General features: G+C 35.9%; 129 protein-coding genes, 7 tRNA genes, 1 rRNA gene and 2 other RNA genes. 90 read left to right on the top strand and 49 right to left on the bottom strand.

The window, feature by feature from the left end:
- Positions 1-14: 14 nt before the first annotated feature.
- The 10 genes from rrf to BHE19_RS22150 all read left to right on the top strand — a co-directional run bounded on the left by rrf (position 15) and on the right by BHE19_RS22150 (position 2,784).
- Positions 15-124, top strand: a 5S ribosomal RNA gene (rrf, locus tag BHE19_RS22195).
- Between the two features lie 75 nt (positions 125-199).
- A tRNA-Phe gene (locus BHE19_RS22190) sits at positions 200-272 on the top strand.
- A gap of 6 nt (positions 273-278) precedes the next feature.
- Positions 279-364: transfer RNA gene (locus BHE19_RS22185), tRNA-Leu, on the top strand.
- 165 nt (positions 365-529) lie between these two features.
- Positions 530-603, top strand: a tRNA-Arg gene (locus tag BHE19_RS22180).
- 49 nt (positions 604-652) lie between these two features.
- A tRNA-Gly gene (locus BHE19_RS22175) sits at positions 653-725 on the top strand.
- Between the two features lie 49 nt (positions 726-774).
- A tRNA-Arg gene (locus BHE19_RS22170) sits at positions 775-847 on the top strand.
- A gap of 48 nt (positions 848-895) precedes the next feature.
- Positions 896-968: transfer RNA gene (locus BHE19_RS22165), tRNA-Arg, on the top strand.
- A 47-nt stretch (positions 969-1,015) separates the two neighbouring features.
- Positions 1,016-1,088 (top strand) — tRNA-Gly (locus BHE19_RS22160).
- A gap of 327 nt (positions 1,089-1,415) precedes the next feature.
- Positions 1,416-2,012, top strand: coding sequence for a hypothetical protein (locus tag BHE19_RS22155; protein ID WP_070908900.1), 597 nt, complete (start codon positions 1,416-1,418; stop codon positions 2,010-2,012).
- A gap of 106 nt (positions 2,013-2,118) precedes the next feature.
- A complete protein-coding gene (locus BHE19_RS22150) occupies positions 2,119-2,784 on the top strand; it encodes a M15 family metallopeptidase (RefSeq protein ID WP_070908899.1) in 666 nt (221 codons plus the stop codon).
- Here BHE19_RS22150 and BHE19_RS22145 read toward each other — a convergent pair whose 3' ends face one another.
- From BHE19_RS22145 to tsaD, 8 genes are all read right to left on the bottom strand, one after another.
- Positions 2,785-3,351, bottom strand: coding sequence for a hypothetical protein (locus tag BHE19_RS22145; protein WP_070908898.1), 567 nt, complete (start codon positions 3,349-3,351; stop codon positions 2,785-2,787).
- Positions 3,352-3,353: 2 nt separating this feature from the next.
- The gene (locus BHE19_RS22140) at positions 3,354-4,535 is read right to left on the bottom strand and encodes a THUMP-like domain-containing protein (RefSeq protein ID WP_070908897.1); all 1,182 of its coding nucleotides are present in this window, start codon (positions 4,533-4,535) and stop codon (positions 3,354-3,356) included.
- Between the two features lie 2 nt (positions 4,536-4,537).
- Entirely contained in the window at positions 4,538-5,629 is a 1,092-nt protein-coding gene (locus BHE19_RS22135; protein ID WP_017497668.1) for an AI-2E family transporter, read from the bottom strand.
- A gap of 115 nt (positions 5,630-5,744) precedes the next feature.
- Complete coding sequence (locus BHE19_RS22130) at positions 5,745-6,695, bottom strand: zinc metalloprotease (RefSeq protein ID WP_017497667.1); 951 nt, start codon at positions 6,693-6,695, stop codon at positions 5,745-5,747.
- 457 nt (positions 6,696-7,152) lie between these two features.
- The gene (locus BHE19_RS22125; RefSeq protein ID WP_070908896.1) at positions 7,153-7,650 is read right to left on the bottom strand and encodes a TrmH family RNA methyltransferase; all 498 of its coding nucleotides are present in this window, start codon (positions 7,648-7,650) and stop codon (positions 7,153-7,155) included.
- A gap of 10 nt (positions 7,651-7,660) precedes the next feature.
- Positions 7,661-8,299, bottom strand: a complete 639-nt coding sequence (locus BHE19_RS22120) for a DUF4159 domain-containing protein (protein ID WP_070908895.1) — start codon at positions 8,297-8,299, stop codon at positions 7,661-7,663.
- Between the two features lie 149 nt (positions 8,300-8,448).
- Positions 8,449-9,156, bottom strand: coding sequence for a 16S rRNA (uracil(1498)-N(3))-methyltransferase (locus tag BHE19_RS22115; protein ID WP_070908894.1), 708 nt, complete (start codon positions 9,154-9,156; stop codon positions 8,449-8,451).
- Between the two features lie 2 nt (positions 9,157-9,158).
- Positions 9,159-10,181 carry a tRNA (adenosine(37)-N6)-threonylcarbamoyltransferase complex transferase subunit TsaD gene (tsaD, locus tag BHE19_RS22110; RefSeq protein WP_070908893.1) on the bottom strand — a complete coding sequence of 341 codons (1,023 nt, stop codon included), beginning with the start codon at positions 10,179-10,181 and terminating at the stop codon, positions 9,159-9,161.
- Positions 10,182-10,387: 206 nt separating this feature from the next.
- On the opposite strand from tsaD, the gene BHE19_RS22105 reads away from it, so the two are divergent.
- The 5 genes from BHE19_RS22105 (at position 10,388) to BHE19_RS22085 (ending at position 18,634) form a co-directional block, all read left to right on the top strand.
- Complete coding sequence (locus BHE19_RS22105; RefSeq protein ID WP_070908892.1) at positions 10,388-14,881, top strand: translocation/assembly module TamB domain-containing protein; 4,494 nt, start codon at positions 10,388-10,390, stop codon at positions 14,879-14,881.
- 309 nt (positions 14,882-15,190) lie between these two features.
- Positions 15,191-16,177: a 6-phosphofructokinase gene (pfkA, locus tag BHE19_RS22100; protein WP_070908891.1), complete on the top strand. Its 987-nt coding sequence runs from the start codon at positions 15,191-15,193 to the stop codon at positions 16,175-16,177.
- Positions 16,178-16,260: 83 nt separating this feature from the next.
- Positions 16,261-17,265, top strand: coding sequence for a type I glyceraldehyde-3-phosphate dehydrogenase (gene gap / locus BHE19_RS22095; RefSeq protein WP_070908890.1), 1,005 nt, complete (start codon positions 16,261-16,263; stop codon positions 17,263-17,265).
- 129 nt (positions 17,266-17,394) lie between these two features.
- Positions 17,395-18,246: an N-acetylglucosamine kinase gene (locus BHE19_RS22090; RefSeq protein WP_070908889.1), complete on the top strand. Its 852-nt coding sequence runs from the start codon at positions 17,395-17,397 to the stop codon at positions 18,244-18,246.
- 13 nt (positions 18,247-18,259) lie between these two features.
- Positions 18,260-18,634 carry a methylglyoxal synthase gene (locus BHE19_RS22085; RefSeq protein ID WP_070908888.1) on the top strand — a complete coding sequence of 125 codons (375 nt, stop codon included), beginning with the start codon at positions 18,260-18,262 and terminating at the stop codon, positions 18,632-18,634.
- Positions 18,635-18,762: 128 nt separating this feature from the next.
- Here the strand turns inward: BHE19_RS22085 and BHE19_RS22080 are convergent, their stop codons facing one another.
- Together BHE19_RS22080 and BHE19_RS22075 are read right to left on the bottom strand one after the other, a co-directional pair.
- Positions 18,763-19,143 carry a RidA family protein gene (locus tag BHE19_RS22080; RefSeq protein ID WP_070908887.1) on the bottom strand — a complete coding sequence of 127 codons (381 nt, stop codon included), beginning with the start codon at positions 19,141-19,143 and terminating at the stop codon, positions 18,763-18,765.
- Positions 19,144-19,167: 24 nt separating this feature from the next.
- Positions 19,168-21,891, bottom strand: a complete 2,724-nt coding sequence (locus BHE19_RS22075) for a putative LPS assembly protein LptD (RefSeq protein WP_026110113.1) — start codon at positions 21,889-21,891, stop codon at positions 19,168-19,170.
- Between the two features lie 82 nt (positions 21,892-21,973).
- Here BHE19_RS22075 and BHE19_RS22070 point away from each other — a divergent pair, with 82 nt between their 5' ends.
- The 7 genes from BHE19_RS22070 to BHE19_RS22040 all read left to right on the top strand — a co-directional run bounded on the left by BHE19_RS22070 (position 21,974) and on the right by BHE19_RS22040 (position 28,805).
- Positions 21,974-23,101 carry an N-acetylmuramoyl-L-alanine amidase family protein gene (locus BHE19_RS22070; protein ID WP_070908886.1) on the top strand — a complete coding sequence of 376 codons (1,128 nt, stop codon included), beginning with the start codon at positions 21,974-21,976 and terminating at the stop codon, positions 23,099-23,101.
- A gap of 50 nt (positions 23,102-23,151) precedes the next feature.
- Positions 23,152-24,117 carry an MlaD family protein gene (locus BHE19_RS22065; RefSeq protein WP_017497655.1) on the top strand — a complete coding sequence of 322 codons (966 nt, stop codon included), beginning with the start codon at positions 23,152-23,154 and terminating at the stop codon, positions 24,115-24,117.
- Positions 24,118-24,122: 5 nt separating this feature from the next.
- On the top strand, positions 24,123-25,454 hold the full coding sequence (locus BHE19_RS22060; RefSeq protein WP_026110112.1) for a (Fe-S)-binding protein: 1,332 nt from the start codon (positions 24,123-24,125) through the stop codon (positions 25,452-25,454).
- Between the two features lie 133 nt (positions 25,455-25,587).
- Positions 25,588-26,379, top strand: coding sequence for a (Fe-S)-binding protein (locus BHE19_RS22055; protein WP_017497653.1), 792 nt, complete (start codon positions 25,588-25,590; stop codon positions 26,377-26,379).
- Positions 26,380-26,468: 89 nt separating this feature from the next.
- Complete coding sequence (locus tag BHE19_RS22050; RefSeq protein ID WP_070908885.1) at positions 26,469-26,951, top strand: ABC transporter ATPase; 483 nt, start codon at positions 26,469-26,471, stop codon at positions 26,949-26,951.
- A 252-nt stretch (positions 26,952-27,203) separates the two neighbouring features.
- Positions 27,204-28,358, top strand: a complete 1,155-nt coding sequence (gene bshA, locus BHE19_RS22045; RefSeq protein ID WP_017497651.1) for an N-acetyl-alpha-D-glucosaminyl L-malate synthase BshA — start codon at positions 27,204-27,206, stop codon at positions 28,356-28,358.
- A gap of 18 nt (positions 28,359-28,376) precedes the next feature.
- A complete protein-coding gene (locus tag BHE19_RS22040; protein ID WP_070908884.1) occupies positions 28,377-28,805 on the top strand; it encodes a protease complex subunit PrcB family protein in 429 nt (142 codons plus the stop codon).
- Between the two features lie 156 nt (positions 28,806-28,961).
- On the opposite strand, the gene BHE19_RS22035 is transcribed toward BHE19_RS22040, so the two are convergent.
- Both BHE19_RS22035 and BHE19_RS22030 read right to left on the bottom strand, forming a co-directional pair.
- A complete protein-coding gene (locus BHE19_RS22035) occupies positions 28,962-29,459 on the bottom strand; it encodes a hypothetical protein (RefSeq protein ID WP_070908883.1) in 498 nt (165 codons plus the stop codon).
- A 152-nt stretch (positions 29,460-29,611) separates the two neighbouring features.
- A complete protein-coding gene (locus BHE19_RS22030) occupies positions 29,612-30,436 on the bottom strand; it encodes a UDP-2,3-diacylglucosamine diphosphatase (RefSeq protein WP_017497648.1) in 825 nt (274 codons plus the stop codon).
- Between the two features lie 188 nt (positions 30,437-30,624).
- Here BHE19_RS22030 and aroC point away from each other — a divergent pair, with 188 nt between their 5' ends.
- The 3 genes from aroC (at position 30,625) to BHE19_RS22015 (ending at position 35,340) form a co-directional block, all read left to right on the top strand.
- Complete coding sequence (aroC, locus tag BHE19_RS22025; RefSeq protein WP_017497647.1) at positions 30,625-31,686, top strand: chorismate synthase; 1,062 nt, start codon at positions 30,625-30,627, stop codon at positions 31,684-31,686.
- Between the two features lie 50 nt (positions 31,687-31,736).
- Entirely contained in the window at positions 31,737-33,023 is a 1,287-nt protein-coding gene (locus BHE19_RS22020; protein WP_017497646.1) for a dicarboxylate/amino acid:cation symporter, read from the top strand.
- Positions 33,024-33,150: 127 nt separating this feature from the next.
- Positions 33,151-35,340, top strand: a complete 2,190-nt coding sequence (locus BHE19_RS22015) for a response regulator (RefSeq protein WP_070908882.1) — start codon at positions 33,151-33,153, stop codon at positions 35,338-35,340.
- Here the strand turns inward: BHE19_RS22015 and BHE19_RS22010 are convergent.
- Together BHE19_RS22010 and BHE19_RS22005 are read right to left on the bottom strand one after the other, a co-directional pair.
- On the bottom strand, positions 35,337-36,587 hold the full coding sequence (locus BHE19_RS22010) for a DEAD/DEAH box helicase (RefSeq protein ID WP_070908881.1): 1,251 nt from the start codon (positions 36,585-36,587) through the stop codon (positions 35,337-35,339). The genes BHE19_RS22015 and BHE19_RS22010 overlap by 4 nt on opposite strands.
- A 136-nt stretch (positions 36,588-36,723) precedes the next feature.
- Positions 36,724-37,761 (bottom strand): formimidoylglutamase, encoded by a 1,038-nt coding sequence (locus BHE19_RS22005; protein WP_017497643.1) that lies wholly within the window; start codon positions 37,759-37,761, stop codon positions 36,724-36,726.
- A 97-nt stretch (positions 37,762-37,858) separates the two neighbouring features.
- Here BHE19_RS22005 and BHE19_RS22000 point away from each other — a divergent pair, with 97 nt between their 5' ends.
- On the top strand, positions 37,859-38,737 hold the full coding sequence (locus BHE19_RS22000; RefSeq protein WP_017497642.1) for a hypothetical protein: 879 nt from the start codon (positions 37,859-37,861) through the stop codon (positions 38,735-38,737).
- 75 nt (positions 38,738-38,812) lie between these two features.
- Here BHE19_RS22000 and hutI read toward each other — a convergent pair whose 3' ends face one another.
- A complete protein-coding gene (gene hutI / locus BHE19_RS21995; RefSeq protein WP_017497641.1) occupies positions 38,813-40,051 on the bottom strand; it encodes an imidazolonepropionase in 1,239 nt (412 codons plus the stop codon).
- Positions 40,052-40,152: 101 nt separating this feature from the next.
- Positions 40,153-41,205, bottom strand: coding sequence for a glutaminyl-peptide cyclotransferase (locus tag BHE19_RS21990; protein WP_070908880.1), 1,053 nt, complete (start codon positions 41,203-41,205; stop codon positions 40,153-40,155).
- Positions 41,206-41,293: 88 nt separating this feature from the next.
- On the opposite strand from BHE19_RS21990, the gene ffs reads away from it, so the two are divergent.
- The 3 genes from ffs (at position 41,294) to fsa (ending at position 43,070) form a co-directional block, all read left to right on the top strand.
- Positions 41,294-41,391: signal recognition particle sRNA small type (gene ffs, locus BHE19_RS21985), an RNA gene on the top strand.
- 174 nt (positions 41,392-41,565) lie between these two features.
- On the top strand, positions 41,566-42,369 hold the full coding sequence (locus BHE19_RS21980; RefSeq protein WP_070908879.1) for an SDR family oxidoreductase: 804 nt from the start codon (positions 41,566-41,568) through the stop codon (positions 42,367-42,369).
- A gap of 44 nt (positions 42,370-42,413) precedes the next feature.
- Positions 42,414-43,070, top strand: coding sequence for a fructose-6-phosphate aldolase (gene fsa, locus BHE19_RS21975; protein WP_017497638.1), 657 nt, complete (start codon positions 42,414-42,416; stop codon positions 43,068-43,070).
- A 219-nt stretch (positions 43,071-43,289) separates the two neighbouring features.
- On the opposite strand, the gene BHE19_RS21970 is transcribed toward fsa, so the two are convergent.
- The 3 genes from BHE19_RS21970 to BHE19_RS21960 form a co-directional block, all read right to left on the bottom strand.
- Positions 43,290-44,759 (bottom strand): MFS transporter, encoded by a 1,470-nt coding sequence (locus tag BHE19_RS21970; RefSeq protein WP_017497636.1) that lies wholly within the window; start codon positions 44,757-44,759, stop codon positions 43,290-43,292.
- Positions 44,760-44,935: 176 nt separating this feature from the next.
- The gene (locus BHE19_RS21965; protein ID WP_017497635.1) at positions 44,936-45,637 is read right to left on the bottom strand and encodes a LytR/AlgR family response regulator transcription factor; all 702 of its coding nucleotides are present in this window, start codon (positions 45,635-45,637) and stop codon (positions 44,936-44,938) included.
- On the bottom strand, positions 45,627-46,679 hold the full coding sequence (locus BHE19_RS21960) for a sensor histidine kinase (RefSeq protein WP_070908878.1): 1,053 nt from the start codon (positions 46,677-46,679) through the stop codon (positions 45,627-45,629). The genes BHE19_RS21965 and BHE19_RS21960 overlap by 11 nt, the downstream gene beginning before the upstream one ends.
- Before the next feature lie 421 nt (positions 46,680-47,100).
- Between BHE19_RS21960 and BHE19_RS21955 the strand changes: the two genes are divergently transcribed.
- The 5 genes from BHE19_RS21955 to BHE19_RS21935 all read left to right on the top strand — a co-directional run bounded on the left by BHE19_RS21955 (position 47,101) and on the right by BHE19_RS21935 (position 61,480).
- A complete protein-coding gene (locus tag BHE19_RS21955) occupies positions 47,101-50,133 on the top strand; it encodes a SusC/RagA family TonB-linked outer membrane protein (protein ID WP_017497633.1) in 3,033 nt (1,010 codons plus the stop codon).
- Positions 50,134-50,143: 10 nt separating this feature from the next.
- Complete coding sequence (locus BHE19_RS21950) at positions 50,144-51,727, top strand: RagB/SusD family nutrient uptake outer membrane protein (protein ID WP_070908877.1); 1,584 nt, start codon at positions 50,144-50,146, stop codon at positions 51,725-51,727.
- 116 nt (positions 51,728-51,843) lie between these two features.
- On the top strand, positions 51,844-53,781 hold the full coding sequence (nagB, locus tag BHE19_RS21945; protein WP_017497631.1) for a glucosamine-6-phosphate deaminase: 1,938 nt from the start codon (positions 51,844-51,846) through the stop codon (positions 53,779-53,781).
- 159 nt (positions 53,782-53,940) lie between these two features.
- Positions 53,941-56,007 (top strand): beta-N-acetylhexosaminidase, encoded by a 2,067-nt coding sequence (locus tag BHE19_RS21940; protein ID WP_070908901.1) that lies wholly within the window; start codon positions 53,941-53,943, stop codon positions 56,005-56,007.
- A gap of 499 nt (positions 56,008-56,506) precedes the next feature.
- Positions 56,507-61,480 (top strand): glycosyl hydrolase family 18 protein, encoded by a 4,974-nt coding sequence (locus tag BHE19_RS21935; protein WP_233431413.1) that lies wholly within the window; start codon positions 56,507-56,509, stop codon positions 61,478-61,480.
- Between the two features lie 420 nt (positions 61,481-61,900).
- Here BHE19_RS21935 and BHE19_RS21930 read toward each other — a convergent pair whose 3' ends face one another.
- Entirely contained in the window at positions 61,901-62,134 is a 234-nt protein-coding gene (locus tag BHE19_RS21930; protein ID WP_070908875.1) for a hypothetical protein, read from the bottom strand.
- Positions 62,135-62,217: 83 nt separating this feature from the next.
- Here BHE19_RS21930 and BHE19_RS21925 point away from each other — a divergent pair, with 83 nt between their 5' ends.
- From BHE19_RS21925 to BHE19_RS21915, 3 genes are all read left to right on the top strand, one after another.
- Positions 62,218-62,448 (top strand): helix-turn-helix domain-containing protein, encoded by a 231-nt coding sequence (locus BHE19_RS21925; protein WP_070908874.1) that lies wholly within the window; start codon positions 62,218-62,220, stop codon positions 62,446-62,448.
- Between the two features lie 252 nt (positions 62,449-62,700).
- Positions 62,701-63,501 (top strand): TlpA family protein disulfide reductase, encoded by an 801-nt coding sequence (locus BHE19_RS21920; RefSeq protein WP_233431412.1) that lies wholly within the window; start codon positions 62,701-62,703, stop codon positions 63,499-63,501.
- Between the two features lie 168 nt (positions 63,502-63,669).
- Positions 63,670-65,289 carry an ABC-F family ATP-binding cassette domain-containing protein gene (locus BHE19_RS21915; protein ID WP_017497626.1) on the top strand — a complete coding sequence of 540 codons (1,620 nt, stop codon included), beginning with the start codon at positions 63,670-63,672 and terminating at the stop codon, positions 65,287-65,289.
- 59 nt (positions 65,290-65,348) lie between these two features.
- Here the strand turns inward: BHE19_RS21915 and BHE19_RS22865 are convergent, their stop codons facing one another.
- Complete coding sequence (locus tag BHE19_RS22865; RefSeq protein ID WP_017497625.1) at positions 65,349-65,522, bottom strand: hypothetical protein; 174 nt, start codon at positions 65,520-65,522, stop codon at positions 65,349-65,351.
- A gap of 240 nt (positions 65,523-65,762) precedes the next feature.
- Between BHE19_RS22865 and BHE19_RS21910 the strand changes: the two genes are divergently transcribed.
- A complete protein-coding gene (locus tag BHE19_RS21910; RefSeq protein ID WP_070908872.1) occupies positions 65,763-68,507 on the top strand; it encodes a fibronectin type III domain-containing protein in 2,745 nt (914 codons plus the stop codon).
- Between the two features lie 56 nt (positions 68,508-68,563).
- On the opposite strand, the gene BHE19_RS21905 is transcribed toward BHE19_RS21910, so the two are convergent.
- From BHE19_RS21905 to BHE19_RS21885, 5 genes are all read right to left on the bottom strand, one after another.
- Positions 68,564-69,136, bottom strand: coding sequence for a DinB family protein (locus BHE19_RS21905; RefSeq protein ID WP_070908871.1), 573 nt, complete (start codon positions 69,134-69,136; stop codon positions 68,564-68,566).
- Positions 69,137-69,193: 57 nt separating this feature from the next.
- Entirely contained in the window at positions 69,194-69,700 is a 507-nt protein-coding gene (locus tag BHE19_RS21900) for a Crp/Fnr family transcriptional regulator (RefSeq protein WP_070908870.1), read from the bottom strand.
- Positions 69,697-70,326, bottom strand: a complete 630-nt coding sequence (locus tag BHE19_RS21895; protein WP_070908869.1) for a class I SAM-dependent DNA methyltransferase — start codon at positions 70,324-70,326, stop codon at positions 69,697-69,699. The genes BHE19_RS21900 and BHE19_RS21895 overlap by 4 nt, the downstream gene beginning before the upstream one ends.
- A 194-nt stretch (positions 70,327-70,520) precedes the next feature.
- A complete protein-coding gene (locus BHE19_RS21890; RefSeq protein ID WP_070908868.1) occupies positions 70,521-71,597 on the bottom strand; it encodes a DUF418 domain-containing protein in 1,077 nt (358 codons plus the stop codon).
- A 72-nt stretch (positions 71,598-71,669) separates the two neighbouring features.
- A complete protein-coding gene (locus BHE19_RS21885) occupies positions 71,670-72,272 on the bottom strand; it encodes a Crp/Fnr family transcriptional regulator (RefSeq protein ID WP_233431411.1) in 603 nt (200 codons plus the stop codon).
- 293 nt (positions 72,273-72,565) lie between these two features.
- On the opposite strand from BHE19_RS21885, the gene pyrR reads away from it, so the two are divergent.
- From pyrR to BHE19_RS21850, 7 genes are all read left to right on the top strand, one after another.
- Positions 72,566-73,105: a bifunctional pyr operon transcriptional regulator/uracil phosphoribosyltransferase PyrR gene (gene pyrR / locus BHE19_RS21880; RefSeq protein ID WP_070908866.1), complete on the top strand. Its 540-nt coding sequence runs from the start codon at positions 72,566-72,568 to the stop codon at positions 73,103-73,105.
- An 18-nt stretch (positions 73,106-73,123) separates the two neighbouring features.
- Complete coding sequence (locus BHE19_RS21875; RefSeq protein ID WP_070908865.1) at positions 73,124-73,765, top strand: DUF6891 domain-containing protein; 642 nt, start codon at positions 73,124-73,126, stop codon at positions 73,763-73,765.
- A gap of 84 nt (positions 73,766-73,849) precedes the next feature.
- The gene (locus BHE19_RS21870) at positions 73,850-74,779 is read left to right on the top strand and encodes an aspartate carbamoyltransferase catalytic subunit (RefSeq protein ID WP_017497616.1); all 930 of its coding nucleotides are present in this window, start codon (positions 73,850-73,852) and stop codon (positions 74,777-74,779) included.
- Between the two features lie 129 nt (positions 74,780-74,908).
- Positions 74,909-75,241 (top strand): ribonuclease Z, encoded by a 333-nt coding sequence (locus BHE19_RS21865; protein ID WP_070908864.1) that lies wholly within the window; start codon positions 74,909-74,911, stop codon positions 75,239-75,241.
- 96 nt (positions 75,242-75,337) lie between these two features.
- Positions 75,338-76,243, top strand: a complete 906-nt coding sequence (locus BHE19_RS21860; RefSeq protein WP_070908863.1) for a ribonuclease Z — start codon at positions 75,338-75,340, stop codon at positions 76,241-76,243.
- 112 nt (positions 76,244-76,355) lie between these two features.
- On the top strand, positions 76,356-77,000 hold the full coding sequence (gene pdxH, locus BHE19_RS21855) for a pyridoxamine 5'-phosphate oxidase (RefSeq protein WP_070908862.1): 645 nt from the start codon (positions 76,356-76,358) through the stop codon (positions 76,998-77,000).
- Between the two features lie 171 nt (positions 77,001-77,171).
- Positions 77,172-77,684 (top strand): CAP domain-containing protein, encoded by a 513-nt coding sequence (locus BHE19_RS21850; protein WP_070908861.1) that lies wholly within the window; start codon positions 77,172-77,174, stop codon positions 77,682-77,684.
- A gap of 377 nt (positions 77,685-78,061) precedes the next feature.
- On the opposite strand, the gene BHE19_RS21845 is transcribed toward BHE19_RS21850, so the two are convergent.
- From BHE19_RS21845 to BHE19_RS22700, 3 genes are all read right to left on the bottom strand, one after another.
- The gene (locus tag BHE19_RS21845) at positions 78,062-80,002 is read right to left on the bottom strand and encodes an OmpA family protein (RefSeq protein WP_070908860.1); all 1,941 of its coding nucleotides are present in this window, start codon (positions 80,000-80,002) and stop codon (positions 78,062-78,064) included.
- A gap of 11 nt (positions 80,003-80,013) precedes the next feature.
- Positions 80,014-80,931, bottom strand: coding sequence for a PorP/SprF family type IX secretion system membrane protein (locus BHE19_RS21840; protein WP_026110108.1), 918 nt, complete (start codon positions 80,929-80,931; stop codon positions 80,014-80,016).
- A gap of 153 nt (positions 80,932-81,084) precedes the next feature.
- Entirely contained in the window at positions 81,085-89,523 is an 8,439-nt protein-coding gene (locus BHE19_RS22700) for a choice-of-anchor L domain-containing protein (protein ID WP_070908859.1), read from the bottom strand.
- Positions 89,524-90,024: 501 nt separating this feature from the next.
- Between BHE19_RS22700 and BHE19_RS21830 the strand changes: the two genes are divergently transcribed.
- The 6 genes from BHE19_RS21830 (at position 90,025) to BHE19_RS21805 (ending at position 95,529) form a co-directional block, all read left to right on the top strand.
- The gene (locus BHE19_RS21830) at positions 90,025-90,510 is read left to right on the top strand and encodes a SixA phosphatase family protein (RefSeq protein WP_017496680.1); all 486 of its coding nucleotides are present in this window, start codon (positions 90,025-90,027) and stop codon (positions 90,508-90,510) included.
- A gap of 5 nt (positions 90,511-90,515) precedes the next feature.
- Entirely contained in the window at positions 90,516-92,585 is a 2,070-nt protein-coding gene (ppk1, locus tag BHE19_RS21825; protein ID WP_070908858.1) for a polyphosphate kinase 1, read from the top strand.
- Between the two features lie 48 nt (positions 92,586-92,633).
- Complete coding sequence (locus tag BHE19_RS21820; RefSeq protein ID WP_026110010.1) at positions 92,634-93,524, top strand: Ppx/GppA phosphatase family protein; 891 nt, start codon at positions 92,634-92,636, stop codon at positions 93,522-93,524.
- 201 nt (positions 93,525-93,725) lie between these two features.
- On the top strand, positions 93,726-94,307 hold the full coding sequence (locus BHE19_RS21815) for a TMEM175 family protein (protein ID WP_070908857.1): 582 nt from the start codon (positions 93,726-93,728) through the stop codon (positions 94,305-94,307).
- A gap of 18 nt (positions 94,308-94,325) precedes the next feature.
- Positions 94,326-94,886, top strand: a complete 561-nt coding sequence (locus BHE19_RS21810) for a Crp/Fnr family transcriptional regulator (protein WP_070908856.1) — start codon at positions 94,326-94,328, stop codon at positions 94,884-94,886.
- A 61-nt stretch (positions 94,887-94,947) separates the two neighbouring features.
- A complete protein-coding gene (locus BHE19_RS21805) occupies positions 94,948-95,529 on the top strand; it encodes an NAD(P)H-dependent oxidoreductase (RefSeq protein WP_070908855.1) in 582 nt (193 codons plus the stop codon).
- Positions 95,530-95,533: 4 nt separating this feature from the next.
- Here the strand turns inward: BHE19_RS21805 and BHE19_RS21800 are convergent, their stop codons facing one another.
- Both BHE19_RS21800 and dnaX read right to left on the bottom strand, forming a co-directional pair.
- The gene (locus BHE19_RS21800) at positions 95,534-95,878 is read right to left on the bottom strand and encodes a DNA polymerase III (RefSeq protein ID WP_081603534.1); all 345 of its coding nucleotides are present in this window, start codon (positions 95,876-95,878) and stop codon (positions 95,534-95,536) included.
- Between the two features lie 287 nt (positions 95,879-96,165).
- Positions 96,166-97,251 (bottom strand): DNA polymerase III subunit gamma/tau, encoded by a 1,086-nt coding sequence (dnaX, locus tag BHE19_RS21795; protein WP_070908854.1) that lies wholly within the window; start codon positions 97,249-97,251, stop codon positions 96,166-96,168.
- A gap of 256 nt (positions 97,252-97,507) precedes the next feature.
- Here dnaX and BHE19_RS21790 point away from each other — a divergent pair, with 256 nt between their 5' ends.
- Together BHE19_RS21790 and BHE19_RS21785 are read left to right on the top strand one after the other, a co-directional pair.
- A complete protein-coding gene (locus BHE19_RS21790) occupies positions 97,508-97,903 on the top strand; it encodes an NIPSNAP family protein (protein WP_070908853.1) in 396 nt (131 codons plus the stop codon).
- A 99-nt stretch (positions 97,904-98,002) separates the two neighbouring features.
- Positions 98,003-98,452, top strand: a complete 450-nt coding sequence (locus BHE19_RS21785) for a nuclear transport factor 2 family protein (RefSeq protein ID WP_070908852.1) — start codon at positions 98,003-98,005, stop codon at positions 98,450-98,452.
- Positions 98,453-98,663: 211 nt separating this feature from the next.
- On the opposite strand, the gene BHE19_RS21780 is transcribed toward BHE19_RS21785, so the two are convergent.
- Positions 98,664-98,957, bottom strand: coding sequence for a hypothetical protein (locus BHE19_RS21780; protein ID WP_026110008.1), 294 nt, complete (start codon positions 98,955-98,957; stop codon positions 98,664-98,666).
- Positions 98,958-99,081: 124 nt separating this feature from the next.
- On the opposite strand from BHE19_RS21780, the gene rnpB reads away from it, so the two are divergent.
- From rnpB to BHE19_RS21760, 4 genes are all read left to right on the top strand, one after another.
- Positions 99,082-99,399: RNase P RNA component class A (rnpB, locus tag BHE19_RS21775), an RNA gene on the top strand.
- Positions 99,400-99,430: 31 nt separating this feature from the next.
- Positions 99,431-100,681 (top strand): cation:dicarboxylate symporter family transporter, encoded by a 1,251-nt coding sequence (locus tag BHE19_RS21770; protein ID WP_070908851.1) that lies wholly within the window; start codon positions 99,431-99,433, stop codon positions 100,679-100,681.
- 148 nt (positions 100,682-100,829) lie between these two features.
- The gene (locus BHE19_RS21765; RefSeq protein WP_070908850.1) at positions 100,830-101,747 is read left to right on the top strand and encodes a ketopantoate reductase family protein; all 918 of its coding nucleotides are present in this window, start codon (positions 100,830-100,832) and stop codon (positions 101,745-101,747) included.
- 136 nt (positions 101,748-101,883) lie between these two features.
- Positions 101,884-102,429, top strand: a complete 546-nt coding sequence (locus BHE19_RS21760) for a DUF3575 domain-containing protein (RefSeq protein WP_017496665.1) — start codon at positions 101,884-101,886, stop codon at positions 102,427-102,429.
- A 30-nt stretch (positions 102,430-102,459) separates the two neighbouring features.
- Here BHE19_RS21760 and BHE19_RS21755 read toward each other — a convergent pair whose 3' ends face one another.
- The gene (locus tag BHE19_RS21755; RefSeq protein ID WP_070908849.1) at positions 102,460-103,149 is read right to left on the bottom strand and encodes a response regulator transcription factor; all 690 of its coding nucleotides are present in this window, start codon (positions 103,147-103,149) and stop codon (positions 102,460-102,462) included.
- A 10-nt stretch (positions 103,150-103,159) separates the two neighbouring features.
- The gene (locus tag BHE19_RS21750) at positions 103,160-104,518 is read right to left on the bottom strand and encodes a sensor histidine kinase (protein ID WP_070908848.1); all 1,359 of its coding nucleotides are present in this window, start codon (positions 104,516-104,518) and stop codon (positions 103,160-103,162) included.
- 382 nt (positions 104,519-104,900) lie between these two features.
- On the opposite strand from BHE19_RS21750, the gene BHE19_RS21745 reads away from it, so the two are divergent.
- Positions 104,901-107,015 carry an outer membrane beta-barrel family protein gene (locus BHE19_RS21745; protein ID WP_070908847.1) on the top strand — a complete coding sequence of 705 codons (2,115 nt, stop codon included), beginning with the start codon at positions 104,901-104,903 and terminating at the stop codon, positions 107,013-107,015.
- A 90-nt stretch (positions 107,016-107,105) separates the two neighbouring features.
- On the opposite strand, the gene BHE19_RS21740 is transcribed toward BHE19_RS21745, so the two are convergent.
- Together BHE19_RS21740 and BHE19_RS21735 are read right to left on the bottom strand one after the other, a co-directional pair.
- On the bottom strand, positions 107,106-107,711 hold the full coding sequence (locus BHE19_RS21740; RefSeq protein WP_017496661.1) for an RsmD family RNA methyltransferase: 606 nt from the start codon (positions 107,709-107,711) through the stop codon (positions 107,106-107,108).
- Entirely contained in the window at positions 107,708-108,529 is an 822-nt protein-coding gene (locus BHE19_RS21735) for a DUF3822 family protein (RefSeq protein ID WP_070908846.1), read from the bottom strand. Before BHE19_RS21735 ends, BHE19_RS21740 begins: the two co-directional genes overlap by 4 nt.
- A 149-nt stretch (positions 108,530-108,678) precedes the next feature.
- Here BHE19_RS21735 and BHE19_RS21730 point away from each other — a divergent pair, with 149 nt between their 5' ends.
- Both BHE19_RS21730 and ygiD read left to right on the top strand, forming a co-directional pair.
- On the top strand, positions 108,679-110,103 hold the full coding sequence (locus BHE19_RS21730; protein ID WP_070908845.1) for an ATP-dependent DNA helicase: 1,425 nt from the start codon (positions 108,679-108,681) through the stop codon (positions 110,101-110,103).
- Positions 110,104-110,185: 82 nt separating this feature from the next.
- Positions 110,186-111,016, top strand: a complete 831-nt coding sequence (gene ygiD, locus BHE19_RS21725; protein WP_070908844.1) for a 4,5-DOPA-extradiol-dioxygenase — start codon at positions 110,186-110,188, stop codon at positions 111,014-111,016.
- A 328-nt stretch (positions 111,017-111,344) separates the two neighbouring features.
- Here the strand turns inward: ygiD and BHE19_RS21720 are convergent, their stop codons facing one another.
- Entirely contained in the window at positions 111,345-112,682 is a 1,338-nt protein-coding gene (locus BHE19_RS21720) for an outer membrane protein assembly factor BamB family protein (RefSeq protein ID WP_070908843.1), read from the bottom strand.
- A 140-nt stretch (positions 112,683-112,822) separates the two neighbouring features.
- Between BHE19_RS21720 and kdsB the strand changes: the two genes are divergently transcribed.
- A complete protein-coding gene (kdsB, locus tag BHE19_RS21715) occupies positions 112,823-113,557 on the top strand; it encodes a 3-deoxy-manno-octulosonate cytidylyltransferase (protein WP_070908842.1) in 735 nt (244 codons plus the stop codon).
- Positions 113,558-113,702: 145 nt separating this feature from the next.
- Here the strand turns inward: kdsB and BHE19_RS21710 are convergent, their stop codons facing one another.
- The 8 genes from BHE19_RS21710 to BHE19_RS21675 form a co-directional block, all read right to left on the bottom strand.
- Positions 113,703-116,114: an alpha-ketoacid dehydrogenase subunit alpha/beta gene (locus BHE19_RS21710; protein WP_017496655.1), complete on the bottom strand. Its 2,412-nt coding sequence runs from the start codon at positions 116,112-116,114 to the stop codon at positions 113,703-113,705.
- 188 nt (positions 116,115-116,302) lie between these two features.
- Positions 116,303-119,053 carry a gluzincin family metallopeptidase gene (locus BHE19_RS21705; protein WP_070908841.1) on the bottom strand — a complete coding sequence of 917 codons (2,751 nt, stop codon included), beginning with the start codon at positions 119,051-119,053 and terminating at the stop codon, positions 116,303-116,305.
- Between the two features lie 300 nt (positions 119,054-119,353).
- The gene (locus BHE19_RS21700; protein WP_017496653.1) at positions 119,354-120,082 is read right to left on the bottom strand and encodes an LOG family protein; all 729 of its coding nucleotides are present in this window, start codon (positions 120,080-120,082) and stop codon (positions 119,354-119,356) included.
- 645 nt (positions 120,083-120,727) lie between these two features.
- Positions 120,728-123,559 carry an excinuclease ABC subunit UvrA gene (gene uvrA / locus BHE19_RS21695; protein ID WP_070908840.1) on the bottom strand — a complete coding sequence of 944 codons (2,832 nt, stop codon included), beginning with the start codon at positions 123,557-123,559 and terminating at the stop codon, positions 120,728-120,730.
- 100 nt (positions 123,560-123,659) lie between these two features.
- A complete protein-coding gene (locus BHE19_RS21690; RefSeq protein WP_070908839.1) occupies positions 123,660-124,613 on the bottom strand; it encodes a Fic family protein in 954 nt (317 codons plus the stop codon).
- Positions 124,614-124,676: 63 nt separating this feature from the next.
- Positions 124,677-126,461 carry a chloride channel protein gene (locus BHE19_RS21685; RefSeq protein WP_070908838.1) on the bottom strand — a complete coding sequence of 595 codons (1,785 nt, stop codon included), beginning with the start codon at positions 126,459-126,461 and terminating at the stop codon, positions 124,677-124,679.
- A gap of 73 nt (positions 126,462-126,534) precedes the next feature.
- On the bottom strand, positions 126,535-128,220 hold the full coding sequence (gene ggt / locus BHE19_RS21680) for a gamma-glutamyltransferase (protein WP_070908837.1): 1,686 nt from the start codon (positions 128,218-128,220) through the stop codon (positions 126,535-126,537).
- 55 nt (positions 128,221-128,275) lie between these two features.
- On the bottom strand, positions 128,276-128,863 hold the full coding sequence (locus BHE19_RS21675) for an acyl carrier protein phosphodiesterase (protein ID WP_070908836.1): 588 nt from the start codon (positions 128,861-128,863) through the stop codon (positions 128,276-128,278).
- Positions 128,864-129,060: 197 nt separating this feature from the next.
- On the opposite strand from BHE19_RS21675, the gene glmM reads away from it, so the two are divergent.
- Positions 129,061-130,449: a phosphoglucosamine mutase gene (glmM, locus tag BHE19_RS21670; protein ID WP_070908835.1), complete on the top strand. Its 1,389-nt coding sequence runs from the start codon at positions 129,061-129,063 to the stop codon at positions 130,447-130,449.
- 155 nt (positions 130,450-130,604) lie between these two features.
- On the opposite strand, the gene BHE19_RS21665 is transcribed toward glmM, so the two are convergent.
- Positions 130,605-131,477, bottom strand: a complete 873-nt coding sequence (locus tag BHE19_RS21665; RefSeq protein ID WP_070908834.1) for a lysophospholipid acyltransferase family protein — start codon at positions 131,475-131,477, stop codon at positions 130,605-130,607.
- Between the two features lie 113 nt (positions 131,478-131,590).
- Between BHE19_RS21665 and BHE19_RS21660 the strand changes: the two genes are divergently transcribed.
- Positions 131,591-132,229 (top strand): rhomboid family intramembrane serine protease, encoded by a 639-nt coding sequence (locus BHE19_RS21660; RefSeq protein WP_017496644.1) that lies wholly within the window; start codon positions 131,591-131,593, stop codon positions 132,227-132,229.
- A gap of 53 nt (positions 132,230-132,282) precedes the next feature.
- Complete coding sequence (locus tag BHE19_RS21655; protein ID WP_017496643.1) at positions 132,283-132,975, top strand: SIMPL domain-containing protein; 693 nt, start codon at positions 132,283-132,285, stop codon at positions 132,973-132,975.
- A gap of 330 nt (positions 132,976-133,305) precedes the next feature.
- On the opposite strand, the gene BHE19_RS21650 is transcribed toward BHE19_RS21655, so the two are convergent.
- On the bottom strand, positions 133,306-133,722 hold the full coding sequence (locus tag BHE19_RS21650) for an acyl-CoA thioesterase (protein WP_070908833.1): 417 nt from the start codon (positions 133,720-133,722) through the stop codon (positions 133,306-133,308).
- 430 nt (positions 133,723-134,152) lie between these two features.
- On the opposite strand from BHE19_RS21650, the gene BHE19_RS21645 reads away from it, so the two are divergent.
- Positions 134,153-138,661, top strand: a complete 4,509-nt coding sequence (locus BHE19_RS21645; protein ID WP_083342624.1) for a zinc-dependent metalloprotease — start codon at positions 134,153-134,155, stop codon at positions 138,659-138,661.
- Positions 138,662-138,759: 98 nt separating this feature from the next.
- Here the strand turns inward: BHE19_RS21645 and BHE19_RS21640 are convergent, their stop codons facing one another.
- On the bottom strand, positions 138,760-139,428 hold the full coding sequence (locus BHE19_RS21640) for a response regulator (RefSeq protein WP_017496639.1): 669 nt from the start codon (positions 139,426-139,428) through the stop codon (positions 138,760-138,762).
- A 218-nt stretch (positions 139,429-139,646) separates the two neighbouring features.
- Here BHE19_RS21640 and BHE19_RS21635 point away from each other — a divergent pair, with 218 nt between their 5' ends.
- The 25 genes from BHE19_RS21635 (at position 139,647) to BHE19_RS21515 (ending at position 214,773) form a co-directional block, all read left to right on the top strand.
- On the top strand, positions 139,647-139,880 hold the full coding sequence (locus tag BHE19_RS21635; RefSeq protein ID WP_017496638.1) for a hypothetical protein: 234 nt from the start codon (positions 139,647-139,649) through the stop codon (positions 139,878-139,880).
- A gap of 104 nt (positions 139,881-139,984) precedes the next feature.
- Complete coding sequence (locus tag BHE19_RS21630; protein ID WP_233431410.1) at positions 139,985-142,009, top strand: tetratricopeptide repeat-containing sensor histidine kinase; 2,025 nt, start codon at positions 139,985-139,987, stop codon at positions 142,007-142,009.
- Positions 142,010-142,414: 405 nt separating this feature from the next.
- Entirely contained in the window at positions 142,415-142,924 is a 510-nt protein-coding gene (locus BHE19_RS21625) for a UpxY family transcription antiterminator (protein ID WP_070908830.1), read from the top strand.
- Between the two features lie 247 nt (positions 142,925-143,171).
- Positions 143,172-150,056 (top strand): non-ribosomal peptide synthetase, encoded by a 6,885-nt coding sequence (locus BHE19_RS21620; RefSeq protein ID WP_070908829.1) that lies wholly within the window; start codon positions 143,172-143,174, stop codon positions 150,054-150,056.
- Positions 150,057-150,126: 70 nt separating this feature from the next.
- Positions 150,127-155,850 carry a non-ribosomal peptide synthetase gene (locus tag BHE19_RS21615; RefSeq protein ID WP_070908828.1) on the top strand — a complete coding sequence of 1,908 codons (5,724 nt, stop codon included), beginning with the start codon at positions 150,127-150,129 and terminating at the stop codon, positions 155,848-155,850.
- Positions 155,851-155,905: 55 nt separating this feature from the next.
- The gene (locus BHE19_RS21610; RefSeq protein ID WP_070908827.1) at positions 155,906-162,418 is read left to right on the top strand and encodes a non-ribosomal peptide synthetase; all 6,513 of its coding nucleotides are present in this window, start codon (positions 155,906-155,908) and stop codon (positions 162,416-162,418) included.
- Positions 162,419-162,455: 37 nt separating this feature from the next.
- Complete coding sequence (locus BHE19_RS21605) at positions 162,456-164,072, top strand: MBL fold metallo-hydrolase (protein WP_017496631.1); 1,617 nt, start codon at positions 162,456-162,458, stop codon at positions 164,070-164,072.
- Positions 164,073-164,135: 63 nt separating this feature from the next.
- Positions 164,136-168,872, top strand: coding sequence for a non-ribosomal peptide synthetase (locus tag BHE19_RS21600; protein WP_070908826.1), 4,737 nt, complete (start codon positions 164,136-164,138; stop codon positions 168,870-168,872).
- A gap of 18 nt (positions 168,873-168,890) precedes the next feature.
- On the top strand, positions 168,891-175,142 hold the full coding sequence (locus BHE19_RS21595) for a non-ribosomal peptide synthetase (RefSeq protein ID WP_070908825.1): 6,252 nt from the start codon (positions 168,891-168,893) through the stop codon (positions 175,140-175,142).
- A gap of 62 nt (positions 175,143-175,204) precedes the next feature.
- Positions 175,205-178,381, top strand: coding sequence for a non-ribosomal peptide synthetase (locus tag BHE19_RS21590; RefSeq protein ID WP_070908824.1), 3,177 nt, complete (start codon positions 175,205-175,207; stop codon positions 178,379-178,381).
- A 26-nt stretch (positions 178,382-178,407) separates the two neighbouring features.
- Positions 178,408-181,119 carry a beta-ketoacyl synthase N-terminal-like domain-containing protein gene (locus BHE19_RS21585; protein WP_070908823.1) on the top strand — a complete coding sequence of 904 codons (2,712 nt, stop codon included), beginning with the start codon at positions 178,408-178,410 and terminating at the stop codon, positions 181,117-181,119.
- A 75-nt stretch (positions 181,120-181,194) separates the two neighbouring features.
- Complete coding sequence (locus BHE19_RS21580; RefSeq protein WP_070908822.1) at positions 181,195-185,706, top strand: non-ribosomal peptide synthetase; 4,512 nt, start codon at positions 181,195-181,197, stop codon at positions 185,704-185,706.
- A gap of 55 nt (positions 185,707-185,761) precedes the next feature.
- Positions 185,762-187,081: an aminotransferase-like domain-containing protein gene (locus BHE19_RS21575; protein ID WP_070908821.1), complete on the top strand. Its 1,320-nt coding sequence runs from the start codon at positions 185,762-185,764 to the stop codon at positions 187,079-187,081.
- Positions 187,082-187,092: 11 nt separating this feature from the next.
- Positions 187,093-188,211 (top strand): VOC family protein, encoded by a 1,119-nt coding sequence (locus BHE19_RS21570; protein WP_017496625.1) that lies wholly within the window; start codon positions 187,093-187,095, stop codon positions 188,209-188,211.
- 5 nt (positions 188,212-188,216) lie between these two features.
- Positions 188,217-189,593 (top strand): FAD-binding oxidoreductase, encoded by a 1,377-nt coding sequence (locus tag BHE19_RS21565; protein WP_070908820.1) that lies wholly within the window; start codon positions 188,217-188,219, stop codon positions 189,591-189,593.
- 67 nt (positions 189,594-189,660) lie between these two features.
- Positions 189,661-198,597: a non-ribosomal peptide synthetase gene (locus tag BHE19_RS21560; RefSeq protein ID WP_070908819.1), complete on the top strand. Its 8,937-nt coding sequence runs from the start codon at positions 189,661-189,663 to the stop codon at positions 198,595-198,597.
- A gap of 27 nt (positions 198,598-198,624) precedes the next feature.
- Entirely contained in the window at positions 198,625-200,253 is a 1,629-nt protein-coding gene (locus BHE19_RS21555; protein WP_070908818.1) for an MBL fold metallo-hydrolase, read from the top strand.
- A 90-nt stretch (positions 200,254-200,343) separates the two neighbouring features.
- Entirely contained in the window at positions 200,344-201,060 is a 717-nt protein-coding gene (locus tag BHE19_RS21550; protein ID WP_070908817.1) for a thioesterase II family protein, read from the top strand.
- Positions 201,061-201,083: 23 nt separating this feature from the next.
- Entirely contained in the window at positions 201,084-201,449 is a 366-nt protein-coding gene (locus BHE19_RS21545) for a hypothetical protein (protein WP_070908816.1), read from the top strand.
- A 181-nt stretch (positions 201,450-201,630) separates the two neighbouring features.
- Positions 201,631-204,117, top strand: a complete 2,487-nt coding sequence (locus BHE19_RS21540; RefSeq protein WP_083342623.1) for an outer membrane beta-barrel family protein — start codon at positions 201,631-201,633, stop codon at positions 204,115-204,117.
- Positions 204,118-204,262: 145 nt separating this feature from the next.
- A complete protein-coding gene (locus BHE19_RS21535; protein WP_070908814.1) occupies positions 204,263-205,897 on the top strand; it encodes a cyclic peptide export ABC transporter in 1,635 nt (544 codons plus the stop codon).
- A gap of 537 nt (positions 205,898-206,434) precedes the next feature.
- The gene (locus BHE19_RS21530) at positions 206,435-210,865 is read left to right on the top strand and encodes a non-ribosomal peptide synthetase (protein ID WP_070908813.1); all 4,431 of its coding nucleotides are present in this window, start codon (positions 206,435-206,437) and stop codon (positions 210,863-210,865) included.
- A gap of 30 nt (positions 210,866-210,895) precedes the next feature.
- Positions 210,896-211,534 carry a 4'-phosphopantetheinyl transferase family protein gene (locus BHE19_RS21525; protein ID WP_070908812.1) on the top strand — a complete coding sequence of 213 codons (639 nt, stop codon included), beginning with the start codon at positions 210,896-210,898 and terminating at the stop codon, positions 211,532-211,534.
- 24 nt (positions 211,535-211,558) lie between these two features.
- Positions 211,559-213,490: an alpha/beta fold hydrolase gene (locus BHE19_RS21520; RefSeq protein ID WP_070908811.1), complete on the top strand. Its 1,932-nt coding sequence runs from the start codon at positions 211,559-211,561 to the stop codon at positions 213,488-213,490.
- Between the two features lie 314 nt (positions 213,491-213,804).
- Positions 213,805-214,773: a YheT family hydrolase gene (locus BHE19_RS21515; protein ID WP_070908810.1), complete on the top strand. Its 969-nt coding sequence runs from the start codon at positions 213,805-213,807 to the stop codon at positions 214,771-214,773.
- A 338-nt stretch (positions 214,774-215,111) separates the two neighbouring features.
- Here the strand turns inward: BHE19_RS21515 and BHE19_RS22930 are convergent.
- On the bottom strand, positions 215,112-215,300 hold a 189-nt coding region (locus BHE19_RS22930), incomplete at its 5' end, for a hypothetical protein (protein ID WP_070905703.1).

Genomic DNA, 215,300 nt, shown 5'->3' with positions numbered 1-215,300 from the left:
GCAACTAACAGCCTTAAGGTGGTTATTGCGGCGGGGCTCACCTCTTCCCATCCCGAACAGAGAAGTTAAGCCCGCCTGCGCAGATGGTACTGCAGTTATGTGGGAGAGTATGTCGTCGCCTTTCTTTGAAGGACCCTGTTCGTAATAAAACGGGGTTTTTTATTCTAATTTTGGTTAAATGAAGATTTAACCAAAAAAAGGTACCTTAGCTCAGATGGTAGAGCAATGGACTGAAAATCCATGTGTCCCTGGTTCGATCCCTGGAGGTACCACATAATGCTCGGATGGTGAAATTGGTAGACACGCTGGACTTAAAATCCAGTGAACAGCAATGTTCGTGCGGGTTCAAGTCCCGCTCTGAGTACTAAAAACTTCAACTGGTTTTACTAGTTGAAGTTTTTTTTCGAATAAAAATAAAGAATGCTGGTCATTTGTAATAAACTTTATAATAAGAGCGCATTATTTTAATCGAAAAAAAAAGCATTGATTGGCCTAAAGTTTTGAAAGAGCCGGTTAATTAGAAAATAATGGACGCATAGCTCAGCTGGATAGAGCACCTGCCTTCTAAGCAGGCGGTCGAAGGTTCGAATCCTTCTGCGTTCACAAGAAGCCACTCTAACTGAGTGGCTTTTTTGTTTTAAATATTTTTATTAACGCAGTTCAGCAGGATAGAGCATCCCGATTTCCAATCGGGACGGTCGAAGGTTCGAATCCTTCTGCGTTCACAAGAAGCCACTCTAATCGAGTGGCTTTTTTGTTTTAAATATTTTTATTAACGCAGCTCAGCAGGATAGAGCATCCCGATTTCGAATCGGGACGGTCGAAGGTTCGAATCCTTCTGCGTTCACAAGAAGCCACTCTAACCGAGTGGCTTTTTGTTTTAAATATTTTTATTAACGCAGCTCAGCAGGATAGAGCATCCCGATTTCGAATCGGGACAGTCGAAGGTTCGAATCCTTCTGCGTTCACAAGAAGCCACTCTAACCGAGTGGCTTTTGTTTTAAATATTTTTATTAACGCAGCTCAGCAGGATAGAGCATCCCGATTTCCAATTGGGACGGTCGAAGGTTCGAATCTTTCTGCGTTCACAAGAAGCCACTCTTACCGAGTGTTTTTTTTGTTTAGATAATTTTTGATAATCTAGCCCAGTTGGATGGAATAGTTTGACTTTTAATAGAGATGCTGAATCGCTCGAAATTTCATAGCTACTACGATCCGCTCAAATAGAATAATTTTTCGTTTAACTCCGTTTACATATTGTTTGTCAGGTAAGTTTAGCTTTAAATGGAATAAACAGGTGTTTATACTTGGTTGAAAGAATTGAAGAATTCATATTTTTAAAACTTTCTTATGATAAATGAGATTGTCTCTACAGGATGAAGTGAAGGCATTATTTGAATAGTAAAAGATAGATTATGATTGTTAAACCTGGTGATTTTTTTTTCGGCTTAATGGAATTTTTGGCTTATATAGTTCCAGGTTTTGTCCTGTCTATAACGTTACCTATTTATCTAAATATTGGAATTCCCTGCTATTTGGATGTGAAAAGAGATGGTCCTACAATATTTTCATGGATTGCATTTATTTTGATTTCATATATTGCCGGGCATTTTATTCATCATTTGTGTGCAATGTTATTGAATCCGTTGTACGAAATTAGCTACGCAAAAATCAAACAGAAAAAATATCATGAATTTTTAAATTTGGCAGAAAATGTAATTAAAGAGAGATTTTCTTTTCATTCTGATTATTTGAAAATTGCAGAAGGCTTCCTTAGGTTAAATCATCCCGGTTTGGTAGCCGAAATAGAGGTGTATGAAGCCAATTCTAAGCTGTTTAGGTCTCTTACTGTATTAGGAATATATTTGTGTTTTTTTCCAAAGATGCCCATAGCTGTAGTCGTAATTTTGGTGATTGCATCGTTTTTCTCATTTTTAAAATTTGCCAACCAACGATGGACCTATCGGTTTGTTGTTTATGAGTATTTCTTGCTTGAAAAATCAGATCAGTAAAATTTGTTGTGTGCATAGAAGTTTGTTGTGAAATTTTTTCAAGATTCAATTAGTGTGTTAAGTAAATGGTTTTGTTTATATTTACTTCTTTCAACATATATTTATCATGAAATTAAGTTCGTCTTCCGCTCATACTTTAGTATTTCTGTTTTGTCTTTTCTTTTATGGACTTTCTTCAAATGCTCAAAATGAATCTTATTCATCTGAGGATAATGAAGAAATTGCCGATACCACTTTTGTAAATTTAAGGGAATACAGTAGCGATTTCGTTTATGATATGAAGTATGCTACCGAAGATAATTTTTTGAAAGCTAAAGTCTACGATTGTGCCGAATGTTTGTTGCGCTATAAAACGGTAAAAGCTCTGATAGCAGCAAATAGAGATTTTATGAAGGATGGGTGTAAAATAAAGATTTTCGACTGTTACAGGCCTTTATCGATTCAGAAAAAGATGTGGGAGATTGTATCGAATCCGGAGTATGTGGCAGATCCAAAAAAAGGCTCCATCCATAATAAAGGAGGAGCCGTTGATATAACTTTAGTGAATGCTCAAGGTGAGGAACTGGAAATGGGAACTAATTTTGACTTTTTTGGCATCGAGGCAAGTCATAATTATAGAAAATTTCCGGTCTCAGTTAAAGCAAATCGAAAATATTTGAAAAAAGTGATGTTGAAAAATGGATTCAATTCTTTTGATTCGGAGTGGTGGCATTATAATTTAAAGACAGGTTTAAAGGATAAAGTCTCGAACCAAAAGTGGAAATGCAATTAATTATTCAACACATCTTATGTTCTCCATAAAATAAGTATTCGGGTGGTAAACTTTACCGTTCAGTTCAGAGGTCAATTCTCTTTTTACAATGTAATCTTCTATATTGGTCAGATATTTTATACGCATAATTGAAACAGGGGATTTTTTGAGCTCTTCAAAACCTTCTTTCATGAACATAAAAATTCCCGTATTGATGCGATTATCGAACCCTTTTTCGTCATGGATAAGTGTTCCACAGCTTTCTTTATCTATATGAATTAATGTTACGATTTTCCCGTTTTCTAATTGTAAAAAAACTTTTGAATTTTTATCAAAGCAGTTGGCTTTTATAAAATCTTTACTTTTTTGGATAAGTTGTAAATTTAAGGTTGGCAGACCGTCAGTTTGTGCCAGCGCGAAGAAAACATAATCAAAAGTACCTCCAAAGTATTTTTCGCTGATCATGTAGTCGTTTGTTACTTTATAAGTCCCTAAGGAGTCGGTAACATTCGCACTATATTCACATGGTTTTTGTGCAAAGGCGGTTAAGGTTAGTAATAAAAAGGTTAGTGTAATTAGTTGTTTCATTTTTAAGTTATTTTTCTGCAAATTAAAACTATTTTGTTATCATTTTTATCAGTTGTAAAAAAACAATACAAATTTCCGCCGTTTTTTATTTTCCATTTTTTTCGAATGTTTTCTACCGTGTCCGGAAAGTTTCGTGTTGTGATATTGGCCTGCTGATTGGCAAGTTCAATTTTCATCTCATTCTTGCTGTATGAGATTGTTTTTTCGATTTCAAAACGTCGTCCGGGAAACTCGATTAAAGTTTCTGAGGTATAGAGATGAGAATGTTTATGAAGTTTGTTGATCTTAAAAATAGTACTTACTTCATCGAATCCTCCTGATTTCATAATAGCCGAATTGGGCTCGTAAACGTATTTTTGAGGAAGCTCGTAAGAGGGAAAACCAATTTCATTTCCTAAAATAAAATCAAAAGTCTCGATTTTATCTTTCAGAATATTGGCCGTTTTTATAGTGATTTCGCCGGAATAATTTTTATGAATCTCAAAAAGCAATTCTTTTACTTCGTTTTCAAGGGCAATAATATGGATGTTTTTAACAAATTGAAGTTCCGATAATCCTGCAGAAAGATCTAATAGCGGAGCCGTTTTTATTAAAATGGATTCTGTTTTCTCAAAGTAAAAATTGAGCAAATCAGGAACATTGGGTAAGCAGTCTTTCAGCATAAAAACTTTACCTTTAGCGTCGTTTCTACGGGACGGATCAATATAAATCCAATCCCACTTTTTATTGAATTGATTTAAAACTGAAGTAGAATCATCTGCATAAAAAGTACAGTTTTCGACTTTAAGCTGTTTGAAATTATGTTTTACAATTGCCGATAAATCGTTATTTATTTCGCAATGCGCTATGTTTTTGAATTTTTGAGAGAAATAGTAATCATCCACACCAAAACCTCCTGTAAGATCAATTAAACTTTCTCCGGAAATTAAAGATGCTTTGTAAGCGGCAGTTCTTTCGGATGAAGTTTGTTCAACCGATATTTTAGAGGGATAAATAATATTTTCGGCAGCAAACCAGGTAGGCAACTTGTCTTTTGCTTTCGATTTTGCTTCAATCTGATTTAAAATTACAATCCATTCTATTTCAGGAAATGGATTTTTCTGAAGCGCTAATTTTGTAATCGGGACACCACTATTTTGAGTTATGAATTCCTGAATGTTTGGGTCTAAAATAGCAGTATTCAATGTTAAATTCTTTCGGTTAATACAGAGACAATTTTGTTGTCAGGAAAAAATTCTTTTAAAATTACTTTCACCATGGTAAAGGCCGGAATGGCAATAATCATCCCAACAATTCCAAAAGTAATTCCACTGATTAAAGTAATCAGGAATATTTCTAACGGGTGCGAATTTACGCTTTTTGATGAGATTATGGGTTGACTGATGTTGTTATCAATAGCCTGAACCAACAGAAACCCTATAAGTACATAGATTGTTTTAGGAAGTATTTCCGATTGAAAATCACTTCCGATCATACTAATCATTGTTAAAAGTCCTGCCAGTATGGTTCCTATAATTGGTCCTATGTATGGGATAATATTCAAGATGGCACATAAAAAGGCAATAACAAAGGCATTTTTATTTCCAAAAATCATTAAAACAATTAAATACAGGATAAATACAACCGTTAACTGCAGTAATAGCCCAATAAAATAACGGGTCAGAAAATGGTTTATTTTGGTTATCGAATTTAAGATTTTGTCTTCATTGGTGTCAGGAAGAATTTTTCGGGCACTAACTTTAAAGGCATCCTGATCTTTGATAAAGAAAAAGGTGATAAAAAATACAGATACCAATCCCATTCCCATATTGGCCATGAACCCGATAATTGAATTCAGGAAACCAGTAAAGTAGCTGAAATCGATTATGGATGTAATTTTGGATTCTTTTAAAACCTTATCGAGATCCAGATGCTGTATATTAAAATAATTTTCAATACTGCGTTCTGTTTCGAGAAATTGCTGTTGCAGATTTTGAGTATCAAGTAATGATAGATTATTGGCTTGCGAAATGATTAACGGCACAAACAGTAGAATAAAACCAACAATTGCAAGTATGAATAAGATTAGCGCTGTGGTTGCAGCCAGTGAATTACTGAACTTTAATTTATTCTTTAAAAATTGAATTAACGGATTGGCAATTAAACACAATAACAGCGAAATGCACAGATAGACAATTACAGTCTGGATTTGGTATAGAAAATACAGGACAGCTGCGACAATCAGGATTGTTGTTAAAGCTCTCAAAATTCCGTTAGATATTGTTTTCGATGTTATCATGATTCGGTTTTAGATGATAAATATAGGAAAAAAGCTTTTGAAATTTTGAAGTAAACAAAAAAAAGCGGGATGTTACCATCCCGCTTTTCAGTTTGTTTTTTATACTTGTTTGGTATTAGATTCCAAAAGAAGCTCTTGGACCTCCGGTAACAAATATAGCAGCCATTCTGCTTTTTTGTCCTTGAGAGAACATATACATAGCGTTGTCATCAACGTAATCCATATAGTTCATTGTCATTTCAACTGGAGTTCCTGAACAAGTGCTATAGTGAGGATATGCTGGTACACCATAGTTTGCAGTGTTGTGTGTAGGAGTATCTGAAACTAAATCGCTTCCGCAAGTAGCATCTCCCCAGATGTGACGTAAGTTCATCCAGTGTCCTACTTCGTGAGTAGCTGTTCTTCCTAAGTTAAACGGTGCATTTGCTGCTCCGGAAAGACCAAAATATTTCGGGTCAACAACAACTCCGTCTGTAGCAGCAGCTCCTCCAGGAAATTGTGCATAACCTAAAATACCTCCTCCAATAGTGCAAGACCACATGTTTAATTTTGTTGTTGGAGAAGTTGGTGCAAGACCACCTTGAGCAGTTTTCTTCATAGCATCGCTTGTTCCCCATGAAGTTTTGGTAGTAGATTTTCTAATTACCTGATCTAAAACGAATGTAATTCCAACATTTGCTTTTACACCAGAAAAAAGAGCTGGTACACTATTGTAATCTGAATTTAAGGCATTGAAATCTTTATTTAAGACATCAATTTGTGTTTGAATTTGCGCATTAGAAATGTTTTCTGCTGCAGTTCTGTAAAGAACATTAACTACGACCGGAATTTCAATTTTACCGTTTACAAGACGTTTGGTAAGGATTGCATTTTCAGTGAAAGCGTTGATTTCGTTCATTCTGATTGCTAAAGTTGGATCAGCTTTTAGTTGAGCTTCTAAAACTTCCTGACTTGCGCATCCGCGATGTGCAATAGCTTCAACTTTTGAATCCGCAGATTCTGATTGGTCGTTTTGGCACGAAAACAGCACTAATGCTGTAAATGCAGTAACAATGATTTTTTTCATAATAACTTGGGTTTTTGTTATAAAAAATTTGTTTTGGTTAATTATAATGCAATTTTATAACAAAAAAATTATTGTAACAAAATATTTACATAATATTATTTGTGAGAATTTTACAAACCCTTGTACAATCTAGTTCTTACAAAAAAATGACAAAAATAATTAAGAAGTAAATTCGTACAATGCTGTTTTTGAGAATGTTATTGTGTCGATTTTTATTGTTTATAGAAGATTTTTTTGACAAATATTACAGAGTGAAATTTTAGTAAGTATTTATACGTAAGAATAACTGTTAAAATAATGGTAATTTTGAATCAAATTAGCCATGAAATTCCATCCGACTGTCTTACATGTCAAACAATAATTCCTGGTATTTCTTCATTTGAAGTACATGCGAAAGAAACAACAAAAGGTAGCATCAAAATAAGTTGTATACTTGAGATTTAAAATGTGAAAAAATTTAAAAAGAAGTAATTTCATAAAGGGCAATACTTGCCGCTTGTACAACATTCATACTGCTGTTCTTTCCAAACATATTGATGTGGACAATTTGGTTTGAAATTTTTAAAAGCTCTTCAGAGATTCCGTTAATCTCACTTCCAATGATAAGTGCAATTTTTTGATTCTCAGGAATTAGAACTTCTTTTAGCGGTTTGCTGTTGCTTGCGATCTCTAAAGCAATAATTTCGAAATTATTTTGAAGGAGATAGTCCGCCAGATCGGCTGTTTCTTCAATTATCGTATGGGCAACGTGAAGATGAGTGCTTCGTGAAGTTTTGTTGATTTTTCGGGGAGTTAACGGAATATCTTTTCCTAAAAAAATGATATTTTCCACTCCAAATGCCTCACTGATTCTAAAAAGAGAACCAATATTCTGCTGAAAATAAATGTGATCACAAACTAATGTTATCGGAAATGTTTTTCGTTCAAATTGATTTTCTTCGTGAGTAAGCTGCACTTTCTAAAATTTAATTGGTAAAAATATAATTGATAATGTTGGCTCCCATTTTTAAGGCTTTGTCTCTAACCGGAGCAGGGTCATTGTGTACTTCGGGATCTTCCCAGCCATCTCCTAAGTCACATTCATAAGTATAGAGTAATACCAATTTGTTTTCGACAAAGATACCAAAGGCCTGAGCACGTGTTCCGTCATGTTCGTGGATTTTTGGAAGACCATTTGGAAATGGGAAAGGCTTTTGGAATATGGGGTGATTTGCAGGAATTTCGATTAAGTTATTGTTTGGAAATATTTTTTTAATCTCTTTTCGAATGTATTGATCCATTCCGTAGTTGTCGTCAATATGCAGAAAACCACCACCATTTAAATAATTTCTAAGATTACTTACATCAGCATCGCTAAAAACAACATTTCCATGTCCGGTCATATGAACAAACGGATAAGAGAGCAGATCCGGATTACTCGGTTCAACTGTTGATGGTTTTGCTTTTATTCTCGTATTGATGTTAGCATTGCAAAACTTAATTAAATTAGGTAATGATGTTGGATTGGCATACCAATCACCGCCACCGCTATATTTTAACAACGCAATCTCCTGCGAAAAGGAAGAGATTGAAACCATTAACAACAAGAGAAATACTTTTTTCATATCATTTAAGTCGTGGGATGTGAGTTATGGGGTATGAGTTATGAATTATGAATTATGGGGATAACTATAAGCGGTAAATTTAAACAATTTCAAATTTTCGGTTAAACAGCAAAACAAATAAACGATTAAACAGTTTAACAATACCTGGTTTAATTTTCATTAAAAAACACAACACTATGACAAGCTACAATCGCAGCAGTCTCCGTTCGCAATCGGGTATTTCCTAAAGTAACGGGTTGGAATTTGTGTTCTAACGCCAGTACAATTTCTTTTTCAGAAAAGTCTCCTTCCGGGCCAATAAGCAAGGTAACACTTTCATTGGGTTTCAAAACTTCCTTTAAAGATTTTTTATCGGTTTCTTCACAATGCGCGATTAGCTGCAATCCTTCATTTTTTTGTTTGATGAATTCTTTAAACGAAATGGCTTCATTTAATTTAGGCAGATAGGTTTCGTTGGATTGTTTCATTGCCGATAAAATAATCTTTTCAAAACGCTCCGGATTAATTACTTTTCTTTCTGAACGATCACAAAAAATAGGGGTGATTTCCTGAATTCCTATTTCCGTAGCTTTTTCCAAAAACCATTCAAAACGATCATTCATTTTGGTTGGTGCAACCGCTAAATGCAGTCTGAATTTTGGAGCAGGCGATTTTTTGATCGAAATGACTTCTACTATACATTTATTGTCTGATGCTAAAGTAATTTGGGTTTCAAACAACAAGCCCGAACCATTGGTTACGTGTAGAATATCGGAATCTTTTTTGCGTAAAACTTTTATAATATGACGGCTTTCTTCTTTGTCAAAAGAAAAGCGTTCTGTAGATTCGTCGATATCAGGATTGTAAAATAATTGCATAATTAAAATTGGATTCGCGCTTTCGAAACTACTGCTGAAGTTTCGAAACGTTTTGATAAATATTTTTGATACCCCACAATTCCTATCATGGCGGCATTGTCGGTGGTATATTCAAATTTTGGAATGAAGGTTTTCCATCCGTATTGGGCTTCGCTTTCTTTCAATCGGGTTCTGATGCCTGAATTAGCCGAAACTCCTCCGCCAATGGCAATTTGTTTGATTCCGGTTTCTTTTACCGCTAATTTCAATTTGTCCATCAAAATTTCGATAATGGTATGTTGAATGGAAGCACAAATATCATTCAGGTTCTCTTCAATAAAATTAGGATTTTCAAGTTTATTTTTTTGAATAAAATACAAGATGGCCGTTTTTAGTCCGGAGAAACTAAAGTCAAGTCCCGGTACTTTTGGTTTGGTAAAAGTAAAGGCTTTTGGATTTCCTAATTTTGCATATTTGTCGATCAACGGTCCGCCCGGATAAGGAAGGCCAAGGATTTTGGCACTCTTGTCAAAGGCTTCGCCAACGGCATCATCAGTAGTTTCACCAATAATTTCCATATCAAAAAAACCGTTTACTTTAACAATTTGAGTATGCCCCCCGCTAATGGTGAGCGCCAGAAAAGGAAATTCCGGTTTATCAAACCCTTCTTCATCGATAAAATGTGCTAAAATATGGGCATGCATATGATTTACAGCAATTAACGGAATTTTGAGCGCTAACGAAAGTGATTTACTAAAAGAACTGCCTACTAATAAAGATCCCATTAAGCCCGGACCTTGCGTAAAAGCGATAGCAGTTAGTTGATCTTTTTGTACATTTGCCTTACGAAGTGCGGCATCAATTACCGGAACAATATTTTGCTGGTGTGCTCTTGAAGCTATTTCAGGAACAACACCTCCATATTGATTGTGAATTAACTGATTGGCCACAACATTTGAGAGTACTTTGTCGTTATGTAGGACTGCGGCAGCAGTATCATCGCATGAACTTTCGATGGCTAGAATAAAAACCTCTGAATTTTGCATATAAAAGCACGATTTTTGAATTATATTTGACGAATCAAATATTTGATTTTCTTTTATTATAAGGAGAAGCCAAAATTAAAGAATTTTTATCAAAAACAGCCGTTCTTTGTCTGTTCAAAGTAAATTTAAAAGAAAACTAAAATATAGCAGCTATCAGAAAAGTAAAGAAAATAATATCCCGAACCCTAATTGGTTTAATTTTACTTTTGTTAGCACTTGCTATCATCTTGGCTTTACCTGTGGTTCAGACCAAAATAGCGAGATACGTTACAGAATCTTTAAATACTGATTTTAAGACTGATATTAGTGTTGAAAAAGTTGCCATAAATATTTTTGGAGGTGTAAAACTCAAGAAGGTTCTGATCCGCGACCATCATAAGAAGACTTTAATCTATTCTGATATAATTACCACTGATATTCTTAGCATTAAAAGATTATTAGATGGTGATTTGCTTTTTGGAGATATTAGGCTGACCGGTATGATTTTTAATCTCAAAACGTATAAAAACGAAGACGAGAATAATATCAACAAGTTTATTAAGCTGTTTGAAACAGGAAAAAAAACACCAAAAACCAACAAGCACTTTTTGCTGACAGCCAAGAATGCTTACATATCTCAGGGGGCTTTTTCTGTTGTGGATGAGAATAAAAACACGCCAAGATTTCTTGATTTTAAAAAGTTGAATGCGTACATCAGCGAGTTTAAGTTATACGGACCGGATATAAATACAAATATTCACCGATTTTCATTCTTAGATCATCGTGGCTTGTATGTGTCAAACTTTGCAGGGAAGTTCAGTTACACTAAAAAGCAGATCAAGGTTGAAAATCTGGCGATAAAGACTAAAAGATCTTCTATTTACGGAAAAGCGATTTTGAACTATAAAATAGAGGATTTTCTACATTTTACCGATAAAGTAAAGTTTGATGTAGCTTTAGATTCTGCTTCCATTGCGTCAAATGATATTCGCTATTTTTATGATGGCTTGGGAAAAAACCAGCATTTTAAAATTAAAACAAAAATAAAAGGAACCTTGAATGATCTTAATTTAAGACGTCTTAGATTGAGTGATACTAATGGTTCAAGAATCTTTGGAACAATTAACTTCAAGAATCTTTTAGGAAGCAAAACACAGAAGTTTTCTATGGATGGTAAGTTCGAAAAACTGGTTTCGAGTTACGATAATCTGGTCGTTTTATTGCCGGGTATTTTAGGTAAGACACTTCCAAAGGAATTACGACGAATTGGTAAATTCAATATCGTTGGAAAAGCGAAAGTTTCGACCACAGCCTTAGAAACCGATTTTAAAATGATTACCGATTTAGGTAACGGTCAGGTCGATTTGCACATGAATCATATCGATTTTATTGACAAAGCTTCGTATTCCGGAAATGTAATTCTGGAGAATTTTAATATTGGTGCGGTATTGAATCGTAAAGATATTGGAAGAACGACTTTGAATGTAGATGTAGACGGGGTAGGGTTTACCGAAAAATACCTCAATACCATTGTTAAAGGAGATATCGCAAAATTAGATTATAATAAATACACCTACAATAATATTGTTGTAAACGGGAATTTTAAATTGCCTTATTATAAAGGACAGGTTTCTGTAAATGATCCAAATTTAAGTTTACTGTTTGATGGAATGGTCGATTTAAGTAAGCGTGAAAATCGCTATGATTTTCATATTAACGTAGACAATGCCGATTTACGTAAACTTAAATTTATAAGCGATTCTATTTCACATTTTAGAGGAGATGCCGTTGTAGCAGTGACCGGAAATTCCATAGAGAATTTACAGGGAACGATTTCGATCAAAGAGGCTGTGTATCAAAACCCTCAGGACACCTATGTTTTTGATGATCTTACAATCAACTCACATTTTGATGCCGATAAACTGCGAACAATTACTATTGGTTCTAATGACGTAGTAAAGGGGGAAATAGTAGGTAAGTTTCAGTTTGCACAACTGGACAAGCTGGTCATGAATTCAGTGGGAAGTTTGTACACCAATTATAAACCTTACAAACTTAAGAAAGGGCAATTTTTGCGTTTCAACTTTCATGTGTACGATAAGATCGTGGAAATGTTATATCCGGACATTAAAATTGATTCAAGTACCACAGTGAGAGGAAAAATTGATTCGGATCTTCAGGAGTTTAAATTTAAGTTTAATTCCGAAAAAATTGTAGCTGCCAAAAATACCTTTGACAATATTCGAATTACGATCGACAATAAAAATACGCTTTATAATGCTTATGTAGAGCTGGACAGTATTAAAACACCTTATTATAAAGTACGCGATTTTAATTTGATTAACGTTACGGCTAAAGATACTCTGTTTGTAAGATCTGAATTTAAAGGAGGGGATAAAGGGGAAGATTATTATAATCTGGATCTCTATCATACTATCGATAAAAATAAAAACAATATCATAGGGATTAAGAAGTCTGAGATGAAATTTAAAGACTATTTATGGTATTTAAATGAAGATGCTGAAAAAGACAATCAGATTGTTTTTGATCAGTATTTTAAAAATTTCACTATTGATAATATTGTATTGTCTCATGAGAATCAAAAAATAGATTTGAATGGTGTCATAAAAGGGAAAGATTATAAAGATTTGGTGTTGAATTTTGAAGATGTGGATATTAATAAAATCACACCTTTTAATTCTAAGTTCGTATTTAATGGTAATTTAAATGGAAATGTAAATTACAAACAGAGTAAAGACGTTTATCAGCCCACGGCCTCTATTGTGATTGATCATCTGAATCTGAATAAAACGGATTTAGGTACGCTTAATTTTGATATTGCGGGAGATGAAAGTTTTAAAAAATTCACTATCAATTCTTCTATCCAAAACGGATTCACAGAGTCGTTTAAAGCAGAAGGAACTTTTGCGGTTGAAAATAAGGAGACCTTTTTAGATTTGAGTTTGAAACTCGAAGGATTTAATCTGGCGACCTTAGGAACAGTTGGAGGTGATGTGCTTTCTAATGTTAGAGGATCGGTTTCAGGGAATGCCGCCGTGGTGGGGAATCTGAAAAAACCTGAAATTAACGGACGTTTGTATGTGGAGAAAGCCGGGATGACCATTCCATACCTGAATACAGATTACGAATTAAGCGATCGTACCGTGATTGATTTAACAGATGAAAAATTTCTGTTTAGAAACAATCAGCTGACTGATACCAAATATGGGACAAAAGGGTTGCTGAACGGTAGTATTGAACACCATAATTTTGGCGACTGGAAGCTGGATTTAAATATTACGTCTAAGCGATTGCTTGCTCTGGATACTAAAGACAGTGAAGATGCCGCTTATTTTGGTACGGCTTTTATAAATGGTACTGCCAGTATTAAAGGTCCTACAGAAGGATTGTTTATAAAAGTAGAAGCGAAATCAGAAAAAGGAACTCAGGTTAAGATTCCAATAAACAATACACAAAGTGTTGGAGAGAGTAGCTGGATTCATTTTGTAACACCACAGGAAAAGTACAATCTGGCAAATGGTATACTTGAAAAGACCAAGAATTACAACGGATTGGAACTGGAGTTTGATTTTGATATTACTCCCGATGCCGAGGTAGAGGTAATTTTAGATCGAAGTTCCGGACATGGTATGAAAGGAAAAGGATACGGATCGTTATTATTTAAAATTAATACACTGGGTAAATTTAATATGTGGGGGGATTTCCAGGCATACGAAGGAACTTACAATTTTAAATATGGTGGTTTAATTGATAAAAAATTCTCCGTTAAAAAAGGAGGATCTATTATTTGGGAAGGAAACCCGATGAAAGCACAATTGAATCTGGAAGCTGTCTATAAAACAACTGCAAATCCGGCAGTACTGTTAGACAATACTTCTTCATTTAATAAAAAAGTACCGGTCGAAGTGGTAATTGGATTACGTGGAGATTTGGCCAGTCCGGAACCTAACTTTGACATACAGTTTCCTTCTGTCAGTACCGTGCTTAAATCAGAGATACAATATAAGTTAGATGATAAAGACATTCGTCAGACTCAGGCCTTATATTTACTGTCTACAGGCTCGTTTATGAGTACAGACGGATTTAGTCAGGGTGATTTTTCAGGGACCTTAACCGAAACCGCTTCCAGTTTGTTAGGGGGTATAATAAAATCAGATAATGATAAAGTCAATATCGATCTGAACTATATCTCAGCTGATAAAAGACTTGGGCAGGAGGCCGACGGTCAGTTTGTAGCGAATATTTCTTCTCAGATCAATGAAAGAATTACAATCAACGGAAAACTTGGAGTTCCAGTAGGTGGAGTAAATGAATCTGCTATTGTTGGAGATATCGAAATCCTGTACAGAGTTAATGAGGACGGATCAATGAATCTTCGTTTGTTTAATAAAGAAAATGATATTAATTATATAGGACAAGGGATTGGTTATACACAAGGTGTTGGTATTTCGTATGAAGTAGATTTTGATACTTTTAGCGAGCTGGTCAATAAACTTTTCAAAAATCATAAGCTGGAAAGAGCGATCAAAAATTCCACAAACGATTTGCAGGACAATAACCTAAATCCTGATTTTGTTAATTTCTCGAATAAAAAGAACGCAGATAAGAACAAAAAGAAGGAGGAGAAAGAGAAAAAAGAAGAACCAAAAGTTCCTCCACCCATAAATAATGAAGGATTAATTCCTGACAATGACTTTTAGAAGATTTGTTAAAAAGATACAGATAAAAAACCATTCGTTACTGCGAATGGTTTTTTTGTTTTAATTTTAGAGACTTGCTTATTTTTTGCTAATAAGGATTGCCGTCAAATTTTATAACACTTCAGTAATGTATTGTTAATTTTAAATATTCAATTTAAATAGGCGACATTTATTATGGAGAATGAAATTTTTACTTTAGAAAAACTTATTAACGAAAACGTTTGAATTTAACATATTTTGCTAATTTATTATAAAGATAACCCGATAAGTGGTGAATGTTTGCTAATTTTACACTTTAATACTTAAATAATGCCAAAAACGATAAAAAAAGTTGGTGTTCTAACATCAGGAGGTGACTCACCAGGAATGAATGCCGCAATACGATCAGTTGTTCGAACATGTGCTTATCATAATATAGAATGCATAGGGATTTATAGGGGATATCAAGGAATGATTGAAGGTGACTTCAAAGAGATGGGACCCCGTAGCGTAAATAATATTGTGAATAAAGGCGGAACGATTTTAAAATCAGCTCGTTCAGTTGATTTTAGAAGCCCGGAAGGTAGAAAAAAAGCGCACGAAAATCTTTTAAAAGCCGGAGTAGATGCTTTGGTTGTTATTGGAGGAGACGGAAGTTTTACCGGAGGATTAATTTTTAATTCAGAATACGGTTTTCCGGTAATGGGAATTCCAGGAACAATTGATAATGATATTTTTGGAACCAGCCATACTTTAGGTTATGACACAGCCTTAAATACTGTTGTAGATTGTATCGATAAAATTAGAGATACTGCAAGTTCGCATAACCGTCTGTTTTTTGTAGAGGTAATGGGTAGAGATGCAGGTCATATTGCTCTTAATGCCGGAATTGGAGCCGGTGCAGAAGAAATTCTTATTCCTGAAGAAGATTTAGGTTTAGACCGATTATTAGATTCTCTTCAAAAAAGTAAAGCTTCAGGAAAATCATCAAGTATAGTAGTTATTGCCGAAGGAGATAAAATAGGTAAAAATGTTTTCGAATTAAAAGATTACGTTGAAGCCAATCTGCCGGAATACGACGTTAGAGTATCTGTATTAGGACATATGCAGCGTGGTGGTTCTCCATCTTGCTTTGACCGTGTTTTAGCAAGCCGTTTGGGAGTAAAAGCGGTAGAATCTTTAATAGAAGGTAAATCAAATTATATGGTCGGTTTGCAGGCTGATAAAGTTGTTTTGACACCTCTTGAACAAGCAATTAAAGGTAAATCTGAGATTGACAGAGAATTGTTAAGAGTGTCCGATATCATGTCGACATAAAAAAAGTTTAAAAAAGGAAAGAAGTTTATTGTGAGGAAATTAGACTTTGAATTAGTGTAATAAAAAACAAAAAATTAAGTAAAATGTCAAAAGTAAAATTAGGAATAAACGGATTTGGACGTATCGGAAGAATCGTTTTTAGAGAAACTTTCAATAGAGATAATGTAGAAGTAGTAGCAATCAATGATTTGTTAGATGTAGATCACTTGGCTTACTTATTAAAATATGATTCAGTTCACGGACGTTTCAACGGAACTGTAGAAGTAATAGACGGAAAACTTTTTGTAAACGGAAGAAACATCCGTATCACTGCTGAAAGAAATCCTGCTGATTTAAAATGGAACGAAGTAGATGTAGATGTAGTTGCTGAATGTACTGGTATCTTTACAACCATCGAAACTGCAAACGAGCACATCAAAGGTGGTGCTAAAAAAGTAATTATCTCTGCTCCGTCTGCTGATGCACCAATGTTTGTAATGGGAGTAAACCATGAAACAGCAAAAGCTACGGATTTAGTGGTTTCTAATGCTTCTTGTACAACAAACTGTTTAGCTCCTTTAGCTAAAGTAATTCACGATAATTTCGAAATTGTTGAAGGTTTAATGACAACAGTTCACGCAACAACTTCAACTCAAATGACAGCTGATGGTCCTTCAAGAAAAGACTGGAGAGGCGGACGTGCTGCAAGCATTAACATCATTCCTTCTTCAACCGGAGCTGCAAAAGCAGTTGGAAAAGTAATTCCGGCTTTGAATGGAAAATTAACAGGAATGTCTTTCCGTGTTCCTACTGCTGACGTTTCTGTAGTAGATTTAACAGTAAAAGTAGCTAAAGAAACTTCTTATGAAGAAATTATGGCTGTTTTGAAAAATGCTTCCGAAAATACAATGAAAGGTATCTTAGGATATACAGAAGATGCAGTTGTTTCTCAGGATTTTATTTCTGATAAAAGAACTTCAGTAGTGGATGCAGGAGCTGGAATCGGTTTAAATTCAACTTTCTTTAAATTAGTATCCTGGTACGATAATGAGTACGGATATTCAAGTAAATTGATTGATTTGTCTGTGCATATCGCAGGTTTAAAATAATAATATATATTTTTGCAAAATCCCGTTATTGAATAGTAATGGGATTTTCTTATTTTGTTGCTTCTTTAATTAAGGTAAAAACACATTTTTTATTTAGCTAAAGAAAGACTAATCCAAAAACTAAATAAAATGAAATTAATAGTTGATAGTGGATCTACTAAAGCCGATTGGATTGCAATTGATGATAATGGAAAAGTATTATTCACCACACAAACTTTAGGATTAAATCCTGAAATTCTTGACGGTCCGGAGATAGTAGAAAGATTAAACGATCGTTTTGATATTCTGCAAAATAAAAAGAACGCGACGCATTTGTTTTTTTACGGAGCAGGTTGCGGAACGGAGAGAATGAAAATAGAACTTTCCCGAATATTTCAGGAATATTTTGAGAATGCAATTGTAGAAGTTCAGGAGGATACTTATGCGGCGGTATATGCAACTACTCCAAAAGGAGAAGCTGCGATCGTGAGTATTTTAGGTACCGGTTCTAATTGCAGCTTTTTTGATGGTAAAGTATTGCACCAAAAAGTTCAGTCACTTGGGTTTATCGCAATGGACGACTGCAGCGGAAATGTTTTTGGAAAAGAATTAATCAGAAAGTACTATTTCAATAAAATGCCAAAAGAACTGGCCGTTGAATTTGAGAAAGAGTATAATTTAGATCCTGATTTTATCAAGAATAAATTGTACAAAGAACCAAATCCAAACGCGTATTTGGCGACCTTTGCAAAGTTCCTGATCAAGCATAAAGACACTGAGTTTTGTAGAAAAATTATCTTCAAAGGAATGAAATCTTTCGTGAAAAACTACATCAAGCAATTTGACAATTGTAAAGAAGTTCCTGTTCATTTTGTTGGGTCAATTGCTTTTTATTTAAAAGACGAATTGCAAGAAACTTTTGATAAATACGGACTTCAATTGGGTAATGTTTTAAGAAGACCAATTGATGGGTTAATTGCTTACCACGTTGCAAATCAATAAATAAAAATAGAATATGGAAATTGCTATCATAGCTCATGATGGGAAAAAAGCAGACATGGTTCAGTTTTTGAATAAAAACAAGACTTTACTGCTTCAGGAAAACATTAAATTAATCGCAACGGGAACTACGGGGAGTAAGGCTGAAAACGCCGGTTTTAAGGTGAAAAGAATGCTCTCAGGACCAATGGGAGGTGATGCGCAGATTGCTGCGAGAGTGGCAGAAGGAAAGACGAAAATGGTTTTCTTCTTTAAAGATCCACTGGCAAGCCATGCTCACGAAGTAGATATCAATATGTTGATTCGTGTTTGTGATGTTCATAATGTACCTCTGGCAACTAATGAAGCTTCGGCACAGTTACTGCTTAATGCCATTGCGCTGCAATTATAGAGTTTCTAATTTTAGATATAAAAAAAACCGTTACAACTTGTAACGGTTTTTTTGTTTCAGGTTTCAAGTTTCAGGTTATGCTCAAAGTGTCAAACTTGAAACTTGAAACTTGAAACCTGAAACAATTTTTACTGCACAGCAATTATCGAAATTTCAACATTTACATTTTTAGGTAAACAGGCAACCTGAACAGTTTCACGAGCAGGAGCCGTTTTTTCGTCGAAGTAAGAACCGTAAACGGCGTTTATAGCGGCGAAATTATTCATGTCCATGATAAAAATGGTAGCTTTTACTACATTTTCAAAAGACATATCGGCAGCTTCTAAAATGGCTGCAATATTTTCCATTACCTGTTTAGTTTCATCATTGATATTGTCTGTTACAAGTTCGCCGGAAGTCGGATTGATCGCAATCTGACCTGATGCATAAAGTGTGTTTCCTGATAATACAGCCTGATTGTAAGGACCAATTGGAGCCGGTGCCTTTTCGGTAAAGATGATTTTTTTCATAATAAATTATTTTTATTCGATGGTTTATCGATTTGAAGTACTACGCTTGTTCCATTTAATATCACTCAACATTCCGGATTTAATTCCAATAAAGAAGTTCCAGTTGGAGTTTGGACCAATTGGAGTCCAGTTAAAGGCCATTCTCCAGCTTAATAAGTCTCTTTCAAAACGAAATTGTGTAAAAGTAACCCCTTTTTGTACAAAATCGTAACCTGTAGAAACTCCGCCTTTCCATTTAGGAGTAATATCCATATTAGCAGATATCATGATCGAGTTTCCACTAATTTTATTTTCCCTGGCGGCATTCGAGTAGGTTAGGGAATATGCCAAAGTCATATCCCACGGAAGTTTAGAGCGGAAAAATTCAGTTATCACATCTTTATCATCATCTTTTTCGTTGGCAAACTGACTATTTCTGCTATCGTTTAGATCCGTATTTGTTCCGAACAAGTCGTCATTACGACCACCATTTCGCTGGCTTTGTGTGTTCTTTTCCTGTGCATTGCCTCCCTTGTTCGAGAAGGAATAGTTTACAGTAAGGTTGGCACTCGTTAATCGGAATAAACTTCCTCCATTATCAATATTAAAGACATTCATTACGTGCCCTGCATTGTCAATCGCATACGGGTTTAAAACAGCTCCGAAGTTCAGGTTCATTTTGTTGTCCAAAAGCTGCGTTCCACCACTTACAATTACCGGCTGCCAGGCTAAAGTTTGTTTTCCGTCAGCATTGAAATTATAACTGGTGCTGAAGTTTAAGTTGTTTAGTAACATGATCTTTTTCGGCTCTGTTTTTGTGCTGTCACGATCTCTTACCTTGGCTTCAAAAGTATTACTTAAAGCAAATGACACAATATTAGAGTTACTGTTTCCGGGAGCGCCAAAAATACCATTGTCAAATCTGGAGTACGTATTGATTTTTCCGGTTGCGTCTACTGTATAATTGTCGTAATACTGATCAAAACTTGGCGTGTAAGAATACGTCATAGTAGGTCTCATGACGTGACGTATGGATTGAATTTTTTTGTTGTCACCAAAATTAAAAGTACCGTAAATGGTAGTTCCTAAATTGGTACTGAAATTATAAGTTCTGTAAGCATCAAAACCATTAACAGTCGTGGTTACGGCCTGTCCTTTAGTAGCATCGTATTCTCTCTTTTCGGTTTTAGTTACCCAGGTTTCCTGATAATTGGTAGAGGCTCCTGCACTAAAGTATTTAAACAATTTAAAGTTAGTACTGATAGGAATACTGTGTTGCATTCCAATCTTAGCATCTCTAAACATCTGTGGTTTGAAAAACAGGGAATCTGTTGTTGAAATACTGTTTTTCCCGCTTAAATTATATTGTAAATTGATGTTTTTTATGAATCCCTTTTTAACGCCGTCTTTTCCAACAAAAGGATATACACGATCCACACTTGCCTGTAAGGTTGGTAGGGTCATGTCGATTTTTTCCGTTTGAGTATTTTGCGAGTGCGTGGCGGTTAACGAAATACGTGCCTGAGGAATCGTATTGAACGTTTTGCTGTAAGAGATGGAGGAGTTTAAAGTGTTATTTAAATTAGATCCTGCGTTCGCCTGATTGATAGATCGCTTGAAGTACTTACTACTACCCATGTTTACAGAGGCAGAAAAAGTAGAGTTAGGGTTTGATTTTGTATCTTTTGAATGCGACCACTGAATGTTGTAGATTTTTTCTTTAGAATAATCAGGATAACCACGCTCACTGTTAATTAGATTTTCATAACGAATGTTAAGATTTCCTCTGTATTTGTACTTCGCGGCGTATGTCGATTCGAAACGCATGGCATAACTACCATTGGTATAATAGTCACCCAGAACCGTCAGATCATAATTATCACTCAATGCAAAATAATATCCTCCGTTTTGTAAAGAGAAACCTCTTGTGTTTGAGTCGTTGTAACTAGGTAAAATAATACCCGAAACACTTTTTTCCTGACTCATCGGGAAATAGGCGAAAGGCAATGCCAGAGGGGTAGGAACATCTGCAATGACCATATTGGTTAAACCGGTAATTACTTTTTTACCAGGTATAAATTTTACTTTATTGGTTTGAAAGTAGTATTCCGGATTGTCAATGTCTTTTGCGGTTGTAAAACGGGCACCGCGTAAAAAGTAAACCGAGTCGTTTTCTTTTTTGGTAATGGCTGCTTTAATCTTAAACTCACCTTGTTCTGTTCTCGAATTATAGATCAGAGCCTTTTTTGTTTTAAAATTAAATCGGATAGAGTCGGGCTGAACTTCGCTGGCTCCTTGTTTGAAGTTTGGATATTGTATCAAAACACCTGCCGAATCCCGAATACGTCCGGCATAAACCTCTTCCTTCTCCATGTTTAAAACAATGATACCCGATTTTAATTCGACATCTTTGTAATAAAGTTCGGCTTCATTATATAAGGTAAGAGTTTTTGCTTTTTTATCGTATTTAGCGTAATCTTTAGCTTTATATTTGGTAACAGCGTCCAGAAAATTCTTTTTTGCCTTAACCGTATCCAGCTTTATAGTGTCTGAAACAGTAACCTCAGGTTTCTCTGTTGTAGTGCTTTTGGGTTTATCTGTTTGTTTTACAGTAGGTAAAGGCTTTTTTTTGTTTTTTATCTCTTGCGAATATAAATTACCACATCCTAAAGTTAGGAAAAATGATAATAAAACGATATTAAATAAGTTTGTATGCAAAGGTTTAAATGCTATTTTTGTAAAATTATGGCTTGTTTTTTGACATGTCAAACTTACATATAATTTTTTGTCAAAAATAATCAATTGTAAAAATTATAGCTGTAGCGTTTTATTAAAATTAACTTTTAGATTTATGAATGGATTTAACAAAATTAAAGTAATATTTACTTTTTTTCTAACGATATTGTCTTTTTGTGCTTATAGCCAGGCAAATGTTTTTAAAGTAACACTTGATGCTGGACATGGTGATCACGACTTTGGAGCTGTTTACAGCGGACGGATTGAAAAAAATATTGCTTTAGCTATTGTTTTAAAAGTGGGTAAAATCTTAGAGGGAAGTCCGAATGTTAATGTAATATATACTCGTAAAACGGATGTTTTTATCGATTTGGTCGAAAGAGCAAACATTGCAAACAGAGCAAATTCGAATATTTTCGTATCAATTCACTGTAATGCAAATAAAAACACAGCTGCTGACGGAACAGAAACCTATGTAATGGGTTTGAGTAAAGTAGCGTCGAATCTTGAAGCGGCGAAAAAAGAGAACTCTGTAATTACTTTAGAAAAAGATTATAAACGTAAATACGAAGGTTTCGATCCAAATTCACCTGAATCAATGATCGGAATGACTTTAATGCAGGAAGAATATTTAGATAACAGTATTTCTTTGGCCAGTAAAATTGAAGACAATTTTGATAAACTTGGAAAAAAATTGAGACATGGAGGGGTAAAGCAAGCGCCTTTTATGGTACTTCATAAAGCTTATATGCCAAGGGTTTTAGTAGAAACCGGGTTTGTATCTAATCCGACAGAAGGAAATATTCTAAATTCAGAAGAAGGACAAAATGATATTGCAAAAGCGATTGCCGAAGCAATTTTAAGTTATAAAAGCGAATATTTTGGTTCAGGTATTCCTGAAATAGTAGATTCAAAACCGGCAAAAGATACTTCAACTCCGGTTAAAACGAAAGAAGTCGAAACTCCTGCGGCAGTTAAAAACGCTCCAAAAGGTACATTCTTTAGAGTGCAGCTTATTGCCAGTATTAAAAAGACACCATTGGAGCCTAAAAATTTTAAAGGACTTAAAAACGTAACCATGCTGTACGAAAATAATATTTATAAATATTTCTATCAGGAAACTTCAAGTTACGATGCTGCCAAAAAATATTTGGAAGAAGCTAAAGATAAAGGATATGGCGCTGCCTTTTTGGTTGCAACCAAAGATGGAGAAAAGATCAGTATTCAAGACGCCATTAAATAATAGCTTCTAGTTCGAATATTTATATTAATTTTGTACAAACACTAAGAATTTTGAAACTAACAAGAGAAATTAAAACGGCTATTTTAGTCATCGCGTCAATTTTATTATTTATTTGGGGCTATAGTTTTTTAAAAGGCAAAGACCTTTTTACAGATTACCAAACATTATATGCAGAATATGATAATGTGGAAGATTTGTCAGCATCAGCTCCCGTTACCATAAACGGACTTACAATTGGTAAAGTAACTAAAATTACAATCAATGAAGTAACAGGAAAATTATTAGTTGAACTTCAATTAAAAACAGATTTTCCAATTTCTAAAACAAGTCAAGCATCTTTATATTCTCCAAGTTTAATTGGAGGAAAACAGATCAAGATTGTTCCTAATTTTGCAGACAAAGAACTGGCAGTTGATGGTCAGACTTTAGCTTCGGTTGTTGAACCGGGACTGAAAGAATCTTTAGGCGGAAAAATTGAGCCAATTCAGGTGAAATTAGAAAAAATGTTGGTTAACATTGATAATCTGGTTTCAGGATTAAACAACGTTTTAGATAAAAAAGGACAAGAAGACCTGAAGAAAACTTTAGCTGAATTGAGTCAGACTATGGAGCAGTTTCATAAAGCTTCAGGAAGCATCAATACTATTTTAGATACCAACAAAGGACAGATTAACGGAGTGGTAAGCAACTTTAATAAAATGTCCAGTAACTTCAATAAAATCTCTGATTCTTTAAACAAGGCAGATTTAGGAAAAACAGTTCGAAACTTAAATCAGACTTTGGCTAAAGTAGATGGTATTATGAGTAATTTGAACTCAGGAAAAGGTACTGCGGGTAAATTATTGAATGATGATGCGTTGTATAATAATCTGGCAAAAACTTCAAAAGAGCTTGAATTATTGTTACAGGATGTTCGTCTTTACCCAACACGTTATGTAAATGTTTCGCTTTTCGGAAAGAAAAACAAACCTTACGTAGCACCAACAGAAGACGCTAACACAACCACTAAAAAATAATCAGAATGAGTTATTTAGATAATATTTTATTCGCTATACTTCTTATAATAGGTTTTGGCTTTTTTGCATCGAGCGTAAAAAAGATCATCCGAAACATTAATTTGGGAGTAGATGTAAATCGAAAAGATAATTCTAAAGCACGTTGGAAAAACATGGCATTGATTGCTCTAGGGCAGTCAAAAATGGTGAGACGCCCTGTAGCTGGAATACTTCATATTTTTGTATATGTAGGTTTTATAATTATCAACATCGAATTACTCGAGATCATTATTGACGGGCTTTTTGGAACGCATAGAATTTTTGCGCCTTATTTAGGTGTGGTTTATGATGTTTTAATTGCTTCATTTGAGATATTGGCAATACTGGTAATTTTTGCAGTTACTGTTTTTTGGATTAGAAGAAATGTAATCCGATTAAAGCGTTTTGTGAACAAAGACCTGGACGGATTTCCAAAAAGCGATGCGAATTACATCTTGTATTTCGAAACCGTTTTGATGTTATTGTTTTTATTAATGAATGCTTCCGATCTTCATTTGCAAAATGTTCCAGGAGGAGTTTTTCATAAAGCAGGAAGTTTCCCGATCAGTCAGTTTATAGCGCCAATTTTTAACGGAATGTCGAATGATCTGGTAGTGCTGTTATTTGAAGTATTCTGGTGGCTGCACATAGCAGGTATTTTGGTTTTCATGAACTATTTATACTTTTCTAAACACCTGCACATTCTTTTGGCTTTCCCGAATACTTATTTTGCGAACTTGAACCCTGAAGGTCAGTTTGATAATTTAGAGTCAGTAACCAAAGAGGTAAAGTTGATGATGGATCCAAATGCAGATCCGTTTGCAGCAGCCCCTGTTGACGAAAATGCTGCTCCTGCAAAATTTGGAGCAAGCGATGTTCAGGATTTGAACTGGGTACAGCTTTTAAATGCTTATACGTGTACGGAATGTGGTCGTTGTACATCATCATGTCCGGCAAATCAAACGGGTAAAAAATTATCTCCTCGTAAAATTATGATGGACACAAGAGACCGTTTGCAGGAAGTTGGTAAAAACATCGATGCAAATAAAGGAGTTTTTGTTCCGGATAATAAAACCTTATTGAACGATTATATTACACCTGAAGAATTGTGGGCTTGTACCTCGTGTAATGCCTGTGTAGAAGAATGTCCGGTAAATATCAGTCCGTTGTCTATTATTATGGATATGCGTCGTTATTTAGTGATGGAACAAAGTGCTGCTCCAATGTCATTGAATGCCATGATGACCAATATCGAAAACAATGGAGCGCCTTGGCAATATAGCCAGCAGGATCGTTTGAATTGGAAAAACGAAAATTAGAAATAAAAGTTTAAAAGGTTATTGGTTTAACCGTTTAATCGATTTGAATAAAATAGTAAGGTTTTTTAGTAGGTTTGCAGCAAAGAGTGCGATTAACCAAATAAACAATTAACCGATTTAACAACAAAAGAAGATGTCAGAAAGTTTAGTAGTGCCAACAATGGCTGAGATGCTAGCCCAGGGAACACAGCCTGAAGTTTTATTTTGGGTAGGTTGCGCAGGGAGTTTTGATGATAGAGCAAAAAAAATTACAAAAGCATTTGTGCGAATTTTAAATCGTACCAATGTATCGTTTGCAGTTTTAGGTACTGAAGAGAGCTGTACCGGAGATCCTGCAAAACGTGCCGGAAATGAGTTCTTGTTTCAAATGCAGGCCATGATGAATATCGAGGTGCTTAATGCTTATGAAGCAAAGAAAATAGTTACCGCTTGTCCGCATTGTTTTAATACTTTAAAAAACGAATATCCTGAATTAGGAGGTCAGTACGATGTTATTCATCATACAGAATTCTTAAAATCATTAATTGATGACGGAAGACTGACTGTTGAAGGAGGTCAGTTTAAAGGAAAGAAAATTACTTTTCACGATCCTTGTTATTTAGGTAGAGCTAACAAAGTGTATGAAGCGCCAAGAGACTTGATTCAGAAACTGGATGTTGAACTAGTAGAAATGAAGCGCTCAAAAGCAAACGGACTTTGTTGTGGAGCGGGTGGAGCACAAATGTTTAAAGATGCTGAGCCTGGAAATAAAGAAGTGAACGTTTTGCGTACCGAAGATGCTTTGGAAGTACAGCCGGATATTATTGCAGCCGGGTGTCCGTTCTGTAATACCATGTTGACTGATGGTATCAAACATCAGGAAAAAGAAGGACAAGTGAAAGTAATGGATGTTGCGGAGCTAATTGCGAATGCGCAAGATCTTTAATTTGAGGTTCTAAGATGCTAAGGCACTAAGGTTCTAAGTTTTTCAACCTAAAACCTGAAACTTGAAACAAAATAAAACAAAAAGAAAAAATGTATATACCTTTTGAAAATTTACCTGGTGAATCCAGAGTTTGGATTTATCAATCAAACAGAAAGTTTTCTGAGGAAGAATTTTCTGAAATAGAAACCGACCTGAAAACTTTTGTAGAAGGATGGGCGGCACACGGAATAAGTCTGGAGGCTTCGTATCAACTAAAATACAACCGATTCATTATTTTGGCTGTAAATCAGGAAGTACAGGCGGCAACAGGCTGTTCGATCGATAGTTCGGTGGAGTTTATCCAAAGTTTAGAAAAAAAGTACAACGTTGATTTGTTAGACAAAATGAATGTGACTTTTAAACTGGGGGAACATATTGCACACAAGCCTTTAATCGATTTCAAGAAAATGGTTAAAGATAAATCAGTTTCCGAGAACACTATTGTTTTTAATAATCTGGTAAACAATATTGAAGAATTCAACGAATCATGGGAAGTTCCTGCTGCCGATAGCTGGCACAGCAGATTTTTCTAAGAGAAATTTATAATATTCGAAAGGTGCAAAATCTAAATTTTGTGCCTTTTTTGTTTTTATAAACCGGACAGGTTTTTGAAACCTGTCCGGTTTGAATAAATAGACTTTTTGTTGTTGTAACCTCTGAGGTTTCAAAAACCTGTAGGGTTTAGAATCGAAAAATCTGAATCTATATATTCACAAAAATCTAACAGTTTAAAAGAGCAACTAAAAGCTATTTTTAAGTACTTTCGTAGTTACTAAACTTAATACATGAAAATAGCAATAGTTTGTTATCCGACATTTGGTGGTAGTGGTGTAGTTGCTACGGAATTAGGCCTTGAATTAGCCAGACGCGGACACGAAATCCACTTTATTACCTATAGTCAGCCAGTTCGGTTGGCACTTTTAAACCCTAATGTTCATTATCACGAAGTAAACGTTCCTGAATATCCTCTTTTTCATTATCAGCCTTATGAATTGGCATTGTCCAGTAAATTGGTTGATATGGTGAAATTGTATAAAATAGAAGTACTTCACGTGCATTATGCCATTCCTCACGCGTATGCTGGTTATATGGCGAAGCAAATGCTGAAAAATGAAGGAATTAATCTTCCAATGATTACCACACTTCACGGAACAGATATTACACTAGTGGGGAATCACCCCTTTTATAAACCTGCGGTGACCTTTAGCATCAATAAATCAGATTATGTGACTTCCGTTTCTCAGAGTTTGAAAGATGATACTTTAAAGCTGTTTAAAATCAAGAATAAAATTAAGGTTATCCCTAATTTTATCGAATTGGATAAAGTTAGAAAAGATCCTCAGGCACCTTGCCATCGTTATGTTATGGCGAAGGAGGACGAGCGCATTATCACGCACATTAGTAACTTTAGAAAAGTGAAGAGAATTCCGGATATCATTAAGATTTTCTATAATATTCAGAAAGAAATTCCGTCTAAACTGATGATGGTAGGCGATGGTCCGGAAAAAGAAAAAGCAGAAGTTTTATGTATGGAACTTGGTATCTATGACAAAGTTATTTTCTTTGGAAATAGTAACGAGATTGATAAAATTTTATGTTTTACCGATTTATTCCTGCTTCCATCAGAAACAGAGAGTTTTGGTTTGGCAGCTTTAGAAGCAATGTCAAGCGGAGTCCCGGTAATTTCAAGTAATTCGGGTGGTTTGCCGGAAGTTAATTTTGATGGCTTTTCAGGATATTTGAGCAATGTTGGTAACGTTGAAGAAATGGCTGCCAATGCAATCAAAATACTAAAAGACGATGACGTTTTGAATCAGTTTAAAGCAAATGCATTAGAAGTTGCCCGTAAGTTTGATATCAAAACAATATTGCCTAAGTATGAGGCGTTGTATCAAAAAGCGATTGATGATTATAAGCATGAGAAACACGAAAAACAATAATCTTAAAAGTTAACGTAAATGAAAAAAGTAATTTCGGTACTGGTGATTCTGGTTTTAGTTTCTTGCGGGGTTAAGAAAAGCTCTGACGGGACTTCTAAAATTTTGTATGAAGTTCTCACAGAACAATCTGACGGAGGAGGAAATATCAAATTTTTTGAAATTCTGACGGAACCGAACGAAATCAAAATGCTGGAAAATGATCCCCATTTGAAAGCAAAAATGAAACAGGACGATATCAGTAATTCAAATTATGTAATCCTGAATATGGGAGAAAAAAATACGGGTGGCTATTCTATTGGTGTTGAAAAAGTAGAAGAAACGGATAAAAATATTATCATCACCGTTAAAGAAAATAATCCCGCTGCAGATGCTATGGTAACGCAGGCTATTACTTATCCGTACACTGTAATCAAAGTACACTCTAAAAAAGAGATTATTGTGAAGTAAGTTATGAGTTGTGGGATGTCAGGCTGAGCGAAGTCGAAGCCCCTATGCACAAAGCTTCGACTTCGCTCAGCCTGAGACTCATTTTCAATGTAAACATAAAAAAACCTGTCGCATTAAAAACGACAGGTTTCTTTTTATAATTATTTTTGTCTTTAATTAGAATCTGAATTTTACTCCCAAACCAACATCAAATCCAAAATTGTCATCGTCATAATATCCGGAACCAACTTCAGGTCTCGCGTCTAATGATAAAGTAATTGGTGCTTCTTTAAATCTGTATTCTATACCAATATCTCCCGCAGCAAAAACATACGTTCCGTTATCTTTGTATCTGTTGTTGTTGGTATAATAGTCGTGATTCCAAGTTGCAAGACCACCTCCAACTCCGGCATACCAGTTGAAACCACCATCAATATTCCAAACCCATTGATAAAGCGCTACACCTTTAATGGCATCAACGTTACTGCTGTTTCTCCATCCTAAATCAAATTCCAGTCTGTTTTTTTGGTTTAATCCTAACTGATAAGATACTTCTCCGCCAAAACCGTTATTATCTCCTAAACGGATACCCAGGGCATGTTTCGAAATTTCTTGTGATTGTGCCGTAAACGCTAAACCTAATAGCATTAGGGCAGATAAAATGATTTTTTTCATAAAAATGGTTATTAATTTTTGCCAAATTTAATCCTCACTATAATTTTGAAACGTATAGGATTATTAAAAATTGTTATATAATTCACATTTTTAGAAAGCAAGAAAGCAGGTTTAAAGTAGTTTTATTTGCGATAGGCAGTGTGTTTAGAAGTTTATTTGTTTAGAATAATAGTAGAAATTAACTGAGAGCTCAGCGTGTCCTCCATTTCAAAGAGATTTTCTTCTTCGGTAAAATTACTTTCGGCATAAGAGTATAATTTCCATCGCTTTTTATGGTATTCCAATGCGGTAAGATTTTCCACCCAATCTCCCGAATTAAGGTATAAAGTCGAGCCGTGTTTGTTTTCTTTGGTAACGATTTTCGGTTCGTGTATGTGTCCGCAGATGACGTAATCGTATTTTTTTTCAATAGCCAGATCAGTAGCAGTAGTTTCAAAATCAGAGATAAATTTAACGGCTTTTTTCACGCTGGCTTTTATCTTTTTAGAGAAGGAGTAAGGTTCTCGTCCTAGTTTTGCAAGGCACCAGTTGGCAAATCGATTGCTTAGAATTAAGTAATCGTATCCTAATCCGCCCAGTTTTGCAATCCATTTGGAGTGTTGAACAGAAGCATCAAAGACATCTCCGTGAAAAATCCATGCTTTTTTATCGTCCAGTTCCAAAACTAATTTATCGACCAGTGCAAAATTCCCCATGTTCATATCGCTGAATTTCCGAAGAATTTCATCATGGTTTCCGGTGATGTAATATACTTTTGTGCCTTTAGATGCCATGCCGATAATACGCTGAATGACTCTTAAATGTGCTTTTGGAAAGTATGATTTTCTAAATTGCCAGGCATCAATAATGTCACCGTTAAGGACTAATGTTTTAGGCTTTATGCTTGATAAGTAGTTGTTTAGTTCTTTGGCGTGACTTCCGTAAGTTCCTAAATGGACATCAGATATAATGACCAATTCAACATTTCGTTTTTTCAATTTTTCTTTTTTTGAAGTTTAACAAATGAAAGAAACTCTTGTGAGAGAAATTTTATGAAATGGTTATCAATTTGGCTGCAATTTTAATAAATTGTGATTTTTAATCACCTTAACCTTTGCTTAATAATACCAATTTTAAATTTTTTAATTTAATTCATAAAACTTACATTTGCTCAAAACTAATTACAATGGCAGGAAATAGCTACGGCAATTTATATAAAGTTACAACATTTGGAGAATCTCATGGTGAAGCTTTAGGCGGAATTATAGATGGTTGTCCATCAGGAATTGAACTTGATTTAGATGCAATTGAAGTTGAAATGTCCAGAAGAAAGCCCGGACAGTCGGCAATTGTAACACAACGTAAAGAACCGGATGCAGTTCAGTTTTTATCTGGTATTTTTGAAGGTAAAACGACTGGAACGCCTATTGGATTTATTATTCCGAATACCAATCAAAAATCAGACGATTACTCCCATATAAAAGACAATTACAGACCTAGTCATGCTGATTACGTATACGATCAGAAGTATGGTTTTCGAGACTATCGCGGTGGTGGAAGAAGCTCTGCCAGAGAAACGGCAAGCAGAGTAGTTGCGGGGGCGATAGCAAAACAAATGCTTCCTGAAATAAAAATTAATGCCTACGTTTCGTCGGTTGGTCCAATTCATTTAGATACACCTTATCAGGATTTGGATTTTTCTAAAATAGAGAGCAATCCTGTTCGTTGTCCGGATGAAAAATCGGCAGCGATTATGGAAGAGTATATTCGTGATATCCGCAAACAAGGAGATACCGTTGGAGGAGTAGTTTCCTGTGTCATTCAAAATGTTCCGGTTGGATTAGGAGAACCGGTTTTTGATAAGCTGCATGCTGAATTAGGAAAAGCCATGCTTTCGATCAATGCCGTAAAAGGTTTTGAATACGGAAGCGGATTTTCAGGTTCTGAAATGAAAGGAAGCGAACATAATGATTTATACAATCCTGACGGAACTACAAAAACAAATCTTTCGGGAGGAATACAGGGTGGAATAAGCAACGGAATGGATATTTATTTCAGAGTAGCCTTCAAACCTGTTGCGACTATCATGCAGACTCAGGATTCATTAGACAATAAAGGAAATATTACACCAATGACCGGTAAAGGCCGTCATGATCCGTGTGTAGTGCCTCGCGCAGTGCCAATTGTTGAAGCAATGGCTGCGATTGTTTTGGCTGATTTTTATTTGATCAACAAAACGTATTTATAAAAGTTAAGACAGTGAGGGTTTTAACATTTTAATTTAAAACAAACAAATTAATGCAAGAAGTTACAGAAACTAAAAAGAAATCTTTTCTTAAAGGATTAACAGGGCAGATTATTATTGCAATGGTTCTTGGAGCCACTTTGGGAATAATTTTGCACAATTCGATTTCGCCTGAGGCAGCACAATCTTTCAGTAATAAAATAAAAATGCTTGCAACGATCTTTATCAGATTGGTGCAGATGATTATTTCTCCGTTAGTATTTACCACTTTAGTTGTAGGTATTGCAAAACTTGGAGATATTAAAACTGTGGGAAGAATTGGAGGAAAAGCCCTTGGGTGGTTTTTTACTGCTTCTTTTATCTCTTTATTGATTGGATTGTTTTATGTGAACATTCTGGAGCCGGGAGTAGGTTTAAAACTGGATCACGTTGATATGGCTGCAGCTTCGGAAGTAACTGCTAAAACAAAAACATTATCTGTTGAAAATTTTGTAGAACACATTGTACCTAAAAGTATTTTTGAAGCAATGGCAACCAATGAAATTTTACAGATTGTTGTATTTTCAATCTTCTTCGGCTTAGCTGGTGCCTCTTTGGGAAGTACAGTAAAACCAGTAATCAATGCTTTAGATAAGACTTCGCATATCGTTTTAAAAATGGTGAACTATGTTATGAACTTCGCTCCAATTGGAGTTTTCGGAGCCATTGCGGGAGTATTCGCTATTAGAGATGCCGAAGAGTTGGTAATTACCTATTTTAAATTCTTCGGATCGTTTTTAGTTGGAATTGGTACTTTATGGGTGGTTTTAGTTGCGGTAGGTTATCTTTTTCTGAAAGGAAGAATGACAGAGCTTTTAAGACGTATTACAGGGCCTTTGGCGATCGCTTTCGGTACAACGAGTAGTGAAGCTGTTTTTCCAAAATTAACGGAGGAATTGGAAGATTTTGGTGTAAAAGACAAAATTGTAGCCTTTATGCTGCCGCTTGGATATTCGTTTAACCTCGACGGAAGTATGATGTACATGACTTTTGCCAGTATTTTTATTGCTCAGTTTTATGGAGTACATCTGGATTTAGGGACTCAAATGGTGATGCTTTTAGTTTTAATGTTGACAAGTAAAGGTATTGCAGGTGTACCAAGAGCCAGTTTGGTTGTAGTTGCTGCAACTTGCGGTATGTTTGATATACCGGTTGAAGGAATTGCATTAATCTTACCAATCGATCACTTTTGTGATATGTTCAGAAGTGCTACAAACGTTTTAGGAAATGCTTTGGCAACATCAGTTGTGGGGCAATGGGAGGATGATAAAGATTCTGAAATTGCTTCCGAAAACTTATAATTATTTTTATTCAGGTAGGAAAAGACTTTGAAAACTTTTAAAGTCCAAATAAAAAAGAAGCTGTATTTTTAATAGAAATACAGCTTTTTTTTATTTTTGATGTATATTTGGTCAAATTAGCCTGTTTATGCCCCGAATACGGATTCTTTTGCTGCTACTGCTGGTATGTCTGAATTGTTTTGCCAATTCAGCCATTGTGCAATCTGAAACGGTGCCGGAGGCAAAGATTAATAAACTTGTAGAGGAAGCCTGGGGAGACTACAGGAAATCAAATTTTGAAAAGTCACTCATCACCTCTCGAATAGCATTAAACTATGCTACAGCTGCTAAGAATAATAATTTAATAGCAAAATCGTATAAAATAATTGCCGGGAATTACAATGAATTGTCGGAATTTGATAAAGCTATTTTTTTCTATAAAAAAGGATTGTTTTACGCCGGTAAAACCAATAACGATTCCTTAAAATACAGTCTTCATAATAATCTTGGTAATATTTATTGTTTCGAGAAAAAACAGTTCAACCGGGGAATTAATTATTACAAAAAATCCATAGCCTACAGTTTAAAATTAAACGAGATGGGGCAAGTATATTTTACAAATGTAAATATTGCCTGGGCTTATTTTGATATAGGAAAATTTAAAGAAGGATATCCGTTTCTAAAATTTGTAAACAGCAATAAGAGTAAATATGGTGACGAGTCTACAGAGATCGTTGTAAACATGCTAAACGGGATGTATTATAGTTACCATAATGATTATGAGTTGGCCAATGTTTTCTTTCTCAAAGCAATTCAGGCGGGTAAAAACAGTGACGAGCGATCGGATTTGTCATATTCACATCAGGAATATTCTAAGTTTTTAAATAAGATAGGGAAGTATGAAGAGGCTTATGTGAATCTGGCTTCATATAATAAAATAACGGAAGAATTGTACAATGAGGAAAAACTCAAAAAAGCCTCTATTGCCGGTTTTAATTTAGAATTAGACGAATACAAAAGGCAGATTGATAAGATAGAAAGTGAGAAAGATTCACAGTATCAAAGTCTTAAAAAGTCAAGGATTATTGTGATTTTATTTGTTCTGATTTCACTGATTCTTTTGGTTCTCATTATCACTCTGATTAAAAACATCAGGTTTAAGAAAAAACACAATGCAGAGCTTTTAGAAGCCAAAGAAATTGCAGAGGAAGCCTCACTTCTTAAAAGTCAATTTATTTCGACTATAAGCCATGAGTTGCGTACACCATTGTACGGTGTGGTTGGAATCACCAATATGCTGCTGGAAGAACACAAAGAACTGTCCAGAAGCCAGCATTTGAGTTCGTTAAAATTTTCGGCCCGTTATTTATTATCCTTGGTAAATGACATTCTTCAGATTAATAAAATTGAGGAGAATAAAGTGGTATTGGAGAATTTGACATTCAATATTTCCGATGAGATCATGATGATTAAGAATTCGCTGTCTTTTTTATCGCAAAAAAACAATGATAAAATCACGGTTTCTATTGATCCCTGCATTCCCGAGTACCTTATTGGAGATAAGTTGCGACTTGCTCAGGTTTTAATGAATCTGGTGAGTAATGCGCTTAAATTTACAAAAGATGGTGAAGTTGAAATTATCGTAAAACTTAATCGCTTTGAAGGAAAGATGTATTTTCTGGATTTTTGGGTAAAAGATAACGGGGTGGGAATCGCAGCTGTAGACCAGGATAAAATTTTTGAGAAATTCGTACAGGTTGGAAGAAAAGATGAAGATTATCAGGGAACTGGCTTAGGATTGAGTATTGTAAAACGATTGTTGGGGCTTTTTGGCAGCACAATTGATTTGAAAAGCGAATTAGGCTTTGGGACTTCATTTTCATTTACCATTCCGTTTGAATTCGATCCTCAAAAAACAAAACTGATTATTGAAGAAATAGAGGTTGATCTGAGTTCAAATGAGGTGTTTAAGATTCTAATTGTAGAAGATAATCTCATCAATCAGCTGGTCACGAAAAAAATCATCGAAAAACACAATTATGTCTGCAAAGTTGTTGATGATGGTTTTGCGGCTTTAAAAATGTTGGAGAGCGAAAATTTTGACCTGATTTTAATGGATATCAACATGCCTTTGATGAATGGTTTTGAAACTACAAGAAGGATTCGTTCAAAAGGGCTTAAAACGCCCATTATAGCGCTTACTGCTTTTGATAAAGACGAGATTACAGATGAAGCGATTTCTTCAGGAATAAATGATATTATTATCAAGCCGTTTGAACCGGTACGCCTTTTTAAGATAATGAATTACTTAATATTGGAAACGAAAAACGCCGGTTAGTACCAGCGTTTTTTATTTTGTTTAGAAGCATTTGATTTTCTCGATTTATGAGCACCACCGCTTCGGTTTGAGTTTTTAGGTTTTTCATCCGTCGCTCCCGGGCTTCCTGAGTGCCATGGGTAAGGATGATTGGTAATGGTTTTTACCTCTACTTTAATAAGTTTCTGAATGTCTTTCCAGTAAGGCTGTTCGTCTTTACCACAAAACGAAATAGCAATTCCGCCATTTCCGGCACGCCCCGTACGTCCAATCCTATGCACATAAGTCTCCGGAATGTTGGGTAAATCAAAATTGATAACAAAAGGCAATTGGTCAATATCGATTCCTCTTGCAGCAATATCGGTCGCAACAAGAACGCCAACTTCTTTGTTTTTAAACGCATCTAAAACACGCTGTCTGGCATTTTGAGATTTATCTCCGTGAATAGCCTCGGCAGGAATGTCTTTTTTACGAAGCGCCTTTACCACATTGTCAGCACCATGTTTGGTTCTTGAAAAAACCAGAACATTAGACAGATTTTCATTTTTGATTAAATGATACAATAAATTTCTTTTCTCTGTTTTTTCTACAAAGTAAATGCGCTGCTCAACCGTTTCTGCCGTTGATGAAACAGGTGAAACTTCTACCTTTTCGGGATCTTTCAAAAACATTTCAGCCAGTTCGCGAATGGCAATCGGCATAGTAGCAGAGAACAATAAAGTCTGCCTGTTTTTAGGAGTCAGTTTTACAATTTTTTTGACATCATTGATAAAACCCATGTCCAGCATTTGGTCAGCTTCATCCAGAACCAAAGTGTGTAAATGATCGAGATCCAGGAATCCTTGTTTGTGTAAATCAAGTAAACGGCCCGGGGTTGCAACTAAAATGTCAACTCCATTTTTTAGGGCATCTACCTGAGGATTTTGTGAAACCCCTCCAAAAATGGTCAATTGTGTTAAGTTGGTATATTTGGCATAAGTGTCAAAACTTTGGCCAATTTGAACCGCTAATTCACGTGTAGGAGTAACTATAAGGGCACGGACTTGTTTGGCCTTTTTAGAAGAACCAACAATTCGGTGTAATTGATGTATAATTGGAATAGCAAATGCTGCTGTTTTTCCAGTACCGGTTTGTGCACAGCCAATTAAATCTCTTCCTGACAAAACGATCGGGATCGATTGTTCCTGAATAGGAGTAGGATTTAAGTAACCTTCTTCAAATACGGCTTTTTGTATACTTTTTGAGAGTGACAGATCTTCGAATAACATATCTTGACTTATTAAGGATTTAGTTTTAAGTACTAAAATTCAGTGCAAAGATAGGTTTATTCGTTTAATCCTTTATTTGAATATTGCTTTATTTGGCAAACGCCTATTTTTTTGATTAGTAAAGTTTCTGTTGGGATTAGATTTTTTCGTTATTCGCTTTAATAAAATCTGTTACTAAATAGCCTATTAGCTTGCCAATTAAATTGTTGTTCGGAGAATCGGCCAGATCCGGCGCGCCCTCACAAATATGCAGATACGTCGCATTTTTATGTTGTCCGAAAAAGGAAATAAACTGACGTACTTGTTCTACCGAAAAACCGCTGATGGTCATCGCGCTGCTGGCAATGTTCGGAAGAGCATCCAAATCGATTTCGATTCCGAAAGAATCTGTTCTGATGAATTCTAGAGCCAGAGCCATTTCTCTGTCAAAATCTTTTTCCCTGCGGATGCTGACGCTGTCGTACGTATTATAGCGAACGCGGTCTTCCAGTTTTTTGATGATGTCTAAAACGCTTTTAGAAGTATAGTTTTCATGCAGACCAAAAATGAAGTATTTTTTTAAGAAACCTTCTTCATAGGCATACGAAAAACCGTTGCCGCTATGACGTCCTTCAAGGATTCTAAAATCAGAATGCGCATCGAAATTGATAGCGTTAATAGGTTTTCCCTTGGCCAAAGCCGATCCTTTTATATTTCCGTAAGCATTGTTATGTCCGCCTCCAATAATAATAGGTGTTTTTCCTGCTTTTATAAGAGTAAAGATAATGTGTGAAACTTCTTTGTCTATTTTTTCGACTAATTGACTAAGTTTTGACCGGTCGTCGATATCGTTGAAATCAAGATTTTCAACATCGCGCATTTCCGCAGCAACGTCCAATTGTCCTAAAACAATAATCTGACTGCCTTTAGAAAAACGATTGTGCTGAATGTTAGCAATGCTTTTCATAGCGCTTTCCCATGCCGATGCTGCTCCCGGTCTGCCGTAATTGGCACGCACGCCAATATCTTCCGGAATTCCGAAAAGGACATATTTAGCTTCGCTCTCTTTTAGAAACTGAATCTTATCAACTCCTTTAGGGATGACGATCATTTTCTCTCCGAATTTTATTTCACCACTTCTGTGATTGGTAATTTTTGCTAAATCGTTAACAGTAAAAGGAATTAGTTTCTCCATGAAAAAAAAAATTTTTCAAAAATACTATAATTGTAGAAACTTACGTTAATACCTTTATATTAATTCTTAAATTTGTTTTAAAGAAAATTTTTTAAATATGGAAAACCCAAAGAACAACAACTCAAGTCTAAAGGCGGTAATCGCAGTTTTAGCAGTCCTACTGATTGGTAGCTTAGTGTATATTTTTAAATTATCATCTGATACAGATGTAGTTAAGACTGAACTTACAACGACAATGACAGAAAAAGAATCTGTTATGAAAGATTTACAGGAGTTAAAAGCAACTTACGATGCTGCAATTGCTGAGAATACTTCAATGTCTGATGAGTTAATTCAGGAAAGAGATAAAGTAGTCGCTCTAATGGATGATTTAAATAAATCTAAAGGAGATGTATCTAAGTACAGATCACAAGTTCAGGCAATGCAAGGTAAAATGAAAACTTTAGTTGCTGAAAACGATGAGTTGAAAAAACAAAATGGTGTTTTAACAGTTCAAAGAGACAGTACAATTGTAGTTTTAGGAGAGTCTAAGAAATACAATGAAGTTTTGGTTGGTCAAAACGAAGAATTGGCTAAAACAGTTGAAAAAGGAGCTAAATTATCAGTATTGAATACTAAAACAATTGCTTACAAAGTAAGAAGTTCTGGTAAACAAATTGAAACTGATAAAGCAAGCCGTGCTGATGTATTGAAAGTAAGCTTTACAATTGCTGAAAATCAAATCGCAAAATCAGGAGATAAAACGTACTATGTTCAGGTTATTGACTCTAAAAACAATGTTTTAGGAGAAAAGAGAACAGAAAGTTTTGGAGACAATACTTTAACGTACAGTTTTAAAACTACTGTTAAATATGAAAATAAAACAGTAAACGTTTCAGAGGATTTAATTGGTAAAGATTTCGAAAAAGGAACTTACTTTATTAACGTTTTTGACAATGACGAATTAGTTTCTAAAACTAGTTTCACTTTAAGATAATACGCCGTCTAGGACAAATACCACTAAAAGTAAAAAAGGTCTGTGATTTTTCACAGACCTTTTTTTTATGTTTTACTATTTTAGAATTTTTCCTTCCAAAAAAACACTTTCGATAAGATTGCTTCCAAAAGCGTAAGGAATCTGATAGTAAGAGGAAACGGGTTTTGTAAGGATCAGATTGGCTTTTTTACCTTTGGTGATACTTCCGTGTGTTTCAGAAATTCCCATTGCGTACGCGCCATTTATGGTAGCAGCATTTATAGCTTCTTCAGGAGTCATTTTCATTTTAATACAAGCCGTTGCAACCACGAAATTCATGTTTCCGGATGGAGTAGAACCGGGGTTAAAGTCTGTAGCCAGGGCAATTGGCAGGCCTGCTTTTATCATTTCACGAGCCGGAGTGTAAGGAATACTTAAAAAATAAGAACAGGACGGTAACGCAACAGGCATTGTTTCTGTGTTTTTTAAAGCCTCAATGTCTTCCGGGTTCATAATTTCAAGATGATCCACTGAAAGGGCGTTGTATTTGATTCCGGCCTGTATTCCGCCAATAGAATTGAATTGGTTGACATGAATTTTTGGTTTCAGTCCATATTGTATTCCGGCTTCCATGATTTTTTCTGTTTCTTCAACAGAGAAATAACCAGTTTCACAAAAGGCATCCACATAATCGGCCAGTTTGTTTTGGGCAATCTCAGGCAGCATTTTAGTGATGATTTCATCAATATAACCCGCTTTGTTTTCTTTGTAATGCAAAGGGAAGGCGTGTGCTCCTAAAAACGTTGCTTTTATGGCAATGGGATAATTCTGGGCTAATTTTTGAATTACGCGAAGCATTTTAAGTTCACCCTCGATAGTTAGTCCGTACCCTGATTTAATTTCTACAGCTCCGGTTCCCAAATGCATGACTTCTTCTAAACGAAGTTTCGACTGCTCGTAGATTTCTTCTTCAGTAGTTTCATTGAGTTTTTTAGCCGAATTTAGAATACCACCGCCACGATTGGCAATTTCTTCATATGAAAACCCATTGATACGGTCTACAAATTCCTGCTCGCGATTTCCTGCGTATACAATGTGTGTATGACTGTCGCACCAGGTAGGCAATATAACTCGTCCTGTCGCATCGATTGTCAGATCGGCATTGGTTTCTGGAAGATTTTCCATCAGGCCGTAATCCTGAATAAGATCGTCTTTTAGAATTAAATAGGCATTTTTCAGTGTCGGAAGTATGGCCATTTCTGTTCCTGATACTTTGGCTATTGAAGTTTCGCGAACCTGAAGCAGTTCTTTTATGTTGGTTATAAGAGTTGTCATTATTTTGAGGTATAAAGTAAAAAGCACAAATTTCACAATTATCACACAATAGATTAGTGAAATTAGTGAAATCTGTGTTTGAAAATTTGTTCTTAATTGTCTTATTCTGAAACGGTTATTTCGAACATTTTGCTCCAGTTTTTACCGGTAACAAAAATAGTTTTAGTTTTTGGGTTGTAAGCAATTCCGTTTAAAACATCATCTTTAGTTACATCAGTCATAAGTTTGCGTAATCCTGACATGTCCAGAATTCCTTCAACGGCTCCGGAAACAGGGTTTACAACAGCAATAGCATCCTTAAACCAAACGTTGGTATAGATTTTTCCGTTAATCCACTCCAATTCATTAATGGCTTTAATTTTTGAAGTTCCCGAGTATACGTTGATGTAATCTATCATTTTTTGCGTTGCAGGATCCATTTTCCAGATTTTCTCGGTTTTGTCCGTTTGATAAATGTATTTCCCGTCATTCGTCATTCCCCAGCCTTCGATATCTTTCTCGTACGCAAAGGTTTTTTCCAGTTTTAAAGTGTTGGCATTGTAGATGAAACCTGTTTTGTTTTGCCAGGTCAGCTGAAATAATTTGCCGTTGATGAACGTAATTCCTTCACCAAAGTATTTTTTATCTAAGTCAATTTGCTTGAAAACTTTTCCGGTTTTATAATCGTATTTTCTTAAGTAAGAAGCTCCTTCCTGACCGGTGCTTTCGTATAAAGTGTCTTTGTAGAACTCTAATCCTTCAGTAAAAGATTGTTTGTCGTGTGGATAGGTGTTGATTATTTTATATTTTAATAATTTAGGTTCGATATTAGAAACCAGTTCCACACGTTTAGTAGCATCTGAGGAATCTGAACCAAAATAAACGGTAGCTTTTAGGTACTGATACCCTAATCTTTGTTCTTTTAATTCAAATTTGAATTTTTCCGCACCTTTAGTGCTTCCCACTTTTTTATCGTTTACAAAGTAAGCAATGCTGTCGATTTCTTTCGAATTTGGGTTCAAAACACCGATCGAAATGGCTTCCTGAGGTAAAAAATGTGCCGGAAAAGCCGAATCATCGATAGTAAACAAAGAATTTTCACCTTTTTTTGTATCTCCACATCCAATTAATGTGATTCCTAATAAAATGACAGTTAGGAAGTTATAATTTTTCATAGTTTAAAATTTGAATAAGCCAATATACGATGATATTTTTATAGCAACAAAGGTCTTGCAAAAATATAAAAAGATTGTATATTTGCACCGGCAAGTCCTACACGACCAGCTCCTGCAGACTCCCCCAGGATGGGAACATAGCAAGGGTACGTGGTTGAGCGGTGCGATGTAGGTCGCTTGCCATTTTTTTTTTTTTTTTTTTAGTTCCCGATCTTTCGGGATTTTTTTTAGAATTAATTTAAAAGTAGTCTTCCTTATGGAGGATTTTTTTATTTTTGACCCTTTTGAAAGTTAAAGTTAAGTGATGGAAATTAAAAATTTCTCCACATAACCCATAACTCATAACTCAAAACTTAAATAATGAGTAAAGTTGTTTTAATTACCGGCGGATCTTCAGGAATTGGAAAGTCAATTGGAGAGTATTTACATCAAAAAGGTTTCGTGGTATACGGAACGAGCCGAAATCCTGAAAAGGTACAGAGCTCTGTTTTTCCTTTGGTTGCTTTGGACGTTCGTAATGCGGAATCTATACAGTTGGCAGTGGCTCAGATTATTGCAGCATCCGGAAGACTGGATGTTGTTATTAATAATGCCGGGGTTGGAATTACCGGACCTTTAGAGGAGATTCCGACGGAGGAAATCAAGAATAATTTTGAAACCAATTTTTTCGGACCAATTGAAGTGATGAAAGCGGTTTTGCCTCAAATGCGAGAGCAAAAATCGGGTTTGATTATCAATATTACTTCGATTGCAGGTTATATGGGATTGCCGTATCGCAGTGTGTATTCGGCTTCAAAAGGGGCTTTAGAATTAATTACAGAGGCCTTGCGTATGGAAGTAAAATCGTTTGGAATTGAAATTACGAATGTGGCGCCGGGTGATTTTGCTACAAATATTGCAGCAGGTCGTTATCATGCACCGGTGGTAAAAGGCTCGGCTTACGAAAAAGTGTATGGCGATATTCTTGCAACGATGAACGAACATGTTGACGCAGGTGGAAATCCAAATGAAATGGCTGAAGCTGTTTATAAAATCATCCAAAAAGAAAAACCAAAAGTACATTATAAAGTAGGGGCTTTTATGCAGAAGTTCTCCATTGTTTTAAAACGTGCATTACCGGATAAAGTTTATGAAAAAATGCTGATGAATCATTATAAGTTGTAATTTTGCACGAAATTTTTAAACACACAATTAAATATAAATAGATTATGAAATTTTTTATTGACACGGCTAATTTAGCTCAGATTAAAGAAGCACAGGCTTTAGGAGTTTTGGATGGTGTAACCACTAACCCATCATTGATGGCTAAAGAAGGAATTACCGGAAAAAACAACATTTTGAAGCACTATGTTGACATCTGTAATTTGGTTGAAGGAGATGTAAGTGCTGAAGTGAATGCGCTGGATTTTGACGGTATGGTTAAGGAAGGTGAGGAGCTGGCTGAATTACATGACCAAATCGTGGTAAAATTGCCTATGACGAAAGAAGGTGTTATGGCGGCAAAATATTTTTCTGATAAAGGAATTAAAACGAATGTAACTCTTGTGTTTTCAGTAGGACAAGCTATTTTGGCTGCAAAAGCTGGAGCAACTTATGTGTCTCCATTTGTAGGTCGTTTAGATGATGTTTCAACTGACGGATTGAATTTAATCGAAGAGATTAGATTGGTATATGATAACTACGGTTACGAAACTCAAATTTTAGCAGCTTCTGTGCGTCACACGATGCACATTGTAAATTGTGCTAAGATTGGTGCTGATGTTATGACTGGGCCTCTTTCTGCAATTTACGGATTGTTGAAACACCCATTAACAGATATTGGATTGGCTCAGTTTGTAGCTGATTTCGAAAAAGGAAACAAGTAGTGTAGTCCTTAGTTAATAAAAACGTAAAAGCGCCATTTTTCAATAGAAAGATGGCGTTTTTTTTATTTTTATATATCCGACAGATTTTTGAAACCTGTCGGGTTTGTTGTGATTATAGGAAAGTAGTATTAAAAAAAAATCTCAAATTCCAAATTCCAAACTTTTAGTGAGCGTTTGGAATTTGGAATTTGAGATTTGGAATTTAAAATTTTACCCGGTTTAGTGACCTCCGCCTCCGCCTTCAACGTGGTTGATCCCTTGTCTTTTTAAAATTTTAGGGCAATAGAAGCCATAAAATCCTAAATAAGCAAAACCTAAAAGAGGAACGATGTAGGAGAAGTGTGTCCATGTGATTCCGAAAATTCCGTTTGGACTTGTAAGGTCGATATCGCAGATGCTTCCCTGAATTAAAGGGATAACTCCTCCACCAAGAATCATCATGATTAAGAATGAAGATGCTTTTCCGGTGTTTTTACCTAAGCCGGCAATCGCTAAATCAAAGATAGACGGCCACATGATAGATAAGAATAAACCTCCGGAAATGAAGAAGAATTTAGCAATTTGCGGATCAGGGTAAACCAATCCTGCAAACATCATTAATACTCCTGAAATTCCGAAAAGCATTAATGTTTTACCTGCATTTTTACCTCCAACAAAACTTACTGCTATAAATAATAAGATCCAGATTGGGTAAATGTAAAAAGAAGAAACATCGTGTGCAGCAAAAAGGTTAGCACCAATGATTACTCCAAATGCCAAAGCAGGAACGATAAATTTAAGTGCTGTATTTACTAAGTTTGAAGTGTTGAAAACGTTAACACCACCATTCCATCGGCCAATCATTAAACTTCCCCAGTAAAGGGCAATAAACGGGGCGATAGCATCTTCCAGGATGTTTCCAAATTCATGTGTATGTAATAAGGCAGGAAGGTTACTGATAATGGTTACCTCTGTACCTACGTAGATAAAGATTCCTAACATTCCTAAATAAAGCTGCGGGTAGTCTAGTATGTTGAATTTTTCGTGAGCTACTTTAATTTCTTCTTCATCCTCTTTTGCAGGGTCTTCAATTTTAGAGAAGTTCATGAAAACGGCTACGATGATAAAAGCAAGTCCAAGAATAATAAAAGGCAGTTTAATGTCCTCTAAAGAAAGAGCTGTCTTTTTGTTATCTCCCATTCCGAATAAAGCGATTCCCAGTAAGATAGCGCCAATTGTAGTTCCGAAAGAGTTAATTCCACCCGCTAAAGTCAAACGGTGAGCACCTGTTGCAGGGCTTCCCATTTTAATGGCAAGAGGATTGGCAACAATTTGCTGGATAGAAAATCCTAATCCTACCGTAAATAAAGCGGTTAAGAAGAAAGGGAAGCTTTCCATTGTTGCAGCGGGAATGAATAAAAATGATCCAACGGCAGATAGGAGTAAACCGGCAGAAAGTGTTTTTTTGTATCCAAATTTTTGTAAAACATCTAATTTTAAGGACACCAAAAAGAAAATCAAGGAACCGACGAAGTATGCTGCATAAAAGGCCCAGGCTACTAATTGTGATTGTACTTGCGATAAGGTGAATACTTTCTTGAAAACAGGAATCAGGATGTCATTGGCAGAACCAACAAAACCCCAAAAGAAGAAAACAATTATCAACGAGATAAACTGTCCCCATTTGGTTTGAACATTTTCTGAACTCATAATTTAAGAGGTTAATTTTTTATTTTATTGTTTTTTGAAGACCGTAAATATATTTGTTAAGAGTATCAAAAAAAAATAAAAACCCACAAATAATGTTAAATTTAAACCAACGACATTATTTTTTCAACAATGTGTTAGTTTTTACTGAGTTACAAAAACGATTTAGGAAGCTGAATTTATTCCAGAATTTTGTTTTTTACTTCTTTGCTGTAATTTCTTCCAATTGGAATGGTGTAGGATTGTATTTGAATACGATTACCCTCTATAGATTTTACTTTGTTGAGTGCAATTACGTATGATTTGTGAATGCGCAGGAATCGATCAGCCGGTAATTCTTCAGATAAAGAAGTTAGAGATTTGTGTGTAATGTAGGTTTTGTCGGAAGTCACCACTTTTATATATTCTTTCATGCCTTCAACAAACAGAATTTCTTCAATATTAATTTTCATCATTTTTTTATCGACTTTAATAAAAATATGAGAGTCTCCTTTTACGGTTTCGACTTTAATATTGTTTTTCAGGTTGTATTCTGTGGTGATTTTATTAATGCATTTTATGAATCTTGGAAGCGGGATAGGTTTTACTAAATAATCCAGAACATCCAGATCGTAACTTTCGGCGGCAAATTCTCTAAAAGCGGTTGTGATGATCACTTTGGTTTTGTTTTCGATTAAACTAATAAGTTCGAACCCTGTCATCATAGGCATGTTAATGTCTAAGAATACAGCATCGACAGTGGTACTGTTTATAAAATCAAGCGCTTCCAAAGAATTATTAAATGTGCCGATTACTTCAAAATCTGTAAAATTGGTAAAATAATTTTGCAGGACTTTGATTGCTAAAGGCTCATCATCAACCAACACGCATTTAATTTTCATTATTAAGAGGTATTTGCAAACGGATTATATAGTAATTTAATTTGATTGTGTTTTTTAGACTAAAATCGTTCTTGTAAATCAGTTTTAATCTTTTTTTGGTATTCGCCAGGCCAATACCACCTTTCGAGTTAAGATTTTGTGAAATTACAAAATTATTTAAGATTTCAAAGTCTAACATTTTATTGTCGATAACTTTACAATTGATTTTGATTTTTATATTGTTGTTATTGACTCCGCCATGTTTAAAGGCATTTTCTACCAATGAAATAAAGATCAGCGGAGGTACTACAATATCTTCGATATTCGATTCCAGATTGATCGTAACTTCTACATTTTCAAACCGTAACTTCTCGATTTCGATATAATTTTGTATGTAATCAATTTCTTTGATTAAGGGAACAGATTTGGTTCCTTTGACATCATATAAAACATACTCCATCAAATTAGACAGTTTTAAGATTACGTCCGGAACTTTATTTGAAGATTCAAGCGACAAAGCATATAAGTTATTCAGCGTATTAAAAAAGAAATGAGGCTGAATTTGATTCTCCAGATATTTTAGTTTGATCTTAAACTGATTTTCTCTTAATGATCGGTTTCTTTCACGTTCTCGCAACCAGGTTAGTGTAAGGTAAACAGAAGACGCCATGGCAACAACGTACAATTCTCCAATGCAGACTGCCAGTACGTGGTTAATGTCGAAGGTGTGATATTCACGGTTCGCTTCCGGCCAAATATTTTCGGATATAATATAATAGGTAAGACCGGTTTTTATTAAGTAGACCCCCAATAGGCTTGCAACCATCATAAAGGTGTACTGAATGTATTTTTGTTTTAGCACCAAACGAGGAACCAATACAAATAAATTAAAATAGACTAATGGAATGTGTAAAGAGAATTCTATCAGGTTTGATTTGAATGAATAGGAGTAGTCATTAAAGTAGGCTCCCCATCTTAAAAAGTTAAGAGTAAAATAGCAGCTCCAAAACCAAACATGATTTTTAAGTTTAATGTCAAATTTCAATTTTCGTATTTCGTTCAACTTCTGATTACTAGTTTATAGGGATTTTCTTTAGCTTAAATATGATGCAACTTTAAACAATTACTTTTTAAAACGCAATTCTTTTAAATAAAATTTTATGAAAAAAGAGATGTGTTGAGCTTTTCTAATGAGATAACGTTTTCGTAAAGCATATTGTGAAGTATGGGTTAAAGTTTGATCATAAATGCCCTTAAGATGTTAATGATTATTAAATGATTGTTTAATAAAAGTGATTTTTTTTGTAGTAAATATTTATTTTGTTGTAAAATTTTACCAGAAAATGGCTAGAAAACGTTTTCGAATAGCATATTATTGATTGTTTTATGTCGTTGGTTTAAAATTTAATGTTGTTTGTATAAATTATTTTTTTTAACAATCCCTTAAGAATAATTTTACCCTATAACTAACAAAATAAATTAACATGAAAAAAATTTTCTTAATCTTTATGATTGTTTTTACGGCGCAAGTTTCGCTTGCTCAGGTAAAAAGCATTAAAGGTGTGATTACAGATTCTGATGGAATGCCATTGCCAGGGGCTTCCGTTGCAGTACAAGGAGGTCAAAAGGGAACTACTTCCGATTTTGACGGAGTGTACTCAATTGAAGTTCAAAAAGGACAGACTTTAGTTTTTACTTATGTTGGACTTGAAACACAATCAATTGTTGTAGGTGATGCTGCTACAATTAATGTTAAAATGCTACAAGCAGCGTCAAATGCACTTACAGAAGTTGTTGTAACTTCATTAGGTATCAAGAAAACAAGAAAATCTTTAACTTATGCGGCTCAGGAACTTAAAGGGGAAGAGCTAACACGTGTAAGAGACGCGAACGTTATCAATACAATTGCAGGTAAAATTGCGGGTGTTGCTGTAACAAAAAGTTCTGCCGGTACAGGTGGTTCTACAAAAGTAGATATTCGTGGAAGCTCTTCAGCAACAAACAATCAGCCTTTGTATGTTATTGATGGTATTCCAATGTTAAACTCTGGTTCAGGTCAGCCAAATGATACTTTTGGTAGTTTGAATGGTGGTAACCGTGATGGTGGAGATGTTGTATCTTTAATTAACCCGGACGATTACGATGGTATGACGGTTTTAAAAGGAGCAGCGGCTTCTGTATTATATGGATCGCAAGGAGCAAATGGAGTAATTTTACTTTCGTCTAAAAAAGGAAAAGTTGGACAGTCAAGTTTTTCAGGTTCGTCTGTAACTACTTTTGAATCGGCTGCTTATTTGCCAAAGTTTCAAAAAGATTATGCTGCAAGAACAGGGGAAGATGAGTCTTGGGGAACGAAACAAAACATAAAAGATCATGTTAAAGATTTCTTTCAAACCGGAGTTACTCAAATTACATCTGTAGGATATTCTGCAGCAACTGAAAATTCTTCTACAGCATTGACTTATGCTAATACATCAGGATCGGGGATTATTCCAGGTAACGGAATTAAGAGAAATAACTTTGGAATTCGTCAAACTGCAAAGTTTTTTGATAACAAACTTACAGTGGGTGTAACTGGAAATTATACTACACAATCAATTGCAAATAAACCGGTAAATGGTCTTTACTTTAATCCACTTACAGGAGTTTATTTAATGCCAAGAGGAAATGATTTCAATTATTATAAAAATAATTATGAAGTTTTTAATCCGACTAGAAATTTAATGGCTCAAAATTGGATGACGAACAGAGATATTATGCAAAACCCATATTGGGCTATTAACAGAAATAAATCTGAAGACACAAACACTTTCTTCAACGGAGCAATTTCGGCTTCGTACAAAGCAAATGAATGGTTAACAATTGCTTCAAGATATAGTTATAACAGAGTTGACAGTGGATTTGAAAAGAGAATTTTTGCTACTACTCAAGGAACACTTTCTCACGCTAATGGTAGATACATTAGTAATGATGCTGTAAGTACGCAGCGTTATGGAGATTTAATTGCTACGATCAATACAAAATTTAGTGATGATTTTTCATTTAATGCTAATATTGGTACAAGTATTACGAATACGATGACGAATGACAGAACAATTTTAGATTCTGGAATTGGTGCCGGATTAAAAATAACGAACTGGTTTACACTTAACAATTTTGTAAACAATACAGGGAATTATCAGACAATCGACTCAAAAAGAGAAATACAGTCTGTATTTGCAGCTACTACATTGGGTTACAAAGACATGTTGTTCTTAGATGTTGCAGCTAGAAATGACTGGTCTTCTACATTAGTGAATACAAATAAAGGATCTTATTTTTACCCGTCTGTAGGTTTAACAGGTATACTTAGTGAGATGTTTAAAATGCCGGAGTCAGTTAGTTTTGCAAAAGTTCGTGCAACTTACGCTCAGGTTGGTAATGATGTTGCTGCTTTTGTTACTACTCCTGTAGATTTATATGTTCCGGGTAATAACAGTACACAACCTCAGGTTGGATTACAAAGAGGAACTACTTTAAAACCAGAGTTGAAATCAGAGTATGAATTTGGTACAGAATGGAGATTCCTTAACAATAGATTTGGTATTGAGCTTTCTTACTATAATTCAACAACAAAAAATCAATATTTCCAATCTGCTGCGCCGGACGGAAGCCCTGAGGGAGTTAGATTTTATGGATTCAATGCCGGAAGTATCGAAAATAAAGGTTTTGAAATTGTAGTAAATGCTGGTATTGTTAAAGGAGATAAATTCTCATGGGATTCATCTGTGAACTTTTCTCAAAATAAAAATAAAGTAAAAGAACTTCCAGCTTCATCTAAAGGAATAGTGAATTTGACTGTTCCTGGAGTTAATAACTACCAATACTCTTTAATTGAAGGAAGACCGTTTGGTGTTATCATGGGGAAAAACATTCTAAAAGATGATCAGGGTAGAATTTTACTAGATAAAGATGGTAAAATTCAAGGTACTGAAGGTTTTACTGAAGTAGGTAATTCAAATCCTGATTTCATGTTAGGTTTCTCTAACACTTTCAAAGTTGGTTCTTTCTTTGCAAATGTTTTAATTGACGGACGTTTTGGTGGTAATGTTATGAGTATGACTGAAGCTCAAAATGATTTCTTCGGAGTTTCTAAAGCAACAGGTGATGCCAGAAACGCAGGAGGAGTTCCGGTAAATGCAATTAAACCAGACGGGACTGTAGTAACAAATATACCTGCTGAGGATTATTATAAAAAAGTTGGAGGTAGAGATGGAATTACAGGCGAATATGTTTATAAAGCGACAAATGTAAGTGTAAGAGAGATTTCTGTAGGATATACTTTCAATCCTAAAAAACTTCCTGTTTTCCAAACAGCTTCTATTTCATTAATTGCAAGAAACTTATTCTTTATATACAAAGACGCTCCTTTTGATCCAAACATTGCATTAAGTACAGGAGAGGGACTACAAGGTATTGATATCTATGGTTTACCTTCTACCAGAAGTATTGGTCTTAATTTAAATGTAACTTTCTAAATTAAAAAAAATGAAACTAAATAACATAAAAAAAACAGCTATCTGTATGTCATTTCTTGCTGCAGTAGGTTGTACAGGTAATTTTGATGAAATTAATACTAACCCTAATGGTTTCAGCAATGATCAATTAAAGGATGACTTTAATGATATCAAAAAAGGATTCGCTCCGATGTTTAACAACATTCAGGTTTTAGGGGATCAGCTTGAATCTCAATATCAATTACAACAGAATCTAAATGCAGATATTTGGTCAGGTTATATGGCTACTCCAACCCCTTTTAGAGGAGGAAGTAACAATACAACTTATGACTTAATTGACGGATGGAACAATGCTATTTGGACAAATGCTTATCCTACCGTAATGTTCAATGCATACGATATTGCGAACAAAACAAAAGGGAAATTTGACCATTTTTATGCACTTTCTCTTATCTTGAAAGTAGAAGGAATGCACCGTGTTACGGACATCTTTGGTCCTATCATCTATTCTCAATATGGTAAAAATGCACCAATTGCTTATGATTCTCAGGAAGAAGTATACAACCAAATGTTTAGCGAGTTGGATTTTGCTGTAGATGAATTAACAAAAAGAGCAGATGCCGGAGAGCCTTTTGTATTTAAAGATGCGGATTTATCAGGTTATGAAGGTAACTATGCTTCTTGGGTTAAATTTGCCAACACTTTACGTTTGAGATTAGCTATGCGTATCGTAAAAGTAAAACCTGCTTTAGCAAAAGCTCAGGCTGAAAAAGCGGTAGCACAAAAATTCGGAGTATTTACAGCTAAAAAAGATGCGTTTAGAATTGTATCACCAACTTTCACAAACCCTATTGCTACCATTAGTGGTTCATGGTTAGACATTAGAATGTCTGCTGATATGGAATCTATTTTAAAAGGATACAACGACCCTAGAATGCCAATTTATTTTGATAAATCAGCTCAATTTACAGGTCAGTATAAAGGAATTCGTACCGGTATTGCCATTGGAGGAAAAGGAGATCGTGAGCGTTTTTCAGGTATTGGAGAAGTGGTTAGATCTAAAACCATTTACTTAGTTACTACTGCTGAGGCTTATTTCTTAAGAGCAGAAGGAGCTTTAAGAGGCTGGAATATGGGAGGTGATGCTAAATCATTATACGAGGCAGGTATTCAGGCATCGTTTGACCAAAGAGAAGCTTCTGGTATTGCTAAATATTTAACAGATAATACTAGTTTGCCTGTAGCATATGTTGATCCTGTTGCTGCTGTAAACAATTCAGCTCCGGTAAATAATATTACTATTGCCTGGGATGATGCAGCTACAAATGAGGTGAAATTGCAAAGAATTATTACTCAAAAATGGATTGCAGGTTTCCCGGAAGGACAAGAGGCCTGGTCTGATTACAGAAGAACAGGATATCCAAAATTATTCCCTGTAGTGGTAAACAATAGTGGAGGAAAAATTTCTACTGCACTTGGAGCCAGAAGAATCAACTTTACTTCAAATGAAGTACTGAATAATAAAGAAGGTGTAGCAACTGGTGTAGCTAAGTTAGGTGGTCCGGATAACGGAGGAACCAGACTTTGGTGGGATGTTAATGCTCCAAATTTCTAAAAAAAATAATCAAAGAATTAAAAGAATTTAAGTTTGGTTAGTAAATGGCGTAAACAGCGCGAGTTGTTTATGCCATTTCATAAACCAAAATTGTAAATGTTATAAAAAGAAAAGAAATGAAAAGTGCTTTAGAAATAAAACCTGATATCAGCTATAAAAGCGCGGGGAAATTTGAAGAGACACGATTTGAGAAAATCCACAATGAAATCTTCAGGAATTCCGCAGAAGCTTCGGTAATTGTAGCACAGGAAATTGCGCAATTAATCCGATCTAAACAAGAAAAGAATAAATCTTGCGTATTAGGTTTAGCCACAGGTTCTTCTCCTATAAAAGTTTATGAAGAGTTGGTGAGAATGTACAGAGAAGAAGGCTTAAGTTTTAGCAATGTAATCACTTTTAATCTGGATGAATATTATCCGATGAGCAAAGAGAACAATCAGAGCTATCATTATTTCATGCATCAGCATCTTTTTAATCATATTGACATCAAACCCGAAAATGTAAATATTCCGGACGGAACCGTTGCCATTGAAGAACTTAATCAATACTGCATCGATTACGAAATGAATATTAAAAATGCAGGAGGACTGGATTTTCAATTATTGGGAATTGGCCGTACGGGTCACGTAGGTTTCAACGAACCTGGATCCCACATCAACTCGGGAACCAGAATCATTACACTGGATCACATTACAAGAGTGGATGCCTCTTCCGATTTTAACGGAATCGATAACGTTCCAAAAAGAGCGATCACTATGGGGGTTTCTACCATCATGAGATCCAAACGAATTGTACTAATGGCCTGGGGACAAAACAAAGCCGATATCATCAAGAGAACCATTCAGGGCGATATCAGTTCTGAAGTTCCGGCTACATTTTTACAAAACCACCCTAATGCGACTTTCGTATTAGACCAGTCAGCAGCTTCAGAATTAACCCGTTTCAAAACGCCTTGGTTAGTAGGAGAATGTATCTGGACGCAAGAATTAAAAAGCAAAGCGATTGTTTGGTTGTGCCAAAAAACAAAACAGTCTATTTTAAAATTAACAGACCGTGATTACAACAACAACGGAATGTCGGATCTTTTGGCGCAGGAAGGTTCTGCTTACGACTTGAACATTAATATGTTTAATGTTTTGCAGCATACCATCACCGGATGGCCGGGTGGAAAACCCAATACCGACGATTCGCATCGTCCAGAAAGAGCCAATCCGGCAAAAAAACGAGTGATTCTTTTTAGTCCACATCCAGATGACGATGTGATTTCTATGGGAGGAACTTTCTCAAAACTGATCAAACAAGGTCATGATGTACATGTGGTATATCAAACCTCCGGAAATATAGCCGTTACAGACGACGAGGCACTTAAATTTGCCGAAGTGGCTAAGGATTTTCTTGGTGATGCTGCCTCGGGAATCAACTTTAAAGCTGTAATTGAATTTTTGAATAACAAATCAGAGAACCAAATTGATTCCCTGGAAGTTCGCAAATTAAAAGGACTTATCCGAAGAAGAGAGTCCTATGCAGCGACCCGATACATTGGTTTAAAAGATGAAAACACCCATTTTTTAGATCTTCCGTTTTATGAAACCGGACAGGTAAAAAAGAATCCATTGGGTCCTGAAGACATTGCTATTGTAAAGGACATCATTGCACAAATCAAACCCCATCAGGTATTTGCAGCGGGAGACTTAGCAGATCCGCACGGTACTCATGAAGTTTGTCTGAATGCGATTTTTGCAGCGATGAAACAACTGAAACCGGAAAAGTACATGGACGACTGCTGGTTGTGGTTGTATCGTGGTGCATGGCACGAATGGGACATTCACGAAATTGATATGGCCGTTCCGCTTTCTCCATCAGAAGTATTGCTTAAACGCCATGCGATTTTGTACCATCAGTCACAGAAAGACCGTGTAATGTTCCAAGGCAATGACTCAAGAGAATTTTGGGTAAGAGCCGAAGACCGCAACAAAAATACTGCCGTCTTATATGACGAACTAGGATTGGCAGAATACGAAGCCATTGAAGCTTTTAAACGTTTTGATTATTAAGAATACCATATAAGATCCGGGTGAGAGTGGATCGCAATGCAAAATTCAGATTGATTTCATTAGGAGTAGTGAGGGTTCAATCGAAATCATTCTGAGTTTTGCTTCTATTATTTATTATTAATGTTGTGTAAAAGCAACATCTTTCCAAAAACAAAAAAAATGAAATATTTATTAGTCCTACTATTAGCGGGTGTAACTGCTAGTGCTCAGATTAAAAAAGAGCAGTTAAATCTTATGCCCTGGCCTCAAAGCGTTGTGTTAAATGATGGTAATTTTGCGTTAAATAAAAATTTTAAAGTAAATATTACCGGAAATCCAAATCCCCGAATTTTTGGTGGAGTAACTCGCTTTTTGCGTCGACTAGATGGTAGAACCGGTATTTTTTTCGAACAAGGATTTATTACCAAATTAAATGAAGTTCCAACAGCTGAGCTTCAAATCAATTGTACCAAGAGTGGAAAAATTGGTTTGTATGAAGATGAAAGTTATCACCTGGATATCAAACCAAACAAAATTACAATCAATGCAACAAGCGATTTAGGGGCACTGCACGGGCTTGAAACCTTATTGCAAATGTTGCAGAATACAAACAACTCCTTTTATTTCCCGGTATCAAAAGTCTCCGATTTTCCAAGATTTACCTGGAGAGGTCTGATGGTCGACGCAGCAAGGCATTTTCAGCCGGTAGATGTGATCAAAAGAAATATTGACGGATTGGCCGCTATGAAAATGAATGTTCTTCACTGGCATTTGGTGGACGATCAGGGTTGGAGAATTGAAATGAAAAAACATCCAAAACTAATCGAAAAAGCTTCGGATGGAATGTATTACACACAAGAGGAAATTAAAAATATCGTAAAATATGCTGATGAGCGCGGTATTTTAATCGTTCCGGAAATAGATGTTCCTGGTCACGCATCTGCAATACTTACCGCTTATCCTGAGATTGGAAGTAAAGTAATCACACTGACAGGAGGAACTTCTGAAAAAAATATTCAGGGAACCGCAATTGCGACCTATGGAATTGAAAGAAATGCGGGGATTTTTTCACCAACATTAGATCCTTCAAATCCTAAAACATACCAATTATTAAGTGAATTATTTGATGAGGTTTGCCCGTTATTTCCAGGCGCTTATTTTCATATCGGAGGAGATGAAAACGAAGGAAAGGACTGGGATGCAAATCCAAAAATTCAGGAGTTTAAAAAGAAAAATAAGTTAACAACCAATCATGAACTGCAGACTTATTTTACCATGCAGTTAATTCCGATGCTTAAAAAACATGGGAAACAGTTAATGGGCTGGGAGGAAATTTTGACTAAAAACATGTCAAAAGATGCCATTATTCATGCCTGGAGAGGTCCTAATGAAGGAGTAGTAGCAGGTCAGTCCTTAATTGAATCCGTAAAAAAAGGATATAAAACTGTAATGTCTAATGGGTATTATATTGATTTAATGTATCCGGTGGCAAGTCATTATTTGAATGACCCTATGCCAAAGGGAGCCAATTTATCCACTGAAGAAAAAGCGAGAGTATTGGGAGGTGAAGCAACAATGTGGACAGAGCTTGTATCTTCAACAACAATTGATTCCAGACTTTGGCCAAGAACAGCTGCAATTGCAGAACGACTTTGGTCAGCCGAAGATATAACCGATTTGGCCAGCATGCGTAAACGTCTTGATGTAGTTTCTTTTAGATTAGAAGAACTGGGATTGACACACATTCGTAATAAGGATGTGATTTTAAGAAATATATCGAACAATCAGAATACAAATTTCGTTGAGGAATTTACAAATGTTTGCGAGCCTTTAAAAGGGTATAAACGAAACAAAGGAGGAACCGAATATCAAATGTACTCTCCGTTAACTCTTTTTGCTGATGCCTGTACACCGGATGCTAAAGATTCTTTGGCTTTTGACGATGCAGTAGCGCAATATTTAGCAAATAAAACTCCGGAGAATAAAGAAAAAGTAACAGCATTTTTAAACAAATGGATTGCTGTAAACAAAGGACTGGTAGAATTAAGTGCAAATGCACCTTTGATACAACACTTTTTACCTCTGTCTAAAAAATTGAATGATGCATCACAAGAACTATTACTTGCTTTAGATAACAAATCAACGTTAAAAGGAGATGATCTGAAAAATTTAATAGAACTATGTAACAGTAAAGACCACGCTGATGTTGAGTTGTCAGTATATGAAAGTCTTAAAAAATTAATTTAAAGATTTGTTTGAGTTAGTATTTAGTATGTTTTTTTACCATGATTATTTAGTAATTCGTTATCTCTGCCATACAGGTTTTTGGCAGAGATAATTATGGTAGACTTCACTAAATCTTTAACTCCTGACCAAAGAATAAGCATACAATTATAACCATATAAAGAAGTATTAACATTTAAAAACCAAATAGTAAGTCGCATACCACAAACATGACAAAAAGTAAAGTATTTAGATTGATGAATCCCAAATTTATCTTCTGTGTTTAAACTAATTTTTTTAAAAATTAAATAAATATCAGTCACTACTATTCACTAATGATTATGGCTAGGATCAGTAATAGTAATATTTATTTTTAGAAGTAATGAATTAAAAATCCAGTGTGTCGTGATGTTATTTATTCGCGGTGTATTGAACCCCGGTTATCGTATTTATTTGCCGCATTTTGGCAGGTAAGGTATTGTAATTGGAATATTTATTATCTATTAACCAATATTTATTAACTATGAAACATTATTACAGATTACTCTTTATGTTACTGTTTCCCTTACTTGCGTCGGCCCAACCAGCCCACGGCAAAAAAGTAGTAGGGTATTATGCGCAATGGGCTATTTATGCCCGGGATTTCAACGTTCCCAAGATAGACGGGAGCAAGATAACCCATTTGAATTATTCTTTTTACGGGACAACTTTTGACCCAGCCCGTCCGGAGAATACAAAATTAAAATGTTTGGATACCTATGCTGATTATGAGCATACGGAAGGCGGAATTCCATGGGATGCTCCTGTAAAAGGGAATTTTTATGACTTGAAAAAGTTAAAAGAAAAGTATCCGCATTTAAAAATTTTAATCTCTGTTGGAGGATGGACTAAAGGTCAGGATCTTTCTCCAATTGCCGCAAGTCCGGTGGCAAGAGCTGCTTTAGCTGCAGATATGGCAAACTTCATTGTCACTTATCCGTTTATTGACGGATTTGATATCGACTGGGAGTATCCTCTTATGGGAGGAACAGACGGTACCGAAATCGTGAACGGAATCCCGGTTCCTCCACAAAAATACCACCCGGATGACAATAAAAACCTTGTACTTTTATTAAAAGCCATGCGTCAGGCAATGCCTAATAAACTGGTAACTATTGCGGCCGGAAACAATGTTCGAAATGTACCTAAACAATATTTAGGGCCAAACAACAGGGCAACGTATGGAATGACCGAAGATATTTCAACGTATTGTGATTACATCACTTACTTTGGATATGATTTTGGCGGAAACTGGTATGATAAAACATGTTATAATGCTCCTCTTTATGGAAGCGGAAACCCGAATGATCCATTGTATGGTGCAACTCAGTCAGAATCACTTGATGAGTTAACGAACATCTATTTGAATGTAGTTGGTTTTCCTGCCAATAAATTAATCATGGGATTACCTTTTTACGGCAAGAAATTTGACAACGTTGCCAATAACGGAACCAATCCAAACTTTCCGGGCTTATTTGTTGCTGCACCAAGATATAATGTTGCAGGCTGTACAAATCCGCAAAACCCAACAGGAACCTGGGACGGACCGGCAGCTTGTGAGAAATCCGGAAGTATCGAAATTTGTGGCCTGGTTGGAAATCCGGTTACCAATTCACATGCTTTTTTAGATCCAAATACTATGTTAGTTACACCAACGGCAGCTGCTGCAGGTTGGGTAAGGTATTTTGATAACACCACTAAAGTTCCTTATTTGTACAATAGTAGTTTGAAACAGTTTATCAGTTATGAAGATAAACAATCAATGGATTTAAAAGTACAGTACATCAAATCTAAAAATCTGGCCGGTGGTATGATTTGGGAATTATCTCAGGATACCAGAGGTTCTATCCCTAATTCACTTTTAACTCAGGTAGATACTTCGTTTAAAAGTATCGTAGAAGGTACAGTGAGTATTGGAGGTTCTGTAAAAAATGGAACAGCTTTGGTTACTAACGTTACTGTAGAGATTAGAAATGCGAGTAATGTAGTTTTAGAAAGTGTAGTGTCTCCAACAGGTAACTTTACATTTTATAATTTACCAAAGAATCAAAACTATACCCTTACAGCAATAAAGTCTGCCTATACTTTTACACCGGTTAGCTTAACAAATGTTGCTGCTGATCAGACAGGAGTTGTGATTCAGGGGACACAGCCATTGTATACAGTAAGTGGAACTATTGTAGTTGGCACTAGTACTACACCAGTTTCAGGAGTTACAGTTACAGCAACTTCCGGTACGACTGTTTTAACTGCTGTTTCCGGTACTAATGGAACCTACAGTATTACAGGTTTAACTGCTGGACTTAATTTTACAGTTACAGCTGCCAAAACTGGCTTTCCTTATACACCAGCTGTGACAACTTACAATGCAATTGACAGCAACAAAACGTTAAATTTTGCTCAGGGTGATCCAATCGTATATTATAACGTTAGTGGTACAATCTTAAACGGAACTACACCTGCTGTGGGGGTAACTGTTACGGCAACATCGGCAGGACCAACTGTTGCAGCAGTTTCTACTGCAAGTGGTTATAGTCTTAGTTTGCCATCAGGAGGGAACTATACCATAACGGCTGCGGCTGCCGGTAAAACCTATACTCCGGCTTCAACAGTTTATAGCAATTTAATAGCCCACAAAACGTTGAATTTAACCGAGTATAACGTTGGAACCAATAAAATTAGCGGAACGGTTAAAAACGGTACAGTTCCGGTTGCAGGAGCTAAAGTAGAAATCGTTTTACCTTGGACAGACAATACACACGGATGGAAAAGCGTTTTGGCAACTACAGATGCACAAGGAAATTATAGCTTTGCCAATTCAGTTGTAGACGGATATACTACTGTTTCTAGTTTGAAATTGAATGCGTGGCAAAATAATGACGTTAATTATTTTCCAAACAATCTGACCAGTTTTGCCGTTCCGGCAACCCCTACGGTTTATAATTTCAATACTGCCGCTACCGCAAGAACATCCTCTTATGCAATGAGCGGAAAAGTGCTAAACGGAACTACTCCGGTATCAGGAGCTGTAGTTTCGGCAGTTTCAGGTACGACAGTTTTAACTGCTACAACAGATAGAAATGGGGCTTATACTTTTGCAGGTTTAACTTCAGGATCAGATTATAAGGTATCTGTTGCTAAAACCAACTTAACATTTGCTCCGGTTTCAGCAGTTTCGACAACAGAGTCTGGGAACAAAACTCTTGACTTTACGCAAAATTTGGTAAGTGCTAATTTAATTAGTGGTACTGTTAAAAATGGTACAGCTCCGGTTGCAAATGCAAAAGTAGAACTTATTGTGCCTTGGACCGATAACACGCATCCATGGAAAAGCGTTTTGGCAACAACAGATGCTCAGGGGAACTTTAGCTATGACAACACAGTTACAGCGGGTTATGCGCAAGTTTTAAGTTTGAAATTAAATTCTTGGCAAAATGGTGAAGTAAGTTACTTCCCAAATAATCTGGCAAATTTTGCAATGCCAACGACACCAACAGTTTATAATTTCAATAGAAATGCGGTTACACCACCTCAGGTTACCATTACAGCACCTTCTGCAGCAACGGTAGCTATTGCTCCGGGAACTGCGATACAGCTAAAAGCAACTGCAAGTGTAGATGCCAGCTTAACTATTTCATCAGTGGTGTTCAACATCAACGGACAAAATATTACAGCAGCGCTTTCAGGAACAGAATACGTAGCAAACTGGACGCCGGTTTTAGCAGATTTCAATAAAAATTATACATTAAAAGCAATCGTAACTGCATCAAGCGGTGCGACTGCAGAAAATACAAAAGCGTTTGCTTTACAATGTTCAGGGACAAATTGTCCTAATTCATTGCCAGTAATTACCTGGAATGCTCCGGTGAACACTACTATAAATCAACCTTCTTTCCAGGTTGTGCCAATTTCGGTTACAGCTGTGGATAGCGATGGATCGGTTTCAGGTGTTACGATTACAATCAATGGAAGTACTTTCAACATGACAGCGGGCACAAATAATACTTATACTTATAATTTTACGCCATCTGCTCATCAGGCTTATCCGGTTGTAATCAAAGCAACCGATAATAAAGCTGCTGTAACTACATTAAACAATACCATCAATATTACTAACAATGCTCGTGTATTCATTCCGCTTCCCTCCACTAATATTATTTTAGGATATGCACATTCCTGGGAAAATGCCGGTGCTCCGTTTTTATATTTTTCTCAAATGGTAGGAAGTAAGTTTAACGTAGTAGATTATGCATTCGTAGAAACGGTTAACCGTGACGGTTATACACCGGTACTAACTACAAATGATGCCAGATATTTGACCAATGGAGTTTTCAATAAACAATTATTGAAAAATGATATCAAATCCTTAAGAGATAGCGGCGTTCCTGTTATTGTTTCTATTGGAGGTCAAAACGGTCACGTTGTTTTAGAAAATGTAACTCAAAAAAATATTTTTGTTAATGGTCTGAAAGCCATTATTGACGAGTATCAATTTGATGGAGTTGATATCGATTTTGAAGGTGGATCGATGAATTTTAGTGCAGGAGGTTTAAGAGATATTTCTTATGCGGGTATTTCTGCTTATCCAAGATTAAAAAATGTAGTAGATGCTTTCAAAGAATTAAAAGCTCACTATGGACCTGGATTTTTATTAACTGCAGCTCCGGAAACACAATACGTACAAGGAGGATATTCTACCTATAATGATACTTTTGGTTCGTTCCTTCCAATCATTCAAAACTTACGTAATGAGTTGGATTTGTTAGCCGTACAATTGTATAATACAGGAGGAGAAAACGGATTAGACGGTCAATATTATGGTTCAGCTAAAAAAGCAAACATGGTAACTGCCCTAACCGATATGATAATAAAAGGGTACAACATTGGTACAACAGGAATGCGTTTTGATGGTTTACCACCTTCAAAAGTCCTTATTGCATTACCGGCTTGTCCAAGTGCAGCAGGAAGTGGTTTTTTAACGCCGACAGAAGGAATTAATGCAATGCATTATTTAAGAACCGGAACTACTTTCTCAGGAAGAACCTACACGATGCAGCCAGGCGGACCATATCCTGCTTTGAGAGGTTTAATGACTTGGTCTGTAAACTGGGATTTTTCTTCTTGTGGTAATTCAGCCGAATTATCTAAAGCGTATGCCGCTTATTTTGCAGGACAAACAGCTGCAAGAGCGTTGCCTGAAGGAATCGAAACAAAAAGCACGACTATCGCTTACTTTAAAAACGATGCTTTATTAGTAACAACTGACTCTGGAGATATTGCTCAGGTAGAAGTTTTCAATACTATTGGACAACCATTGGTAAGTCACAGAAATGTTCATCAAAACAAAGAAGTGGTGCTTCATAACTACAGCTTTACCACCAAGCAATTATTTTTAGTTGTGGTGACGGACAAAGCAGGAAATAAAAAATCATTCAAAGTAATGAACTTTTTGAACTAAAAGGACAGTATGGAAGAATGACAATTACAGAAATAAAAAGTTGGAATGGTTAAAATTGAGTTTGGTTATTTATTTTTTAATCTAATTTTTATTTCGAATAAATGCTGCAAATTGAGGTGATTTGTTATTTGGTTTTCACCTGAAGGAAGCGCATTATAAACCCGACAATTGTATTGTCGGGTTTTTTTGTTTAAAATGATTTAATCTTTATGTTGAGGTAAAGGACACGGATAAAACGGATTTTCTATTGCAAAGACACAGATAAAAACGGATTTTAAAAATCAGTGTAAATTCGCGTTTTCGTGAAAGGAATCTGTTTCATCCGCGTCACAACCTTTAAAAAAAACTTTGCGAACCTTGCGAGAACCTTGCGTCATTGCGGTTAAAAAAAACTTTCACAAGTTTTGATATCAAATGCAATTATTTAAGATCGAGGTAAGGATCTAAAATTTCTGCCAGTTTATTGAACCAGTAAAAATTATCGGCAATATCCTTTATTTCAGATCCCATGGTTTCGTATTCTCTTAGTACAGATAATGAAAGCACATAATTTACTTCCCGTATCATTTTCGCCATATCTTTTGCGGCAATACTATCATTAAAAAAATGGTTTAATCTGGTTTCAATTTCGGGCGAAAGGTTTTTTGTAGTCATAGTCTTGGTTTTTTTTACAAATATATAGCTTATGACACAAATTTGTGTCAATTTTTTAAAAAAATAATTTAGACTTTTGACTTATGAATATTTCAGAAGAAATTTTTATTGCAAATCTAGGACTTCACATTAAAGGACTACGTGAAAAAAAAGATTGGTCTCAACAGCAGCTGGCTGATGCGTGTGATATTCCCAGAAATCAAATTAGTAGAATTGAAAGAGCCAAAATAAATACAGGCATAAGAACTCTTATAAGAATTGCGAATGCTTTAGATATTGAACTTACGGAATTGCTTAGCTTACATTTAAAATAATTTTTAAAGAATCTGCTCAAATCAATAAAATCTGCGTGAAACTTTTTGACTCTTTTGAGATCAAGTACAATTATCTCAGATTCCATGGTTTTGCATCTTCTCATGCAGATAAAAACGGATTTTAAAAATCAGTGTAAATCCGCGTTTTCGTGAAACGAATCTGTTTCATCCGCGTCACAACCTTTTAAAAAAACTTTGCGAGCCTTGCGAAAACCTTGCGTCATTGCGGTTTAAAAAAAACTTTCACTACTTTTGAGATCAAATACAATTATCTTAGATTCCATGCAGAAATTTGTCAGCTTTATTATAATTTTTCTCTTTTTCGCCATAAGTACCGCACAGAATAGATTCGGAGCTCCGGAAGTTGATCCTGTTCAAATTCAAAAAACCTACACAGACTGGTCTGCTTATCAGAGCAAAAAAATCATGCTTTCCAGAGATTTTATTGCTCTTGATTCTTCAAAAGAAATTTCAAAAGAGACATTTTTAGATCAGCTGGCAAACGGAAATTTCATCCCAATTCGATTAGAATCAGAACCCGAAATGTATGTTTATAAATTATTCGAAATTCAGCCCGGGACTGATAGCAGTATAAAAGCAACGATGAACCAGATTGGTTTTGACGCTCTTAAGAATTACAAAATGGAAGGAACCGCTTTTCCTAAATTCTCATTTAAAGATCTGGATGGAAATTTGGTTACCAATGAATCGATGAAAGAAAAGATAGTGGTCATCAAATGCTGGTACATTCATTGCACACCCTGTATCAGAGAATTTCCGCAAGTCAACAAATTAGCCGCGGAATACAAAGACCGAAAAGACATCCTGTTTATAAGCCTTGCAGAAGATGCTGCAGCGCAGTTAAAAACATTTCTGGCAAGAAAACCATTGTCATATTCCGTTATTCCCGATATGAAAGCATATATGAATGAAGCCTTGCAGTTAAATTCATTTCCAACGCATTTTATTTTAAACAAAGAGGGTATGATTGTTAAAGTGCTTCCTAATTTTGAGAGCTTAGAAGTCGCTTTGGCGAAAGAAAGCAGACAGTAAAATGTAAGCAGTAAAATGTGAAATGTAATCTGTAAAATATAAGCTGTAAACGGTGAACTGTAGGTTAGATAACATCTTATATTTTACAGATTACATTTCACTATTGTCCCCTTTGCAACTCTGAACCTTTTTTCATACTTTTGCACCAAATTAATTAAAAAGACATTCATGTTAACAGTCAATAATTTATCAGTTCAGTTTGGCAAACGAATTTTGTTCGACGAAGTAAATACTACTTTCACTCATGGGAATATTTATGGAGTTATTGGAGCCAATGGTGCTGGAAAATCTACTTTTCTAAAAATCTTAGCAGGAGATATTGATCCTACATCAGGACATATTCATTTAGAACCGGGAAAACGTATGTCGGTTTTGAACCAAAATCACAACATGTTCGATGAGCATACGGTTTTGGAAACTGTTTTGATGGGAAATAAAGTTTTGTATGCTGTTAAGAAAGAAATGGATGAACTTTATGCCGACTACAATGATAAAAATGCAGACAGAATTGGAGAACTTCAGGTTCAGTTTGAAGAAATGAACGGTTGGAATGCCGACTCTGATGCTGCGGCCATGTTGTCTAACTTAGGAATCACAGAGGCAGATCATTATACTCTAATGGGTGATTTGGAAGGAAAAATTAAAGTACGTGTGCTTTTGGCGCAGGCACTTTTTGGAAATCCGGATTTACTTATCATGGATGAGCCTACCAACGACCTGGACTTTGAAACCATTGCGTGGTTAGAGAACTTCCTTGCGAATTATGAAAATACTGTAATTGTAGTGTCTCACGACCGTCACTTTTTAGATGCGGTTTGTACACATATTTCTGATATTGATTTTGGAAAAATAAACCACTACTCAGGAAACTATACGTTCTGGTACGAGTCCAGCCAATTAGCGGCAAAACAACGTGCACAGCAGAATAAAAAAGCAGAAGAGAAGAAACAGGAACTTGAAGAATTTATTCGTCGTTTTAGTGCAAACGTTGCGAAATCGAAACAAGCTACTTCTCGTAAAAAAATGATTTCGAAATTGAATATTTCTGAAATTAAACCTTCAAGCCGTCGTTATCCTGCGATTATTTTTGATCAGGATCGTGAAGCAGGAGATCAGATTTTGAATGTTGAAGGTCTGGCAGCTTCTATCGATGGTGATCTTTTGTTTAAAGATGTTGATTTGAATATGGCAAAAGGCGATAAAATCGTTCTTTTTTCTAAAGATTCACGTGCTACAACAGCATTCTACCAAATTTTAAACAACGAACAAAAGGCAGATGCCGGAACTTTTGATTGGGGAATTACAACCAATCAGGCTTATTTACCGGCTGAGAATCATTCTTTCTTTGAAAATGATCTGACTTTGGTAGATTGGTTACGCCAGTACGCCAAAACAGAAGAAGAGCGTGATGAGGTTTTTATTAGAGGATTCTTAGGGAAAATGATTTTCTCCGGAGAAGAGGCGTTAAAAACAAGCCGCGTATTATCAGGAGGAGAAAAAGTACGTTGTATGCTATCCAGAATGATGATGGAGAGAGCCAATATCTTAATGCTTGATGAGCCAACCAATCACTTAGATTTGGAGTCCATTACAGCTTTTAATAACTCATTGAAAAATTTTAAAGGTTCCGTAATTTTCACCACACATGACCACGAGTTTGCACAAACCGTTGGTAACAGAGTAGTGGAGTTAACACCAAACGGAGTCATAGACCGTTACATGACATTTGACGAATACCTGGACGATGAAAAAATTCAGGAATTAAGAAAAAAAATGTACAACCTGTAATTTTATAATTTATAATAAGAGAAATCCCGTTCGCTAGCTGAACGGGATTTTTTTTTTATTTATTTTTTGCCAAACAGTTTAGCGAAAATGAAGATAATTATCGCAATAATAAAAATAACGATAAAGATACCAAAGCCCATTCCGGCTTTAAAAATGTCTCCGATAACTTCGCAGCTCGTAAATAAAAATAATAGTACAAATACCATTAACAAACGTTTGATTTTATTTTGCATGACTTTGATGTTTTAAGAACTTGCTGTTCTGATTCGTATAACTTAAAATTAGACCAAAAAACAAGAAAGATCTTATATGATTTAATTAAAAAGTTCTATGATTTAGATTAAAATCAACTAGGTGTAAAAGGTTAAACAACTTTACAATAAAGAGAAGTAAAGATAAGGGAAAGGTAATGTTCTCTTAAAAGCTATTACGTTTTCGAACAATACTTTTGTTCGATCTAAACAAAAAAACGTATGAAAAAACTTTACTTATTATTTATGCTTCTGGGGCTAAGTTATGCTTCAAAAGCGCAAAAATTATTTCCTTATCTGCAAAACGCGACACCAACATCTATCTACGTTAACTGGAAAACGGACAGTAATCCGGAATCTATCGTAGAGTACGGAACAACAGCATCGAGTCTAAATGTTACTGTTACCGGTAATACAAATGTTTTTACAGATTCAGGTTATCCGGGTAATTATTTCTACCATAGTGCAAAGCTGACGAACCTTTCGCCTAACACGAAATATTTCTACAGAATAAAAACCGGAGCAGATGTGTCTTCGGTTTATTCTTTTAAAACATTGCCCAATCCGGGACAGGCAGCAACAGCTAATGGACACATTCGGTTTTTGATTATGGGGGATAATCAACTGAAAGCTGTTCCGCGTTATGATTCTTTAGTGTCAGCGGCCAAAAGAAAAATAAGACAGAAATGGGGAAAAGACGCATCTCCTGATGATAATATCTCTATGACTTTTATGGTGGGAGACCAGGTTGATGTAGGAACTTTAGATCATTACGAAAATGTGCATTTTAAAAAGAACAGAGGTTTATCGGGTAATGTGCCTATCCAGACCACAGTAGGAAACCATGAAACCTACGGAACGCTGGGAATGAACTCCTATTACGATCATTTTTATATAAGTGAGCTTTCGTATAAAGGCATTTCGTCAGGAACAGAGAATTATTATGCACAGCAGGCTGGTAATGTTTTGTTTATCAGTTTAAGTTCAGAACATACAGGGGCAGAACAGCTAAGCTGGTTGCAAAAAGTTCTTACCGCTGCAAATGCGGATAATACAGTAGAATGGATTTTCTCTTTAAGCCACAGACCTTATCAGGCAGAGCAATACGTCGGTGATATTTCAACTTGGGTTCGTAATACAGCCGTGCCGTTATTGGTAACTTCTCCAAAATATTCGATGCATATTGGGGCGCACCATCATTTGTATCACCGCGGACAATTGAAAAATACACCTACCTATAATATTATTTCGGGAGGTACGGCCTGGGATCAATATTGGGGATCTTCTACAGAGCAGGATTTTGATGATGTACAGAAAACCATTTGTAACTGGATTTACCAAATTGTAGATATTGATGTGACAAACGGAAAAATGGACATTGAAAGTTATTCTATTGGAAGTGTTGATAAATGGAAGAACAACCAGCTAATGGATGAATTTCATCGATATAAAAACAAAGCGGCACCTGCCAAACCTTCGATTACGAATACTTTTACTGCGACAAATACATTGCCGCTAACCGTTTCCGGATCGACTTATACGACAACTACAGATGAGAAGTTGAATACCAGTCAGTTTTTGATTTCTCAAACACCAACATTCGATATTGTAAAGAAAGAAGTATATCGAGATTTTGAAAATTTATACGGAAAGTATGGCACTAAGAAAGATTCGACTGTAAACATCAATCTGGGTGTAGATATTACTAAAATGGATTTGGCTTCTAATTCACTTCCAAATGGTAAATACTATGTGAAGTTAAGATACAGAGACCGTAATCTTGAATGGTCGCCATGGAGCGATGTTCAGACTTTTACAATTACAGGAAGTAACAATGTAAATACGGCAATAGTTACAGATGCTTTGACCTATTCGTTGAACACACCTATAAAAGTTGATTTTACGGATGCTCCGGCCAGTACTTCAACGTGGATTGGTTTATACAAAGAAGGGCAGACTCCGGGAGGTTCTTCGCCATCGCAAACCTGGAAATATACGGACGGAAGTGCCAGCGGATTTATCACTTTCTCTAGCGGACTGGCTACTAAAGGGCGTTATTATGCTGCAATATTTTCAAATGGAGGGTATACGGAAATTGCGCCACGAAAATACTTTTATGTAGGGCCGGTTCCGACCTTAACGACTGATAAAACCGAGTATTCTGTTGGGACTCCTATCCTTATTAATTATACAAATGGTCCGCAACTGGCAAAAGACTGGATTGGTATTTACAGAATGGGGGTTAATCCCGGATCCGGAGTTACAGCAACAAGCTGGCAATATGTTACAACAGCTGCAGATGCTAAATCTTTCACAGGACTGCCAAAAGGTTATTATTATGCCGAGTATTATTTACAGGACGGATTTAATCCGATTGGAAACAAAGTATTTTTTAAAGTAGGAGCAGTCGTTACCGAATTATGGATCAATAAACCGGTTTATGATTTGGGCGAGCAGATTACCGCTTCGTGGACAGACGCTCCGGGAATTGTAAAAGACTGGTTGGGGATTTATCATGACGGAGATAATCCGAATGAAAAACCACTGGTGAGTTATACCTATTTTGAAGGACTTTCTGAAGGAACAAAAAATATTGCTGCTACAGAATTGCCAACAGAAAAAGGGAAATACTTTTTGGTAATGTTTACTAACGATTCTTATAATGAAGTTTCCAACAGAGTTTCTTTTGAAGTAATCGATCCACATCTGAACAATGATGAATTTAAAATCGATAATGGTTTGAGAGTGTATCCAAATCCAACAAAGAATGATACGGAAACCTTTATTCAATCTGAATATCCTATTGATGAAATAGAAATTTACAGCATGGAAGGGAAATTATTATATGCTACAAAAAATGTAAACAATAATAAGTTTTCTCTAATCAATCAGGATTTACCAAAAGGAGTTTATATTCTAAAAATACATTCCCGTAAATTGTTTACGGCTAAACTAATTGTGAAGTAGTTTTTTTTTTTTTCGAAACCCCATTTGCGTCTGTAAGTGGGGTTTCGTTTTTTAGGTCATGACAGTTCGTGTACGGGAACTGTCTTTTTTATTGACTCTTTTATGGTATCAATTTGATTCAGATGTCGCAGGATATGATGAATAAAAAACTGAAAAGTATCTCCTAGTTTTAGTCTTAGTAAACGGGATAAAGAAGTGGGGATTTTTATACGATTTAAACTCACCTTTTTGGATTGTTCCAGTAATGCTAATAATTCAAATTGTTGATTGATGAATTTGTCAATTACACTTTTGTCAAGCTCAGAGTTTAATGGGTTTTTGTCTTTAAAGGTTTTCATTTTGTTCAGCTTTTCTTTCGGAAGCATACTTTTGGCAAAATAGCCTCCTAAAAATCCGCTATTAAAATGAGTTTCAGAAGAGGTTTTCGAATTCTTTATTTTGTCTTTTATCTCAGGCAGATAATAATCACCATACAAATTCAAGTGCTCCAGACATTCCAAAATGTTCCAGGAAGCAGGATTTTCTCTCCATGTCAAAGTTTGTATAGTATCATTCTTAAGTTTCTCAGCCTGATTGATACTATCTCTCGTGTGATCCATTAGTAATTGTATGAGTTTTTCTGATTGCATAGGTTTAATTTTTGAAGCAAAGTTTCAAAAAGTTTTTCCGGAAATGATTGATCGAAATCAAGACTTTTTTAATCTCGATAATGTCTCAGGTGTCATTCTTAGATAGTTGGCAATGTGTTTGTTTGGGACTTCTTGAAAAAGCTGCGGACTTCTCTTTAAAACTCTTTGGTATCTTTCTTTTGGAGAACTGGTTAAAATATCAATTTCGCGTTCCATTTGCTGCACTACTAAGTTTTCTAAAATAGTAATCCATAAGTTTTTATTGGCTTCAATTTTTAAAAATTGCTCTATTTGCTTCTTTGTGATGATCTTCAGAACTGTTTTTTTAATGGCCTGAATGCAGAGGTCAGAAGGCCTTCCGGTTAAGAAAGAATCCAGTGACACAATTAAATTTTGTTGGTAACCAAATCGAATGATTTGTTCTTCATCATCAGCCAAAACAAAAAGCCGTAAGCTTCCACTCTCGACAAAATAGATATTGTCGTCTATGCTTCCTTTTACTTTAAGAAAATCATTTCTGCTTATGGTTATTGTTTTTTCAGAAAGTGCAATGATTTCTTTCATTTTTTTTGAGCAATTAGTATAGTATGAATTTCAATATTTTCAGATTTTGGATATTTAACTTCAAACGATTTAATGATTTTGAAATTATGTATAGAAAGCTGTTTTTCTATGTTCTTTAAATTATGATAATAGAAATATGTTCGGTCGCCGGTACTTCCCGAAATGAAACCTGATGCAGTGGAATGCCCTTCAACAAAACTAAGATAAAAAATACCACCAGGACAGAGTATTTTATCAATGCTGTTGATTAGTTTGAAACAATCTTCTTCGGACAAGTAGGGCAGACAAAAACCACAAATAATGGCATCAAATTGTTGATTTACTTTGTTGAGGTCTCGCGTATCCATTACTTCAAACTGGGCAGAAGGATTGTTCTTTTGTGCTAATTCAATCATTTTGGGAGCAATGTCAATCCCCCTAATTTTTAAATTGGGTTTCTTTGATAATAAATATTTTGTGATGTTTCCCGGACCACAGCCAATTTCAAAGATATGAAGCTGTTCGTTTTTCAAAGCATCGCAAAAGAAGTCGTAAGTTTCATTATACAGCTTTAAATCCATGAACTTGTCTTGATAAATAGTTGCAATTTTATCCCAGGTTTCGAAAGTTTCTTTGTATTGATCCATAGCTTTAATCTTGTGTTTGGTCTGTAAGCAAGAAGTATAGGTAAGTGTTGTACTGCTAAAATATAATTTTAAATTTAGAGACGGAAATAGTTTTTTTGATGTAGACTTTTAGTCCGATCTCTAACTTCAAAGATGTCTTTTGACAGTTTATGGCCGACTCAAAATGATTGGGCAATGGTTCCGGTAAAATTTAGTTAGCGGGTTATTTTTCGCATAAGGGCTTCAAATGGACCGTTCTGAAAGTGTCTTGCCCAAAGTTTACTAAAGTAGTAACTGAGTACAAAGTACGCAATTGAAAACAGTAAAATATAAATTGGTTTTGTTGCTTTCTGATCTGCTGAATATTGGACCAGATCATTACCTGTTAGTGCAGAAAATAAAATTAAACCAATGGTGAGATGTGAAATGTAATGCGTAAGCGTCATTTGACCCGTTGGTGCAAAACTTTGTACATATTGGTTATTTCCGTTTTTTTCTCCGATGTACATAAAGAAGGCGATCAGCATCAGAGCAAATCCGGAGGTGCTTAGCATAAAAGGAAGGTACGGAGGGAGATAATCAGCATTGATAAATAAATGTAAATTCTCTGAAAGTACAAATTGTCCGGACAATAATTGAAGTAATGCTATCGATACATACAATAAAAGTCCAATAATAAACATCTTCTGCTGAATCTTTTTACTGCTCCAGTTTAGTCTTCCGAGATACATTCCTAAAAGAAAATAAGCAATCCAGGGGAATACAGCATTCCAGCCGTTGTAAAAAGTATTTCTGATAAACCCGTTCAGGGTATAAAAATCTTTGTATTGAAATGATTCCATATTCCAACCCGTTTCATAGGGAACAATAAAAATTAGAAAGTGAAAAGTAAAGATCGCCACAGCAGCCAGAAACAGAAAAAACCTTTTGTCTAAAAAAATTATAAAAGCAATTATGAACATATAGCAACCGTAAAAGTGCAAAATATCGGCAGGCCAGATCAGGTTAAGCAAAAGTCCGATGACAAATAAAAAACCAGCCCGTTTGAGGATGGTATTTCTCAGCTTGTTTTTCTCGGCAGGAGTATATTCCACTCTGTTGGTCATAAGCGCAATACCCATTCCTGCCAGTATCACAAAAACAGAGCTTGAGTTGCCGCTGAAAAGAGACATAAATTGTGCAACGGTACTTTGGTCGTTATGGGAGCCAAAAACCATATTGAAATTAACAATAAACATTCCGAAGATGGCATATGCTCTTGCCAGGTCAAATCCTATAATTCTTTGTTTCATTTTTTTATATTTTATGAAACAAATGTCGAAATGAAAAATCGCGGGAAATTTGACTTAAGTCAAATAATACATTTAAATTTTGGACCGGATCCTGCTTAGGGTTTCCAAAGATATTCCAAGATAAGAAGCAATATGTGTAAGCTGGATGTTTTTAATAATATGCGAATGTTCTTTAATTAATTTAAGGTAGCGGGTCGTAGCGTCCAGTGTGCGAAACTGAAACAATCGATCCTCCAGCCAAATTGCGTAATACTCAGTGAGCATCAAATCTAATTCTGTCAATTTGGGGAATTGCTTTTTTGCATTCTGAAATCCTTTAAAGTCAGTTTGTGAAACGGTGATGTCTGTGACGGCCTGAATGAATTCGTTACTTGTCGTTTGCAGGCAATAACTATTAAAAGATACCGCGATATCATCTTTAAAGTATAATTCTGTCGTGATTTCTTTTCCATCATCGAGGTAGTACTTTCTAACAATTCCTTCTTCTATAAAATAGCTTTTACTGCAAATTTCATCTTGCCGTAATAAAAACTCCCCTTTTTTTAAAGTCCTGGTAGTGGAGATGTTATTTAAAGCGGCTAAGGTTTCCTGATCAAGGCTGTTTATAAAAGTATCTATTTTGATGAGATAGGAATTCATTTTTTCGGTATGTATTCGGTTTTTAAAAGTAATCATAGCCAGGATGATTATTTTTCTCCTAATCTTATGTGTTTTGGTTGGTCAAATATAATAAAATAGCAAAAAGGATCTGATTAAGTTAAGAGATGTTGATGACGTTGTACGAAAGGTTCTTTGACTTGTATAGTTTCATAAGCGACAAATTGAAATTCGGTGTTATCTATGGAATTTAAAAAGAATGCTTTGTGCTATTACAACGCTAAAAATTTATTCAAATATTTGTATTTAGAAAGAGACTACAAATAAATTCTGATTTTGTATATTTGCCCAACCAAACATTATACTTAATTATGAGCCAAAAAGTATTACTTAATTCAAAAGAAGTTACTATCATACTCCATCGTTTGGCTTGTCAGTTAATCGAAAAACATCTTGATTTTTCAGATACTATTTTAATCGGAATTCAGCCAAGAGGTGTTTTTTTAGCCGAACGTTTGAAACAAATATTAGAAAGCGAGTACAAAACGCCCGAAATTTCTCTGGGTTATTTAGATATCACCTTTTTTAGAGACGATTTCCGCCGCACCGAAAAACCGCTTGAAGCGAATAAAACCCAAATCAATTTTATAGTCGAAAATAAAAAAGTCATTTTTATTGATGACGTTTTGTTTACCGGACGAAGCATTCGTTCCGCGTTAACTGCTATTCAGTCTTTTGGAAGACCTTCAGAAATTGAATTGTTAGTTTTAATTGACCGACGTTTTAGCCGCAATTTACCTATTCAGCCCGATTATCGTGGACGCCAGGTAGATGCTATTAATGGCGAAAAAGTTAAGGTAAGCTGGAAAGAAAATGAAGGTGAAGATGTGGTCTATTTGATAACAAATTAACGATTAAATAAAAAAAGGATGACAGAGAATGAAGCTTTTATTTATGAATCAATTTTTAACCAAGTTAGAATGGGATTTCTGTCTCTTGATGAGATTCAGGAAAATATTCTGGAAGAAATTGAAGACAACGAATTTGAGGATGAAATCTCTGAAGAGTGGGCTTTTGATAAAATAAGAGAAGAAAACCAAAAATTACTTTCAGAAAGTAAACAATGGAAAAGTCCAACAGATACGGAAAGATTAATAAAAGCGTTTGATGAATTAGCCGACAGAAATATTATTGCACTTCATAATGCGGGTTATACCACATCGGATGGGGAGTATGAAGTTGTTGAGGTAGAAAGAGCGTTGCGTGAAAACGAAGTAGAATCTGATGGATATTGTTTTTATCACGAACAAGATTTAGCAAGAGGAGTAGCTGTAAAAGATTCAAGTTTGTTTATCGCTTTCCAGAAAGTAGATAATGGTGATGATGCGACAACAATAGAAGTAGGTAAAATAGTTGCCGAAGTTTTAAGAGATAACGGCTTCACTCTGAATTGGAATGAATCTGCAAGAACAAAAATAGAAATTCCAGGATTCAAATGGCAGCATCTTTTTGATGAAGATGCCAGAGATTTGCAGGATTACAGTGAAGTTGTAGAAAGAATGATTCAATAAAAGAGTTGTTCTTTGTAGTAGTATTGAAAAACTGAGCATGCCAGGAATTTACGAATTTGACAAATAAATATTAAAGAAATAAAAATGAAAGAATTAAGCGTAGATCATTTATTGGGAATTAAATATATCAATGAAAATGATATTAACCTGATTTTTGAAACGGCCGATCATTTTAAAGAAGTCATTAACAGACCTATTAAAAAAGTTCCTTCATTACGAGATATTACCATTGCCAATATTTTCTTTGAGAACAGTACGAGAACTAAACTTTCCTTTGAATTGGCACAAAAAAGATTATCGGCTGATGTGATTAGTTTTTCGGCAGCCCAGTCTTCGGTTAAAAAAGGGGAGACCCTGATTGATACTGTAAATAATATCCTTTCAATGAAAGTTGATATGGTTGTAATGCGCCACTCCAATCCCGGAGCGGCTTATTTTTTATCCAAAAATGTCAAAGCCAGTATCGTGAATGCCGGAGACGGAGCACACGAACACCCAACTCAGGCTTTATTAGACAGTTATTCGATTAGAGAAAAATTAGGCGATGTGGCTGGAAAAAAAGTGGTCATTGTAGGAGATATTCTGCATTCGAGAGTAGCTTTGTCTAACATATATGCTTTGAAGATGCAGGGAGCTGAGGTAAAAGTATGCGGGCCAAAAACACTGATTCCGAGATATATTGAATCACTTGGTGTCACAGTTGAACCCAATTTGCGTAAAGCTTTAGAGTGGTGTGATGTTGCTAATATGCTTCGTGTTCAAAACGAACGTATGGATGTGAACTTTTTTCCATCGACACGTGAGTATGCACAGCAATACGGAGTAGATAAGCCATTACTAGACTCTCTTGGGAAAGAAATCGTAATCATGCACCCGGGACCAATTAACAGAGGAGTAGAGATTACTTCTGAAGTGGCTGACTCCGATCATTCTGTTATTTTGAATCAGGTCGAAAACGGAGTAGCGATCAGAATGGCGGTGATTTATTTGCTCGCATCTAAGATTCAACAGTAATGGATATAGTCTTCAGTCGCGGTTTTCAGTCTCAGTCTTGACTGAAAACTGAGAACTGGGAATAAGAACTGAAAACTAAAAAAACTTCGTACCTTAGCTTTTCAAATCAGAAGTGTATATAGTAAAAAAATGAAAGTAGATCAAAAAGGACATACCGTTACAATTAAAGATACTCAGGGAGATTTTAATGCTTTTTTGGAAAGGGTAACGCAACAGTTTAAAACCTTTGAAAAACAAAATATTATAATCGATTTATCAGCAGATAGTGATGTGTCGGAAAAAGAGGTGAAACTCTTTTTACCCCTTGCCAAGCAGCAGAAGAAAGCCAAAAAATCATTTGTAATAGTAGTTTCAGATCTAGACTTTAATGCCGTTTCAGATAAATTAGTTGTTGTTCCGTCACTTTTGGAAGCGCATGATATTATCGAAATGGAGGAAATCGAAAGAGACCTTGGATTTTAAAATAAGTTTAATTGTTTATTCGGTTAACTGTTTAATCGATTTGAATTAGTTTTAGCCGATTAAACGATTTACCAAATAAACGAATAAACAATAAAATTGAAATTAACCATACTTGGCTGTTATGCCGCAACTCCCAGAACAATTACGAACCCTACTTCACAGGTTTTAGAAATAAGAAATCGTTTATTTTTAATTGATTGTGGTGAGGGAACACAGGTACAGCTTAGAAAGAATAAGATTAAATTCTCCAAAATAAATCACATCTTTATCTCGCATCTTCACGGAGATCACCTTTATGGATTAATTGGAACTATCTCTACTTTTTCTCTTTTAGGAAGAACGACCGATTTACATATTTACGGACCGAAAGGGATTAAAGAACTTATTCTGCTTCAATTAAAATTGACGGAATCCTGGACGACCTATAAATTGTTTTTCCATGAATTAGAGTCAAAAGAAAGCGAAGTTATTTTTGAAGACAATAAGGTGATTGTAAAGACGATTCCGTTGAAGCATCGCGTGTATACGAACGGATTTTTGTTTCAGGAAAAACCCGGTGATCGCAAATTAAATGTAGAAGCGGTTCAGCAGTACAATATTCATACAGCCTATTTTCAAAAAATAAAAGGTGGTGGTGACGTTACACTTGACGATGGAACCGTAATAAAGAACAAAGAATTATCCTTTGATCCTATTCCGTCAATGAGTTATGCGTTTTGTTCCGATACCGTGTATCATGAAGACGTACTTCCTATAATTAAGGATGTTGATGTTTTGTATCACGAATCTACCTTTTTGGAATCAGAAGCCGCTTTGGCACTGAAAACGTTACATTCAACCGCAAAAGAAGCGGCAACAATTGCGCTTAAAGCAAATGCAAAGAAGTTAATTCTGGGGCATTATTCAACACGTTATGATGGTATCGAACGTTTTAAAGAAGAAGCCGAAACTATTTTTCCAAACACACTTTTAGGAGATGACGGGAGGAGTTTTGAGTTTTAAAATGTGAAATGTGAGTTGTACGGATGAGTTATAAATGACAAAATGGTGATTTGTTTATTTGTAAGAATTCGTAATCAAAAAATCTACAATCTACAATCTAAAATCAATAATCATGAACGATTTAAGCAATTATAGAAAATCTTACGAGAAGAGTGAATTATTGGAAACCAATATTCCCGAAGACCCAATCAATTTGTTCAACCGATGGTTTCATGAGGTAGAAGATTTTGGCGGAAACGGAGAAGTTAATGCCATGACAGTTTCGACAATTGGATTGGATGGTTTCCCGAAATCCAGAGTGGTTTTATTAAAGAAATTTTCAGAGGAAGGTTTTATTTTTTATACCAATTATGATTCGGAAAAAGGGAAGGCGATAGCCGCAAACCCGCATGTGTGTTTGTCTTTTTTCTGGCAGGAGATGGAACGCCAGGTAATCATAAAAGGAATCGCTGTAAAAACATCAGAGAACATATCAGATGGTTATTTTGATTCTCGTCCTGATGGAAGTAAATTGGGTGCGATGGTTTCGAAGCAAAGCGAAGTGATTCCGTCCCGAACTTTTTTGGAAGAAAATTTGAAAAAACTGGAAAAAGAGTTCGAAGGAAAACACATTCCGAGACCTGAAAATTGGGGTGGTTTTTTAGTAGCTCCTTTAGAGGTAGAATTTTGGCAGGGGAGACCCAATAGATTGCATGACAGAATTCGTTACCAAAGCCAATCTGACTTTTCATGGAAGATTGAAAGATTATCCTCTTAGCTTGTAGGATTATTACATTTGATTGTGAAATTATTGCGTATTTTATCGATATTATTTGTAGTTTAACGATAAATTGAATAAGTTTGAGAAAGAAACAAGTCAATTTATTTTAATAAATATTTAAAGGATTTGCCCCAACATCTACTTTAAAAATTAAACTACTATGTCATTATGAAAAAGATGATGCGTAACATGAGGTTCGTTGCAATAGTTGCCCTACTTGTTGCAATGAGCTCCTGTTCAGCGGACAGCGCAGAGGGTAGCGAAAGCCCTGCTACAGCCGAGGCTGTCGTTGCTAACTACAATTACAATGATTCTGAAATCGAATCGATGAAACTTATCAATGATTATCGGGTAAGTATTGGTTTGAATACTTTGAAAGGAATCAATCACGTTTCATTTAAGTGCGAAGAACACAACAAATACATGATCGCAAACAATGTGGTTGATCATAATGATTTTACTTCACGTTCGAATAATATCATGAGTGTTTTAGGTGCTAAAAAAGTAGGCGAAAATGTTGCTTACAATTATAAAACTTCTGAGGCTGCTTTAAGAGCCTGGCTGGATAGTCCCGGACACAAGGCAAATATTGAAGGAGACTATACTCATTTTGGTTTGTCAGTTTCGATTGACCCTAATACCGGAAAGAAATACTATACTAACATCTTTGTGAAGATGTAGAAAAAATATTGGACTGGTTAGTTTTTTATTGGTCGTTGCAATTCAGGGAATTGCAACGATTTTTTTTGGACTATGTATGAAATTAGTCCTTAAGGTGTACTGATGTAAAAGTGGGTTAGTTGTTCTCAAAGAGTCTAAACAAAGCATTAGGTTAAACGCTATGAGTGACGAAAACTAGGGTTTGTGTAAAGCCTAATCCGAAATAAATAAAGAAGACGAATTATACAGGTTCGTTTCACGAAAACGGAATTTTAAGGGAGTTATTTACAAGTTTTAAAAAAAAACCAAATTCCAATCAGTGTTTAATCTGTTTTTGGAATTTGGAATTTTAGAGTTTAAAATATTACGTTTTTTTAGAATTATTTGAATTTGGTTTTTTACAAGGCTGTGATAATAAATTCGCTTCTTCTGTTCATTTGATGTTGTTCTTCTGTACACGGTACACCATCAGAACAGCCATTTACCAGTTGGGTTTCTCCATATCCTTTTCCGGTTAGTCTGTTTTTAGCGATTCCGTTTTTAACGAGCCATGCAATCGTTGATTTAGCTCTTCTGTCGGATAAGGCTTCATTGTATCGATGTGTAGCACGACTGTCTGTATGGGAACGAATATCAAGTTTCATCGTTGGATGGCTGTTTAACACATCAAGTATTTTTTCTAAATCCAGAGCAGCTTCTGTACGGATATTTGATTTATCCAGATCAAAGTAAATCATTTTGATACCAAAACATTTTCCTAAATCATCGCCAATAGTGACTTTACAGGCGGATTTATCCAAAGCAATAGGAAGACTGGTTTTTCCGGTTAGTTTTCCAATGGTAATATTGATTTCTTTGGTTGTATATTCTTCTTTTTCTGCTCTTACATTATACGTTTTTCCACATTCAACAGGGAAACTGTAAAAACCGGTTGCATCTGAAATAGTCGTGTTTTTTATATTACCCAGATTGTCATACAAGGTTAATTTTGTGTTTGGTAAGACAGCTAAGGTTTCAGAGTCTGTAATGATTCCGTTTAGCTCTTGTATGCATTGCAGTTTTCTTGTTTCGAGAAATTTGTAGATATCATCAGAACCTTGTCCGCCATCTTTATTAGAGCTAAAATAGCCTCTTCTGGATGCAGGATCAATAATGTAGGCAAAATCATCTTTAGGCGAGTTAACATCTGCTCCAAGATTCTGAATATTGCTTATGGTTCCGTTATCTTCAATTTGGCCTACAAAAACGTCCAGACCGCCTAGCCCGGGATGTCCGTCAGAAGCAAAATAAATTTCATTATCGCTGGTAACAAACGGAAATGTTTCTTTTCCTTGTGTATTTATGACTTTACCTAAGTTCATAGGTGTACCATAACTGCCATTGCCATTGATACTTACTTTGTAAATATCAGATTGTCCCACTGTTCCGGGCATATCTGAGGCGAAATACAGTGTTTTCTCATCAGGACTAAGTGCAGGATGTGCCGTACTGTAATTATCACTGTCAAAAGGAAGTTCGGTTATGTTGGTCCATTTTCCGTTTTCAAGAGTGGCTCTGTATATTTTGATTAAAGTAATTTTGTTGTCATCTTTTCCTTTTTTACCGTTTATATAATTGTTTCTGGTAAAGTAAACCGTTTGTCCGTCTTTCGTAAAGGCGGGAGAAGACTCATGAAACTTTGTATTAAGAGAGGTTTTGAATTTATTGACTTTCACTGTGCTGTTGGCAGGAGGGTCAATATCGGCAAAATACAAATTCGTAAAATATTCTCCGGTCCATTTGTGTTTGCGTTGTGAAAAGTTTCCGGTATCCCGGGCAGAGGCAAAGTATATTTTACCGTTGTAAACATAGGAACTGTAATCGGAGTATTTAGAGTTGATTCCGGCATCTTCAATTTTGTATCGGCCGGAATTGGCTTTGATTTTGTCCAGATAGTTTACATCCTCGGCATATAATTTTGCTCTGTCGTCGTTTTTAGATTTAGCCAAAAATTCAGTCATAATTTTATTGGCCTTATCGGTTTGTCCGCTTGATTTCAGACATTGTGCATATCGATAGTAATACTCTGGCTCAACAACGGTGTTCATCGCAAATAATTCACCGTACCATTTTGCAGCAGCTTCAAAGTTAGAGTTGAAGTAGTATGAGTTTCCGAGCTTCTTAAACAAATCTTCCGATTTGTATCCTTTATCAGCTACACGTTCATAGGTTTTAATAGCGTCGATATACGCATAATTATCGTAGTTCTTATCGGCAGTATTAATTTTCGATTGTTGCGCATAACTGCCGGCTGAAAAAGAACAGATAATTGTTAAGCAAAGGAGTATATAATTTTTCATAATCGTTATTTTTAGAAGAAACGTGGCGTTGTCATTTTACCATTGTTTTTGAAGAATTCGTAACGCAGGAATATCTCATGAGATCCTGAATTATAGTTGTTTAAACGTGTGGTTTCGCGATCGTAACCATAACCAAGATAGAGGCCGTCAGTAATCTGGAATCCTACCATAGCACTAAGTGAAGCGCTCCATCGGTAGGCAACTCCCACCACAAGTTTATCCATGAACATAAAGTTGGCAGAAACATCTACCTGAAGCGGTGCTCCTTCGACCATTTTGGTCAGTAAAGCGGGTTTGAATTTGATGTATTGAAGTCTATCAAGATCAAACACATATCCGGCTATTAAATAATAATTGATTTTATCTTTGTAAATGGCGTAATCATTATCATCGTACCGATTGGTTTCGATAAAATTAGGTACTGATAACCCAATGTATGCTTTATCAGAATGCCAATAGACTCCGGCTCCCACATTCGGCGAAAACTTATTGTTTAAATCCTGAAACTGTGGATCTCCCTGACTCTCCGGATTTAATTTGCTGACATCCAAATTGAACAGGTTGGCTGTTCCTTTGATACCAAACGAAAGTTTAAAATCGGCTGAGGTTTGAACAGTATAGGAAAGGTCAACAGAAAAGTTGTTTTCGTTAGTTGGGCCAATTTTATCATTTACTAAAGAGGCTCCGATTCCTAAATTACTATTATTTATTGGGCTATTGATTGAGAAAGCGCTGGTTTCAGGAGCCCCGTCGAGTCCAACCCATTGGGTGCGGTATAATCCAAAAACACTTAAAGCTCCTCGCGATCCTGCATAAGCCGGATTAATGTTTATGGTATTGTACATGTATTGCGTAAATTGTGCATCTTGCTGTGCATAGCTCGCAATTGTTACAAACATAATGACGAAGAAAAATAATTTTGTTCTCATAGTGGTATTTATTATTTTCATTAGTACTACTTTTTTCAATTTAAATTGTAAAAAAGTCTATGCATTTGTATATTCAAAAATAAGGATTTTTTTATTAATTAATTGTAAATTGTTGCTTTATGTGCTTGCTATGCAATGAGATATGGTCTTTTTTTATTTCGATAAATAAAGATATCCGTCTTTTTTATTATTCTGTAATACATTATTTCCGTCCAGTGATTTGTAGTTAATAATGTAGAAATAAGTTCCCGTTGGTAGTCCGTCAGATTGTTTCACTGTGGTTCGGCCTCTTGAAATTCCGTCGAAGGCATTGGTTTGATTGTTGTAATTGTGTGTTTCAAATACTAATACCCCCCAACGGTTATAGATTTCTACATCATTCTCAGGATAACAAGTGGTATCGCCAATACTGTCTATAGTGAAGACATCGTTGATTCCGTCACCATTTGGAGAGAAAGCATTGTGGACTACTATACTTCCACACGCAAGTACTTTACAATCATCATTTATTGCCATATTCAGTACAATACTTCTTGGGCAGCTGGCATCAGGTATTTTGTATTCGAATGTATAATTACCTATTGCCAGACCTAAAGGATTAAAATTGTTTCCTTGTATGCTGTTGGTATTACTGTTATCTACCCAGATTCCGTTAGTAGGAGTGTTTTCAGGTAACAATGATAACAAGTTAATAATGGTTGAATCATCGTTACAGGCTAAACTGCTAACAGTCGTTGTTTCATTAGGAGTTGCTGTGATTGTAACAGTGGCAGTTGCAGTACAGGCTTGATTTCCTTTGTTTACAGAAGATGTTGCTGTAAGAGTGTACGTACCGGCCGGTAAATTGGTATTTCCAACAGTTTCATTTTTTTCATTTTTAATGATAACGGTCGAACCAGGGCTACTAGTTACCTGGATTGAACCAGTTCTTCCGTTCGAACAGTTCACATTTGTAGCAACTCCGGATACAGAAACTTTGTTTTCTACAGTAAAGGTTTGAGTCAGTAGTGTTTTATTACCGGCACAATCTGTTAAAGTATAAGTTCTTGTTAGGATGTAAGGGCTTCCATCACAACCGCTTCCTCCATTATTGGCGTCACTTACAGTAATGTTTACCGTACTGCTGCAATTATCCACAGCATTGGTTATGTCGCTCGGATTTCCAACTGGGATATCAGCAATAGTTTGCAGATTTGCTACATTTACCGGAGCTGTTCCTGTAGGTGGAGTAGTATCTCTAACGGTTATGATTTGAGTGTAAGAAATTGTATTTCCACTACAATCACTGGTGGTCCATTTACGAGTTAAAGTATAATTTGTACTACATTGATTTTCAGTATTGCTTTTTGTTTCACTGAAAACAATTGGTAAGTTACCACTACAATTATCGGAAGCTTCCATATTTGCCGGTTGAGGTACTGCATCACAAGAAACAGTAATATCGGCAGGCAGTACCCCTGTAAAGGTTGGTTTAGAAGTATCCTGAATAGTAATCACCTGAGTGAAAGTATCTGAGGTATTTCCACAATCGTCTTTCACAGTCCAGGTATTGGTATACGTTCCGGCATTAGAACAACCTTCAGAAGCTAGAAAAGCACCGCTTACTTTTACAATATTCGAAACATTAGTATCACATGCGTCTGTAGCGGTTGGGAATAAAGCTTGTGCGGCAGTTAAAGCTGCAGTATCGCTACATTCTACTGTTTTGTTTAAAGAAGCAGTTTGTGTAGACCATGTTGGTTTTGAAGTATCCTGAATAGTAATTACCTGAGTAAAAGTATCAGAAGTATTTCCACAATCGTCTTTCACGGTCCAGGTATTGGTATACGTTCCTGCATTAGCACAACCTTGAGAGGCCACAAAAGCACCGCTTACTTTTACGATGTTTGAAACATTAGTGTCGCAAGCATCTGTAGCCGTTGGGAATAAAGCCTGTGCGGCAGTTAAAGCTGCTGTATCGCTACATTCTATCGTTTTGTTTAAAGAAGCAGCTACAGTAGACCATGTTGGTTTTGAAGTATCCTGAATAGTAATCACCTGAGTGAAAGTATCAGAAGTATTTCCACAATCGTCTTTCACGGTCCAGGTATTGGTATACGTTCCTGCATTAGCACAACCTTGAGAGGCCACAAAAGCACCGCTTACTTTTACGATGTTTGAAACATTAGTGTCGCAAGCATCTGTAGCTGTTGGGAATAAAGCCTGTGCGGCAGTTAAAGCTGCTGTATCGCTACATTCTATCGTTTTGTTTAAAGAAGCAGCTGCAGTAGACCATGTTGGTTTTGAAGTATCCTGAATAGTAATCACCTGAGTGAAAATATCAGAAGTATTTCCACAATCGTCTTTCACAGTCCAGGTATTGGTATACGTTCCGGCATTAGCGCAACCTTGAGAGGCCACAAAAGCGCCGCTTACTTTTACGATGTTTGAGACATTAGTGTCGCAAGCATCTGTAGCTGTTGGGAATAAAGCCTGTGCGGCAGTTAAAGCTGCTGTGTCACTACATTCTATCGTTTTGTTTAAAGAAGCAGTTTGTGTAGACCATGTTGGTTTTGAAGTATCCTGAATAGTAATCACCTGAGTGAAAATATCAGAAGTATTTCCACAATCGTCTTTCACAGTCCAGGTATTGGTATACGTTCCGGCATTAGCGCAACCTTGAGAGGCCACAAAAGCGCCGCTTACTTTTACGATGTTTGAGACATTAGTGTCGCAAGCATCTGTAGCTGTTGGGAATAAAGCCTGTGCGGCAGTTAAAGCTGCTGTGTCACTACATTCTATCGTTTTGTTTAAAGAAGCAGTTTGTGTAGACCATGTTGGTTTTGAAGTATCCTGAATAGTAATCACCTGAGTGAAAATATCAGAAGTATTTCCACAATCGTCTTTCACAGTCCAGGTATTGGTATACGTTCCGGCATTAGCGCAACCTTGAGAGGCCACAAAAGCGCCGCTTACTTTTACGATGTTTGAGACATTAGTGTCGCAAGCATCTGTAGCTGTTGGGAATAAAGCCTGTGCGGCAGTTAAAGCTGCAGTATCGCTACATTCTATTGTTTTGTTTAAAGAAGCAGCTGCAGTAGACCAGGTAGGAGCAGAAATATCTTGTACAATGATCACCTGACTAACAGGAAGAGAGATATTTCCACAGGCATCAACAGCAGTCCAGGTTCTGGTTTGCGTATAGGAACCTGCACATCCACCAGGTGTAATAACATCTTTGTAAGTTAAGGATGAAATTACTCCATTATTATCTGTTGCAGTGGCAGTAGCAAATACTGGTGTAGCAGGACAATTAATAGTAGAAGTTTGTGGCAGTGGGTCAATTATTGGTTTAATAGAATCGCCGTCGATAATAGTAACTGATTTAGATATGGTACAAGAGTTTGCATCTGTAACCGTTACAGTATAAGTTCCGGCAGTAAGGGCACTTGCTGTAGCTGCTGTTCCGCCAGACGGAGACCATAAATAAGTATATGCTGGAGTTCCACCGGAAACATTTACAGTTGCTGATCCCGTATTATCACCTCCACAACCTACATTCATTTGTGAAGTAGTAGCGGTTAGAACTGTTGGTTCAGTGATCGTAAAAGTTTTAGTGATGGAACAAAGATTTGCATCTTTTATGGTCACGGTGTATGTTCCGGCAGCTAAATTAGAAGCCGTTGCTGCAGATCCTCCAGATGGTGCCCAGGAGTAAGTATAGACTCCGGTTCCTCCTGAAACTGTTACCGTTGCAGAACCATTTGTTCCGGCATTACAAGACACATTCGTTTGTGAAGTTGTAGCAGTCAATGCAGCTGCAGGTTCGATGATGGTTACAGTTTTAGTAATCGTACAAAGATTAGCGTCTTTAATCGTCACAGTGTAAGTTCCGGCTGCTAAATTAGAAGCGGTTGCTGCAGATCCTCCAGATGGTGACCAGGAGTACGTATAGGCTCCGGTTCCTCCGGTAGGGGTTACCGTTGCAGAACCTGTTGTATTTGATTTACAAAGTACATTGGTTTGTGAGGTGGTTGCAGTTATAGCGGTTGGTTCTGTGATGGTAAAAGTTTTAGTAATCGTACAAAGATTTGCATCTTTGATTGTTACCGTATACGTTCCGGCAGCTAAATTAGAAGCTGTTGCTGCAGACCCTCCAGATGGTGCCCAAGAGTAAGTGTAGGCTCCGGTTCCTCCTGAAACTGTTACCGTTGCGGAACCTGTTGTTCCTGCATTACAAGCGACATTGGTTTGTGAAGTAGTAGCGGTTAGAGGCGCTGAAGGTTCGGTAATGGTTACGGTTTTAGTGATGGAACAAAGATTAGCATCTTTTATGGTCACAGTATACGTTCCGGCTGTTAAGTTAGAAGCCGTTGCTGCTGATCCTCCAGATGGTGACCAGGAATACGTATAGGCTCCCGTTCCTCCTGTAGGTGTAACTGTTGCAGACCCCGTTGCATCTGATTTACAAAGTACGTTGGTTTGGGAAGTAGTAGCAGTTATAGTGCTTGGCTCTGTGATGGTAAAAGTTTTAGTAATCGTACAAAGATTAGCATCTTTTATGGTTACGGTGTATGTTCCGGCTGCTAAGTTAGAAGCTGTAGCGGCAGATCCTCCAGATGGTGACCAGGAATAAGTGTAGGCTCCTGTTCCTCCCGAAACTGTTACCGTTGCAGATCCTGTTGCTCCTGAATTACAAGACGCATTGGTTTGTGAAGTAGTGGCAGTTAAAGCAGCTGCAGGTTCGGTAATGGTTACTGTTTTAGTAATTGTACACAGATTCGCATCTTTAATCGTCACGGTATACGTTCCGGCTGCTAAGTTAGAAGCGGTTGCGGCAGACCCCCCAGATGGTGCCCAGGAATACGTATAGGCTCCGGTTCCTCCTGTAGGGGTTACCGTTGCAGATCCCGTTGTATCTGATTTACAAAGTACGTTAGTTTGCGAAGTAGTAGCCGTTAGAGCAGCTGCAGGTTCAGTGATAGTAAAAGTTTTAGTGATGGTACAAAGATTAGCATCTTTAATGGTCACGGTATATGTTCCGGCAGCTAAGTTAGAAGCGGTTGCGGCAGATCCCCCAGATGGTGCCCAGGAATACGTATAGGCTCCGGTTCCTCCTGAAACTGTTACAGTTGCAGATCCCGTTGTATCTGATTTACAAAGTACGTTGGTTTGCGAAGTGGTAGCAGTCAATGCAGCTGCAGGTTCTGTGATGGTAAAAGTTTTAGTTATACTACAAAGATTAGCATCTTTTATGGTCACGGTATACGTTCCGGCAGCTAAGTTTGTAGCCGTTGCTGCTGATCCTCCAGATGGTGACCAGGAATACGTATAGGCTCCGGTTCCTCCGGTAGGGGTTACCGTTGCAGATCCTGTTGCATCTGATTTACAAAGTACGTTAGTTTGCGAAGTAGTTGCAGTTATTGTGCTTGGCTCCGTGATGGTAAAAGTTTTAGTAATCGTACACAGATTTGCATCTTTTATGGTTACGGTGTATGTTCCGGCAGCTAAGTTAGAAGCCGTTGCTGCAGATCCTCCAGATGGTGCCCAGGAATAAGTGTATGCCCCGGTTCCTCCCGAAACTGTTACCGTTGCAGACCCTGTTGCTCCTGAATTACAAGACGCATTGGTTTGCGAAGTGGTAGCAGTTAATGCAGCTGCAGGTTCAGTGATGGTAAACGTTTTAGTGATGGTACAAAGATTGGCATCTTTAATCGTTACGGTATACGTTCCGGCAGCTAAGTTAGAAGCGGTTGCGGCAGATCCCCCAGATGGTGCCCAGGAATACGTATAGGCTCCTGTTCCTCCTGTAGGTGTAACTGTTGCAGACCCCGTTGCATCTGATTTACAAAGTACGTTGGTTTGCGAAGTAGTAGCTGTTAAAGCAGCTGCTGGTTCAGTGATGGTAAAAGTTTTAGTGATGGTACACAGATTAGCATCTTTAATGGTCACAGTATACGTTCCTGCTGCTAAGTTTGAAGCCGTAGCGGCAGATCCTCCAGATGGTGCCCATGAATAAGTATAGGCTCCTGTTCCTCCCGAAACGGTTACCGTAGCAGATCCCGTTGCATCTGATTTACAAAGCACGTTGGTTTGCGAAGTAGTTGCAGTTAATGCAGCTGTAGGTTCTGTGATAGTAAAAGTTTTAGTGATGGTACAAAGATTGGCGTCTTTAATCGTTACCGTATAAGTTCCTGCTGCTAAGTTTGAAGCCGTAGCGGCTGATCCCCCAGATGGCGCCCATGAATAAGTATAAGATCCTGTTCCTCCCGAAACGGTTACCGTAGCAGATCCCGTTGTATCTGATTTACAAAGTACGTTAGTTTGCGAAGTAGTTGCAGTTAATGCAGCTGTAGGTTCTGTGATAGTAAAAGTTTTAGTAATCGTACAAAGATTAGCATCTTTAATCGTCACGGTATACGTTCCGGCAGCTAAGTTAGAAGCCGTTGCTGAAGATCCTCCAGATGGTGACCAGGAATACGTATAGGCTCCGGTTCCTCCTGCAGGTGTAACTGTCGCAGATCCCGTTGCATCTGATTTACAAAGTACGTTGGTCTGAGAAGTAGTTGCAGTTAATGCAGCTGCAGGTTCAGTGATGGTAAAAGTTTTAGTGATGGTACAAAGATTTGCATCTTTAATGGTCACAGTATACGTTCCGGCAGCTAAGTTAGAAGCGGTTGCGGCAGATCCTCCGGATGGTGACCAAGAGTAGGTATAGGCTCCGGTTCCTCCAGTAGGCGTTACCGTTGCAGAACCAGTTGTGCCTGATTTACAAAGTACGTTGGTTTGCGAAGTAGTAGCCGTTATAGCCGTTGGTTCCGTGATCGTGAAAGTTTTAGTGATGGTACAAAGATTGGCGTCTTTAATGGTTACCGTATAAGTTCCGGCAGCTAAATTAGAAGCTGTTGCTGAGGTTTGTACCGGAGTTGTGTTCCAGGAGTAGGTATAAGGTGCAGTTCCTCCGGCAGGAGTTACCGTCGCAGAACCTGTTGTTCCTGCATTACAAGCCGCATTAGTTTGTGATGTGGTAGCGGTTAAGACAGCAGTCGGCTCTGTAATAATGATTTGTTTGGTACCAGTACATCCTTTGGAATCAGTAGCGGTTACAGTGTAAGTTCCGGCAGCTAAGTTAGAAGCCGTTGCTGAGGTTTGTACCGGAGTTGTATTCCAGGAGTAGGTATAAGGCGTACTTCCTCCCGAAGCAGTTACCGTTGCAGAACCTGTTGCGCCTCCTTTACATTTTACGTCAACATGAGAAGCGGCAGTTTCTGTTATCACAATGTTAGTTTGGCTTACAACAACTGGTTTCGTATCAGAACAACCGGATTGTGTGTTTTGACCTTTAATGTAATAAGTTCCTACTGGCGCTGCAGTTGGTGTATTGTACGGAATAGTGGCAGCGGCATCTTGCCAATAGGTGTAAGTTAGCCCCGAAGTACTTCCTGCGGTAACGGCTGGTAAAGTAAGGTCGGCAGTTCCATTTACGCATACAGGCGCAGGATTAGTGATAACCAAAGTGTTTGTAGCAAAACTTTTTGCTTTTAAAAATACACCGGCATCCCATTGTTGATCTGAGGCATCGGCAATGGCCATTTTTATTTTGTAAGTTTTTCCCGCTGTAACAGCATAAGTAGCAGTAAGAACTACTGTTGAACCATCGTACTCCATAGTGGTGGAACCAGGGGGATTGTTTGAATAATAGGTAGCATTTTTTGCTGGAAAAGCAACATTATTTACGTTTGTTCCGGCAGAATGTATGTTATTTATGGTTACGGCATCACCGTTTGGTAATTGTGCAAGATTGATAGCGTTATTGGTATAAGTTCCGGTAATTCCAAAACCACTTAAAAAGAAACCGAATGCATCATTAAAATCGGTATTTACGTATTCCAGATATTCTTCTGAAGCAAAAACGAATTTGAATTCTACAAGATTACCATCCGGAATAAAATTAAATTCTAATATAGAGGCATCATGCATCGTTTCTCCCGAAATGGCAGTTAAATCCTGATCACTTGCTGCACTTACCATTGCATCCGATTTGTTGGTATAGGTATTCGGCCCCATGGCAGAGCTAATTTTTCCTGTAGATAAAAGAAGTCCTTCGTCGATTGGAAAGGTTGAAGTACCCTTACTGAAGTAACCCAATTGACGATCTCCCGCAGTAGCAGACCAGGTGTGATCGACCCAGGTCCAGTTGTTGTTGTTATTTCTGTAATAACCGAAACGAACATTACTGATGGTCAAACAGCCGGAGGTTAATATATTACGAACAAGCTGATCCGCACTATAAGCATTATAACCTGTTGAGGGATTGGCGACATCAATAGAGCCCGCAACAGCTGCCAATGCACTAACGGCCTCTGTAGAAGCTGCTGTTTTTGCTGTCTTTGAGGTTGCCTTGCTATAAGGAAGAGTATTTCCATATCTAACAGGAATTTCCTGAGCAACAACTGCCGAAGAGTACATGGCTAATCCTAAAATTAAAATTAAAAATGATTTTAAACTAATTTTGGAAAAGGTATCTTGTTGAACATTTTTGTGAAACGGGAAAAAATAGGTACCACATTTAATGAAATTTCCCACTTCTTGTAGAGTAGTTTTAGTTTTCATATTTTAGGATTTTGTTTTTTGAAATGCTTGTGATATTTTAACAAAACCAAAGTTATAAGGTGTAATTAATTTTGATTTTTTTTCTCCGTAACTAACCTAAAAACTCGTTGAAGTGTATTTTTTTTGTTAAAGGAAGCGTTAAAAAACACTTTTTTTAGACATTTTTGACAAATGAAAAAGGGTCTGAATTTTATATTTTTCATTAAAAACCGAATTTTGCAAACAGTTTAAATATTTAATATTCAATTATTTAGCTTGTTTTTTAAGAATAGTAGTACTATCGACTAAGTGCTTGATTTTATAGATGAAGAACACTTTTTTCTAAAAAGAGAGAATCTTCTTTTTTTGATTTTGGAGATTTTAGACTTAGGTGTTCGCTGTTAAAATTTTGTTTAAATGTTAACAGAAATAAAAAAATGAAAAGGTTTAGAATTTCTTTTGTAAATTAGAAGTTCAATAAAAAAATCATCTTCACTTAAGAAGTTTGTAAACCTTTTGCTTATGAAAAACTTAATTTTAATACGCCATGCAAAATCAAGTTGGGAAGCTCCGTTAAAAGATTTCGACAGACCTTTAATGAAAAAAGGCATTTTAGACGCACATGATGTATCGTCTACAATTTTAGAGTTTCTTCCTAAAACCTATATAATGTGGAGTAGTACTGCTGCAAGGGCCCTGGAAACAGCGCTTATTTTTGCACAAAATATTTCATATCCTCTGGAAAGTATCATTTTTAAAGACGATCTTTATACTTTTGATGACAGACAACTCGAAAAAGTTATCAAATCATGTGATAATAGTTTTGAAAGCGTTATTCTTTTTGGACATAACGAGGCTATTACAAATTTTGTTAATAAATTTGGGGATGTTTTTATCGAAAATGTACCTACGTCAGGCTTTGTATCACTACAGTTTGATGCCGAAAGCTGGGACAGCATTCATAAAGGTAAAACTCATAAAACAATTTTCCCCAAAGATTTAAAATAGATAAAGTGTACGAACAGAAATATATCGATAGAGAAAAAAGTTGGTTAGCGTTTAATGCAAGAGTACTTCAGGAAGCCGGAGATAGTTCAGTTCCACTTTTAGACAGGTTGCGTTTTGTTGGAATTTTTTCAAACAATTTAGATGAATTTTTTAGAGTTCGTTATGCTGCAATTCGAAGATTAAGCCTTTCAGGGATTTCCGGTGAAAAATATTTAGGAGGAGTTTCAGCGCATCAGTTAATTAAAGATATTACCGAAATTGTTATTCAGCAGCAATCTGAAAGTTTGCGTATTTTGGGAAATATCGAAGCAGAATTGGAAGCCGAAAATATCTTTATTATAAATGAAGATCAAATTACAAGAGATCAGGAGAGCTATCTGAAAGACTTTTTTGTTCAGAAGTTAAGCCCTGAATTGGTAACCATCATCTTAAATGATCTGGCAGAATTTCCTGTTCTTAAAGATACCTTGGGATATTTGGCAGTTCGTCTGGAAATGAATACCAATGACGAAGTTCGCTATGCTGTTATCGAAATTCCTAAAACGATAAACAGGTTTGTGGTGCTGCCGTCAGAAGACGATAAACAATATGTGATACTGATTGATGATGTTATTCGTTACAATTTGAAAAACATATTCAATATTTTTGATTACAAAAGTGTTTCGGCACATATGATCAAAATTACGCGTGATGCTCAGTTGGATATCGACAGCGATTTGAGTAAAAGTATGCTCGAAAAAATTGCATCATCCGTAAAAGACAGAAGAATAGGAGAACCCGTTCGTTTTATTTATGATAATTTGATCGAAGAAGATACATTGCGTTTCTTTTTGGATAAAATGAAAATCGTTGAAACCGATAGTATAATTCCGGGAGGACGTTATCACAACAGACGTGATTATATGAGCTTTCCTAATTTAGGCCGATACGATTTACTGTACAAACCAAACGAACCTTTACCAATTCCGGGCTTGAGTCTGGAAGGAAGTATTTTAGAAAAGATGAGTAAAAAAGATTATCTTCTGCATGCCCCATACCAGTCATTTTCTTATCTGACGAAATTTTTGCGTGAAGCTGCCCTGGATCCAAAAGTTACCAGTATAAAAATCACTTTATACCGTTTGGCAAAAAACTCACAGATTATCAGTTCTTTGATTAATGCTGCGAAAAATGGTAAAAAAGTAACGGTTCAGATCGAGCTTCAGGCGCGATTTGATGAGGCATCGAATATTTCCTATGCCGAGCAAATGCAAACAGAAGGAATTGATTTGATTTTTGGAATAAAAGGTCTAAAAGTACACAGTAAAATTTGTGTGATCGAAAGAGTAGAAGAAGGAAAAACACGTCGTTACGGGTTTATTTCAACCGGAAATTTTAACGAATCGACGGCTAAAATTTACACCGATGTAACCTTGTTTACCTGTCATCAGCAGATCTTGAAAGACATTTCTAAAATATTCGAGTTCTTTGATATCAATTACCGAGTACACCGATACAAACATTTAATAGTATCACCACATTATACCCGAACAAAATTCATCAAATTAATCGATCGTGAAATTCTGCATGCGCTTGCCGGCAGAAAAACACATATTAAATTAAAAATGAACAGTTTGTCCGATTTTAAAATGATCGATAAATTGTATGAGGCCAGTAATGCAGGAGTTAAAATTCAACTTCAGGTAAGAGGGATTTGTTCGCTAATTCCGGGAATTCCGGGAATGAGTGAAAATATTGAAGCGATAAGTATCGTTGATAACTATCTGGAACATTCAAGGGTTTATATTTTTGGAAATGCCGGGTTGACCGAAGTATACATTTCATCAGCCGATTTTATGACTAGAAATCTTGACGGAAGAGTCGAAGTTACCTGCCCAATTTATGATCTTCAAATAAAGAAAGAACTAATAGATAATTTTAATATTGCGTGGAAAGGGAATGTCAAAGTGAGATATCATTCCTATAAACTCGATAATAAATACAAGCCCAGAAACCATCATGCCCCATTTAGAGCACAGTTCGAAACGTATAAGTACTATCAGAATAAAATAACAGTTCAGGAAGAAGTGGTGTAGCGTAAGCGATTAATTAAAAAACAATAAAAAATAAAATCATAAGTGAGCATGATTAATATAAGGAAATTTGCAGCGATAGATATTGGATCGAATGCCATGAGGCTTCTGATATCGAATGTTGTAGAACAAGATGGAAAAGAACCCCAATTTAACAAAAGTTCGCTTGTTCGTGTGCCAATTCGTTTGGGACAAGATGCCTTTACCGTAGGAGAAATTTCAGCAGAAAATATAGACCGAATGGTGGATGCCATGAAAGCATTCAACCTTTTGATGAAAGTACATAAAGTAGAACGTTATATGGCGTTTGCAACTTCGGCAATGCGCGAGGCTTATAATGCAAAGGAAGTTGTGGCATTAATCAAGAAAAAAGCCGATATAAAAATAGAAGTTATTGATGGTAAAAAAGAAGCCGCAATTATTGCTTCGACCGATTTACACCATCTCCTAAAAACAGACGAAACTTATCTTTTTGTGGATGTAGGTGGCGGAAGTACCGAGTTTACTTTGTTTTCTGACGGGAAAATGATCAATTCCAGATCTTTTAAAGCCGGAACCGTTCGTTTACTAAATAATATGGTACATGATGTGGTTTGGGATGAAATCGAAAAATGGATCAAAACCAATACCGCCGATTATGAAGAAGTAACACTGATTGGTTCAGGAGGAAACATCAATAAATTGTTTAAAATGTCCGGGAAACAACAGGAAAAACCACTTTCGTACATTTATATCAATTCACAATATGCTTTTCTGAATTCCTTAAGTTATGAGCAAAGAATCGCCGAATTGGGATTAAACTCAGATCGTGCCGACGTAATTATTCACGCTACCAGAATTTATCTGAATGCTATGAAATGGAGTGGTGCACGCCAAATTTACGTTCCTAAAATCGGACTTTCTGATGGAATTGTAAAAGCGATGTATTACGGTAAGATTTAATTTTTTTGCCACTGATTTTACGGATTAGAACGAATTGTTTTTTAATTAGGAATAGAAAAGTATTTTAAATCAGTAAAATTCAGGCAAATTTTTTTCAGAGTATTACATATTAAGTAAAACGTAATAAAGAAAATCTACTAAAGAATCTGTGGAAATCTTTTGAATCTGTGGCAAAAAAATATTAACCAACAAACACAATAAATGAATAAAACCAGACTTGAGGCTTTTAGTGATGGTGTTTTGGCTATCATTATAACCATTATGATTTTAGAAATTAAAGTACCGGCAGGTTCTGAATTTGCCGATTTAAAACCATTGATTCCTAAATTTCTAAGTTATGTTCTGAGTTTTATTTATGTGGGTATTTACTGGAACAATCACCATTATTTAATTCATAGCCTGGGTAAGGTTAATGGGAAAATTCTTTGGGCCAACTTACATTTGCTATTTTGGCTTTCCTTAATTCCTGTTGCAACCGGATGGATGGGCGAACATAACTTTGCCAAAGCATCTATGGCTTTGTATGGTACTGTCTTGCTTTTGTGTTCCATTGCTTACTTTATTTTGCAACGCATTATAATTCTTAATGAAGGAGTAAATTCCACGTTGGCAAAAGCGATAGGGCGTGATTTAAAAGGACATACTTCTTCGGTTTTGTATATTTTTGGAATCGTATTTTCGTTTTATAACGAGTGGATTTCAGGAGCGGCTTATTTTATTGTCGCTTTAATATGGCTTATTCCGGACAAAAGGATAGAGAAAGTTTTTGCCTCTAAAAATTAATTTATTTTGAGTTTAAAAATGAGATCAGTTTTTCAATCCATTAAGAATTTACCGCAGGAAATATTAGATCAGTTGGATGATTTAATTACAGTCCGAAAACTTAAAAAAGGTGATTTTTTATTGAGAGAAGATCAGGTTTGCAGTGAAATTGTATTAATTAAAAAAGGAATTTTAAGATCCTTTTTTTTCAGTCATCAAGGCAATGAGATTACCAATTGTTTTGCTTTTGAAAACGAATTTATGGGGTCCTTTTCGAGTTTTATTACACAAAAAGTCGCCGAAGAAAATATTCAGGCACTCACCGATACTGAAATTGAAGTCATCAGTAAAGATGGGATAGAGAAACTGTATCAATCCAGTATATATTGGCAGGAAGTAGGTCGCAAAATTGCAGAAATGGAGTATGTGGCGTTGCAAAAAAGAATGATTTCTTTTCAAAAATTATCAGGGACTCAGCGTTATGAAGAACTTTATCAAAATCATAAAAATTACATTCAACTGATTCCGCTTCAATATCTGGCCTCTTATCTGGGGGTTACTCCAAGGCATCTAAGTCGAATTCGTAAAGCAATTTTATAGGACATTTGTCCGGTTCCCAAGAGAGGTTTTCCTATTATTTTTGTTTCAAACAAATATACAAATGGAGAAAAATATTCTTATCATCAACGGCCATCCAAACTCATCCAGTTTTAATTTTGCGATTGCAGAATCTTATCTTAAAGGGGCAATAGCTTCGAAAGCCACAGTGGATACAATTACAATTGCAAAGCTGGATTTCAATCCGAATTTGCAATTTGGCTATCAAAAACGTACCGAGCTGGAACCTGATCTTCTGGTATCCTGGGAGAAGATTAAGAAGGCAGACCATTTAGTTTGGATTCATCCGGTTTGGTGGGGTGGTTTGCCGGCAATTACTAAAGGATTTATTGATCGTTTGTTTTTACCGGGTATGGCTTTTCAATATCGGGAAAATTCAGTTTGGTGGGACAAATTATTAAAAGGAAAAACGGCGCATATTATCACCACTTTAGACCAACCTGGCTGGTATTACAGATTGTTTTACGGAAGACCAAGTGTCAATCAGCTTAAAAAAGCTACGCTCGAATTCTGTGGTATCAAGCCGGTAAAAGTAAGTTATATCGGAATTATAAAAACAGCCGATGAAGCGCAAAGAAAAAAATGGCTTCAAAAAGTATACAATTGGGGATTGCTTACTAAATAGGAAGTTAAGACGGTAAATCTAATCCAAATGTGGAACGTAAAAGTTCGATGTTTGGATTGATTTCCAGGAAGCGATTGTATCGGTCCTGGTCGTTAAGACTGCGTTTAATTTGGATAGTTTCATTAACATGAGCCTCAATGGTAATGTCATGATTGTGCAAATGCCCTTTTAAATGCCCTAAAAGCCCATACATCTGACCTTCAAAATCCAGTTTAGAGCCTTCGTTGGGTAATTCAAAAGTAATTACTGTTCCGTTTAATTTAGGGTCATTGATCAACAATAAAGACTGCATGATTTTATGACCTTTATCACCCAAACGCTGAGCATATTTGTTCCATTGCAGCAACATTTCCGTCTCTGTAAATTCTTCTGTAGGCAGTACAGTAGTTGTTTTTACAACAGTTTTAGTGTTGGCTTCCAGTTCTTTTTTCTTGCGAATACTGGATAATGAAAAGGCAGAAACCTTGGGTTCTGTACTTGTTTCAGGTTGAGGAGTTACAGGGACTTCTGTTTTTGGTGCTGAAGCAGTTTCTCCATTTTGTGAAGTTACAGTTTCAGGCGTTTGAACAGTTTCTGTTTTTGGAGTTTTAACTTCTACTATAGAATATCCTCCATTTTTATAATAAGTAGGGGGGATTATGAATTGCTCAACTTTTTTTTTTCTCCATCAAAATTGATAGAGGCCAATTGCATCAAACATAGTTCAACCAAAAGACGTTGGTTTTGACTTAGTTTGTATTTTAGATCGCAGTCGTTAGCAATGTCAATGCCTTTTAGTAGAAAATCCTGAGAACATTTTTGCGCCTGAACACCATACATTTGCTGCGCCTGTTCGCCTACTTCAAGTAAAGCGATTGTTGCAGGAGTTTTACTTACCAGTAAATCTCTGAAATGCGATGCCAGTCCGGCAATAAAATGATGTCCATCGAAACCTTTTGCAAGGATATCGTTGTACGCTAGTAAAAGATCCGGAATTTTATTTTCTAAAAGTAAATCGGTAATGCTAATGTACGTTTCATAGTCTAAAACGTTTAGGTTTTCGGTTACCGCCTGACGTGTTAAATTAGTTCCGCAGTAAGAAACCACACGGTCAAAAATTGATAAAGCATCACGCATTGCACCATCGGCCTTTTGAGCAATAATGTGCAAGGCATCGTCTTCAAAATTAATTCCCTGACTTGCAGCAACGTCAGCTAAATGTTCTTTAGCATCTTTTACCGTAATTCTTTTGAAATCAAAAATCTGACAACGAGATAAAATCGTTGGTATAATTTTATGTTTCTCTGTGGTAGCAAGAATGAAAATAGCATGTTTTGGCGGTTCTTCCAATGTTTTAAGAAAAGCATTAAAAGCGGCCGAAGACAACATGTGGACCTCGTCAATGATATACACTTTATACTGTCCGGTTTGCGGTGGGATTCGAACCTGATCAATCAGATTACGAATATCATCCACAGAGTTGTTCGAAGCAGCATCTAACTCAAAAACGTTAAAAGCAAAATCTTCATTTGGATCATCATATCCGGGCTGATTTATTTTTCGTGCCAGGATACGTGCACAGGTTGTTTTTCCAACACCACGCGGTCCGGTGAATAAAAGAGCAGAAGCAAGGTGATTACTGTCAATAGCATTCAACAAAGTGTTGGTAATGGCTTTCTGTCCCACTACATCTTTAAATGTTTGTGGACGATATTTACGCGCCGATACTACAAATTGTTCCATATTCTATTTTATTCGTTAGCAAATATAGGGTATAATTTAGTGATTTAAAAATTTAAAAATTCAAAGATTTTTAAGTGTTTGAGTTACTGTAGGTTTTATTGGCGGTGTTTTTTCGCGTCACTTAGAGGAAGTGTTTTGATCTTCAGATTGGATTGTTTATATGTAAAGAAAAAGGACTAATTTTAGGAACGATAAAATACCGTAATAATCTGTTTTGATTTGAATCTGACTTTGGAAATTAATTGGAATTTAAACTATGAAACGACAATTTTTGATTGTAATAGCATTGATAACCTTTACTGCAAAAGGACAAAATAAAACTACGGACCCTATTTATCAGCTTCGTGTTTATGAAATTTTTGAGTCCAATAAAAATCAGTTCCATGAACGTTTTCGCGATCATGCCATGCGTATCATGAAGAAGTATAATTTTAAGATCACCTCTATCTGGGAATCCAAATCGGACAAAAAAACAGAGTTTGTTTATTTTCTGGAATGGCCGGACGAAACTACTATGAAAAAAGCCTGGGAAGGTTTTAAAAGTGATCAGGAATGGATCGCGATTAAAAAAGAATTTACAGCAAAATATGGTGATGTAGTGGGGAATATTGAAGACCGGATTTTGACAAAGACGGATTATTCCCCAAAATGATTGTCCTGCTTTTTTTAAGTTGCTTTTGCTTAAAGATATTCAAAACGTGCGTCTCGTTGGTAAATTTAGCCGCAATCTCATTTTAACTCCTTAATTTTTATGAAAAACTATTTATTGGTAATTGCATTTGCATTTTTTTCGTCTGCTCTTCAGGCACAAACCGCTCAGGATACACTTGATATTAAACGTGTTGCTTTGGCTTACATCGAGGCGCAACACAATCCAAATCCGAAATTGATGGAAAGCGCTTTGCATCCCAGATTGGTAAAACGATCTGTCTTTAGAAGCAAAGCCGCTCAGAAAGATTATGTCTCAGAATACTTTGCAGAGAACATGGTGATTCTGGCAGAGACTTATAATGCAAAAGGAGATAAGTTTCCAAAAAATCCAAGAAAGGAAGTGAAATTACTGGATGTCTCGGCACGTACAGCGTCTGTTAAATTGATTGCTGATGCCTGGATTGATTACATGCACGTTGTAAAAACTAATGGAGAATGGAAAATCATAAATGTGCTTTGGCAGTACAATGATGTGTCGCAGCATGAGTAGGGAGGTGATTGTTTCTTTTGATTAATGTTGAGTCGGAAGACCAATTTTTTTGTTTAGAGTAAAAAAGAGAAATTTGTTTTTACTCTAAACAAAAAAAAAGCATAATTGTTGTCTGAGACTAAGTGCCCTAGCCCTGATAGAAGCGGTATCCTTTTTCCTGCTTCTTTAGCAGGGAAAAGATAAAGCGGATAGCAGGATTGGCTCCTTAAAATTACCTTCCCTTAATACTTAGATCAGACAAAAACTTTACCGTTTCCTGATCGGAATCGGCAGAGAAACCTGCGACGTAAACCCCTTTTTTACCTGAGATTGATTTAATTCCGTATACAACTGCCTCATCGCCGGGGTCTGAATTCCCTTCGTATCGATACACATGAACAATTTCAAATTTTTCAGGATTCTTTTTTATCAGGTCTGAGTTTAAGTTAAAATCAAACGTAAATCCTTTTTCATTCAATTGATCTAAAGCTTTTGAAACAGTTGCGTAGTGATACATTCTAGTCATGATAATTGAATTTTAAAATTATGGATTTTAAAGATAACCAATTTAAAATTAAATTGTTATGAAAATGGAGCGAAAATCAAAAATTTAAAATCATTATTCTTAGTAGATAAAGTGTTACTTTTGCCCCGCAGACCGCCTTATCGTCGTTCCGATTGATCGGAAGGGAGGAAAGTCCGGACACCACAGAGAAGCATAGCGGGTAACACCCGTCGGCGTTAGCAATAGCGCAAGGACAAGTGCAACAGAAAGTATGTACAGGTAATGCTGTAGTGAAACCAGGTAAACTCTATGCGGTGAAATACCAAGTATATCAGCATTTAAGGGCTTCTCGTCCGTTGTTGAAGGGTAGGTAGCTTGAGTTCCGCAGTAATGCGGAATCTAGATAAATGATAAGGCCCTGATTTATCGGGGACAGAATCCGGCTTATAGGTCTGCATTTTTTATATATTTGTGAAACTCTCTAATCTACCTTCATGAATATAACTACTCCAAAACCGTCAAATCAACCCAAAAAAAGTACTTTTAGGCTTATAGTTACGAACCTTACTTTTTGGGTCCTTATTGCCATTATTGCCGGAATTTTGCTCGGTCATCTTTCGCCCGCAAATGGTGTGAAAATGGAAATACTGGGGGCTAAGTTTATTGCATTGATCAAACTTTTTATAGGCCCAATTATATTTTTGACGATCGTTCTGGGAATTTCCGGAATGGGAAACCTGAAAAAAGTGGGCCGAATTGGAATTAAAGCCCTAGGTTATTTTGAAGTGGTTTCGACTGTAGCTTTGGCCATTGGTGTGGCTGTGGCCTATTTTTTTAAACCCGGCAAAATAGACAAATCCAGTTTGACTTTAGGTGATGCGAGTCAATATACAACGCATGCTGCGGAGCATTTCTCATGGCTGCAGTTTTTCTTGTCCAATTTTACACTCCAAGTTTTATTGGCCGCTATTGTTTGTGGTATTGCATTGAACTTTTATAAAAAAAGAGAACAGACGATTTTGGTTTTAGAACGTTTTTCTAATGTGGTTTTCCTGGGATTAAAATATGTGATGTATCTCGCTCCTGTTGGTGCTTTTGGCGGTATGGCTTACACAATCGGCAAATTTGGTTTGCAAACACTCATTCCGCTTGGGAAATTGATGTTGTGTGTGTATTTGACCATGGCCCTTTTTGTTTTTCTGATTTTGGGAAGTATTCTGAGATATTATAAAATCAGGATTCTCTCTGTTTTGAAATATATTAAGGAAGAGCTTTTACTCGTGTTGGGGACTTCATCTTCTGAGGCAGCTTTACCAAGTATTATGGTGAAACTGGAACAAATGGGATGCAGTAAATCGGTTGTAGGATTGGTGATTCCAACAGGTTATTCTTTTAATTTGGATGGAACTTCAATTTATTTGTCGATGTCGGTAATATTTCTGGCACAATTGTATGACGTGCATTTGAGTTTCTTTGAGATTTTAAGTGTGATCGGAATTTTGATGATTACTTCAAAAGGTGCTGCCGGAGTAACCGGAAGCGGATTTATTGTGCTGGCTTCAACTTTAACGGCCTTGCATAAAATTCCGCTTGAAGGTTTAGCTTTTTTACTGGGAGTCGATAAGTTTATGAGCGAAGCGAGAGCGATTACCAATTTGATTGGAAATACGGTGGCAACAATTATTATTTCGAAAACAGAACGCGATTTTACAGAGCTGAACCTGGATCCTGTTGTAGAGGAATAGTATTGTGAGACGTGAAATGTGAAATGTGAGATGTGTAACCTGAAACTTGAAACCTGAAACTTGAAACCTGAAACTTGAAACTTGGAATTTGGGATTTGGAATTTGGAATTTGAAGTTTAGAATTTAGAATTTGTTAAATTGAATTTTTATGAAAAGAATTGGAATTTTAGGACTCGGTGGAGTAGGTGGTTATTTCGGCGGACTTTTGGCGAAAGCTTATTTTAAATCTGATGAAGTCGAAGTGATTTTTATTGCTCGTGGCACCACACAAAAAGCTATTGCTGATAGCGGATTGAAAATTGTAACCGATGAATCAGAAATGATTGTGCATCCAAAACTAGTTTCAAATAATCCGGAGGAAATTGGTGAACTGGATTATTTAATTTGTGCTACCAAAACCTATGACATTGAGGAAAGTTTACTTTCGCTTCAAAGCTGTATTGTGGCTAAAACGGTTATTCTTCCATTGTATAATGGAGTCGATGCTCCGGAACGCATTCAGAAAATATTTCCTAAGAACGATATTTTGCAAGGCTGTGTCTATATCATTTCGATGATTACTTTACCCGGAACCATCCGAAAAATGGGTTTTTATGAGAAGCTGTTTTTTGGTTCTAAGACGGTTTCTGCTTCAAAATTAGAAGAATTACAAGGAATTTTTCAGCAGGCCAGAATTGAAAGTTATTGGGTAGAAAACATTGAAGAGACAGTATGGGAGAAGTTTATTTTTATTTCGGCACTAGCAACAACAACTTCCTATTTGAATCAGAATATTGGTGAAATTCGGGACAATCCGGAAGCCATGTCAGTTTATGTAGGGTTGGTGCATGAAATTGATGCGGTTGCCAAAGCAAAAGGATTAAAACTGCCGGATGATATTGTAAATCAGACTGTACTTAAGTTAGAAAAATCACCACGTGAAGCTACATCATCGATGCACAGAGATCTGCTGGCAGGCAAGAACACCGAAGCCCTTTCACTTACTAAGTTTGTGTTGAATGAAGGGATTAAATATGACGTAAAAACGCCGCTGTACGAAAAAATATCTAACGTATTACTGCCATAGACCTTGTTGTTTTATAGTACTGGATTAGTTGTTAATGAGTTAGAAGCTGATTTAATTGTAGGAAAACACTTCCTTTTTCTTGTTTTGGTTTTATGGTTTTTATTCTACTTTTGGCAAAATTAATTTAACAGCCAAAATGAAGAAAAATTATTTGCTCTTATTGTTATCCGTTTTTATTGTCAATGTGATTCAGGCACAAGATGAAGTACCGTCAGTAGAAAAAAATCAATTCAAAATAAACATGATCTCTCCCGGATTCGTTTATGAGCACGGTTTTACAACTAAAAACACCCTTTATTCAGAAATTAGCGTAGGAGTTGGTTACAGTTATAACAGTTTTTATAACGAGTCAAACGTCTATTTTTCCCCGTTAATCAGTGAGCAATTTCGCCATTATTACAATTTAGAAAAGAGAGCTAAAAAAGGAAAAAGAACAGCTCATAACTCGGCTAATTTTTTTGCTCTAAATGCCCAGTATAATTTTCGAAGTATTTCTACCAACGAGCGATATCGAGAATATGTACCATCAACAACCATTGCAGTACTTTGGGGATTGCAACGTACTTACAAACGAAAATTCAATATGGAATTTAATCTGGGCCCTGGAATAAATATTGATCAATACAATACAGAGTTTGTTCCGGTAGCTAATTTTACATTAGGTTGGGTTATTGGAAAATAAGAACAAAAAAATAGAAAAACCTTGGCTTGGTCAAGGTTTTTCTATTTTAAATTCCAATCCAATATTTCGGGTGCTTTCAATGCTGATTTTCGGATCGGAATTAAAGTATTTTCTAAGTCTGCTAATGAAAACATCCATGCTTCGGCCTGAGAAATAATCATCCTTTTTCCAGACCGACATTAAAATTTGGTCCCTCTTTAATAACTGGTTGTGATTCAGATATAAATACTCAATAAGAGAAGCTTCCATTTCTGTAAGCTGCTGGACATGATTTTTGTTATTTAGGGTTAGTCTTTCGTTATCAAAAATATAAGAACCAATTTCGATTATATTGTTTCCATCCAGACTCCTTTTTTGTTCGATTCTTTTTAGAATATTCTGCAAACGCAGAATAAGTTCGTCTACTTCAAAAGGTTTTATAATATAATCGTCTGCACCTAATTTTAATCCGATGATTTTATCTTCTTTCAATTTTCGTGCAGTTAGAAAAATAAATGGAGTCTCAGGGTTGATTGTAATTATTTTTTCGGCCAGTGAAAATCCGTCTAATTTTGGCATCATGACATCCAAAATACAAATATCAAAAGTCTGATTTGAAAAATAGTCTAAAGCTATTTCTCCATTTTCTGCCCAGATGACTTCGAATTGATGCAATTCTAAGTATTGTTTTAAAATTGCAGCAAAATCAAAATCGTCCTCGGCTAAAAGTAATTTTTTCAAAATAAGGGAATTAAACTTTTAATAAAATAGTAAACTGAGTTCCTTTTCCAAGATCACTCACCACGCTAACAGTGCCCTGATGCGCTTTTATAATTTGATCAACATAATACAATCCTAAACCTAAGCCTTTTGTATTGTGAAGATTTCCTTGTTCTACGCGATAGAATTTTTCAAAAAGAAGAGATTGTTTGCTCTTTTCAATTCCAATTCCGTCATCTTCAACACTAATCGAAAATTGATTTTGATTCAGTTTTGTTTTTAATGTAATGGAGTTCGAACCATATTTTACCGCATTTTCCAGAACATTCAGAAGAGCAGTAGTCAAATAGAATTTATCCAGAAGCAAGTTTGTTTTTTGCGTCTGAAAATTGGTTTTAATGTCGATTTTAGGATAGGTAATTTTAAAATCATTAACGATTGTCAATAGAAAATTTTCGGTTTCGATATTTTCTTTTTGCAATTCGATGCCGTTTTCTGCCAGCGAATTGGCCATAACCTGATCAATCAAATTCTGTAAACGATTGTTCTGACGTGAAATTGTATTGACGATCGCATTAAAGCTTTCGTCATTATCCCGAATGTCTTTTCGCTCTAATATTTTGGTCGAAATACCTAAAGTCGTCAAAGGAGTTTTAAGTTCGTGAGTAATATTATTGATGAAATCGGTTTTAACATCGTTGGCCTTCTTTTGTTTGATTAATGCTTTTATGGCAATAAAAAAAAGAGTTATTAGAGTTGCTATAGAAAGTAAAGATAAAATGAGAACGAAAGTCATTCGTTTTAAAATGATCATTTCCCAGTCAATTACAGAAACATACATCGAATCCTCAGTCAATAATTTGTAATTCTTATTTTCAAAAGTTCCATTGGTCGTTCCAACATAATTTCGAACTAAAAAGGCATGATTTAATGAGATCAGATTTCCGTATAGTTTGTTTTGGATAAAAGGTTTTTCAGAGAAAATGGTGTCTGCTTTTGCGTGGTTTTGGTACAGAACAAATTTATTAAGGACAATCGCAAAATCTATTTTTAACTCAGGTAAATCTCTTTTAAACTTGCTCTGAATTTTTTGTGTCAAAGCGTCGCTATATTCATTTTCCAGAATATACTTTTTGATCTCAAATTTGTTGTTTTTTCCCTGAATGTAATTTTCGGATAATTGCTGGAAAAGTGCTTCTTTTTTGGCGACTATTACCGAGTCTATGTCGCTATAATCATTAGAGATACCAGCAATTTTATTTTTAATTTCAGTGTGAAACTGCGCCACTTTATAATCGTAGGTTGTTTTTACCAAATAACATTGCACTGTTGATAAAACAATCAGAGCGATAACAGAAAAAGCTATTAGTAAATTGATTCTTTGTTTCATGAGTTGTTTTTATTGCCACACTGATACGACAGATTAAACTGGTTTACACGGGTTTGTTTTGTTAACACATAGAAACATAGTTTTGTTTGCCTAAAAAAAACGTTTCGCTTATTTAAAATACGCATCGTTTATGTGAAAGAAAGATATTTCTTTTTTACCTCCTTTAGGACAACTAAAAGCTATGTATTTATGTGTTTTATAATTTTTTAATGACTGCAATGTGATTTATTAAACGGGTATAAATCTCCGGGCCATTCTTCATTCAAAAATAATCCTTTTGTCAGACAATAATCACATTAACGTCGCATTAACCTTCAATTAACTTTCGCAATTCTTTTTTAGAAGCATTTTTGCAGGACTATAAACTAAAATCAAACCTAAAATGAACATTAACTTGCTGGTAAAACTTTTTTTAATTCTCTTTTTGTTCTTATTTTCTTTAGCGGGATATGCACAAAGCGAGACCCCAAAAGACAGTCTTTCGAATACGCTAAATGAAGTTGTGATTGCTCAGAATAAAAAGACTTTTATCAATACAAACGGAAATGTAAAAGTTGATGTTGCCAATTCAATTTATAACGTTATTCCCAATACAGTCGATTTGCTGGCGAAGTTACCAACTGTTCAAATCAGTTCAGATAGAGAAAGTATCTCTGTTGTGGGCAGAGGAAATTCTTTAATTTATATCGACAATCAAAAAGTAGAAATGAGTGATTTGAATGCTTTGGCTGTAGCCGATATTAAAACGATCGAAATTATTCAGAACCCATCTTCTAAATATGAGGCCGAAGGACGTGCTGTAATTTTGATTACAAGGAAATTTAGTAAAAAAGACCGTTTTAAAACGGAGATTTCTGAGGTTGCTTCTTTTAAAAAAAAGTACAATAATTATCTCGGATTTAATACCAGTTTTAAAAAGAACAAGCTGGAATGGAAGGCTAATTTTAATTACAATCAGCTACAACCTTGGGAAAATCACAGTATTGATTACCAAATTCCCGAGGCCGAAATTGTTTCTAAATATGATGTGGAGGCCTATTCTAAAAAAAGGCAGTTTGTTTTTGGTGGCAGTTTGTTTTATAAGATAAATGAAGATGATTATTTTTCGTTTAGTGTTAACAGTAAGCTTCAGAAAGATATTTTTCCTATTCATACCATAACTTATAATAAGAATAAAGAGACAGGAAATAACGTGTTAACCTACAGTGATAATGATACCCGAAAGAATTTTGTAAACTCTTTTTTGAATTATAATAAAAAAATAAAAGCTATTGATGCACAGGTTTTTACTGGCTTGCAGTGGTCTAATTTTGATCAGGCATTGTGGAGTAATGTTAAGAATAAGTACAACGAAACTCAATTTGAATGGGCACAGCTTCGCGATCAAAAATTTAAGGTGAATGTCTTTTCGGGTAGAATTGATGCTGAAAAGAAGTTTAAAAATGAGATGAAATTTGAAATTGGAGGATTGTATTCTTCTGCTGGTTCCAAATCAGATTTTGATTTGTTACATTATGAAAATGACGAAAAGGAGTTTAGCCATTATGATTTTAAAGAGCAAAATTTGGCAGGTTACAGTCAATTTTCGGGAAAAATTAAGGAAGTAGAATTCTCCGTTGGAGTAAGGGTTGAAAATACAAATGTGGACGGGAAATTTAAAGCAGATTTGACACCTCTAATCCGTAAAAATTACACTAATTTTTTCCCTAAAGTACAGCTTTCATTTCCGATAGACAGCTTAAAGAGTATTAGTGTTAATTATGCTAAAAGTATCTCGAGACCTAATTATTCTTCTTTAAGTCAGGGAACAACCTATATCAATCCGTACTTTTTATATGCCAGAAATATTAATTTAGATCCCACGATTGTCAATGAGATTTCGTCTACATTTCAATATCATGATAAATCGGTGAAGCTAACGTATTATCAAAATACAAACCCTGTTTATAATAGTTTTTTCTTTGATAAGGAACTCAATATCATGACTTTTAAAGATGTGAATTTTGAGAAAGAGTCCGCCTTGATTCTTGATTTTGAATTGCCTTTCACTTATAGATTCTGGACTACTACAAACTCTTTGGTTTTGGTTTCAGAGAAAATTGAAGACTCTTCGGCCGTATTCAGGTCTTCCAAACCTTATTTTTATTATTACTCCAATAACGAATTTAGACTTCCAAAAGATTATGTATTAGTGGTTGGTTTCAGGACAATTGCAAAGCAGTACAAAGGAGTTTTTGAAAGAAATGCAAGAACGGTCGTAGATGTGGCTGTTTCTAAAACGTTCTTTAAAAATTGGAGTTGTGTGTTAAGTTTTAATAATGTGTTTAAAAGTATAACGGAAGCAGAAGTTTTTACCATTAACAATATCAGTTCGAAATCAAGATATTTGATCGATGAACATGAGATTTCAGTTTCTGTAAAGTATTCTTTTGGAAAAGTAAGGGAATCCGAATTCAAAGGAAAAAGGATGGAGGAGAACTCAGATCGTATAAGATAAAACAGAGTTGTGAAATTGTCTTTCTGAGCGAAGTTTTAAACTTAAAATGTTCTGACTTCGCTCGATATGACAGTATTGGCAGAGCGAGGTTTACCCTTCGTCTTCTTCTGTTATTTTAGTTGATGAATCGTCCGGCAATTCTTCATCGTCATCAGTGGAGTTCAATTCGAAGAAACTAAAGAAAGATCCGCCGTAACTTTTTTGAAAAGAAAAATTACTCAAATGATCCATTTTGGTGTATTTAGAATGTTCGATAATCATCATACCGTCTTCGTGAAGTAATTCTCTTTCGAAAACCGTTACTACAATTTTCTCGAATGCTGCCTGGTCAAATCCATAAGGAGGATCGGCAAAAACAATATCGTAGGATGTTTTACAGTTTTCCAGAAATTTGTAAACGTCACTTTTAGTTGCGGCGATGTCAAAATCGTATTCTGACGAAACCTGCTTGATGAATTTTACGCATCCAAAATCACCGTCTACTGAGGTAATCGGAGCACTTCCGCGGGAGGCGAATTCAAAACTGATGTTCCCGGTCCCTGAAAACAAGTCCAAAACCTTTAAACTGTCAAAACTAAAATGATTGTTCAAAACATTAAACAATGCTTCTTTACTCATGTCGGTTGTTGGTCTTACAGGAAGGTTTTTTGGCGGAAAAATGCGGCGTCCTTTGTATTTCCCTGAAATAATTCTCATGATTGGAATAGGATATAATGTTTTTGATTTTCGGTTGTGGTGAAGCTATTTCTTTGCTGTAGGGTGCTTACATCCAAAAAGGATATATGACGAATGTATTTATATGCAATGGCATAAAACGCATCGTTTTGGTCGATTGTACCTAATAATTCAAGCGGAAAACTTTCAGGATTCAAACTTAATTGTTCGGCAGTAAAAAGCAAATAATAAATAAAATCTTCAGGTGTCTGATATTCAAATGAATTGAACAATAATAGTTTTTGATTCTGGACTACAATCACTTCAAAATGACCGGGGTTGAAATTAACGACCATTTTTTTATCGTCATTGTTTCTTGAAGCGTCCAGAATTTTTTCGACTAAAATACTGTTGGCATGTTTGTAATCAAAAGTGCCAAACTGATCGATGAAAAAATTGTTGATGTTAACATACGGTATATAAACCGCATTCATTTGGTATTTTGAAATCTGATCGTAAGCAAAAAAATCAGTTTCGAAAACTTTTGTATTGTATTGCAGGTAACTTCCAAGGTAGTTTTCATCAAACAAAGCCGTTGGAACAAAAGTGGAAAGATTGTTATTGTGAATCACTAAAACTTCATCGTAAGTTTCCGTTAGTTCCGGGTGATTTCTAAAAGCATCTCCAAACAATTCTTCAACTTTAGTCGTTTTATGAAACGTATCGAAATGAATTTCTTTTAAAGAAGTAATCGTATTATTTAAAGTGTCAAAACAACAAAATGACAATCCGGTCAGAGAAACCTGAATAGAAAGCTTTTTGTAATTTTTTGAAGTGATGTTAGTGTTTTGTAATGACATATTGATTTACAATTCGTTACCTGTTTTACAAGAAGGAATTTTAGGCGACCACAAACTTACAAATTAAAAAGGAACAATAATAATTGCAATTTCAAAAAACAATTTCACATTCATTTAAAAAGACGAACTTTGTATCTTAAATTTACCCTATGAATTCAGCATTGTTTTACGGCGTTTTGCAAAAAAAATTTCCATTTGCACCAACTTATAAGCAGGATATTTTTTTTCAAAAAATCGCTATTTTTTTAACCGAACCGGCTAACGACACCATTTTTGTTTTGAAAGGATATGCAGGAACGGGAAAAACAACTGTGATTTCAACCATAGTGAACAATTTAGGGGATATTAACAAAAAGTTTGTCTTGCTGGCGCCAACGGGACGTGCAGCAAAGGTAATCGCCAGTTATTCGAATACACCCGCATTTACGATTCATAAAAAAATATATTTTCCGAAAAAATCTTCCGGTGGAGGTGTAGCTTTTACCAAACAGCTCAATAAACATAAAAACACCATTTTTATCGTCGATGAGGCCTCGATGATTTCTGATAATAATTCCGATTCAAAATTGTACGATAACGGATCACTGCTGGATGATTTGATTACCTATGTCTATTCGGGAACCAATTGTAAAATGATTCTTTTAGGAGATACTGCGCAGCTTCCTCCTGTAAATATGGATATTAGCCCGGCTTTGGATACGCATACTTTAGGGATCCACTATGGTAAAGAAGTCGAGCATATCGAGCTGGATGAGGTAATGCGTCAGGAAGAAAGTTCGGGAATTTTGTTCAATGCAACAGAACTAAGAGAATTGCTGAAGGAAAGTTTTATTACCGAATTTAGGTTCAATGTTAGAGGATTCAAAGACATTGTTCGATTGACGGACGGGTATGACATTCAGGATGCTATCAATATGGCTTACAGTAATTATAGTATTGAAGATACCGCTTTTATTGTTCGCTCGAATAAAAGAGCCAATCAGTATAACGAGCAAATCCGAACCAGAATTTTATTTAAAGAAAGTGAACTGTCGGCAGGAGATTTCTTGATGGTGGTTAAGAATAACTATTTCTGGCTGAAAGAAACAGATGAGGCAGGATTTATTGCGAATGGAGATATTATTGAAGTTCTGGAGCTTTTTGGAATTAAAGAATTGTACGGATTTAATTTTGCAAAGGTAAAAATCAGAATGGTCGATTATCCGGACCAAAAGCCTTTTGAAACGGTATTGATTTTAGATACCATAAAAAGTGAATCTCCATCCTTAACTTATGAAGAATCCAATCGTTTGTATGAGGAAGTAATGAAAGATTATGAAAGTGAAAGTACCAAATACAAGAAGTTTCAGAAAGTAAAAGAAAACGAATATTTTAACGGTTTACAGGTGAAATTCTCCTATGCGATCACCTGTCATAAATCGCAGGGTGGACAATGGAATACTGTTTTTATCGAGCAGCCGTATTTACCAAACGGAATTGACCGCGATTACATCAGATGGCTGTATACGGCTATGACACGTGCTAAAAATAAGTTATATTTGATAGGGTTTAAAGACGAGAGTTTCGAGGAATAAAACAGGAATTTCACTAATTGTCACGAATTTTTTAGATTTAGTATTGGTAAGATCTGTGAAATTCGTGTTATAACCATTTACTATGACAACACTAAACGACTTACATTCGATTTCATCTTCGTTTTCGAATACTGATAAAATGCCGGTTTTGTTTTTAGGACACGGAAGTCCCATGAATGCGATTGAAGAAAATCAGTTTGTAACCGGTTTTCGAAATCTGGCAAAGACATTGCCGCAGCCTAATGCTATTTTGTGTATTTCGGCTCACTGGTTTACCAATGGTACCAAAGTAACAGCGATGCAAATGCCCAGAACGATTCACGATTTCGGAGGATTTCCACAAGCTCTTTTTGAGGTGCAGTATCCTGCAAAAGGAAGCCCGGAATTGGCTCAGGAGACTAAAAAAATATTAGAACCTGTTCATGTCGATTTAGACGAGCACTGGGGACTGGATCATGGTGCGTGGAGTGTGATCAAACACTTGTATCCGGAAGCGAACGTTCCTGTGATTCAGTTGAGTATTGATTATACGAAGTCAGGACAATATCATATTGAGTTGGCACAAAAACTGCAATCGTTACGCCGCAAAGGAGTTTTAATTATTGGAAGCGGAAACATTGTTCATAATTTGCGATTGGTCGATTTCCGGAACTTTGATAAAGACAATTACGGTTACGATTGGGCAATTGAGGCGCGGGAAACCATCAACAGTTACTTATTGGATGATAATTTTCAGCCTTTGATTGACTTCGAAAAAATGAATAAAGCAACCCAATTGGCAATTCCTACTCCCGAGCATTATTTACCATTACTGTATACTTTAGGATTAAAAGAAAAGTCGGAAGAACTTAGTTTGTTTAATGATAAATTATTAGCCGGTTCTTTAAGCATGACGTCGGTAAAAATAATGTAATGTGATTTTGTGAATCTCTGCGGGTTATTACGCAGAGATTCACAAAGACGCCACGGAGATTCGCTAAGATTATTTTCTCTTCTTCTAAGTTATATTGATCGAAATAACTGTCGGCGATTCTCAAGTAATTTGTTGCTAAATATTATATAAAAAGGTTTCTCGCAGATTTTGCAGATTTAGGCAGATTAAATTTGGAAAAATCTATTACGCATTCTATGATGAAAAATCTGCTGGATCTGCAAAATCTGCGTGAGAAAAATTACGCAGTACAAAAAAAAAACTCTGTGAATCTCTGTGGTATTTTTGTGAATCTCTGCGAAATCCTAATTTATGATTCTTTTTCTAAGTTATACGCATACAGATAACCGTCGGCACTTCCGAAGTAGACCGTATTGTTGCTGATAAATGGCGAAGAAACAATCGATCCCAGTTTGTACAATTCATCCATTGCTTTTTTATTGTTTTCATATATAGAAAGGTCTGTATAGTGCGCAGCGTGACCAGAATCTAATAAATCATTTTTTAAGACAGAAGCAGCAAATTGCTTACGGTTCTCAGTACTTATGGTTTTAGACTTTTTTCCGTTAGAAAGCAGATCTAAACTGAAAAAATTCCCTGTAAAATCACCAAAATAAATTGTACTTCCGGCTATAGCGGGAGAATCATAGATGTAACCATTCGTTTTAAATCGATATTTTTCTGCACCATTTCTGGTATCCAGAGCCAGTAGGGCGTAGGTGTCTGAAGTTCCTACATAAATTGTATTATTCTGAATAACTGCAGTACTTAAAACCCATGAATTTTCGGCATCGTATTTCCAAACCAATTTTCCGGTTTCGGCTTCAAGAGCAAAGAAGAATGGTTCTCTGGCTCCAAAAAAGACTTTTCCGTCAGCAACAGCTACTGAGGATTGGATTCCTTTAAAACCTGGTTTTGTTCCTGTTGCAAAGCGCCAGATCTCCTTACCGGTTTCTATGTTTAAGGCGTATAGAACAGCATCCCAGCCGCCAACGTAAATTTTATTCTGATCGATTACCGGAGTTCCGTGTACGGGGCCATTGGTTTTAAACTTCCATTTTAAACTTCCTGTTTTGGCATCCAGCGAATAAACATTTCCGTCACTACTGCCAAATAACACAACAGCTTGTTTTTCTTTTTTGTAAACTACAGGAGACGAAAGATAAAAACTCCATAAATCTTCCATGTATTGGGTTTCCGGCTTCAGTCCAAATATGCCTTTTTCTCCAAACCAATGTTCTCCACCGGTTTTAAATTTCCAGATTAATTTCCCGTTTTGAGTGTTTACCGCGTAATAATTTCCGTCAAAACTTCCAAAGAAAATAGTATTTTCAAAGATGCCGGGAGTGCTGTGGATAGCTCCGTTAGTTTTGAATTTCCACTTTGTTTTGCCTGAGTTTTCTTCAACAGCGTAAAGAAAACCATCTTCGCTGCCAATATAAACAATACCGTTTTTTGCAACCGGAGAGGAGAAAATTTTACCATCGGTTTTAAATTTCCATTTCAGGCTGGAAGCAGGCTGATATCCTTGTCCGTTGAAAATACGATCTGTAAAGGCATTGTTTATAGTAGATTTTTTTTGGCAGAAAGCCGAGGGAATAAAAGTTAAGTTTAACAAAAGCAAGGGCAAAATCAGGTGTTTTTTCATAGTGGTTTTTTCTGATAAATATAATGCATTTTTTAAGGGGCTGTTCTTCAGATTTGTAAATTACGACAAAGAATATTTTTTTTAAACTTATTAGTTTTGAATAGTTACATTTGTTTAGAAGTTTATAAAAGAAAAATAAAATGAAGATTATAGCTGTAATTCCGGCACGATATGCATCAACACGTTTTCCTGCTAAACTAATGCAGGATTTAGGAGGGAAAACCGTGATTTTAAGAACGTATGAGGCAACCGTCGCTACAAAATTATTTGACGATGTATTTGTGGTAACTGATTCCGATTTAATTTATAATGAAATTGTAAATCAGGGCGGGAAAGCTATTATGAGTATTAAAGAACATGAATCGGGAAGTGATCGAATTGCAGAAGCGGTTGCTGGTCTTGATGTTGATATTGTGGTAAATGTACAAGGAGATGAACCTTTTACTGAAGCCGGACCTTTAGAGCAGGTTTTGTCTGTGTTTAAAGACGATAGAGAACGCAAAATAGATCTGGCTTCTTTAATGCGTGAGATTACCGATGAAACTGAAATTAACAATCCGAATAATGTAAAAGTGGTGGTCGATCAGTCGCAGTTTGCTTTGTATTTTTCGAGATCAGTAATTCCGTATCCAAGAGATAAAGATGTTGGGGTACGTTATTTTCAGCACATCGGAATTTATGCTTTTAGAAAACAGGCTTTATTGGATTTTTACAGTCTGCCGATGAAATCTTTAGAAGCTTCTGAGAAATTAGAACAATTACGTTATTTAGAATTCGGGAAACGTATTAAAATGATAGAAACCACTCATGTCGGAATCGGAATTGATACTGCCGAGGATTTAGAAAAAGCAAGAGCTATTTTAAAGGATATTTGATTGAAGCAGGTTAAGCAGGAAGCTTGTAAAATGTGAGATGTGGAACCTGAAACCTGAAACTTGAAACTTCAAACCTGAAACTAAAAAAAAACTCCCCAAACGAAATATTTTCTTTTGGGGAGTTTTTGTATAATGAGCTAAATTCTTAGTATAAAGCTGGGTATTTAGAAGGGTTAACTTCGTGCATCATGCTGTAGACTTTTTCAAAAATATCTTCTGCAGAAGGTTTTGAGAAATAGTCACCATCAGTTCCGTAAGCTGGTCTGTGTTCTTTTGCAGCAAGCGTTTGCGGTTTACTGTCTAAATGATGGTAAGCATCCTGTTCTTCCATAATTTGCTGTAAAATAAACGCTGAAGCTCCACCAGGAACATCTTCGTCAATTACAAGCAAACGGTTGGTTTTGGCAATACTTTTTACAATATCCTTATTGATGTCAAAAGGAAGAAGAGACTGAATGTCGATAACTTCACAGTCAATGCCTAAATCTAACAATTCAACAGCTGCCTGCTCTACCAATCTTAGAGTCGATCCGTAAGAAACAAGTGTAATATCTGAACCTTCTTTTAGAGTTTCAACTACACCAATCGGCGTTTTGAATTCACCAAAGTTTAAAGGTGTTTTTTCTTTTAAACGGTAACCGTTCAAACATTCAATTACTAAAGCCGGTTCATCACACTCTAAAAGGGTATTGTAGAATCCTGCGGCCTGAGTCATGTTTCTTGGAACCAAAACGTGAATACCACGAATGGCATTAATAATCATTCCCATTGGAGAACCTGAATGCCAGATACCTTCTAAACGGTGTCCACGGGTTCTGATGATTAACGGTGCTTTTTGCTTTCCTACCGTTCTGTATTGTAATGTTGCCAAATCATCGCTCATGATTTGGATGGCATATAGTAAGTAATCTAAATATTGAATCTCAGCAATCGGACGCAGACCTCTTAAAGCCATTCCAATTCCCTGACCAATGATGGTAGCTTCACGGATTCCGATATCGGCAACACGAAGTTCTCCGTATTTTTCCTGCATACCTTCCAATCCCTGATTTACGTCACCAATGTTTCCAACATCCTCACCAAAAATCAAAGTCTCCGGGTATTTGGTAAATAAGGCATCAAAGTTATCACGTAAAATCATTCTTCCGTCCAGGTCTGCTTTCGCGTCTTCGGCGTATTTTGGAAGTACTTTTTCAACTGAAAATACATTTAAATCAGAATCAGAGTATAAGTTACTGCTGAATCTTGGTTGTGTAATTTCAATATAATTTGTAATCCAGTTGGATAATAAAACCTTACTGTTTGGTACTTCAATAAAACGCAATATCTTTCTTGCTATGGCAAGCATTTCCTTTTTTAAAGGTGATTTAATAGCGCTTAATTCCGAAATGTATTTTTGTATTCTTTCTTTATGATTGATGCTGGCTTCAGCAATTTGTCCTAATAAAGCCAAAAGATTTTTCTGATCTTCAATAATTGGATTGATGAAAGAATTCCAAGCCTCTTTTTTAGCTTCAAGAACCTCTTTTTTCAAGTCAAAATCAATTTCAGCTAATTCTTCCGGAGATGCAATGTTAATGGCAATCATCCACAAACGCATTTGACGAATACAGTCAAAATCTTTTTCCCAAGCCAGTCTCTCTGCGTTTTTATAACGTTCGTGTGAACCGGAAGTAGAATGTCCTTGCGGTTGTGTTAATTCGTTTACGTGAATTAAAACCGGAATATGTTCTTCACGTGCAATAGCACCGGCTCTTTCGTAGGTCGAAACCAATTCAGCATAATCCCAGCCTTTAACTCTGAAAATTTCATAACCTTTGGAATCCTCATCACGTTGGTATCCTTTTAAGATCTCAGAAATATTTTCTTTTGTGGTCTGATGTCTGGCGTGAACCGAAATTCCGTATTCATCATCCCAAACACTCATTACCATTGGAACTTGTAGAACTCCCGCAGCGTTTATAGTTTCAAAGAACAAGCCTTCAGATGTACTGGCATTTCCAATAGTTCCCCAGGCAACTTCATTTCCGTCTACTGTAAATTTATCTTTAATAGTAATTCCATCAACATTTCTGTAGATTTTGGAAGCCTGAGCCAATCCTAATAACCTTGGCATTTGCCCGGCTGTAGGAGATATATCTGCGCTTGAATTTTTTTGTTTTGTTAAATCTTTCCAGGAGCCGTCTTCGTTTAAACTATGTGTTACAAAGTGTCCTCCCATTTGTCTTCCGGCAGACATTGGATCAAAATCTAAATCGGTATGACCATATAAACCTGCGAAAAACTGTTTTGGAGTCAATTCGCCGATAGCCATCATAAAAGTCTGATCGCGGTAGTATCCGGAACGAAAATCTCCATTTTTGAAGGCTTTCGCCATAGCAAGTTGCGGAACTTCTTTACCGTCTCCAAATATTCCAAATTTGGCTTTCCCAGTCAATACCTCTTTACGTCCTAAAAGACTACATTCACGGCTCGTAACCGCAATTTTATAGTCGTTCATTACTTCAGTTTTGAAATCTTCGAAAGTAAGTGTAGTATTATTTTTTTCTTTAATCATAATCTCAAATGGGTAATGTTTCGGAGCAAAAATAATTAAAAAGTATCAATAATCATAATTCATTAAAGTAAATATAATTTAATTATATGTAATTAAATTGCTAAAACAGGGTGTGTTTTTTAAGTGATATTTAGTTTTTTTGTTTTTTTAGTGCGAATAATTTATGTTTTTATAACTAATTCATTCGATTAAAGCCATTTTCTAGTAAAAAGATTAAGTAATGTTTTTGGTGAAAATGTGACGATAAATCGTATTTTTTCACTGTATTTATTTTGCGAAATCTCCCATCCGTTATTAGAATAAACCGGAAAGTACAATTCAAAATAATCCGGAACTAAATTTAACCGGATACCACTATCATATCTGAAATTTTCGCTTTGATGCTTGCTTCTCATTAAACCTACATCTCCGTAAACCTCAATCCAGTTCCAAATAGCATAGCTCGCATTTAGGGTAGCCATCCATTGATTGGCATATCTTGGTGCTATTTTAGATTTAAAACCACCTTCGGCTATTATATATTGCTGACTGAAAATTCCGGTACTTTCTGATCTGCCGAAAAAATTGTAATCAAACATATAATCAGACGGTCGGTCTAAACCAAAACTAAAATAATCAGAGTTTGTTCGATTGTATAAAAAGCTTCCGGCGTACAATCTTAAATTTAGTTTGCGATTGTTTTCAAAAAGTCTTCTGTATTCAATTTCTGCAGCTACTTTTCCAAATTTTCCTGAGAACTGAACATCCGTCATAAAATTAAAATGATTTACCAGCTCCATTTTTGTATTAACGTAACGGGCATTAAAAACAGAATAATTTGGAGTGGAATTGTCTTTGATGTAAGTACTTGCTTCACGATTTACAATAACCTGTCTGAACATGATCAGTTGTTTTCGGTTATCTCTGAAATTTTCTTCACGTATTCTAAACTGTACCATCGGATTCAGTCTCAAATAGGTGGCGTCAGGAGCGTAGTGGTAATAATTTTGGCTTAGGGAATAGCGTACATTATATAAGGTGCTGTTTCGATAGTATTGATTCCAGGAAAATGAGGAAGAACCGGAAAAAGTTTTTGCATTAATGGAATAAGCCGGTTCGATATCAAACGTAAAAGGTTTGTCTAAAATTGTTTTGTTGTGAAGACGCATACCGGGAGTCAGACCGTCGTAATAGTTATAATTAAGAGTCGGTATGTATAAAATTTGATTGTAATAAGGGTCTTCGAGATCTTTGGCAAAATTAAATTTGATAGGACGATTAGTAATAACCAAACTTTTTATGGACCTCCAATTATTTCTTTGGTTGTATTCCGGAACCTCATTGTCATAGTTGATGACAATTTTGTCGGCATTTTTTCTTTCAAAAATATAGGTTGAATCGGCTGTTTTTGGTTCGACCCATTCTTTAAAAACAACTTCATTTTTATTAATTCCATATATAGGAATAGGAGCATAGATACCGGTTCTGTTTTTAATTCGAAAAGCGACAGTGTCTTTCGTTCTAGAAACATGGGTGAACTTATAATCGATGATGTCACGTGATCCTATAATGGTGTTAAAAAACCAGTCAATCTTTTTTGGACTTTTTTTGGTTAGTATTTTTTCTAAATCGTATCGGTTTGTTTGTTCCGTTTTATTTAAATCGTAGAATTCCTGCACACTTTCGGGAACAATATTGTGATTTAAATAATCATCTAAATAGCTAAAACTTAAACCTGCACGATATTTACTCGCGATTTGTTCGTTGAATTTGATTAAAGTATTTTTCGGATCACCCAAAGGCTGATCCAGATTTTTACGAGCCATTAACATATAGTAATAGCTGTATTGCTCGTTGAAAGTCAAATTAGTGATGTTAAAACCAGAAAAGAGTTTCATGTCAGAGAGCCTTCCAAGCATTTTTTGATCCAGATGATTTTCTTCGATGTACTTCATCATCGCATAAATCTGAATCCCGTCATAAACCCAGTTGTCTTTTCTGGGGTCCAGACGCAGACTGTTTTTAAGGTAGTTATTCAGATAGGTTTTCAGGAATGTAATTTCAAAAACAAATTCATCTGAAAACGGACTGATAAACGAAGGCAGCTGGTTCAGTCCGTAGAATGGATTTCGATCGTAATCTACCTGAGAAACAGTGATTCTTTGGTGTGGATACTTTCCAATAAAAGAGTTCGCAAAAGTAACTACTTTATTGATGATAATCGCACTCTGAATTTCGGTTAGTCTTTTGTTTTTAAGATTTGTAAGTACCTCAAGTGACCCGTTATCGTAACTTGTGAAACCATTTTGTTTTTCGATGAACAGACTAAAATCAGTTCTGTTTTTTCCTGAGAACTGGTACGTTTTAAAGGAAGAGTTAGTAGTGTCATTCGAAACCGGATTCAAATCAGTCGTTATAGCATACTGGTTGGGTATTTTTATTTCAAGTTCATAATCTGTACTTGCATTGGCAATATCGTCCAAATTGAAATTGTCGTATTTCATAAAACGGTGATTTTCAAAACGGGCAGGAGTTATGAACCAGTCTTTTAAATTCATTCCTCCATTTTGATCAAAACCATAACGAGTAAACTTGTCACTTGGTATTTTGGCAATATAAATTAAGTGCAAGTCAATTTTTTCTCCCGGACGTAATTTTTTATTTAGTTTTACTACGATATAATCGGGATTTTTTTCAGTTCTTTCCCATTCAAGTGCGGAATTGTCTGAATCAGTAAGACTCAAAACAGTTGTGCTCCCTCTTTCAGAAGTTTTTGCTAAGTGGAAACCTCTGTAAAATTCATCAGAAAATCGTCTGGCTAATGGTGTGTTTTTATCAGAAAAAGCATTGTTCCAATCGTTAAGAACTATTGAAATCAAAGAATCATTTGAAGTGTTGTGATAAGTGATATCCTGTTTGATATTCAGGGTTTTGAGTTCTATGTTGACAGCGACTTCCATCTTAGACTGATGTTGCGCATATTGTTTTATCGAGCTTAATAGAACAAAAAGATAGAATATAATTTTATAAAAAGATTTCAAGGATAGAGCAAATGATTAAAATTATAAATAAACTCACAAGTAAATAATGATTCTGGTTTTTTGTAAAAATAGTATAAAAAAAGCTGTTTAAAAAACAGCTTTTAATTTTTGTAGTATTTTATTTAACTGAATCATACACAGTACTATATTTGTCTCAGTTTTTAACGGTTAAGTACGAAATTTAAATTTTCAAATTCGTTTAAAAGACAGATGTCTCTATTAGAAATTTGGACTCAAATCGTACTTTTTGTAGAATTTATCCAATACGTCAACTACTTCGTCTTCAGTGTCTACAATTTTAAATAAGTTCAAATCTTCAGGGCTAACCGTGTGCATTTTTTCTACCAGTACAGTTTTAACCCATTCGATTAATCCTGACCAGAATTCAACTCCAACTAATATAATAGGGAATTTTCCAATTTTTTTAGTTTGAATCAAAGTGATGGCTTCGAACATTTCGTCAAGAGTTCCAAAACCTCCCGGCATTACCACAAAACCTTGTGAATATTTTACGAACATTACTTTTCTCACAAAGAAATAATCGAAATTAAGGTTTTTATCGTGGTCGATATAAGGATTGAAATGTTGCTCAAAAGGCAATTCGATGTTTAATCCAACCGAAGTTCCACCACCTAAGTGAGCTCCTTTGTTTCCGGCTTCCATGATTCCGGGACCACCTCCTGTGATAACTCCGTAACCTGCTTTACTGATTTTATAAGCAATTTTCTCGGCTAATAAATAGTATTTGTCTTCTGGTTTTGTTCTTGCCGAACCGAAAATCGATACACATGGACCAATACGCCCCATACTTTCGTAACCGTTTACAAATTCAGCCATGATTTTAAAAATCGCCCAGCTGTCATTCGTTCTGATTTCATTCCACGTTTTTTGTTTTAAACGGTCCTGAATTACTTTATCCTCATCATTATCAAAATCTTCTAATCTCATTTTAGGTATTTTATAATTTATATTATTTTAAAATTGTTCTCTTTTTAGCATGGACAAAAGAGTGGTGCCTGTTTACATATTTTTGATCGAATGGTTGTTTTTCTATCAAAAAAAGCACTGTCAAAATTTGAGATTTTGACAAAAAGGCTAGCTAAATTAAGCCTTTTTTTGTGAATTGGTGCAAAAAATAAAATTTATTAATTTAAATATAGCATCTAAATAAAAGGGGGTATTGAGTTGTTATTCATTATCAGTAAATTAAAACGGTTTTGTGGTAATTCTTTATCTTGTCTTAAAAGGTTTTGATTTACGGATAAATATATATCGTTCCTATGGAACTCTCTTCTGCGATGGTTTCTTTATTTCAACGGATTAAAATCCGTTGCTACAAATATGTTGTTCCTACGGAACTTATTCATGTGGTTGGTTTATTGATAACGGATTTTATTCCGTCATATCAAACAGGTGTAACATTAAAAGAGCCATAGGCTCGGTCAATATTGTAGCGATGGATTTTAATCCGTCGAATAAAATGGACATAACAATAAAAAGAGCCATAGGCTCGACCAAATATTATTTAGTTGATTTAATTTCAAAGGGAGACAAAAGTCATTGCCAAGGTTTTAAACCCTGGCAATGATATTTTTATTCTAATTCCTTTTTTAAAAATTTAGCGGTATAGCTTTTCTTGTTTTTAACTACTTCTTCGGGAGTTCCCTTGGCGATCAATTGTCCGCCACCTTTTCCACCTTCAGGGCCAATATCGATAATATAATCGGCAAGTTTAATCACGTCCATATTGTGTTCGATTACCAGGATTGTATTTCCTTTGTCTACCAATTTATTAATCACGTCCATCAAAACACGAATGTCTTCAAAATGCAATCCAGTCGTAGGTTCGTCCAGAATATAAAAGGTGTTTCCGGTATCTTTTTTGGATAACTCACCAGCCAGTTTGATGCGTTGTGCTTCTCCGCCGGATAATGTTGTGCTTTGTTGTCCGAGTGTAATATATCCCAATCCAACATCCTGAATAGTTTTTACTTTTCGATAGATTTTCGGAATGTTTTCGAAAAATGGAACTGCCTCGTCAACAGTCATGTTTAAAACATCTGAAATTGATTTTCCTTTGTATCGAATTTCGAGTGTTTCTCTGTTAAAGCGCTTGCCCTGACAGGTTTCGCACTCTACGTAGACATCTGGTAAAAAGTTCATTTCGATAGTTCTAACCCCAGATCCTTCGCAGGTTTCGCAGCGTCCGCCTTTTACGTTAAAACTAAAACGCCCTGCTTTATAACCGCGAATCATACTTTCAGAAGTCATGGTAAACAGGTTTCTAATCTCTGTAAAAACTTCAGTATAGGTCGCCGGATTCGAACGTGGAGTTCTTCCAATTGGACTTTGGTCGATATCTATTACTTTATCGATATGTTCTAATCCCTCAATTTTTTTATACGGTTGCGGTTTTTTAACACCATTAAAATAGTAAGCGTTTAAAATAGGATAGAGTGTTTCGTTAATTAGAGTTGATTTTCCACTCCCTGAAACACCTGTCACGCAAATCAATTGTCCTAAAGGCAATTCGATCGAAACATTTTTCAGGTTGTTTCCGGTCGCTCCTGTAAGTTTTAGTGATTTACCGTTTCCTTTACGGCGTTCCTTTGGAATCTCCAGTTTCATTTTACCGTTCAGGTATTGAGCGGTAATAGTATTAGATTTTAAGGTTTCTTTTGGAGTTCCAATGCTGATGATTTCACCACCATATTTACCGGCTTTTGGACCAATGTCAATTACATAATCGGCAGTTTCGATCATGTCTTTATCATGTTCAACCACAATAACCGAGTTCCCGATATCACGTAATTGTTCTAATGATTTAATCAATTTTTCATTATCTCTCTGATGCAAGCCAATACTTGGTTCATCCAGAATGTACAAAACACCAACCAGCTGTGATCCAATTTGAGTAGCCAGACGGATGCGCTGCGCTTCGCCTCCCGAAAGTGATTTTGAACTTCGGCTTAAAGCCAGATAATTCAAACCAACATTCATCAGGAAGTTTAAGCGATCCTTGATTTCTTTAACGACCTCTGAAGCAATAAGGAGTTGTTTGTCAGTCAGGTGGGTATGTAAATCCAGGAACCAGGTGGTTAAATCAGAAATATCCATATCACACAAATCAGTGATATTTTTTTCATTAATCTTGAAAAACAGAGCTTCCTTTTTCAAACGGGAACCTTCACAAACGGGACAATTAACTTCGTCCATGAAATCTTTTGCCCAACGTTTAATTGTAGTAGAGGCACTTTCGTCATACTGATTTTTGATGAAATGGGAAATTCCTTCAAAATCTATTTTGTAATCGCGGGTTACGCCAAGGTCTTTAGAATTTACGGTGAATTTCTCTTTTCCGCCATGTAGAATTGTATTCATGGCTTCTTCAGAAATTTTCTCAATAGGATCTGTTATTTTAAAACCATACTTTTCACCAATAACTTCTAATTGTTTAAATATCCATGAAGATTTGTATTCGCCAAGGGGAGCAAAACCTCCCGCTTTAATAGATAATTTCGGATTTGGAATAATTTTTTTGACATTGATTTCGTGCACCGTTCCTAAACCGTTACAATGTGGACAAGCTCCTTTGGGAGAGTTGAAAGAGAATAAATTAGGTTCTGGATTTTGATACGAAATACCCGTCGAAGGGCACATCAGATTTCTACTGAAATAGCGTACTTCATTAGTGTCCTGATCCAAAATCATCAAAACGTTTTCTCCATGGTGCATCGCCGTATTGATGCTTTCAGAAAGACGTTTCTGATTGTCTTCGGTATTTTCAATCAGCATTCTGTCGACTACAATTTCAATATCGTGCGTTTTGTAACGGTCTAGTTTCATTCCGGAAACTAAATCCTGAACTTCACCATTGACACGTACTTTTAGAAAACCTTGTTTGGTAATTTGCTGGAACAACTCTGCATAATGACCTTTTCTGGCCTTAATTACAGGAGCTAATATATTGATGCGTTTTCCGTTAAAATCCTGTATGATTAAATCTTTGATTTGCTCGTCAGAATAAGAAACCATTTTTTCTCCCGTATTGTAGCTGTACGCGTCGGCACCTCTGGCGTAAAGAAGTCTTAGGAAATCGTAGATTTCGGTAATAGTTCCAACAGTCGAGCGCGGACTTTTACTGGTTGTTTTTTGTTCAATTGCAATTACGGGTGAAAGTCCGTCGATTTTATCTACATCGGGACGCTCCAGGCCTCCAAGGAACTGTCTGGCATAAGCCGAAAACGTTTCTACATAGCGACGCTGTCCTTCGGCATAAATAGTATCAAATGCCAAAGATGATTTTCCCGAGCCCGACAGACCGGTAATAACTACCAGTTTTTCACGCGGAATTGAAATGTCTATATTTTTTAGATTATGAACTCTTGCACCAAGAACTTCAATAGTATTGTCTTTTTCTAACATAAATTTGAGCAAAAGGCAAAGTTACCACTTTGATTTGTTCTTTTTATACTGGATTGTAAAAGTTTATGTTACAAATAGTAACAAAAAACGCTAACCAAAGTTAGCGTTTTCTTTTGCGTGTAAGCATATATTCTTCGATGGCTTCTTTGGTAGTGTACCAGTTTCGGCCTTCTTTATAAGCATCTATTTTACCTGTTCTGGCAAGTAAACTTACATATTCCTGACCGTATGGGGTTTCAGGTTCGCTTACAATATCAGATATTTTTTGATAATCGTAATCGTTGCCCGGCATTGCATTTAGATAGATATTTAAAGTTCGTTCTAAAGCTTGACACATCAAAAGAGTTAATTTCTGATAATTGCCATTGTTTGCCTGATTAAGGGCTTCGTAATATTTCTTTCGGTCATTTTTTAGGATAATAGCCGGAGGAAAGCCACAACGCATTAGCAATAAATTCATACTTAAGCGCACTGTACGGCCATTTCCATCAAAAAAAGGATGAATCCAGACCAACTTATGATGATAAATCGTAGCCAATTCAATATCGTTGAGATCTAATGGATTTGTATTGATAAAATCAATTAATTCATCGAGATAATCTGAAACTTTGTTGGCATTGGGCGGCATAAAATTAGCTCCGGAGATACGGACACCTCCGTTGCGCAAACGGCCGGCAAAATCATCTTCAATAGAACGCAAAACTAATCCGTGAATCGACAAAATATCAATGCTTCGGAGTTTGTAGGTATCGTCTATAATTTCATACAGATAATCAATCGCCTTATCATGATTGTGGGTTTCAAAATGTTCCCGAAGCGATTTTCCTTTGATGGTAATGCCTTCCTGAATGACCATTTGTGTTTCGCGTAAGCTCATAGTGTTACCTTCGATGCTGTTCGAATTATAGGTCCATTCTAAAGATAAACTCTCTCTGATTTTATGCAAAGCAATGTTCGGCAGTGGTCTGCTGTTCTGCAGATCGAGCCTTTTTTGATACAATCGATCAAAGGTAGATTGAAATTCAGTTCTATATGTTAAGTCTATATCCCACATTACCCAACAAAAGTACTTCTTAATATCGGATAATCCAAAATTTTAACCTATCCGATATTAAGACTACTCAATTGTCATAGAACGCAGTTTGGTTCTATAGGCTTCAAGTGCTATAGATTTGGAGATGAAACCATAGTATTTTTCGTTTCGGATAACGGGAAGAAAGGCTGTTTTGGATTGTTCAAATTTACTCATTACAATTTCCATACTGTCAGAAGAAGAAATAGTAACTAGCGGTGTTTTCATTACATCTTTAATGGCAGTATATTTAACACGATAAGCATTAAATATAATTTCACGAATATCATTAAAATGAACAATACCAACAAGTTCTTTCTCATTGTTTACGACAGCGAAGACCACTTGGTTGGAGTGTGAGATAAGATCGACAAGTTTGCCTAAATTTTCATCCGGATGCACCGTTAGGTAGTCGCATTGGATGATCGAATCAATATCTAAGGTAGATAATATATTGGAATCCTTATTACTTGTAAAAGCGTGCCCTTTTTTAGCTAAGCCCTTAACGTCTAAGGAATATTTTTCAAAACGTTTTGAAATAGCGAAACTGATTGAAGATACAATCATTAGCGGAATCATTAAGCTGTAACCACCCGTAATTTCGGCAATTAAGAAAATGGCGGTTAGCGGAGCATGAAACAACCCACTTAAGATTCCGGCCATTCCAACCATTGTAAAATTACTAATAGGAAGTTTTGATAGACCAATTAGACTAATAAACTTAGAGAAAAAGTACCCCAAATAGGACCCAAGAAATAGAGAGGGAGCAAAGTTACCACCATTTCCGCCGCTTCCGAGGGTAAGTGCCGAAGCAAAAACTTTGACCATCATGGTGCATCCTACAAACAACAGTAAAACCCACTGATTGTTTCTGAAATCTTCAAATAAAGTATTGTTTAATATTTTCCCCGGATCAGTTTCAGATAGCGTTTTGATACTCTCGTAACCCTCACCAAATAATGTTGGAAAAATAAAAATAAGTAAGGCCAATAGCGAAGAGCCTATTAAGGCTTTTTTATAGGCTCCTATTTTTAGACTGGCAAAATAATGTTCAATTTTTTGAAAATTTCGGGCATAATAAACAGCCATGAAACCAGTTAGTATCCCTAAAAGAACATAAAACGGAATATTATGATAATTAAAAGCTTCCTGTTTTTTGAAAGATAATAAAATGGTTTCGTCTAAAACGATAGCAGAAACTAAAGCGCCTGTTGCAGCCGAGATCATAATAGGAGTAAAGGCAGAAATGCTTACGTCTACCAGTAAAACTTCAATGGCAAAAAGAACTCCTGCAATAGGAGCATTAAAAGCCGCAGCAATTCCGGCAGCAACACCACAGCCAATGAGCAAAGTCCTATCCTTATAAGGGAGTCTGTAATTTTGGGCGAAATTCGATCCAAAAGCAGCTCCCGTAATCACAATAGGACTTTCCAAACCTGCAGAACCTCCCAGACCAACCGTTAACGAACTAGTAACGATTTGTGCATACATTTGTTTTCTGGGAATTATACTTGCTTTTTTTGCAACGGCATATAGTATTTGTGAAGTCCCTTTTTCGATGCTACCGTTCAAAACCCTTTTGATCACAAATACAGTAAGTACAATACCGATAATCGGCAGGATACTATTAATAAAGCTTAGTTTTAAAATTCCGTTGATATAAGTGGCAAATGAAAAAACACTATGGGCAAAAGTTTTTAAAACAATTACCGCCAAAGAGCAGGAAATACCAATTAAAACGCTTGACAGGAAAATAAATTGCTTCGGGGTCATTAACGATTGTCCTAAAGCGATAATGTTTTCTAGTTTTCTAAAATATTTTTTTAGCATGCCGTTTGTAAATGGTTAGGGAAATACAAATTTACTCTATAATGTTATAAATAAATACAAATAAAGAACTAAATTAAAAACCTACTGCTGTATCGTCTCCACGAAAATCAGCCCCGCCTTCAAGAGAATTGTCCGGAAGAATCAAAATACAATCCAGTTTACCAATTACGGGAGCGTTTTTTTCATTGATCAGATATCCTTTTGCTTTTAGCTTGTCAATTGTAACGTTGCTAAAGGCACCAGGTTCAAATGTAATAAGATCCGGAAGCCACTGATGGTGAAAACGTGGAGCATTAACGGCTTCCTGCATGCTTAAATTATATTCATATACATTCAAAATTGCCTGTAATACCGAGGTGATAATAGTCGATCCGCCCGGAGTACCTACTACCATAAAGAGTTTACCGTTTTTTTCGACAATTGTTGGAGTCATTGAGCTCAGCATTCTTTTTTGAGGAGCAATACTGTTCGCTTCATTTCCTACCAGGCCAAACATATTAGGAGATCCCGGTTTTGCACTAAAATCGTCCATTTCATTGTTTAAAAAGAAACCTAATTCATCACAGTAGTATTTTGATCCAAAGGCATCATTTATGGTTGTAGTAGCGGCAACGGCATTTCCTTGTGCATCCACGATCGAATAATGAGTCGTTTCGGTACTCTCATTGTACGTTACTTTTCCTTCTTTAATTTCAGAAGATAAACTCGCTTTTTCAGCATTGAAACTCGACATTCTGTCTTTTAAATAGGCATCAGACAATAAAGCATTCATCGGAATTTTTACAAAATCCGGATCGCCTAAAAACTGACTTCTGTCCGCATAAGCTCTTCGTTCAGCTTCAACGATCACCTGAATGGATTCCGGAGTATTGTGTCCCATTTTGGATAAATAAAAAGGACTAATCATTTTCATAATTTGAGCCAGACAAATTCCGCCGCTGCTTGGTGGTGACATGGATGTTATTTTCAGTTCTTTATAATCAAACTGTAATGGTTTTCTCCATTTGGCTTCGTATTTTTCTAAATCTTTAAGAGTTATGATTCCTCCTTTTTTCTGGATATAATTTACTAAAGTTTTAGCAGTCTGACCTTTGTAAAATTCATCTTTTCCGTTCTTTTGAATACGCTTCAAAGTGCTGGCCAGAGCGGCATATTTGATTGTATCATTTTCCTTAAATTTTCCTGCCATAAGGGTATTCGGTCCATTTACTTTTACAATAGCGTCATGATAAGCTTCCAGTTGCTTTTGCTGTTTTAAGGTTACGATCACACCTTTTTCGGCAAGGGCAATAACAGGTTTTAAAATTTCAGACATCGGAAGAGATCCTAGTTTCTTATGAACCGCAAAAACTCCGGCAACAGTACCAGGAACTCCAATCGCTAAAGCTGTTTCGGTGCTTTTTCCTTTAATGACATTTCCGTCTTTATCAAGGAACATGTCTTTTGTTGCAGCCAGTGGTGCTTTTTCACGATAATCCAATGATCCAACTTCACCATTGGCTTTTCGGTAAACCATAAAACCGCCACCGCCAATATTTCCTGCATACGGAAAAGCAACAGCCAGTGCCAGTTCGGTACCCACCATTGCGTCAAAGGCATTACCGCCTTTTTTCATGATATCTGCCCCAACTTTAGAAGCTTCTGCACGTGCCGAAACCACCATCGCTTTCGAAACTACGAGTCCGGTTGGCTTTATTGGGTTTTGCTGTGCAGTACAGCTAATATAGATCAGCGTAAATAAGAAAGTTATTTTTTTCATGTTGATGTAAAATTAAAAGGTATTATTTGGTGCTTTTGTTTGGTAAAAAGCAGTATTAAAGAGACAGTAATTTTTGATTGGCCTGGTTTTTCATATCCTCAAAGAAGAGCGTGAACTCATGTTCAAATTCCGGATAGAATTCCTTTAGTTCAGCACTAGCAAATTGCATGTTGGATTGGTTTTTTGATCTCCTTCGGTCCATCTGAGTTAAAATCTGATGTATTCCTTCAACAGTCTGATAACTCAAAAGCCAGTTTTGTTTGATCATATACGGCATCATATCTTGTGTTTTTTCAGTCAGGATAGGATAGTTTTCATGCAGCGATCTGTAAAATTGATTCACAAAACGATCTAGTTTTTCATCGGAATACTTTTCCCAGTTTTTGGCTAAAAAATGGTCGTAGACAATATCAACAATTACGCCTGCATAATGATGGTATTTCTCATGTAAACGTTTGGTACTTTGTCTGAAAACATCATGAGAATCAGTATAAGTGTCTATAAAACGATGTAAAAGAATTCCTTTTTGAACATCTTCCGGAAAATGTTCAAACTGTTTACCGCGAATTCCATCGGCCATAAAGTTGCCAATTTTAATCAAATCATTTTCACCTGAAAGATAGATATGAGCTAGGAAATTCATGTGTTTTTAAAGTTTGTGAGGTTCTTAGTTGTGAAGACACTGCGTAATTTTAGTAAAAGTATAAAAACTTTTTGACATCGTTTTAATGAATGACAGATAGCTTCATGTTTAAAATCTGAAAACTTAGAATCTTAGCACCTTAGAATCTTAGTAACTTTTCTATATTTGTGATAAAAAAATAACCATAACTCACAAAAATGACTTTAATAAAATCAATTTCAGGAATACGAGGAACAATCGGTGGAAAAGTAGGAGATAACCTGACTCCTGTTGATGCTGTAAAATTTGCATCAGCCTACGGTACTTTTTTGAAAAACAACACATCAAAAGAAAAATTAACGGTGGTGATTGGTCGTGACGCAAGAATTTCAGGACCAATGATTCACAATCTTGTAGTTAATACGCTAATAGGTTTAGGAATTAATGTAATTGATTTAGGACTTTCTACAACACCAACAGTAGAAGTAGCTGTTCCGTTAGAAAAAGCAGACGGAGGGATTATTTTAACGGCTTCTCACAATCCGAAACAATGGAACGCTTTGAAATTGTTGAACGCAAAAGGTGAGTTTTTAAGCGGAGAAGAAGGTGCAAAAATTCTTGAAATTGCAGAAGCAGAGGCTTTTGATTTCTCAGATGTTGACAGCTTGGGTGAGATTACAATAAACGATGCTTATATGGATATTCATATCGACGAGGTTTTGAATTTGCCTTTGGTTGATGTTGAAGCTGTAAAAGCGGCAAAATTCAAAGTAGTTGTTGATGGTGTAAATTCATCAGGAGGAATTATTATTCCAAAATTATTGGAACAAATGGGTGTGGAGGTCGTAAAATTATACTGCGAACCAAACGGACATTTTCCTCACAATCCGGAACCATTAAAAGAGCATTTAACGGATATTTCGGAATTAGTAGTGAAAGAGAAAGCGCATTTAGGAGTAGTTGTTGATCCGGACGTTGATCGTCTGGCTTTTATCTCTGAAGATGGGGAAATGTTTGGGGAAGAATATACTTTGGTAGCCTGCGCTGATTATGTGTTGAGTAAAACTCCGGGGAATACAGTTTCGAACATGTCATCCTCCCGTGCTTTGCGCGATGTAACTGTTGCTCATGGTGGGAAATACGAAGCAAGTGCTGTAGGTGAAGTAAACGTGGTAGCGTTAATGAAGAAAAACAATGCTATTATTGGAGGTGAAGGTAACGGTGGAATTATTTATCCGGAATCTCATTACGGAAGAGATAGTTTGGTGGGAGTTGCTTTATTTTTAACCCATTTGGCAAATAAAAAGATGTCAGTTTCGGCATTGCGTGCTTCTTACCCGGAATATTATATGAGTAAAAATAAAATTGAATTAACACCACAAATCGATGTTGATGCAATTTTAGAAGCCATGACCGAAAAATATAAAAACGAAGATATCAGTACAATTGATGGTGTGAAAATTGATTTTGCTACTGAATGGGTTCATTTAAGAAAATCAAACACGGAGCCAATCATCAGGATTTATACAGAAGCTCCTTCTCAGGAAAAAGCCGACGTATTGGCACTTCGAATTATTGATGAAATAAAAGCGATCGCAGGAATTTAATGTGCATTCTTATAACAAACAAAAAACACCTTTTTCATATTGAAAAAGGTGTTTTTTTATTTTGAAGACTCAAAAGTGAAAAGCGAAAAAGTATTTTAGGTTTGAACACCAAAAACTCACAAGTCACATTTTACATCTCACATTTCATAAAAAAATTACTCTATCCTGTGTTTCCATCTTTTGTGCGTCCATAAATAGAATTCAGGTGCTTCATAAATTTGTTTTTCCACTTCTCTTAAATACTTTTCAGTAATATCAAAGTTCTCATAATCATTCGGATTATCGGCGATTGGTACAAAGGTCGCTTCGTAATACCCTCTGGCTACTTTTTTTACTTTTACAAAAATAACACTCAGATCGTATTTTTTGGCTAGCATTTCGGCACCTGTATGCACTGGAACTTCAATTCCCATAAATTTCATCGAATGGAAAATTCGGTCCAGTTTAGGCGATTGGTCGCTGGCTAAACCGTACATACTTAAAATTCCGTTACGCTGGTTTTGAGCCATTGTTGGAATCGCTTTTCTGGTTTCGACTAGTTCCGTATCGTATTTAGAACGTATTTTTCGAACCAATTTATCAAAGTAGGGGTTGGCCACTTTTTTATAGACTGCTATACCCTGAAAAGCAATTTTAGTGTTCATGGTTAAAAGCCATTCATAACTGGCGTAGTGCGCAGCTACCAGAATGGTACTTTTACCTTTTTTCGCATACTCGTTTACAATCTCAATATTCGTAGTCTTAAATCTTCTTTCCATTTCTTCAGGTGAAATGCTCATCGTTTTGATCATTTCCAGAAACATGTCGCACATGTGACTATAGAATTTCTTTTCGATTTCTTTTCGCTCAGCATCGTTTAAATGTGGCAAAGTAAGTTTTAAGTTTTCACGTACTACTTTTTTGCGATAGCCTACGATTCTGTAAATCAGAAAACAAACAAAATCAGAAAACCAGTAAAATATTCGGAATGGGAGAATAGAGATAAGCCATAGAAAAGGATAGGCTATTATATAAACGAGAAATTGCATGTATTGTTTTTTTTACAAATATAAAGCAAAAATGAATTACGAGCGATATTTTGAATTGATGCTAACATATGTTTAAGAATGATTATATTTACAATTCACATTAAAAGTTTTTTATGAATACCATTTTGATTGGAATTATAGTTGCCAATGTTTTGATTAGTTATCAGGGTTTCAACAATCTTGCTTTTTTTAGAAAATATGAGTTTCATGTAGGAAGTATTCGCTCAGGAGAACAAATAAGAATGCTTTCATCCGGTTTTTTACACGCCGATATGATGCATTTGCTTTTTAATATGCTTACACTTTGGTTTTTTGCTCCGGTGGTACTGCAATGGCTGGGTAATTTTTCTTTTCTGTTAATTTATTTCGGGAGTTTAATTTTCGGGAGTTTATTAACGATGCTGTTTCATAAAAACGATTATAGTTACCGTGCAGTAGGGGCATCTGGTGCGGTGACAGGAGTTTTATATTCCGCGATATTGTTACAGCCGGATATGATGTTGGGAATCTTTTTTGTTATACCAATGCCGGCTTATTTATTTGGAATTTTATATTTATTGTATTCGATATACGGAATGAAGGCGAAAAATGATAATATTGGACATACAGCACATTTTGGAGGTGCAATTGGCGGATATTTCATAACTTTGATTAAAGAACCTTCCTTGTTTGTAGATCATAGCTTAATGGTAATATTGTTGGCAATCCCAATTTTGATCCTTTTTGTGATGGCTAAATTGGGGAAATTGTAACAATGGCACAACTTTTGAAAGGTCACTAATCAAATAATTTAAATATAATAAAAATGAAGAAAGTAGTATTATTTTTAACCATCATGTTTATGTCTATGTCTTACGCACAAGAAGTCAAACAAATTCCTCAAATCAATGTAAGTGGTGAAGGAAAAGTAAAAATAGCACCAGATCAGGTTTGTATTTCAGCTACGGTGGAAACAAAAGGGAATAATGCTAAAGATGTCAAAAAACAAAACGACGAAAAAATTGACGCTGTTTTGAAATTTATTAAAAAAATGAATGTTCCTGTTGCTGATTACAAAACGAAACAAGTTTCGCTTAATCCGCAATACGATTACGAAAAAAAGAAAACAAGTTATAATGCTACTCAGACTGTAGAAATTGTATTGAAAGATTTATCTAAGTACGATGAAGTAATGGAAGGTTTGGTACAACAAGGAATCAATCGTATCGATAATGTTTCTTTTGAATCTTCTAAATTAGCACAACACCAATCAGAAGCTCGTAAATTAGCGATTAAAGATGCTAAGGCAAAAGCGGAAGACTACGTTTCAGTTTTAGGACAAAAAGTAGGTAAAGCGATTGCAATTTCAGACAATTCTCAAGTATACAATCCTAGACCGATGTATGCAGCTATGAAATCAATGGCTATGGATACTAACGGTGGTGCTGAACATGAAACGCTTGCAGTTGGAGAAATTGAAATTACAGCAAATGTAAATGTAAGCTTCGTTTTAGACTAGATCTGATAAAAGAATAAATTTCAAATCCCAAATTCCAAATTTAAAACTGGAGTTTGGGATTTTTTGTTTTAACTACTTCTTAGATATCATAGCAAGATATTTTTTTGATGCCGGGAGTTTTATAATTTAAAAAAGCTTTGCGGTAAAGGAAGCATTGCATAACCCGTTTAATACCATCTATCGCTCTGAAAGAGCCTTAGCTCTAGCATAGTGCGAAGCACTATGAAAGGGATATTGATAATGATTGTTTTAGCCCTGAAAGGGCACAAGCCTAATCCCAAAGAAGAGAAATTGATTTATATTATGTTTTCGAAAGAGATTTTTCTCTACTTATAGCTGTAATGAAGGTGCATCAACAAAATTACTTTTCAATTCTTCAGGCAAATATGGTCTGCCTCCGGTAGCGGGAATACAGGTTCCTGTAAATACAGCCGTAGCCATTGTTTTTCCGTTTTTTATAATCGATTGTTTGAAATGCAAACGCGGTAATCCCTGAGCATCGGTATAAACAGCACAAGTAACATCAAAATTGTCGTCTTTTTTTAGCGAGCGGATAAATTTGATACTGTATTCGGATAAAACCATAAATACGCCATTTTGAGCCTGTTGCACAAAATCAAAACCTAAAACCTCCCGAACAAAGTCATGACGGCATTCTTCCATATAAAAAGGGTAATATAAACCGTCCATAATGCCTTGTATGTCTATGTGTGCGTCCGCAGCAGTGTAATTTTTTGAGTATTCCATAATGTAATTAAAGTTAGAACTGTTTGAACGTATTTTCTTATTTTATATTGTTGCGTTTGAATCATTTTATCAGATTAGAATCCCGGATTTATAAAAGTGAAAATACAAAGCATTCAAAACCAATTTGTAAACTTCATTTAGGGGCTCTTTTTTAGTGTTTGTGATAAAAAAAACTTCTCAATTTTTAAACTGAACTTTGAAAAATAGAAGATAAGTTGTGTTAAAAAATCGTGTCGCCCTGAAAAACAATAATATAATATCATTTCATACTAATATAGCATAAAGATAACATTTGGGTTAAAGTTAGATTTGAAAAGTTAATTCATATAATAAGTGGAGTATCTTGATTTAAATCGTAATAAATTAAGATTTAAATTATGTGTTCTGTAAATAATTAACAAAATAACAAAACTAAACCAAAACAAGTATTATGAAAAAACAACTACTTTTATTAGTATTGTGTTGCCTCTGGAGTATGCAGGGAATTAAAGCACAGGATCTAATCGAGCCTTCACACAGCTGTCGCACAAAAGAGGTCAATGAATTACAATTAAAGAACCACCCCGGTTCATTGAAAGAAAGTAAAGCGTTTAATTTTTTTAGTAAAGAATACGCTAAAAAGTTGAAAACCAATAAAAGTTCGGTAAATACTACTTATACCATACCGGTTGTTTTTCACGTGTATGGTACATCGTTTAATGGTAAAACAGTTACTCTTGAAAAAATACAAACAGCTTTAAAACATCTTAATGAGGATTTTCAGGGTCTGAATGATGACTTCAATACTGTAGAGCCCTTTTTTCAGGCAAGAAGGGGAACCTTAAATATTGAGTTTAAACTCGCACAGATAGATCCCAATGGAAAATGTACCACCGGTGTAATTTTTGAAAGAAAAAAAGACGGATATGGCAACGGGAGTGGGTACGATAGTCAAATTCAGGCAGATGCCTGGGACAATTACAAGTACATGAACGTTTACATTCAGAATGATTTGTATGCTGATGGAGCTACCAATAATTCAGGAGTTTGCTGGTACCCGGATTCGTGGATGTCCGATAATAAATTGGCAAGATGCGTTTATAACGGAGCTTATCTGGGAGAAAATACCAATAAAGAATTTGCCTCAGTACTGACTCACGAGTTTGGTCATTTCCTGAATTTGATCCATACTTTTGATGGTGGCTGCACAGGGACTGATGAAGTGGATGATACTCCAAAAGAAGACGGAAAACATTCTTTAGGCTGTGTACCGGGAACGAATTGCGACGGTGACAAAGTAAATATCGAGAATTATATGGGGTACAATGCTGCACAAGGATGCAGTAAGATGTTTACACAAGGACAGGTAGCGAGAATGCTTGCCGCTTTACAACACGCTGCAAGAAAAACATTATGGTCAGCACAAAATTTGATCGATACCGGTGTTAATTCAATCGGAAGTAGTGTAACCACAAATGTTACAAGTTTTAAAGAAGATATTGCTAATAACGGAACGGTTACTGGCAACGCTGTAATTACTTTAAATGGAACCGTCTTTTCGAAATCGTCGGGAGCTTTAACTTCCGGGGTAGATTTTAGTTCTAATCTGCCCGCTGGTTTAAGTGCTGCGATTGTTATAAACAGTAGCAATCAGGCTACCGTTACTATAAGCGGAACGGCAACGAATCATAACGCAAGTAATACTGCCAGCGGTGGAATTACATTGTTAGCCCCTGCATTAAATGGTGGAGTGAGTGGTATGCTTTGTGATGGTTTGAGTTGGAATTTTAAGTTTAGAGATCCTTACGGTATTTTCTATGTAGATATACCCGATATGACAGTTACGCCAACGTCTACCTGGAAATATTTTGCGCTTGAAAAAGGAGATGATGTAAAATATGGTGCCTGGCGATTCGCAGCCAATCATTTAAAAGTTGAAACTTACGGAAAAAGACTGGTAACCAATACAGGAACTAATAATATTACTCCTCTCGGCTTTAATGCCGCAATTAATGCAAGCAGTAATTTTACAGCGCCGGGAGCATATCCGAACCAATTAGATCTTAGAACCTCTTCTTATAAGGCATGGGACGGAAAAACGGATTATTTAGGTTTCGAATACACCATTGATGGAGAAAAATGTTACGGTTGGTTAAAAGCAGTTGTTGCTGCAGACGGTTCAGGATACAGTATTGTAGAATATGCTTATAATACACAACCGGGCGGAACCATTTATACCGGAATCACAGATAAAGTGGCGTTAAGTGTTTCTCCGGCTTCTCTTTCGGAGAGTGCTGTTAATAATGGAAGCATTTCTCAAATTTCTTCTTTTAAATTAACGACGAACAATGGAACTTTTGTCAAAAATTCAGGAGTACTAACTCCCGGAGTTGATTATACGATCACAGGTGTTCCGGCTGGTTTGACGGCTAAACTAAATGTAATAAGTACTACCGAAGTTCAATTGGCTTTTACAGGAAATGCTGCGGTGCATTTGAAAGAAAATAGTACTCAGGTAGCAGTAACCTTTTTAAATCCTGCTATTACAGGTGGGGTGGCAGTATTGTCAACTTCTGTTGCAGCTGTTAAAATTAATTTCAGAGATCCTTACGCGATTGTACATGTGAAAGATCTGAATTATACCGTGGATGCTGAAAATACGTGGAAATTCTTCAGAATTACAGCGGATGCCGATCAACAGGATTATGGAGTTTTTGTGGATAAGGGTGATCTTAAATTAGAAACCTATACAAAGTCTATTGTTTGTGAGGGCAATTCTTTAAACATGAGTTTGATTGGAGCCAATCAACTTATTGATGGCAACAGTAATTTTATTGAAGGGGGCAGTTATCCTGATCTGCACAATTTAAGAAATGCGGGTTATAAATCATGGGATGGTAAGACGGGCTATATTGGTTTTAAATTTACAATAGCTGATGAACCATGTTATGGTTGGTTTAAGGTGAAAGTAAATGCTAAGGGAACTGCCTACACATTGTTAGAATATGCTTACAATACAGAACCTCTGGCAGGTATACTTACGGAGGATATTCCGGCAGATCTTTCTGTTCATTTAGCCACCACACCGGATGAAATCAATGAAAATGCTGTAACTAATGATGGAAGTTTTGAAACAAAAATCACAATTCAGTTAACAACAAACGGTGGGACTTTTATAAAAAGTTCAGGAAATTTAGTTCAGGGAACAGATTTTACCGTTACAGGATTGCCAGCAGGTTTGACTCCTGTAATTACTTTATTAAACAGTACAACAGCTGAGTTGAGTTATACGGGTAAAGCGACGGCCAATGAAGCTTCAAATACAGTCACGGCGACTGTTACTTTCCTGAATCCTGCAATTACCGGAGGAGCTGCGATTCTTGATACGGATTATTTTACAACTAAGTTTATTTTTAAGAACGCTTATAAAATTATTTATGTTGATCTTCCAACTCCTTTAACAGTATCTGTTACAGGTTCTAAATGGAATCCGTTTAATATTACGGCAGATGCAGATCATACCAGCTACGGGTTATTTATTGACGGCAATGACTTAAAGTTAGAAAATTATGATAAGGATTTGGTTTGCGAATCAGGAATTAACAATATCTCGTACTTAGGCTATAACGTCACAATTGGTGCAGCAAGCAATTGGAACGGGACAAGAGTTCCTACTTTAAGAAGCAGTACTTATACAGTTTGGGACGGCAAAACAGGTTTTATAGGTTTTAAATATACGAAGAATGGAGTGCCTTATTATGGTTATTTTGAAACGGTTGTAAGTGCCGATGGTCAGAGTTATACGATCAGCAAATATGCCTATAATACAGCTCCTACAGCTTCAATTACTACGCCTCTCCAGTTGGGGGTGGTTAAGATGAGTAACAATCCGACAACAATCGCTGAAGATAAATTAACAAATAACGGAACTTTTACAACCACAGTAACGGTACAACTGACAACAAATGGTGGAACTTTTACAAAAAGTTCAGGCAATTTAGTTCAGGGGACAGATTTTACTATAACAGGTTTACCATCGGGTTTAACTGCTAGTGTGAGTGTAGTAAATAACACTACGGTTCAGGTAAGTTATCAGGGCAAAGCCATTGCTAATGAGGCAGCCAATGCCACTACAGCTACAATTACCTTTTTAGATCCGGCTATTACCGGCGGATCAGCAGTTTTAGAAAATAAATCGTTCACTACTGATTTTACTTTTACAAACGCTTATGTTGTTGTTAAAGTAGATTTGCCGACCCCGATAGTAGTTTCGGCTGCGAGTCCTTCGGGATCCTTCAGAATTACTGCCGAGGTAGATGGAAACGATACCGAATTTAAGCTGCAGTATGGCGAAGAGGGCGTGAAATTTTTGACCAATAACGGTTTAGTAAGTGAAACAGGAACAAGTTCAATTAGTTTTATTGGAACCAATCAGACAATTGGAGGAAGCAACAACTGGAATTCGTCAGGAGATGCAATGATTAGCAGTCCTGCTTATAATAACTGGAATGGAAAAACGGGATTCATTGGATTTACATTTGTTAAAAACGGCATTCCTTATTATGGTTATTTTGAAGCAGCCGTAAGTACAGACGGAAAAAGTTTTGCAGTAATACGATATGCCTACAGTGCAGGACCGCAAGCTTTAATTACAACGCCCGCTACAGTTAATCCTTTTACTTTTCCTACTTTGGGCAGTGTTGATTTTGAAAGCAAAGCAGCTTTTAAAGCTTATCCAAATCCGTTTAATGATGTCATAAACATTAGTTCTGATTCATTTTCGGGGAAAAAAGTAGAGGTATTAATTTATAACAGTTTAGGACAGAAGATGTTTGTTAAATCATACGATGCCAATGATGACACTATAACTGTAGATGGCAGTAATCTTACCAACGGTTTCTACTTTTTGAAGGTGAAAGTAGACGGTGTGGCACAGCCTGATAAAAAGATAATAAAATAGTAGATTTTAAATAGAAATTGATTGAATGGAAGGCTGTCTGAAAGGACAGCCTCCTTTGTTTTTGTGTCTTTAAATAAAAAAGGAGAATACTGATCTTGTTATAATAATCCCAGCGTTTTAGCCTTTTCAATTAGATCTTTGTCGCTCCCTTTTCCTTTTAACAACTGATCTTTTATGTTGGCTTTCCTTTTTTCTATAGCGCTCATTGAAAGAGGGATATATTCCGGAAGATTTACTGTTTTTACGCCTTCAGAGATTAGAATTAAAATTTGATTGTCGTGATTGTCCCAATTTATATTTTTCTTAAACAGTTCTCTTTGAGATTCAACAATGGTATCACTTCTGAATATTTCACCCTTAATAATGTTTTTACAAATTACAGGGAACTGTTCAAAATTGATGTCACTTTTGGATATAAAACCCTCAGGCCGAATTCCTTTTATTATTTTGTCGACAGTCAAAGGTTCACTGCGCATAGTAAGGAGTACTATTTTGCAATTTGGAAATTTTTCCTTGATTAAATAGGCCAGATCTATACCGTCATTAATATTTGATTGTTTGTAGGGCGGCAGATTAATATCAAGTAAAGCAAAATCTATATTAATATTTTGCTTGTGATGAAGAATGATTTTATTGTAAGCATCTTCACAATTATGACTTTTAATAAAATTTGGTAAATTTTGCTGAAACTCACCATCAGATAAGAGATTGATATAGCTGTCCACCGTCATTGGATGGTCGTCGACGATCAAAATATTAAGATTCATAATTTGTTTAATTCTATTGGAAACAAATGTAAGAAAAACTACGGTTTTTCCGTAATGGAATTTTGATTGTTTTACAACTTAAGAGATTAGTCGAATGGTTGATAATTAGTTTAAGTTCCAATTTTAACATGAATTAAATGAAATATTACGGATTTACCGTACATTTTAATCCGGAGTTTAGTGTTTTTTTGTTTTAATAATCAATTAAAGTTATTTTTATGAAAACGAAGTTATTTATTCCGGGATTGCTAATTGCTGTTGCATTGTTGACTTTTTCATGTACAAATGATGATTACGAAACGCCGAAAACTCAGAGTAGTCAATCAAAAAAATTGCATGAAAAACTGGATCCAAAAGCAAATAATATGGTAAATGGAACGACTAATTCGGATATTGACTTGTTAAATACTGAGGGTGATCCCGAAATTACAAGACCAACCAGAAAAGACTAAATGTTTTTGTGTTTATAAAAAAGACTATTTGATTTATTTTTAAATCTTATAGTCTTTTTATTTCAAAACCCTATATTTGAAATTGTAAAATAATACTTAAACTTTTGACGACACCTTTTAAAATAGTTTGCTTATTACTTGTGCTGACTTTTTTTTCCTGCAGGAAAAATGAATTCGCGAATGCTAATGATAAAATCACTATTTCCTTTGATGGTAAGCATTTAAATGGTAAGGAGAAAGAAAAATATTTAGATTCCATATTTAATTTATTAAAGGATCAGAATAATGATTCTGTTACCAGAAATCTTCATTTTAAGCTGTCTACAGAATATTACTACAATAAAAACCCAAAGAAATCTTTAGCAGCCAGTTTAGAGGTTTTGAGGTTATCTAAAGAGGTTGATGACAAAGAAGGAATCGCAAAAGCATTTTATTATATTGGCGACAGCTATGGAAATGTAAAAAAGGACAGCGCTTATTTTTATTATTTGCAAGCCGAAAAAGTATATTCTACATTATCGGATTACGATAATACGGGACGGATGTTATTTAACAAAGCTTATGTTTTGTTTTATGACGGAAATTATATCGAATGCGAAGTCGAAATCTCTAAAGCTTTACAGTATTTAAAAGAATCTAAAGATCAACAATTACTCTATTGCTGTAATGCCCTAATGGGGAATTGCCTGGAAAAGCTGGTCAATTATGATAAAGCATTGTGGTACCATCGTATGGCTTTGAATAATCTGGAAAAGATAAAACTGAATCATATTGACAAAGATGAAATAACCAATTACAATGTTACCGCTACGATTAATATTTGTAATCTGTATGATTTAAAAGGAGAATATTTAAAGTCTATAGCAAAGCTGCAAGGTTTACTTTCAAGTGATTTAGAGAAAAATTGGCCTCGTCTGTATGCTAATGTTCTGAGTAATCTGGCCTATTCTAAAATGAAAATAGGGGAATACGACAATGTTTATGAAATGTTCTCCAAATCATTAGAGATTTTGAAAAATAAAGGAGATGAAGCAGATATTTTATATAAAAAGATCCGCATTGGAGAGTATTTCCTCACACAAAAAGATACTGCTAAAGCAATAGAAGTTTTAAAAGAAGCCAATTTGTTGGCTACGCGAATTAAGAACAGTAATGAAATTTTAACGTCATTAAAACTGCTTTCTACTCTGGACAAGAAAAACAGCCTCTATTATGCAAATGAGTACATTAATTTGAGTGATAGCATCAATATTGTTCAAAAAAATGCACATAATAAATATGCAAGAATTGAGTATGAAACTTCCAGAATTGAAGACGAAAATAAGATTCTGACAAAGAAAAATTTCTATATTTTAATCCTCTCATTTGCGTCAATTTTTGTATTGCTGATTGTTGTTATTTTAAGATATTCCAAGTATAAAAATAAAGAATTTCAGTTCCTTAAAAAGCAAAAGTCTGCAAATGAGGAAATCTATTTATTGCTGATGGAACAGCATGAAAAAATAAACAATGCAAGAGATAATGAAAAATCTAAAATTGCAAAAGAACTTCATGACGGAATTATGAATAGAATTTATGGAGTCCGAATGAATCTGGGCTTTTTTAATTCTAAGGTAGAGAAGGAGATAATTGAAAAAAGGAAGGAATATATTTTTGAACTGCAAAATATAGAAAATGAGGTTAGAATGGTATCACATGATCTGAGCCACAGTTCTTTTTTAGATGGTAATGACTTCAATGTTTTACTGTTAAGTTTAGTCGAAGGTCAAAAGGGTATTAGTGATACTGAATTTAGCTATACAACCGACGAAAATTTTGAATGGTCGGCTATTCAAAACATTTATAAGATTAATTTATACCGCATTATCCAGGAAGCGATTTTAAATATCAACAAGTATGCGAATGCCACAAAATGTGAAATTAAAATTCAGTTTGAGGCTAATAGTATTCTAAGAATGTCAATTACTGACAATGGTCAGGGATTTGATACTTCAACTAAAAAAGAGGGCATTGGTTTAAGCAATATGAAAGAAAGAACCAGTTCGCTAAAAGGTAAATTTAGTATTGAATCACAAATTGGAGAAGGAACCAAAATTGAAGTCCAGTTTAATATTCGGGAGTTGACTTGACGCCGAAAAACGACTAATTTTTGACTTATATCGTGAAATATAAACCCGACAGGTTTTCAAAACTTGTCGGGTTTGTTTTTTTTAAAACAAAATACTTCTCCGTCCTCCGATTTTTTTTTAACCAAAATATTTAAATCGACATTTCTCTTAGTGGTTGGTTTTTAGAGGATTATAATCGTTTTCGCTTTCCACACAGAAACAACGAGTATTTGATTTATTATCAGTGTTTGACGCATTTTAATATGAAAGCCCGTAGTTTTTATTTAAAAAGTCCGTAATTTTTATATATAGACTACTACTATTTTAGCCGTAAATAAAATGTGTTTTAATTTTTCAAATCCGCATTAAGAAGAGTATCCTCGTAACCGAGGACAGCGAAGCTATTAAAAAAATGGAGTGTTATTTATGAAGTCAATTCACAATGGTTGGTATGTTTTATATGTTAAATGTCATCATGAAAGAAAAGTATTTGATATGCTTGGATATTTGTCTATTAAAGCTTTTTTGCCAACCATTCAGGTACAGAGTGCACGTACGGACAGAAAAAAAAGTATTCAGAAATTGCTTTTCCCTTCTTATGTTTTTGTAAAGATAAATTCTTCATTAGATTTTTATAAAACGCTTTCAGTTAATGGGGCGTGTATGTACATCCGTTTTGGAATGGAGTATGCTAAAGTCAGTGATGAAGAAATGCGAAAAATTGAACTTTTGCTTTTAAATAATGACGTTACTGAGGTCGAAACGCATGTTGAAGAATTTAGTGTTGGAGATTTTAAAACGATCTCTTACGGTTCCTTAAAAGGATTAGAATGTGAAGTACTAAATACAAACAACACCAATAAAATTGTGGTTAGAATTGATTCGCTGCAGAAAAATATCACCGCTACAATTCCATCCTATTACTTGCAAAATTAACATTATGGAGCGTAAAAAGCCCGGCTTTCGATTTTGATGGAGTTAAACTCTGAATAAGAACGAGCTTTTTCCTGCTGAAGAGTAATAGTTTAAATATCTATAGTATCCATATAATTAATAGAACTATAGCCGGTAATGATTTAGATCTATTTTATTAAAAGACAATTTTTATAACTAAACAGAATTCTTATACTTTTTTCATCACATTTTGAAGAAGTAAATGTCCATCAAATTATTAGAGTTTTAAATGACAACCATCGAACAAAAAAGTATTTCGAACTATTGGGTAACAAAAGTTAAGAATAACCCCGTGATTAATAGTATTAAGGCGGAAAATGGGAATAGTAAGAAGATACAAGTTGACACCAATAATCTTTCGTTTTTTAAAAAACTTACCAGTGAGAATGCAATAGCAGAACTAACTGTTTTAATTACGGTTTACACTGCTTTACTGCAACGTTATTTTGAAGTGGAGAGTTTCATTTTTATGTCGAAACCTACTGATGCTGAAACTGCGTTATTGTTTAAAAGTATTTCCGCATCTGGTCAATCATTTAAAGATTATTTGGGAGAAGTTAAAAAGGAACTACAGGAAGTTTATAAACATTCGGATTACGACGATACGTTACAGGAAAAATATCCTTTTGTTGAATATGCGCTTTTTGGCTTTTTCTACAATTCAAAATCAGCTTACACAAAAAATAACTTTCCGTTTTCATTATCAGTAAACAAAAACGATACAGAATTGGAGCTATCTCTTTCCTATGATGTTTCGTTTGTGGAGGATCATGTGGCAGCTCATTTTTTAAGTATTTATGCAAACTGGCTGTTGCAACTTGAGCATTTTATGAATGATTCGGTTGATCAAATACCGGTTGTTACTCCGTTGGAAAAAGAAGAATTGTTAAACTCTTTTAATCCTTCTGTAAAAAAATATCCGACTAAAACGCTGGTTGAGTTATTTGAGGAACAGGCAGCAAAAACACCAATTCATACAGCCGTTATTTTTAAAGAAAAGGAATTAACTTATAATGAACTGAATCAGCATGCGAATCAGTTGGCCCATTATCTCAGACAAGAGTATCATATTCAGCCTAATGATTTAGTTGGAATAAAGCTTGAACGAAACGAATTTATAGCAGTAGTTGTATTAGGGATTCTTAAATCCGGTGCAGCTTATGTGCCTGTCGATGTTAATTATCCTGAGGAGCGAATCAAATATATTGAAGAGGACAGTCAGTGTAAAGTGGTTATAGATGAAAATGAATTTAGAAATTTTCTCAGTCGTAAAGACAATTATAAAACAGACAATCCTGAAAGACTAAATCAGTCTACGGACTTAGCGTATATTATTTATACTTCGGGAACTACCGGAAACCCGAAAGGGGTTATGATTACGCATCATAATGCAGTTGTTTTACTTTATTGGTCTCAGGAGGAGTTTAATGCTGCCGCTTTTGATGTGGCCTATGCGGCAACTTCTTATTGCTTTGATCTTTCGGTTTACGAATTGTTTTATCCTTTATCTATTGGAAAAAAAATAAGAATTCTGGACAATGCACTCGAAATTGGAGAAGCACTTCAGTACGATAAAAAGGTATTGATCAATACCGTGCCGTCGAGCATTCGCAATATTATAGAAAGTGGATACCGTTTAGAAAATGCTGCGATAATAAATTTGGCAGGCGAACCTTTTCCGGTTGATATTGCCAAGAAATTATTACAGACTAATGCCGAGATACGAAATTTATACGGGCCATCTGAAGATACAACGTACAGTACAGTTTATAGATTATCAGCGCAAAAAGAGTACACTGCTTCAGTTTCGATAGGCAAACCACTAGCAAATACTCAGGTTTACTTACTGGATAAAAATTTAGAATTAGTTCCTCTTGGTGTAGCAGGAAAATTGTACATCTCGGGTGATGGATTGTCAAAAGGATATTTGAATCGTCCTGAACTAACTGCTGAAAAATTCATACCGAATCCGTTTAAAGAGAAATCTTTAATGTACGATACCGGAGACATGGCCAAATGGCTTCCGGATGGAACTATTGATTTTCTGGGAAGAAAAGATTTTCAGGTAAAATTAAGAGGATACCGCATCGAATTGGGAGAAATTGAAAACGCAGTGCTCTCTTTTTCAGAAAATATTACACAAGCCGTTGCTCTGGTATTGTCGAAAAATGAGGTGCAGAATTTAGTGGTGTATTTCACTAAAACTAAAGTGACAGATCACGAAATTTTAAAAAATTACCTTAAGGAAAAGCTTCCGGTTTTTATGATACCGCATTATTTGATTGGCGTGGACAAAATTCCGTTGACACCAAACGGAAAAATTGACCGTAAGGTTCTTGAAAATTTGCCGTTGAATCAGGTATCCAATGCAAATTATGTAGCCCCGAAAAGTGAAACAGAAAAAACACTGACTACTATTTGGCAGGAAATTTTAGGGATCGAAAAAGTAGGGATCGAAGACAGCTTTTTCGATTTGGGAGGACACAGTTTAATGATCGGTCAGGTGATCAATCTTATTTACAAACAGTTGGAGGGATCTATTTCTTATAAAGAGTTTTTCTTAACGCCTACCATTGCACAGATAAGTCAAAAAATACAAAAAGGAGGTTATAAGGTAATTCCCAAAGCGAAAGCGCAGGAATATTACCCGTTAACCTCTTCACAACATAAAATTTGGGTGCTGAGCCAGCTCGAAGGTGGTAATAGTGCCTACAACATGCATGGTGCTTTAAAATTTAAAGGAGATTTGGAAGTTTCAAAACTCGAAAATGCTTTTCGTCTTTTAATTGCTAAATATGAAATTTTAAGAACGTATTTTAAAGCGGGCTATGATGGCGAAATAAGTCAGTACATTTTAGAAGAAGGCGAATGGAATTTTGCCCTTAGTCACGAAAATTATCTGAATAAGAGCACAGAAGAGATTTCTCAATATTTAAAGGAACAACAAGCGGCTATTTTTGATTTAACGAAAGCACCATTATTAAAAGCAGCACTATTAAAAACAGAAGAGAACGAACATATTCTGTCATTGGTGGTGCAGCATACCATAAGTGATGGCTGGTCGTTAGAACTGATGTTTGCTGAGATTGTAGCTGCTTATAATAATTTGGTTCAGGAAAAACCGGTTGATTTTTCACCTGCGGCAATTCAGTTTAAAGATTATGCAGCATGGATGCAGATACAGGAAAACGAAGAAGCAGTTTTAGATTCAGAAAATTATTGGCTGTCTCTATTTAAAGAAGATATTCCTGTTTTGGAATTGCCAAGTTACAGAAGTCGTCCGGTCAGACAAACTTATAATGGCAATACACTTTCGTATCAATTTTCGGAGGCTTTTTTATCAAAATTAAAATATTTTTCCAAGACGAATAATGTGACCCCGTTCATGACGTTAATGGCCGGAATCAACGCTTTGTTGTACCGCTATACCAATCAGAATACGATCGTTCTGGGCACTCCGATAGCCGGAAGGGAGCACCCGGATCTGGAAAACCAGCTGGGATTATTTTTAAATACGTTAGCGATTAAAACCGAAATAAACGGAACGAATAGTTTTTCGACCTTACTAGAGCTGCAAAGAAAGATCTTAATCGAGGCTTATGAACATCAAAATTATTCCTTCAGTACTTTAGTCAACAAACTTAATTTAAAAAGAGATGCTTCAAGATCGGCCTTGTTTGATGTGTTGGTCGTACTGCAAAATCAGGCACAATTAAACACCCTATCGACCCATGTTCCAATGCTGGGAGTTGAGATAGAGCCTTATGAAGTGAAACGAAATACTGCTCAGTTTGATCTTAGTTTTATTTTTACGGAGCAGGAGGAAAGGCTGTTATTAAGTCTGGAATACAATACCGATTTATACGATGCCTTTTGGATTAAGGCAATCTTCAAACATTTCGAGAATTTGTTGACGACTGTATTCAATGATGTAAACGTTACGATTGATGCTATTGAATATTTAGAGGTAATAGAAAAAGAATTGTTGCTGAAAACATTCAATGCTACTGAAATATACTTTCCGAAAGAAGCTACTATTGTTGATCTACTGGAGTCTCAGGCAGCCAAAACACCAAATGATTGTGCCCTTATCTTTAATGATGTACAGTTGACTTATAAGGAACTCCACGAGCAATCCAATCAATTGGGGGAATATCTGAGAGAAAATTATGCGATCAGACCTAACGATTTAGTTGGTGTTCGTTTAAAAAGAGACGAGCGTTTGCTCCTAACCATTTTAGGAGTGCTTAAATCAGGAGCAGCTTATGTTCCAATGGATGTTAATTATCCTGAGGATCGCATAAAATATATTGTAGAAGATAGTAATTGCAAAGTTGTAATTGACGAAAACGAATGGAGTAAGTTTCAGGTAAAGAAACACCACTATAGTACCGAAAATCTTCTAAAAATAAACAGAGCCGAAGATTTGGCTTATGTTATTTATACTTCGGGAACAACAGGTAAACCAAAAGGAGTTCTGATAACCAATAAAAATGTTACAGCACTCTTGTACTGGGCTAAAAAAGAATTCAATACAGAACGTTTTGATTTGGTTTATGCCGTAACCTCACATTGTTTTGATCTTTCGGCCTATGAAATGTTTTTTACGTTATCTGTTGGTAAGACTATAAAACTCCTTAGCAATGCTTTGGAGATAAGTAAAGAATTAAAAACTGATAAAAGAGTTTTACTGAATACAGTTCCTTCCAGTATACGAAGTCTGATGGAGGAAGATTTTTCTTCATTAGAAAATGCCAGTATCATCAATTTAGCAGGTGAACCATTTCCGGTAGATATCGCCAGAGAATTGCTGCGCACTACAGCAGAAATCAGAAACCTGTACGGACCTTCTGAGGATACAACTTATAGCACATATTACCAGTTAGAAAAAGGCAAGACCTATAAAACAATCCCAGTTGGAAAACCTATTTCCAATACACAGGCTTATGTATTAGACAAAAATCTACAGCTTACGCCACTGGGTATTGTTGGAAAACTTTATTTAGCCGGCGAAGGAGTAGCTCTGGGATATTTGAATAAAGAAGAACTTACGGCCGCTAAATTTATCAAAAACCCATTTATAGAAGGAAGTATTTTATACGATACGGGCGATATGGTTAAATGGTTTCCGGACGGGAATATTGAATTCCTGGGCAGAAAAGACCATCAGGTAAAACTAAGAGGTTATCGAATAGAGCTAGACGAAATAGAAAATGCTCTGCTGCAATTTTCAGCGGAGGTAAAACAAGTTGTGGTGGCGGTAAAACCGTTTAAAGGCGCTGATACTTTAGTGGCATACTACACAGTTGGTAATGCTATTTCTAAAGACGATTTAAAAGCCTATCTGCAAAGCAAACTGCCAGTTTATATGGTACCGCAATACTATGTTGAGGTTCCTTTTATTCCTTTATCTCCAAATGGAAAAACAGACAAAGAAGCACTTCCGAATATCGATGAAACTAACGAGACGAATAATGGTTATGTGGAGCCAAAAGGAAGGATTGAAAAAATAGTAGCACTTATCTGGAAAGATATTTTAGCAGTAGAGACCATCAGTGCGACCGATGATTTTTTTAATCTGGGAGGACACAGTCTCAAGCTGGGACAGTTGATTAATAAAATAAACGAACAGTTACAGGTTACCGTTCCTTTTGAAAAGCTGTTTGAACATTCCGTTTTAAGAGATCAGGCCGAACTTATAAAGAGATCGTTCTCCAAGAATTTTGAACCTCTTGCAGCAGTTTCTGCGGCGGCTTCATACGAGATGTCGTATGCACAAAAAAGTCTTTGGATGGTAAGTCAGTTTAAAGGGAATGAAGTGGCTTATAATATTCCGGCCGTATATCATTTTCACGGAACGCTTGACATTATTGCGTTTAAAGAAGCTTTCTATCGGGTTATCAAAAAGCATGAAATCCTGAGAACTGTTTTTAAAGAAGATGACGAAAAAAGTATCAGACAGTTCATTACACCATCTGAAGAATTTAAACTTTCGATTGGATGCGAAGATTTTAGCGACTTTAATGACAAAGAGCTGTTACTACAGCAGGAAATTAAGCAAATAAGCAATTTTGAATTTGATTTGTTCAAAGGGCCTTTATTCAAAGCAAAATTAGTTCGCATCGATTCCCAACATCATGTTTTGTTATTTGTAATTCATCATATCATATCCGATGCCTGGTCATTGCAGCTTCTGATAGAAGAGATCAGTAGTAATTACAATTCAATATTGAAAAAAGAGGCGGTTCTGCCTTCTTCTAAATTAGACATTCAGTACAAAGAATACAGTCATTGGCTGAAAACTCAGATTGAAACAAACGCTATAACCAATGCTTATTGGATGAAGGAACTGCAGGGGCATTTAAAACCGCTACAGTATAAATATGAGTATATGCTTCCGGATGATATTGAAGATCAAGATAATAAAATTAATTTTTTCCTGAATGCCGAGGTCAATTCATCCATAAAGAAAATCGCTAAAAAACTTAATGTCACTGAATTTTCATTTCACTTAGCCGCATTTTTCAGTTTTCTGCATCTACAAACAGAGCAATCGGATATTGTATTAGGAGTTCCGTTTGCCGGAAGGGCTCATGCCCATCTCGAAGATCAGCTGGGGTATTATGTTAACCTGCTGCCCATACGAGTTAAACTTCATCAAAATGAAAATTTCGAAACCATAATCAGAAGGGTTCAGCACAAATTGTCAAAAGCTTTTGAGCACCAAATGTACCCGATCGATTTAATCCTTAGAGATTTAGAATTTGAAAGGGGAGACAGAGGAACCAATTTTATCAATACCGGTTTTACCTGGAATGAGCTTACTCACGATGAATTTACGATCAATGAAAATCTTAAGGCAAAAGCACAAAGTGTAGCTACAGAACAGGTTAAATATGACTTGTGGGTGATTTCAAACGGTTCCAATTTCACCCTTGAATACAGAAAAGAGGTTTTTAGCAAAGATACCATAGACCTTTTTGCCGAACGTTATCTGGTATTTCTGGAAGAACTGTCAAAAGGCATAGAACATGAAATAGGAGCCTACAGTTTTAAAACCGAACGTGAAAAACAACTGGAAGCTTCCAGAATCAATATCGAAATCAATTTTTAGTGATCCTGTAAAATCAATACAACATTCAAATAAACCTTTTGTAATCCCTACAATATAATCAGACTACAGCATGAAAGATAAAAAAATCATACAAGATTATTGGTTGAACAAAATAAAGCAATACAGTAACGACAGCAGTTATTTACTGAGCAGATATGAGCAAGTTCCTTCAGGTCAGTATAGCCTTTTATTAAAAAAGAGCAGTCTGGATAAGATTGCTAAATTATCAGGAGGGAATGCCATTGCTGCAGCGACTATTTATTTGTCTGTTTTCAATACACTATTAAAAAGATATACTAATAACGAAAGTATCTGGGTAGCTTCGTCCCCTTTCAATTTGGAAGGAGTACAGCCGGAAAAAGATACCTTACTGTTTTATAATACCGCTATATCCAATGTTTCTTCACTAAGAGATGCGATAAACGCAACCAAAAAAGAAATTGAAGATACTCTGCTTTATGATACTATTGATTTTGAATTAATTGAAAAAGAATTTCTAAATGTTGAACTGACTTCTGAAGATTATCTTCAATATGCTTTTGTATATCAGAAATTAAATCACAGAAATAATCTATTGGCTCAGGCCAAACTTTGTCTGGAAATAGAAGACACCACTGCGGGTAAGGAATCAATTACCATACATTTTGATACTGCGAAATACGATGCACTTTTCATTCAAAATATGGTCGAGCATTTTATATATATACTTGAAAATAGTAGTGAGCTGATTGATACTAAGGTTGATGATATTGAATTCATTACGGCTTCTGAAAAACAGCAGTTACAGGAGTTTTCAGGTGAATCTGAAAAGAAGATCGACGCAAGTGTTATCGGGATTTTTGAACAGCAGGTAAAAGCAACGCCTGAGAACATTGCTTTAGTTTATAAAGAAAAAAAACACACCTACACAGCTGTAAACCGAAAAGTGAATCATCTGGCCAGTCTATTGCAAAAAGAGTACGGAATTACATCCGGGGATATTATCGGGATCATGACAGATTATTCGGATAATACCATTTTCTCTTTTGCTGCGGCATTAAAACTGGGGGCTACTTATTTGCCTCTGGATTATAATCTTACAACAGAAAGACTTGATTATATCTTGTCGGACACACAGCCCAAAGTGATCATCACTCAAATCGAGTATCTGAACGACCTGCTTCATTACGATATTCCGTTATTTAGTATAGACGTAATGCTTAATGAAGAAAATATTTCCGATGTAAACTGGGAAAACAATAGTAAAGGAGATATCGCTTACATCATGTACACTTCAGGATCAACCGGAGTGCCTAAAGGTGTTGTGGTAAAAGACAAAAGTATCGTACGCTTGGTGAAAGAAACCAATTATATCGAAATTGATCCTCAGGACCGTATTTTGGCCATCTCAAATTCTTCGTTCGACGGTTCTACTTTTGATATTTGGGGAGCATTATTAAACGGAGCGACTTTACACATTCCGGAGAAAGATTTAGTGCTCAATTTTGAACTGTTGTTTCAGGCTATTACCGCAAATGAAATTTCGGTTGTTTTTATGACAACGGCTTTGTTCAACTCCATGGTGGATACTGACATTGATAGTCTTAAAAATTTGAGAAAAATTCTTTTTGGCGGAGAAATGGTTTCCGTTTCTCATGTGCGAAAGTTTGTCAATCATTTCGGAAGTGGAAGACTAATACATGTTTACGGTCCAACCGAGAATACTACTTTTTCGACTTTTTATCCTGTTGAAGAAGTTTCAGAAGAAGCGCCAAGCATCCCAATAGGAAAACCAATTTCCTATACCCAATGTTACATTCTTAACGAGAGTATGAAATTACAGCCTGTTGGTATTGCAGGAGAGTTGTATGTTTCTGGCGAAGGCGTTGCAGCGGGCTACTTAAACCAAGAAGAACTGACCTCAAAAAGTTTTGTTGAAAATCCTTATCAGGAAAACGCTCTGTTGTATAAAACCGGAGACATTTGCAAATGGCTGCCTGACGGTACAATAGAAATTTTAGGAAGAAGAGACAGTCAGGTGAAAATTCGTGGTTTCAGAATAGAATTAGGTGAAATCGAACGAAAGATAACGAGTTTCAATAGTATTACCGAAGCTGTAATTCTTGTAAACAAAGACAGCCATGATGTGAAATTTTTAGCAGCGTTTTTTGTTGCCGATGTTACTATTAATACTGAAGAGCTTCGTTCTTTTCTGATACAAAAACTGCCTAATTATATGGTTCCGGCTCATATTACTCAGGTGCCACAAATTCCATTAAACAGAAACGGGAAAGTTGATCAGAAAGAATTAAACAAACTGGCAAAATCAAATACGGAAACGACCAGAGAGCTTGTTTTACCAACAACCGAAATCCAAATAGCCCTGCACAACATCTGGAAAGAACTTTTTGATAAAGAAGACATCAGTATAACCGATGACTTTTTCGACATTGGCGGACACAGTATTAAGGCAATGAACCTAGTGTCGACCATTCATAAAAACTTAAATATAAAAATAGATATCGGAAACGTTTTTGAAGATCGGAATATTAAAGCGCTTTCAGAAACGATACTGCAGGCTCAGGAGAATGTATTTCAGGAAATAGAAGCCCTGACAGAGCAGTCAAATTATGCAGTGTCATCATCGCAACAGCGCTTTTGGGCATTGAGTCAGTTTCAGGAAGCCAACAAAGCCTACACAATTCCAAGTATCTACACCTTAACGGGAGATCTGGATCAGACGGCCTTAGCTTTTGCTTTTCAAACCATAACCAAACGACATGAAAGTTTCAGAACCACTTTTAAAGAAGATGAAAATCAGGAATTAAGACAATTCATTCTGCCTGAAGCGGAAAGTAATTTTGAAATTGATTTCGTTGATTTTTACAATCGTTCAGAAAAGGAATTAGAAGAGACCATTAACAACCTCATTCAGGTAGTATTTAATTTGTCGGAAGGACCGCTTTTAAAAGTAAGTGTATTGCAGGTAGAAGAATCTAAAGCGATACTGGTAGCAGTGATGCATCATATTATTAGTGACGGACTGTCTATGGAGGTTTTTATCGAAGAGCTGCTGCATTTGTACAAAGCCCGTAAAAATAAACTTGCTGTAGATTTTAAACCGCTCAGAATACAATACAAAGATTTTGCTGCCTGGCAGAATGAACAACTGGAGAATGAATCGTTGCAGGTTCATAAAGCCTACTGGACGGAGAAATTCTCAGGAGAGCTTCCGGTGCTCAACCTTCAAAAAAGTAAAATTCGTCCTAAAATTAAATCCTATAATGGCGAAACAATTACCATAAATATTGATGGCAGAACATTAAAACATTTTAAAAATATACTGGATCAGGAAAACCTGACTTTGTTCATGGGGTTGCTAACCGTGGCAAATGTCCTGATTTATAAATATACCAATCAGGAAGATATTATACTGGGAACTACAATTAGCGGTAGAAATCATATTGATTTAGAGGGGCAAATTGGCTGTTTTATTAACGTATTGCCATTGCGCAGTCAGTTTTCACACAAAGATTCCATAATTGATTTATTCCGAAAGGTAAAAAAAGTAACTCAGGAAGCTTACGAACATCAGATTTATCCTTTTGAACAATTAATCGGTGATTTGAATCTGACACATGATATCAGCAGAAATCCTTTATTTGATGCTACAGTCGTTTTACAAAATGCCGATTTAGATCAAAAATTAGAAGTTCTCAATAGTGAAGGCCTTGAAATAGCCCTGTATGAAAAAATAAAAGCAACGGTAAGCCGATTTGATATTTCATTCAATTTTGTAGAAACGGTAAAGGGACTGGAATTTAGCTTAGTCTACAATACGGACATTTTTGATACGATTTTTATTCGTCAAATTCAGAAACATTTTCACAACCTGCTGAATGCCGTAATTGCAAATCCGCATAATTCTATTGCTTCTTTGCCTTATTTATCAGTAGGTGAAATACAGCTTTTTACGTCAGATTTTAGTGCCGGAACCTTTAATTCTCAGGTTTGTCTGGACATTGTCGAAGCCTTTCAGTATCAGGTTAGAAAAACGCCTGCACAAATAGCCGTTGTATATAAAAACCAACAATTGACTTACGAGGAATTAGATCGTAATGCAAACAAAATTGCACATTTGTTAATCACAGAGTATGAAGTGACTAGTGGAGAAAAAGTAGGAATCATTTTAGATAAATCAGAACTTTTGATCAGTACCATACTCGGGATTTTAAAAGCCGGCGGGGTATATGTTCCAATCGATGTGGAAAGTCCTAAGATCAGAAAAGAATTTATTGTTAATGATATCGGCGCAAAAGTCATCATTACCCAGATGGATTATATGTTTGATCTTAACTTTTTTGAAGGAAGTATTATCGCTATAGACGTTCAGTTAGACGCTTTAGAAAATCATTCTCCGGCTCCGCAAATAACGAACAGTCCTGATGCTCCGGCATACATCATGTACACTTCCGGCTCTACCGGAAATCCAAAGGGAGTTTTAGTACCGCATAAAGGGGTTACCAGACTGGTTAAAAACACCAATTACATCGATTTTGATAGGGTACACGCCATCTTGTCTACAGGTTCTGTTTCTTTTGATGCTTCGACGTTTGAGTTTTGGGGAGCATTGCTTAATGGTGGAAAATTGGTTTTATGCGACAAAGAAGATTTGTTAAACACAACCAAACTTGCTTCACTAATAAAAACAGAAAAAGTAGATACCATGTGGTTTACATCGGGGCTGCTAAACCAGTTTACCGATCAGGACGTATCCCTTTTTGAAGGATTAATCAATGTACTGGCCGGAGGTGAAAAATTATCAGCTAAACATATCCGTAAATTACTGGAAGCCTATCCGGAACTGAACCTTATTAACGGTTACGGACCTACTGAAAACACTACGTTTTCGGCAACCTATAAAATTACAGCACCGGTAGAAGAGGATATTCCGATTGGTAAACCGATCAACAATTCGAAGGCTTACATCTTAGATCAAAACTTAGAGCTGTGTCCGCTGGGAGTTGTTGGAGAAATATACCTGGCAGGTGACGGGCTTTCATTAGGCTACTTAAATGCAGAAGAATTAAATGCCGAAAAGTTTCTGAATCCGAGGAGTTTGAATAGAGAAAGAGTGTATAAAACCGGTGATTTAGGATTGTGGCTGCCGAATGGAAATATCAAATTTTTTGGAAGAAAAGACAGTCAGATCAAACTTCGCGGTTACCGAATTGAACTCAACGATATTGAAAAAACTTTAGATGCACACCCGGATATCAATGGGGCTGTGGTGGTATTGAAACAATTATCAGAGACAGCAGACGAAAAATTTATTGTGGCTTATGTTAAGTCCAATCAGGTTATGAATCAAAAGGAGTTAAAGGCTTATCTGGCAGAAAGACTTCCTTTTTATATGATTCCAACTTATTTTATTGAAGTGGAAGATTTCATTTTGAATAAAAATGGAAAGATTGATAAAGAACTTCTTCCTGAGATTGATTTGTCACAATTAGAAAGAGAATACATATCCTACCGAAATGAAACGGAGAAAACCCTCTCTGAGATTTGGAGTGAAATATTGTTGATCGAAAAGATCAGTGTAACCGATGATTTTTTTGAAATAGGAGGACACAGTTTGAGAGCCGTAAAATTAGCCAATATGATTCAGGAAAGCTTTGGCGTTGAAGTGAGTATCGGACACGTATTTCAATTCAGAACTATCGAAACGATGGCCGAACAGCTCAGGTTTATTCAGAAACAAGAAGAGCTGACAGCAAACAAAAAAGACCTTCAGGAAATCGATATCGACTTATAATACAGCTGCTTTACTTTAATAATTGAAAATATCCTCTGAAAATTAAAATAAACCAATGAAAGACTTAATTGATAAACTACAGGGAGAAGGAATTTTACTTGAACTCATAGATAATAAACTGAAGGTTTTTGCTGAAAAATCTACTATTGCTCCCGGTTTAATTGAAGAAATAAAAAAGAACAGAGAAGAGTTGACTCTTTTTTTACTGAACAGTCAAAAGCTGCAGGCATCAAAACCTGTATGGCCAGAAATACTAAAAACAGCCGATTTAGAGTATTATCCATTATCTTCTTCACAATACAGAATGTGGGTTTTAAGTCAAATGGAAGAATCCAGTAAAGCCTATAATGTTCCGGCTTTATACACTTTTGAAGGGAATCTGAATGTTAAAACATTGGAGCATGCTTTTCAGTTGATTATCGAGCGTCATGAAATTCTAAGAACCAGGTTTGTCAATAAGGAGAATACCGTTGTACAAAAAATAATCCCTGCCGCAGCAATACAATTTAAGGTAGAAGAAATAAATCTAAGAAATCAAACAACAAGTGCAGAAGAACTAATCAACAAAGAAATGTCCTATTCTTTTGATTTAGAAAAAGAGCTGCTGCTAAAAAGTATCATTTATCAAACAGAAGATCAAAAGTGGATATTTTTCTTTATGATTCATCACATCATCAGTGATGGCTGGTCGATGGGAATACTTATAAATGAGTTATTAGAAAACTACACGGCATTAGAAAAAGGCGAAAATGTTGCTAAAGAACCCTTAACGATACAATACAAAGAATATGCAGTTTGGCAGCAAAAATTATGGAGCGATGATTATTTTGCAGCGCACAAAGAATATTGGCTGTCACAGATTTCAGGTGAAATCCCTAAAATCCAACTTCCTTTCAGTAAAACAAGACCGGTTTTAAAAACCTATAACGGAGATACCGTTTACAGAACCATAAGTAAAGAAATAAGCACGAAGTTCAGGAGAGTTTGTCTGGACAACGAGAGTACTTTATTCATGGGATTGCTGGCCACTTTAAAAATAGTACTTTACAAATATACCAACCAGACAGATTTAATTGTGGGTTCGCCAATAGCAGGGCGTGAGTTACAGGTACTTCACAATCAGTTGGGACTGTATTTAAATACCATTGCTTTAAGAGGAGTGATGAATCCGAAAGACAATTTCGAATCTTTTCTTAAGAACATTAAAGAAAGCACTTTAAAAGCTTATAACTACCAATCGTATCCTTTTGATAAACTGATAGAAGAAGCACAGTTGGAGACCGATTTAAGCAGAAATCCATTGTTTGATATCTTCCTGATTTTACAAAACAACGAAAGTACGAACGTAAAAAACATCGGAGATCAATTAACTGTTCAGGCTTTAGAAACAGAAAACAAAACCAGTAAGTTTGATTTGCTTTTCAATTTTGTTGAGGTAGATGAAAATTTAGAATTGAGTATTGTTTATAATACCGATTTGTATGACACGTTTTTTATAGAGCAAATCACGATACATTTTGAGCATTTATTGAACTTAGTAAGCGACACTCCGTCAGAAACAATAGAGAACCTTTCTCTGGTAACTGAGAGCGAAAAGAAAAAACTGGTTTTAGATTTCAATGCTACACAGTTCAGTGATCAGGTATGTGCTCCGTTGAATGTTTTATTCGAAGAACAAGTAGAGAAATTTGCTAATCACACAGCACTTCGTTTCAAAGAGAAAGAATTTACTTTTCAGGAACTGAACGAAAAAGTGAATCAGCTGGCCCATTATTTACGCGAAGAAAAAAACATCAAACAAGGTGATTTCGTTGTCGTAAAACTTCCAAGAAGCGAGCAGATGATTGTCGCCCTTATGGCTATCATAAAAGCCGGAGGCGCTTATATTCCGGTAGAACCGCAATATCCTCAAGAAAGAATCAATTTCATTATAGCCGACAGTCAGTGTAAATTTTTAATTGATGGGGAAACTTTAGAAAATATCTCAGAACAGTTGGCTTCTTTGCCTAAAAGCAATCCTGAAAATCACAATAAAGTTACCGATCTGGCTTATGTACTGTATACCTCCGGATCAACCGGAAATCCGAAAGGCTGTATGATTACCCATGAAGGAGTAACCAACAGAATTGACTGGATGTGGAACGAATACCACTATTCTTCGAAGGACGTTATTCTGCAAAAAACCACTTTTACTTTTGATGTTTCGGTATGGGAAATTTTCATGCCTTTATGCTGGGGAACCAAAATGGTACTTTGCGAACAGGAAGACATTTCAGAACCGCATCGCATTCTGAATTTAATCCAAAACAATGGCGTAACCAGTCTGCATTTTGTGCCAAGTATGCTCAACACCTTTATTACTTCTGTAACTAACACAGAACAATTAGGAAATAAATTATCTAGTTTGCGTGCCGTAATAACCAGTGGCGAAGCTTTAACACCATTGACCGTTAAGGAATGGTATAATAAAGTATCGGCTGCACCCATTTACAATCTTTATGGTCCGACAGAAGCTTCTATAGACGTTACTTTCTTTAATACTAATGTAGACAATGAAATAGTCCCGATTGGAAAACCAATCTGGAACACACAGCTTTATATTTTAAGTGAGTCAGATGCCGTTCAGCCGATTGGTGTAGCGGGAGAAATTTGTATTGCCGGAAAAGGGCTGGCCCTTGGTTACCTAAACAATCCGGAGTTGACTCATCAGAAGTTTGTACCGAATCCATTTCAACCCGGAGCGAAAATGTACCGAACCGGAGATCTGGGCATGTGGCTGCCTGATGGGAATGTAGCCTATTTAGGCAGAAAAGATTTTCAGGTAAAAATCAGAGGATTCAGAATAGAGCTGGAAGAAATAGAAGCGGTATTAAACCAACATCCACAAATACAAACGGCCGTGGTTTTAGACCATACTAATGAAAACAGCGGAGATAAATATCTGACAGGCTATATTGTAGCAAATGGTGAATTGGTGAAGGAAGAACTCAATTTATGGCTGGGAACTAAACTTCCTGTTTATATGATCCCGTCAAATTTTGTGGTAGTAAATGAAATTCCATTAACTAATAGCGGTAAAGCAGACCGAAATAAACTACGCCAAAGTAACGGACTAAGTCTAAAAACAGCCATTGCCTACGTTCCTGCACAGAACGAGCTGGAACAAAAACTGGTAGTAATTTGGGAAGGAATACTCAATCAGACCAAGATTGGGATACTCGAAGATTTTTTTACACTGGGCGGTCACAGTTTAAGTGCTACACATTTGGCCAATAGCATCAACAGAGAATTTAATGTGAAAATCAATCTGAGAGATATTTTCGAAAACAGAAACATTCAAAGTCTGGCCAAAAAAATAGCCGGGACAACTACGACTGTTTATCAGGAAATTAAAAAAGTACCGGAAAGCAGCAGTTACCTGCTTTCTTCAGGGCAAAGAAGATTATGGCTGTTGTCGCATCTGGACGATGCGAGTATAGCGCTCAATATGTACAAGACCTTTACGTTTACCGGTGTATTGGACATTTCGGTATTTGCAGCAGCTTTTTTGGCCATTCTGAAAAGACACGAAAGTCTGAGAACGGTTTTCAGACTGGATGAAAATGGTATCGTGAAGCAATATATCAAAGCCTTTAATGAAAATTTACTGAATTTAACGACTGAAGATTTCAGACCAAATCAATATTCTCAGGAGGTTATTGATGCCAAAATCAACCAGGAAATCGATAAACCTTTTAATCTGGAAGAAGATTCTTTGCTGCGATTGAAATTGTATCAGATCAAAGACGATCAGTGGATGTTTTCTTTTGTAATGCATCATATTATCAGTGATGGATTGTCGATGAATATTTTGACGAAAGAATTTGTTTCGAATTATCAAAATTTATCCCAGGGAAAAACAATTACAGCTTCTGAATTAAAAATTCAGTACAAAGATTATGCGCAATGGCAAACAGAACAATTTCAGTCGGAGGAATATAAAAATCAGCTGCAGCATTGGTTAAAAAAGTTTGAGGGAGAAGTTCCGGTATTAGACTTTCCAACTGATAAATCAAGAGCAGCAATCAATGTATATGACGGAGATTCAGTTGATTTTACAATTGAGAAAGAGACTTTTTCAAAATTTAAAAACTTCTGTGAGAGCCACTCGATTACCGTTTTTACCGGACTTTTATCATTGGTTAAAACGTTATTATACAAATATACCCATCAACAGGATATTACCATCGGTACGCCTATCGGAGGCAGAATACATACCGATTTGGAAGACCAGATCGGGCTTTACATCAACACTGTTCCTTTGCGAACAGTATTCAATGAAAATCACGATTTTATAAGTTTACTGCATCAGGTAGAACAAAGTGTCATCGATGCACAGGAAAATCAAATGGTCGCTTTTGATGAACTCGTTCTTAATTTAGATCTTCAATTGAGCCGTAACCGCCATCCATTGTTTGACGTTTGGTTTGTACTGAGAGACAATTCGATAGAAGCCGATAAACAAGCACTCGAAATAGATCATCTGCAAATCGCAGAATACGATGATGTAACCCTGAAAAAATGCCTGTTCGACTTAGTATTCAACTTCATAGAAAGCGAAGGACAGTTAGAAGGAAAAATCGAGTACAAATCAGGATTGTACGTTAGAGAAACCATTGTGAGGTTAATCTCAAACTTAAAAGTACTGCTGCATCAGGTAGTAGCAAACTCAGATCAAAGTTTATCGGGATTATCATTCTTAAATGCTGAGGAAGAAAATTTACTACTTCATGTCTTTAATGATACGACTAGAGATTATAGCGCGCAGCCCGACACCTTAATTGGTCTGTTTCAAAAGCAGGTATTAGAAACACCAGAGCAGACTGCACTGGTTTTTGAAGATAAAAAAATAACATATCAGGAATTGGATGAGGTATCCAACAAACTGGGGAATTATTTAAAGAAAAAATACGGCATAAAGGCAAATGAATTTGTAGGCGTTAAATTAGACCGAAGCGAGTGGAATGTTATTTCATTGCTTGGGATTCTAAAAAGCGGAGGAGTTTATGTACCCATTGACATTGCTTATCCGGAAGAGCGAATCGATTATATCATTGAAAACAGCGATTGCAAGCAGGTCATCGATTCTGATGAAATTTATGATTTCAGATCGATGGAAAAGCTCTACAGCAGTGTTATGGAGCAATCGAATAGCAGTGCTGATGACCTGGCTTATCTGATTTATACTTCCGGTTCAACCGGTCTTCCTAAGGGAGTTTCGATAAAACAGGGTGCCATTTCGAATACAATTTTATCTCAGATGGAAATTTTTGGCAATGAAAACAAAGAAAAAGCCCTTCAGTTGGCCTCGTTTTCTTTTGATGCTTCGATTTCAGAAATCTTTACAGTTTTGGCTTCGGGCGGAGAATTGCACATCATAACCGATGAGGTAAAAAAAGACACCGAAGAGCTGGAAAACTATATCGAAGAACACGCAATTCATTTCGCAACCATTTCTCCTTCTTACCTGAAATTATTGCAGCTGGACAAAATTAAAAGTTTAAAAAAGCTGGTAACTGCAGGAGAAGCAGCCCCGACCGAAGAAGTTAAAAAATACCTGACTTATGGCGGTACCTGTTTTAATGCTTACGGCCCTACAGAAACCAGTATTTGTGCTACGATTTATAAAGTGAATGAAAATCAGCTACAGGAACTTTCTAATGTTCCTATCGGATTTCCAATCGCCAACACTAAAATTTACATCCTCGGAACCAACGAAAAATTACTTCCTCTTGGAGCCATTGGGGAAATTTATGTAAGCGGAGCCGGTTTAGCCGAAGGGTATTTGAACAAGCCGGAATTAACCAATCAGAAGTTTATCGATAATCCATTTGCTGAAGGCGAAAAACTATACAAAACCGGTGATTTAGGAAAATGGCTCCCTAACGGTACGATTGAATATGCCGGACGAAATGACGATCAGGTAAAAGTGAGAGGATTTAGAATCGAACTGGGCGAAATAGAAACCGTTATCAAAGAACACGAAGCAATCGAAGATGCCGTAGTAGTGGTGAAAGAAGACAGTTTAGGAATTAAAGAAACCGTTGCCTTTTTTGTGCTAAAAGCCGATTCGGTTTCAGACAGTGATGATATTAAAGAATTTTTAGAAGACAAACTGCCGGAATATATGATTCCGTCTCACTTTATAAGCTTGAAAGAATTTCCGCTAACTCTAAATGGAAAAACTGACAAAAAGAAATTGTTGCAGAACAAGTCTTTAACCGAAAATGTTTCCCGAAACTACCTGGCGCCCCGAGACGAAACAGAAAGTAAACTTGCCGCATTGTGGGAAGAAGTGCTGGAAATCGATAAAGTGGGAGTACTGGACGACTTTTTTAAAATAGGAGGTCACAGTTTAAAAGCCACTTATTTAATCACGAGAATAAAAGCGGAATTTAACGCAAAACTCGATCTGATTTCGATTTTCAATAATGCCACTTTAGGAGAAATGGCAGCTGAAATAAAAAAGGCGCAGCTCGTGAATGCGGAAGTCGTGATTACAGATGATTTTGAAAATATCTCCCTATAACCTAATCCCATTTTTTAAAACTATAAAATAAATCTAAATGGCTACTCCAAAAATATATCTGAAAAATAACGTACAAGTTGAACCGTTAATTTCAAACTGGTATGCATGGCATCACATTATCCCGCCAATTCTAACGGGGTTTAATGTGGTAAACCGATACATTCCGATTATGGAATCGTATATCAACGATCCAAGCATACATGAGACTGCCGTAAAAGATCCTGCTTTTAGAGGAGGTCCTTTTATTGATTTAGACAAAAAACACGTTGATGAAGTAGCAGCTTTGTTGGAAAACACAAAGAAAATGGCAGCCCCGCTTTTTGAGTTTACAGATGCCGTAAAAGAACTGGACAAATTGCTTAAGAAAAAAGCAACCGGACATTTGATGCAGCCGCTGTATAAAGAAGTTCCATCGGCAATCAGAGGGTATGTCGAATTGTATTATGACAGGCATCACAGACCGGATTTCAGATTTTATGAGCCTCTTATTTATGCCAGTCCGTATTATGTAGAAGACTTTCAGACGGTGAAGCTGTCTTTAATTAATAAGGATGCCGACCGGCCTTTTATCTTCTCCACGCCAAGATTGTCTAATCTGGAAGCAGCATTGGAATTAAAATTACCTTTTAAATCGAAACAAATCGACGAGTTGTTCAAGATGAAACGTGAGCCTCAAACTTTCGAATACATCAAAGAACTTTTGAATATTGATCAAAACGATGAGGCACTGTTTAGAGATTTATTTACTACAGAAGAGCCTAAAAAGTATGAAAAATATACCGGAGACAGTATGCGCATCCGATACTTCGGACACGCTTGTATCCTGATCGAAACTAAAGAACACTCCATCGTGCTCGATCCGGTTTTAAGTTATACCTACGAATCTGATGTGTCCCGATTTACCTATGATGATTTGCCGGACGAAATAGATTATGTATTGATCACCCACGGGCACCACGACCACATATTGATGGAAACGATGCTGCAAATACGACACAAAGTCAAAAATATAGTTGTGGGTAAAAGCATAGGCGGTGCCATTCAGGACCCGTCATTGAATTTACTGTTAAGAAATCTGGGATTTGAGAATATTATAGAATTAGAAGAATTGCAAACCATTTCGGCTATCGATGGTATTAAAATTACAGGAATTCCATTTATCGGCGAACATCATGACATTCACATCAACAGTAAACTTTCGTATCACGTTGAATTAGACGGTTATTCTTTATTGGCAGTAGCAGATTCCTGTAATCAGTCGCCGGAATTGTACGAACATGTTCATGAGATTATTGGTGATGTAGACGTGCTGTTCATGGGAATGGAATGCGACGGAGCACCGGCTTCATGGGTGTATGGGCCAATTTTTACCACCAAACAGGAACGCGAAAAAGACTTCAGCCGAAGAGGAAGAGGCAGTAATTACGACGAAGGAATCAAAATGGTAAACTGCTTTAATGTTAAAGAAGTTTATGTGTATGCCATGGGGGAAGAACCATGGGTGCGACACATTTTGGATGTTGAATATACAGATGAATCCAACCCAATTGTGCAATCGAACATGTTAATCGAAGACTGCAGAAACAGAGGTATCGTAGCAGAAAGACTATTTGCCGAAAAAGAACTGTTTAAACAAGCGGTACTGCTGTACTAATTCCCTTTAACCCTCCCCAAAACAAAGACTACTATCCATTTATTTTCTTAAATAATTCATCTTATGGCATCAGATTTATATTTAAAATTAAAAGAACAAAACATTCACATTGACGTAAAAGACGAGAATCTTGACATTAAGGCTCCTGCAGGGGCATTGACTCCCGATATTATTGACGAGATTAAAAGAAACAAAGCCGATTTAATTCGTTTTATTAATCAATACAAATACGACAAAGCAGTTGCCATTCCGAAAGCTGCTATAAGCCCTGATGCAAAATATGCCCTGTCTTCCTCACAGTTACGACTTTGGATTTTAAGCCAGTCTGAAAAAGGAAATGTGGCGTATAATTCGGTTGGAGGATATATTTTTGAAGGAGTACTGGATCAAAATACGTTAAATGAATCTCTGAAGGAAATCGTATCGAGACATGAGAGTCTGAGAACTGTTTTTGAAGAAGACGGTAACGGAGGAGCAAATCAGATTGTTAAAGGAATAGAAGCAATCGATTTTTCAATTGAACATGCGGACTTACAAAACGTCTCAAATGCCGATGAAGTTTTAAAAGAACAGGTTGCCAAAGAGGCTTTAATTCCTTTTCACTTATCAAAAGGACCGCTTTTTAAAACAAAGCTTTACCAGTTAGCGCAGAATAAATGGGCTTTTATTTATACCATACATCACATTATTGTGGATGCTTTGTCAATGAATATTTTCATTGCCGAAATACTGGAATTCTACAATTCTAAAAAGCAAAACAGAGCTAATGCATTAAATGCGTTAAGAATACAATATAAAGATTACGCCAGTTGGGAAAATGAACAGCTTACCGGTAAAAAATACGAAGAGTTAAAAAATTATTGGCTCGATCAGTTTCAGGGAGAGTTGCCGGTTCTTACGATGCCGGTGGATAAAAAAAGACCAATTCTGCAAACATTCAATGGCGGAACAGTAGAAAAAAGAATCGACACCAAATTATCAGAAAACCTTGAAAAACTGATAAGAGAAAACGGTGCAACCATGTTTATGGGATTAACCGCCGTAATTAATACTTTATTATACAAATTTTCTACCCAGGAAGATATCATTATCGGAACTCCGGTTTCCGGAAGAGAAGACGAAGATCTGCAAAACCAGATAGGGTATTATGGAAACACGCTGGCCATTCGAATGAAGTTTAAAAAAGAAAATACTTTTTTAGAATTGTTAGAATACACCAAGAAACAGGTAGTAGGTGCCTATGAGCATCAAATGTTTCCTTTTGCAACACTTGTGAAAGAGCTAAACTTAAAAAGAGACCCAAGCAGAAATCCGCTTTTTGATGTTCAGGTGATCTACGGAGAAAATGACAATTCTAAAAAAAGCGAAAGTTTGGAAGGCTTGCAAGTTTGGGAATATGAATTTGAAGAAAAACTAAAAACCAGTCGTTTTGATATGGTTTTCAGTTTCTACAAAGACGGAAATCATTTAGTGCAGAACATTCAGTACAATACGGATGTTTTTTCAGAAAAAATAGTACATCAGATTGCAGACCATGTTTCGGTTATCATGAATTCTATTGTAAAGAATCCAAAGGAACAAATTTATAAATTGGAACACATCGGAGAGCAGCAAAAAGTAGCACTTCTGCAACTTTCTAAAGGTGATGTTCTGGCGTATGACCAAAGCAAAACAATACTCGATTTATTTAAAGAGCAAGTACAGGAAAAACCCGAAGCTATAGCAGTGGCTTTCAAGAATAAAAAAATCACCTATAAAGCGCTGGACGAAGAATCGAACAGATTAGCCAATTATTTGTTAGCCAATCACACCCTCAAAAAGAACGATTTTATAGGATTAATGATTGATAATTCTGAAAATGTACTGGTTTGCATTCTGGGAATTTTAAAAACAGGAAGTGCTTATGTGCCGATCGATCCGGAATATCCAAAACAAAGAATTCAGCATATTATTGAGGACAGCGGATTAAACGTTCTGCTCACGCAATCCGATTATCTTTTTGACCTTGATTTTTATACAGGAGAGTTTTTTGCCACAGACATTCAAATGGATTCGATTGCGGCCGAAAGTACTGTATTCGAGGCACAAGTGAATCCTGCTGATGCGGCTTACATAATTTATACCTCGGGTTCTACAGGTAATGCAAAAGGAGTCGTGATCAATCACGAAAATTTAATGTTTTCTACTATCGCAAGACTGGAGACTTATCCTGATGCAGCGGCATTTTTATTACTGTCTTCGATCTCATTTGACAGTTCTGTTGCCGGAATTTTCGGGACAATTACGGGAGGAGCTAAATTGGTTTTTGCCCCTAAAATCAGAGTTTCGGATGTCGATACTATAATAGATATTCTGGTAGAAGAAGAGGTTTCTCATTTACTTACCGTTCCCTCTTACTATCAGCTGCTGCTTAACCAGTTAGGAGAGCATCCAAATAAGTTAAAAACAGTAATCGTAGCAGGGGAAGAATGTACCAAACAGCTGGTTGATCTGCACCAGAAGGTGACTACACTAAAAAACTGTAAACTTTTTAATGAATACGGACCTACAGAATGTACCGTTTGGGCCAGTTATTATGTGTATGAACCGGCTGTAGAATTTATCCCTTCTATCGGAAAACCAATAGCCAACAGCTCGGTTTATATTCTGAATGATAACAATGAATTATCCATTGACGGTCTGATTGGAGAAATTCATATTGCCGGTAAAGGGCTTTCAGGCGGTTACTGGAACAATCCGGAGCTTTCCAAAGAAAAGTTTGTCGATAATCCGTTTGAAACCGGAACAAAAATGTACAAGACAGGAGATTTGGCCAAGAGATTTTCAGATGGTAATATTGAGTTTTTAGGTAGAAAAGACAATCAAATCAAGATAAGAGGAAATCGTCTGGAATTAGGCGAAATCGAAAATGCGCTCTTGAATTTTAAAGGTATTGACGGAGCAGTTGTTACCTACAGTGAAGGTACTTTGGTAGGGCATATACTAACCGATATTGTAATAAATATTGACAATCTGAAAAAGCACCTGAAAGAACAATTACCAATATACGCAGTACCAACAAGCTATACACAGTCCAATGAATTCCCGTTATTGCCAAATGGAAAAGTAGACAAAAAGGCCTTAGTCGTTTTAGCCAATAAACATACCTTAAAGGGAGACTCGTATGTACCGCCTTCTAATGAAACAGAAGCTGCTTTGGTACATGTATTTCAGCAAATTCTGCAAAAAGAAAGCATAGGCATAGAAGATGATTTTTTTGCATTGGGAGGAGATTCGATAAAAGCCATACAAATTATCTCCAAATTGAAACAGCTTGGTTTTGTATTAACAGTACAGGATGTTATGCAATTTACTGCCATACAGGAATTAGCACTTCACGTAAAACTGGCAAAGCAGGAGATCGATCAAAATGCAGTAGAAGGAACCATTCCGCTTACGCCAATTCAGAAATATTTCTTTGAGGTGACTTCACAGCATAAAAATCATTTTAACCAATCGATCTTATTAAAATCATCGAAGTCTTTGTCTGAAGAAGGATTGAAACAGATCTTTCAAAAGCTTACCGTACAGCATGATGCTTTAAGAGCGATATTTAAAGAGGAAGGCAACGAATGGATTCAGGAAATCAAAAATGATGGATTTGAATTCCAACTGTACGTTCACTCAAATGTTACTGCTTCTGAATTTGAGACCATTTGCGATGGGTATCAATCTTCTTTCGACTTAGAAAAAGGCCCCTTGTTTAAAGCAGTTTTGTTCAAAAGAGAAGATACTGATTATTTGTTGCTGCTTTCTCATCACCTGGTGATTGACGGTGTTTCCTGGAGAATTATTTTAGAAGATTTAATGACTTTATACGGGCAGTACGAAGCAGGAGCAGCATTAGAATTACCTCTAAAAACACATTCTTTAAAATACTGGCAGGAAAAACAACTGGAATACGCCAATTCAATGACCATGATGGAAGAAGAAGTGTATTGGTCTTCTATAAACGAAGCAACACAGTTCAGTACTTCCGAACTGCCAAAAGATTTTGATTATGAGGGCAATAATTTTTATAAAGATTTTGAGACAAAAGTATTTCAACTCGATCCAAGCTTTACCGAAAAATTATTGACAGAAGCACACAAAGCTTATAAAACCAATATAAACGATGTTTTAATTGCTGGTTTATCGCTTGCAATCGGTAAAAATTTTGATATCGATAAGGTAGCGATTCAGCTCGAGGGTCACGGAAGAGAAGATATCAACTCAGAGATAGATATCACCAGAACGGTGGGGTGGTTTACCACGATATATCCCGTACTCATCACTCTTAAAAAGAAACAGGATAACATTGGTCAATTAATAGAAGTAAAAGAAACGCTGCATCGAATTCCAAACAAAGGCATCGGATTCGGGATTTTGAAATACCTAAAAGATTGCGAATTAAATGTAAAAGCAGATGTTTCCTTTAACTACCTGGGTGATTTTGATTTAGGACAATCAAACCAAGAAGATCAAATCTTTCAGTTCGCAGATATTCCAAAAGGAAGAGAAATCGCAGCGAATACCGAAAGAACGGGAACACTGGATGTATCGGGAATTTTAGTCAATGGCCAGTTGCAGATTATGCTTTCATTTAATACCAACTATTTCAGAAATGAAACCATAGAAAACTTAAAAGAAGCATATAAATACGAATTAGAATTATTGATTTCCAGTCTTTCCGAAGAAAAAGAAACCCATTTAACCCCTGTTGATTTTACCTATAAAGGTTTGGACCTGAGCAGTCTGGAAGAATTAAACAAAATGCTGTAACCGTACTACTAAAAAGCTATGAAAATTAAAGATATATACCCGTTAACACCATTGCAGGAAGGAATTTATTTCCATTGGAAACTTTCTAAATCCATGTATTTTGAGCAGTCATCTTATAAAATACAAGCTGAATTGGAGATCAATTATCTTAAAGAAAGTTACGATCAGCTGATTGCAAGACATGATGTGCTCAGAACTTGTTTTCGGGATAATGTAGGTGAAGATCTTTTGCAGATTGTTCAAAACGAAGTGCCTTCCAACTTTACTTTTCTGGACATTACCGGAAATACAAGCGAGACCATAGCCTCAGTAAAAGAGCAGGATATTGCAAAAAGCTTTGATCTGACTGTAGGTTCACAGATGCGTCTTACCGTTGTAAAAACGAGTGCAAACCAGTATGAATTAATTTGGAGCCACCATCACATTATCATGGACGGCTGGTGTATCGGTATTTTGATTGGTGAATTTTTTAGGCTTTATGAAGGTTTACTTCAAGGGAAAAGAAACATTTTGCCTAAAGCAACTTCCTATTCAGACTATGTGAAATGGTTGATGAAAAATGACAAAGAAAAATCATTGCAATACTGGAACCATTATCTGGAAGATTTTCAGGGATTAAGTACGTTACCTTTTCCAAAGCAGCATGTGGAAGCCTTTAGTCCGGGAGAAATTTTTTATACCATTAGTGGAAGTTTAAGAGAAAAACTGGCTGTTTTGTGTCAGGAGAATAGTAGTACTGAAAATGTCTTTTTTCAGACGATATGGGGAATTTTACTAGCCAAATACAACAATACAAATGATGTGGTTTTTGGTGGAGTAGTATCGGGCAGACCTGCAGAAATTCATGATGTTGCCAATATTATCGGGCTTTTTATCAATACAATTCCGGTAAGGATCTCCTTTGACGATAAGACTACCGTAAAGCAAATCTTATTGCAGACACAGGAGCAGGCCATACAAAGTTTGCCTTATCATTATCAGGCCATTAGTGACATACAGCGTAGCGTAAACAACGGTCAGTCGTTGTTTGATCATATCATTGTTTTTGAAAATTATGTGGCCGCCGAAGTGATAGCCGAAAGTGAAAAAACAAATATAAAATTGTTAGAAGCGGCATCTTATGAGGGAGAAAACTATGATTTTTCACTGGCAATTGTACCAGGAAAAGACATCAGTATCCGTTTTACTTTTAATGCCAAAAAATATGATGAAAGGGATATTACAGCGCTTAAAAATCATTTTGAACAAGTCGTAAATACTATAGTAGAAAACTTTGATATTCCGGTTTCTGAAATAGAACTTTTGCAAGAATCAGAAAAAGAAGCCGTGTTGTCTTTGTCCGGTCATGACATGCTGAAAGAAGCTGCTGCGGAATACACTTTGGTGGAGTTATTTGAAAATGTAGTGCAGGAGAATCAGGATCAGATTGCGTTAGTTTATGGAGAAGAGCAGTACAGCTTTACCGGGTTAAATGGAATTGCAGATCAGTTTGCAGACTTTCTTATTTCAGAATATAAAGTACAGCCCGGAGATTTTATTGCCATGCAGCTGGATCGAAATGACTGGCTGGTTATTGCGCTGTTGGGAATCTTAAAAGCCGATGCTGTATACGTTCCGCTTCATATTAATTTGCCACAGGACAGAGTAGATTATATATTGGAAGATAGTAACAGTTCGATTATTATTGATGAGGATTTTATCAATCGTTTCAAAGTACATCCTAAAGCAAATACGACGATCTCAAAGGTCAAAATTTCACCATCCGATTTAGCCTATCTTATTTATACTTCAGGGTCGACGGGAAAACCAAAAGGAGTGCTTGTCGAGCATAGAAACATTTGTGCTTTGCTGGTCAATACAAAAAACAGTTTTGTCATTTCTCAAAAGCCCGTACTGCCTTTGCTGGCCTCTAATTCGTTTGATATTTTTCTTTTTGAATTGTTTCATCCCCTGTTGGCAGGAGGAAAAGTAGTGATGGTATCCAATGATGAAATAAAAGACATGGAGGATCTTTCAAAAATTCTCAGACAAACCAATAGCTTTCATGCCGTACCAACGCTGATGCGAGCGGTTATTGATCATATAAAAACGAACAATACCCAGCAATCCTATCCTCATATAGAATCGATTTTTATAGGGGGAGATAAAGTACCTGTCGGGATTCTCGAAGAAATAAGAGAAGTATTTACCAATGCAGTCATAAACGTACTGTACGGCCCAACCGAAGGATCTATTTTTATCACTTCTGAAAGTTATTTGCCTAACGTTAAACAATTTCCAAACGCAGTAATAGGACAAAGTAACGCCTATAATGCAACTTATGTACTGGACGATCATTTAAAATTATGTCCGATTTACAGCATAGGAGAATTGTGTATTTCCGGAAATCAGGTAACAAGAGGCTATCTGAACCAGGAAGAAATAACAGCCGAAAAGTTTGTCGTAAACCCTTTTAAGACCGATGAAAAGCTCTACAGAACAGGCGATATGGTCAAAAGACTTCCAAACGGCAAAATAGAATTTGTCGGCCGTAAAGACAATCAGGTTAAAGTAAGAGGATACAGAATTGAATTAGAGGAAATAGAAAATGCTCTATTGTCAAATGAATACGTAGATTTTACCATTGCCAAAACCATTACAGTCTCAGGCGACGAGAAAGAAATTGTAGTCTATTTAAAGGCTACAAAACAAATGGATGCACAAGAGCTGGTACATTTTCTGAAAGGAATATTGCCTTCTTTTATGATTCCGGATTATTACGTACAACTAGAGGAGATTCCGTTAACGGTAAATGGAAAAGTAGATGCTAAAAAACTACCGAATCCTTTGGATACAAATGCCGTAAGGAAAGCAGATTACGTTAAGCCTGTAACGGAGACCGAAATAAAACTAACCGAAATATGGCAGCGCATTCTGGACCGAAAAGCGGTTGGAATTCAGGACAACTTCTTCCATTTAGGCGGACATAGTTTAAAAATGATCAAGCTGTCCAATCAGATTTTTGTGAATTTCGGCATGCACCTCAACATAAAAGAAATATATATTCATCCTACTATAGAAGAACAGGCTGCCTATATTGATCGTTCTTTAAACAGCTACACCCTAACAATTCCACAGGCAGCAATAGCACCAAGTTATCCTTTGTCCTCTTCTCAGTATCGAATGTATAATATATGTTCTATAGACGCTCAGGTAAATAAAGCTTACAATATTAGAATAATAGATATTAAAAATGAAGCCGTAAACCTGGAATTTTTTACCAGAGCAGTATACGATTTAATAGAGCGACATGAAATCTTAAGAACCGCTTTTGTTACCAATGAAAATGGTGAACCGGGACAAATCATCATTCCGATCGAAAAAACAGAACCTTTAAAAATTCAATATTTGGATTTGCGTAACAGCGAAACCTTAGAAAAGGATTTACAAAAAGCGCTTATCGAAACAGGTGATGTCTCTTTTAATTTAGAAACGCCTCCTTTGATGAAAGCAGCATTGATAAGCGTTAAAGAAGATAAATGGATCATCAGTATTCTTTTTCATCATATCATTTTTGACGGATGGTCAACGGATGTTTTTGTAAAAGAACTGTACGCCTTATATGAAAAGTATAGCAAAAACAGCGCAATTGCTTTACCGCCTTTAGCCATACAGTTCAAGGATTATGCAGCCTGGGAGCAAAGTATGATTAAAAGTGAAGCAATTGAAGCAGATAAAAAGTACTGGCTGAAACAATTTGAAGGCAATCTGCCAATAGTAAGTGAATTGGGAGATCAAAAAAGACCCAACATCAAAACACATAACGGCGCAGTACGATCAAAAGTTTTGGAAGGCAGTATTTTGAAAGACCTAAACAGCTTATGCGAGAACAAAGAAGTTTCGCGTTTCATGGTCTTTTTAGCCGTAACCAATATTTTAATCTATAAAAATACCGGAGATCAGGATATCATTACAGGAAGTCCAATTGTAAATCGCGACTATCCGGAACTGTTTGATCAGATTGGTTTTTATGCCAATACCATTCCGTTGCGAACCCATTTAAATGAAAGCGCTTCATTTACAGCAACTTTAAAACAAGTAAAAGAGAATGTAATCAAAGCCAAAGAACATCAAAAATTTCCGCTTGATGAGTTAATTAAACTTTTAGACATTAAATACGATGCCGGCAGAAATCCGTTGTTTGATATCATCGTTACCGCCAGAGAAGAAAACAATCAGGCATCAGATTTAGAGTCTTATGATGCGATTATTGATGCTGTAGGAAATGGAATCTCTGCCAAATTTGATTTGACATTCGATTTTTTAGTGACCGATTCGACACTTACCCTGACATTAGAATACAACACTGATATATTCTCTTCAGAAAAAATCACGGCATTGCTTAACCATTTAGAGCAGATATTAATACAGGTTACCCAAAATGGAGACCAAAAAATAAGTGCGATCGATTGTTTGACAGCAGCAGAGAAAAAACATTTACTGGAAGAATTAAACGGTCATCAAACCGAGTATCCGAAAGATTCATCGATTATCGAATTGTTTGAAAAGCAGGTCGCTCTGACACCCGAAAAAACAGCTCTGGTATACAAAAAACAAAAGTACACCTATCACGAACTCAATAATGTTGCCAATCAGCTGGCCAATTATTTAGAAGAAAATTACAAAGTAACAGGAGAATTGGCGGCCATTTATTTGCCAAAAAATGAATGGCAGATCATAAGCATTTTAGCCTTGTTAAAATCGGGTTGTGCTTACGTACCCATTTCGGCCGATTATCCGCAGGAACGAATCAGTTACATCATTAAAGATGCGAATGCCGAATGCCTGATTGCGGTGGATCTAATCGAAGATTTTGTACAATCACAGGCTAATTATTCGTCTAAGTTTGAAAGTATTTATGCGAAAACAAACGATCTGGCCTATGTCATGTACACCTCCGGTTCTACCGGAGAGCCAAAAGGTGTTTTAATAGAACAGCAAAGCGTTGTCAGGTTAGTCAAAAACAACAATTTCATACACCTTAGCGGAGAAGAAGTATTACTGGCTACAGGAGCTTTTTCGTTTGATGCCAGTACTTTCGAGTATTGGGGAATGCTTTTAAACGGAGGAACTCTGGTCATTTGCGACGAAAATACGCTATTGTCTGTAAGAGGGATGAACGAGGTGGTTGCAAACGAAAAAGTCACCATGATGTGGTTTACCGCAGGCTGGTTACATCAGTTAGTAGACGAAAACCTAATCTTATTCAAAAACTTAAAAACAGTACTATGCGGAGGAGATGTTTTATCTCCACACCATATTACGAAACTGAAAAGTACTTATCCTGAATTAGTAGTTGTCAATGGATATGGGCCTACCGAAAACACAACATTTTCGATAACCCATACCATTGACTTACCGATAAAAACATCCGTTTCGATCGGTGTTCCGATAAGTAATAGTACCGTTTATATCATGGACAAAAACCACCAGCTGGTACCTAAAGGAGTCATTGGTGAAATCTGTGTAGGAGGTGACGGTCTGGCAAGAGGTTATCTGAACAATGCTGAACTGACCCATTCAAAGTTTATAACAAACCCTTATAAAACAGAGGAAAGACTCTACAAAACGGGTGATTTAGGCAGGTGGACCCATAACAATACAATTGAGTTCGTAGGAAGAAAAGACAATCAGGTAAAATTACGAGGTTACCGAATCGAACTCGGAGAAATTGAAAATATCTTATGTACCCACAAATTAATATTTTCATCATTGGTGGTCATAACAGACGGTACGGCAGCAGAAAAAAAATTAATTGCCTATTTGGTTACCGATGAAGATCTTGAAAGTAACACTTTAAAAAACTGGCTCAGAACCCAATTGCCAAAATACATGATCCCCAATCATTTTGTCTTTTTACGAGAGTTTCCGTTAAACATCAACGGAAAAGTGGACAGAGCTAAACTTCCTGAAATTACCGAGCTGGAAACAGAACGTGCAGCCTATACGGAACCCGTGACACCTACTGAAAAAACACTGGCAAAAATATGGGAAGCTGTTTTAGAAATAGAAAAAATAGGACTCGCAGATAACTTCTTTGATTTGGGCGGACACAGTTTAAAAGCTGTAAAAATGTTCCACCTTATCAACAATCAGTTAGAAGTGAAACTTACCATATCTGATTTGTTCACCAATCCAACCATAGAGAGTCTGGCGAACGAAATTGACAATGTCATTTGGGCCAATAACGAAGAACTGGAAGATGTCGAAAGCGAAAACATCACCATCTGATGCAATAAAAAACAAAAACAATAAAACCTAAAGCCCCCTTAAAATCGAACCGTATTTAATCTATGAAAATAAAAGAAATATATGCACTGAATCCTCTACAGGAAGGAATTTTTTTTCGCTGGCAAATATCAGAAAATGAATATTTTGAACAATCCTGTTACCACATCTATGGGAAAGTTGAGGTTGAGTTATTACAGAAAACATTTGATTTTTTGGTGTCAAGACACGATACACTAAGAACCTGTTTTAACAACACTACCGTAAATGATATTTTGCAAGTGGTACTGGACAGTGTTCCCTCCGGTTTCTATTACCGGGACGAGAGCGCCAATGAAAATTTTTCTTTGGAGAATTTTAAAAAATCAGACAGAGATAAAGGATTTAATCTTTATAAAGGCTCACAAATAAGATTAACTGTGATTAAGCTTCGGGAAAATGTATTTGAGTTTATCTGGAGTTACCATCACATTATTTTAGATGGCTGGAGTATCGAACTCTTAATAAAAGATTTTTTTTACGCCTACAAATGTTTATTGGCAGGTCAGGAGATTAAGCTATCTGCACCGCCAAGTTATTCAGCCTACAGCAAGTGGCTGATGGAACTGGATAAAAAAAGTATAGCGGCTTATTGGGAGGAATATCTTTCCGGATTTGAAACTAATACCGGAATACCATTTTTTAACCCCGACAATCAAAATCGTCAGGAAACGGAAGTTAAAGTACTTCATACACTATCCGAAAAAAATAAAGGGACTGTTACAGCACTCTGTCGGGAATTAGGAATTACCGAAAATATCTTTTTTCAAACCATTTGGGGAATACTGCTTGCCAAATATAATGATACCGATGATGTTGTTTTTGGGAGTGTAGTGTCAGGCAGACCTTCAGAAGTAGATCGAATAGAAGAAATGTTGGGGCTCTTTATTAATACGATTCCCGTAAGGATAAAATTTAATTCAGAAGAAACGATAAAGAATATCCTGATTGATACCCAAAAAGAAGCCATAAAAAGTATTCCAAATCATTATATTCAATTGGCAGAAATACAATCCAATAGTAATCTGGGACAGCAGTTGTTTGATACTTTGGTGGTTTATGAAAATTATCCTTCACAGGAATATGCAGAAGATGAGTTGATTAATTCGGCTCAGGACACTTTAGAGGTAGTGGGAGTAGAAGCATTTGAAAAAACAAATTATAATTTTTCACTGGCCATAGTTCCGGGGATTAATACCGTGTTAAGGTTTACCTATAATGCTCAAAAATACAGTTCGGAATTTATAGAAAATTTAAAAAAATGTTTTGAGTACCTCTATCTTCAGGTTCTGGAAAATCCCGACAGTTTATTTTCTGAGATTGATTTAGTTGCGGGAGAAGAAAGAAACAAATTATTTTTTGATTTCAACAGAGAGACTTTTGATATTACGGCAAACCAGACGATCATTGGTTATTTTTCTAAACAAGTCTTAAAAAATCCAAATAAAGCGGCTGTAAAGTATAAGGAAGAATCTCTTAGCTATCAGGAATTAGATGAAAAAAGTAATAAACTGGCACATTTTCTCATTCAGAATTATGATATAAAAGAGCACGATTTTGTTGCAGTCGCATTAGAAAGATCAGAAATGTTAATCGTAACGATTTTGGCCATTTTTAAATTGGGTGCCGTTTATGTTCCAATTGACATTCATTTTCCGGAAGAAAGAAAAAAAATCATAACAGAAAGCAGTCAATGTGTAGTAGTAGTCAATGAAGATACGATCAAAGAATTTGAAAACTCGACTCAGAATGACACTGCGATAAACAGAGAAATAGAACTTTCTCAAATTGCTTATGCGATCTATACTTCAGGGTCTACAGGAAAGCCTAAGGGAGTTATGGTAACACATCGCAATTTCAGTGTGCTTTTGACCAATTGCAGAAAAAAATTCGGAACAGACAGTAAGACACATTTTCCGGTTTTAGCTTCAAATTCTTTTGATATTTTTTTCTTCGAAGTTTTTTATCCTTTAACGATAGGGGGAACCATCACGATATTAAATTCTGAGACCATACAAGATCTCGCACTTTTGAGCAAAGAAATTGAAAAGATCAATGGCTTCCACGCTGTACCGGTTTTAATGAGACAGTTATTGGATTATAGTATTGATTTTGACATGGCAGATCGTTTCTCACAGGTCACAAAAATATTTATGGGAGGAGAAGTTTCTTCAAACGAAACCTTGGAAGATTTGTCAAAGATATTTCCTAATGCTTCTCTTCATGTACTGTACGGACCTACTGAGGGAACTATTTTTATAACGGGACAAACTTATTTGCAGAAACAGAAAAGTTACAATCCGCAACTCATAGGCGTACCTAACAAAGGTTCAAAAATATACCTGCTGGATACCGCAAATAATCTGGTGCCAATAGGAGTTCCGGGAGAAATTTGTATTGCCGGGGAGCAAGTTGCAAACGGATATGTAAATGATGAAGGCATTGGAAGAGAGGTTTTTATGACTGATTTTTTTTCCAGAAAGAAACTCTATAAAACAGGCGATTTAGCCCGCTGGCATTTTAATGGAGTAATTGAATTCATTGGCCGAAAAGACAGTCAGATTAAATTAAACGGGTATCGTATCGAACTTGGTGAAATTGAAACGGCACTTCAGGAACAGGAAACCATCAAAAAGGCCATAGTTTTAGTGGACAACCAAAAAGTAGATCAGAAAAGAATCGTTGCTTTTTATACCGGAGCTGAAGAACTGGACGAAAAGTCATTAAAAAAACAGCTGCAGCAAAAATTGCCGTCGTATATGATTCCTTCAAAGATAATTTGGGTCGAGGCCTTTCCAATTCTGATCAATGGAAAAACAAATGTGAAAGCCTTATTGACTTTAGGACAGCAAACTACCAAAAGCGAACAGTATACTTTGCCTAAGACTGAGTTGGAAGCCAAAATACTAAACATCTGGAAAGCGATCCTTTGTAATGAAAATATTGGCATACAGGACAACTTTTTCGAAATAGGAGGTAATTCTATTTCCCTTATGAAAATGGTACGGCTCATCAACAAAGAATTGGATATAAATTTAAAAGTACTCAATGCATTTAAGTTTAGCAACATTGAGGCACTTACCCATCATATTACGCAAGATGTAGAGCCAGGTCTTGAGCTAGTAGACGAAAAAAATTCCAAATCGGTTGACATCGCCAATCAGACCCTGTCAATTTTAAAAAAGAAGCAGCAAACAAATTAAGAAGTATCTCAATAAAGTAAAATCAAATGGCAACAAACGATAATACAGGTTTAGAAATTGCGATAATAGGAATGTCCTGTCACGTGCCGGGAGCAAATGACTGGAGAACGTTTTGGAACAATATTTCAAAAGGAGAAGAGTCCGTTTATACCTTATCAGAAGAAGAACTTCTTAAAAGAGGCTTTGTTAAAAATGAAACCAGCAAAAATGTACACATTCCGGTCATAGCAGAAGTAGGTAATAAAGGAAGTTTTGATGCTGCCTTTTTCGGATTTACACCTTATGAGGCAGCACTTATGAGTCCGGTACATCGTATGTTTTTACAATCGGCCTGGGAAGCTCTGGAAGATGCCGGATGCCTGTCAGAATCAGCAATCAGTATTTATGCGGGCAGTGGAGGTGATTTGCCTTGGAAAGCACATGTTGCTCTAAATAGCGACAGCAGTAAATTAGATACTATTACACTTGATTTTATAACCAACAAAGATCATTTGCCCACTTTAACGTCGTATAAATTAAACCTAACAGGCCCTTCATTTTCAATCAATACGGCTTGTTCGACTTCACTTTCAGCCGTTCATCTGGCTTGTCGAGGGCTCTTATTTGGAGAAGCGAAAGTAGCTTTGGCCGGAGGTATTTCTTTAATGTTAGAGCCCAGATTCGGTTACGAATACAAAGAAGGATCTATTTATTCAAAAGACGGACATTGCAGAGCATTTGATGAAAAAGCAACAGGAACCATCGGTAGCGAAGGGGTTGGTATCGTGGTGCTTAAACGACTGGAAGAAGCCCTCGAAGACAAAGATCATATTTATGCCGTAATTAAAGGAAGTGCGGCCAATAATGACGGGAACAGAAAAGTAGGATATACAGCCCCAAGTATTGAAGGAGAAATGGAATGTATAAGATTAGCGCATAAAATGGCCGGAATAGCACCTGATAGCGTGAGCTATGTAGAAGCACACGGAACGGGTACAACCTTAGGAGACCCGATTGAAGTAGAAGCACTTAACATGGCTTTTGAAAATAATAAAGAACACAACTGTTTACTGGGTTCAGTAAAAAACAATATTGGGCATACCGATACGGCAGCAGGAGTTGTAGGCTTAATAAAAGCAGCACTTAGTTTAAAATACCGTCAGATACCGGGAACGATAAATTACAGCGACCCAAATCCGAAAATCAATTTTAGCGAAGGCCCTTTTTATGTCCAAAAAGAGCTTCACAAATGGGAATCGGTCAATAATAAGCCTCGTAGAGCCGGAGTAAGTTCTTTTGGAATAGGAGGAACAAACGTGCATCTGGTTTTAGAAGAAGCCCCGGGAAAAGATAAAAATGCGACAAAAGAAAGATCCAATCTTTTCCTTTTTTCGGCCAAATCAAAGAGTTCACTTCAAAATTACCTTTTAAAATTTAAGGAGTTTCTAAAAAATGAAAGCGACATTGCTTTGGACGAAGTTGCTTACACCCTTCAGACCGGAAAAAGACATTTTGATTACAGAGCCGCAATAAGCTGTACGAACAAAGAAGAGTTATTCTTGTATACCGATATTTTAAGCAATGAAGAAAATATAGGGAAGGTTGATGAAAAGAAAAAAACGGTACTCTTATTTTTTCCTCATACAAACCATACAGATATCCAATTCTACAGTAATCTCTACAAAGAAAATGCAGGCTTTAGAAATAAAATAGACCAAAGTATTGCAACAGTGGAGCTAGGCAATTATGACCTGAAAAAATGGATGAATGAAACAGCGGTTAGTGGTAAATCAAAAGACAAGGTACTCACCAAAGTGTTTACGGTACTATCCGGTTATACTTTAGCCAATTTGCTGAAAGAATATGGAATACGGATCAATTTTACTTCAGGTGTTGGAATAGGAGAATATACTGCAGCCTGTGTTTCCGGAATATTACAGTTAAACGAAGTACTCGGGATGATGCTGTACGATGAAAAGGAATTAAGCATACAACCTGCTCAGATTCCTTTTGTACAAGCAGCCAAAGACATCACTATAAATGAAGGAATTTTAACTCCTCAAAAATATTGGGTGAATGGCAGAAGTCTGAAAATTAACGCATCGAAATCCTTCAGTGATATTGTACAAAACAATTCAGCTGTGCTTTTGGAAATGGGCGACAGCACAAGTCTGACACAGTTTTTAAATACCATTTTGGCTGAAAATTTTGAGGAAAATAGTCATGTCACTATTTCCTTATCGCAAACGGATAAAGCAATTCATGCAGATGATATCCTAAAAAATACTTTAAGAAAATTATGGCTCGCGGGAGAAAATATCGATTGGGAAGAAACGTATGATGACAATCACCCCGCAAAAACCACCCTGCCGGTTTATGAATTCGATAAAAGCGAATATCCGCATGTGGTCAATCTTATCCCCGAAAATTTTAATTTTTTGGCTAAAAAAGAGGAAAAAATCGAGGTTGGAGAGAAGGTGAATGTTTTGCAGAAAAAAAAGGAAACTACTTCAGAAATTATTCAGTCTGTGTTTGTTGAATTTCTTGGAGAGAAAAAATTCGATTTGGATAAAGACCTTTTCGAAATAGGCTGTGATTCCCTGAAAGGAATGTTAATCCTCAATAAAATTAAAAATGAATTACAGGTCGAGTTGTCTCTGATGGATTTTATGGAGCATAGTTCCGTAAGAGAGGTAATCGAAAGCGTTGAGGAAATTAAGAACAAAGCATACCAACAAGTAAAAACAATTACCATTTAGCCCCATTATTCTGAATCATAGAATCGTAAAATATTCTAAGGACAATTTACTCTACTTACTTAAATCGAATTGATTATGGATACACTACAGTTTTTGAATTATTTAACGGAAGAAAATATTACTATTCAGTTATCTGAAGATAATCTTAAAATTTCTTATACAAGTGAAGAAATTTCAGAGGCCGTTATGGAGGAGATAAAAGTGCGAAAATCTGAAATCGTAGAATTTTTAAAACAGCAGCAGGAAACCGGGATTGAAGCCAGCATACCATTGGCACCCGCAGATCTGATGTACTATCCGCTCACACCTTCTCAGACAAGATCATGGATTGTGAGCCATAATTGGGGCGATAATTTTGCTTACAACATGTCAAAAAGCTTTCAGTTTGAAGGAGAATTAGACATTACAGCGCTTGAAAAAGCCAGCCAGAAATTGATTTCCAGACACGAAAGCCTTCGAACTGTTTTTGCTGAAAATGAAGGCGGTGAAATATGCCAGTGGATCAAAAGCCCTGAAGAACTAAATTTTAAGATCAGTCACATCGATTTTAGAGGAGAGGATATCTCCGAAGAAAGATTAAGCAAGTTCATTAAAGAGGAGAGGGCAATACCTTTTGACCTGCAGACCGGTCCTTTATTGAAATTTTACTTAATTCGTTTAGAGGAAGATAAATGGTTGTTTTATAGTATCATTCATCATATCATTTGCGACAGCAGATCATTCAATATTCTGATACGTGATTTATTCTTTTTCTATAAAGCCGAAGTAATGCAAGTTGATGCTTTACTACCGGAACTCAGAATACAATATAAAGATGTGGCGGTATGGAAAAGCAAACGTTTTGAGGATATAAATTTAAGTAAAGAAAAAGAGTATTGGATCAATCAGCTGGGGGGAGAACTGCCTTTGCTGCAATTACCTGAAGATTATACCAGACCGGTGATTAGAAATTCTGAAGTGGGGATGCTAAGACGCACCATTAAAGCCGAATCAGTAAAAGAGTTTAAGACGTATTGCAGAAACGAAGGCGGAACCTTGTTTACAGGATTGATGACTTTGTTTAACTTATTGTTCTATAAGTTTAGTGAACAGAAAGATATTATTTTAGGATTTCCCGTGTATGGAAGAGATTTTTCTGAATTGGAAGATCAGATAGGTTTTTACGCAGATACAATTGCTTTGCGAACCCGTTTTGAAGCGCAGAATACCTTTAAGGAACTTTTTAATATTGTAAATACCAATGCTTTCAATGCCTATGAAAACAGAGAGTATCCATTTGAAGAAATTGTAAATCAGCTTCAGGTAGAAAGAAATCCGGGCAGAAATACCCTATTTGATGTATTTGTCGTATTGCAAAATTTTGACACTGATTCTCTGGAAGATGATTTTCTTCCGGGAGGATTAAAAGTGGTTGAATTTGCAGAACTGAAGGAAGGATATTCAGCTTATGATCTTACGTTTAATTTTGCAGAATCAAAAGATGGAAGCCTTTTTTACGAAATCGAATACAACTCAGCAATCTATCAGGAGGAAACAATAAAACGTCTGACCGATCATTTAGAATATTTAATGACGGAAACCATCGCAAACGATAAAATTGCGATAAGTGCTCTGGAGAGCATCGATTCTAGTGAACGCAAAAGAATTTCAGACTGGAGCAGAAATCAATCTAATGTTATTCTTTCTGATAAATCAATAGATGATAGCTATAAAACGTTAGATTTTGGTCTTTATTATTTCGGAAATACCGGAACAGAAGAAAATCAGTATGAAATACTAATGATTGGAGCGGCTTATGCGGATCTTAACGGTTATAGTGCAGTCTGGACACCGGAACGACATTTTAATGAATTTGGCGGACCTTTTCCAAATCCAAGTGTCTTGGGAGCAGCCGTAGCAGCAAGAACCAAAAATATAGGCATACGGTCAGGAAGCGTTGTAGCAGGACTTCATCATCCCATTAGAATAGCCGAAGAATGGTCGGTAGTTGATAATATTTCGGGAGGAAGAGCAGGTATCTGCTTTGCTTCAGGATGGAATGCTAATGATTTTGTTTTTTATCCTGAGAATTTTAAAGACCGAAAGGATATCTTACTTCAGACCATAGAAGAGGTTCGCTCACTTTGGATCGGAAATTCGGTAAATTTTAAAGGAATTGATTCGATAGAGAAACCTTTTAAAATATTACCAAAGCCCGTTCAGAAAGAAGTTTCTGTTTGGATTGCCTGTACCGGAAATATAGAAACCTATAAAAGAGCAGGAGAAATAGGAGCAGGAATTTTGACAGGATTGTTAAATCTTAGTTTTGATGAACTGGAAGAAAAAATTGCGGTATACAGAAAGGCTTACAAAGAAAATAATCATAAAGAAGGTGGCGACAGAGTGGTACTCATGTTACACACTTATCTGGATGAAACGGTAGAAAAAGCACAGGAAAAAGCAAGACCATCCATGAAGAAATACTTGCTAAAATCTCTTGAAATGAATGGAAAAGAAGCTTTGGAACAGAGTAATGATCCGTCACTTCAAAAAATAACAGAAAAGTCAGTTGACGAAATGCTGGATTTTTCGGTTAGCAAATATTTTAAAGAAGGCAGCCTTATCGGAAATTTAGAAAGCAGTTTACCGATTTTAAATAAAGTGGTAAAAGCAGGAGTAAATGAGATTGCCTGTTTAATCGATTTTGGTATTGACAAAACAAGTGTGCTGGAAGGCTTACCCTATATCACAAAATTAAAAGATTCTTTTAACGCTGTACGAAAAGAGATTGGTGCAACTAAAAAGGAGGACAGCAGTAAGAGTATTGAGACTTCGGTACTAAAACTTTTTAAAGAACAATATCTTTTGCATCCCCATAAGATTGCAGTTTCGGACGGTGCTGATTCGCTAACCTATGAAGTGCTTTACCAGAAATCAGAAAATTTGGCCCGATACTTACAATCAAAAGGAGCTAAAAAAGGAATGATCATCCCGTTGTGCATCAACCGTTCTGTTGATCAATTAGTGGGGATTTTGGGCATCTTGTTAACCGGAGCTGCTTTTTTACCCATTGATTCCGGTTTTCCAAACAAAAGAATTACGCAGATTATAGACGAAGTAAATCCTGAATTACTGGTAGCTCAAAAAGAAAACACGAGTCTTTTTTCTTCCGAAATAGTAAAAGTAGATATCGATGAAGTTCCCAATGTTAGGGACGGTATTTTTGAAGCGGTAGAAATAGATTCAAGTGATTTAGCTTACGTTATTTTTACTTCGGGCTCAACAGGAAAACCAAAAGGAGTAATGATCAGTCATCATGCGCTTGAGAATGTAATCGTTTCATTGTCTGAGAAATTAGAATTGGATCAAACCATAAAATTTGTAGCAGTAACTCCTCTGATATTTGATATTTCACTTTTAGAAATCTTCCTGCCTTTAATCACTGGAGGACAGGTTGTAATGACAAACGAAAAGGAAGGAAAAGACATTTATCATCTCAATAATTTTCTAAAAGAGAATACCGTAACTCACATGCTTACAACGCCAACAAGATGGAAAATGCTTTTGGACACAGGCTGGAAAAATACAGAAAATCTGGTGGTTATGGCTGCCGGAGAAGATTTGGATCAACAACTGAAAAATAATTTGGTCGCACTTACCGGTACCGGTATCTGGAATCTTTATGGTCCAACTGAAACCGCGATCATCTCCAGTTTGCAATTTTTGGAACAAGACGATATCGTAAACATCGGAAAACCAATTGATAAAACTGGATTATATGTTTTGTCTGAAGAAAAAATGCTAATGCCACAAGGCGCTGTCGGAGAGCTTTACATTGCAGGAAGCGGACTTGCTTTAGGCTATTTTAACGATAAAGCACTTTCAGACGAGGCGTTTGTTCCCAATATTGTTGATCCTGAGATGGGCGATTTGTTATACAAAACGGGTGATTTAGTCAAATGGCTGCCGGACGGGACTTTGAAGTATATGGGACGAAAAAAGAATCAGATAAAAATCAGAGGTTATCGTATTGATTTAAAAGAAATCGAAAATGTTCTGGAACAATACCAATCCGTAAAAAAAGCAATATTGTCCCTGAATGAAGATGAAAATGGTGAAAAAGAATTGACAGCCTATCTGCACAGCAATGAAAAAATAGACTATGTGTCACTAAGAACATTTCTGAAAAGCTATTTACCGGATTATATGATTCCCGAAAAATTTAAGACCGTAAAGGAAATCCCGGTAACGGTAAACGGAAAAGCAGATCTCAAAAAATTGCAGCTTCTTAAAAATAATCATACCATAAGCAATCAAAACACTTTTGTATTGGCGAGAAATGAGACGGAAAAACAGTTAACGGAGATTTGGAAGGACTTATTAAAACTGGAAGAAATAAGCGTAAACGATAATTTCTTTTTCCTGGGAGGAAGCAGTTTGAAACTTGCAAAAATGAAAAATGAAATCTATAAAAGATTCAGTATACCACCCGTTTCTTTAACCTTATTGCATCAGCTTACTATAGCCTCTTTCTCGGTTGAGGTAGAAAAATTACTCAGACAGACGGAGGAAGTTGACGAAGTGGAATACGAGAAATTCAATATTTAAGATACTCTTTTACTTTTCTAAAATTAAAACCAAATAACCCTTTAAAAATTCAGAAATGATTGAAAAAATAATTTCGCAACCGTCAATCGATGTTGTAAACCCATTATTGTTTTCTATGGGCGAAGATGTAATGGGATTTCTAAACGAAGTTCAGTTGCAATATCCTGAGGCAATTTCATTTGCATCAGGCAGACCAGACGCTAAATATTTCAATATGGGGCAATTTTCTGAATGTCTGGATTATTTTGTACAGCATAATGTTCGTGAAAAAGGGATTGAAGAAAATATAGTTTTGGAAAATCTGGGGCAGTACAACAGAACCAAAGGAATTATAAATACAGAAGTTGCAAAATATCTGTTTATTGATGAGTTTATAAAAGTAAATCCGGAAGATATCCTTATCACAGTAGGAGCACAAGAAGCCATCTCCATTGGAATAACAACGCTTTGCGATAGGGAAAATGATGTTATTCTGGTAGAAGATCCCGCTTACATTGGGATAACACATTTTGCAAAAATCAATGACTACAAAATTGAAAGTATTCCGGTTATTGCAAATGAATCTTCCATAAAAGCAATTGAGGATAAAATTTTGGAGCATCAGGAAAAGGGTAAAAAAGTAAAAGTAGTTTACGTAATTCCCGATTTTCAAAACCCTACCGGAAACAGCATGTCTTTGTCTAACCGCCATAAACTTCTGGCGTTAGCACGTTTGTATGATTTTGTGATATTTGAAGACAATGCCTATGGTGATTTTTATTACGAAAACGAAAAAATGCCTACTCTAAAATCATTGGATGAAAATGATACTGTAATCTACTTGAGATCCCTTTCAAAAACGATATACCCTTCTTTACGTCTTTGTTTAATGGTTGTTACACAAAAAGTAAAAGTGCAGGATAAAATTTTTGCCCTAAGCGATTTAATGGCGAAAACGAAAGGATACGTCACTGTAAATACCCCATCAATCATGCAAGCCATGTTTGGTGGTTTATTACTAAAGAACAAATTTTCGCTCGAATCCTTAAATGCTGAGAAACGGACGGGTATGAAAGAAAAAAGAGATCAGCTTTTAGAAAGTCTGAATCACTTTTTTAATAAGGAAACACAGTACTGGGCAGAAAATATCAGTTGGAATTTACCTGCAGGAGGTTTTTTCTTAATTCTTAAAGTGCCATTTAAAGTGACCAAAGAAGATGTTATAAGATGTGCAGAAGTCAATAAAGTAATTTTTACCCCTATGTCTTTTTTTTACATGAACGAAGGAGGAGAAAATGAGTTGAGGCTGGCCTTTAGTAATGTCACCAAAGAAGAAATAATAGACGGAGTGCAAAGATTGTCTGAGTTTATAAAATCGAAAGTAAAAAACCAATAAAAACTATAAAAATGGAAAACAACAATGAAATAATCGTATCTGATTTTTTTAATATGGAGTACGATTTTGTCGAGTATTATGTGGGTATGGCTAAAATGGTAGTATTCTGGCACGTTAAAGCATTAGGTTTTGAAGTGATAGCTTACGCCGGACCGGAAACAGGTGTTTTAGATCGTTGTTCTTATTATATCGTAAAAAATGATATAAAACTGGTGATCACCTCAGCATCACAGCCTAGTTCGTACAAAATAGTTTCTTTCGTAGATCTTCACGGGAACGGTATCAAGAGACTGGCCATAAACGTTGATAATGTTAAGGACTTCTTCGAAAGAGCTATGAAAAACGGGGCGATACCGGTAGAACATCCGCATTTAACCTCAGATGAAAATGGTTTTGTAGAACAGGCATCTTTAAAAATGTTTGACGATAATGAAATTGTACTCATCAATTACGATAATTATAATGGAGATTTTCTTCCGGGATATAAAAATGTACAGAGCGAATGGAACTTTGAAGGAGAAGATACCGGTCTGCAAAAAATTGACCACGTAGCTTGTGCCTTAAGACTCAACGAAATCAATTTATGGGAAAAGTATTTTAACAACATCTTCCTTTCTAAAACTGTGGTCGAATTTGATGAGAGAAAAGTAAAAGGCGAAAAGAAAATCGGGATGTTATTGAAAGTACTTCAATCCGGTAATAAAAGCATTAATAACGTTTTGGTTGAACCGGAACATGGCGTAAAAAATCAGGTACAATTGTTTATCGATCAAAACTACGGAACCGGAATACAACATATCGCTTTTGAATCAAACAACATTATTAAATCAGTAAAAGCATTGAGAGAGTCCGGTGTGAAATTTACCAGATATCCGGATTCTTACTATGAAAAATTAGCTTCGAAATATCCTGAATTGGATGTAGAGCCTTTAAAAAAGCACGGGATCTTGTGCGATGTTTTAGAGGGAGCCCTACTCTTTCAAATCTTTACCACACCTATAGGAGACAGAGCTACATTTTTCTATGAAATAGTACAAAGAGTAAATGATTATCAAGGCTTTGGTTTAGATAATATCTACGCTCTGTTTGAAGCAATGGAAGAAGAACTGACACTTTCGAATAAAATTTAACAAGGATGACAGGCTGCAAGACCGATATTATAAATGCTATAATTGAAATAGTGGGGCATGACTATGTATTAACAAATGCAGAGTTATTGTACAATTATTCCAGAGACTGCACCTCTGATGAAGAGAGTATACCCTCGGCAGTAATCTTACCTAAAGATGAAAAAGAGATATCAAAAATTCTTAAAATCTGTAATGAAACCAAGACCAGTATCACCGTGAGAGGCGGTGGTACCGGAGTTAGCAGAGGAGCATTATCCCATACAAATGGTCTGATACTTTCGCTGGAACGGTTGAATAAAATTATCGAGATTAATAAAATCGACAGGATTGTTACAGCAGAGTCAGGAGTGATCACTCAGGATTTGCGTAATGCGGTTTTAAAAGAAGGTTTAAATTTTCCGCAAAACATCAGCAGTGCCAACGCTTGTTTTATAGGTGGAAATATAGCAGTATCGAGTGGCAGTCCAAAATCATTGAAATATGGTACGACTAAAGATTATGTCATCAATTTAGAGATCGTTTTACCTGATGGAAGTATTATATGGACAGGAAAAAATGTAACTAAAAATGCAACCGGTTATAATCTTACCCAATTGTTTACCGGAAGCGAAGGAACACTGGGCATCATCACTAAAGTAGTATTAAAACTAGTTCCTCCCGTGAAAGAACTGCTTCTCATGATTCCCTTTACTAAAATAGAGAAGCTGTTTGAAGGCGTACAGCAGTTTTTTGTAAAAGGATACGACGCTTCAAGTATTGAATTTATTGATCAAAAAGGAGTAGAGCTGGCCTCGAAATTTCTGGATAAAAAACAATGGGATTCTAAACGTATTGAAGGGATTTTATGGATCGAACTTGAAGGCACAGATTCAGAAAAACTAATGCAGCAGGCTATTGAAATCAGTGAATTTATCAGTGCTTATACACCAGAAGAAATTAACATAGCAGATACCCAAAACGAAGTGAAAGCACTATGGGAAATGCGTTCTAAAATTGGAGAAGCGGTGATTCATCATGTGTTTTTCAGAGACATCGACATTGTAGTACCCCGCTCTAAAATTGATGAAATGTATAAATCAATCGCAGGGATAGCCCAAAAATATGATTTTGAATACACGGTTTTCGGACATGTTGGGAATGGAAATTTTCATGTCAATATTTTTCAGGACAAACAAAGCAGCAAAAAGCAGTGGGAAGACCATCTGGCAATTTGGGTGAAAGCCATTTTCCTAAAAGCACTAGAACTAGGCGGAACCATTTCAGGAGAACACGGAGTAGGTAAAATTAATCTTCCCTATTTAGAAGATGCCATGACCAACCATCAGATCCATATAATGAATGGCATCAGGGAGCTATTCGATAAAAACAGAATAATAAATTAAAATTTTTGCACAGGACCATTTAACTAACATGCACTATACCATTTAGTGTACACGAAAAAATATTATTATGGGTTACGATTTATTTACAAAGCTGAAAAAACTTAAAGTTACTGTCAAAGTAATAAACAATAATCTGGATGTTAAAGCTCCCAAAGGTGTTTTAAATGAAGAACTATTAAAGGAAATCAAATCAAAAAAGGAAGAATTAATTGATCTGGTGAATAAATATGCCAAAGATCAGGTTAATGAAAGCCATGCTATTCCCGTCGCACCAAAAAGCGAACATTACCCGTTATCTTCTTCCCAGCTTCGATTATGGGTTCTAAGTCAGATTGATAAAGCAAACTTCTCTTATAATATTCCCGGAATTCAGGTTATCGATGAGGCATTGGATACTAATGCTTTTATGCTGGCCATTCGTGATTTGATTCATCGTCATGAAGTTTTAAGAACTGTTTTTAAAACCGTAGAAGAGGAAGAAGTAAGACAGTTTATTATAGCTCCGGAAGATTTTGAATTTCCTTTTCAGCAAATAGAAGTAAATGGTGATGAAGAAAAATTAAACGAAATCCTGACCGGTATAAGTAATACTGTTTTCGATCTTGAAAAAGGTCCTTTATTCAAGGGAGCTCTGGTAAAAGTTACCAATGACAGATTCGTTTTTGGATATAACATGCATCATATTATCAGTGATGGCTGGTCTATTGGGATCATGATTAATGAATTGCTTAAAAACTATGATGCCCGACGAAAAGGAGAAACAGTACAGAGTCATCCTTTGCAGATACATTATAAAGATTATGCTGTATGGCAGCAAAAGCAATTAGCAGACGAAGTGTTCAATAAAGAGAGAAAGTATTGGCTGACTCATCTGGAAGGTGATTTACCGATACTATCGCATTTTGGAGATTTCCCCCGTCCGGCTATCATGAGTTACAATGGAAATGTGACAAGAAAGGATATACCCGCAGCTTTGTATCAAAAGTTTAAATCCTTTTGCAGAGAAAATTCAGGCACTTTGTTTACAGGCTGTCTCAGTCTTATCAATGTGTTATTACACAAATACACCGAACAGGAAGATTTTATTGTTGGGAGTCCGGTTTCAGGCAGAACACATAAAGACATGGCCGACCAGATTGGATTTTATGTAAACACCCTGGCACTTCGAACACAATTCGGAACCACTAATTCTTTTGAAGAGGTTTTTCAGAAAAATAAAAGGGTAACCTTAAATGCAATTGAAAATCAGAATTACCCTTTTGATGAATTAGTGAATCATCTCAACCTAAAAAGAGACCTCAGCCGTAGTGCTTTATTTGATGTTATGATTGATATTCAGAACGAAAATCAGAGCAACGATCAAAAAGCAGGTACATCCTATAACGAATTATTAAACGGAGGGGTTAGTAAATACGATTTAACCTTTACGTTCATAGAAAAGTCAGATTCACTAACGGTTGAATTAGAATACAATACCGATATTTTTACCGGAGAAACAGCAGTCGGATTCTTAAAAGATTTAGAAAATATAGTAGAAGCAGTAGTTCAAAATCCGGTGCAGAAAATTGGCTCTCTTCCTTTGAATATAAGCAAAAGAACAGCTCATTCTAAATTAGAATCTCCTGAAGAAATTGTGACAAACGAAGAGATAACGTATACGCTGCCTTCAACTCCGCTTGAAAAAGCATTGGCCGGGTTATGGGAGGAAGTTTTAGGAATTTCGCACATCAGTATGGAAGATAACTTTTTTGATTTGGGGGGACATAGTTTAAAAGCTTCCAGGTTAATTAGTAAAATTCATAAAGAGTTTCGTGTAAAACTACAGCTAAAAGATTTGTTCATTCATACAAGTTTAGCTTCTCAATACGACTTAATAACCAAAGAACAAGAAGTTGATTATAGTGAAATTCCTGTATTGGAGAAACAAAATGGTTACCCGCTTTCAATAATGCAGCGTCGTTTGTGGATCCTGAGCCAGCATGAAGCAGCCAATATTGCCTACAATATGTCCGGGGCTTATGTATTTGAAGGCGAGCTGGATTTCGATGCGTTAGAGAATGCATTTGTACAGCTGATAGAACGTCATGAAATTTTAAGAACCAGCTTTAAAGAAAATGATCAAAAAGAAGTGTTACAGTACATTACACCACTTGAAGACATTCTTTTTACAATAAAAAATACAGATCTGAGCCAGGCCAACGAAACAGTTCTCGAAAAACATTTGTTTGAAGATTTGTCAGCTCCTTTTGATTTGTCTTCAGGAACTTTGTTAAAAGCCAGTATCTACAAACAATCTCAAAACCGTTGGGTATTTAGTACCGTAATTCATCATATTATTAGTGATGCCTGGTCTATAGAAATCATTGTAAAGGAGTTGTTGCAGCTCTACAACAGCCTGGTAACCGGCGTTCCGTCGGCATTAACTCAGCTGCCTATTCAGTACAAAGACTATTCATCATGGCAGCTTACAGAGCTAAGCGGTTTTAGATTGGAGTTGCATAAAAACTATTGGCTGAATCAGTTCAAAGGCGATTTACCTACTTTAGATTTATCAGCAGGAAAGCAGCGTCCTCTTATAAAAACATACAATGGAGGGTTGTATACTAAGTTGATTCCCCGTTCTTTAAGTGACAAATTCGATGAGCTTCTTAAAACTCAGGAAACTACGTTGTTCATGGGATTACTTAGTGTAGTCAATGTACTGTTTTATCACTATACACAACAGGAAGACATTGTAATTGGAAGCCCTGTTGCAGGAAGAGACCACGCTGATTTAGAAAATCAGATTGGTTTTTATGTAAATACATTGGCACTTAGAACTCAATTTTCGAAAAGGGACAGTTTCAATACGATCTTGTCTCATGTGAAAAAAGTGGTTCTGGGAGCACATGAACATCAGTTATATCCCTTCGATGATCTGGTTTCTTCCTTGGATATTCCAAGAGATATGAGTCGTAATCCTCTGTTTGATGTACAGGTTATTGTTCAAAACCAACAAGTATCAAACTCCAAAGGAATGGAGAATTTATCGGTTAACGAATATCAGGGAAAATTACCGGATTCCAGTGTGTTTGATTTGGTTTTTAATTTTGCTGATTCTGAAAATGGCCTAGCGACCAGTATCATTTACAATAGTGATGTTTTCGACTCAGAAAGGATAGAACAATTTGGAAATCACCTGGAGCAGCTATTAGTAGCTTTAGTACAAAATGCAGAACTGCCGGTACAGGAATTGAAATGGTTACTAAAAGAAGAAGAACAGTTTTTACTTGATTTTAATTCAGAAACATTGGACTATGATACATCTAAGAACGTCTTAGATAGGATCAGAGAGCAGGTCGAAAAAAATCCGGAAGCGATAGCGGTATCTTTTGAAGGAAATCAATTGAGTTATTCCGAATTGGACAAACGTTCCAATCAACTGGCTCATTATTTATTGGAAGAGTATCAGATACAACCTAATGATTTTGTTGGAATGATGCTCGATCGTTCCGAATCGATCTTCATTGGTATTTTAGGAATATTAAAGACAGGAGCAGCTTATGTTCCTATAGATCCCGATTACCCGGTTTCCCGAAAAGAATATATCCTGAAAGATACCAACGTAAAGGCCCTGCTTACACAATCCGATTATATGTTTGATCTATCGTATTATGAGGGCGGAATATTCGCCATGGATGTACAGCTGGACAGTCTGGCAAATCCAACAACTGCTCCTGAAATAACAGTTTTACCGGATCATTTGGTTTATATCATTTATACTTCGGGATCTACAGGAAATCCAAAGGGAGTTATGGTAACCCATGGCAACCTCCAGCATTCTTTGGCACCACGAGGCAATACCTATTCGCCAATAAAATGCTTTTTGTTATTGTCTTCAGTTGCTTTTGACAGTTCAGTCGCGGGGATATTCAGTACGTTGACTACAGGAGGAACATTATGTATCACCAGCAGCTCAGACATTGCTAATGTTAATTTTATCGCAGCTCTTATTGTTTCTCAAAAAGTAAGTCATTTATTAACAGTGCCTTCGTACTATAAACTGCTTTTGAATGCCTTATCAGATAAAGAATCTTCTATTGAACAAGTTACGGTAGCCGGAGAAACTTGTCCGATAAGTTTAATCGAAGATCATTTTAAAAGCAAAATAGGTCAATCAGGCTGTGATTTGTTTAATGAGTATGGCCCAACAGAATGTTCGGTTTGGAGCAGCGTTCACCAATATGAAGAAGGAAAACCGGTGACAGCAACTATAGGGAAACCTATTGCCAACACCCGTATTTACATCTTAAACGAAACAGAAGATTTAGTTCCGCTTGGTGTGATTGGTGAATTGCATATTGGAGGCAACGGCGTAACCAAAGGATATTTAAACAATCCCGATTTAACGGCCCAAAAGTTTGTAAAAGATCCTTTTAGTGAAGCAGGCTTAATGTATAAAACAGGTGATTTAGGGAGATGGAATTCAGCTGGGGAAATCGAATTTTTAGGCAGAAAAGACAATCAGGTAAAAGTGAGAGGATATCGTATCGAACTGGGTGAAATACAATATGCTGTTGAACAGTACAGCCTTGTAGAAGCTGCGATTGTTTTAGTAAAAGAAAATAAAACGGGTGATAACGAATTGTATGCTTATCTGTTAGAAAAGGAAGCAATAAACACCTCAGATTTAAAACACCATTTAAAAGATTTGCTGCCTTCTTATGCCGTACCCGCTCACTTTATTACTCTGGATGCATTTCCGTTAACACCAAACGGAAAAATAGATACCAAGGCACTATTAGAAATTGGAGGCTCAGAAACAGGAAGAGGAGCAGCATATGCAGCTCCGCAAACAGCAGAAGAAATAGCCTTAGTAAACATATGGGAAACCGTTCTGGACAAGAAAAAAATTGGTATAAACGATCGATTTTTTGATTTAGGAGGAGACTCTATCAAAGTGTTGAAAATTGTGAATGGTATTTATAACGAAATGCAGTTGGAAATTACGATTTCAGATATCTATACCAATGATTGTATCTCGCAATTATCAGATTTTATAAGCAACAACAGAGCCTCACTGGACGTTAAAAAAACGGCTGTTACAGAAACCGGGAACCAGGGATTAGAAGCTATTGATTTCATAAAGAACAGCGTTTTAGCATCTTTAAATGGAAACGATGCTGATGCCGTTGAAGACGTTTACCCAATGAGCGACATTCAAAAAGGAATGATCTATGAGTCATTGAAATATGAAGGAGCGAGTATATATCACGATCAGATGATCAATCACCGTGAATTTAAAGATTTTGATGTTTCGGTTTTCAGAAAAGCCATGCAATTAATGACTGAAAAGCATGAAATTCTGAGAACAGGATTTAATTTGCAGGATTACGATCAGGAAGTTCAAATCCTATACAAACAAGTTGAAATACCGGTTGTGTATGAAGATTTGTCTCAGTTGCAGTCTTTAAAAGAACAGGAAAATGTTATCGCGGCCTTTCTGCAGTCAGAATTGCTCCATCCGTTTGATGTGACTCAGGCACCATTATTTCGTATGGCTGCTTTTAATCTGGGCAATGATACAATTGTTTTTGTTTCGCAATGTCACCATGCTATTATAGACGGCTGGAGTGATTCATTATTACTCACGGAAATCAATAATGTATACCTTAAATTACTTGAAACTCCTTCGTTTAAACCTGCTAAATTACAATCGAGTCATAAGGATTATATGCTGCATCAGTTGCAGGACAAGCGAAAGGAAGAGACTGCAGCATTTTGGACTAATGAATTAAACGATTACAACAGACTGGATCTGTTTACCGAAAAAGAAACAGATGATTTTAAATTGTTCAGCTTTGAAAAAGAAGAGTTAGCAAAAATTGAAAGTCTAAAAAAGGCTTACGGTATCAGATTAAAAGAACTGGCTTTAAGTGCCTTTGTGTATACTTTAAAATTATACTCGTACAGCAATGACATCACAATTGGTCTGGTTGTAAATACAAGACCTGCCTTACCGGATGCTGATGGAATGTTAGGCTGTTTTCTAAATACAATACCTTTCAGACTTGAAGTGAATCGGGATTTAAGCGGTGAAGATTTACTGTTGTTAGTAAAGCAAAAACTGATCGAAGTAAGTAATTTTTCGGACATGAGTTTGGCCAGTATCGCTTCTGTTACTAATGAGATTAAAGGAATGAAAAATCCTTTCTTTGATATCATTTTCAATTATGTTGATTTTTATTCTTATGATGCATTAGAAGAACAATCTAAGGAAAAAGAAGCGTCGTATCTCGAGAATCGGGAATTAACCTTAAACGGAAAAGGAGTTACCAATACATATTTCGATTTTACCGTTAACAATACCAATAACGCGGCATTGTTTGACTTTGCACAAACCAGAGCGCTCGTTAATAAAATTGAATTGTCTGAAATAGAGTCCGTTTACAAAAAAGTTTTCAGATACATTGTTGAGCATCCGGAATCTTCATTAAAAGAACTGGATCATTTATCCGATGAGGAAAAGGAAATTTATGAGAATAAAAAGCAGCATGATTCTGTAACCGAAAACGAAGATCAGACCGTATTGGATTTATTTAAGAGACAGGTTCTTCTAAACCCGGGGTATCCGGCGCTGCACCATAATGGTATAAATATCAGTTATGCCGAATTAGATCAGAAATCGAATCAGTTAGGAAACTATCTTAAAAAACAAGGTATAGGGAAGGAAGATTTTGTGGCAATACTACTGGACCGTTCTATAGAAATGCTGGTTTCAATTTTTGGAATCATAAAAGCAGGAGCAGCCTATGTTCCTTTAGACGAGGGGTATCCACAGCAAAGAATTGATTTTATTTTAAAAGATACAGCCGCAAAAGCTATAATTTCTAAGCCGTCTCTTTTAGAAAATTTTTCAGAAGAATCCTTTCCAAAAACGATATTAATTGACACAGACTGGGATACCATCACTCAGGAAAGTGTAGCAGAAACAGATCATAATCTTACTTCAAATACTTTAATATACAGTATATACACCTCTGGAACAACAGGAAATCCAAAAGGGGTTTTTATTGAACATAAAGGAGTACTAAATCTGGCAAACTCGTTAATAAAAAGATATAAAATACAGAAAGAAGAGAAAATTTTAGCCTTTTCTAATTATGTATTTGATGCTTCAGTAGAACAAATTTTTATTGCACTAACCAGTGGAGCAACTCTAGTGTTATGTGATAAAGAGGATTTACTGGATAATGAAAAATTTGCGGACCTTTTGATGGAAAAAGAGATCACACATATAGATGTAACGCCAACCTACCTCGAAAATGTGATCCCAAATAAATACCATCTGAACAGAGTTGTGGTTGGAGGTGAAGAGTGCTCAATAAGTCTAGCCAGGAAATGGGCAGCTCACACTGACTTCTACAACTCTTATGGTCCTACTGAAACCACCGTATCTTCGACGATATATGCTTACGACAAAGAAAATGATAAAGATCTAAATCGCCTGCCAATTGGAAAACCAATTGATAATACGACTATTTACATTTTAGACAATGCTTTGCAGATTGCAAAAACCGGAGTCGTTGGTGAAATGTACATTGGAGGTATCGGAGTTTCCAGGGGATACATCAATCAGGAAGCACTTACCAAAGAGCGTTTTGTGACCAATCCTTTTGCCAAAGAAGAAACCTTATATCGAACGGGCGATTTATGCTGCAGGCTAGCGGACGGGAACATTCAGTTTTTTGGCAGAGCCGATGATCAGGTAAAAATCAGAGGTTACAGAATTGAATTGGGCGAAATCGAAAATGCATTTCTTCAACAAAAAATAACAACTTCTGTTGCGGTACTGGCCAAAGCAAACAAGTTAGGAGAAAAAGAAATTGTAGCTTATCTGGTGCCTGATGAACATTATGATGTAAAAGATATCCGAACCAGGTTAAAAAGCATTTTACCTTATTTCATGATTCCTTCTTATTTTGTTCCGGTAGAAGAAATTCCATTCACAAAAAGTAGAAAAGTAGACCGAAATAAATTATTAGCCATAGAAATACACAAAACGGATAGCCTCAGAGCGCTTGTTCCGCCGGAAAATGAAACCGAAAATACGATCCTTCAAATATGGCAGGACATTCTGGAAAAAAGAGACATCAGTGTTATGGACAATTTTTTTGAAATTGGCGGATATAGTCTGAAGGCAATTAAGCTAAAGGCAATGTTACGAAGAAAATTAGGCTTAGACATTTCGATAAAAGATCTTTATAATGCGCCAACGATCAGAGAATTAGCTCAGGGTAAAAAAGCATCCAATGCTGCGGTGATCCATTTACATGCCGGAGATCCTCAAAATACAATTTACTTCATACCGCCAATTCTGGGTAATTCTATAATGTACCATCCTTTGGCAAAAGTATTAGGGAATGAGTTTAATTCGATTGGTTTGCAATACAAAGGATTAGAGCCTGAGGAAGAGCTTTCTCAGTCTATTGAACAAATGGCAAGTTATTTCAGCGCAGAAATTAGAAAACGTCAGAGCAATCAGCCGTTTGTGGTTTTGGGATATTCAATGGGTGCTTCAATTGCCTTTGAAGTAGTTAAAGAACTGGAAAAACAATATGATGCCATTGAATTGGTTTTGGTGGACAGACCAACGTCTCTAAATGAAAGCAACGATACGGAGCATATTGACCAACAGGCCAATTGGCTGCTTGACGAATATCAGAAGGGTATTGATTTAAGTAAAGACCAAAAAGCAAGTGTTTTGTCTTTTATGAAAAACAATCTACAGATAGACAATCAATATACACTTCAAGGTAAAATCTCCAGCACTATATATGTTCTTGAATCCGCTGAGAATGAATTAAAAAGTAATATGAAGGACTGGCAGGATTATACCAATGGAGCGTTAGTGCACGATTATCTGCCAGGGACACACTGGGAGGCCTTCAATGGGAATAATTTAGACAAGTACGTTGAAATTTTTAAAAGTATCATTCAAAAAACAAGTATAGAAACCAACTAAAACTGTAAAACTAAATAATCAAACAGAATGGAAAACACAGAAAAGTATTATTTTAAACCAAATGTAATTATTGGACCATTAGTAGATAAATGGTATGCATGGACACACTTAATTTCTCCTGCCACAGCAGCAATGAACATTGTCGAAAGGCATTTAAAAATAATGAACTCCTATATTCAAGCTCCCGCAATTCATGAGGCTGCCGTAAAAAATCCTAAAATGTTAGGAGGACCTTTTATGGATTATGAAACCCGAAGAGTAGAGGAAGTCAAAGAACTAAAAGCTGAAATTCTTGAAAAGCAGGCAAACGCAATACAATTATCAGACGCTATAAAAGAATTGGATCAGTTGCTAAAAACCAAAGCAAAAGGAGCATCTTTAGAACCTTTGTACAAAGAAGTTCCGGAAATATTAAAAGGATATGTAGAATTGGTTTACGATTTAAACAACCATCCGTCGTATCGTTTCTTTGAGTCCTTATTGTATAACAGCCCTTTTTATTCCAAACATTCTCAATCCATTTCTTTGTGGGAAACACTAAATGATGAGCGTCCTTTTTGTTTGAGTACCCCACAATTAGAAGATCCTAAGGTATTACAGTTGGATATTCCGTTTGATCATAAAGGAATTGATACATTAAGCAGAATGAAGAGAAATCCGGGATCTATTGAGGCCGTTGCCGAAGAATTGGGTGTTCGCGAAGATCAAATGGAACTGTTTAAAACTTTCTTCACCAAAAAAGAACATCCTGCTTATCAAAAATATACAGGAGACAAAGCCAGAATGCGCTATTTGGGGCATGCCTGTATTTTAATTGAAACCAAAGACGTGAGTATCCTTGTAGATCCTTTAATTAGTTATTACGGCTATGAATCTACAGTAGAACATTTTTCAGATATTGACCTGCCGGATGTTATTGATTATGTATTGATTACACACAATCATCAGGACCATATTGTGTTAGAAACTTTACTGCCGTTAAGACATAAAATCAAAAATCTAATAGTTCCCGTAACCACCAGTGGAGCACTTCAGGATCCAAGTATCAAATTAGCGTTTCAAAGTATCGGATTTAAGAATGTCATAGAAATTGATGAACTGGAAGAAATAAAATTTGAAAATTGCACCATTACCGGACTTCCGTTTACAGGAGAACACAGTGATCTTAATATCAGAGCAAAATCATGTTTCCATGTTGCGATCAATGAGCTAAGCTTCTTGTTTGTTGCCGATTCCAGAGTAATGGAACCTAGATTGTACGAACATATTCATAGAGTTAAAGGCGATGTAGATGTATTGTTTTTAGGAATGGAATGTGCCGGAGCACCGTTAAGTTGGCTATACGGCTGTTTAATGACAGAGGCGATTAACAGAGAAGACGATCAGTCCAGACGACTGGCGGGCTGCGACAGCGAAAGAGGTTTGTCGTTAGTTGATATTTTTAATCCAAAAGAAGCCTATGTCTACGCAATGGGAATGGAGCCTTGGTTAGAATTCATCAGCAGTATCAAATACACAGAAGAATCTCTTGCCATTATTGAATCAAACCGATTGATAAATCACTGTGCAGATAAAGGAATCATCGCTGAAAGATTATTTGGAGAGAAAGAATTGTTATACGATTATGAATTAAAAAATGAATTAGTGACAAGTTAATTCCAAATTGAATCATAACAGCATAACCTATGTGAGACCTTCTTTTGATTTTTTTAAAGAAGGCTCTCACTTACCAAATTATAAAAGCAGATGAATAAAAAGCAACTATTCTTATTACATTTCGCCGGTGGCAGTATATATTCCTTTGAGTTTCTGAGATCATTATGCACCGATTTTGAAATGATACCGCTGGAACTTCCCGGAAGAGGAAAAAGAATCAAAGAAAAACTATTGACTTCCTATCCGGACGCTATTAAGGACCTGTTCTCACAGATAACCGATAAACTTAACGGGAGCCCGTTTATCGTTTACGGGCACAGTTTAGGTTCGTCTTTGGGGTTGGGAGTGACCGATTTATTAGAGAAAAACAACACTCCGCCCCAATGTCTGATCGTAAGCGGTAATGCCGGACCCGGAATTGCAACAGAAAACAACAGATCTGATCTGGAGCGTGACGATTTCATCAGCATGCTTACCGAATTGGGTGGGATACCGGATGAGTTATTAAAAAGTAAAGAACTACTCGATTTTGTATTACCCATACTTAAGGCCGATTTTAAAATAGTTGAAGAAGATTTTTTCATTGAAAATACCATTGTAAAAGCTCCCATTGTGGCCATAATGGGGAACTCAGAGAAATATGTAGATCGGATAAACAATTGGAGAAAGCACACGTTTTCCGGTTTTAACTCCTATGTACTAAAAGGAAATCATTTTTTTATACTCGATTATGGTGATAAATTGAAAGAAATTTTTGATATTAGTTTTAAGGAATGTACAAGTCTTAATTATAATAATGTACAATAGCCTTGCTAAAAAACAAACCAATTATGAAAACAACCAAAACTCTTATTACCGCTGTTATGATACTATTAATTTCAATTGGCAGTATGGCACAAAACAAGAAAAAAGAACAGGCCGAAAATCAATTGACGATTACCGGAATTACCGGACAATCTATCAAAGAATCGGCTGATGTAAATAATGTTGGAAAGCTAATTGCAGCAATCAGCGATCAAATCGTAAAAGAAAAGCTGGCACCGGCTAATACGAGCAGTTTATCTTATATGCTCAACAGCAAAGAGTTTATAATAAACGGAGAGAAGCAGAAGCCGGAAGTACAATTGAGATATAAAAATAAATATATCGGAGACCATACGAAATGGAATATTTGTAAAAACTTCAAGACAAAATAAAATTTATCACTAGCTGAATTTTCTTCTTTAGTATACATTCTGCTTTTACAATTCAGAGTGATTATCCTATTCTTGAAATATAGCGATCCTTTAAATTTCTTAAATTTTATCAATTCAAAAGAGCTTGAGTTTACATATCGTATCTCTCACAGGCAATCTTATTAAATACATTAAAAAAATAATGAAGTATAATTATATGCATTTAAAATATATCGCTTTACTATGCATGTTTGTTTTTCTGGGTAATTCAGTATACGGACAAAGTTCAAAAGCAGCGGGTAACGAAATATACAAACAAGTGTCAGCAGCATCCATTTCAGGAACCATTATTGATGCTGAAAATAAAGAGCCTGTTATTTTTGCAACCATTCTTTTGTTGAACGATGAGCAGGAAACATTAGTAAAAAGCGAATTGTCTGAAACAAAAGGAGAATTTAATTTTAAAAACCTGAAAAACGGAAACTATAAAATTAAAATTACCCATGACGACTATAAAACGTTTAGTACAGGAATTATAAGCATTAAAACAGACAATCAAAAAGAAGTACTGCCTATAGAATTGTTTAAAATAACAAAAAAGGAGAGCTTAAAAGAAGTCGTAATACTTAAAAAGAAAAAATTTGTTGAGACTAAAATCGATCGTACCATTTTAAATGTTGACGCTTTAGAATCTAACTCAGGAATTACCGCTTTAGAATTATTAAAGAAAGCCCCGGGAACCAGTATAAGCGATCAGGGAGTTGTAAGTCTGAATGGAAAAGCAAATGCGACCATTTTTATCGATGACCGTCCAACCTATCTGTCAGGTGCCCAACTTGAAAGCTATTTAAGCGGATTAGCTTCAGATAATATTGATAAAATTGAAATTATGACCAATCCGCCTGCGAAATATGAAGCAGCAGGAAATGGTGGAGTGATAAATATCAAACTAAAAAAGAGCAAAAAAGAAGGAGAAAACGGAAGTGTTATTTTGGGTCTAAGGCAGCATAAATTTACAGAATACAATGCCACGTTTGCGTTGAACAAAAAAAAGGAGAATTACAATATCTTTCTGAATGGAAATGCAGGTTACAAAAAACGCTTTCAGGATCTTTATATCAGCAGAAATTATACCGATACAGGCAGCTACAGCAAACAGGAAAACAATAATGTAGGAGATGCTATAGCAACAAATCTAAGGTTTGGTGCAGACTATAATCTGTCAAAAAATACGGTAATCGGAGTCTCTGCAGATGCTTCAATCTGGAATGGAAATGATCTTGATAATAGTTTGAATTACCTTTATAACAGAAAACAAACTACAGATTCCATTGTAAAAACATTAGGCAGCTCAGATGCTAAATCTGTAAACAGCGGAATAAATCTGAACATTAATCACAAGCTTAACGAAAAAAGCGATGTAAGTGCCAATTTAGATTACTTACTATACGATTCTTTTCCCTATCAGGAGTTTAAAAATTCGATCATTTTTTCGGATGCAAATAAAAATTATTCCGATATGCTGGTGGGAGGAGCAGCTTCTAAGGTTTATATTTATTCAGGAAAAGCAGATTATTCCAATCAGCTGACCAAAAAAACAAACCTGCAGACCGGATTCAAATACAGTAATATCAAGACCAACAATAAGAGTGAGTATTTCGATATCGTAAATGATATTTCGACTCCAAATTTAAATCAGAATAATAAATTTCTATACAACGAGAAAATAACAGCTTTATATGTAAGTTCCAACACAACTTTAGACCGACTTTCGGTACAGTTAGGACTCCGTTATGAAAGTGTAAAAATTGTAGGAGATCAGTTAGGAAACGAAATAAAACCGAGAACAAAAAATACAACCAAGTACGACAATTTATTCCCAACCTTATACCTGTCTTATAAGCTCGATTCTTTGGCTAATAACACAGTAGGAATCAATTACGGAAAAAGAATCGACAGACCATTTTATCAGGATCTTAACCCTATGGTTATTCAGGTTGATAAATTGACATTTTACAAAGGAAATCCCTATCTGCAACCTTCAATTACAAATTCCGTTGAAGCTTCTTACGCACACAAAAGCTTATTGAATTTTACTCTTGCCTACAGTAAAATTGACAATCAGATCATGGAAACTATAGAAATTATAAACAATGTCTATTACAGTATGCCCGGAAACATAGGAAATACTCAGGTAACCAATCTTAGCCTTAGTTCTACATTTAATATTGCTCCATGGCTAACTTTTACCGGAAATGCACAAGTATCGTATACCGATACCAAAAGTGATTTTTTTGGAGGTAAACTCCATACGTACGGTTATAATTTTAGAATCGATCCTGTGTTGCAAGTAAAACTGAAAAGAGATTACAATATAGAACTTTTTGGACGCTATGTTGGGAAAGCTTATGTAGCACAATTTGCGCTGGATCCTTACTGGTTTCTTGATGTGACAATCAGCAAAAAACTTTCAAACAGAAGTTCACTTAAAGTAATCGGGATGGATATTTTCAGAACCTATATCACCAAAGGACAAATTAATAATCTGGTCAATGCAAATGCTGACTTCAGGACATTATCGAATACAAGACAGGTCAGACTATCGTTTACCTATAATTTTGGAGATAAGATGACTACTCAGGAGAGAGAAAATAACAGTATCGATACCGAAAAGAACAGAATCAAGTAAATTATAATCGTCTGTTTTTTCTAGTTGCTGATTTTGACTTAGCATCTAAAAACAGAATTTAATTTTCAAGTTAATTTCAGAATCCGAATTTAAAAAGGGATACAATCTCTTTAAGACTTTATCAACCACAACAAAAACTTTTAAGATGTTTAAAATATCACTAAAAAATTCAATTCTTCTGGCAACCTATGCTTTGCCAAATACAATTCTTAGTTTCGGAATAGTGTACATTATAAACAATACTTTGTCAGGCAACAAGTCGTTTATGACGGATTATACCGGAATGGTTTTTTTTGCAATTGTAGTATATACCTATCTGCTGAACATCATTTTTCAGAAAGGACTTAATGAGTTTTCCTTTAAAATGTTATACGACAACGAAAAAACAATATTCTCAAAAATACTTCAAACCTCACTGATAAAATTAGAGAACTTAGGTTCCCAGCGTTTTTTTACCGTTGTTGAAGATTTACGGGTATTTGGGCTTTTACCTTATACCGTAACCCATACCGTAAATTCGGTTTTAATGTTAGTGCTTTGTTTGATCTATATGTTTACCATCTCGGTAAGTTCTGCTCTTATTGTGGTAGTATTAATTATAGCCGTTGCCGCTTCCTATTTTGTAGTAATCAATTCCATGTCTAAAAAAGTAACCAGTCTCAGAGAATACAATGACGATTATTACAAGTACGTGGACGATGTTATGAAAGGATTTAAAAAACTAAAACTGAGCTTTTTCAGAGCTGAAAATCTAATGAATAGATTTTTAATTCCGAATCGGGATCAGGCCGGTGAATTAGACTTTAAAATCAGTTATATCTTTTTGTCCATTAATCTTATTAGTCAATATGGTTTATATGCCATTATCGCAACTATTTTGTTTGTATTACCGTCATGGGGATTATTGAGTCAGTCTGATGTGATAGCATATGTAGTAATTGTTTTATTCATCTCAGGACCTATAAATAACCTGATCAATCTGCAGCAGACCTATACACGTTTTATCGTGGCCAATAAAAGAATCAAGGATTTCTTAAAAGACTTTGAAGTAGATGAAGATGTAAAAAAACAATTGCCAATAGACAACACTTCTTTTGAAAGTATCGAATTTAAAGACATACATTTTTCATACAATAGCGATTCCAACGACAGTGCTTTTGCATTAGGACCAATAAACTTAGAAGTTAAGGAAGGAGAGACCATCTTTATTGTTGGCGGAAACGGTTCCGGAAAAAGTACCTTCATCAATACCTTCACCGGATTATACACGCCTTCTAAAGGAGAGATCCTTTTAAATGGAAAAGAAACAGAGTCCGGTCAGGAAAATCAAAATTTAATTGCAGCCGTGTTTACAGACGATCATATATTTTCTCATAATTATGAAGAATATACCGTTGAAAACAATCCGGAATACAAACAGTTATTAGAAATGATGAAGCTGGACAAAGTCATCTTAGATGATAAAGAAAGTTCTGCCAGAAGAAAATTTTCTAAAGGACAAAGTAAAAGAATGTCCTTGATTTTTGCCCTAATGGAGAAAAAACCAATCCTTGTTTTAGACGAATGGGCCGCCGATCAGGATCCTTATTTCAGAAAATTTTTCTACGAAGAACTTATCCCAAAGTTAAAAGCAGAAGGCAAAACAATCATTGCTGTAACACATGATGACGCTTATTTCCATCTGGCAGACCGAATTATAAAATTTAATTACGGCAAAATTGATGCTGAGGTAAAAGTAGATAAATCAAAAGAATACAGTAAAGAGCTTTTCTGGGCATAATAAGGTGTACAAAGATAGCGCACAGATTAAACAGATTCGCTAAAGCGAAAACACGGATTGACGCGGATTTTTTTATTTGTTTTTGATAATCTATAATACAGTGTAAAATAGAGCTCCAAAGGAGCAAGATATATATAGCAAAATTATCCAACACCAAAAACAAGCTCCGGAGGAGCGAAATATCTATAGCATCCGGAGGAGCAAGGCAGGTATAGCTCCAGCGGAGCATAATATTTATAGCAAAATTATCCATTACCATAAACAAGCTCCGGAGGAGCAAAATATCTGTAGCATCCGCAGGAGCGAAATATTTATGGCATCCGAAGGAACGATATATTTGTCGCGTTATATTTCATTCAGAAACATTGATTTATAAAATTCTGAATAAAAATGTACAATGTATTTCCTAACACCAACCCTACGTTAAATAATACCTCTTTTTTTAAGTTCCGGATTGGAAAAATCAATTTGTTTAATTCCTAAAAATTAAACGAAACAAGACATCATTTAGTTCTAATTGCGTAAAAATATTTTAAAATGAAACTCACCCTTCCTCAGCAAGATGTTTATTTCGAGCAGTTATTATATCCCAATGAGCCCATCTATAACATTGGGGCTAAGATTAAAATTAAAGGCCAAATAAACCATGATGCATTTCAAAAAGCATACATTGCCTTAATTGATCAGCATGATTCGTATAGAAGTATACTTACCAGCAAGCACGAAAATGTTCGGATTAAAATTGTAGAAGATCATAATTCAGCTCTGGGATTTGTTGATTTTTCTTCATCTGCAGAACCTTTCGAGGCAGCAAATGTGTACATGCAGGAAGAGTTTGCAAAGCCGTTTGATTTATTTGGAGAGCATCTTTTGCATGTTTTTACCCTCGTTAAAGTTCAGGAAAATTTTCATTATTTATTTTCCGTTTACCATCATATTATAACTGATGGCTGGGGTACGTCGTTAATGTTCCAGAGGTTGGTACAAAATTACAATGAGATTCTCGAACATGGGAAAATTCAAACCGTATATCCGTTTAGCTACAAAGACTTTGCAGTTGATGATGCCGCTTATCAGCAATCAGAATCGTACCATCAGGACAAAATCTACTGGACCAAAAAGTTTGAATCCTTACCTCAGAATCTGTTTGATAAATTAGAAGATAACATTCAGATCAATGAAAGTGATCGCAAGGAGTTAATTATCAAAAGAGAGGTATACAATCAGTTAAATTCGTTAGCAGTACGTTACAGATGTTCTACTTTTAATGTCATTCTGGCTATCTTGTACGCCTATTTTGGCAGAAAACATCAGAACAATGATTTTGCCATCGGACTACCGGTTTTAAACAGAAGTAAAGCCAGTTACAAAAAAACAGTTGGTCTTTTTATGGGCGTTTCTCCTTTAAGAATTTCGATCGATTTTAACGCCACTTTCGAGAATTTAATTGCAGAAATAAAAACTACTTTAAGACATGATTATCGCCATCAGCGATTCCCGTTAGGAAAGTTAATTCAGGAACTTCAGGTTTTTAGTGAAAAAGAGAGACTGTTTAATATTACACTTTCTTATGAAAAACAAAATTATTCTAATGATTTTCTTCATACCCACACACAAGTAATTCCGCTCACACATAAATCTGAACGCGTAGCTTTAGCCATTTACATCAGAGAATTTGATGAAGATGAGGATGTGAAAATTGATTTCGACTACAACTTGAATTATTTTACAGAAGCACAAATCACACAGGTCGTTCATCACTTCGAAAACTTAGTTCACGCCATTTTAGATGCTCCTGATCAAGTTCTAAAAGAATTAAACTATCTGGGAGAAGACGAAAAGCGCCAAGTTATCGAAACATTCAATACTACAAAAGTTGACTATCAAAAAGAGAATACAATTCTGGATGTATTTCAGGATCAGGTGATAAAGTTTAGTACAAAAGAAGCCCTAAAAGACAATTACAAAAGTTATACCTATGCCGAACTGGACCAATTATCTGGTCAGATAGCCGAATACTTAATAATCAATTATGGACAAGAGGACAAATCACCGATAGCCGTTTTATTAGGGCGGTCGGCAAATATTGTCATCGTGTTACTGGGAATACTCAAAGCGGGTAGAGCTTATATTCCGCTAGATCCGTCATTCCCCGGGGACCGATTGAATTACATTATAGTAAACAGCCAGATTAAACTGCTTATCAATGAAAAAGACTATGTGTTGCATACAGATGATGTGGTAGAGGTACTATCTTTAGAGACAATCTTAGAAAAAGCAGCGGGATTAGAAGGAAAACCATCCCTGAAAGTTTCCCCTAATGACACCGCTTACATCCTTTACACGTCAGGTTCAACAGGCAATCCGAAAGGTGTTGAAATAGGGCATCAATCTCTGTTGAATTTCCTCAGCAGTATGCAGCAGGAGCCGGGTGTGAGGCCAAGCGATGTGTTTTTTTCGGTTACAACTTACTCTTTTGATATTTCAATTTTAGAATTCTTTGTACCACTATTGTCGGGAGCTGCTTTGTATATTGCCAATCAGGAAATTTTAGGGGATCCGGTGGTTATTATCCAAAAAATAGAGGAAATCCAACCCACAATAATCCAGGCAACGCCAAGTTTTTACCAAATGCTCTTCAATGCCGATTGGAATGGAGACAAACGCCTAAAAGTACTTTGTGGAGGTGATTTGTTAAGTGAAGCATTAGCCGAAAAGTTAATCAGTCATAGTTTAGAAGTCTGGAACATGTACGGTCCGACGGAAACCACCATTTGGTCGAGTTTAAAAAAACTGGAACATGCGAATGAGGCATCAAATATTGGAAAACCAATACACAACACGCAAATTTACATACTGGATTCGTTTTTAAGTCCAAAACCAATCGGAACTCCCGGAGCAATTTATATTGCCGGTGATGGACTGGCAAAAGGATATTATAAAAATACCACACTGACTCAGGAAAAATTTATAAAAAATCCGTTTCAGGCGAATGGTTTATTATACGAAACCGGAGATGTAGGCAGATGGAATGACAAAGGAGAAATCGAATTTTTAGGACGAAACGATAATCAGGTTAAAATTAGAGGATATCGAATTGAACTGGGAGATATCGAATCGCATTTGAATCAAATTTCCGGAATAAAAGAATCGGTCGTAATTGCAAAAAAAGGGAATCAACAGGAAGCTTTTTTAGTAGCGTATGTAGTAAAAACGGAAGAAAGGACAGATACAGGAGAAATTGTAGCCACATTAAAAATGAACCTTCCGTACTATATGATTCCAGGCACAATTGTTTTTCTGGAGGAGTTTCCGCTAACACCGAATCAAAAAATTGACCGTAAGAACTTAGCGCAAAGAGCCATCGAACATCATACAATAAACGATGATTTTAAAGCACCTGAATCTGATCTGGAAAAAAAGTTAGCCGGATACTGGAAAGAAATTTTAAACAGTAAAAAAGAAATTAGTACCAATGACAATTTCTTTGCACTTGGCGGACATTCCCTAAACGCAGTTAAACTTGCGGGGTCAATAGCAAAAAATCTTGGGTACGATGTTAACCTGAAAACGGTTTTCGATTATCCCACGATCAGATTAATGGCAGATTATTTAGTGACTTTAAAAACCAATGACAGACAGGGCATACCATTTACAACTTTAAAAACTGATTTTGCAATAACACCTTCACAGCAAGAATTATGGGTAGCTTGTCAGGATCGGCCAAAATCGATTGCTTATAACATGGTAGCCGTTTTTGAAATTAATGGGACCGTATTTCCGGATAAAATCAACAATGCAATGTCTCAGTTAATTTTTGAAAATGAAATTCTCCGCACCAATTTTGAAGAAAGCAAAGGAGCTGTTTTTCAAAAAACAGGAAAACAAGAGGATATCGATTTTAAGATCACTCAGCTGCAGATTGATAACGAACAAAAAGAGCAGACTATTCAGCGATACATAGAAACACCGTTTGATTTAGAACATGATGTATTGGTGAGAATGCTGCTCGTACAAACGGGCGAGACAACATCATCATTGGTTTTTTGCACCCACCATATTATTATGGATGGAGTTTCATTAGAGTTTTTTACCAAAGAATTTATTCAAAAATACAATCATCCTGATTCCGTAATTAAAAACTCAGGTATTCAGTTTAAAGACTATACGGCATGGTTAGCTTCTGAAAATGACGACAAAACCACTTTCGATTTTTGGCAAAGATATTTGGATGGGTACAGTATCAAAGAAACGATCAATAGAGATTTTAATTTAAACGGTCCATTGCAAAATGGAGCGTATTATGATGATGAGTTTACCATTGAAGATACTAAAGCGTTAAAAAAATTCGCTCAGGAACAAAAAAGTACAGTTTATAATACGATTATTTCGCTTTTAAATGTGCTCATTCATAAAATTAACGATCATAATGATATTGTGATTGGAACCGTTAATGCGGGAAGAAACAATGCTGATATCGCAACAATGATAGGAATGTTTGTAAAAACACTGCCGCTTCGTGTTCGGTTAAATGAAGATATAAGTTTTTTAGAACTCTTAAAACAAGTTCAGGAAGACGTTCTCTTACTAAATACACATCAGGATTTTCCATCACAACTCAAAAAAGAAGCGCTGTTTGATGTTTTAGTAAGCTATCAGAATCCCGATTTTTCTTTTCAGGAAACGATTAAAATGGATCATGCCGAATTAAAATACGTGACTTCCGATACCAATTACAGCAGATTTCCTTTATTGTTTAATTTTTTTGAAAGCGGCAATGCTCTAAAAGTCAGCGTTTCATACGATAAGAATAAATATGAAGAAATCAGCATACAATTTCTTCTGGCCACTTTTAAAAATTTGTGGTCTCAGATAATAGAGAACCCTTCAGTTAAAGTATCAGAAATTGAATACCCTTTAGTGAATACAGCGAAACTTCAGGAAACCGATTTTGACTTTAATTTTTAAGCGCTTTTAACGATTAAAAACCAAATACTTTTGATACATATTTATTACTCCTATCTGTCTGAAGAAAAACATCAGAGCTTGCTGCAGAATGATTTACCGAAATTTCCAGCCGATTATCAGGATAAAATTAAGCGTTATCGAAGATGGCAAGATGCACAATTATCGCTTTTAGGACGGATACTCTTGTTTAAAGGAATCGAGGAAACGTATAAGCAGAAGCCTGATGCGAAAGAGATCATGCAAACCCTTTATAACAAACCCTATTTTGAAGATAATCCGGTTCTTTTTAATATTTCACATTCAGGAGATATTGTAGTTTGCGCCTTAAGCGATCAGCATGAAGTTGGGATCGATGTGGAGATTATAACCGATATTGAAACAGCTGATTTTAAATCGCAAATGACAGAAATAGAATGGAATAAGATCGTCCTGTCTGACAATAAAAAAGAAGCTTTTTTTGAGTATTGGACACAGAAAGAAGCCGTTCTAAAAGCCCAGGGACATGGTTTGATCGTTCCGTTGAAATCATTTGAAGTTTTAGATAATACAACCGAAATCAACGGAGAAAAATATTATTTAAGCGAAGTAAAAATAGATAAAAACTACAAATGCCACATCTCTTTAAAAACAGATGGCACAAAAATTTACCTGAAAAGAATCATACTATAAACCTAACAATTTAATTCAACCAAAATGAAAAAAATAATGAGCCTGTTTTTATTACTATTGATTGTACCAAACTTTGCATTTGCTCAAACAAAAGCTTTTACGTTAGAGAAAGTAAAAACCTTTTTTCCCGAAGATCAAAATCTCTCCAAAGAAAATATAGAATGGGCATTTTTAACTGTTCCTGAAAACTGGGATAAACCAACAGGAAAAACAGTTAAAATTGCAGTGGCTGTTTTAAAAAGCATCTCAAAAAGTAAAGACTCAAACCCGGTAGTATACATCGATGGAGGACCAGGATCAGGTGGTATAGAAGGAATATGGGCCTGGCTAGACCATCCGTTGAGAAAAAACAGCGACATTGTCTTGTTTGATGTGAGAGGAACCGGACGCTCCCTGCCAAAATTCTGTCCGGACCTGGGGAAAAAATTCTTAGAAATATTAGCAAAAAATCAAAGCAGTACACAGGACGAACAGCAAAAAACGATTGCATCATTAGAATGTAAACAAGATTTACTCAACAGAAATATTGATATAAGCGCTTATAACAGCAGCTCCATCGTAAAAGATTTAAATGCCTTAAAAAATGCTCTGAAATATGACAAATGGAATGTTTACGGGGTTTCGTACGGTACTTATACCGCACAGGTTTATGCAAATGATTTTCCTGAGGACATTAAATCATTAACACTGGATTCTTCCATTTCAGATATTTCTCAATATTACAATCGCAATACAGAGAATTATATGAGCAGCCTTAAAAAGGTTTTTAGTGCCTGTAAGGAAGATCCAAATTGTAATCAACAATATCCTAATCTTCAGGCTGCTTACTATGAAACCATTGAAAAACTGGAAAAAAAACCTATCACCGTTAAGGTCGATCAAAGAATAATTTCGAGTGGGACGTTTACTTATAATGCAGAAGATTTTAAAATTGCAATTCAACAGTCACTTTATCAAAAAAGACTGATAGAAGTAATTCCACTATTAATTACCGAATTTAATAAAGGAAACAAAAGTACTTTAAGCTCGTTAGTGGCAGCTTTTTCAGGAGCTTTAGGCTTAGATTATGGGCAATATTATTGTGTGAGCTGTAATGAAGCAGTGCCAAACAATTCGATTTCAGAGTTTAATAAAAATGCACGTAATTATAAAGAACTAAAAGGAGGGCTATCCTTTTACAAATCAGATTTCGCAGTATGTGATAAATGGAATTTAGGAGCAAATAAACGGCCTGCCTTGGTTAATTTATCCAACCTGTCCAAATTAACCATCCCCGTATTAGTATTTGCAGGAGCATTTGATCCGATAACACCTGCGTTAAATGGTAAAATTACAGTTGACAGGTTTAAAAATGCATTTTTGGTAAACGCCCCAATTTCAGGTCATACCCCGGGTTTTTCATTAGTGGGAGTTCAAATCGCCGAAGAATTTATAAAAAATCCGCTTCAAAGACCAAATACCAGGGAATTTGATACCGATAATAAAGTTCATTTTGTGACCAATATAAAAATAAGTGCAGGAATTTCGAATTTTGCCAATAGTCTAAACGAGTTTAATTTACTCTTTTTTGCGCCTTTTTTCACTGCTTTGATTATCGCCTTACTTTCCATTTTTGCATATGTACTAATTAGAAAAAGAGAAGAGAAAACGGCCGATAAAATTTTGAAATCCTTAATTATAATCACCTCTTTATTAGGTTTGTTTACTCTTATTGGATTTGTTTTAGCGATAAACTACACAGCCGAAAACAACTTTTATATACTAGCGTTCGGAATACCAGATCAGTTTAATTACCTATTTATAATACAATGGATCTTCATAGTGTTTACCCTGATTTCGATACTTTATTTTATTCTTAAACTTAAGTTTATTTCGAATACGGGAGTTATGGCGACAATTTTGTTTTCGTTGCTACTGGTAGGTATCTACTTCCAGTATTGGGGATTTCTACTTTAATAAAAGAGCTTAAAGTTTCACGCAGATTGAGCAGATAATAGAGCAAAAAAAATCTGCTTAATCCGCAAAATCTGCGTGAAAATAAACAGAAGAGGTTGTCAGATACAATTTGACAACCTCATTTTTTAATAATACAGTTAATAAGGTTTTTTATAATTTCGTTTGCTCGACAATTGTATTCTTGGAGTATAGACGTTGATCGAAGGCAGTGATACAATCAATTATTATTTTTAAAAACAAAATAAAAGAAAGAGGATTAAGTTTGATATAGATTGATTTCTTAGATTTGTATAGCACCGTAAAACTATTTAATCATGCCATTAATTGAACAATCAGAATATAATCTGCCTTCTATTATGCATCGCAACAGGCATATTTCTACCATTTATGCTGCTTTGTTTAAAAAGTATGAAGTTCCCGAATATACAAGAGAAAAGCATGAATTAAGTGACGGAGATTTTATAAACATCGATTTCCTTATAAACAACTCTAAAAAAGCAGTCATTTTATGTCATGGTTTAGAAGGTGATTCGCGCAGAACTTATAATAATAGTTGTGCTGCTTATTTTCGAGAGAAAGGCTTTTCTGTTTTTGCATGGAACAATCGCACGTGCGGAGGCGAGATGAATCGTCTTCCACGACTTTATCATCATGGTGCCATAGATGATCTTGACGAAGTGGTTCGGTTTGTTTTTCAAAAAGAATTTGAAGATGTCTATTTGATAGGATATTCAATGGGAGGAGTGCAGCTTCTGAATTATTTAGGCTGGACTAAAATTGATAAGCGTATAAAGGCAGCGGTTTCAATTTCGGTACCTACACATATTGCGACAAGTGCCGCTGTACTCAAACAAGGTTTTAACAGAGTTTACTTAAAGAACTTTACCATTGATATCAAAAGAAAGCTGAAATACAAGGCAGCTCAGTTTCCTGATTTTATAAACCGCGATCAGATAGATAAAATTTCGTCGTTTGACGAAGTTGATCAGTACTTTACAGCACCGTTGCATGGCTTTGCAAGTCGTGATGATTATTATCAGCGTGTTTCTCCTGAATTCTCCCTTCAGAATATTACCACCCCCGTTTTAATTATTAATTCATTAGACGATCCTTTTCTGGGAGAAAGATGTTATCCCAGAGCCATAGCGCAGGACAGCGCCTATGTGTATCTGGAAACACCAAGATATGGTGGGCACTGTGCTTTTCCATTACGTGACTCAGAGTATTCCTATGCAGAGAAAAGAGCTTACGAGTTTTTTGAGTCGTGCAGAGCGCTTACATAGTATTTTTATGAATCTTAATTGAGTTTCGATAATTCATTTAGTGTATCACTTAAGAAAGATTAAGTATATAGTAGTAGATTCGTTTACAATTCAGATAATATACAACCCGACAGGTTTTCAAAACCTGTCGGGTTTGTTTTTTACTACCTATATATAAGAAGTGATTCTGTCCAGCTGAGCGAAAATGCAAGAAAAGCAGTTTCTGTCCGGCTGAGCGAAGTCGAAGCCATCAGGTTTGTAATTTGAGATTCTATACTATATATAAGAGTAGTTTTTTTGTCCAGCTGAGCGAAAATGCAAGAAAAGCAGTTTCTGTCCAGCTGAGCGAAGTCGAAGCTTTATCCCGCTATCCGCTTCAATCTTTTGCTTTTTAAAGGAAAAATCAAAAGGATTTCCACTACTATCGGGGCTAGGGTATGGGTTTTCAAAAGAAATAAGGCAAGAAAAACAAAAACTTCGCGCCTTTGCGTCTTTGCGAGATTAGTAAGAAACCAGTAAAAATGGGGCTTTGTATCTAGTAGTTTCAT

Source organism: Flavobacterium tructae (assembly GCF_001853485.1).
Classification (GTDB): Bacteria; Bacteroidota; Bacteroidia; order Flavobacteriales; family Flavobacteriaceae; genus Flavobacterium; species Flavobacterium tructae.
The sequence above is the reverse complement of the archived record's forward strand: the minus strand, read 5'-3'. Positions and strand labels throughout refer to the sequence as shown.

Bases quoted from the DNA above. Each gene is read 5' to 3' on its own strand.
- BHE19_RS21815 (WP_070908857.1), top strand. From the start codon at position 93,726: ATGAATAAAACCAGACTTGAGGCTTTTAGTGATGGTGTTTTGGCTATC.
- BHE19_RS21570 (WP_017496625.1), top strand. From the start codon at position 187,093: ATGGAAAACAACAATGAAATAATCGTATCTGATTTTTTTAATATGGAG.
- BHE19_RS22865 (WP_017497625.1), bottom strand. From the start codon at position 65,522: ATGCAAAATAAAATCAAACGTTTGTTAATGGTATTTGTACTATTATTT.
- BHE19_RS22010 (WP_070908881.1), bottom strand. From the start codon at position 36,587: ATGTTATTCGAAGATCTGTCACTCTCAAAAAGTATACAAAAAGCCGTA.
- BHE19_RS21650 (WP_070908833.1), bottom strand. From the start codon at position 133,722: ATGGAATACTCAAAAAATTACACTGCTGCGGACGCACACATAGACATA.
- BHE19_RS21750 (WP_070908848.1), bottom strand. From the start codon at position 104,518: ATGAAACAAAGAATCAATTTACTAATAGCTTTTTCTGTTATCGCTCTG.
- BHE19_RS21760 (WP_017496665.1), top strand. From the start codon at position 101,884: ATGAAGAAAAATTATTTGCTCTTATTGTTATCCGTTTTTATTGTCAAT.
- BHE19_RS21685 (WP_070908838.1), bottom strand. From the start codon at position 126,461: ATGCTAAAAAAATATTTTAGAAAACTAGAAAACATTATCGCTTTAGGA.
- BHE19_RS21665 (WP_070908834.1), bottom strand. From the start codon at position 131,477: ATGCAATTTCTCGTTTATATAATAGCCTATCCTTTTCTATGGCTTATC.
- BHE19_RS21950 (WP_070908877.1), top strand. From the start codon at position 50,144: ATGAAACTAAATAACATAAAAAAAACAGCTATCTGTATGTCATTTCTT.
- BHE19_RS21635 (WP_017496638.1), top strand. From the start codon at position 139,647: ATGAAAACGAAGTTATTTATTCCGGGATTGCTAATTGCTGTTGCATTG.
- BHE19_RS21980 (WP_070908879.1), top strand. From the start codon at position 41,566: ATGAGTAAAGTTGTTTTAATTACCGGCGGATCTTCAGGAATTGGAAAG.
- BHE19_RS21810 (WP_070908856.1), top strand. From the start codon at position 94,326: ATGAGATCAGTTTTTCAATCCATTAAGAATTTACCGCAGGAAATATTA.
- BHE19_RS22020 (WP_017497646.1), top strand. From the start codon at position 31,737: ATGCAAGAAGTTACAGAAACTAAAAAGAAATCTTTTCTTAAAGGATTA.
- BHE19_RS21790 (WP_070908853.1), top strand. From the start codon at position 97,508: ATGAAACGACAATTTTTGATTGTAATAGCATTGATAACCTTTACTGCA.
- glmM (WP_070908835.1), top strand. From the start codon at position 129,061: ATGACTTTAATAAAATCAATTTCAGGAATACGAGGAACAATCGGTGGA.
- BHE19_RS21575 (WP_070908821.1), top strand. From the start codon at position 185,762: ATGATTGAAAAAATAATTTCGCAACCGTCAATCGATGTTGTAAACCCA.
- BHE19_RS21710 (WP_017496655.1), bottom strand. From the start codon at position 116,114: ATGATTAAAGAAAAAAATAATACTACACTTACTTTCGAAGATTTCAAA.
- dnaX (WP_070908854.1), bottom strand. From the start codon at position 97,251: ATGGAACAATTTGTAGTATCGGCGCGTAAATATCGTCCACAAACATTT.
- BHE19_RS21565 (WP_070908820.1), top strand. From the start codon at position 188,217: ATGACAGGCTGCAAGACCGATATTATAAATGCTATAATTGAAATAGTG.
- BHE19_RS21965 (WP_017497635.1), bottom strand. From the start codon at position 45,637: ATGAAAATTAAATGCGTGTTGGTTGATGATGAGCCTTTAGCAATCAAA.
- uvrA (WP_070908840.1), bottom strand. From the start codon at position 123,559: ATGTTAGAAAAAGACAATACTATTGAAGTTCTTGGTGCAAGAGTTCAT.
- BHE19_RS21805 (WP_070908855.1), top strand. From the start codon at position 94,948: ATGGAGAAAAATATTCTTATCATCAACGGCCATCCAAACTCATCCAGT.
- BHE19_RS21655 (WP_017496643.1), top strand. From the start codon at position 132,283: ATGAAGAAAGTAGTATTATTTTTAACCATCATGTTTATGTCTATGTCT.
- BHE19_RS22135 (WP_017497668.1), bottom strand. From the start codon at position 5,629: ATGATAACATCGAAAACAATATCTAACGGAATTTTGAGAGCTTTAACA.
- BHE19_RS21890 (WP_070908868.1), bottom strand. From the start codon at position 71,597: ATGAAACAAAGAATTATAGGATTTGACCTGGCAAGAGCATATGCCATC.
- BHE19_RS22130 (WP_017497667.1), bottom strand. From the start codon at position 6,695: ATGAAAAAAATCATTGTTACTGCATTTACAGCATTAGTGCTGTTTTCG.
- BHE19_RS21765 (WP_070908850.1), top strand. From the start codon at position 100,830: ATGAAAAGAATTGGAATTTTAGGACTCGGTGGAGTAGGTGGTTATTTC.
- BHE19_RS21605 (WP_017496631.1), top strand. From the start codon at position 162,456: ATGGCTACTCCAAAAATATATCTGAAAAATAACGTACAAGTTGAACCG.
- BHE19_RS21885 (WP_233431411.1), bottom strand. From the start codon at position 72,272: ATGATTACTTTTAAAAACCGAATACATACCGAAAAAATGAATTCCTAT.
- BHE19_RS21550 (WP_070908817.1), top strand. From the start codon at position 200,344: ATGAATAAAAAGCAACTATTCTTATTACATTTCGCCGGTGGCAGTATA.
- BHE19_RS21535 (WP_070908814.1), top strand. From the start codon at position 204,263: ATGTTTAAAATATCACTAAAAAATTCAATTCTTCTGGCAACCTATGCT.
- BHE19_RS21595 (WP_070908825.1), top strand. From the start codon at position 168,891: ATGAAAATTAAAGATATATACCCGTTAACACCATTGCAGGAAGGAATT.
- tsaD (WP_070908893.1), bottom strand. From the start codon at position 10,181: ATGCAAAATTCAGAGGTTTTTATTCTAGCCATCGAAAGTTCATGCGAT.
- BHE19_RS22050 (WP_070908885.1), top strand. From the start codon at position 26,469: ATGTATATACCTTTTGAAAATTTACCTGGTGAATCCAGAGTTTGGATT.
- BHE19_RS21515 (WP_070908810.1), top strand. From the start codon at position 213,805: ATGCCATTAATTGAACAATCAGAATATAATCTGCCTTCTATTATGCAT.
- BHE19_RS22115 (WP_070908894.1), bottom strand. From the start codon at position 9,156: ATGCAATTATTTTACAATCCTGATATCGACGAATCTACAGAACGCTTT.
- BHE19_RS22055 (WP_017497653.1), top strand. From the start codon at position 25,588: ATGTCAGAAAGTTTAGTAGTGCCAACAATGGCTGAGATGCTAGCCCAG.
- BHE19_RS21970 (WP_017497636.1), bottom strand. From the start codon at position 44,759: ATGAGTTCAGAAAATGTTCAAACCAAATGGGGACAGTTTATCTCGTTG.
- BHE19_RS21625 (WP_070908830.1), top strand. From the start codon at position 142,415: ATGAAGTCAATTCACAATGGTTGGTATGTTTTATATGTTAAATGTCAT.
- BHE19_RS22090 (WP_070908889.1), top strand. From the start codon at position 17,395: ATGAAATTAATAGTTGATAGTGGATCTACTAAAGCCGATTGGATTGCA.
- BHE19_RS21555 (WP_070908818.1), top strand. From the start codon at position 198,625: ATGGAAAACACAGAAAAGTATTATTTTAAACCAAATGTAATTATTGGA.
- BHE19_RS21705 (WP_070908841.1), bottom strand. From the start codon at position 119,053: ATGGAAGTCGCTGTCAACATAGAACTCAAAACCCTGAATATCAAACAG.
- BHE19_RS21700 (WP_017496653.1), bottom strand. From the start codon at position 120,082: ATGAGATTAGAAGATTTTGATAATGATGAGGATAAAGTAATTCAGGAC.
- BHE19_RS21850 (WP_070908861.1), top strand. From the start codon at position 77,172: ATGAAAAAGATGATGCGTAACATGAGGTTCGTTGCAATAGTTGCCCTA.
- BHE19_RS21740 (WP_017496661.1), bottom strand. From the start codon at position 107,711: ATGAGAATTATTTCAGGGAAATACAAAGGACGCCGCATTTTTCCGCCA.
- BHE19_RS21520 (WP_070908811.1), top strand. From the start codon at position 211,559: ATGAAAAAAATAATGAGCCTGTTTTTATTACTATTGATTGTACCAAAC.
- hutI (WP_017497641.1), bottom strand. From the start codon at position 40,051: ATGACAACTCTTATAACCAACATAAAAGAACTGCTTCAGGTTCGCGAA.
- BHE19_RS21610 (WP_070908827.1), top strand. From the start codon at position 155,906: ATGAAAGACTTAATTGATAAACTACAGGGAGAAGGAATTTTACTTGAA.
- BHE19_RS22035 (WP_070908883.1), bottom strand. From the start codon at position 29,459: ATGAAAAAAATCATTTTATCTGCCCTAATGCTATTAGGTTTAGCGTTT.
- BHE19_RS21645 (WP_083342624.1), top strand. From the start codon at position 134,153: ATGAAAAAACAACTACTTTTATTAGTATTGTGTTGCCTCTGGAGTATG.
- BHE19_RS21745 (WP_070908847.1), top strand. From the start codon at position 104,901: ATGAACATTAACTTGCTGGTAAAACTTTTTTTAATTCTCTTTTTGTTC.
- BHE19_RS22145 (WP_070908898.1), bottom strand. From the start codon at position 3,351: ATGAAACAACTAATTACACTAACCTTTTTATTACTAACCTTAACCGCC.
- BHE19_RS21780 (WP_026110008.1), bottom strand. From the start codon at position 98,957: ATGACTAGAATGTATCACTACGCAACTGTTTCAAAAGCTTTAGATCAA.
- pyrR (WP_070908866.1), top strand. From the start codon at position 72,566: ATGAGCCAAAAAGTATTACTTAATTCAAAAGAAGTTACTATCATACTC.
- BHE19_RS22150 (WP_070908899.1), top strand. From the start codon at position 2,119: ATGAAATTAAGTTCGTCTTCCGCTCATACTTTAGTATTTCTGTTTTGT.
- BHE19_RS22085 (WP_070908888.1), top strand. From the start codon at position 18,260: ATGGAAATTGCTATCATAGCTCATGATGGGAAAAAAGCAGACATGGTT.
- BHE19_RS21915 (WP_017497626.1), top strand. From the start codon at position 63,670: ATGTTAACAGTCAATAATTTATCAGTTCAGTTTGGCAAACGAATTTTG.
- kdsB (WP_070908842.1), top strand. From the start codon at position 112,823: ATGAAGATTATAGCTGTAATTCCGGCACGATATGCATCAACACGTTTT.
- BHE19_RS21990 (WP_070908880.1), bottom strand. From the start codon at position 41,205: ATGAAAAATTATAACTTCCTAACTGTCATTTTATTAGGAATCACATTA.
- BHE19_RS21620 (WP_070908829.1), top strand. From the start codon at position 143,172: ATGACAACCATCGAACAAAAAAGTATTTCGAACTATTGGGTAACAAAA.
- BHE19_RS21930 (WP_070908875.1), bottom strand. From the start codon at position 62,134: ATGACTACAAAAAACCTTTCGCCCGAAATTGAAACCAGATTAAACCAT.
- BHE19_RS21895 (WP_070908869.1), bottom strand. From the start codon at position 70,326: ATGGATCAATACAAAGAAACTTTCGAAACCTGGGATAAAATTGCAACT.
- BHE19_RS21925 (WP_070908874.1), top strand. From the start codon at position 62,218: ATGAATATTTCAGAAGAAATTTTTATTGCAAATCTAGGACTTCACATT.
- gap (WP_070908890.1), top strand. From the start codon at position 16,261: ATGTCAAAAGTAAAATTAGGAATAAACGGATTTGGACGTATCGGAAGA.
- nagB (WP_017497631.1), top strand. From the start codon at position 51,844: ATGAAAAGTGCTTTAGAAATAAAACCTGATATCAGCTATAAAAGCGCG.
- BHE19_RS21905 (WP_070908871.1), bottom strand. From the start codon at position 69,136: ATGCAATCAGAAAAACTCATACAATTACTAATGGATCACACGAGAGAT.
- ygiD (WP_070908844.1), top strand. From the start codon at position 110,186: ATGACAACACTAAACGACTTACATTCGATTTCATCTTCGTTTTCGAAT.
- BHE19_RS22155 (WP_070908900.1), top strand. From the start codon at position 1,416: ATGATTGTTAAACCTGGTGATTTTTTTTTCGGCTTAATGGAATTTTTG.
- BHE19_RS21540 (WP_083342623.1), top strand. From the start codon at position 201,631: ATGAAGTATAATTATATGCATTTAAAATATATCGCTTTACTATGCATG.
- BHE19_RS22005 (WP_017497643.1), bottom strand. From the start codon at position 37,761: ATGGAGAAACTAATTCCTTTTACTGTTAACGATTTAGCAAAAATTACC.
- BHE19_RS21875 (WP_070908865.1), top strand. From the start codon at position 73,124: ATGACAGAGAATGAAGCTTTTATTTATGAATCAATTTTTAACCAAGTT.
- ggt (WP_070908837.1), bottom strand. From the start codon at position 128,220: ATGAAAAAAATAACTTTCTTATTTACGCTGATCTATATTAGCTGTACT.
- BHE19_RS21530 (WP_070908813.1), top strand. From the start codon at position 206,435: ATGAAACTCACCCTTCCTCAGCAAGATGTTTATTTCGAGCAGTTATTA.
- BHE19_RS21585 (WP_070908823.1), top strand. From the start codon at position 178,408: ATGGCAACAAACGATAATACAGGTTTAGAAATTGCGATAATAGGAATG.
- BHE19_RS21720 (WP_070908843.1), bottom strand. From the start codon at position 112,682: ATGAAAAAACACCTGATTTTGCCCTTGCTTTTGTTAAACTTAACTTTT.
- BHE19_RS22120 (WP_070908895.1), bottom strand. From the start codon at position 8,299: ATGAAAAAAGTATTTCTCTTGTTGTTAATGGTTTCAATCTCTTCCTTT.
- BHE19_RS21910 (WP_070908872.1), top strand. From the start codon at position 65,763: ATGAAAAAACTTTACTTATTATTTATGCTTCTGGGGCTAAGTTATGCT.
- BHE19_RS21580 (WP_070908822.1), top strand. From the start codon at position 181,195: ATGGATACACTACAGTTTTTGAATTATTTAACGGAAGAAAATATTACT.
- BHE19_RS21955 (WP_017497633.1), top strand. From the start codon at position 47,101: ATGAAAAAAATTTTCTTAATCTTTATGATTGTTTTTACGGCGCAAGTT.
- BHE19_RS21820 (WP_026110010.1), top strand. From the start codon at position 92,634: ATGATTAATATAAGGAAATTTGCAGCGATAGATATTGGATCGAATGCC.
- BHE19_RS21730 (WP_070908845.1), top strand. From the start codon at position 108,679: ATGAATTCAGCATTGTTTTACGGCGTTTTGCAAAAAAAATTTCCATTT.
- BHE19_RS21600 (WP_070908826.1), top strand. From the start codon at position 164,136: ATGGCATCAGATTTATATTTAAAATTAAAAGAACAAAACATTCACATT.
- BHE19_RS22000 (WP_017497642.1), top strand. From the start codon at position 37,859: ATGGAAAACCCAAAGAACAACAACTCAAGTCTAAAGGCGGTAATCGCA.
- BHE19_RS22060 (WP_026110112.1), top strand. From the start codon at position 24,123: ATGAGTTATTTAGATAATATTTTATTCGCTATACTTCTTATAATAGGT.
- BHE19_RS22080 (WP_070908887.1), bottom strand. From the start codon at position 19,143: ATGAAAAAAATCATCTTTACCGAAAAGGCACCGGCTCCAATTGGTCCT.
- BHE19_RS22700 (WP_070908859.1), bottom strand. From the start codon at position 89,523: ATGAAAACTAAAACTACTCTACAAGAAGTGGGAAATTTCATTAAATGT.
- BHE19_RS21675 (WP_070908836.1), bottom strand. From the start codon at position 128,863: ATGAATTTCCTAGCTCATATCTATCTTTCAGGTGAAAATGATTTGATT.
- BHE19_RS21640 (WP_017496639.1), bottom strand. From the start codon at position 139,428: ATGAATCTTAATATTTTGATCGTCGACGACCATCCAATGACGGTGGAC.
- BHE19_RS21845 (WP_070908860.1), bottom strand. From the start codon at position 80,002: ATGAAAAATTATATACTCCTTTGCTTAACAATTATCTGTTCTTTTTCA.
- BHE19_RS21940 (WP_070908901.1), top strand. From the start codon at position 53,941: ATGAAATATTTATTAGTCCTACTATTAGCGGGTGTAACTGCTAGTGCT.
- BHE19_RS21590 (WP_070908824.1), top strand. From the start codon at position 175,205: ATGAAAATAAAAGAAATATATGCACTGAATCCTCTACAGGAAGGAATT.
- BHE19_RS21770 (WP_070908851.1), top strand. From the start codon at position 99,431: ATGAATATAACTACTCCAAAACCGTCAAATCAACCCAAAAAAAGTACT.
- BHE19_RS22040 (WP_070908884.1), top strand. From the start codon at position 28,377: ATGAAAAAAGTAATTTCGGTACTGGTGATTCTGGTTTTAGTTTCTTGC.
- BHE19_RS22070 (WP_070908886.1), top strand. From the start codon at position 21,974: ATGAATGGATTTAACAAAATTAAAGTAATATTTACTTTTTTTCTAACG.
- BHE19_RS21840 (WP_026110108.1), bottom strand. From the start codon at position 80,931: ATGAGAACAAAATTATTTTTCTTCGTCATTATGTTTGTAACAATTGCG.
- BHE19_RS21545 (WP_070908816.1), top strand. From the start codon at position 201,084: ATGAAAACAACCAAAACTCTTATTACCGCTGTTATGATACTATTAATT.
- bshA (WP_017497651.1), top strand. From the start codon at position 27,204: ATGAAAATAGCAATAGTTTGTTATCCGACATTTGGTGGTAGTGGTGTA.
- BHE19_RS21935 (WP_233431413.1), top strand. From the start codon at position 56,507: ATGAAACATTATTACAGATTACTCTTTATGTTACTGTTTCCCTTACTT.
- fsa (WP_017497638.1), top strand. From the start codon at position 42,414: ATGAAATTTTTTATTGACACGGCTAATTTAGCTCAGATTAAAGAAGCA.
- BHE19_RS21785 (WP_070908852.1), top strand. From the start codon at position 98,003: ATGAAAAACTATTTATTGGTAATTGCATTTGCATTTTTTTCGTCTGCT.
- BHE19_RS21865 (WP_070908864.1), top strand. From the start codon at position 74,909: ATGAAAGTAGATCAAAAAGGACATACCGTTACAATTAAAGATACTCAG.
- BHE19_RS21560 (WP_070908819.1), top strand. From the start codon at position 189,661: ATGGGTTACGATTTATTTACAAAGCTGAAAAAACTTAAAGTTACTGTC.
- BHE19_RS21830 (WP_017496680.1), top strand. From the start codon at position 90,025: ATGAAAAACTTAATTTTAATACGCCATGCAAAATCAAGTTGGGAAGCT.
- pfkA (WP_070908891.1), top strand. From the start codon at position 15,191: ATGCCAAAAACGATAAAAAAAGTTGGTGTTCTAACATCAGGAGGTGAC.
- pdxH (WP_070908862.1), top strand. From the start codon at position 76,356: ATGAACGATTTAAGCAATTATAGAAAATCTTACGAGAAGAGTGAATTA.
- aroC (WP_017497647.1), top strand. From the start codon at position 30,625: ATGGCAGGAAATAGCTACGGCAATTTATATAAAGTTACAACATTTGGA.
- BHE19_RS21870 (WP_017497616.1), top strand. From the start codon at position 73,850: ATGAAAGAATTAAGCGTAGATCATTTATTGGGAATTAAATATATCAAT.
- BHE19_RS21900 (WP_070908870.1), bottom strand. From the start codon at position 69,700: ATGAAAGAAATCATTGCACTTTCTGAAAAAACAATAACCATAAGCAGA.
- BHE19_RS21615 (WP_070908828.1), top strand. From the start codon at position 150,127: ATGAAAGATAAAAAAATCATACAAGATTATTGGTTGAACAAAATAAAG.
- BHE19_RS21735 (WP_070908846.1), bottom strand. From the start codon at position 108,529: ATGTCATTACAAAACACTAACATCACTTCAAAAAATTACAAAAAGCTT.
- BHE19_RS21800 (WP_081603534.1), bottom strand. From the start codon at position 95,878: ATGTTGCTGCAATGGAACAAATATGCTCAGCGTTTGGGTGATAAAGGT.
- BHE19_RS21690 (WP_070908839.1), bottom strand. From the start codon at position 124,613: ATGTGGGATATAGACTTAACATATAGAACTGAATTTCAATCTACCTTT.
- BHE19_RS21660 (WP_017496644.1), top strand. From the start codon at position 131,591: ATGAATACCATTTTGATTGGAATTATAGTTGCCAATGTTTTGATTAGT.
- BHE19_RS22015 (WP_070908882.1), top strand. From the start codon at position 33,151: ATGCCCCGAATACGGATTCTTTTGCTGCTACTGCTGGTATGTCTGAAT.